The organism is Lebetimonas sp. JS032, from assembly GCF_000523315.1.
Lineage (GTDB): Bacteria > Campylobacterota > Campylobacteria > Campylobacterales > Nautiliaceae > Lebetimonas.
The window spans coordinates 1127466-1358151 of sequence record NZ_ATHS01000001.1; the positions used below are offsets into that span (position 1 = coordinate 1127466).

A 230686-nucleotide genomic window follows, 5' to 3' on the forward strand; every position below is an offset into this window, starting at 1 on the left:
TGAATTTTAATACATCATTATCTGTTTGGTGCCAGATAAAATAATTATACGGATAAGCTGATTTTATTTTTTCAAAAACACATCTGCAGTATTTATATTTATTAGGTAAAGAAGAGTTTTGCATACATGAATGAATAAATTTAAACTGATAATCAAACGGATAATTATAAGAAAAAAGAAAAAGAGGTAAAAAAACGAGCAGTTTTTTCATTAAAGAGTTTTTCTGACCTCTAATGTTGCGTCAACCATATTTTTTAGACTCGGTTTTACTTCTTCCCATTTTCTTGTTTTGAGTCCGCAGTCCGGATTAATCCATACTTTCTCAGCCGGCAATACTTCTAAAATCGCTTTAATTTGATTGACTATTTCAACTTTACTTGGAACTCTTGGAGAATGAATATCATAAACTCCCGGACCGATTTCGCCTTTATATCCTCTTTCTTTAAAGATTTTGAGTAATGAATTGTCACTTCTTGCATTTTCGATAGAAATAACATCCGCATCCATATCTTCAATGGCATCCATAATATCACTGAATTCTGAATAACACATATGGGTATGGATTTGAGTCTCTGGTTTTACGCTTGAGGTTGTTATTCTAAATGCAGTAATTGCCCAATCTTCATATTCTTTTCTTTTACTGTTTCTTAAAGGATAACCTTCCCTCAGAGCCGCTTCGTCAACCTGAATTACTTTAATCCCGGCTGCTTCCAGGTCTTCCACTTCGTCTCTTATTGCAATGGCCATTTGGTATGCTGTGTCTCTTTTTGGCTGATCGTCTCTTACAAAAGACCAGTTTAGCATCGTAACAGGGCCTGTTAGCATTCCTTTCATCGGTTTATTAGTTAAACTTTGGGCATATGTAATCCATTCAACCGTCATATCTTTAGGTCTAGAAACATCTCCGTAAATCAAAGGAGGTTTTACGCATCTGCTTCCGTAACTCTGAACCCAACCGTTGCTGGAAAATGCAACGCCTTTTAACTGCTCGCCGAAATATTCAACCATGTCGTTTCTTTCAAATTCACCGTGTACCAATACGTCAAGTCCTATTTCTTCTTGAAATTTAACCAAATCTTTAATCATATCTTTAATTTTTGTTTTATACTCTTCTTCATTGATTGCGCCGTTTTTATAATCACGTCTTAGTTTTCTAAGTTCAGGTGTTTGAGGAAAACTGCCTATTGTTGTGGTAGGTAAAACAGGATATTTTAAATTTTCATGTTGAAGTTTGATTCTTTCAACAAACGGTACATTTCTGTGTTTATCTTTTTCACCTAAGTTTGAAACTCTGTCCTGAACGATTGTATCGTGAATTTTAGAAGAGGTTTTTCTTGTTGCAATTGCGATTTTATTGCTTTCAAGCACTTCTTTTTCGTATTCGCTTAAAGTTTCGTTTCTAAAAAGTTTATCAATTACTCTTATTTCATCAAGTTTTTCAAGAGCGTAGCTTATCCAGGATTTGATATCTTCATCCATTTTTGTTTCATATTTTAATGTATATGGGACATGAAGTAAAGAGCAGCTGCTTCCTATGTGGATTTTGTCTTGTTCTACAGCTTCGGTAAGCCCTTTTACAAATGCGGCGGATTTTTCAATATCGTTAACCCATACATTTCTTCCGTTGACTATTCCAATCCCCACTTCTTTACCGGCATCAACTAATGTTTTTATAGAATTTTCGCTTCCTAAAACAAAATCTAAAAACATTCCTTTTACAGGTGTTGAGGCGAGAATTTCATTTGCTTCGTTTGAATGCTCGAAATATGTGGCAACGTAAATATTTGCAGTGTTTCCAAGTTCGTCATAAACTTTTTTTAATATTTTTAAATCTTCTTCATCCGGATTTGTTACGAAATACGGTTCGTCCATCTGGATAGTGTAATTTTTAAATTTATTTAAAATCTCTTTATATACAGGAAGTAGTTTTTCAATTATATTTTTTTCATTGCCTTCGATTTTGCTTAGTTTTACGTAAGTAACAGGCCCTATTAAATTTATTTTTGGAGTAATTCCGACTTCTTTTGCCAATGCAATTTCATTTTCTATTTTTGTTGTATCAGCTCTGAAATCCATGTTTTCATCAAGTTCTGGCACAATATAATGATAGTTTGTATTAAACCATTTGGTCATTTCCATGGCTTTATGGTTTTTATCACCTCTTGCCATTGCAAAGTATCTGTCCATACAGTTTTCAATATCTTTATATCTTTCAGGAATTGCATTAAGCATTACCGTGGTATCAAGCATATTGTCATAAAAACTGAAATCATTGACACTTATCATATCTATACCGGCATTTTTTTGATAAATTAAATGTCTTTTTATTAAATCAGCAGCTGTTTGTTTTAATTCACCCTGAGAAATTTTACCTCCCCAATAACTTTCCAACGCTCTTTTAAGCTCCCTTTGTTCCCCAATTCTCGGGAATCCAATAACATAAGTCGCCATATTTTTCCTTTTTTTAGCGAAATTATAACAAATTTATAAATTTACCTGCCTGCGATTTTTATATTTTTTGTTTTTTTATAACAGTTATTCCACTTCTTTAAAAGAATTGTTTAGTATTTTATATAATTTTGTTTTGTAATTTATCTGACGGTTGAATATATAAATATAAAAATCATTCATATAAAATAAATCTTCACTGTTTTGCATATTATAAATTTTATTTACTAAAATATCGGCGGCATAATTTAGCCAGTTGTATCTGATATCCGAATTTAAAAGAAGGGCGTAATCGTTTATCATTAAAGGCGGACGGATAATGGAATTTGCAATTATCAGTTTATCTATGTCATTTGGCTGGGTTAAAAATATAATGGATGGGGAATAACATAACTGGGGCGAAAAAACTAAAAACGGCTCAATTTCTTTTGAAGTTATGTTTGAAAGCACTTCCGCACTTTTTGACACATCGGTATTTAAAATTATAAAAGAATTGTTTAAATCGGCATAATTTATATCAGGAAAATTATAATTTTTTACAAAAAACGGATTTGTTTTTTCATATGCAAGCAATTGATTTGATATTTGGGTGTTTTGTGAAATTGTAAAAAGTCTGTCATTGATAAATGCGGTAAATTTTTGTATTTGATTTTTGAAATTTATTCCTCCGAAATATATATTTTTAAATGTTTCATTAAAATCGTTTTTATTAAAAGTTGGTACAAAAAAAGTTTTATTATAATCCCCCAGAGTCAAAATTTTTGAGCGGTTGGTTTCTATGTCTATTACATAATGCTGAGGTAAATTTGAAATATTTACATCATTGTTATAAAGCGTTATATTAAAATCCACCCCTTTTTGGATAAGATAAGCGTTTATGGCGTTTAAAACAGAAGGAAGAAACTTAAAAAATTTCTGTTTGTTTATAATAATTGCAAAATCGGCTTTTGAATTTTGAGGATAAAATTTTTCATTAAAATTTTCTTCAATTGTTTGAGTGGAATTAATTTCTAAAGAACTGGAATTGTTTTCAGTACTGTTTATATCCATAAAAGAATTTTGAAATATTGTTTCCTGAGAAAAAAGCAATACGGCAAAAAAGATAATTATTCTTTTCACAGCATACTCTTTATTAAAAGAAAATCAGCATAAGCCTCTTTTTTTGCAGATGGGTTTCTGAGTAAATAACTCGGATGGAATGTCGGTATCACTTTTTTCTCCTTATATTCGAATATCTGCCCCCTGACTCTGCTTATAGGCAAATCTATATCCATTAAATACATAAAAGCCGTTTTTCCGAGGCATACCAGTATTTTTGGATTTATTATATCAATTTGTTTGAGAAGATACGGTTTACAGGTCTGGGCTTCTTCTATACTCGGGACCCTGTTGCTTGGCGGTCGGCATTTTACAATATTTCCTATGTATACATCTTCCCTGGTTAATTCTAAAACATTTAAAATTATTTTTGTAAGCAGTTTTCCCGCTCTTCCCACAAAAGGCCTTCCTGTTTTATCCTCTTCCGCTCCGGGTCCTTCACCTATAAACATAAGCTTTGCTTTGAGGTTCCCTTCTCCAAACACTACATTTGTTCTTGTTTTTGATAAATCGCAAAGGGTGCAGTTTAAACATGTTTTTTTAAGCTCTTCCAATTCGTCCGGCATGGGGAGTTTGTTTTCTTTTGAACTGAAACCTTCGAAATACCTCTCTCCAGATTCTTTTAATTTATAGAGATATTTTAATTTAATAAGGTTTTTCAACTTTTTCCTTTTGAATGTTAATATTACCGTTAATTATTTTTATGTCTTTTCTTTTAAAAGGGCATCCAATATTTCACCAGAAATCTGGCTTCTGTAAATAAGAGGGGAAGTTGAAATAACTAAATACCAGGCGCTGATTCTAATTCCGTTTTCTTCTATTAATGTCAATACACGCGGTTCTAAATTGTATGATTTAAAATTATATTCAATTTTAAGCCTCTGCATTCTGGTTTTTGTGGCGGCGGATTGTCTTTTTGTCTGGTTAGTTAAAATGTTTTTAATAATATCCACGGCTTTTTTATAATTTGAATCAAACGTAAGCGTTATATCTATTCCGTCCCATACAGTTGCCAGTCTTTTATGTGTATAATTAAAAATGGGGTTGTTAAAAACAACATTGTTGGGAATAAACACTATTCTTCCGGCCCGTCTGTTTTTGTGGTATGTTGTATATGTTACATCTTCGTAAATTACTATTCTTGTAAGGGTTATATCGATAACGTCTCCGACTATTTGAACATTTCCGTTTTGAAGATACATTTTAATTCTGTCCCCGACTTTAATATTTCCGTTAATCATAATAACAAACCAGCCGAAAATATTCATAAACCAGTCTTTCATGGCAATTGCAATACCGGCTGAAATAAATCCCAAAATGGTTATAATATATGTTGCATAATTTATATAAAGAAGTATGTATATTTGCTTCTTTAATGTATTTTATTAAGTATAAATTTTAAAATAATAATTAAAAATACAATTATTTTTAATGGTTCAAGCTTTTTTTTTTAATTCTAAAACATTTAAAATTATTTTCTAATTGGTTATCTTTAATTTTTACTTCTTTTTTTAATTTATCTAATTCTCTTTAAATTGTTTAATGTTTCTTTAAACTGCTGATATGTCTGAATGTTCTGCAAAAGAACATTTTTTATCTGCTTTTCATAATTAATTGCGGAAAATATTTCAAACGGGTTTTCTATCTGTGGTGCTTTTGGAATATTTTTTAATTTAATCAATGTGTTGAAAATATTTTCGTTTTCTTTTAACAAATCAAGCTGTGTCTGTATAGTCAAAAGCTTTTTTTTATATCTGGGATTTTTTTTAGAGAGATATTTTAATTTATTGTATGTATTGAGTAATTTTTGGTAATCTATATAGTTTTTATATGTTAAGTAAAAAGAATTTTTTGACAGTTCGGTATTTAATTTTAATATTGTTTTTTTTAGTCATATTAAGTTCAGTTAAATTATTATCGTTTGCATATAAAAAAATAAAAGAAATTATTAAAAAAAATATTTTCACTTAAATTTCCTTAAAACATTTAAAACAGTTTCTTTATCTATATTTTCAATTATTTTATATTTACCGATAAGCTCTGGAATTATAAATTTAATTTTATTGTTCATTGTTTTTTTATCGGCAAAAAAATGCTCATAAAATTCTTCTTCGTCTTTTATTTTAAAACTTGTAGGTAAATCGTATTTTTTCAGTAATTTTTTAATTCTTTCATTTTCCTCAGCAGTTAAATATCCAAGTTCAATTGATAATTCATTTGCCATAACCATGCCTATTGCCACAGCTTCCCCGTGGAGGTATGTTTTGTAATTTGTCAGGTTTTCTATTACGTGTCCGAATGTGTGTCCGTAATTGAGTACGCTTCTTATTACTTTTTCTTTTTCATCTTTGTTTACGACATCTGCTTTTATTTCTACGCTTCTTTTTATAATTTCTTCAATACTTAATTTATCATTTTCTAAATTTTTAAAAAATTCCTTATCAAACATTACGGCCATTTTAATAACCTCAGCCATACCTGCCGCAAATTCCCTTTTTGGTAAAGTAGTTAAAAAATGGGTATCTATATAAACAGCTTCAGGCTGATAAAAACTTCCTATTAAGTTTTTTCCAAATTTATTATTTATTCCTGTTTTCCCTCCTACAGAACTGTCAACCATAGCAAGGAGTGTAGTTGGAATTTGAATAAATTTAATGCCTCTAAGAAATATTGAAGCCGCAAATCCGCTCATATCTCCTATTACTCCTCCCCCAAATGCTATAATTACAGAATTTCTGTCATATTTTGCATCAAACAGTCTCTCAAGTGCGTATTCAATGCTCCCAAAATTTTTATACTCTTCACCGTCCGGTAACGTAATTATTTTAAGCTCATCCGTTTTTAAATGATTTAACAGATAATTTAAATGATATCCGGCAACTGTAGGGTTTGTGATTACGGCCGTTTTTGCATTTAGCGTTAATCGTGGCAGTTTTTTAATCGTTATGTCGTATGTTTTGTTTGGTGTTTTTATATTTACTTTCATTTTTCTCCTTATTTTACCGGGATTAAAAACTGGGAAAATTTATCAAGCATTATATATGCATTGTATATTTTCGGATTGAAAATTTGGAAAATTTTTAAAACCGGCGCTGAAATAAACGGTTCAATTATACAGATGTTTTCTTTTGTTTTTAATTTTATTATCGGATTTTTTTGTGTTTTGGTAAATGAAATTTTTTTAAAATTATAAACCTTTGCAAATTTTTCCAGATATTCTTTTAATTCTTTCAGGTCTTTTTCTTCTATAAAGGGTTCTAAAAAATTTATCCCCAAATTTAATTGAAAAGACAAATCAAAAATACTCGGTGCAATCCGATCAAGCATTTTATCCTGTAAAAGAACCACAAATTCTTTACATTTTTTAATTGACTCGTCCCCCTGTTTAAAAACAGGGATTTTAATGTCGAAAAAAGTTTTTTTATATTTATAAAAATATCCGTTATTGGTAATTACCAGTCCTATATTATATATATTTGTATCATTTTTTAATGTTTTTTCATAATCCGATGAAAAATAATCTGTGTATATGTCTATGTTTTTGAATTTATAAAGTTTGTAAATTTTAAAATTTAATTTAGGATTGATAAGTTTAATAATTAATTTTTGATTTTTTAATTTTCTATGTAAAAACAGTGCTGATTTTAAAAGATTATAAAGAGTTTTTTTATCCGTTTGCATATCGATTAAAAGATAAATGTTTCTTCCGTAAGGAGCCGGGAAAGCCCCCAGGTTTTTTTTGCTTTCTATAAAGAAGGATTTTAATTTCTCAGGCTCTCCTATAAGTAAAAGTTTATCATTGGGAAGAATCAGTGTGTGTCTGCTGGGAATAATGAATTTGTTCTCTCTGTAAATTACGGCAATTTTTATATTTTTCCATCTTTGGATAAAATTGGGGTTTTTATAAGCGAAAACAGAATGGGGAGGAATTTCCACTTCAAGTATTTCACCGATTCCAAGGCCTATATCCCTTGCGAAAAGGGGCACATCCGGAAGATGGTCTAAAATTTTGTTTGTAATTAATTCAATATTGTCTATTATCTCAATATTGTTTTGTAAAGGAATTTCAATATTTTCCCAAAATTTCGCAAATACGATTGAAGAGTAATTTTTTATTTTATTTATTACAAATTCAGCTGTTTTTTTGTTTTTTATATAAACAATTATTTTATTTATATCTTTAAAAAAAAGCGAGCGGTATAATTCGAATGCAAAAAAGGGTATTTTATAATAAAAAAAATTTTCTTTTTCAATTTTTGTTATTTCATCTTCTTTTTCATATATTATATAATACTCAGCTTCTTGAACATAAGAAGAGGCTATTTTTTCTATTAATATTTTGGATTCCTTTGCGCCGGCAAACAAAACTATTTTATTCAAATAAAACCTTTGATAAAATTTCAGTAATTATATCATATGTAATTAGTGAGTAGTGAGTGGTAAAAAATAAAAAAGGAAAATTATGGAATTTAAAATTGATGCCATTGATTCAAATGCAAGAGCGGCTACATTAAAAACAGACCACAGTGAAATTAAAACACCTATATTTATGCCTGTGGGTACGGCGGCGGCCGTGAAAAGCCTTGATGCTGTTGATTTAATGAATATTTTGGATGCAAAAATAATTCTCGCTAATACATATCATTTGTATTTAAGGCCGGGTGATGAGACTGTTAAGAGTTTCGGCGGTCTTCACGGATTTAGCGGATATAACAGAAGTTTTCTGACAGACAGCGGTGGATTTCAGGCTTTTTCGCTGGGGGAGAATGTAAAATTTAGCGATGAGGGTATCTGGTTTAAAAGTCATATTGACGGAAGCAGCCATTTTTTTTCACCAGAAAAAGTTATTGATATAGAATATAATTTAAACAGCGACATTATGATGGTTTTGGATGATTTGATAGCTCTTCCGAATACAAAAGAGAGAATAAAAAAATCAATAGAAAGAACAACCCAGTGGGCCAAAAGAAGTCTGATTCATCATATTAGTAAAGGGGCAAAAAACAATCTTTTTGCCATTGTTCAGGGCGGAGTGGATTTTGAGTTTAGAAAAATTAGTGCCGAAAGTCTTGTGGAAACCGAAATTGAGGGAAGAAGTTTTGACGGATTTGCAATAGGGGGTTTAAGTGTCGGGGAAGAGAATCGGGTTATGTATGATACAATAGAATATACTGTGCCGTTTCTTCCCGAAAATAAACCAAGATATTTAATGGGGGTAGGAACTCCGGAAGATATAATAGAAGCAATTGAGAGAGGAGTTGATATGTTTGATTGCGTGATGCCAACTCGCAATGCAAGAAACGGTTATCTGTTTACCTCTTTTGGGATTTTAAGAATTAAAAATGCAAAATACAAACTAGATAGTAGGCCGATTGATGAAAAATGCAACTGTTATACCTGCAGAAATTTTTCAAGGGGGTATTTAAATCATTTATTTAGGGCAAAAGAGCTTACCTATTTCAGACTTGCCACAATTCATAATCTGCATTATTATTTGAATTTAGTAAGTAAAGCCAGAGAAGCTATCATAAATAAAAAATTTAAAGAATTTAAAAAAGAATTTTATTCTGCGAGAAATTAAATTTTTATGTCCTGAATTTTACAGGCAGTTCTTTAAATTCCAGATTTTTTCTGCTTTTTAAAATATTTCCGTTTTTATCGATTTCAAATGTATAATCTACTTCAGCTCCCATTTCATCAGTTGAAGTTGCATTTAAAATAATGTTGTTATTTTTGATATAAATTGAAGTTGGATAGTCATCCATTCCTAAATCTATTCTTCTTGCCCAGACAATTTTTTTGTTTGATATATATACGATTAAAATGTCGTCATTTGTATAAGTGATACTCCCTAAAACCAGCATTCCTTTATTAAAAGGAATTATAAATTTTGCATTTTCTTTTTTTACAGATGCTATTTTTGAATATAATGAGGCGTTTTTATAGATATAAATATCTGATTGTGTTTTATTGTTATAAACATTAACAGCTGTATAAATATCGTTTTTATTTATAAAAAAATCAGCGGGGGCGGCATATTTTTTCCCTAAATAAACAGTGCCTATTAATTTAAATGTTTTTAAGGAAAAAGTTAAAATTACAGGCATTTCTTTGATGTTATCATATCCCAAGATATAAAACAGTCCGTTTTTAACTGTATATTTAGTAGGTTCAACTGAATTTTTTATCAGTTTTTTTGCAACTAAATTATAATTTTTGTCTAATTTATTTATACTGATTCCGTTTGGCTGCATTTTAGAAAAATAATAATAATCTTTATAAAAAATTAAACTGTTTTCTGTTACCCCGTATTTTTTTAATAATTTTATATTAGAAGTTGGATTTGCTTTTTGCAAAGACGTTTGATTTTGAACACATCCTGCAAAAAACAACATTAAAATAATAAATTTTCAAAAAATTTTTTTATTCATAATATGTTACTGCGCTTTTACCGAATTTTTTTGTTTTTATTTTTTTATAATTTCCAAGAGTCTCCGGGAAATCGTAATTGCTTTGATGCTCTATTATAATTTTTTCAACATTGATTTTCGGAAGCTGTTTTATTAAAGTCTGGACTTTATCGTAAATATCTTCAAAACCTTCCCTTATAGCAAACGGCGGGTCGAAATAGAAAAACGCTTTTTGTTTGTTTCTTTTAAGCTCTTCTATAACATCCCATATAGTTTCAAAGCTGTCTCCCAAAATAATCGAGCATTTTGATGCGTCTTCAACTTTTAGGGAATCAATGTTTCTTTTTAAAACTTTGGCGGCTTCGGGGTCTTTTTCCAAAAAATAAGCTTTGTTTGCGCCTCTGCTTACAGCTTCAAGTCCAATGCTTCCAACACCGCTGAAAACTTCCACCCAGTTTGAATCGGGCACTTCCCACTGAAGGGTGTTAAAAACACTTTCTTTAAGTATGTTTTTAGTACTTCTTGTAGTTCCCTTGTTTCCCATAAAAAGTTTTTTTCCTCTGTATTTTCCGCCTATTATTTTTATATTACTCTTTTCCATAATGTTCCTTAATTGTTTTTATAAGTTCTTTTTTACAGTTTTCAAGAATTTTTTCTATTTTATCTTCTATTGTTTCTTCATTGTTTTTTATATTCAGAATTTTTTCCAACTGTAATAAAAGAGATGTTTTTGTAAAAGGCTTTTTTATTTCTTTTCCTATTGTTATCCCGTTTTTTTCGGGGTTGTCTGTTATTAAAATACCGCTGTTATCTATGTAATCTTTTAAAAAATATTCAAGCGTATATTGTAAAAGAGGAGAATCACATTCGACTTTTACTTTCAATTAAAACCTTTTTTATAATTTTAACATAAAATTTTTTAAAAATTTGACGATATAATTACAGTTAATTTAAAGGGGTAAAAAATGGATGTTTTCTCTTCAGTTAAAAACAATATTCAAAAAACACAAAATTATGACAATATAAATAAAAATATAAATCAGAATAAAATTGAAATGCAAAAACTAAATCAGACAAATGATTATGAAAATAAAAAAACATTAACCCAAAAAGCCACTCAAACCGATAATAAAATGGATAAAGAGCATTTAAAAAAAGAGCTGCAAAAATTGACAGAAGAGCTGAACAGGGCTATAAATCCTTTAAATACCTCTTTAAAATTTAAATTTAATGATAAAATTGATTTTTTAACGGTCGAAGTGGTTGATACCAAAAAAAACGATGTAATAAGAAAATTCCCGAGTGACGAAGCATTGAGACTTATGGAAAAAATGAAAGAAGTGGTGGGAATATTATTTGATAAAAAAGGATAAAAATGGGCAGTGATTTCGGAAGCTTAAGTTCCCTTGGAATAGGAAGCGGTGTTTTAACATCAAATGTAATCGATAAATTAAAAAATGCAGATAAGGAAATAATGGTTAAACCGATTGAAAGCAAACTTGAGCTGGCGAAAAAAAAGGAAAAGGCTTTAAGTGAATTTCAGGCAATCGGCGCTATTGTAAAAACTGATATGATAGACCTTGCAAGCGGCTCTGTTTTTGCAAAAGTAAATACGTCTGTGAGCGGAAGCAGTGTCAGCGTAAGCGCCAGTGACGGGGTTAAGCCCCAAACTTTTGATATAAATGTCAATAATTTGGCTCAAAACGACATATATGAATCAAACGGTTTTAGCGGAAGCGACGAAGTGATTAACACAAGCGGAAAAGACCAGGTTTTAAATATAGGCGTAGGAGGTGTTTCTTCCACCATAACCCTGAAAGCCGGCTCAACGCTTAATGATTTAAAAGACACCATCAATAATGCAAATATCGGAATTACCGCTTCTATTATAGATACGGGAATAGGCAATAATCCTTATAAACTTATTTTAAAAGCCAATGATACGGGGGCTGAGAATATTATTAAATTCAATTATTCAGGAATAGAAGATTTGGGCTTAAATGCCATAAATTATACATCCGCTTCGTTTAATTCAGATACAGACAGCATAAATAACAGCGGGACTGCCCAGACATTTAAAATTACCGTTAACGGGGATGAATATACAATGAATGTGGCTGACGGGGAGAGTGTTGGTGATTTTATAAATGCTTTGAATAACGGTAATCTTAAAGACAGTGACGGGAATTCTTTAGGAATAAATGCGACTTATGATAACGGGCAGATAAAATTTAAAATGGAGGCTGTCGGTGATATTTCCATAGACGATACGAATTTACTGAGCGATTTTAACAGTAATACTGCTTTTACAAATTCAAACAGGATACAAAAAGCCGGAGATGCCGATTTTATATATAATGGTGTGGAAATAAACAGAAGTTCCAATAAAATAGACGATTTAATCCCGGGGGTTACAATAAATCTTAGTTCTACCGGAAATTCAACGGTTAATATAACATCAAATATTGATGAAATTACAAAATCTATTCAAAAATTTGTAGCAGATTACAATAAAATGATTTCAAATCTTCAAAGTCTTACGGCATTTGATAAAGATACCGGTAACGTGGGGCTGTTTCAGGGCGAAAGCGAATTTACCTCTCTTGGGAGCAGTTTTTATTCCGATATTTTCGGTGTGGTTTTAAGCGATAAGGGTGAGGCAAGTGACAGAAACGGAAACAAATACACAACCGATATAACTTTTAGTGCCACTGATTTGGGATTTGATTACAACAGAACAGGCATGATAAGCTTTGATGCAGATAAATTTAAAGACGCCTATAATAAAAATCCTGATCTGGTTGAAAGATTTACCACTACCGCTTTTACAAACCTTAAAGTGGATTTTGATTCCAAAATCACCGGTGATAACAGCTCTTTGAATCTTTTAAGCCAGGAGCTTAAAACAGATGAAAAAAGTTACAAACAAAGAATGGATGCCATGAATCAGTTTCTTGAAACAAAATACGAAATAATGTCTAAACAGTTTGCCGCCTATGATGAGATGATAAATGAATTTAATGCAAAAAGCCAGAGTCTTACAATGATGATTCAACAGGCAATAAATGCAAAAAAATAAAGGATAGATAATGACATATAATAAAGCCCTTGAAAGCTATAATCAAATGAATGTTCAAATTGACAAGCCTGAAAAACTGGTTCTTATGCTTTATGAAGGAGCATTAAGATTTGTTAATTTTGCAAAAAAAGCCATAAAAGAGGGAGATATAGAGAAAAAAGTTAAATATATTATAAAAGTGTCAAATATATTTATAGAACTTATTAATTCTCTTGACTATGAAAACGGAGGAGATATCGCATATTATTTAAACGGGCTTTACGGATATCAGCTGGAGTTATTGGCAAAAGCAAATTTGGAAAATGACGAAAAATATCTTGAAGACGTAATAAGGGTGTTAAAAGGTTTAATTGAAGCCTGGAAAGAAGAAACTGGGATAAGTTAGGAAGGTGAGTTGTGAATTGTGAAAGTGGGAGTAGATGGAAAATTATTTGAATGAGCTGAAAATTGCTGTAATTAATGAAGATTTTGATAAATTAAAAAAATTAGTAAAAGAAGATATTACATTTTCTTCCATTGAAGAGGCTGAAGAGATTAATGCATATATTAAAAAAGCGGTAAAAATTCTGAAAAAAGAAAAAGAAAAACTTTCACATGAAATGCAAAAAATTAAAAAACTTCAAAAATTTAATATTCAAAAGAAAAACGATTTGTTTAATTTTAAAATTTGAAATTTCTTAGAGCTTTTATATCTTTTATAAAAAATGTTTTTTGACCTTTTTTTTCCATGATATTATTTTTTATAAGCATATTTAAAAACATCGATAATGTCTGTCTGGAAGTTCCCAAGAAAGTGGCGAATTCATCGATTGTACAGTTTAAATTTATTTTTAAACCTTTAGGTGTTTTTTCCCCAGCGGCTATTGCGGCGGATGTTAAAAATTCAATTGCCCTTTGGGAACAGGTTTTAAATGCCAAATCAAATATAAGCTCCCTTTCTATATTTATGTTTTTGGTTAAAGAATTTAATAATAAATTACAAAAATTAGGGTCTTTGAATAATTCATAATATTCATCTGCTTTTAAAAAATAAAATTCACTGTTTTCTTTTGCTTTTATTATATTGTTTTGATTACAGTAGGCCATATTGTTTTTGCATAGATAATATAGCGTTATTTCTTTTTCATTATTATAATATGTTACTTTGATTTTACCTTTTTTAATAATTAAAATACGTTCGCTATTTGGAAAACATATTTCATTTTTTTTAAGATATCTTTTGGGAATATTGTCAAAATAGTCTGATTTCAAAATTTTTTCTATATCTTTTGATTCTATCAATATTCTGCAATTTGGCATAAAATTCCTTTTTTGTCAGACTCCTGACATTTTTAAAATTCATTATGAATTATAATTCATTATGAAATAAAAATCAAATTAAGGAGAATAAAATGAAACTTGGAAGAATTTTAGGATTATCATTAATTGCAGCTTCTTTTATGTTTGCACACACTTTTAAACTTGCCGACACTATAAAAGGTGCAGGCCCTATGGTTAAAAAATTCAATGCTGAATGCCATTATTATGAAAAATATATAAATTACATTACGCCTGATGAGCTTAAAAAATGGATTGATGAAGACAAAGATTTTACAATTGTTGATGTAAGAAGCGTTGACGAAATGAAAGGCGGAGAAATAGACTGGCCGGATTATGACGAATATCCAAGAGGGGATGTTGCCATTTATGCAGCAATGGGCGGTTTGAAAAAAAATAATGTTTATGTTTTTGTATGTGCAACAGGCCACAGGGCGGTATTGGCCGGAGCGGAACTTGTTAAATGGTTTAATTTTCCTAAAAAGAACATTTATGTTTTAAGAGGCGGTATCAACGGATGGCTTAATTCAGGATATTCAGTTGTTAACAAAGTTACAGAGTTTGGAGGATTCAAAGGTTTGAAGAAAGCAGGAAAAGTAAAAGAACCTGTTATTTTAGACCAGTTTTAATTAATTCCCTTCTCCGGGAATTTTAAAAAAACTGCTGCCGCTTCCGCTGAAAAATCCAAAATCTTTATATTTGTTAAGTTCAGGGTAAATTGTAAGAGCCGGCATTAATAAATCATTAAGCTCAGCAGGGTGTTTTGATGATAATAATTTCTGTGTGGAAATTTTGTCAAAGTCGCTGTCTTTGGGATTGAAAAAATTTTCTTTATAGGTTTTATAGACTTTTGGGGTTGAACATTCAACGGGAGGTGTAAAAATTTCTATGTCAAAACTTTTTTCTTCAACCGGTTCAACTGTTTCGCCCCTTCCGTAAACATTTGCCGTGTCCACATCATATAAAAAGAAAGCGACATCGCTTCCTATTTTTTTACCAATTTCAACCAGTTCTTTGGTGGATAGGTTTAAATTAAAAGCTTTGTTTGCCAAAAGTAAAAATGCGGCCGCATCGCTGCTGCCTCCTCCTAGTCCCGCCATTTCGGGAATTTTTTTATGGATTCTGATTTCTTTTCCAATAAAAAATTTTTTAATCTCGGGATAGGTTTTTGTTAATTCAACATAGGCTTTGAATACACTGTTGTCTCTTAAAACACAGTTTATATCCCCCACAATATTAAATTTATCAGCTTCAACTATTTCTATTTCGTCATATAGATTTTTTACCCTCATAAATCTTGATTTTAACAGATGATAATATCCGTCAAATCCCACTATTTTTAAAAATATATTTACTTTTGCATATGCTTTAATTTTCATTAATAACCTTTGAAAGATTTTTAATATCTTCTAATTTATTACCTGCCGCTTTTAAATTCTGCTCTTTCACCTCTTCAATCAGTTCGCTTCTTAAAATAGTTTTATTTCTCGGAGCCTGGATTCCTATTTTAACCTGATTTTTATCTATTGAAACTATTACAATTTCAATATCGTCTCCTATTTTTATTCTTTCGTTTTCTTTTCTTGATATTACTAACATAATTCAATCCTGTTTAAGATATATTTTACTTCTTCGTTAATTTCAATAATAGCAAAATATTTATCATATGTCACAAAATAAATACCGTTTTTTTGAATTTTAAAATCATTTTTATTTAATTTTTTACCAAGTAACAAATTATTTATATCATTTAAATAAAAATTTTCTTCTACATTTAAATATTCAAGAGGATTTAATTTTTTTTCGCATTCATAAAAAAATTTACCCTCATTTACTCTTTCAAGATATGTTAAGCTTCCAACAGTTCCTAATTTTTCGGCAATATCATATCCTAACGTTCGGATATACGTCCCCTCACTTACACTTGCTTTAAACGTAATAAACGGATGTGAATAATTAATTAGCTCTATGTCAAAAATTTTTATTTGAATTTCTTTATCCAAAAATTCATCATTTTTCATTTTCCATTTTTCATTTTCCATTAGTTTATATGCCCTAATCCCGTTTATTTTTTTTGCTGAGTAACGGGGCGGAGACTGAAATTGCCTGCCTTTGAATGAATTTAAAACTTGTTTTATTTTCTCAATTTCTAATTTTTCAACATTTTCAATTTTTTCAATTTTTTCTATATCAAGGGTGGGGGAATAGGCTCCGAGCAATAACGAAGCAATATATGTTTTTGGAGTTTTTTTTAAAAATCTGAACAGTTTGGTATACTGACCCGTGGCAATAATAAGGCTGCCGCATGCAAACGGGTCAAGCGTTCCGGAAAATCCCATTTTTTTAATGCCGTATTTTCTTTTTAATTGATTTAAAAATTTGTTTGAACTTATGAAACTTGGTTTTTTAGCCACAAACAACAAATTATTGCACTCACTACTCACCATTTTCACTACTTACTATTTTTTACGCTTTTTCCACAAAGTCGCTTAATATTTCCCTGACACTTCCACCAAAATCTATTTTAAGTTTTGTTTTGTTTCCCGCTTTATTTATTCCTATGATTCTTCCGGTTCCGAATACTTTATGTTTGACAAGGGTGCCGTTTTTTATTCCGCTGCTTTCTTTTAAATTTACCCTTTCTCCTTTAATCAAGCCTGCTTCAGTTAAAAATCTGCTTTTTTGGACATGGCTTCTTGAACCTCTTACATATCTGCTTTGGGTGTAAGATAATGTCAGTTTTTTTCTGGCTCTTGTGAATGCTACATAAGCAAGTCTTCTTTCTTCTTCTATATCAGCATCGCTAAGCGGGAAAAATCCTTCTTCCAAACCTATAACAAAAATATGGTCAAACTCCAATCCTTTACTTGCATGGATAGTCATTACGTTTATCATTTCATTGGTAATTTTGTCCTGGTCGCTTTCAAGGGAAAGCTCGTTTAAAAATTCTCTTATATTCAAATCTTTTTTATCCCTCATTGTTCCGTAAAATTCTTCAACATTTCTTTTTTTGTCTTCATCTTTGTAAGAATTGCTAAAATCAATAATTTCTTCCAGAATCTCAGGAATTTCATCAATATTTTGTTTTGAAAGCATTTCAAGAAAAGATGCGAAATCTTTTAATGATTTGGCTGTTTTTTTACTCAAAAATTCCAGATTGTCCTCTTTTATAAATTCAATATAGCTTTTATCGCCCTTTCTTTGTTCAATTTTAAGTATTGTGGCTTTTCCTATACCCCTTTTGGGCTTGTTTACAACTCTTTTAAAAGAGTATTCGTCATGGGAATTTACTATAAGTCTTAGATAACTTATTAAATCTTTTATTTCTTCCCTTTCATAAAATTTCATACCTCCGACAAGTTTGTAAACTATGCCGTAACTTCTAAGAGCGTCTTCAATTGAGCGTGAAAGTGCGTTAATTCTGTAAAGAACGGCTATTTCCCTTGGGCTTACCCCGTTTTCAATCAGCCTTTTTATTCTTTTCGCTATTTCTTCTCCTTCGGCTATTTCATTGTAGCTGGCAATTATTTCAACACCGTCTCCGTTTCCGTTTGCCGAAATAAGTTTTTTACCGTATCTTTGTTTATTGTAGCTTATTAAATTATTGGCTGCTTCGAGTATTTGATTGGTTGAGCGGTAATTTATCTGAAGTTTGACGACTTTTGCCCTGAAGTCTTTTTCGAAATTTAAAATATTTTTGTGGTTTGCCCCCCTGAATCCGTAAATTGACTGGTCGTCGTCTCCAACCACACAGATATTATTGTGATTAATGCAGAGTTTTTTTAATAAAAGAAGCTGTATTTCATTTGTATCCTGATATTCATCCACCATTATATACTGATATTTGTCTGAAATTTCGGAGCATAAATCTTCATTGTTATGTAAAATGTCAAAAGGTAAAAGCAGTAAATCGTCAAAATCAACCAGATTGTTTTCAAGCAGATATTTTTGATATTTATCATAAATATAAGCGAGTTTTTTATAAGTGGTGTCGTTTGCAAGCGAAAAAACCTCATCCGGATTAAGAAAGGAATTTTTATATTTACTTATTTCTTTACTGATAAAATTTGCCGGCAGATCGTTGGAGATGGATTTTATTATTTTTTTCTGGTCGTCCGTGTCTATTATTACAAAATTATTATCCCTTTTTAATAAATATATATACAGTCTTAAAAACATCAGTCCGAATTTATGAAAAGTTACGAGCAGCGGAGGATGTGCTATGTTTTCTCCGACCATGTTTAAAGCCCTCTCTCTCATTTCCGCGGCGGCTTTGTTTGTAAAAGTGAGTGTGAGTGTGTTTGCGGGGTCTATTCCCAAAGAGAGCAGATAAGCAAGGCGCGTTGTAAGCGTTTTTGTTTTTCCGCTTCCGGCACCCGCAAGTATCAGTAATGCCCCGTCGATATGTGTTGCGGCTTTTTTCTGTTCTTCGTTTAATTCTTCTAAAAAATACAAAATTTGCCTTTTTTTATTAATTATAACAAATTTTTATAAAAAAATAAAAAATTAATTTATAATTTAATTTTTATTATGTTATAATTTTTTATTATATTTAAAGGAAAAGTATGAGCATTAAATATTTGGACAAAATATATACTTTTTTGGTTATTTACAAAGAGTCTTCGTTTTCAAAAGCAAGCAGGGTTTTGGGGATTTCCCAGCCGGCGGTTACACAGCAGATAAGAATTTTGGAAGATTTTTTGGGTGTGAGTCTTTTTGAAAGAAAAAAAACGGGTGTTCTGCTTACAAAAGAAGGTCAGGAATTTTTAAAATATGCCAGAGATTTTGAAAAATTTTTAAATAATTTTGAAAATAAAATTAAAGAATTCAAAAAAATGGATACACCTTTTTTGATAGGCGCATCCCCTACTGTCGGTAATTATAATCTGCCTGAGTGTATTAAATATTTTCAGTCTTTAATAAACAAAGATATTAATCTGATTATTAAAAGCAATAATGAATTATTGGAAGATGTGGAAAAAAAAGCTCTGGATTTGGCGTTTGTTACCAAAAAAAATAAAAACTCTCTTTTTTATGAAGAATGGATAGAAGACGAACTGGTTGTTTTTTCCAATAAACCGCTTCCTCCCAAAATAAGTATTGATGAACTTAAAAAATATAAAATGATATGCAGGGAGCCCAATTCCTCCACAAGGGAGTTTGTGAAAAAAATGTTTGAAGCTAAGGAATTTGAGTGCGATACGTTAAATATTATAAGCGTTGTTCATAATTCCACAGCTTTAAAATACACGGTTTTAAATTCATCCGAGCAGGTAGTTTCCATTATTTCGAAATCGGTTATCAAAGGGGAGCTTAAAAATAAAAAACTGTTTGCCTCAAAAATAAAAGATATGAATCTAAAAAGAAAAACATATGTTGCATACAGGGAAAAAGCAAAAGAAATAGAAGCTATTTTAAATTTTATTCATCAATAAATTTTTTATTTCTCGGATTCATTGCAAACGGATTTTTCGGCTTTTGCGGTTTTGGAAGCGTGGCGGCAATATTTATAAAAAGAGGGTTTTCCCCTTCGGTTATTTGAATAATATTTTCAACAGGAACGCTTACAACACTTCCGAAATTCTCTTCTCCAAATCCGGCTTCGAAAATTAATTTTTCATTTTCGATATATGAACTTTCGAGTGTATAATTTGCCAAAGTAAATATTATTACCTCTTTAAATGCACTTGAGATATATTCCGGAAGAGCAGGATTAAAGTTTATGCCGTTTAAAGAGCATAAGATATTAAAAGGTCTGTTTATTTCAAGCAAAAGAGATAAAATTTCTTTTGCATGTTTTGTTTTTAAATTTCTAAATTCCCGTGCTTCAATTATCATCTATAAGCCTTTCAAATTCGTTTAACATCTCTTTTACAAATTCAATTCCGCTTTGCCAGAAACTTTCATCTTCTATATTCAGATCAAACATTTCCAGCTGTTTTTTCGGAGGTATGCTTCCTCCCTGTGAGAGGAATTTAATATATTTTTCTTCAAAATTATTAAATCCGTCTTTATATAATTTAAACAGTGTAAGAACAAGCAGCTGGGCGTAAGAATAAGCATAGCAGTAAAACGGGGAATGAATAAAATGAGGGATATAACTCCACCAGATTTCATAATTTTTGGTAAGTGTTACGCTCTCTTTAAACATTTTTTTATTTTCTTCCATCCATAATTTATTATATTCTTCTTCGGATAATTCATCGGCTTCATGTACTTTTCTTTCGAAATTTGTAAATACAATCTGTCTAAAAAGTGTGGCAAAAATGTCTTCGAGTTTACCTGCATAAACCCCGATTAATTCTTCTTTAGTGAGGGAATTTTTAATTTTTTCAAATAAAAGCATTTCAGAAAAGATGCTTGCAGTCTCCGCCGTTGTAAGGGGTGTGTCCTGATTGATATATCCTGCTTCCCTTGCCAAATACTGATGAATTGCATGGCCTAATTCGTGAGCAAGCGTAAATACATCCCTTCTTTGGGAAGTGAAATTAAGAAGTACATACGGATGCGCTTTTGGTGTGGCCGAGTGGGAAAACGCACCTCCTCTTTTGCCTTCTTTTGGATATACGTCAATCCATTTTTCTTCGAACGCTTTTTTGGCAATTTCATAAAAAGTGTCCGAAAAATCTTTGAAACTCTCAAGCACCAAATTTTTGGCTTCATCAAAAGTAATTTCTTTTTCTTTTATATTCAAAGGGGCGTATCTGTCATAATCGTAAAGTTTATCTAAACCGAGGAGCTGTTTTTTAATACTATAATATTTTTCCACAATCCATGTGTTTTCATTAACCGTATTAACCAAAGCGTCAACACTTTTTTTAGAAACTCTGTTACTTAAATGTCTCGGAGCTTCGATGTTTTCATATCCCCTGATTTCCACATATTCTATTTTCCAGTCTTTTTTTATCTGATTGTAAATATAGGCTAAAATATGCTGATGGGGTTTGAGTCCGAGTGTAAGGGCGATTTGTGCCTTTTTTCTTTCATTTCTCTCAGGTGAATAGAGTTTGCTTAATATTTCTTCTTCGCTCAGATATTTGCCGTCAAAAAAGAATTTAAGTTTGCTTAAATGCTCATCAAATAGCCTGGAAAACGCCGAAGAGCTTGTCAAATCTTTTTTCATTAATATTTTTTCTTCTTTTTCACTTAGTTTATAATAACTTTCTTCTTGCAAATGAATTAAATAATATTTGTAAATTCCCGAATTATCAATAAATTTTTGCTGTTTATCAATAGGGAGATGAATAAATTCAAGCTCAAAAAAAACCAGATGTTCCTGTGCTTTTGTGGCAATTTCCTGAAATTTTGATAAAAAACTCCCTTTACTTGTATCGGTTGCAAATATAAGATATATATAAGTTAAACTTCTTCCTATATTTTCCAGAATATCTTCGTATTCCTTTAAGACCTCAATAAATTCATCGGCGGATAATGTATAAAGTCTGTTTTTATATTTTTTTTCAAAATCCGCCGCCCTGAAAGAAGCCTCTTTTAAAAATTCTTCGGCTTCGGGTATTGAATTAAATAGTGCACTTAAATCCCAGTTCATTTTTATCCTTTTTTATCTAATTATATCAAATTCATTTATTTCCTTAAATCCCAAAATTGCATTAATCATTGCCATCTTTTTAAAATAAGGCAAATCGTAAATATGAATATTTTCTTTTTTTATTAATCCTTTTTCAAGCAGCTCCTGCCTTTTTGTGCCTTTTAGTAAAGGATATTTCGGTGTTATCCATTCACTTCCCGTAAAAAATGCCAGGTTGGAAATGGTGGTATCGGTTATAAGGGAGTTTTTTACTAAAATAAACTCATCAAAATCAATGGAAGATGTAGAGTGGAGAATGGAAAATGCTTTTCTGTTTTTATATTTAAAAGGATAATTAAAACCAATTTCTACAATTTTAAATTTTCTAAAGTTTCTTTTTTTAAACGGAAAAACTTCAATATTTCTTATTCCATCATATGAATATGTTATTCTTACTCTTGCGTTGGTTAATTTATCAAAATTTAACTTTTCACTTTTCACTTTTAACGTTTCACTTTTAAAAAAATGTTTAATCGTTTTTTCCATTCTTTTTAAATGATAATCTAAATTTTGAATTTTTCCGTTTTTAACTAAAACTGTTTCAATAAATTCCATTTTTTCTCCATTGATTAAAATTTATACAAAAAATTTTTTCACTTTAAATTTTATTTAAAGTATAATACTAAAAACAAAAAAGGAGAGCAAATGGAAAACGCAAAAAAATTTTTAACTGAATGCAAAGAAAAAGAGATAGAATTTATCGATTTCAGATTTACAGACATAAAAGGGATTTTGCATCATGTGGCTTATGATATAGACAGCATTGATGCTGAAGTGTTGACACACGGTATTCCTTTTGACGGAAGTTCAATTCCGGCATGGCAGCCTATTAACAATTCAGATATGATTTTAAAACCGGATTTTGAAATAGGAACACATTTTGTGGACCCTTTCACAGCTGACCCTACAATGGTTGTTTTTTGTGATGTTTTAAATACAGACGGGACTCCATATGAAAAATGTCCTAGAAGCATTGCAAAAAACGCATTAAAATATATGGAAGAGCAGGGTATTGCGGATGCGGCCTATTTCGGTCCTGAAAATGAATTTTTTGTGTTTGATAACGTAATTATCAGAGATGAAATCAACTCCCAGTGCTACGAAGTTGATTCAAGCGAAGGTGTATGGAATGATTATGCAGATTTTGGAGATGAACTAAATATCGGTCACAGACCAAGAACAAAAGGCGGATACTTTCCGGTGCCACCGGTTGATTCTATGATGGATTTAAGAGCTGAAATGGTAAAAGTTTTAAAAGAAGTAGGACTTGAAACATTTGTTGTTCACCATGAAGTCGGACAGGCTCAGGGAGAAATAGGTGTTAAATTCGGAACATTGGTAGAAGCTGGGGACAATGTACAAAAACTTAAATATGTTGTAAAAATGGTTGCCCATTTAAACGGAAAAACAGCCACATTTATGCCAAAACCTTTATACGGGGATAACGGTAACGGAATGCATACGCACCAGTCTTTATGGAAAAACGGTAAAAATCTTTTCTATGACGCCAACGGATATGCACATTTAAGCGATGTGGCTAAAAAATATATAGCGGGTGTGTTTGAACATGCGAATGCGGTTGCTGCGTTTACAAATGCATCTATGAATTCATACAAAAGACTTCAGCCTGGATTTGAAGCGCCTAATATTTTGGCTTTCAGTGCAAAAAACAGAAGTGCAAGCTGTAGAATTCCGTGGGGTGCAGGTGAAAAATCTGTAAGAACAGAATTCAGATTCCCTGACAGTACCTCAAACCCTTATTTGGCATTTACTGTAATGATGTTGGCCGGACTTGACGGAATCAAAAATAATCTTGAAATTTATGATGCGGCAAAAGAGCCTTTAAATGAAGATTTGTTTGAACTTAGTCTTGATGAAATCAAAGAAAGGGGAATAAGAACACTTCCAGCGACTTTAAGAGAAGCTATTTATGCCGTTGAAGACGAGCTTAAAAATCCCGATAGCTTTTTAAAAGCAAAACTAAAAGACGGAACACAGGTATTCAGCGACGAATTTATAAAAACATATATTGATTACAAATACGAAACAGAAATTATTCCAATTGAGGGAAGACCGCATCCGTATGAATTTATAACTTCATACTCTTGCTAATTTTCTCCTTTTTTTCTTTTTTTAAAGCGGAATGTAAACTTTATTAATCATCTCTTCATATTCTTGTTTTATATTGCTGTCTATTGTTATTCCGCCGCCGCTTTTATATATATAGTGAGTAGTGAGTAGTGAATAGTGAGTGGTGAGTGGTGAGTGGTGAGTAGTGAGTGGTGAATTGGGTTTTTCAATATAACGAATTATTACGGCGCTCTCAAGAAATGTTTTTTCATCAGTAATCCCAAAAATTCCGGTATAAAAACCTCTTTCGTAACCTTCAATCCTTTTTATAATTTCAACGGTTTTTTTCTTTGGTGTGCCGCTTATACTGCCGGCAGGAAGTATTTTTAAAATCATTTCAAGCCAGTTTTTCTGCCAGTTATTTAATGTCGCTTCGATTTCGCTGCTAACCTGTAAAAGTTCTTTATCTCCTGCTTTTATTTTGTCAATAAATCTGAATTTATTTACTTTTATATTTTTTCCAATAATACCTAAATCATTTCTTAATAAATCTACAACCATGGTATGTTCGGCCATCTCTTTTTCATTATTTAATATAAGTTTTTTTGCCTGTGGAATATGGGCTTCAATTGTACCTTTCATAGGGTATGTATATATTTTGTTATTTTTTATTTTTATAAATCTTTCAGGAGAAAAACATACAAATTTATTTTTAAAATATAATTTAAAAGGGGCTTTTGCCCAGTAAAATATGCTTAATAAATCCCAGTTTGTCTGAATTTTTGTAGGAAATGTAAGGTTTAAAAGATATGTGTTTCCGTTTTTAATTTCTTCAATTACTTCATTGAAAGCTTTTTTGTATCTATCAAAACTTATCGGATATTTTTTAAAAATAAGTTCTTTTTTTACCGGTTTTTTAGGGAGAAGTTTAAATGGAGGAAAAGTAAAATAGATATTGTCTAAATTTTTAACTTCATCAATAAAAATATTTCCGTTAAAATCTATTAAAAAAAATTTCATTTACCTATCACTTATTTAACTTAATAAATATTTAAGTATTCCCATTCTCACCGCAACACCGTTTTTTACCTGCTCAAGCACCAAACATCTTTTATCTCTCAACACTTCATCATCAATATCTATGTTTCTGTGAACAGGCCCCGGGTGCATTATAAAGATATTTTTATCTTTAATTAATTTTTTGGTAATTTTAAAATTCTGGGCGTAATCTTCAAGTGAAGCAAATGTGGCGTTTTGGTGTCTTTCAGTCTGGGTTCTAAGACTGATTATCGCATCACTGATTTCAATTGCCTTTTTTAAATTATACGTGGTCTTTAAATGTGTTTTTGGTAAAAACTGAGGGGGACCCACTAAAATAACATTTGCCCCAAACCTTGTAAACAGTTCAATATCGGAATTTGCAACCCTTGAATTTCTGATATCCCCTACGATTGATATTGTTTTGCCTTCAAGTGAATTCCATCTTTGAAGCAGTGTAAACAAATCAAGAAGCCCCTGGGTGGGATGCTGGTGGGCTCCGTCACCCGCATTGATAATGGAGCATTTAACATAACGTGAGAGTATTTTTGGAACGCCTGAGCGGTTGTGTCTTACCACTATTGCATCAGGCCCCATTGCATCAAGGTTTGCAGCGGTATCGTATAAAGTTTCGCCTTTTGCGGTTGAACTCCTTGCCACGTCTAAATTAACCACATCCGCTCCCAGTCTTTTAGCTGCTATTTCAAAGCTGCTTCTTGTACGGGTGGAATTTTCAAAAAAAATATTTATAATTAATTTACCTTTTAAATCGTCTCTTTTTTTTTCATCTAGGAAATTTTTCGCATATGAGAAAATTTGTAATATTTCTTGCTTTTTTAATTCTTTTGTATGGGTTAAATGTTTTGACATTTAATTCCTTTTTTGTATAATTTTACTATATCTTTAAAAAAAGGAGAAGTTATGGATTTTGGAACAGTATTTATCATAAAGTGTGTTTTAGTTTATAAAAGTTCGCCAGAAAATTAATTTTTCAGTTTTAAATATACGCGCAAGGGGGGTGGATACCCTTCTACTGTTTTGGTCTGGTCAACATTCAAAAAGTTATTTAAACTTTCGCCTTCAATCCATTCAGTTTTTCGCTGCTCTTCGGTAGTTGTGTATCTTTTCCCTAAAAATTCTATATTTTTAAATTTTGCTTTTTCTATCCAGTTATAAAGTGCTTTTAAAGTAGGTATAAAATAGACATTTTTCATTTTTGCATATCTTACGGGACTTAGGGCGATTTCTTCTTCTCCTTCAATAATAAGGGTATCCAAAATAACCTCTCCGTTTTTTTTAAGTCCTTTTTTTAGCTCTTTTAGCATTGTAATAGGGTCTGGCCTGTGGTATAAAACACCCATACAAAAAATAACATCAAATTTTTTAGAATAAAATGGAATATGTTCAACTCCAAGAAGTCTGTATTTAATATCGCTTTTTACAAATTTATTTATAAATTCAAACTGAAGGTTAAATAAAGCGCTCGGGTCGAATATTTCTATGCTTTTTGGGTTCATTTCAAGCATTCTGAGGGCATAATATCCGTTATTCCCACCGACATCCAAAATTTCTTTATTTTCTAAATCTAAAAAAGGCTTAATAATATTCCATTTTATATAGCTTTTCCATTCGGTATCTATAAAAATGTCATTTATTTTAAAAGGTCCTTTTCTCCAGGGTTTTAGCATTTTTGCAATTTCTAAAATTTCTTTATCATCTTTTTCAGTTTCAATTTTAATTACATCATCTAATATATACTTGGAGCTTGGAACTTGAAACTTGGCTACTTTTTCATATATCGGTTTTATATTTTTCCAGTTAAACCAATTTCCCCTTTCTTTTAGTATATCTTCAATATTTAATTTATTATCCATTATACATTCTCCATTAATTGCAGTTTAGACATATTTTTTTCTTTTTCTTTTTGAAATAATAGATATTGTTATCACATGTTTTATGATAAACCCCGTATAAATCGTAATTTTCGTGACACTGTGGATAATAATTCAAAGAAACTCCCTCTTTATTTACACATCCAAGGAAAAAAAATGGTAATATAATCAATAGATATTTCATAAAAAAACCTTTTTTTAAATTATACCAAAGGATAAAAATGGAAGTGCTTAAAATATTTGAAAAAATAACAAAAATTCCCCATTGCAGCGGTAAAACAGAAAAATTAAGAGAATTTATTATTGAATATGCAAAAACACAGGGTTATTGTGTAAAAGTGGATAAAGCGGGAAATATTTTGGCTTTCAGTGAAAAACCTGTTATTTGTCTACAGTCCCATATAGATATGGTATGTGTTGGAAAAGCTCCGGATATTGAAATTGAAAGTGACGGAGAATGGATATGTGCTAAAAACTCATCACTCGGGGCTGATAACGGAATAGGTGTGGCAATTATGCTTTTTTTAGTGAAAAAATATAAAAATATCGAATATCTTTTTACTAATGACGAGGAAATAGGACTTATCGGGGCGTTTAATTTAGAACTTAAAATTAATTCCCCATATCTTCTTAATCTTGACAGTGAAGATGAAAATATTTATATAGGATGTGCCGGAGGGGTTGACGCTGTTATAAACTATCCTTTAAAGAGGGTAAAAAAGAAAGGCTTTTTAGCCGATATCAGTATAGATAATCTCCCAGGTGGTCACAGCGGGGTTGATATACACAAAAATATACCCAACGCCATTAAAGAGCTGGCTTTTGATGTAAATGAAGTTGCGGAAATTAGGGGAGGGGAAAGGAGAAACTCCATTGCCAAAAGCGCGAAGGCAAAAGAATTTTTTGAAAACAGTTACGGCAGAGAAACAGAAATTTTTGACGGGGATTATATAAAATTTTTAAAAAATCTGCCTCACGGGGTTTTGGAATATGACTTTGAATTTAATGTCGTAAATAAATCAATTAATTTAGCAACAGTTGAAAATGAAAAAATAACCCTCTCCCTGCGTGCCAATTCAAATGAAGCTTTAGATGAGGTAAAAGAATATTTAAAATCCAAAGCAGGAGGGGCTGAAATTAAATTTGAAGGAGAATATCCTGCATGGAAACCTGAAATCAGCAAGCTTGCCGAAATGCTAAAAGAACTTACAAATTTTGATTTTAAGGTTATACACGCCGGGCTTGAATGTGCCGTGCTTAAAAATAAATTTCCAGACGTTTCCATGGCATCAATAGGTCCTGTCATAGAAAATCCGCATTCAGTAAGAGAAAGGGTAAATATAAAATCAATTCAAAAAACTGTGGCTACGGTAGAAAAACTGTTACAAAAAGTTACAAAAAATTAAATAAAAATTAATAAAAAACGACCTTTTTTATCTGAAAGAGTATGATAATAATAGAAAATAAAAAAGGTTGCAAATGAATATGTATAAAATTATTTCCGGATTTTTCTTTATACTTGCCATGACCATCAATTTCGGGTTTTTTTACGGTGACCCCACTGTAATCGAGCAGCACAGCGCCTGGGAGCTCTTTTTTGCAATTATTGTAAATTTAGTCGCCACGACAATGAAACTGGGTGATAAAACACAGCTCGGTGCGGTTTTACTGGCCACAAGTCTTGTTGCCGATTTACAGCTTATACTCTCTTCCATTGTATGGGCTGTATCACTTGACAGCTGTAACCATTGTTTCTCTTTCCGGAGGGGCACTCTTAGCTAATATTGTTTCTGTTATTTTGTTTATGGCGGATACCATTAAGTCAAAAAGATAAAAATGAACAATCAGGCAATCTGGATTATTTTAAAAAAATTAAGGGCTCCTTTTCTGGTTTTACTGCTTACCTTTTCCATTTCTATAACAGGGCTTATGTTAATTCCTGCGGTGGATAATCAGGGGCATATTTATCATCTTAATTTTTTCGATGCGTTTTATTTTGTAAGTTATATGGCTACTACCATAGGATTCGGGGAAGGTCCGTATGCTTTTACATATCCTCAGAAACTGTGGGTGACTTTTTCAATATATTTAACGGTTATTGGATGGTTTTATGCAATAGGAACCATTGTGGCGCTGATTCAGGACGAATCACTTAAAAAGGCTATTAATATAGGAAAATTTATTAAACAGGTAAAATCTTTAAGGGAAGAGTTTTTTATTGTTTTGGGATATAACAGAATTACAAAAGAGATTATAAACAATTCAGATTTTAGATTTGTTGTTATAGACAAAAGTGAAGTTAAAACAGATGAACTGAATTTGGAAAATTTCAATCCGATTGTGCCTGCTATTGCCGGAGACGCTACAAATGAAATTATTTTAAAATATGCAGGAATAGAGTCAAAATACTGCAGGGGCGTTATATCTCTTTTTGAAAATGATGCAAAAAATATGCAAATAGCCACAATATGTAAACTATTAAATCCAAATGTTGATTTAATTGTAAAAGCCACTTCAAAAAGTCAGGAGAATTATTATAAATCACTTGGGATTAAATATATTAAAAATCCTTTTAAAATAATTTCAGAAAGGATTTTTCTGAATCTCACCAAACCGTATATATGGCTTTTGGAACTTTGGGCTTTCGGGCATAAATTAATGTTGGAAAAAAATGATTTTTTACCCAAAGGCAAATATCTGATTTGCGGATACGGAAGGATGGGACAGGCTTTGGAAAACGGATTAAAAAGAGCGAATATGCAGTTTGATATTTTAAAAATAGAAACAGAAGATTATGAAAAAGAAAAAGGAACGGTAATTTTCGGAGATGAAGAAGACAGAAAATTACTTGAAAAATTAGATATTAAAAATACACAGGCTATAATCGCCGCTACCAATAACGATTTATTGAATTTAACTATTATTAACAAAGCAAAAAAATTAAATCCGTCCATATATACTATTGCAAGGGAAAATTCCCTGGATGATATTACTATTTTTCAGGCTGCTAAAATTGACAGAATCTATGTTTTGGAAAAAATTACGGCCGAATATACAATTACAAATATTTCCAGGCCTTTGGTGGACTCTTTTATTAATGAAATAAGAAAAAAAGAAAACAGCTGGGCCGAGGTAATAGTTAATATGTTAAGAAACATAGCGGGGGACGACCCTCTTTATTACGAAATCACAATAAATAAAGAGAATGCATACGCCCTTATGTTAAAACTTCAAAAAAGAAAAATTACATTAGGCGATATTAGAAAATCAAGGGCAAACAGAAACGAACTTTTACATATTGTTTATCTGCTTTTGAAAAGGGGTGAGAATATTATTCTTATGCCGAGCCCCGATACGGAAATTCAGGAAAACGACAAACTGCTGATTGCTTCCGATAATGAAAATCTGGAAGATTTTGAATATATCATAAATAATATTTATGAGCTTGAATACGTTCTTGGAGAATAAAATTAAAAAAAGGAGAAAAAATGGCAACTAAACTTTTTCAGGGGGTAAAAGAATTTAAAAAAGAGGATTTTGAATCCCATAAAAAACTTTTTAATGAATTAAAAAAAGGCCAGAATCCCCATACTTTTTTTGTCGGGTGCAGCGACAGCAGGGTGGTGCCAAACGTTATAACAAAAGCACTTCCGGGGGAACTTTTTGTAGTAAGAAATATTGCAAATGTTATTCCGCCGTATCAGGCCAGCGAAGAAGCCGCTTATAAATGCACGGCAAGTGCTCTTGAATATGCGGTAGAGTATTTGGAAGTCAGAAATATTGTGATTTGCGGGCACAGCAACTGCGGTGGGTTAAAGGCTCTATTTTATGATGAAAAAAAATTAAACAAGCTTCCTATTGTTAAAAAATGGCTGAGTCTGCTTGATGATGTGAAAAAAAGTGTGGAACATATTGAAGATACTGCTTTTAGGGAATGGGAAATAGAGCATTTGAATATTTTAAAACAGATAGACAATTTAACAACCTATCCGTTTGTGGAAAAGAGATATAAACAGGGAAAACTTAATATATTGGGATGGTATTATATAATTGAGACAGGTGAAGTTTATAATTATAATTTTAAAAAAGAAGAATTTGAGCCCATAGTTTAAGGATTTTTTCTGAAATAATTATATATCCCTATTGCGATTCCTTTTGCAAGATACTGTTCATAAGTAGGATCAAAAAGTCTTTTGGCTTCCAAAGGGTTTGTTAAAAAACCTGTCTCTATGAGAATAGCAGGCATTTGGGTTCCGACCAACACCCAAAATGGGGCCGGCCTCACACCTCTGTCTATAACGTCTTTGTATTTTTTTCTTAATGAATATAAAACCCCCGCCTGAACGTCTATGGCAAACTTTTGAGACGCTATTATTCTGTCATGATTTAAAAACCCCAAAATTACATTTTGGTCAAGATAATTAAGACCTTTAACCCCTTTGTTTTCTATTTTTGCCACCGCAATGGAACGTTTGTCGCGGGTAGGGGAGAGAAAATACGTTGTCACCCCTTTTGTACTTAAAGAATGATCGGGCGTAATATTACAATGAATGGAAATAAACAAATCCGCGTGATGGGTATTTGCAAAATGTGTTCTTTCTCTTAAGGGTATAAAATAATCTCCGTGTCTGGTCAGATATACAATATAACCCATTTTTTTTAAATCGTTATATAAATATTTTGCTATTTTCAAAACCGCTATTTTTTCCATTCTGTGACCTATTCCTATTCCCCCGCTGTCTTTTCCCCCGTGTCCCGGGTCAATTACTATTATTTTTTGTCTGAATGCTTTTGGCATAACAAGTGTTTTCATTTTTTGTTTTTTATTGTTCGTTAAATAGATAATTAATTTTTTATTTCCTATTTTATATTTGATTTTTTTTGAATAAATAACCACTCTTACTGTAGTTTTATTAAACTGCGCCGTTTTTATTTTGATATTTTTTATTTTTTTTGAAAAAGGTTTTGAAATAACAGCATTTGGAATATCGAAAACATTAATATATTTTTTTAAAATAAAATGTTTTACCTTATTGGCCGGTAAAGTAATTATAAACGGATTTGACGATATAATTTTTATATAATTTTTTTTTGGTCTGTTATTCGGTGTAATATGTTCTTTTTTTGATTTTTTTATCACTTTTGGTTTTTGGTGGAGTCTTTTATATTTGTTTTCATATTCTTTTACGTCAAAATTCAGATATTTTCCGCATTCAATCAAGTTTTTAAGGGCTTTTATTTCCTGTTTTTTATTATTGTCAAGTATAGAGGAAATATAAAGCCGCTGATATTTGTAATAATCTTTGTATGCGTTGTTTACAGAAGAGGTATTACAGGCGAAAAGAAAAGAAAAAAGAAATATCAAAATAAATTTCATTCTTGAGTGAGCTTTTTTATCAAATCTTTTACATGAATTAATTTATCGGTTTTATATGCGTAAGCACCGCTGAAAAAAAGTCCTAAATTTTCATCACCGAGGTATCCGTCCGCAAGTCTGTCTGCAATACAGTACCCCACTTTTTTTGCCTCTTCACCTCTGTGGCACGGAAAAACACAGTTTGATATACATTTAATTTTTGGCCCTTTTTGTTTTTCAACCAGTTCAATAAGTTTTGTTCTGATTCCCCTTGCCGGGTATCCGACAGGTGATTTCATTAAAACAATATCTTCTTTTTTTGCATTCAAAAGTATTTTTTTCCAGTTTTCACTTGCGTCACATTCATACGTGAGTGCAAATCTAGTCCCCATCTGAACGCCGTTTGCACCTAAATTTAAAAATTTTTCAATATCTTTTTTATCCCATATGCCCCCGGCCGCAATAATAGGAATATTCTTATCCCATTTGTCGACCTCCTCCCTAACATCCGGAACCAGATTTTCAAGCTGGTATTCTTCTTTAAAGCAGTCTTCATATTTGAATCCCTGGTGTCCTCCGCTCAGAGGCCCTTCCACAATTACCGCATCAGGGATTCTTTTATATCTTTTTTCCCATCTTTTGGCTATCAGTCTGAATGCCCTTCCAGTGGAAACTATAGGCACAAGCGCAACATCAGGGAAATCTTTTGTAAATTCCGGCATATCTGTCGGAAGCCCCGCCCCTGTTATTATTATATTGGCCCCGGCAATGCATGAATCGGTTACAACTCTTCCGTAATCGTTAATGGCATATAACACATTTGCCCCAAGCGGATTACTCCCACATATTTTTCTTGCGTTTTCAAAAATTTTAATCAGACCTTCTTTGGAATAAAAATTTTTTTCATTTAAAGGCCTTCCTTCTACCAGTTCTTTTGCATATTTTTTGTTTTCATAATATCCTGTACCGACAGTGCTTATAACCCCAAGAGCGCCTTCTTTGCTTACATTTCCGGCAAGTTTGTCCCAGCTGATACCAAGTCCCATACCGCCTTGGATAATAGGATGTTTTATTTCCCATTTACCTATTTTAAAAGGCTTTAATTTCATTTGATTCTCACTTTTGCAAATTTTCTTTTTCCTATCTGAAGTATAAATTCCCCGTTTTGTAAATTTATATTGTCATTTATTTTTTCAGAATTTACTCTGACTCCGCCGCCTTTTATATGTCTTCTCGCCTCACTTTTTGAAGAGGCCAGTTTTGTTTGTGTAAGTGCACCGACCACATCAGTAGGATCTAATTCAAATGTCGGTATGTCTTCGGGAATTTCACCTTTTTTGTGAACTTTGTCAAAATGCTCTTTTGCCTTGGTTCCGGCTCCGTTTCCGTGAAATCTGTCAACTATTTCAATTGCAAGCATTTCTTTAATTTCTTTTGGGTTTCTTCCGTTTTTTACTTCGTTTTTTAAGTTTTCAATTTCTTCAATTGATTTGTTGCTTAACAGCTCATACCAATCCCACATCAACTCATCGCTTATTGAAAGAACTTTTGCAAAAATTGTATTTGCATCTTCGGTTATTCCTATATAATTTCCAAGAGATTTACTCATTTTATTAATTCCGTCAAGTCCTACCAAAAGAGGCATCATTATTACGCTTTGCTCTTTGCCTACATTGTATACTTTTTGAAGCCCTCTTCCCATAAGAAGGTTGAATTTCTGGTCTGTCCCGCCTATTTCAATATCGCTTTTAAGTGCAACGCTGTCATATCCCTGGAGCAGTGGATAAATAAATTCGCTTATGGCGATAGGGGCATTGTTTTTAAATCTTTTTTCAAAATCATCACGCTCAAGCATTCTTGCGACCGTGTATGTTGTGGTAAGTTCGACTAATCCTTTTGCACCGAGTCCGTTGAGCCAAACTGAGTTAAAAACAACTTTGGTTTTGTCTTTATCCAAGATTTTAAATACCTGTTCTTTGTATGTTTCGGCATTTTTTTTAACCTCTTCGGGTGTCAGCATTTTTCTTGTTTTGTTTTTTCCGCTCGGGTCTCCTATCTGGGCTGTAAAATCACCAATTAAAAATTGAACGATAGCGCCGTAATTTTGAAAAACCCTCAGTTTTTGCAGGAGTACCGTGTGTCCAAGATGCAAATCCGGGGCAGTCGGGTCAAATCCGGCTTTTATGGTGTAATTTTCACCTTTTTCAAAATAGTTTTTAAGATGTTCTTTTATTCTTTCAAGTCCTATTATTTCGTCACTTCCTCTTTGTATTTCTTTTATGGCGTTTTCCACTTTTTTATCAATATTCATTATTTAATCTCTCCTTTTTTCACTTTGCATTTGTCATCATGGCCGCTCACCACCCCGCCGCTTTGCAATCGGCCGGGCAGACTTTCACCATTTTAATTATTTATTATAGGCATCCTTTTTTGAAACAAATTCTATTATATTGTAATATTTGCTTAATTTTTCTTTTATTGTATCAAAATTTTTTTCGTCAAACACTATTTCGACTTTACAGTTATTTGATTCATTTCCAAGATGGATGGAATGAATAAATATCCCGAAACTTGTTAAAAAATTTATAAATTTTGCAAGTTCCCCTTTTTTATTTTGTAAATTTACAACCAAAATATATCTGTTTTGTTCTTTTTGTATCCATTCCGTAAAAACGGCTTTATCCAATTTTTTTTCGGCATTATTACAAAATCTGTGATGAATTTCAACTTCTTTTCTGTTAAGCAGGCCTAAAATTTTATCACCGTATTTCGGATGGCAGCAGTAATTAAAAGAAATTTCGTTTATATGTTTATTTGAAAGAATACGTATATTGCCTAAAATATATTCTTTTAATGTAATATTTTTGAAATAAAGCATATTTCTTTTTCTTATTGTTTTATATATTTTTTTACTTACGTCTTTTAAAAAACTTTCGTCATCTACAATTTTTCCTATATTTTCGCATAAGCCGTTTGTTTTTATCAAAGTCCTTATTTTAATAGTATCTAAATCAAATATGCCTTTTAGCATGGCAATGGCAAGCTTTCTGTCTATCTCTTTTTCTTTGGCATTGCAAAGTCTTTTTTGTTCGTATTTTGCCTTGCTTGTTTTAAGCGAATTTATCCAGCTGCATCTTGGAATCGGGTTATCGGCTGTTTTAATATTTACAATGTCGCCGGTTTTAAGCTCTGTTAACAGAGAAACCCTTTTTTTATTTATATAGGCTTCAAGAGCCCTGTTGCCTATATCCGTGTGTACGGCATACGCAAAATCAAGTGCCGTGGCCCCCCTTGGAAGGGTAAATGTGTCAAATTTCGGGGAATAAACAACAATGTCTTCACTGAATAAATCGTTTTTTGCGAGTTCGTAAAAATCTTCTATGTTTTCGTTGAATTTCAAATTTTCAAGCCATTTTACATTCGGCAAATCGGTGTTCAGTTTATACTTCCAGTGTGCCGCAATTCCAAATTCCGCTTTTTTGTCCATTTTTTGGGTTCTGATTTGAACTTCTATTATTGATGTGCCGTCATATACGGTGGTATGAAGGGTTTGGTATCCGTTTTCTTTTGGAATTGCTATATAATCTTTGAATCTTGAAATTAAAGGTCTGAAATTAAGATGGATAATTCCGAGTGTCTCATAGCATTCAATAGGCTCTTTTACAATAACCCTCACAGCCAGTAAATCAAGAACTTCTTCAATGGAAATGCCTTTTCTCTGCATTTTTAAAAATATTGAATAATAATGCTTTATTCTGCTTTTAATTTCGAAATCCGTTTTTAAAAACCCTTTTTTATACATTAATTCTCTAATTTTAAATGTAAAAGAGTTAAGTTTTTCGTGAAACTCTTCTTTGTGTTTTTTTATATATTCGTCTATTTTATTATATTCTTCGGGTAGTAAATATTTAAAAGACAAATCCTCTATGAGGTTTTTAATAGTGGCAATTCCGAGTCTGTGGGCAATCGGAGCGTAAACCACGAGTGTTTCTTCTGCTATTCTTTTTTGTTTATGGTGTGGCAGGGCCGAGAGGGTGAGCATATTATGAAGCCTGTCGCAGAGTTTGATAATCAGAACCCTGATATCGTTAACAGAAGTTAAAATCATTTTTCTAAATGTCAGGGCCGATTTTGCAAGTTTTTCGTTTGAAGTGGAAGGGGCAAGGGAGTTTCCCCTGATTTCAACTATTTTGGTTAATCCTTCCACAAGTTTAGCAATTTCGTTACCGAATTCATCTTTTATATAATAAATGGTATAATCTGTATCTTCTACAACGTCATGTAAAATCGCAGCGATAATAGGCACTTCTTCATTTATAAAGTAAGCAACCAAAGTAGCCACCAGTATAGGGTGTACAACATAATCCTCACCGCTTTTTCTTTTCTGCCCTGAATGTGCACTCAAAGCAAAATCCAAGGCTTTTCTTATTAGCGGTGTGTCATTTTTTGATAATAAAAGTTTTTTTGCTCTGTTTACATCTTTTATATTTTTTGCATTTTCAACAAGGTTTAAAAAATCTTCTTTCAAATTTCTTTAACCTTTAAAGCACCTTTGGCTATTTCAAGTATGGCTATTTCTGTGTATTGCATATTTTTTTTAGGCAAATCTACAAGCGGTTTTGCACCGTTTATCAGTTCTTTAACCCTTTTTGCAATTGCCTGCGATAATAAAAATCTGTCATAATTTACTTTCTCAAGCGCCTCGGCGTTTATTTTTTCTATTCTCATTTTTTTCTCCTTTTACTGTTTTACTATAGAATATTTTGCGTCATTATCATGTTTTAAAATCTTTAAGAGATTTCCTTTTTTAAACATATCGCATACGATAACAGGAAGGGAGTTTTCCCTTGCAAGGGCGATTGCCGTATCGTCCATTACCCTGATGTTTTCTTTTAGGGCATCTTCGTAATTTATCTCTTTTAAAAGTATAGCATCGGAAAATTTATTGGGGTCTTTATCGTAAATGCCGTCAACTTTTGTGGCTTTTATAATTGCACTTGCCCCTATTTCACTTGCCCTTAAAACTCCGGCCGTGTCTGTGGTGAAAAAAGGGTTTCCAGTACCTGCGGCAAAAATTACCACTCTTCCTTTTTCAAGGTGTCTGATAGCGCGTCTTACTATGAAATTTTCTGCAATTTCCTCCATTTTAATGGCACTTTGAACCCTGACTTCAAGTCCGTTGTTTTCAAGGGCTTCTTGCATTGCAACAGCATTAATTACAGTGGCAAGCATACCCATATAATCGCCGGATGTTCTTCTTATAATACCGTCTTTTGCCGCACTTACCCCTCGTATAAAATTACCTCCGCCTATAACAATGGCAACCTCAAAACCTTCGTTTATTACGCTTTTTATTTCATCTGCAAGATATTTTAGTATTTTTGTGTTTATACCAAAGCCGTCAACTCCAGCCAATGCTTCACCGGAAAATTTAATCAATATTCTTTTTATTATTCTTTTCATCGGGGGCCTTTTTAAAAGTGTATTTTATCATAATTTTACATTTTTTTATCTTAAATTTATAACTTGCAGCGGATTAATAGCCCTGTCTTTGTATGTGACTTCAAATTCAAGTGAATTTTTGACCCTTGCTATGACTTCGCCTTTTTTCACATAACTCCCTTTTTTTATAAGCGGGGATATTTTTGTTAAATTTGCGTAAATACTGAATAAATTTCCTTTGTGTTTAATAAAAATTATTTTTTTGTCGCCGTCTTTCCCTACATATATCACTTTACCCGGGAAAATAGTCCTTACAAGGGAATTTGGCTGTGTTTTTATGGTTATTGAATCGTTGTAAATTTTTATTTTGTAAATAGGGTCTATGTATGAACCGAATTTCTTAATTATTCTGCCTTTTACAGGGGGGATTGTTTTAGGGCCTCTATATCTTGTAAGTTTTGGTCTGAAATAGGCACTTCCAACTTTTTTAACGTTTAAAGGTTTTGAAATTTCAATATTGGTGTTTAGCGGTATTTTTTCAGGTATAATTCTCGTTTTTTTTATAATTTTGAGTTCGGCCAGTTTTTTTTGTAAAAATTTTTGTTTTTTAAACATATTCTGGAGTTTTGTCCAATACAATTTTTTTTGTTTTTTCAAAGAGAAAAGAATTTTTAACTGTGTTTTTTTTAAAACAAGCAGTTTTTGCTTTTTCTGCTCTAGCTCTTTTTTCTTTGCCGAAATGTCACTGATTTGTTGATTAATCATATTGATGTTTTTTTGGATGTCTCTGTTTTCTTTTATTAAGTTATTAATTTTTTTTGAATATTTTTTCAGAATTTTTAACGTAAGCGAAGTGTAAATCAAATCGTTTAGCGTATTTATTTTTTTTGAATCTATATAATAATTCTGGCTTATAAAAGAGGTTATTTCGTTATTTATATTTTTCTGTTTTTCCAACAGCCCTTTTTTCAGGTCATTAAGTTCATTTAAAGTTTTGGAGGAATTTTTAAGGGAATTTTGCAAAGTTCCTATCTGTATGTTTAAAGAAGATATTTTTTTATTTATATTATTTAGTTTTTTTTGTGTGTTTATAATAGCCTTTGCGAGTGAATCCAGTTTGAGATTCATTTTTTTTATTGTGTATTTTGTATGGTTAAGGGCTTTTTTGGTCTGGCTCAGATTTGTTGCCTGTAAAAATATAAAAAGAAAAATTAATAAAAATCTCATTTTTTCCTTCCGATAATTACTATGATGGATGATAAAACTGAAATTAATAAAGACACTGCAAACAGCTTTAATAAAATATCTGTAAAACCAATATTGTAATTTATGGACAAATCTTTTATTATTTCATTAAAAAGTGCCGAATTTGTGAAATAATAAATTATTCCGGCACTTATTAAAAATGAAATAAACGAATCTACAAAAGCTATTTTAAAAAGCGCCGCACCTTTAAACCAAAATGGAGCACCGAAAAGCTCCATTATATACATTCTCTCACTGTGCTCGAATTTCCATACTTCAAGCTGCTTGATAATAAGCAAAAATCCCAAAATACCGACTATTATCAAAAAAACATTTGAAACAATTTTTAACAAAAAAAGAAGATTGTATATTTTTGTCTGAGTGGAACGGTATGTCAGCACTCTTTTTATAAACGGCTGACGGGATAAATAATTTTCAATTTCCTCAAGCCTTTTAGGGCTTGGAAGCGTTTTTAGTTTCAGAGAATAAAAATACGGGAATTTAATGCTGTCAAAATCTATGTTTGTAAAATTTTTTTTAAGTTTTTGAATATAGGAGTTTATATTTATAGGCTCTATTTTCTCAATTTCTTTTATTTTTAAGGACTCGACGGGACTGTCGGTTACTATTGCAATGGAATAATTATTTACTATGCTTTTTTGGTATTTTTTTAAAATTTCGGAAAATGTCACATAAAAAAATATACTCAGCAGTATTGAAATTAAAGCTAAAATCAGGCTTATATGGCTTTTAAGAGAGTTCATAAACGTTTCCTTTTTCCAGATGGATATGTTTATATTCTATATTGAATGTCTGGGGAAGCGAATGGGATGCTATTATAACGGTAATTCCCAGTTTGTTTGCCATTATGAAAAGTTCCATTACTAAATTTGCCGAATATTCATCAAGTCCAGAGATAGGCTCATCCGCCAGAATCATAACAGGCTCGTGTATTATCGCCCTTGCAATTGCCGCACGCTGTTGTTCACCTCCGCTGAGTTCAAGCGGATATCTGTCGGCTTTGTGGGAGAGTTTTACTTTCGAGAGCAGATGCATGGCTTTCTCTTCTGCGTCTTCTTTTGAAAAACCGGCTATCAAAAGGGGCAGGGAGACATTTTTTAGGATGTTCCATTCCGGTATTAATCTGAAATCCTGAAAAACAACACCCAGATATCTTCTGAGCTGGGAGAGTTTTGATTTTCTTATTTTATGAAGCTCAAACCCCCCTATGTTTAAAAAACCGGATTCAGGCTTAATTTCCCCGTACATTGATTTAATTAAAGTACTTTTTCCGCTTCCGCTGACCCCCGTTAAAAATACAAACTCCCCACTTCTTATTGAAAATTCGGCGTTTTTTATAACAATTTCGTTTTTATATCCGAGAGTAAGATTTTTTGCAAGAACAAGTTTACCCATGAAACAGCCTTTTTAATTTTAAATGTGCGATATAATTGTCTTTTATGGGGGCGGGAAGTTTAAAATACTCAGGTTTTGCTTTATTCAGGATATATAAATGTTCGGGTTTATTGAAATTTCCTATGGTTGCCCTCAGCAGGGATGAATTTTTATCTATTTTAAATTCTTTTTCTATATGAATAACTGTATTATTGTATATTTTTGGGGTAAAATCGATATTTCTGAGTTTTTTTTCGAAACTGAAATCAAAATTTTCGTTGAGCTTCGGGGAATTTTCCAAAGAATACATATAAATATCATAAATATTTTTTCCCTGTTTAATCCACCTTTCTTCATATTTGCTTGATACGAAATAAGGTATGTTTTTTTTAACTTTCAGTTCGGTTTTTTCAAAATTTAAAAATTCGTTTAAAGAATAGTTAAAATAATTTTCGCTGTCTGTTCTCAGATGTAAAAATCCATGCGGTTTTAGGGTTCTTACAGATTCGTTTATAAAATTTTTGTTTATTACGCGTCTAAGGGGTTTTTTGTCCCATGGAACAGGAAAATGGACATATATTGATTCAAGGGTGTTTGAAGGGATTTTACTTAGGATTATTCTTGCGTCGTGGTTTAAAATTTTCACATTTTGTATATTTTCCAACGTCAGTCTTTTTAAAACCTGCTCGATTGAGGGTTTGTGAATTTCTATTCCGAGTATTGTTTTATCCGGGTTTTCTTTTGCTAAATAAAGCAGGTGTCTGCCGCTTCCGAACCCCACTTCCACAATATCAATACCGCTTAAATTATCTGTAATTTTTAAAAGATTAATATCTGGAAGTTTTTCTTTTATTCCTGTTATATTTTCAAAAATTATATTTGAATTATGTAATTTTACAAATGCTAAATACGCTTTTTTTATTTCTTTGATAAGAGGTCTTGTAATTTTATCGTATTTTATTAAAAAGCCGTTTTCTTTTTTTGAAATTTTTATCAAAAACTGGGCATTTTTTGTTTTTACCGCTATTAAATTTTCAGCCTGAAACAAAAATTCCGTATCACCGGTTTTTTGCGGGTATTTTATCTCTTTTAAATTATCAACTACGATATGAGGCATTAAAAAGAAACCTCCACTTTGGCAGGTTTTGAAATAAGCCCGTATTTGTCTATTGCATAAATCTGGTATGTTATTGTCTTGTTTTTATCTATTTGGGTGTCTGTAAATCTGTTGCCGTTTACAAGATATTTTTTTTCTTTTTTGTTAAGTAAATTTCCGAGTTCTTTAACTACCAGATATTTCTCCGCCCTGTTGTCGGGTGAGCTAAAAATAAATTCCACCCCGCTGTTTGTAATATTTGTCGAAACAAGCGGTTTTGCCGGTATATCCAGGGTTTGGCCCATAACTTCCGGGGTTTTGTCAAGCAGTGATTCGGTCTGATGAAGGGTTAGTGCCGTTACTTTATAATATTCCGTGTCACCGTCTTTATCTATTTTGTCTATAAAAAATGTGTTTTTTGTTTTTGCAATCGGCACAAAAATTAAAAATTTTTTCTTATATATTTTATAATATGCTGCACCTTTTACCGGTGACCATGAAAGCTGAATTTTTTTAGGTAAATCGACTGTTGCTTTTATATTCATGACTATCGGAGGTTTGGGATATGTTGAAATTATGAGCTCTTTTGAAGGAGAAGATTTTAAATCATCAAAAGTAACCGCAATAATTCTGTATTTGTAAATTTTACCGTCTTTAAGGCCTTTGTCTATATATTCCACATTATATCTCGGTTTGAGTGTCGCAATATTTTCCCATTTTCCGTTTGTATCGTTAAATCGCTGTATTATATAAGAATTCACTCTTTCATTAGGGTGTGGTCTGAATATTATTTTCACTTCCCCTTTTGTTAAAGGTCTGATTTCAAGAGGAATTACAGGAGCCACGCTCGGAAGGGTTTTTTGCTGGGTTTCCACAGCAAGGGAAGGAATTTTGTTTTTATTGAATGTGGCGATTCTGTATCTATAAAGAGTGTTTGGAGTAAGGTCGGTGTCTACATATAATGTCTGATACGGATTGTTGATAGTAATAATTTTACCCCATTTTTTAGTTTTAAAATTAAATTTCTGTAAAAAATACCCCTTTATTCCTTTTACCGCGTTCCATTTTAAAGCCATTGCGTTTCTGTCGGGATAAGCTTTGAAATTCGTAACTTTCGGTAAATTAGGATTTGATTTTGGAGCCGGTTTATTTACCGCACATCCGGTTATAATCATTAAAGATATCAGCAACAGAGCCCATTTTTTCATAATTAAATCCTTTTGGTAGGTTTTGTTTAAAATCATCAAATATTGGTGCAATTATACTAAGTTTTTTGCCGTTTGGATGAGTCAGGTATAATTCATATGCGTGAAGCATAACCCTTAAGTCCTGATTTTTTGCCCCGTATGTCATGTCTCCGAGTATATATCGTCCAATACGACTCAGGTGAACCCTTATCTGATGGGTTCTTCCTGTAAAAAGTTTTGCGGCGGTTAAATTCTCAAAAACAGGCACAAAAAGCGTTTTGGCGTTTTTACCGTTGTTTATTACAGCCATTTTTATTCTGTTTTTCGGATTTCTTCCAATCGGGGCGTCAATGCATTTTGCTTCTTTTAAAGGTGTGTTTAGAAGCATCAGATAATATCTTCCCATTGATTTGTCTTTTAACTGGGTACTTAAAAATTCGTGTGTTTTATTGTTTTTTGCTATCACCAAAGCTCCGCTTGTTTCTTTGTCGATTCTGTGGACTATTCCGAATCTCTCTTCCCCGGCTATGGTTGAAAGCGAATAATTATTTTGTTTAAGCCAGTCTACAAGAGTTGCCTCTTTTACGCTCGGTGCCGGATGGACCACAATTCCCGGAGGCTTGTTTATAACAATCAAATCATCATCTTCATAAAGAACCGGTATGTCAAAATCGGCTTTTTTTGTTTCTTTTTCCTTTAAAGGTGGGAGTGTAATTTCTATTTTGTCGTTTTGTTTTAATTTAATTCCGCCTTTTTTTGCTGTTTTTTTATTTATTTTAACCAATTCTTTTTTTATTAAACCCTCTACCTGGCTTCTTGAAACATCTAATTTTTCGCTTAAAAATTTATCAAGCCTTTCAACTTTGTCTGCTGTGAAATTTATTAATTTTTCCATTTTCAATTATATCAAAACTTGACAAAAAATATAATTTTAATTAAAATCCTGAAAAACTACATTACTACTACCATGCAAGGATATTAATGAGCAATCAGAACAATGTTACCAGTCATAACGGTAATAAACAAAGAACCCATATACCTGTTGAAGGTTATACGATTGAAGAGCTTAGAAGTATGCCGACAGAAGAACTTATAAAAATTGCAAACGGTTTGGGAGTGGAAAACCCTCAGGAATTCAAAAGACAGGATTTAATGTTCGAAATACTTAAAACACAGGTTGCAAAAGGCGGATATTTGCTTTTTACCGGAATTTTGGAAGTAATGCCCGACGGATACGGCTTTTTAAGAAGTATTGGAGGTAATTTTGAAAATTCCGTAAATGACGTGTATGTCTCCCAGACACAGATAAGAAGATTTGCTCTCAGAACCGGGGATATTGTAACAGGTCAGGTAAGACCTCCGAAAGACCAGGAAAAATATTACGCCCTTTTAAAAATAGAGGCGATTAATTATATGCCTCCGGAAGATGCAAAAAAAAGGCCTCTTTTTGACAATTTAACCCCTCTTTATCCAAACGAAAAACTAAAACTTGAATACGAGCCCACAAAACTTACAGGAAGAGTGCTTGATTTGTTTGCACCAATAGGAAAAGGGCAAAGAGGACTTATAGTGGCACCGCCCAGAAGCGGTAAAACAGTGTTTTTAAAAGAAATTGCCCACGGGATTACCAAAAATCACCCCGAAGTGATACTTATGGTGCTTTTGGTGGACGAAAGACCCGAAGAAGTTACCGATATGCAAAGAAGCGTAAAAGGGGAGGTTTTCAGCTCAACTTTTGACAAACCTGCCCAAAATCACGTAAGGGTTGCCGAGCTTGTTATAGAAAAAGCCAAAAGAATGGTGGAAATGGGAAAAGATGTTGTAATTTTACTTGATTCAATCACAAGGCTTGCAAGAGCGTATAATACGGTAACTCCTGCAAGCGGTAAGGTTTTAAGCGGGGGTGTTGATGCAAATGCCCTTCACAAACCGAAAAGATTTTTCGGGGCGGCAAGAAACATAGAAGAAGGCGGAAGTCTGACTATTATAGCAACTGCCCTTATTGATACAGGTTCAAAAATGGATGAGGTTATTTTTGAAGAATTTAAAGGAACCGGTAATATGGAAGCTGTGCTCAGCCGCAGAATTGCCGATAGAAGAATTTATCCTGCAATTGACCTGCTTAAATCAGGAACAAGAAAAGAAGAACTTTTATTGACTCCGGAAGAGCTTGCAAAAGTCTGGGCGATAAGAAACATAATAAGCGAAATGGATGAAATTGAAGCGCTTAAATTAATGTATTCAAAAATGCTTAAAACCAAAAATAATCAGGAATTTTTAAGTGTAATTAATGAATGAAATGCGGAATTTTTGACAGCGGAATAGGGGGGCTCAGCGTCGCCTCTTCCATTTTAAAGGCAAAACTTTTTGATGAGATAATATATTACGGAGATACTGCAAGGGTTCCCTACGGGAACAAAAACGAATCTACAATAATACGCTATTCCCTTGAAGCTATGGAATTTTTAAAAAATTTTAATATAGATTTTTTGATAGTGGCATGCAATACCGCAAGCGCAACAGCTGTGGAAGAGCTTAAAAAAGAGGCTTCTTTTCCGGTGGTCGGTGTGATAGAAGCCGGTGTGAAGGCTCTTGAGAATAAAAACAGAAATTCAAACATTCTGCTTATAGGCACAAAAAGAACCGTTAATTCCGGAAAATATGAAAAACTTCTTAAACAAAAAGGATTTAAAAATATAATTTCAATTGCCACGCCTCTGTTTGTGCCGTTTGTGGAAGAGGGTATAACGGAAGGTAAAATTATAAATGAAGTGTTTGAGCTTTATTTTAAAAATATCGAAAAAGAAAAAATTGATATCGTAATTTTAGGATGTACTCACTATCCTTTTTTATCAAATTCGCTTCAAAAATATTTTCCCAATGCAAAACTTATACACTCAGGTCAGGCAATAGTGGAACTATTGAAAAACGAATATAATCTTACCCCTAAAAAATCCTCTTCAATAAAACTGCTTGCAAGCGACGACCCGGACGGTCTAAGAAACAAAGCAAAAGAATGGCTTGATATAATTGAAAAATAAAAGATTTAATTAAATGATAAAGTCAAGTTTTTTACATATTCAACCAGTTCTTTTTCGTCTTTGTATCTCGCTTCATTGTTTTTTATTTCATACGGATACCATGTTACCTCGCTTAAATGAATCTTTTTAAGACGTTTTAAAAAATCTTTATTCATCCTGAAAGCGCCTGTTTCTATATTGTTTATTTTATTTAAGTTTATATTTTCGCTCAGATATTTTATAAAATTTTTGTAAATTTCTCTGAAGTTTTCTGTTTTTATAACAGGGTCTATTGCAATTTCCACATTATACCCTTTGTTAAGGGTCAAATTCAGGGCTTTTATCCTTTTTTCAAGATTCGGGGCTTTTTTTTCAAATTTTGTTATTTCATTTGGAGAAAGTGAAAATGTCAAAATAAAATTTTTTGGAGGATTATCAGGAAGTTTTGAAACATTTGCCGATTTTGTGCGGCTTTCTATCAGTAAATCGTCTCTTTTTCTTGCAAGCTCAACCCATTTTTTATGAAACGGGTATATTCCTTCAAACGCCGCCAAATCGCTTTCATAACTTATGGGGATAAATGCGTTTTTCAGTTTTTCGGCTTCTTTTATAAAATCTTCCTCGTTTACAAAAATTACAGGATAACCGCTCGGATACATCCCCCCTATATAGCAGTATTCGCAGTTATAAACGCATCCGAGAATCTGGGTGGAGTAATAAAAATTTTCATAACCTTTTGAATTGCAGAATTTGCTTCCTTTATAAAAGGAAACATTCTCTTTTACTGCCAGAATCAGTCTGTTTTGGGATTTTTGCCAGTTAAAATTTTGACGGCTTCTGTTGAAAATATCTTTATAATGTGTGATTGTTATAACTTTCGGATTGAATTTTTTGATTATATATTCTGTTATTTCATAATTTTGTGCTTTTTTTTCAAGATAAACAATCATCCGTTTCCTTAAATATATATTAATTATTTATGTTATAATAATAGCATATCATAAATTTATTTATCGATATTTTTTATTTTTATTTTGATGATGCAAAATTTATTTTTAAAGAACAAAATGAATTTGCAAAAAATGAAGAAATTAATTTTATTATATACTTTTACATTATTTAAAGAGATGGAGAACATTATGTATAAAAGAGCGGGTGAAGATTTTAATATAACAATAAAAGCGGTTGATGAAAATAATAATTCTATTAATTCTGGTACAGTTGATAATGTTAAAGGAGTTAAGGATTATAAGTTTCTTTAAATGATTTAAAAATAAATTCTAAATTTTATGTTCCTACTGATGAAGAAATACGCCAAATGAATGATATAAATAAAACAGATTTATTAATGTTTATTCCTTATAAATTTGTAACTGACGGGGAATATTTAACAATTCCAAGTAATCAGGATAATTGGGTTTATATATTGAATTTATCATAAAAAAAAAAAATAACTTAACAAAACAAATATTATAAAATTAATAAATATTACAATAAATTAAAAATATTCAATTCAGATACGGAAGAATAAAAGTAAATAGTATAGCAGGTGTGGGAAAAGAAATTAATACTACCTTTAAATATGAATATTGGGATAAAAACAAAGGTTTATTTTTATACAAGTTATTTAAATAAAACGGAGAGCAGAATATTACATTTTCAACCACTCATTCGATTCCTTACGGAGCTAAAATACATTTATCAATTGACAGCTGGTTATGGTATCATCCGTTGGCTAAACCGTATAAAGACCCAAGTTCTTCAAATCTTGACTGTTTAACACATCCTTGTATGAAAATTGATTTTTTAAATGATTCAAGTGCATGGGGAGGTGTGAGTTCCAATGTTGTGGGAAATGAATTCAATGAATCAAACAGAACCTCAAAAGTAGGTATATCTGAGAAAAATGTTTCTAAAAAAGAGGTTAAAAAATTAAACTGGTAATAAATTCCTGAACCTCTTTTTTGTTTTTTAATACCGGGAAATCTGGAAAATTTTTTTCTTTGATTTTATAAAAGGTTAAAATCTGTTTTAATTTTTCTTTTTGTGATTTTGTAAGTTTCATTTTCTTTTCCGCTTCGCTGAGCGCTGTATAAATATCTTTAAAAAAATCTTCTTTTTTAGGAAGCGTGTCCAAAATTTTTTCTATTGTAGTCAGATGGCTTTTTATTAAAGACGGTATTTCTTTTTCATCAGGTTTTTTTAACGGCGTGTCGCTTACGATTTTGTAAAGCATTATTTCCTCAACGTTTAAAAATTTGTAAGCCGCTTCGAAAAAACCGCTGCTTTCCATATCCACAAGATTATAATAATCCCCTGTTTTATCCACACATATTATTTCAGAGGAGGGTTCTGAAAAGAAATCCGGATAATATTCTTTTTGAGAACATAAATCTTTGATTTTATAAATAAAAAAACCGCGGTTTATTTCATAACAATTGCTTCCCGCAATACCGAAATTAATGCTGGGATAACGATTTTTTTGTAAAACAAGTGCTGTGGAAACAGCGGAATTTATTTTGCCGCTTCCTGTGACGGCAAGATTGATGTAACCGTTTCGAAACAAAGAGGAATCAGGCTTTAAATTGAAATGTTTTATAATCTCTTTTGCCTCTATGTAAAGAGCGGTTATGATGTTTAGCATTAAAAAACCTTTTTAAAGGAATTATATGGAAAAACTTGAAATTTTTAAAGAACTGATAATTAAAGAAAAATATTTCGAAGCACATGAAATATTAGAAGCTGAGTGGCATAAAATTAGAAAAATGGACAATGATTTAAAATGGGCTTTAAAAGGCTTAATAAACGCGGCCGTGGCGATGGAGCTTAAAAAAAGAAAAAGAGACGGATATAAGCTGGTTTGGAAAAATTTTGAAAAATATGAAAAATATTACGATTTAGATGAAAATATAAAAAAAACTGCTGAATTTGTCAGAAAATATAAGCCTTAATATTTTTCCCAGAAAAATTCTATCCATTCTTTTGTTTCATGAAAATAAAAGTCAGGTTTGAATTTTGATGCAGGTTTATAAAAAATAGCAATTGATTTAAAATTTTTTTGAGGGTATTTTTCTTTCAATTTTTTCATAACTTCCAAAAAAGTATCACCGCTGTCGCTTATATCATCCACCACTAAAATATTTTTGTAATTTTCCAAATTTGGGATATTCCAGACTTTTGGTTTTGAAAGTTTTGTTGTTTTATCGTAAGAACTTGCATTTATTGTAAAAACTTCTTTAAGATTGAAAATTTCAGCCAAATGATGAGCCAAAGTCATTCCGCCCCTGATTATTGCCACTATTGCATCCGGTTTTGGGATTTGAGAATTTTGCAAATCAATTTTCATCTCTTCATAAGAATAAAATTTCATAAACTTCCTTTTTTTAAAATTATACTATTTTTACCCTTGCATTTAAAAAAAAAAATCGATATAATTTCAATCCGTTTGGGCTCGTAGCTCAGTTGGTTAGAGCAACCGGCTCATAACCGGTTGGTCGCAGGTTCGAGTCCTGCCGAGCCCACCACCTGCCCAGGTAGCTCAGTCGGTAGAGCAAGGGACTGAAAATCCCTGTGTCGGCGGTTCGATTCCGTCCCTGGGCACCATCATTATAATGTAAAATGAAAAGTGAAAAATGTAAAATTATTATTTAATATAGTATCTGGCACTGTATATTGAATAATAAATGATTAATAATGGAAAATGAATAATATAAATAGAATTAGTGTCAATATAGTGTCCTGGTACTATAAAATCAATGAATAATTGATAATTTATTTTAGATTATTCATTATCCGTTTTCCATTCACTACTTTACCCCGTATGTGTGAATAAATTCTTTTCTTGAGACCAGATTTTCAAGTATTGCAAAAAGTATCATAAAATTAATAAAACTTGTTCCCCCGTGACTTATAAGCGGAAGAGGGACCCCTACCACGGGAGCCAGGTCCATAGTCATTGCCATATTGATAAAAGCATAGGTAAAAATCATTATTCCAACCCCTCCGTACATCACTTTTGCAAAATAATCGTCTTTTAATTTTTCCGCTTTGTCAATAAAATAAGCCACAAGTAAAAAATATAAGCCGATTACAAACAGTGCGCCCAAAAATCCGAATCTTTCAACAAGATAGGCAAAAATAAAATCGCTGCTTACAATGGGTAGGAATTTTAAATTTGCCTGCGAGGCGTTTTTTTTGCTTTTGCCTTTAAGCCCTCCGCTTCCGATGGCAATAATCGACTGTTTTACATGGTAACCGGGTTTATTTAGAAAATGTTCGATTCTTTCTTTTTGATAATCCTTCATAAAAAACTTATAATAAACAGGTGCAAATAAAATGCTGAAAATTCCAATGCCGAGCCACACTTTTTTATCTACCCCTATTATAAAAAGAACACCGAAACCTATTATTAAAGTAATAAGAGCGGTTCCCAAATCAGGCTCTTTTACAATTAAAATAAAAGGTATTATTATGTAAACGGACAGCCTTAAAAATTCTTTAAATGAATAAAGAGGCCTGGGCGGGTATTTGTAAATTAAGTATCCCAGCATAAGCAAAAGTGTTGTTTTCATAAATTCTGCGGGTTGAATTGTCGCATTTACCAGTGGTATTCTCAGCCATCTTTTGGCTCCGAGAATTTTTACGCCGAAAATATCAACGGCAATAAGCAACACTACATTCAGCCAGTATATTATCGGGATAAGCCATAAAAGTTTTCTTATCGGTATCAGATATACCGTTATGAATACAAAAACACCTATGCCTATATAAATAAGCTCTTTGTAAAAAAGTTTATGCGAAATTTCGTTTATTAAAACGAGGCTTATTATTATAAAAGGCAGTATTAAAAAAAGAAGAAAAAAATCGAATTTTTTTAAGTATTGCATGGTTTTTCGGAATATTTCTCAAACAGTATATCCATCGTTTTTTCGAGTGATTCGGAGACATGCTCTATTTCTTTGAAAATTTCTATAATTTTGTCTTTTTGGTTTATGCATGAGTGTTCAGGAATGCATTCCAAAGCTCTGTTTGTTAAAGCGTGGATTTTTTTATGCAGTGTGTCTTTAATCTGTTTATATTCAGGATAACAGCCTATTTTGTTTACAGTATCCTGCATTAGCAGCCATCTTCCAAATTCACATTCATTATCTTTTGTTAAAGGAATCTCTTTCTCTTCTATAATTGAATCATGGGTATTTAACTTATATATCAAATGTGATAATTTGGCTAAATCCATCAATAATCTCAAACTTGCCAAATCCACATATTTTTTGTTTTCAAGCGATTTGTCCCTGAATCCTTCAATCATTGCGGAAACTTCATCCACATCGTCTTTTGACTCTATTGCCATAGATGTTATTTTTTCAGAATTTGACTGAATCTCACTGGTTTCCTGCTGAAGGGTTTTGATTGTTATTGATATTTCGCTTGTCGCCTTTTGTGTTCTCTCAGCAAGTTTTCTTACTTCGTCGGCAACCACCGCAAAACCTCTTCCGTGTTCACCGGCCCTTGCAGCCTCTATTGCCGCATTGAGCGCCAGCAAGTTTGTCTGGTCGGCAATATCGGTGATTAATTCAACAATTTTTCCAATCTCTTCCGTTCTGTTATAAAGCATATTAATGGCTTCGTTTGTATGGGAAATAAAGTTAATAAGTTCATTTAATACATTTGAAAGGTTAATTGTTTTTTGAGAGGATTTATCCGCTCCTTCATAAATTTCGGTTGAAAGGGAATCTATTTTTTGCATAAATTCTTTCAGTTTTTCATCAAGAGAGAGTTTAATTTCGTTTAACTGTTTATTTATTCCTCCCCCTAAATTGTTAAGTTCTATTGCAAGTTCGTTTCTTTTGGTTTCTTTTATTGCCGTTGAGATGGATTTAATCGCTTTGTTTACCTTTTCAACGGTAAATTTGAATTTTCCCTTATATCCTTCAATCGGAATATCCCTGTAATCGATTCCGTTTTCCGCCGCTTCTATGGAATATGAAAGATCTTTTTCAAAAGCCTCAAGCTGATCAAGCAGATTATTCAGTGCCCATGCTGCATCGTGAAATTCTGAATTTTTATTAATATTGGTGATTCTCGGCTGAAAATTTCCGTTTTGTGCTTTTTTTAAAACCTCTTTAATTTTTTCTTTTAAATTATCTTTTTTTTCTTGATTTAAAGTCTGTCCATTATTAAAAAAATCAGTGCAATTAAATAATTTAAAGTTTTAGAGTTCATTGATAATTCCTTTTTGAATTTTTATCATTAATTCATTGAAATTCATATTTTTTGAGCTCAAAAGTTCATTTACGGCATCAACTCCGGCTTCCATCCCCTCGCTTGCTTCAATGGAAAGTAAATTTTGATACAGCGGCTCAATTATATTTTTAAATCCATCTCTTGGCTTTCTTCTTACGGAATAATATCCTATATGGCTTCCGTTAGCGTCAAATGTCGGGGAAATATTTGCCATTACCCAGTAATATCCTCCGTCTTTTCTTAAGTTTTTGACATATCCGAACCATTCTTTTCCGTTTTGAATATGCTCATACAAAATTTTAAATGCACATCTCGGCATATCCGGATGTCTCAGTATATTATGGGGTGAGCCCAATAATTCGTTTTCGCCATATTCGGACAGTTTTATAAATATTTCATTACCGTATAAAATTCTGCTTTTTAAATCTGTTTTACTTACAATAAAATCCTCTTCTTTTAAGATATACTCTTTTTCTATAGGGGTAATTCTTGGCTTTTTCATTTTTCATCCTTTACTTTGATTCCGTCTATTCGGTATTTTACCAAAACTTCTATTTTTTCAAGAGAATCTGCCAAAAAAATTATTTTTGTATCCAATAAATAATTTTCAGCGGTTTTCTGAAAAATTTCAGCTTTTTGCAAACTGTCTGTAAATGCGTATTTTGCGTTTAAATTGGCAATAAAAATCAGCTCTTTTACCGAATTGATTATAACACCGTAGGCAATATCGTTTTTTTTGCAAAAAACAAATGTGTCAATTAATTTATCGTTATATTCAAAAATTATTGTTGTGTTTGAAGGAGTGTTTTTTATTTCTTCAATTGAGCTTACTTTTATAAAATTTTCATTGCTAAAGGGTTTTTCAAGAATCAGCATCGCATTCCCTGCAGTAATATTTTCCGTTTTTAAATTTTGCGTCTTTTTTTAATACAAATGTTTTGCAATTTTCGCACTGAACGAATTCATTTTCATCATTATCTTTTTTAATTTTTTTATTTGGTCTAAACATATAATAAACAACTCCTATAATAATTAAAAATACAATTATTTTACCCATTGCTTTGCCTTTATAAAAACATAATTTCTGTTTTTTTTATTAATAATTTTAGCATTTATTCCCCCCAGTTCTTCCAAAGCATTGGAACCTTTATATAAAAGTATTGTACCATTTTTATCTAAAAAAGGATTTACCAAATTTAAAAAATCGTCTGTTTTCATAACCGCCCGGCTTGTGATTAAATCCGCTTTGCCGATATCCGATTTTTCCACTCTTTTTGGAATCACTTCCACATTGTTTAAACCTAAGAGTATTTTTATATAATTTAAAAAACTGTATCTTTTTTTTAAAGGTTCAATTAAATACCATTTTGTATTAGGTAAGGCAATTGCTAAGACAAGTCCCGGAAATCCGGCTCCCGTGCCCACATCAGCAGCGGTTTTTGCCTTTTTGATATATTCGAGTGGAAAAAGAGAATCTTCGATTTGGGCAAAAATTTCTTCTTTTGTGGTGTAATTGGTAAATTTATGTGTTTTATTCCATTTTAACAGCTCATTTGCAAATATTTCGTATTTTTTATTCATTTTTTATTTCACAATTTGTGTCCGAGTTTTTCTTTTTTTGTTTTTAAATAAAATTCGTTGTAAGGGTTTGGTTTTACAATTATAGGAATTCTTTCAACCACCTCTATTTCTTTAAAAGCGAATTCTTTTTTTGGATTGTTTGTTAAAAGCCTTATTTTATTAATACCGAAATCTTTTAAGATTTTTTCCACTATACCAAAATCTCTCATATCCGCCTCAAATCCCAACTGATGATTGGCTTCCACGGTATCAAGTCCCGCATCCTGCAAGGCATAGGCGTTTACTTTGTTAAATAACCCTATTCCTCTTCCCTCCTGTCTTAGGTATATTACCATTCCCCCTTTTTCATTTATTGTTTTGAGAGCCTCTTCAAGCTGTTCTCCGCAGTCGCATTTAAGGCTTCCCAGCGCATCGCCTGTTAAACATTCGCTGTGAATCCTTACAATAGGTGTTTCGGGTAAATTCTCTGTGAAAATAACCAGATGTTCTTTATCGTTTTCTATGAATGAGCGTATTTTAAATTTTCCGTATCTTGTCGGGAGATTGGCTGTTTGCGAAATTTTCAAAAAAACTCCTTTTTTTGATAAAATTATATCTTAATTCAGATAAAGGATAGAAATGAGACATTTTTTGTGGTTTATAGATTATAAAAAAGAGGAAATAGAAGAAATAATAAAACTGGCGTTTCAGATAAAAAAAGAGACAAAAGCCAAAATTTTTAAACCTTATTTAAAAAATACCCAGCTTGCTATGATTTTTGAAAAAAGTTCAACAAGAACGAGGGTTTCTTTTGAAGCGGGAATAAACCAGCTCGGTGGAAACGGCCTTTTTTTAAGCAGCCGCGATATTCAGCTTGGACGGGGAGAGCCTATAAAAGATACTGCAAGGGTTATTTCGAGAATGGTCGATTTGGTGATGATTAGAACATTCGGACAGGAAAGGCTTAGCGAATTTGCAAAATACTCACGTGTGCCGGTAATAAACGGGCTTACGGACTTATGTCACCCTGTGCAGCTGCTGGCTGATTTAATGACTGTGATTGAATTTAAAAAATTTGATTTTCGCAGTCCTGAAAAAACGTTGGTTTCTTATGTGGGGGACGGCAACAATATGGCACATTCCTGGGCAATTTTAGCGGGTATTTTAGGATTTAATTTGAATATAGCGACACCAAAAGGCTATGAAGTGGATAATTTTATTAAAAATAAAGCGCTTGAATTTGCCAAAGTCAGCGGTGCTTTGATTAATTTTTATAATGACCCTAAACTTGCCGTAAAAAATGCAGATGTTGTTACTACCGATACATGGGTCAGTATGGGGCAAGAAAACGAAAAAGAAAAAAGAATAAAAGATTTTAAAGGATATGAGGTAAATAATAAATTAATGACTATGGCTAAAAAAGACGCAATATTTTTACATTGTCTTCCGGCATACAGGGGATATGAAGTGAGCGAAGAAGTGTTTGAAAAATATGAAGAGGCAATATTTGCTGAAGCGGAAAACAGACTTCATGCACAAAAAGGTTTAATGGTATGGTTGAAAAAATAAAAAAAATTTCTCCCAATCCGGCAATAATAAAATGTATGGATTATGAATTAAAAGAAGGGGATAAAAAAAGTTCTCTTTGGATTATAGAAATAGACGATAAAATAAAAGTGGCCCTGAATTTTGAAGAATATATATCATTAATAGAGGGGATGAAAAAACTGTTAAAAGAAAATTTTGATTTAAAACTTGAAAAAGCCATTTTAAGCGAGTTTCCGATTGATTATGACGATGTAAAAGCTGTAGTATTGGAAGAGATGAAGGAATATCCTGATAAAAATATTAATGATGTTGTTAGAAAAATAAAAACAGAACACCCGAATCTGTTTTATGATATAAATGTAGATAATATCTTCTAAAAGAAAAATTTTTTCCTTTTTTTTATTTTTTCCTTGACAAATAAATATTTTTTAATTATAATTGCAATGTAACAAAAAGTAATAAAGGAGTGCCAAATGGCATGCGAAAAAGATACAAAACAATTGGCTAAAGAAGCCGAAAATAAAACACAAAAAGAGGAGGTAAATATGGAAAATGTTCAAACACAAAGTGGAGTATTGGTATTAAAAGAAATGCCTGAATTTAAAGCGGAAGCTTATAATGCGGAGTCTGGTCATTATACAGAAGTCAGCAGCGAAGATTATAAAGGAAAATGGACAGTAGCATGCTTTTATCCGGCAGATTTTACATTTGTATGCCCAACTGAAATTGCGGCAATGAATGCGGCACTTCCGTTTTTAAAAGAACTTGGGGTAGAAGTATTGGCTGTTTCAACAGATACTAAATTTTCACATAAAAGATTTGTGGAAACCGAACCACTATTAAAAGATCTTAAACTTACAATTGCTCAGGACCCAACTGGTGAAATTACAAGAAAATTCGGTGTAATGATTGAAGGTGCGGGACTTGCACTTAGAGGTAGATTCTTAATCAATCCAGATGGACAAATTGTAGCTGAAGAAGTTCAAGCTCCACCTGTAGGTAGAAGCGTAAAAGAATTTTTAAGACAAATTATTGCTCATCAGCATGCATATAAAACTGGAGAAGTTTGCCCTGCAAACTGGAAACCTGGTAAAAAAACACTTCCTGTTAACACTGATGTAGAACCAATGACAGGAAATGTCGGAGGTTATGTAACACTAGAAGATTTAATAGATGAAAATGATGTAAAAGAAATGGAAGAAATGGTAAAAACGTTTAAAAACGCTTAATTTCTTCTTTTTCTGTTTTTTAAAAAATATTTCTTTATATGTTTTTTAAAAAACAGAAAGAAAGGTTAATATGAAAAATATAAAAAATATTCTTGATAATTCCACTCTCAAGACAACACCTCAAAGACTCGCTATTTTAAAAGAACTTGAAAATCAGGGACATGCAAGTATTGAGGAAATTTATGAAAAAATAAAAGAGATGTTTCCAAGCATTTCTCTTGCAACTATTTATAAAAATATTACCTCTTTAAAAGAAGAGGGTATTATAAGCGAAGTTTGTCTGCATCAAAAGCCAAAATACGAATTAAGCAAAGAAGACCATGCTCATTTTATATGTAAAAACTGCGGCAGAGTTATAGATGTGCCTTTGAATAAAAGTATTATAAACGATATAGAGGAAAAATTCCCTGATACACAAAAAGAGCTTTATATTTACGGTATTTGTGAAGAATGCAAAAAAGAAATGAAAAATAAATAAAGCTTTTGCAATTGTTTATGCTTCCCATAATGAAAAATTAGCCGGAGAAATCAGAAAAACAATAGAAGAGTTTTTATATAAAAATTTTCCGGAAATAGAATTTTATTTTGATATTGAAATTATTTAAATTTCAATAATCCTTATCATATTTGTAGTTCCTTCTTTTCCTACAATACTTCCCATTGTGACAATAATTTTGTCTTTGGGTTTTAGAATGTTGTCTTGTAAGGCAATTTCACGGAATTTACCAATCAATCTTTCAGGATTTTTTATTTTAGGGACTTCAATTATATTTTCAACCCCCCAGACAACTTTTAATTTTCTGCTTGTAACTCTACTGTGCGTTACAGCGATAATAGGGGATTTCGGCCTGTATTTTGCAATACTTTTTACAGTTGTTCCTGAACTTGTGAAACATACAATAGCCTTGGGGTTTATACCTTTGTCTAAATCAGAAATACTTGCCGCAATGGCGTCGATGTCTTGGATTTCGTATCTTTTATTATACGGATAAATATATTGGGTTTCAATTATTACTTTTTTCAATGTTTCAACCGCATTAACAGGATATTTCCCGACTGTGGTTTCATCACTGAGCATTACCGCATCGCTTCCGTCCATTACCGCATTTGCCACATCACTAACCTCGGCTCTTGTCGGAAAAGGGGAATTTACCATCGATAAAAGCATTTGCGTTGCCGTTATTACAGGTTTTTTTAATTTATTTGCACGTCTTATTATTTTCTTTTGGATAACGGGGACTTTTTCAAGTCCCACTTCAATTCCCAAATCGCCTCTTGCCACCATAACTCCGTCTGCGACTTCGATTATTTCATCTATGTTTTCAACACCTTTTTTTGTTTCAATTTTTGCAAAAACCCAAGGAGAGGCATTGTTTTGTTTTAAAATCTGTTTTGCTTTTAATATATCATCTTTAGAGTTTACAAATGAAATGGCGACAATATCTACTTTATTTCTTGCACCAAAAATCAAATCTTTTTTATCTTTTTCGGTAATAGCTGAAATTTTAAGGTCGGAATGAGGAAAATTAACCCCTTTTCTGCTTGAAAGCACTCCTTCATTTTTTACTTCCAGAGTAATGGAATTTTTATCTTTATCTATTACTTTTGTACGGATGCTTCCGTCCGCAAAAAATACATATTCTCCTGTTTTTACGTCATCGATTATTTGAGGATAGCTGATTGTTAAATCATAAACTGTTTTTGGGTTTTTTTTGACAAGTCTTATTTTATCGCCTCTTTTAAGCTCAAGCAAACCGTTAATTTCGCCTATTCTTATTTTGGGGCCGCTTATGTCCTGAAGTATGGCTGTTTTAGAATTTAGTTTTTTTGCAGTTTCCCTTATTTTTAAAATGGAATTTTTATGGGTTTTATGGTCGGCATGGGAAAAATTAAGTCTGAAAACATCAACCCCCTCTTTTATTAAATCTCCGATTTTATCTATCGAAGCAGGGCCGAGTGTCGCTACTATCTTTGCTTTTTTCATTAAAGGCCTTTCATTTGCAGATATTCTTTAATTTCTTTAATAAGTATTTCTTTGGTTCAGGAGCTTTTTTCAGTGCTTCTTTTGCGGTGATTATTGAATCTGTTAAAATTTCCTTTTCCATCACAGACTCCTTTACATAACAGATATTATAACAAAAAATTTTAACAGATTGATATCAAAAATTTATGAAAAAAAAGAAGAAAAAAAGGTTATTTTACTTTTATGCAGTCTGTTTCTTTTTGTGCGTCAAATTCCCACCACTCTTTTTGGCTCCAAGGAATAAGGGTTTTTAGTTTTTTCATTAAAAATTCAAAATCCCTTGGTAATAAAGCCTGGTCTCCGTCGCTTAGGGCTTCTTTCGGACAGTTGTGCATCTCAACAATAAGTCCGTCGGCTCCGACAGCCATACCCGCATAAGCAAGTGCGCTTACGAATTCCCTTTTTCCGGCCGCATGACTCGGGTCTACTATTATAGGCAAATGTGTCATTTTTTGCATTATAGGGACCAGTGTTACATCAATGGTGTTTCTAACACTCGGTTCGTATGTTCTTGTGCCCCTTAGACAGAGGATTACTTTTTCATTACCCTCACTCATAATGTATTCGGCACTCATTAAATGCTCTTTTAGAGTCGATGCAATACCGTTTTTAAGAATAACAGGTTTATCAAGTTTCCCAATTGCTTTAAGAAGCGGGAAATTTTGCATATTTCTAGCCCCTATTTGGATAACATTGGCATATTTATATACAACATCGATATCTTCTATGCTCATAAGCTCAGTTACAATTGGAAGTCCTGTCTGCTGTTTTGCTTCCATAAGCATTTTAAGACCATCTTCGCCGTGTCCCTGGAACGAATAAGGCGAAGTTCTCGGTTTATACGCTCCTCCTCTTAGCATATGGGCTCCGTTTTCTTTTGCAACTTTTGCCAAATATACCACATTTTCTACCGTATCAACGCTGCAAGGCCCGGCTATAATTACTTTGTTTCCTCCGCCGACTTTTACGCCTTCAATGTCAAATACGCTGTCTTCAGGATGGAATTGTCTGCTTGCCCTTTTAAAAGGTGCCGATACTTCCAAAACTTTTGCAACACCCGGAAGTGTGTTAAGAGGTTTTCCGGAGAGATTTGTTTTATCCCCTATAATTCCTATAACCACCTGTTTTTCACCCGGGGCTACGCTTACCTCATGACCCCAGTTTTTAATCTGTTCAATTGTTTTATTAATCTCTTCTTCACTGGCTCCCACCCTCATTACCAATACCATAAATATTCCTTTAAAAATAATTTTTGCAATTATAATGAAGTTTTTCAGTATTGTCAATAAAAAAAACTATTAATTAATAATTTTTTTCCAAATTAGTGTTATTTTAATATTTTAATTGATATAATTTCATAAAAAAGATAAAAATGGATAAAATTAAATTGTTAAAAAACGGAGTGAGTAAAGAAAAATTTTTAAGAATTTTTCAAAAAGATTATCCGGGGTTTGATTTTGAGAGTATGTTTGATGTTTTAAAGTTTCAGGGTCTCCCCTTAATAATAAAAGATGAAAAAGTTTTTTTAAAAACAGCTTTAATTTCTTTTAAAGATACTGAATATGTGGTTGTTGACATTGAAGTAAACAATTCAAAGCCCCAAAGAGGGCAGGTTATTGAAATAGGAGCGGTTAAAATTAAAAATTTAAAAATAACCGACAGTTTTGATTTTTTAATTTATGCAGATGATGTTCCTGTTTTTGTGGAAAGAGTGACTGGAATCAGCCAAAAAATGCTGGAAAATGAGATGTCTCAAAAAGAAATACTTAAAAAATTCAGGCTTTTTTTGGGAGATTCTGTTTTTGTGGCTCATCCTGCGGATTTTGATTTTAATTTTTTGGTTTATCAGTTTGAAAAAGAGAATTTAGGCAAACTTCTCAACAGATGTGTATGTACGTTAACTCTGTCTCAAAAAACCATTAAAGCCAGCCGTTACGGTCTTAAATATTTGATGGAAGAGCTTGATTTGCCTGAAGAAACCCATCACAGGGCTCTTGGAGATGCCAGGACAACTGCGAGGGTGTTTTTAAAATGTCTGGAAAATCTGCCAGAAGAGATACTCAGTGCGGAAGATTTGATTGAATTTGCAAAACCAAGAAAAAATAAAAATAAGCTTAAGAACTGATATAATTTTGATATTCTTTTATTTCTTTGTTGAATAATACCACTTTGTTTCTTCCTGTGTTTTTAGCTTCATAAAGGGCTATATCTGCCAGTTTTATACACTCCCACCCTTTTTTGCATTGGTCAGGATAAATGCTGATACCTATGCTTACGGTTTTTATGATACTTTTTCCGTTGTCAAGTTCAATTTCTGTTTTTTCCATAGTGTTTTTTATTTTTTCGGCAACTTTTTTTGCATCATCGATAGATTTTATGTTTTGTAAAATAATTAAAAATTCTTCACCTCCGTAACGTACGGCTATATCACTTTTTCTGATTGATTTTTTTAAAATTTCTGATAACTTTTCCAATGTTATATCTCCTGATTTATGTCCGTAAGTATCGTTTACCTGTTTGAAATGGTCTATGTCTATCATTAAGAATCCAAGCTTTTTATTTTCCCTGTTTGCAGAAGCTATTAAAATAGGAAGCGTATTTTCTAAATATCTCCTGTTAAAAAGTCCTGTAAGGGGATCTTTGATGGTCTGCTGATGGAGGAGTTCAAGTGTATATTTAGATTCTAAAATAGATGAAATTTCATTTAAATACGCCTTTAAAAACGGCAGCATGTTTTTTATGCTATTTTTTTCATTTTCATTATTTATCATTATTTTTAATATTCCGTTAAAATTGCCGCTGTTTGAAAAAGGAATGCAGATATAATTATTTTCACAAAAATGTCTTTGGCAGATACCCGGATATTTTAAAGAATTTATTTCATTTTTAGTTCTGTAGGCTCTGCATAAAAGAAAATTCTCTTTTACATCGCAGCATTCTTCTTCTTCTGTTTTTTCATATATTATTTCTTTTTTATTGCTGTCTATTCCTATTAAGATAAAATTATTAATTCCTTGATTTTTAATTACATTAATTAATCTGTTTAATACACTTTCGATATTTAAATCTTCCTCTATAAGTCTTTTGAATTTAAAAATTTCACTCAACTGTTCAATTGTCTCTTTTGCATCGTTTAAAGGGTCGGAACTTTTTTCTTTTTCTATAAGGGTTGTATATTTGTTTTCTATAACGCCGAAACTTTCTTTGAGTTTATTTAAAAAATAATTATACGAATTTACAAAATCTTTTGCTTCTCCTTTTAATTTAGTCGATATCTGCTGGTCAAATTTACCTTTTAAAATTTCTTTTGTGCTTTTATTTATATTTTCAAAAATTTCCAGATAGGGATTTAAATAATAATTTACCGTCAATATAATAATTACTAAAGAAATTAGACCTATTGTAATTAATTTTATTAAGGCAATAAATAATTTTTCATAATATTCTTTTGCATCGTATGTAATTTTTATAATATTTTTTTTGTTTAATTTAATGTAAGAAATTATTGTTTTATCTTTTTTATCGTAAATTGTCTTTAAATTCTTATATGTTTTTAATATTGCTATGTTTTTTATATGCGATGAATTGTTTATTATATTTATAAGTTTATTATAATCCTGGGGTTTTGAATTTAGAAAAAGACTTTTTATAAAGTTATTTTCATTTTGAATTACGGTATTTGAAAAATTTAAAAACGAGTAGGTAATTGCAACGGTTCTTAAAGTGGTGGTAATAATCATAATTAAGGCAATAATAAGTAAAATTCTTTTTTTCATGTTAACGCCTTTAATATATTTTCTTTTTTTTCGCAAAAGCCGTTTTCTTTGGAAATGATAAACAAATCTCTTGCTATATTTTTTTGTGTGGATATTTTAACATCTTCGACTCTTATTTTAAAATCGTCCAAAACCTGTAAAATTGTAGAGACTATTCCTTTTTTATCTTCTGTTTTTATTTTCATCGAAGCGTAATTGGGGGAGTGAAAGCAGTCTATTTTTATTTCCCTTTTTTTAAATTTTACTTTTGTTTTAATTTGCTGATTTTCTTCAAAAGCTTTTTTTATGTAATTTTCAATTAAAGGGATATCAAAATCTTCCACATTATCGTTAAATTCTATTTTGAAATATTTAATTTCCCCTATCTTATATATGCTAAGGTGATTAAGCGGCAGTTTTATTTTTTCCAAAAACCATCCGATGGAAAAATTTAATTTGTCTTCTTTTGCCAAATGAATTGTCAAATGTGTTTTGTTTTCGATTTTATACTTAAAATTCTGTGTATCTTTGAGCCACAGGGCTGTTAATAAAATTTCATTAATGCCATTTTGTAAAAACAGCTGATTGGACGGGGAAGTCAAAAGCTGAATTTGAAAAGATTTTGGGAGTTTTTTAAATTCTTCTTTATTTTTAAGAATATTTTCTTTTCTTTTTCTTATGGCTATTTCATTAATTAATTCTTTATGCTTTAGTGCCGTTAATGTATTTTCATAAAGGCTTTTAAGCAGGCTTGCTTTAAAAGGGGTGTATACGTCTTTACCCACGGCCTTGATGTCGGCAATGGTTAAAATATATAAAAGTTTTAAAAAACGTTCGTTTTCCATTGTTTGGGCAAAAGAAAGGATTACTTTGTCGTTATATATGTCTTCTCTTTGGGCCACATTTGACATTAATGTATGATATTTTACAAGTTTAAAAACAGTGTCGGATTCAAACCCTAAATTTTGGGCAAAATTTTTTGCTATTTTGGCACCTATTATGCAGTGGTCTCCGCTTCTTCCTTTTCCGAGGTCGTGAAAAAATGCACTGAATCTAAGAATCGCTTTATCTTTATTTGATAGCCTTTTAAATTCGTCCAGACATTCTATTTCTTTTAACGTATATAATGAATGGATATCCACAGGATAGTGATGATATCCGTCAAACTGTGCTAAAAATTTTACTTTTTCAAAAGGCGGAAAAAGTTTTCTCAGTTTTTCCGCTTTATAAAGTGCAAAAAACAGAGGATATAAATTTTCTTTGTAAAAAAGTTTTTTAACATTTATTTTTTGAAATTTTGTTTCTTTTAAAAGTGAAATTAAAGAAATATCCCATTTTTTAAAATCCGTATCAATCAGTGTTTTTATTAAATCGTTAAATTTTATTTTTACATTAAACCTTGTATATAAGGTTTCCTCACATAAATAAAAATTTTTTTTAATTCTTGTTTCTTTGATTTTCGAAACAGGATATTTATATAAATAAGGCTTTATCAGTCTTTTTATTGTTATATTTGTAATAAGATTTATTTTCCATAAAGCTTTTAACAAATCTTTTATAAATTTTCTTTCCGCTTTTAACCTTGGGGAATCGGTGTATCCTAAATTCAGGGCTATTTCCCTTTGATATTCCAAAATAACATTATCAGTTTTTTTCCTGGCTGTTAAATGAAGGTATACTCTTGTTTTAAATAAAAATTCAAGTGAGCTTCTGTATTCTTTGAAATCGTTTTCATTAATATATTTCGGTATTAAATATGATGTGTTGGGATAATTAAAAAGTACTTTGGTTATCCATAGAAGGGTATTTGAATCCCTTATTCCACCGAATCCGTCTTTTATATTAGGCTCCATTGTAACAGGATATTTTTTATGGCGTTCCAGCATTTCCTCGTATTTGGCCAGAATATAATCTTTTTTGTTGTAATTTCTTATTTTGTTTAATTCATTTTGGGTTTCAACCCATAAAAATTTGCTACCTGTTATAAATCTGCTCTCAAGCATTGCGGTTTTAATGGTTATATCTTCGTTGCTTGCAGGAAATAAATCTTTTATTTCATGAACCCTGTGTCCTATTTTTAGCCCCAAATCCCAAAGCATTATAATGAAATTTTCTATTATTGAATTTATATTGTAGCCTTTGATATTCTTATAAACTATCATTATATCTATATCGGAATAAATGGAGAGCTGTTCCCTTCCGTAACTTCCGAGCGCTATAACGGTAATAGGAATTGAATTCACAGGGGGTGAATAATCATCGAAAGTTTTTTTCATTAAATATTTATAAATCAGCGAGATATAATAATCCATTTTTTTTGTGTGTTTTACAAAGAAATCTTTCCCGCCTTCAATTTTTATATTTTGAAGATAATTTTTTATCTCTTTTTTTAAAATTTTTGATATTTCAAAATCATCGTTACTTGAATAAATCAGCTCTTCCAGTTGCATTTTTGCCTTTTTTGTGATATTTTAACAAAAAAATAAAAAGGATTGGTGTTGATTTTGAAAAAATTGAAAAATCGTGAAAAATTGTCTTTAAAAGAAGCGGCTAAATTATATGATATGGACCTTTTTACCTTAGGGGAAACGGCTAATACAATAAGGGAAAAAAAATTTGGCAAAAAAACATATTTTAATATCAACAGGCATATAAATCCGAGCAATATTTGTAAAGATGTCTGTAAATTCTGTGCTTTTTCCGCCCATAGAAAAAATCCCAATCCCTATACGTTAAGTATTGAAGAATGTGTTGAAATTGCTAAAAACGCTTATGCCAAAGGGGCAAAAGAGGTTCATATAGTATCGGCGCATAATCCGTATGTGGGGTATGAGTATTATATGAATATAGTAAAAGCCATAAGAGGGGAACTTCCAGATATTCATATAAAAGCGTTTACGGCCGCTGAGGTTAATTTTTTTAGCGGACTAAGTGGAAAAAGTTATGAAAAAGTGCTTGATGATATGATTGAAGCCGGCGTTGATTCCATGCCCGGGGGCGGGGCTGAAATATTTGATGAAAAAATTAGGGCTAAAATCTGCAAAGACAAAGTGAGCAGTGAAAACTGGCTTAAAATTCATGAACTTTGGCATAAACGCGGGAAAAAATCAAATGCAACCATGCTGTTCGGACATATTGAAAACAGAGCCCACAGGATTGATCATATATTAAGAATAAGGGATTTACAGGAAAAAACAGGCGGTTTTAACGCATTTATACCTCTTGTTTATCAGCGAAAAAACAATTATTTAAATGTAAAAAAATTTTTAAGCGGGGTGGAAATTTTAAAAACTATGGCAATAAGCAGAATTTTACTTGAAAATGTTCCTAATATTAAAGCGTATTGGGTCACTACGACGCTTAATTTGTCTCTTGTGGCGCAAAATTACGGGGCAAACGATATTGACGGAACGATTGAAAAAGAATCAATTAATTCAGCGGCCGGCGCTAATTCGGCAAACGGTTTGAAACTTGACGAACTTGTGCATCTTATAAAAGACAGCGGATATATCCCCGTAGAGAGGGATAGTTTATATAACGAATTGAAAATTTATAAATAAGAGGCGATTTTATCTAAAAGAATAGACGGATTGATAGGCTTTATTATTACTTCCTTTGCACCTTTGTTTAATGCTTCAACTCTTTTTGAATCGTCTGTAGTTAAAACAATAACCGGTATGTTCATGCATTCCGGTTTTTTGGAAGGAAGAATTTCCAAAAAATCCAATCCTCCCATTAACGGCATTACCAAATCTAAAAGGATGATATCTATGTCCGGGGTTAATTTATTTAATGCATCTATCCCGTTTTCTGCTTCGATAATTTCATAATCTCCTTTTTTTAATATAGCTTCCAATAATTTTCTGTTTGTGGCGTCATCATCCACTATAAGAATTTTTTTTGCCATTATTTAACCTTTTTAATAGAATTTAGAATATTTTCAGGTAACAAATCTTTTATTATTACGTCTGCTTCTATATCTGTATCGCTTAAAGCAATGATTTTTGTATTGTTGTTTTTTAAGGTTGATATTAATTTTTTAATATCAGAATTATTGAACCCGTTTTCTATCAATACAATATTTTTAGCATTTGAATTAAGTAAATTTGACAATTCTTTAATACTTTTTGCAATTTTAGCTTCAGGAATTATGCTTTTTAAATACTGGGCAAGTAAATCTGTATCCGAAGCAATTATAATATTTTCTTCTTTTTGAATGTTTTGTGGATTTTCCTCAATATTTTTTTCATTTGTTTTTTCTGTTTCCAAACCTTTATAATTTTGTAAATTTTCTTCTTTTTCAAAAGTTTTTGAATATTTGTTTTTGGAGACATTTTCAATCACTCTTAAGAGTTCTTCTTTTTTTATCGGTTTTGAAATATAATCATCCATACCGGCGCCTAAAAATCTTTCCCTGTCTCCTTTTAATACATTGGCCGTAACGGCAATAACAGGAGTATGAGGTATTTCTTCTTCTTCTTCAAATTCAAGTATTTCCTGAGTCGCCTCAATACCGTCCATTACAGGCATTTGTGCATCCATAAATATAACGTCGTATTTATCAGAATTTGAAGAATATTTATTAAACGCTTCCAATCCGTTATGGGCTAAATCTGTTTTTACGCCAAGCCCTTTTAAAGTAGTTTCCAATAATTTCATATTAATCGGATTATCTTCTGCAATTAATGCATGAAGTTCATAAATAGGTTTTTCAATTTCAGCTTTTTTTACTTCTCTTTGTATTTTTTCTTTTGTAAACAATGCTGCATTATAGAATTTTGAAGGAACGTTCGGGTCATAAATATTAAACTGTTTAAAATCAAGATTGTCTATTTCTTTTTTATAAGCCAGGGAAGAAATTAAAATTACGGGATAATTTACATGTTCCAATTCTTTAATTTTATCTTTTTCACTTTCTTCATAAAAGATTGTTACAGCGTCAATAATTTCGTTTTTTGACAATTTGTTCAGTTCATTGACATCATTGAAGCCGATTTTATTAATTCCGAAGAAGTTTAAATATTCAAGGCTTAAATCTTTTCTTTTTGTGTCTTTAAAAGTGTTAAGAATAGCAAATGTTAAATTTGAGAATATATTTTTTCTGTATTTAGGTGTTGCATCGGCAATATTAAACCATAAATCAAAATAAAATTTACTTCCTCTGTTTATTTCACTCTCAACCTTTATTTCTCCTCCCATCATTTCAATATAGGATTTAACGATGGTAAGACCGAGTCCTGTTCCTCCGTATTTTCTTGTTACGCTTTCGTCAGCCTGGGCAAATGCTTCAAATATTTTGTTTTTCTGCTCTTCGCTCATTCCTATACCGGTGTCTTTTACTTCAAAATAAATATTTGCCCTGTTTTCCCTGATTTCCTGGAGTCTGACATTTACTTCTATAGTTCCGTTTTTATGTGTAAATTTAATGGCGTTGTTTATTAAGTTGGTTAAAATTTCTTTTATTTTTAATACGTCTCCTCTTACAACAGAAGGAATGTCAGGCGAAATATATGACACGTATTCGATTTCTTTTTGTGCGCAAGGGGTCGTAAATACTTCCAATGTATTTTCTATTTCATCTTCTATTTTAAAATCTATTTCTTCTAATGTTAATTTATTACTTTCGATTTTTGAAACATCCAGAATGTTATTTACTATTTGCAATAGGTTTTCGGCACTTTGAGCGATAGTGTTTATATAATCCTGTTGTTCGGGTGTGAGTTCTGTTGTTTTAAGAAGTTCCAAAAATCCCAAAATACCGTTAAGAGGTGTTCTGATCTCATGAGACATATTTGCAAGGAATAAAGATTTTGCTTTTGAAGCTTCTTCGGATTTTTTAACGGCTTCTTGTGTAATGGCGATGGCTTCTTCTGTAATTTTCAAAGCTTCATTCATACCTTTAGGGGTATTGATATCTATTTGAACATTTTCACCTGTAATAGGTGCCAATTTGTTTAATGTGTTTGATAATGCTTTAATATGTGACCTTATAGTTTTATCGATATAAAAACCTAAAATTAAAATCAATATGGCAATAATAAAAATCACTATTGCAATATTCCTTTTTTTTATAGAATTTGAAATCAGATTGTCAATTTGTTTATTAATATCACCGTTTATCATATTTACGCTGTTTTTAAAATAAGAAATTCTTTTTGTGAAAATATTGAAATAGTCAATTGCGTCAATAGGATAACCTTCAAAGTCATTATTTAAATAATAACCCATATTTGTTTGCTGAATGTAAAAAATAGTATCTTTAATGGCTTTTTCTATTCTTTTAAACTGTTTATCTTTAAAAAATTCTTTTGCCTTTGGATTTTTGCTCAAATTGGTAATTAATATATTTGAATCATGATAATATTTCATTAAAATGTTTTCATAATCCTTGTCACTCATAGGCTTGTCCGCTGTAATATAATATGAACCGAAACCTCTTGTAATACCTGAATATGCAATCATTTTGTCAAGTTCGAGTTTTAAAGCAAAATTCAGTTTTACCGTTTGAGGGAAATGTTGAAATATTTTAGCTTCAGTGTTCAATATCTGATTTTCAAGATTTGTATAATATGTAAAAAAATATGTGTGAATATAATCAGTTGAAAACGAATCTATTTTTTTTCTTATGTTTGGTAAATTGTTTAATAAATTCAAAATATTTTTGCTGTCACTGTAAAATTCGGGATTTTTATTTAAAAATTTCTTCAAATCATATATTGCCGTATCAAAAAGTTTTCTTTTTTGCATTAAAAGTTTTTTTGATTCGGGATAATTTCCCTTTGATACAGCATAAATTGAGCTGATACCTCTTTCCTGACCAAGATAAACAAGTAAATTTTCAAGTTTATTACCCAGTTGCAGATATTTAATGTTTAATGTGTTTGATTTATATGTTTGAAATTGATTATAGAGGTTATAGCCGCTCCAACCTATTAAAATTAAAGACGGCAGCCATATTGCAATTGCCAGTAGTTTTGATAATGATAGTTTCATTGTTTTAACTCCTTAAGATTGATTTTTGCGGGACATTTTAAACTGTTTTTTTTAATTAACATTTGTGCTCTGAAATTGCCTAAATTTTTTGCCGCACATAATAAAAGTCTTGCTTTTTTTATGTCTTTCTCAACACCCCAGCCGTTTAAATATAATTCACCGAGTAAATTCAGCGCCTGCGAAGAAGGTTTGTTAGAATTTATGGATGAATTAATTATCTGTTTTAAATAGCTGCCTGCTTCAATAAATAACGTATTTGCTTTTTGCGGGTCTGAATTTAGCAGATGTTTTGCTTTTTGAATATCTTTAAATGCAATAAAATATAAATTTTGAGAAAAGACAAAAGTAATTAAAATCAATAATATGATTTTTTTCATTTATTTTCCTTTAATATATACTGCAAATCATTTAATGAATCAATTTTTGTATTTAGCAGTTTTTCGATAAATTTTTTATCTTTTTGAAATTTTTGTTCGTCCTGTGTTTCCAGATAAACTCTTATGGTGTTTAAGACTATATTTTTAATTTTCGGGTCTATTTCAATATTTTTATTTTCTGATTTTTTATTTTCTTTTTCTGTATTTTTCTTGTTTGTCAAGGGTGAAATAAAATCATAAAATTTATCTGCCAGATTTTTAATAATGCTGATATCTGTTTCTTTTTTAGCTTCTTCATCGATAGTTTTAAAAATTAAGGCAAGATTTGAAAGTCGTAGATTTAAAGAGGCCCCTTTTAAAAAATGGGCTATTTCGTGTATTTCTTTATAATCATGTTTTTCAATGGCTTTATATAAGGCGTCTTTTTTTTCTTTAAACTGTTTTAGCAAATCGTTAAACAGTTCATCGGTCATGTTTTGGTCTATGCCCAAATCTTCCATAGCGGTATTTAATTCTTTTTCAATTATTTCTTTAATGTTTTCTTTTTTTGCAAATATTTTTTCGCATTCGCTTATGTTGTCTTCAAAATTAAGTTCAATCGGTTTTTCTTCCTCTTCTTCTTCGATAATGTTTACTTCCGGCGTTTGTAAAGCCTCCATTATTTCTTCTTTTGGAAGCACTTTCAATTCGTTTAATTCGTTATCCATTGTCGCATGGGAAAGTTCTTTTTCTTCATTATAGGAAAATTCTTCTATTTTTTTCAGATGAAATATATCCAAATTTTTTAATGTTATCAGATTTTCTTTTGTAATTTTGAAAATATTGTTTTTTATCTGTATTGAATTTTTATTTAAAACGGCCATTTCAAGTTCCAGCTGCGTTATAACCTGTGACATTTCTTCCAAAGCTATATTTAATGTGTTTAACAAATTTTTGCCAAGAGCAATTATTTTTCCGTTTTCATAGACAATTAGCATTATTTTTCCTTTTCTTTCATTTCTTTATAAATTTTTTCATATTTTTCTTTATCTTCTTTTGAAACAGGTCTTCTTGCGGCAATATAACCCGTTTTTATACCGTTTTCATCAAATACCGGTTCAATGAAAGCTTCCACCCAGTAATATTTGCCGTCTTTTCTCAAATTTTTAACAAATCCCCTGAATTTTTCATTTCTCTCCAGCGCATCCCACATCTGTTTAAAAACGGTTTTTGGCATATCAGGATGTCTTATAATGTTGTGGGGCTGACCTATCAATTCCTGTTTTGAATAACCTGAGAGTTTACAAAAAGCAGTATTTGCATATGTAATTATACCTTTTAAATCTGTTTTACTTATTATAGGTCTTCCAAATACTCCAACATCTTCGAATGTGACTTCTTCATCAATAGGGGTAGGTTTCATAATTAAACCTTTGTTAATTTTATTTTTGCTATTTTAACTAAAATTTAGTAAAATGCAAATAAAAAAAAAGGTTTTTTAATGAAAGTGTTATTAATCAAAGATGTAAGAGGACTTGGAAAAGCAGGAGAAATTAAAAATGCGAAAGACGGATATGCAAGAAATTTTTTAATTCCAAAAGGTTTTGCAAAACTTGCAACCCCGGAAGTTATAAAAGAGTGGGAAGAAGAGCAGAAAATAAAAGAAGAAGCTTTAAAAACGGAGCTTGAAAAATTAAGAGAATTAAAGAAAAAAATAGAAAACACACCTGTTGTTATTAAACATAAATTAGGGGCTAACGGGCAGCTTTACGGGGCTATAACAAATAAAGAAATTTCTGAAGTTTTAAAAGAAAAAGGAATAGATGTGGATAAAAAAGATATAGAAGCCAAACAGATTAAAAGCGTGGGGGAATTTAATGTTAAAATAAAATTGGGACACGGTATAAATGCCAATTTAAAACTTATTGTTGAAGGCGAATAATGGAAATAAACTTAAAAGCTACAACAATACTCGGGTACAAAAAAAACGGTGTGGCCGTAATAGGCGGAGACGGACAGGTTACATTTGGACATACGGTATTAAAAGGAAACGCAACAAAAATAAGAACGCTTTACAACGGTAAAATTCTGGCAGGTTTTGCCGGAAGTACGGCTGACGCTTTTATTTTATTCGATATGTTTGAAAACAACCTTCAAAACAGAAAAGGTGATTTGGTAAAATCGGTAATAGATTTTGGAAAAGCCTGGAGAAAAGATAAATACCTAAGGCGTCTTGAAGCCATGATGATAGTGCTTAACCCCGAACATATTTTTATTTTAAGCGGAAACGGAGACGTGGTTGAGCCTGAAGACGGGGAACTCGCAGCTATAGGAAGCGGGGGCAATTACGCCCTCTCTGCTGCAAGGGCTCTGACAAAACACTCAAAATTGTCCCCTGAAGAGCTTGTAAAAGAATCTCTGAGTATTGCGGCGGACATATGTATTTATACAAACCATAATATTAAAATATTAAAAATAGAAGGGCAAAAATGAATTTGACACCAAAAGAGACAGTAAAATACCTTGACGAATATATTGTAGGACAAAAAGACGCCAAAAAAACAATAGCAATCGCTCTTAGAAACAGATACAGACGAATACAGCTTACAAAAGAATGGCAAGACGATATTATGCCTAAAAACATAATGATGATAGGACCGACAGGCGTCGGTAAAACAGAAATAGCGAGAAGAATGGCAAAGATGATGAAACTCCCGTTTGTAAAAGTGGAAGCGAGCAAATATACAGAAGTCGGATTTGTAGGACGTGATGTCGAGAGTATGATCAGGGATTTGGTTAATAATTCTTTTAATTTGGTAAGAGAAGAAATGCAGGAGGCTTCCAAGGAACTGATAGAAGAAAATATAATTGAAGAAATTACAAAAAAACTTTTGCCCCCACTTCCCAAAAATGCGCCCGAATCCAAACAGATGGAATATCAAAACACATTTGAAAAAATGAAACAGAAAGTAAAAAACGGTGATGTCGATCATTTAAAAATAACTATCGAGGTTGAAGAAGGTATTGACGGGGATGACAATCTGCCTCCGGAGATGGTTAAGGCACAGGAAAGCATTGTAAAAATTATAGGAATTTTTAATAAGAATAAAGAAAAAAAGGAAGTAACGGTTAAAGAGGCAAAAGAGCTTTTAAAAAAAGAGGCTGCCGAAAAAGTAATAAGTAAAGAAGAACTTAAAAAAGAAGCTCTAAAAAGAGCGGAAAACGGAATTATCTTTATAGATGAAATTGATAAAATTGCAGCCACCGGAAACCAGAGGCAGGACCCCAGCAAAGAAGGTGTCCAGAGGGATTTGCTTCCGATAGTAGAAGGTTCAACCGTAAATACAAAATACGGATATGTTAAAACAGACCATATTTTATTTATTGCGGCCGGGGCTTTTCATGTAAGTAAACCGAGCGATTTGATTCCGGAACTTCAGGGAAGATTTCCTCTGAGGGTTGAACTTCAAAGTCTTGATGAAGAAGCTTTATATCAGATTCTGACGAAGCCTAAACATTCATTAATTAAACAGTATGAAAAGCTTCTTGAAGTTGAAGGTGTTACTCTTAAATTTACTGAAAGTGCTTTAAGAGAAATTGCAAAATATGCCTTTTTGGCAAATGAAAAAACGGAAGACATAGGTGCCAGAAGGCTACATACCGTAGTTGAAAAAGTCTTAGAAGAGATTAATTTCAGCGCCGATGAATACAATGGAAGGGAATTTATTGTAGATGAAGCTTATGTTAAAAGTAAATTGGACGATATAGTAGAAAATGAAGAAATAACAAAATATATTTTATAAGGAATTTTATGCCAAAAAGTGGCTTCGTAGGTATTATAGGAAAACCGAATGCCGGAAAATCAACATTGCTTAATTGGCTTTTAGGGGAAAAAATAGCTTTGGTTTCCCCTAAGGCGAATGCTTCGAGAAAAAGAGTAAATGCAATTGTCATGTATAAAGACAATCAGATAATTCTTCTTGATACACCCGGACTTCATGAAAAAGAAAAACTCCTTAATAAATTTATGTTAAATGAAGCGCTTAAAGCTTTAAGCGACAGTGATTTAATACTTTTTTTAGCCGACATCAGAGACGATATAAAAGGTTATGAATGGTTTTTGGACTTAAATAAAAAAAATATACCGCATATTTTGGTGCTTACAAAAACAGATTTAGTTTCAAAAGAAGATATTGCAAAAAAAATAAAAGATTATGAAAAAATTTCAAAAGCTCTTAAAATTATCCCTGTAAGTGCCGCTCTTGGAAATGGAAGAGAGGAATTATTAGACGATATTGTTGAATATTTACCGGAACATCCTTATTATTACGACCCGGAAATTATTTCAACAGAAAATATCAGGGATATATATAAAGAACTGATAAGAGAAGCACTTTTTGAAAAATTGGGTGATGAAATTCCTTATGAAACAGATATTTTAATAGAAAAATTAGACGAATATGAAAATTTTGATAAAATTTATGCTACAATTATTGTTGAAAGAGAATCCCAAAAAGGAATGGTTATTGGGAAAAGAGGGAAAAAGATAAAAGAAATCGGAATTTACGCCCGAAATCTTTTAGAAGAATTCAGCTCTAAAAAGATTTATTTAGAGCTTTTTGTAAAAGTTGTGAGAGGATGGAGTAAAAATAAAAAAATGCTTGAAGAACTTGGATATGAGGTAGAAACATGAAATTAAAAGAAAAAATAAAAAATTTTACATCTAATGTTAAGTTTTTAAAAAAATACAATTATGATGTTGATAAAATTATCGGTATAAAAGGCGAAGAAGCTTATATTTTATATGCAGATAAAAAATTATTAAGAATATATAGAGACAGCTTAAAATCCACCCCTTTATTAAATACATATATTCCGATTGAAAATGCCATATTTTATAATTTTGAAATTGATAAAAATATTTTGGAAAAAATAGAACTTGACAAATTTATTGAAACCAAAGTATATGAAGAAACAGGTATTGACGAAACAGAAAAATATGTAATTAAATATAAAATTGTAGATTTGTTAAAAGATGAAAAAAGAGTAATGGTTGAAACGGTAATTGTTTCCCAGACTTTTATAGAAAATCATTTTGAACAAATTTTAAATAAAGTAGGTTATATAGATTATATTTCTTTTCCTGCGTTTTCCTATAAATCTTTATATGAGGAAAAAATTCTTACATTGGCAAATGATATGTTTGTCGTAATTCTTGATGACAAAATATTTATTACATTCTATTCGGAAGGTAAAATTGTAAAAATTGTTACAATTTCCGGCGGACTGGATAAAATATATGAAAAAATATCAAAATTAAATATTGCAAATTTTGATATTGTTGTTTTTCAAAAACTTTTAAAACAAAAAGGGGTAGACCAGAGTAAATATAATTCAAAAGAATTTGTGGTTTACAATGAGCTTATTAAAGAATTTAATATATTTGCAGGCATAATTGAGGATCAGATAAAAAAACTGATAGATATATATAATATAGATAATATTGACAGACTTTTTATTACTACCAAATATGGTAATGTCGAAGGTTTAAACACATATTTTTCAAAATATATCAATATAGATACATTCGATTTTGAATTTTATGAAAATTACAATCTTGACAGACTGCCAATTGATCCCCTTTTATTTTTGGGAATGCTTGAAACACATTATGCTTATAAATATAATGATTTTACGTATAATTTTTCTTTATTTTTGAGAGAACCTACATTTTTTTACAGACCTAGCGGTCAATTTGTATTGAGTGTAAGCGTTGCTACCGTTATTTTTGCAGCCGCCCCGTTATATCTCTATATCGACGGTCTGGTTTATAATCATAAAAACAATATGTTAAATTTACAGATTAATAAATTAAACAAGGAAATTTCTGTCCTTATAGTACAAAAAAACGGATTGGATAATAAAAAGAAATCCATTGAAACCGTAATAAAAAAATTAAGCTATGATATAAAAGAAGATAAAAAATTAATAAACGAAGTTTATAAATTCAAATACTCCTATATCCCTAAATCTCAGGAATTAACAGATATAACACTGTTTATAAATAAAAATAAAGTATATATAAAAAATTTATCATATAAAGAAAATGAATTTATTTTTAATGTTTTTGCCGATAAAGATTCCAATATCGCCAATTTGATAAACGATTTGACAAACAACGGATTTAATGTTTATACAGGGGGTATTGTTTTGAAAAATAAAAAATATATTTCTGAAATTAGGATAAAAGAATGAAAAATAAAAATTTTTTAGACAAATTTTTTGAAAACAAAACAAAAAAAGATGTTTTGTATATTCATATAATTACTATATTTCTGCTTGGATTTATAATTTATTATTTTATTTATCCGTTGGCTTCTTCTTTTAAGAAAAAAGAGGAAAAAAACTATCAAAACAATGTCCAGACTTTAAATCATTTAAAAATACAAAAAAATGTTTATATTACCCAAATTGCAAATTTGCGTAAAACAATAAAAAAACTGGAATTAAGCAAAAATTCTTTACATAAACAAAAGACTTTTTTCGATGATTTAATTTCATTGCTGGATTTTGCAGAATTTAATAAATACAAATGGGCAGAATATGTCAGAAATATTGTATATGATGCAAAAAATGAAGGTCTTAAACTGATGAATTTTGCAAATAGTTTATATAAAGACACAAAACACAGTTATATTAATAAAAAGATGGATATTATAGTGAATGTAAAAGGCGAATATAAAAATTTGATTTACTATATTTACAAATATGAAAATACAAAAGAACTTTTAAGGGTTAATGAATTAAATGCAACCGATAAAGGTGAATATATGATAAAATATACATTGTATGGATACGGAAAATGAAAAAGGTATTATTATTGACAATAGCGGTTTTAGCGTTTGCCTCAAGGCAGGAATATTTGGAATATGCGAATAAATTGGTTACATATAATTTTGAACTAACCAAAATAGGTGACGTAAAATCACCGTTTTTTAAACCTAAAAAATTATTATTTATGAATAAAAAAATAAACAAAAATGTTAAAAAAATAGTGCATATTACTTTGCTTTCTTTACTGAATAACAGTGCATTTATAAAAATAGAAGAATTTATGGGTGATGAAAAGATAAAAGAATATAAAAAATGGGTGAAAAAAAACAGTAAAGTTGAAAACTGTAATGTAGAAAATATTTACAGTGATAAAATCATTTTAAACTGTAATAATAAAAAACTTGTAAAAAAATTAAATGAGAAAACATTAAAAATAAGGATTGAAAAATGAAAAAATTAATTGTTATAGTGTTTATTGCTTTAAGTATTTTTGCAAATGCAAATGAATGTAATAATAAATTTTTTTCATATTCAAATAGCATTAATCAAAATGAAAGAATGAGTATAAAAGATTTTTTAAATTTATTGGCCACCCAAAAATGTGGTATAAATATTGTGTATGATGATGAGGAAGCCAAAAAAATTGTTTCAGAGAAAATGCCTTTTGTTAAAATAAAACATTATACATTAAAGCAAATACTGGATTTGCTTCTTTCAAAAAGGGATTTGTTTTATACAGTGGACAATGACACATTGGAAGTAAGTTTTTATAAAACAAAAACTTACAAACTGGATTTTCTCACATCATCAAGAACAGGTGAATCTAATTTGGACGCAACAGACAGCAAGGTAAAAAATACATACAGTTTTGATTTCTGGGATAAAATAGAAGATAACATAAAAACAATTTTAAAAAATACATCTATAGATTTTAAACCTCCGGTAATAGATAAATCCGCCGGTCTTATAACTGTAACAGGTACAAAAAAACAAATTAAAGAGATTGACAAATATGTTGATAATCTTATGAGCAGACTTACAAAAGAGGTTTTAATAGATGTGAAAATTTATACTGTTGAACTTTCCCGTTCTCATAAAACTGGTATTGATTGGTCAAAACTAAATATATCATTAAATAATGCAGCAGTGCCTATGAATCATTTTGCTAGCCAACTTGTTGGAAAAGAATCTATTTTTAATTCTGCAACTTTTAATTTAGATGGATTATTAAATTTCCTTGCTCAAAACGGAAACGTAAATTCACTCTCAAATCCTAAAATAGTAACACTAAACAATCAAAAAGCAATTATCAGCGTAGGGGATACAATAAACTATAAATATGCTTCGAGTGTAGTAAACAATCCTAATGCCTCTCCATCTATTCAATATACAATAGATTCAAAATTTGTAGGTGTTGTACTTGATATTACACCTCAGATTAATGACAACGGAGATATTATTCTCAGTATTGCACCGAGAATCAGCTCTTTTAAAAATCCTAATCAGTTGACTAATCCTAATAGAGACATGCCTCCGGACACAAGAGACAACACAATGCTTAGCATTGTAAAATTAAAAGACAATGATACATTGGTTCTTGGAGGTTTAATTACAAAAGATGATATATTAAACGTAAACGGGGTACCTGTTTTAAAAGAAATACCATTAATTAAATATCTGTTTTCTTCAAGAGAAAAAATTACCAACAGAAAAGAGCTTGTATTTGTGATAACCCCTCATATAATTGACTTTAGTAAGAAAAAAACGCTCAGGGATTTAGGTTTTGGCCAAATTAAGTGAAGCAAAAGAGTTATTCAGAGATGTGGTTGATGTAAATAATTATATTCCTTTGGCAAGTATTGAAAAATTAAAAATTGATTTATTGAATGCCGTTAATCAGAAAGAGAAGATGATTTTTCTCTCAGGGCAGGCAGGCAGCGGTAAAAGTATGGTCTTAAAATCGATATATGAAGAATTGAAAAATGATAAAAATCTTTTTTATATATCGAATCCTTATTTGGAAATAAATGCTATTTTAAATATCCTTAAAACGTTGGATATAAATGAACATTATTTTTTGTTTATAGACGAAGCGCAGTTATTGGAAGATTCTGTATTGGAAAATTTAAGAATTTATGCTGATAAAGGCAATTTAACAGTTGTTTTTGCCACACACGATACAGATTTGAATAAACTACTGCAAAAAAAACATTTTAAAACGAGAATTAATTACCTGTTTAAAACTGTTCCTATTAATGTAGATGAAATAGAATATTTTATTAATACAAAATTGATAAGAACAAATTTAATACCACTCGCCGAGAAATTCAATACAAAACATTATAAAATGATTTATAAATATACAAAAGGCTCTTTAAGAGGCGTTAATCAGTTTATGTTTAAATTATTTGATGTAATGGAATTTTTTTATAATAAATATAATGATGAGATTTTTAAAAATATAAATAAATATATAGAAATAACGCATATGGATTTAAAAGGCATTTAATGCATAAATATGAAAGACTTGAAAAATTATATTATAAAAAAAAATATGTAAAAATTTTTTTTATTTTTTTCTTTATAATTAATTATTTTGTTAATTTTTATATTTTTTCTAAAAAGAAACAAAAAACCGGAAAAATCGCCAATATTTAATATAAATGTTTTAAAAAAAGAAGAAAACAATACTCATGGTCATAAAAATATAACAGAAAAAAATTTAACTAATAAAAAAACGCTTTTTTATGAAAAGAATCTAACTCTTAAGAAAGAAAAAAAAGACAAAAACACAACATTAAAAACAAATAATACCAATACTAAAAAAGAAGTCCTCTCTTTTATAGTCCCAAAAGTAAATCTTAATGAAAACAATATTACAACAAAACAAAAACAAACTGAATCAAAAGTGAAAAAAAATGATAAAAAGAAACTTAAAAATGAAATAAAAGCGAAAATAAAAGAAAAACCTTTAATAATCGAAGAAAAAGTAAATATCAACGATTTAATTAAATCTTATAATCAAAATCCGGATTATGATATTGCAATACAGATTTCGAATTTATATTTAAATAAAAATATGTTGGATTTGGCTAAATTATGGGCATTGAAAGCAAATAATTTGAGCCCTTCCAAATATGAAAGCTGGAAAATATTTGCTATTATTTTGTTAAAGAAGAATCAAAAGCAAAAAGCAAAAGAAGTGTTAAAAACATATTTAAATGATTACGGGGATAACGAGAAAATTGAAAAATTATTAAGGAGTATTGATGAATGAACATATTTTTAAAGAGATAAAATCACTTCCGCCTTTGCCAAAAAGTATAATGGAAATTCAGAGAATCACAAATGACGCAAATTCTTCAATTTCTGATTTGGTAAAAGTTGTAAAAGAAGACCCTATGCTTACGGCAAATTTGCTTAAAGCCGCAAATTCTCCGCTTTACGGATTTACAAAACAGATAAAAAGTGTTGATCAGGCTGTTTCGTTATTTGGTATGGCAACAGTTAAAGGCTTCGCCGTTTCTTTTGCAATAAAAAATACGCTTAAATTTGATTTGAGTGCATACGGAGTGGATGAAAATAGATTTCATGATGTTTCAACAAAAAGAAACGCCCTGGTTCTTTACTGGTATAAAAAAAACAGAAAATATCTGGATATATTGGCTACTAATTCATTTTTAATAGACCTGGGTGCCGTTGTTATATCTTTGGTATTAAAAAAACTTGGAAAAGATAATGAATTCAAATCAAAATTAACTATTGACAACAGAAATGAAATAGAAAAAGAATTTGTTGGAATGACAACAGCGGAAGTAAACGCAAAAATTTTTACTCATTGGGGATTTAGTGAAGATTTAACCCTTTCTATGAAAAATATTGATGCTCCAAACGGCACTTATGAAAAAGAAAGTGCATCACTCCTGAGCTTAAAAACATTAATAAATCTCTTAAACGGATTTAATGAAGAAAATGAAAAAAAAGCGATAGAAATCGCCAACAAATATAATTTAGATACAGATTCTTTAAATGTTGCTATTGCTTTAATTTTAAAAGGAAATGATTGAGGGAATTTATATACAAACTTATAAAAGGAATTGACAGAAAAGATATTCCAAGGGATAAAAGAGATATAGTTAATGATTTACTAACTTTAAAAATAGTGACAAACAAAAAAACAATAAAATTAAAGTCCAAATATATACCTGGCAAGGTTGATATCACACAAAAAGGTTACGGTTTTTTAATTCCCCTTTCAAAGGGTAAAGATTTATTAATAGAATCTTATCATTTAAATTCGGCCTCTAAAGGCGATTTGGTAATAGCGGAGAGGCTTTTTAAGAAAAAAGGCCGGCCTAAAGCAAAAGTAATTTACATTATTGAAAAAGCTTTTGCTTACAGTGTGGGATATTTAACTTTTGAAATTAAAAATGCTAAAAAAATTCTTCTTATAAAAAACATTAAAACCAATCTGCCGATTTGTGTAAATGTTACTAAGAAAGCCTTAAAAAAACTTCCTCCAAATGCGGTGTTTAAAATAAATAATTATACTTCTACGATTGAGGAGGTTTTGGGGGTATTGGATGATGCGTGGGTGGATGAAAAAATATCTTTGGCTCTTTATAATAAAAAAGAAGAGTTTTCAAAAAGCGCTATATTAGAGGCAAAAGCTTTTGGAAATTTTATAGATAAAAGTATGTATCCGCAAAGGATTGATTTAACGGAAAAATATTTTTGTACGATAGACCCGGTAAGTGCAAAAGACCACGATGACGCTGTTTATTTTGATATTGGGGAAAATGCTTTATATGTTGCAATTGCAGATGTGAGCGAATATGTTTATTTAAACTCAAATATTGACAAAGAGGCAAAGGAAAGAGGTTTTAGCATATATTTTCCCCATAAATCAGTTCCGATGCTCCCAAGAGAGCTGAGTGAAAATATATGTTCCCTTAAAGAGAATGAAGACAGGCTGGCATTTATTTTTAAAATAACCTTAGATAAAAACAATAATGTAATTAAAGAAGAATTATTCGAGGGAATTATTAACTCCAAAAGAAAATATTCTTATGAAAAAGTAGATGAATTTTTAGAGGGTAATATTGAAAACAGTGATGAAACAGATAAAAAAATTTTATCCTGGCTGATGCCTTTGTGGAATAAAATTCAGAAAATAAGAAGTGAGAGATTAAAAACCGGACTCGATTTTGAAAGTGATGAAATCAAAATGAATTTGGATGAAGAAGGAATGATTGAAGATGTTACAATAGAAAAAGAAACACCTTCGCATTCCTTGATAGAAGATTGTATGCTTCTTGCAAATAAAGCAGCCGCAAAAATGATTGATTACGGTATTTTTAGAATTCATGAAAAACCCTCACGTACTTCAATAGATGAGCTTTATAATAATTTATTATCCCTTGGAATTGAAATAAATGAAAATGAAGATTTTGTAAAAAATGTAAAAGATATACAAAAACAGGCAAAAGAAATGGGCATAAAAAAAGAGATTGATAAATTAATAATAAAATCGCAAAAACAGGCTCGTTACGATGCTGAGAATGTAGGGCATTATGCACTCGGTTTTGATAAATATACTCATTTTACATCACCTATAAGAAGATATTCCGATCTCACCCTTCACAGGCTGCTAAAAGCGGTTTTGAAAAAAGAGGAAAAAATAAAAGATTTTATTTTAAGAAATATTGAGGCGCTGGTCGTAAAAATCAGCGAATTGGAAAGAGAGGCAATGAAAGTCGAATGGGATTTTTATGACAGAAAATATGCCAGAGTTGCTAAAATTAATATCGGAAAAGTTTACAAAGGAATAATCGAAGACACCGAAATTCCTCCTATCGCAAAAATTTTGGAAGATAAACTGCTTGGGGCAAGGGTGTTTTTGAAAGATAAAAAGAAATTTAATTTACTGCAAAAAGTCAATATTGAAATAATTGATTCAAATATTGCAACAGCAAAAATAAAAGGAAAAGTATTGGATTAAAAATCGTAATCCAATCCAAAAGCCATAAGTAAAGCCCCTCCTTTTTTAAATGTTCCTTGAACTGTTTGAATATTGTTTTTTACAGTTCCACTTCTTTGTTTTTGTTTGGCGTAAAGCATAGAAAAGCCCAAACTCATTCTCTCATCCATTTTATATTTAAAGCCTCCTGAAAAAATATTTTTATCACTGTCAGGCAGAGAAAAATCCAATGTAGAGTCCGGTACCGGAGTTTTATCATAAGTATAACCGAGCATTGCCGTCAGTTTTTCACTGCATTTATGTGTAAGTCCTATTCTGTAAGTGTTTGTATTTTTCCAATTTTTAGGAATTGGCGTACCGAAAATGGCTTCTACATACGGATCGTCAAAATTAAAGTCTAAATTTTTATATTTAGACCAGAATGTTCTCTCAAGTACAAATTCCACTGTTGTATTGTTAAAAGTTTTTGCAAATGCAATATTTAAGGCTGCCGGCAGAGGTATTTTTACCCTTCCCTTGGTATTAAAGGTTATCAAAGTGGAAGCGTCGGACGGATTTTTGGTTAATAAATATTTACTGTAATACCCGCTTGCATCTCCGTTTAGGCTCATGTCTATTTTGGAACGGTAAGTAAGTGCAAGTTTAATATCTCTGCTGTCGTTTTGATAAGAAACGGCACTGTTCCATCCAAAATCCACAGAATCCCCGTTTAAATACTGGGAATATAATCCGGCTTTAAAAGCATTTGTCGTCCCTTCACTTCTGAGTGCCCTTACACCAAACGCAACTGCTAAGTTGTTATTTATTTTATAGGCAATATTTGGATTAATTTCAAGTGTTTTCAGTGTAAATTCTTTTGCTCCTAATTCTGGAACTGTATCATCCCATTTTTTTGAAAGTCCGGCCGGGGTTGTTATTGAAATACCCCATCTGAAACTGTTATAATCTTTTGAGCTGAAATGAAACAGAGGAATAAAATAATCTTCTTTTCTTGATTTATAAACGTCTCCGTTATTGTTGTCAAATTCTATCTGGTATAAATGAATATAACTCATTAAAAATTCATAATGATTTTTATTGTCATTAAATGCCATATTGGCAGGATTGTAATAATTGGCATCAGCCCCGTTTGCGTCAGCCACGTTTGCAGCACTTAAAGCCATACCGTCAATGGATTGTTCCGGTATTTTATAACCGTTTGCCAAAAGTAAAACAGATGAAATTAATGAGAATGCTATAATTTTTTTCATTTAATCTCCTTTTAAGTTATTGTATAATTTTAACAAAAAGGTTTATATGAATAAAAAAGAGTTTGATTTATTAAAAGAGATTCCAAATTTTGTTGTGTTTTACGGTAACGAATTTTATCTGGATATGTATCAAAAACAGTTGGAAGAAAAATTTAAAGATGAAAATATATTAAAACTCTATTTTGATGAATTTGATAAAAATACTGCAAAAACACATTTATTGGAAAATTCTTTATTCGGCGGTAAAAATATTTTATTTGTAAAAACAAATAAATGGAATAAAGAAATAGAAGAGCTTAAAAATTATTCAAAAAACAACTACTGTTTTATCTTTTATACGGTAAATAAAAAAATAAAACTCTCTAAAAACGACTTTGTAAGGTTTTTTTCACCTTCTTATAAAGAAATTATAGAATATATTAATTTGTTATCAAAAAAAGAAAATGTTCTTCTTTCAAATGAAGCAAAAAATTTTTTGGCCAAAAGTATTGAACCTCTGTTTTTAGCCCAGGAAATAAAAAAACTAGCCTCATTTAAAAATGAGATATCTTTAAATGACGTAACTGATTTGGTGTTTTTATACAAAGAGGAATCTTTTGAAGATTTGTTTGTAAAAATTTTGAGCGGAGCTGATTTTTTTGATGATTTGAAAATCATATTGGAAACCACAGATTTTAAAAGAATAATACCGGCTTTTGTAAACTATATCACCAATCTTTATCAGTACAATCTTTATATAAAAAAAACAGGCTCTTCAAACCTGAAAAACTTTTTGGGTTATCAGCTCCCTTTTGATATTGAAAAGAAGCGGGTCAATATAGCAATTAAACTAAAAGAAAACGATTATAAAAATTTATTTGATTATCTGTTAAATAAAGAATTGTTAATGAGAAACTCTGATAAAGAAAAAGAAGCTCTTTTTTGGGAAGCAATGATTTGGCTTAAGAATTACCACTCTTTTTAAATAAGTTTTTAAATTTTTTAGCAGCTTTTGTAAGCCCCAGTTTCATTCCTGCATATCTCATCATTTTTGCCATTTGTCTGTATTTTTCTTTTTCATAGCAGGGATTGGGGCATTTTCTGCATCTCGGCTTTGGATTATGAGGGCATTCAGTTAATCTTTCTATTGCATAAGAGAATAAATTATGACATTCTTCACATAAATTTATTTCAAAATTTAATTCTAAATTTTTATAATTTACATTATATTTTTTTATAAACTGGCCGGTATGTTTATCATTACAGTAAATAGGAAAAAATTTTTTTAATGTTTCGACCTCACTTTTAAATTTTTCTTCAGTCATAAGAACCCTTTTTATTTATTATATAAAAAGAGTCTGTTTTATTCATTGATACCAGTCAATTTTCCATTTTCCATTCTCAATTTTCCATTAATAAAATTTTGCCTTATGGCTTCATAAAGTACAATTCCACTGCTGACGGCCAAATTTAAGCTTCTGCCTTCTTTTGTCATTGGAATGGTAATACATCTGCTTTTATATTTATTTAATATATTTTCGTCAATTCCTTTTGTCTCGCTTCCGAAAATGATATAATCTCCCATATTAAATTTTGCCTTAAAATATGGTTTATCTGTTTTAGTAGTGGCAAAATGGCATTTGTCAATATTAATATTTTTTAAAAAATCATCTGTGTTTTCCCATACGGTTAAATCTAATTTGTACCAGTAATCAAGCCCGGCTCTTTTTACGGCTTTTTCCCCGATATCAAATCCAATAGGTTTTACTATATGAAGCTTTGCCCCGGCATTTACACAAAGTCTTCCTATATTTCCCGTATTGGGCGGAATTTGAGGATTAAAAAGTACAACATTAAACATTTTTTTGCCTTTTGATTAAATAACTTAAAATTTTTGCTACAGCTTTTGGTTTTTTTGAAAAAATGTTTTTTAACCTCTCTTTTATAATTTGTTTTTTAATTTCTTCTACATTTTTTTTCATTTCCTACTTCTTTTTTTATCTTTCTTGCTAACTTGGAACTTGGCTTCTTGGCTACTCACCACTCACCACCCCGCCGCTTTGCAAGCGGCCGGGCAAGCTCACTACTCACTATAATATTATTGTTTTGTTTGCATAAACAAAAATTCTATCTTCTATAGCTTTTTTTATTGCACGTGAGAGAACTATTTTTTCAATATCTCTTCCCTGGATTCTCATCTCTTCCCAGCTCATTTCATGGTCTACCCTTATGACGTCCTGTTCTATTATCGGACCGTCGTCAAGATTGTTATTTACGAAATGTGCCGTTGCCCCTATAATTTTCACACCTCTGTCGTAAGCCTGTTTGTAAGGGTTTGCACCTATAAATGCAGGTAAAAACGAATGGTGAATGTTTATTATTTTGTTTGGAAATTTTTCAACAAAATTTGGAGTCAGTATTCTCATAAATTTTGCCAAAATTATATAATCCGGATTTGTTGGCATAATAATTTCAAGCATTTTATTTTCATGCTCGGTTCTGTTTAAATTTTCCGCAGGTACATAATAAAAAGGAATATTGAATTTTTCAACCAAATCTTTTAAATTGTTTCTGTTTGCGATAACCCCGATAATTTCTATATCCAAATCCCCTGAATACTGTTTTATTAAAATATCCCCCAACGCATGTGCCTCTTTAGTAGCCAGTAGGAAAACTCTTTTTTTTCTTTTTTTATATATTCTGACATTGGCACAGGAAACTTCTTTTAAAATTTCTTCTTTTAAATTTTCTTTGTCTATTTTTCCGGTTATTACAGCCCTAAAGAAAAATTTGTTGTTTTCTTTATCCACAAATTCCTGTTGCGATTCGATATTGAAATCATTTTTATATAAAATTTTTGATATTTTATAAATAAGACCTTTTTCATCATTACAGTCAATTAATAATGTATATTGCATTTTTAACCTTTTTTTATAATTATTTTATCATAACTTCTTATTTCGTTTAATATTGAAAATCTCGGATTGTCCGGGTTTATGTTTTTTGGTTTGTATTTTTTATTCCATAAATTTTCTTTTTTCAACCATTTTTCACAGCAGTTAAAGTTTAATATGCTGAATGTATTTAGCGGATATTTCAAAGCCAGGGCGTATAAAAACCTGTTGGTAACGGTTTTTGGACACTTTTTGATTTTTATTTCCCTTTTTAATTTATTTGGCGGATTTAGCTGTTTTATTATAAATTTATTATTTAAATGTTTATAATAAAGAAGATGATACAAAAAATATCCTTCAAGGGGGTTTGATTTATAAATTTTTGCCAAATGGAAAAATTCTTTTTTTGAAAAATCTAAATTAAATAATTTTTTTGCAATTTTTAATATTATAAAATAATAAAATCCGTAGTATAAAAATTTTGAATTAAACATTTTTTCAAATTCTCTGTATATTCTTTCTTTGCTCAAATCGTTTAATTTTATTTCTTGACACAGTTTTACAGTTTCAAAAGCCACTTTAAATTTTAATCTTGAGGCAAACTGCATGGCTCTTAAAACCCTCAAGGAATCTTCTTTGAATTTTTCATTATTTATGTGTCTTATTGTTTTGTTTTTAATATCTTCAATTCCGCCCCAGAAATCCAAAATTTTTCCGCTGAAAATATTTTTCATCAATGCATTCATAGTGAAATCGCGTCTTGAACTTGCTTCTTTTTCATTTTGGATTAAATTTACTTCAAAACCCCTGTGGCCTGGTGATGTTTTCGTTTCCATGCGGGGCAGGGCAATATCGAAATTTTTCCATTTGTATACAAAAAAACTTTTACCTACTCCTTTTGCCCCGAGTTTTTGCATTAATTTATCAAATTCAAGAGGTTTTATATCATAAACTTCTAAATCAAATTCTTTTGGAGCTTTGCCCAGAATCTCATCCCTTACGGCGCCGCCTACAATGTAAACTCTTTTAGTGTAAGGTGCAAAAAATTTTTTTAAAAATTCTAAATCCTTATATAAATCTTCACTCCTCACTACTTACTGCTCACTATTTTCACTATTTCAGTTTTTCATCGATTTTTACCAATAAATATTCCAGAAAATTTAATGTTACATCAAGTTTGACATCAAGATTTTGGGTGTTTGGAGATTGAAGCCCTTCAAATAGAATAAGCAGTCTTTCTTTAATATGTGAAAGAAATTTTTTATCTTCGCAACTGTTTTTATTTGCATTATCTTCCACAACTATTGAATTTTCTTCAAGTTCCTGCAATGTTTCAAGTATTGTTTCTTTTATATCCATTTTTTTTACCTTGTTTAATCCAACATTCAAGATTTAACATTTAAAATTAAAATATAAGCCATTTTTCAAATTCGAATCTGTTTTTTTGATTTATTTCGTTAAATTCTTTTAATTTCAAAATATTTACACCTTTAAATTTTTTTCTTTTTTTCAGTCTTTTAATGGCTTCTATTATTTCCTGGTCTTTTTTTTCTAAGCTTTCATAAATCTCCAGGGCTTCTTTTTTAAAACCCTGTGATTCAAGTATTTTTGCATATGTTTTTGTTTTAATCTTTAACGTATTCGGCAATTAAATCCCCCATTTTTGATGTATTTACCACTTCTTTTGCGTCAAATTCGGCTAAATCCGGTGTTCTGTAACCTAAGGCCAATACTTTTTTTATTGCTTTTTTAATTCTTCCGGCGGCATTTAATTCGTTTAAATATTCCATCATCATAGCGGCACTTAAAATTGTAGCAATAGGATTTGCTATCCCTTTTCCCGCAATATCAGGGGCACTTCCGTGTATAGGTTCGAAAAGTCCGACTTTTCCTCCAATGCTTGCACTTGGAAGAAGTCCGATGCTTCCTATAATCATACTTGATTCATCGCTTAAAATATCTCCGAAAATATTTCCTGTTAAGATTATATCAAACTGTTTAGGGTTTCTTACAATCTGCATTGCCGCATTGTCCACATACATATGGTTTAAACTGACTTCAGGATATTCTTTTGCAATTTCTTCAACAATTTCTCTCCAAAATTCGCTTACTTCGAGGACGTTTGCTTTATCGATAGAGGTTACCCTTTTGTTTCTTTTCATTGCTTCTTTAAATGCAACGTGTGCTATTCTTTCAACCTCTCCTCTTGTATAAATCATTGTATTATAGGCTTTTTCATTATCTTTATATCTCGGCTGGCCAAAATAAATTCCGCCGGTAAGTTCCCTTACAACTACAAAATCGACACCTTTGACAATTTCACTTTTCAGGGTTGAAGCGTTTATCAGTTCGTCAAAAATCATGGCAGGGCGTATATTGGCAAAAAGTCCCAGTTCTTTTCTGAGTCTTAGCAGTCCGCTTTCCGGTCTTTTTTCTTTAGGAAGATTTTCCCATTTATATCCTCCGATAGAACCGAATAAAACGGCGTCGCTTTCAAGGCTTCCTTTTATTGTTTCTTCAGGGCAGGGGGTTCCGGTGGCGTCATACGCACTTCCACCGAGCAGATATTCTTTATAATTAAATTTTATATTTTCCGCTTCACCGAGCGCATTTAATACTTTTATGGCTTCATCCACTATTTCAGGGCCGATTCCGTCGCCTTTGATAACTGCAATATTATATGTTTTCATTATTTTCCTTTATTTCCCTTGCATAATTGATAAGTCCCCCCGCGGCAATTAAATTTTGCATAAAATCTGGAATTGGTGTAAATTTATAAACCTTACCTGTATCAATGTCGCTTATTATTCCCTTATCCATTTCTATTTTGATTAAATCGCCTTCGTTTATTTCATCACTTTCAAGCAGTTCAAAAATAGGAAGCCCCATATTAAAACTGTTTCTATAAAATATTCTTGCAAAACTTTTGGCTATCACTGCCGCAATTCCTGCCGCTTTTAATGCTATTGGGGCGTGTTCCCTGCTGCTTCCGCTTCCGAAATTCCATCCTGCCACAATTATATCGCCCGGTCTTACTTTAGCCGGAAATTCAGGATCGGCGTCTTCCATTACATGTTTGGCAAGTTCATGAGGGTCTGACGTATTGAGATATCTTGCCGGAATAATCAAATCTGTATCTATATTGTCTCCGAATTTCCATACTCTTCCAGTTATTACATTCATAAAAATCCCTTTTTTTCAAAATTTTACCAAATCTGAGTTTAAATTGCTATTAAATATCCTATCCCAAGTCCTGCAAAAGATAATAAAAAAAAGAAAAAAAGCTCCTTTGTTAATTTTCTTGCTATAAAAACGGCAATAAAAAATTTTACTATAGAATTTGTGATACTTGCGATAATAATACCGTTTAGAGCACTGATGGAAGAAATTTTATTATGGGCAAGAGAACTTAACGAAAGAGTTATTGCATCTACATCGGTAATTCCGGAAAAAAACGATAAAATATAAATTCCTATATTTCCGTATTTATTACTGACCAGTTCCGCGGCTGCGTAAATAACCGCAAAAATAATTGCAAATTTAATAGCTTCGTCAATTTCAAGAGGATTTTTTGATTTCAGCTGCATTGTCAGTTTTTCAGAAATTGATTTTTTATATAAATAATATGAATAAAAAAGTCCGAAAAGCGTGGCAAGAAGATAGGGAATTAAGATTTTTTTTGATATATCCTGATTTACAATTAATGTCTCAATATAAACCCTTGCAAACATTATAGCGTTTGCTATTGAAATACCTGCCGCATAAAGGTAATGGTTTTTTTTATTTTCTCTAAACATTCTGCTAAGTGCGAAAGTAACAGCGGTTGAGCTGAAAAGGCCTCCCGCCGTTGCAGTAATTAAAATTCCTTTGTTTCCTAAAATTTTAAGGGAAATGTAGCCTAAAAATGATAAAGCAGATATTAATACGGCCATAAGCCAGGTTTTATACGGATTGAATAAATTATAAGGGTCTATTGTTTTATTTGGCAATATGGGAAGTATTAAAAATGTCATAACCAAAAGTAAAACCGCCGCATTGATATCATTTACGGAAATTTTTGCTTCTAATTCTTCCAATTTTGGTTTTAAAGACAAAACAACAATTATTATAACACCTATAAAAATGGCGTATTCCGCTTTTCCAGCATAAACCAGAATTCCCAGAAAATAAGAAATAATGGCGGCAAAATGTGTGGTTGAACCCTGTTTTTTATAATGAATAACTTTTAATAAATAAGCACTTACAGTAAGGCTTCCTATAATAATTAAACTGATATATAAAAAATAAGGATATCTGTCATTTAACCATGCGCTTATAAATCCTGCAAGGGAAATAAGGGCAAAAGTTCTGCTTCCTGCAAATGAATTTATGTTTTTGGAATTAAATCTGATACTCCTTTCAAGCCCTATGCTGAAACCTATAATAATGGAAATTAATAAAAGTTTTAAAAATTTCAAATCCAAAATTAAGCCTTTTTTATTATTATATTAAAATTTTGCTAAAATTATAAAAAAAAAGGCATGTTTTGAGAAAAGCGGTTGCATTTACAGGTCCGAGCAATTCGGGAAAAACAACATTGATTGAAAAAATTGCCAAAAGGCTTATCAGTTCATACAAAATAGCGATTATTAAAAACGATCCGGCCGACAAGGCGCAGTTTGACAAAGAGGGTAAAGACAGTTACAGATTTTATTCAACAGGAGCGGAGGTTGTTGTAACATCCCCCACCAGAACCACTTATTTTTCTCACAGGCAAAAATCACTTGATGAAATTATAAATATGATAAACGATTTTGATATTTTGCTTGTTGAAGGGCTTAAATATCTGCCTCTTCCGAGAATTGGGATATTCAGGGGTGATGTTGATGAAAGTTATTTCAGATATATAAAAGCCGTGGCCGTTGATGAGAGTGTGGATAAAAGTAAAATACCCCAAAATATAGAAATACTGAATTTAAATGATACGGATCAGATAATCGAATGGGTATTGAATAATGCAAAAGAAGTGTAAAAATAGTAAGTAGTGAAAGGTGAATGGTGAGTAGTGAAAATATTAAAAAGGAGCGGGTATGACCGAAATAATGGATAGAATAAAAAATATAGCCATTGAAATAAGCAGTGCTATTAAAACACAGGATACCGGTAAAGCGGACACATGTAATATAAGCGGGGATGTTCAGGCAAAACTTGATGTAATAAGCGATGAAATTGTTGAAAAACATTTAGGCTGTGTTTCAAGTGTGGCACAGATAATAAGCGAAGAAAAAGAAGATGCCCTTACGTTAAATGAAAACGGTAAATATTTTGTTGCTTATGACCCGCTTGACGGGAGCAGTTTAATAGATGTCAATTTAAGTGTCGGAAGTATTTTCGGAATTTATAAAGGGGATTATGCAGGGGAAAATATTGTTGCTGCCGCATATGTTGTATACGGTCCGAGATTGGAGCTTGTTGTAGCCAGGGATACGGTGGAACTTTTCAGATTTAATGAAGAAAAAAAAGAATTTGAATATATAAAAGAATTAAGACTTTCTGAAAAGGGAAAAATATTGGGGCCCGGGGGCACTCAAAAATGCTGGTACCCGTATCATAAAAAAATGATTGATAATTTTTTTAAAGAAGGTTACAGACTCAGATATTCCGGAGGAATGGTGCCGGATTTACATCAGATTTTATTAAAAGGTGGAGGTCTTTTTGCTTATCCTGCCGCAACCGATAAACCGAAAGGCAAACTCAGAAAGCTTTTTGAAGTGTTTCCTTTTGCATATGTGTTTGAACGTGCGGGAGGCCTTGCAATAGACGGGGAAAATAATATTTTAACTCTGGGATATGAGCATTATCATGACACTACTTCCTGCTTTCTCGGAAGTAATTATGAAATAGAAAAAGTTTTAAATACTTATAAAGGAAAAAAATGAGCGACTGCAGTACATATTATTTAACAACGCCTATTTATTATGTAAACGATGTTCCGCATATAGGGCATGCGTATACGACTATAATCGCTGATTCCATTGCAAGATATGCAAGACTTAAGGGAATTGATACCTTTTTTTTAACGGGTACTGACGAGCATGGCCAAAAAATTGAGGAAGCCGCCAGAAAAAGAGGCAAGAGCCCAAAAGAATATGCAGATGAAATAAGTGCAAAATTTAAAAAGTTGTGGGATGAATTTGAAATAAGCTATGATAAATTTATTCGTACCACAGACCCCGGGCATATTAAAGGTGTTCAAAAAGCTTTTTTAACAATGTATGAAAACGGGGATATTTATAAAGATTATTATGAAGGGCATTATTGTGTGGGGTGTGAAAGTTTTGTGGCCCCTAGCCAGCTTGTTAATGATGAATTGTGCCCGGATTGCGGCAGGCCTACAAGAATTATAAAAGAAGAAAGTTATTTTTTCAGACTCTCTAAGTATCAGGATAAAATTCTAAACTGGCTGAAAACAAAAAAACCTATTTTGCCTGAAGCAAAAGCGAATGAAATTATAAGATTTGTCGAAGACGGTTTAAAAGACCTCTCCATTACAAGAACTTCCTTTGAATGGGGAATTAAACTTCCAAAAGAGATTAATGACCCAAAACATGTTGTTTATGTATGGCTTGATGCATTGTTTAATTACTTAACGGCACTTGGATACGGCAGCGGGGATGAAAGTTTGATGAAAAAATACTGGCCTGCAAAGCTTCATATAGTGGGAAAAGATATACTTAAATTTCATGCTGTTTACTGGCCGGCGTTTCTGATGAGTATAGGATACTCCCTTCCGAAAGTAATAGCTGCTCACGGATGGTGGACAAGAGACGGAGAAAAAATGAGCAAAAGTAAAGGAAATGTAATTAACCCCAAAGAAGTCGCCGATGCATACGGAATTGAAAATTTCAGATATTTTATGCTAAGAGAAGTGCCGTTCGGGGCAGACGGTGATTTTAGTGAAAAAGCGTTAATAGACAGAATCAATAACGACCTCGGAAATGATCTCGGAAATTTGCTAAATAGAATTATAGGAATGGCATATAAATATTTTGACGGGAAAATAACTTCCCAAAATGTCGAAAAATATTTTTCAGGGGAATTAAATGAAGCGAGAAATATACTCAAAGATTTGGAAAAAACATATTTGTGGAAAATGCAGATACATAAATTTTTAGAAGAGTTATGGAAAGTTTTAAGTATCGGAAATAAAGCAATAGATACATACAAACCTTGGGATTTGATGAAAACGGGAGAAAATGAAAAAGCAGGCGCACTTCTTGGGCTTATTGCCAATTTATTGGCGCTTGTGGCGGTAAATCTGCATGCATTTATGCCAAAAACCACTCAAAAAATTGCCTCAACACTCGGATTTGAAATAAATGAAAAAAGTTTTAAAGAAATAATGGACGGGAAATTGATTGGAGATTTTATTATAGAAAAAATTCCTCCACTTTTTCCTAAAATAGAAAAACCTTTAATGAAAAAATCTGAAATTAAGCAAAAACCCCAAAATTTGGTAACAATAGACGAATTTTTTAAAACCGAGCTAAGAATTGGAAAAGTTGTTCAGGCTGAAGAGGTTAAAAAATCCAAAAAACTGCTTAGGCTGGAAGTTGATTTGGGAGAAGGTAAACCCCGTCAGATTATTGCCGGAATTAAAGAATACTACACTCCAGAAGAGCTGATTGATACTTATGTGTGTGTTGTAAGTAATTTAAAACCTGTTAAACTTATGGGAATGATCAGTGAGGGAATGCTTCTCGGGGCTAAAGATGAAAACGGTTTTTCCCTTATCAGGCCTGAAAAACCTAAAAAAGTCGGAACGCAGATAAAATAGTGAAAATAGTGAAAACGGTGAATAGTGAAAGTAAAAATAAATGAAAATAGAAACATTAGTTAATTTAATAAAAGGGGAACTTCTAAACCGCCCCTTTATCAGTGAAGTTACTTCTTTTACTAAAAACCCCAAAGAGGTTTTAAGAGGAAGCTGCTTTTTTTCGAATAATTTTGATGATATACAAAAAGCTGTTAAAAACGGGGCTTATGCCATAGTAAGTGAAAAAGAATTTGAAATAATAGATAAAGAGATAGCCTGGATTTTAGTCTCTTCTATAAAAAAAGCCGTTTTTGACATATTCAAATATGAAAATATAAAAACTAAAATTTATTTTACTGATAAAATTACCGCCCATATTATAAAAAAAATGAATATAGATAAAAAAGTTGTGGTTTTGGAAAATGAAAAATCTTTTTTAACGGCACTTAATAAAAAAGAAAGTTTTTTAATAAGTTCTAATCCAGAATTTAAAAAAATTTTTACAAATATAGAAGAATTAAAATCTGTAAATATTAAGTTAGAGCAAATTTCTCTGTTTAAATCCAGATATAATCAGATAGAGATAAATCTGCCTTTTGTATATAAAAAAAATTTTGCAAAAGCGCTTAATTTTTTTGAAAATAAAGATTTAAAATATTCCCTTGATTTTGAACTGGAGAGGTTTAAACCCGTTTTTGTAAATAAATTTTTAGAAAAAGTAGAATATGGGCAAAGTGATAAAGTATTAATTTTAGGTATTGAAAATGATGAAAATTTTTTTAATGAACTAAATTATCTTATAGAAAACACTAAATATGCCAAAACTATAATTGTTGGCAAATATAATAAAAAAATTTTAAACGGATATTTTAATTTTGCAATGCTGGTGGATATGGAAATTGAATTGAAAACAAAAGAAAAAGAAAGGAAACTTTTTGATTAAAATAAAAAAAATAGAAAATCTCTGTTCCGGCAGGTTTTTATCTTTGAAAAAAGTTTTTTTTAAATATAAAAACAAAGACAGATTTTGGGAAGTCTGTGTGGGGAATAACAGCGTGGCAATACTTTTGTATCACAAAAGTTTTGATTCTTTTTTAATTGTTAAGCAGTTTAGAATGCCGGTTTTTTTAAAAAACGGTGATGGTTATACATATGAACTTTGTGCCGGATTAATAGATAAAGAAAAATCCCCCGTAGAAATTGCAAAAGAAGAGATTTTGGAAGAATGCGGATATGATGTGGATATAAAAAATATTAAAAAAATTACAGAATTTTACAGCAGTGTGGGAAGCAGCGGTTCCAAACAGATACTTTATTATGCCGTAATTGACGAAAATATGAAAATAAGTGAGGGCGGCGGAATAGATGATGAAGATATTGAGCCTGTTTTTATAAAAGTAGAAGATGCTGAAAAAATAATTTTTGATGATAAATTTACAACAACTCCTGGGCTTAAATTTGCCTTTCTTTGGTGGCTAATAAAAAATGAAAAATGAGCAAAAATGAGCAAAGCGAATTAAGCTCATCTGGCTATCAAAAGCGGCCATGATGAAAAATTATATATTGGTTTTTTAAAATTACTTGATTGACTTTAACTCAATTTTATTGTAAAATTATGTTAAAATAATGTTTTTTTCATTGTACATTGTACATTTTACTTTTATAAAGGAGGGGATATGGCAAAAAGTTTATACGAAATTTTAGGTGTCTCTGAAAGCGCCTCTCAGGATGAAATTAAAAAAGCGTATAGAAAACTGGCGCGAAAATATCATCCTGATATTTGTAAAAAGCCCGAATGTGAAGAAAAATTTAAAGAAATAAATACAGCTTATGAAATTTTGGGTGATGCCCAAAAAAGAAAGCAGTATGACGCAATGGGCGACAATATGTTTAACGGTCAAAACTTCCAGGATTTTTACAGACAGCATAAAGATGTCGATTTGGAAGAAATTCTTTCACAGATTTTCGGAGGAGGTTTTGGTGCAAGTCGAGGTTTTGGAGGCTTTGGCGGCTTTGGATTCGAAGGTTTCGGTGGAGGGTTTGAGCCGGATTTGGATGTTCATGCAAGAATTCAGATTCCTTTTGATTTAGCCATTAAAGGCGGTGTTTATACCATTAATTATAACGGAGAGGCTATAAAAGTAAAAATTCCCTCAGGACTTAAATCCGGGCAAAAACTAAGAATCAGGGGAAAGGGTAAATCTCATCAGGGTAAAAGAGGTGATTTGATTTTAGAAGTGGAAGTTACCCCAAATCCTAACTGGGAAAGAAAAGGTGACGATTTATATACAAAAGTTGAGGTTCCTTTAAAAACTATGATTTTTGGCGGAAAAGTGGGTGTAGATACATTTAAAGGGCATATTAATGTAAAAGTTCCCGAAAATTCCAAATGCTGTCAAAAATTAAGGGTTAAAGGTTATGGTGTGAATAACGGTAATTTATATATAGAACTTATTCCAAAACTGCCTAAAATTGAAGAACTGGACCCGGAACTTGCTAAAATGATGCAGGAAAAATTATAAAAGGAGGTGTAAAATGCACAGTTATGATGAACCGGTATATTTAATAAGTGTTGTCAGTAAAATGTTAAACATCCATCCGCAGACCCTTAGACAATATGAAAGGGAAGGTTTAATTAAACCTAACAGAACGGAAGGTAAAATGAGACTTTATTCTCAAAGAGACATAGACAGGTTGAAACTGATATTATCATTGGTCAGGGATTTGGGGGTTAATCTGGCCGGTGTTGAAATAGTGCTTCAGTTAAAAGAAGAGATAGAAGCCCTGCAAGAAGAAATGGAAGCATTAAAAAAAGCTCAGGGACAGATTCCGAGAAACAGAAGCGTTGTTATAAAAAAAGATACCTATCAGCTTATTTTGGTTCCCGATAAAGAGATTTAAAATATATTAAACGGCAGGGTTAACACTCTTTTAAACAGATTAAACGGATTAGGAAGAAGTGCTTTTCCTATATCTTTTGTGATTTTAGGATTGTATAAATCTCCTTTTATTATCATTTTAACTTCTATACTGCCGTCTTTGCCAAGTAGCAGATAACTTAACCCTTTTCCTATAACAGGTATTTTTTTAAGTTTTAATTTTAATTTTGCCTTAGTTTTTAAATTGATATAATTTTTATTGAAATCTATATATCCTTTTGAAAAAAAATCTATATTTTCCCCTTCAATATCTGATTTTTTGATATATAAAATTTTATTGAAAAGAAGATATTGGATATTTCCTTTTTTTATTTTATATCCTTTTGAAGAAAAACCGGGATTTGAAAGGGAAAGTATTGAAGGAATTGTGTTTAAAAAAGCCAATACATTGTTTAGTGCCTTTAATTTTGTAATTATTGCATTGTTTATATAAACATTTCCTATATAATAATCATCCGGGGATTTAACCAGCGTAAAATCAAGATTTATTTTTTTAAAAAAGTTAAATTTAGGTAAAAATGCCCCGAATTCCTCTTTTGAAAAATTTTTACCTTCCAATAAAAAATAACCGTTTTTTGTATAGCCTGTTAATTTTGAATTTTTATATGTTGAATTAAGCGAAACGGAATTGTTAATCTCTTTTAATGATGCTTTTTGGGAGAGAAACTTATGTGTTTTATATAAAATATTGGAATTTTTCAAATTAATTATTATATTTTTATTTTCAGTGTTTTTTTGATTAAAATTTTTATAATAAAATTTTTCCAAAGGGAAAAGATTTATATCTATATTTTTTAAGCTTAAAAACAAATCGTTATTATTCATAAAAAACTGTATGAAATTATTATAAAGTATAATTTTATTTTTGTTAAGTTCCAGATTTAACGTGATTTTATTAAAAGCGAATTTTGATAAATTGTTTTCCACGGGAAGGTTGCTGTGTCTGTAAAGAATAGCAAGTTTTGGTTTTATATAGGTTAAAGCTTTAATGTTTTTTGCAAAAGAGATAAATAATATACCGTTGTCAATCATATTTTTAAAAGGGGTGTAATGCAGTAACGGCTTTAAATTATTGATAATAATATTGTCTTTATCCAAATTTATATAAACATGAGAATTTTTTAAAAACAGCTCAAGTGAATTCAAATCCATTGTTGCTTCTTCTTTGAAATTCTTAACATCTAAAATAGGATAAACAACAAAATTGTTTATTACACCTTTTAATGTCAAAATAAGAGGTTCATAACTGATTTTGCCGACACCCGTAAAAAACAGATCAATTCCTCTCGCTATTTCCAAAAATGATTTTTTTATTTTAAAGGAGGTATAATCCGGCGTAACGGTTATATTGGCTTCTTGGGCCTGAAGGGGAAGAGAATCAAGCTTTAAAATAGGATTTTTAGAAATTACATCTATATTGAATGAAATGTTTTTATCAAACTTGACAATCCCTCTTATATTGTTTTCCCCTCCTGTCTGTTTTAGAGGAATAGATATATTTAATTCTTTTTTTAAAACATTGTTTATCTTGTTATTGAAATATTCTTTAGAGCTGAAAAGTGCATATTTTTTATTAAAATCTATTTTCAGATTATTAATTTTTACTCCGTTAAAAACGATTTTTTCGGAAGTGAAAGTTTTATTTGTAATATCGAATTTGTTATTTTCTATTTTAAAGTCAAAATTATCCGCTATACCTGAAATTATTTTGTTTAAAACTGTTTTTTTATCCCCTTTTATGCTTGAAGAAACCGCTTTTATTCTTTTTGAAACAAAATTTGTAGAATTTATATCATAAGAAATTTTATCACTGTTTTTTATAATGTATATTTTATTTAATAAAAAAGAAAAAACGCTGTTTTTAATATCTCCTTTTTGAATATTTATTAAAGCGGAGGTTTTATCAGGAATTTTTATTTGAATATTTTTTAAAGCTATTGATAAGTTTTTATAATCTGCTTTTAAAGCTTTGGATGTTATCTGTGTATAATAATTTAGAAAGTTTGTATTTATTTCGATATTATAGGCATAAATATTTTTTAATGTTTTAAACTTTTTAATATGCAGTTGTTTTATAGAAAACTGAAAATTTTCATTGTTTTGGGATATTGTTGAAGAATTGGTATCTATTGATATATTGTTATATTTTATTTTAGAATTTTTAATATAGGTTGTGGAAAAAATTTTATTTTTATTTAAATTTATACTTATTTTGGAATTTAAATCATTTAAAGAGATAATAAAATTTTTTTGTGTTATTAATAAATTATCGGAATTTAAAACAAGTTTTATTCTGTTTGATATCGGGTAAAGTTTACCTTTAAAATAGATTAATGAATTTTTATAATTAAAAAAACCTTTTATAAAAAAATATTTTAAATAATTTCTTAAACTCAGGTTTATATTTTTTATTTCAATATCGTTATATTTCAGTGAATAAACAACAATTTTTGATTTTGGAAATATGTTTTTTATATATGCTTTTAGGTTTAAATTATTGTATTTTATATTTAAAAAATGATTATTGTAAACAATGTTAAGATAAGGGGCGGAAATTTTCAGTTTTTTTATATATTTTAAAAATTTTACAAATCCGATAATTTTATATAATTTTATTTTTTCATTTTTAGGAATAGATGAAATGTCGATATTACTTTGAAGTCTGTTATGTTCTATTTTTAAAAAAATTTTTTTAATATGCATATTTTGAAAATTAATATTATATAATGTTATACCTTTGAATAAGGATATGAAGAATATGAATAAAAATAAAAAAATTGTAAGAATTGCAGCCTGGATTGAAGTTTTGATAATATTCATTATATTTACCCTTTTTTATCTGGCCCTGCCTTTACATTCCGATAGAGTTGTATATATTCCAAAAGGCAGTGTAAATCATACAATCGATTATTTAGAAAAAAATAATTTTAATACCGGAATAATAGATAAAATTATACTTTATCTTTTGGGTAAACCGCAAGCAGGCTGGATAGATTTAAAAAAAACAAAAATGAGTAAATTAGATTTTTTATATAAATTAACGACATCTAAAGCGGCTCTTGTAAAAATAACAATTATTCCCGGTGAAACAAATTATTTTATATTCAAACAGATAGAAAATAAACTGCATTTAAAAAATTTTTACTGTAATATTGACGAGGGCTTTTTAAAACCTGATACCTATTTTTTACCTATTGGGATGAGTCCTGAAAAGGTTTGTGATTATTTATATAATGTTTCTTTAACTTATCATAAACAGATTTCAGATAAAATTTTCGGAAAATTTGAATACAGCAAATATAAAAAATATTTGATTGTTGCGTCAATAATACAAAAAGAAGCCGCAAATGCAAATGAAATGAAATATATTTCCGCTGTAATATATAACAGGCTTTTTAAACATATGAAACTTCAAATGGACGGAGCATTAAATTACGGAAAATATTCTCATATGAAAGTTACCCCTGAAATGATTAAAAACGACAAATCTTCATTTAATACTTATAAATTTTACGGTCTTCCTAAAGTTGCTGTATGTATTCCTTCAACCGAGGCTGTGATTGCTGCAATTTTTCCTGCAAAAGTCAATTATCTTTATTTTGTAAAATGCGGAAAACACCATCTTTTTGCTACAAATTATAAAGCACATTTAAGGAATATCGGAAAATGCAAAAATAAATGAAAAATTAAAAAATGTAAAATGTAAAATTAACAAAAATTTTTCACTTTTCACTTTTCAGTTTAAACTTTGTTTGTTACTTAATGTTACAATGGTTTTTAAAACTGAATAAAAACTGTTACTTTTCGTATAAACTTGGTTAAAATTTAAAATAAAAAAAAGGAGAATATATGAAACCTACGATTGTATGGACAAAAGTTGACGAGGCCCCGTATCTTGCCACGTTTAGCCTGTTACCTATTGTTGAAGCATTTACCAAAGATGCAGATGTGAATATAAAGCTCAGAGACATATCACTGGCTGGCAGAATAATAGCGGAGTTTTCCGATATTTTACCTGATAACCTAAAGCAGTCTAACGATTTGGCTTATTTGGGAGAGCTTGTAAACAAACCGGAAGCGAATGTAATAAAACTGCCTAATATTTCAGCTTCGGTGGTTCAGCTTAAAAATGCCGTAAAAGAACTTCAATCACAAGGCTATCCTTTGCCTGATTATCCTGAAGAGCCTAAAGATGCCGAAGAAGAAAAAATTAAACTCAAATACGCTAAATGTATAGGGAGTAATGTAAATCCGGTATTAAGACAGGGGAATTCCGACAGAAGACTGGCCGAACCTGTAAAAGAATATGCAAGAAATCATCCTCACAGAATGAGGGATGTGAGTGAAAATTGCAAAAGTTATGTCGCCCATATGGATGATAATGATTTTTATCAAAACGAGCAAAGTTTTGTTTCACCTGAAAATCAAACGGTAAATATAATTTTTGAAGATAAAAAAGGGAATAAAAAATTATTAAAAGAACTTGAGTTAGAAAAAAATGAAATTTTAAGTTCAAGTTTTATAAACAGAAACTCTTTAAAAGATTTTTATGCCAAAACTATGAAAGAGGCAAAAGAAAAAGATATTTTGTTTTCACTTCATTTGAAAGCGACAATGATGAAAGTAAGCGATCCTGTTATGTTCGGGGATGCAATCAGGGTATATTATAAAGAACTTTTTGAAAAATTTGGGGAAGCTCTTGAAGAAATCGGATTTAACCCAAATAACGGATTAAGTGATTTGGAAGCAAAATTAAATAAACTTCCGGCTGATAAACAGGAAAGCATAAAAAAAGAAATAAACGAAATTTATGCAAAAAATCCGGAACTGTATATGGTTGATTCAGATAAGGGTATTACAAATTTACACAAACCAAACGATGTAATTATCGACGCTTCCATTCCGGCGGTTATAAAAAACGGACTTCAGGGATGGGGGCCTGAGGGTGAAACCAAAGATTTGGTTATCACAGTACCTGATAGAACATATGCAAGAATGTATAAAGAGATTGTAAAAGATTTGGTTGAAAAAGGACAGTTTGATCCTACAAAAGTAGGAACTGTGCAAAATGTTGGTCTTATGGCGAAAAAAGCGGAAGAATACGGAAGTCACGATAAAACATTTTATGCGCCTGATGACGGAAAAATTTATATAGAAGATGAAGGCGGCAACAAAGTAATGGAACATAAAGTCCAAAAAGGCGATATCTGGAGAGCATACAGCGCAAAAGACGATGCTGTTAAAGACTGGATAAAATTAGCTGTAAACAGGGCAAAAGAAAGCGGGTATCCTATTGTATTCTGGCTTGATTCCAACAGGGCTCACGAAGCCAATTTAATTAAAAAAGTTATTGAAGAACTACCAAAATATGATTTAAGCGATGTCGAATATTATTTAATGGCGCCTGAAAAAGCTATGAGATATACATTAAGAAGATTCAGGGCGGGGGAAAATACAATTTCAGTAACCGGAAATATTTTAAGAGATTATTTAACAGACCTTTTCCCTATTATAGAAGTCGGTACGAGTGCAAGAACACTTTCTATTGTTCCGCTTCTCGCAGGTGGAGGGCTTTATGAAACAGGTGCAGGGGGCAGTGCTCCTAAACATGTTGACCAGTTTATTAAAGAAGGCCATTTAAGATGGGACAGCCTTGGTGAATTTTTGGCTTTGGCAGAGAGTTTAAAACTTGCCAAAAAACAGGGCGGAAAAGAAGAAATTACAATAATTGCGAGTGCTTTAAACAGGGCTGTGGCAAGATATCTTGACGAAGACAGGACACCGAAAAGAAAAGTCGGAGAGCTTGATAACAAAGGAAGCCATTTTTATTTAGCTAAATTCTGGGCGGAAGAGCTTGCAAATTGCGGTAATAAAGTTTTAGAGGAAAAATTTGCACCTGTTGCGAAAGAATTGGCTAAAAATGAAGAGAAAATTCTTTCAGAAATTGCGGCAAATGAAGGTAATTCTTGTGAAATTGACGGATATTATCATCCAAATGAAGAAAAATTAGCTAATTGCATGAGACCTAGTAATACTTTTAATAAAATTATAGATGCACTCAGATAATCCCTTTTGGGATTTTTTTAAAGGAAAAAAATGACAAATAAAGTCTCAATTGTAGGTGCCGGGAATGTCGGAAGCATAGTCGGATATTCCCTTGCAATGCAAGGGCTTGCTCATGAAGTTATATTGGTTGACAGAGATACGGACAGGGCAAAAGGGAAGGCGCTTGACATGAGTCAGGCTGCAAGCGCTGTGAGAAGCCATTCCATTGTAAGGGCGGCTGAGAGTTATGAAGATGTAAAAGGAAGCAAAGTTGTTGTAATAACTGCCGGATTTCCGAGAAAGCCGGGAATGAGCCGGGAAGATTTACTTTTAAAAAATGCGGAAATTATGAAAGATGTTATCGATAATTTAAAAAGTGTTGCTCCGGATGCTATAATAATAGTTGTGTCCAATCCTCTTGACGCTATGACTTATACAGCCTTGAAAGTCGGTAATTTTAAAAGAAATCAGGTTTTGGGAATGGCCGGAATACTTGACAGTGCCAGAATGGCTTATTTTATTTATGAAAAATTAGGTTACGGTGCAGGACAGATAAGGGCAAGTGTAATAGGCGGACACGGGGATTTTATGGTTCCGCTTCCAAAATATTCCACTGTTGCAGGGGTCCCTCTCAGTGATTTGCTTTCTCAAAAAGAAATTGATGAGGTTGTCGAAAGAACAAAAAAAGCGGGAGCTGAAATAGTGGGATATTTAAAAACAGGAAGTGCTTATTTTGCACCAGGCAAATCAACGGCTATTATGGTTGAGGCAATACTTAAAGATTCCAAACAGATTTTTCCGTGTGCGGTTCTTCTGGAGGGTGAATACAACGTTAACGGTGTTGTTAACGGAGTGCCTGTAATGCTTGGAAGCAACGGAGCAGAAAAAGTAATTGAAGTTACACTAGATCCTTGTGAAAGAGAACTTTTCAGACGTTCAAGCGATACCGTAAAAGAAATGATAAATATATTAGATAAAGATTTTTTTAAGGAGAAAAAATGAGAGTAATAAAGTATGAGACAATAGTCAAATCAATAAGAGATACAATAATATATTCCACAACACATTTAGCACCTGATATGCTGGAAGCCCTAAAAAAAGCTTATGAAGAAGAAAAAAGTGAAGTAAGCAGGGCTGTTCTTGCCCAGATACTTGAAAATGCCGAAATTGCCAAAAATGAAACAAAACCTTTATGTCAGGATACCGGACTTGCCATTTATTTTGTAAAAGTGGGTGAAAATGTAAAGGTTGACGGCGGAACATTAAGAGAAGCTATTTATGAGGGAACTAAAAAAGGTTATGAAGAAGGGTATCTAAGAGCCAGTACATGTGATTGTTTTACAAGGGCAAATTTAAAAGATACAGTAGGTTATAACCTTCCTCCTATTATTTATTTTGACATTGTTCCAGGCGATAAAATCGACATTGAATTTGCCGCAAAAGGCGGAGGAAGCGAAAATGTAAGCCGTGCAACTGTTTTGGCACCTGCTGCCGGAAAAGAAGGAATAAAAGAATTTGTAAAAAAAGTTGTAAGCGATGCAGGTCCTAATCCATGTCCGCCTCTTGTTGTAGGCGTTGGAATAGGCGGAAGTTTTGATATGTCCGCTGTAATGAGTAAACATGCGTTATTTAGAAATATAGGAACTCCAAATCCAGACCCGGAATTAGATCAGCTTGAAAAAGAACTTAAAGTTGAACTTAATAAACTTGGAATCGGTGCTATGGGAATGGGAGGAACTGAAACTGTTCTTGCAGTTCATATAGAAACATATGAAAACAGAATGTGTCATATTGCATCACTTCCTGTGGCTGTAAATATTCAATGTCACTCATCAAGACATGCTCATATAATTATTTAAGGAGAAAAAAATGGCTGAATATAAATTAACTACTCCCCTTACGGATGAAGATGTAAGTAAATTAAAATCAGGCGATTTGGTTTATTTAAGCGGAACTATGTATACAGCAAGAGATGCGGCTCACAAAAAAATTGTTGATTTGATATTAAACGGGGAAGAACCCCCATTTGATGTAAAAGGTGCCGTTATTTATTACGTAGGGCCTACCCCTCCAAAACCGGGTGAACCTATTGGAAGTGCCGGTCCTACTACAAGTTATAGAATGGACCCTTACGCTCCTATTTTAATAGAACATGGTCTAAAGGGGATGATTGGTAAAGGAAAAAGAAATAAAGATGTAATAGATGCGTGTAAAAAATATAAAGCAGTATATTTCGGCGCTACAGGGGGTGCGGCGGCACTTATTGCAAAAGCCATTAAAAAAGCTGAAATTATCGCTTATCCTGAACTTGGACCTGAGGCCGTAAGAAGAATAGAAGTGGAAGATTTTCCTGTGGTTGTTATAAATGATATTTACGGAAATGATTTATATGAAGAAGGAAGAAAACTTTGGGAGCAAAAATAATTAATAAAGTAAATAACTGAAAGGAGAATAAATGAATATTCATGAATATCAGGCAAAAGAAATATTTAAAAAATACGGTGTTCCGACCCCAAGAGGGGGAGTTGCATTCAGCGGGCCTGAAGCCAAAAAAGTAGCTCAGGAACTCGGCGGAAATTTATGGGTTGTAAAAGCTCAGATTCACGCAGGCGGCAGGGGAAAAGCCGGTGGTGTGAAATTGGCAAAAAGTCTTGATGAAGTGGAAAAACTGGCTGAAGAGATGATTGGAATGACACTTGTAACCCATCAGACAGGGCCTGAAGGGAAAGTGGTAAAAAAAGTTTATATTGAAGAAGGTGCTGATATCAAGGCTGAATATTACCTTGGAATGGTACTTGATAGGGCTCTTGAAATGCCGGTTATGATGGCTTCAACAGAGGGCGGTATGGAAATAGAAGAAGTTGCAGCCAAAACACCTGAAAAGATTGTAAAAGTATCAATTGACCCGACAATCGGTTTTCAGGGATTTCATGCAAGAAAATTGGCTTTTGGACTAGGCCTTAATAAAGAAGAGCAAAAAGAATTTATAAAATTTGCAAAAGCTCTTTATAATGTTTATGTGGATAATGATGCCGAAATGATTGAAATTAACCCTCTTATTAAAACAGGGGATAATAAATTTTTAGCACTTGACGCAAAAATGGGATTTGACGATAACGCACTATACAGACATCCTGATATTGCTGAAATGAGAGATTTAGACGAAGAAGAACCGACTGAAATTGAAGCTAAGAAATACGGTCTAAGTTATATTAAACTTGACGGAAATGTCGGATGTATGGTAAACGGTGCAGGACTTGCAATGGCTACAATGGATATTATCAAACACGAAGGCGGGGAGCCTGCGAACTTCCTTGATGTTGGTGGTGGAGCAAATCCTGATACAGTTGCAAAAGGATTTGAAATTATTTTAAGCGATCCTAATGTAAAAAGTATTTTTGTAAATATTTTCGGTGGAATTGTAAGATGTGACAGAATTGCTAACGGAATACTTCAGGCAACTGAAAAGGTAGAAGTAAATGTACCGTTGGTTGTAAGGCTTGATGGAACAAATGCCGCTGAAGCAGCGGAAATTCTTAAAAATGCAAATATCAAAAATATTATTCCGGCAAGTGATTTGAAAGATGGAGCACAAAAAGCGGTTAAAGCAGCGAAAGGAGAGCTATAATGAGTATTTTAGTAAATAAAGATACAAAAGTAATAGTACAAGGTTTTACAGGAAAAGAAGGAACTTTCCATTCAGAACAATGTATGGCATATGGGACTAAAATAGTTGGCGGGGTTACTCCAAATAAAGGCGGTATGACTCATTTAGGAAAACCCGTATTTAATACTGTTGAAGATGCCCTAAAAGCTACAGGCGCTACTGTTAGTATGATTTTTGTTCCGCCTGCATTTGTTGCTGATGCCGTTATGGAAGCGGCTGACGGGGGAATTGAACTTGCTGTTATTATTACTGAAGGTGCTCCTGTAAAGGATATGATGATGGCTAAACATTATGCCCTAAAAAAAGGCATGAAAACAATAGGGCCAAACTGCCCGGGAATTGTGACGGCGGAAGAATGTAAAATAGGAATTATGCCAGCAAGCATTTTCAAAAAGGGAAATGTAGGGCTTATTTCCAAATCAGGTACCCTAACTTATGAAGCAAGTAATCAGGTTGTAAAAGCCGGATTTGGAATTACCACCGCCATCGGTATCGGGGGAGACCCTATTATCGGGCTAAGTTATAAAGAACTTTTACCGATGTTTGAAGAAGACCCTGAAACTGAGGCTATTGTAATGATTGGTGAAATCGGAGGCGATTTGGAAATTCAGGCAGCAAAACTTATTAAAGAAAAAATTACAAAACCTGTAATTGCATTTATTGCCGGACAAACGGCACCAAAAGGTAAAAGAATGGGGCACGCCGGTGCAATTATTAGCGGAAGTAAAGGAACCGCTGCTGAAAAAATGGCGGCACTTAAAGAAGCCGGAGCTTATGTAGTTGAATCTCCTGCAGATATCGGAGCTACCGTAGCCAAGGCTTTAAAAAACAGATAATAACTTTTTCCTTTTCTTTCTTTTTTATTTTATAATTTAGTGTTTGACACTTTTTATCTTATTTGTTGAAAATAAGAAAAAGAAAATTAATTTTTAGATTCTGTTTCTATTTTTTTTAAAAATTCAATCAATCCTTTAATAATATCTTTCGGAGTTGGGGGACATCCTGGGATATGATAATCTACCGGTAAATCAATTCCTTTTATAGCGTATGTTTTTTCAAAAACCCCCAAATCTTTGGCACAATCTCCCAGGGTTATTACCCATTTTGGATTTGGAACCTGATGATAAGCATCCCATACATGATGATACATATTCATGGTCATTACGCCGCTTACAAGTAAAACATCCGCATGTCTCGGGCTTGCAACAAAATGGATTCCAAGTCTTTCAAGGTCGTAATAAGGATTGCTTAAGGCGTTGCATTCGGCTTCGCATGCATTGCAGCTTCCACTATCTACCATTCTTATTGCAAGACTTCCTGCAAAAAGTTTTTTTATTTTATCTTTTAAATTTTTCCTAAGTTCTTCTAATTCTTTGTCAATCTCGATATTTTCTGTGACTATACCTGTTTTGAATCTTTCTTTCCAAAATCTTAACATTCAAATTCTCCTTAATTTTCCATTTTCCATTTTACATTATTCATTTAATTAAAGGTCATTTCCCGCATAACTTAAATCAAAACTTTTATTAATAAGTGGAAAATCTGCAATAATATCTTTATAAATACAAGTATGAAAAGCCTGCCAGTTTATATGAGAAGGGTCTCTTACATAAAATCTGTCTATTAAACCGTCTTTTATATACATATACATAAAAAGCTCGCCTATGCTGCTTTCTGTAAATGAGTAATATTCACCGTCTTTAAAAGATTTAAATTCTATTTTTTTATTTTCATTGTTTATTTTACAGTTTCTTATTATTTCAATTGAATTTTTAATTTCTTTAATTCTAAGTAAAAATCTGTCACTGACTTCACCTTTTTTGCCAAGCTGAATTTCAAATCCATGTGTTTTATACCATTCATTATCTCTTCTGTCTAGTTTAATTCCGCTGCTTCTTGCCCCAACACCTACAACATCGTATTTTACGGCTTTTTCTTTAGTTAAGGTCCCTGTGGTGTCAAATCTGTCCCAAAGGGAAGGAATGTCAATTATCCAGTTTTCAAAGAAGTTCATTTTTTCTTCTAAATAATCTAAAAATTCAAATACAGGTTTAAAATCATAATCCATTTCTTCATTTATTGCACCAAATCCGAATCTGTGATTTGTAACTTTTGCCAAAACTCTTCTTGCATCTTCTGTTAATTGGCTCATAAACGCCAAAGCCGGAGAAAAACCCGCATCGTTTGGAATGAAACCCAAATCGTTTAAATGATTGATTATTCTTTCCATTTCTAATAAAATAGCCGTTTTTCTTTTATAAATTTCGCTTTGTTCAATTTCAGACGCCTGGTGTAAAATATCAAAAAAACAGATTTGATAAGCTATTGATTCATTACCGCTTATTCTTTCAACTATTTTTTTTATTTCAAGAGGTGTTTTGTTTTCACACATTTTTTCAATTGCCCTGTATTTATAAAAATGTCTTACTTCAATGTGCAGCATATCCTCACCTGCCTGTGAAAACTGAAAATGTCCCGGTTCTATAATTCCTGCGTGAATAGGACCGACAGGTACATAAAATACGCCTTCACCTTTTACCTCTTCATATTGATACGGTTTAAATTCACTGAATTCTATATTTTTTTGTGTAAAATCTTTTCTCATAGGATATATATTTTTTGGAAATCTTTCATGCTTAACTAAATATCTTTCATCAAAACTGTCTTCAAAATTTATTCCAAATTCATCTCTTATTTTTCTTTCCATCCATATTGCTGCTGGATATATGTCTGTAATGGTTTTTATAGACGGGTTCTTTTTATCAATCTGTGTTTTTTTTATTTCCCCCTCAAAAATATCAATAATTTCAAATTTTTCTGTATTTTCCCTGGCAAATCTTGCTATCAGTCTCATTTTACAATTCCTTCAAGGTAATTAAATGTGTTTGGTAAAATTAAAACAGATAAAGCGATTATAAACCATATAAGCATTAAATATTCGCTTTTTTTAACATCCCCTTTTTTACCATAGCTGTATACTCCTTCTTGAAATATATTAACAAATTTGTAAAAAATAACACTTAAAAATACTAAAATTAGGAAAATGGTAAATATCATCAATCCGAAATACTCGGAATTTTTTGCTAAATCAATCATTGATTTAAATCCGAAAATTTCGCTGAAAAACATTGGACTGGGAGGCAGGGAAATAATTCCAAGCAGTAATGCGGAAATTAATATTTTACCCATAACAGGAATATTCAAGCTGCCTTTAAATCTGAATTTTCCATTTTGTTCTATTACAGCGCCGCTTAAAAACAGAGCCGGTTTAAAAAATGCATGGGCTGCAAAATGAAGTAAAGCCGCAAAATATCCACCGCTGACCCAAAATATTGATATTAGAGTCATATGTTCTATACCGGAAAGGGAAAACAGTCTTATATAATCTTTGCTTCTGTAAATTAAAAAACTTACTATAAAAAGAGTAAAAAGGGCATAAATGTATGTAAAAGCGATTAAATGAGAATAATTAACCTCCATTGCAATTTTAGAAAATCTGAAAAATCCTAAAATAATGGCACTTTCAAGTATTCCGCTAAAAAGCGCCCCTACCGGGTAAATAGAGTGTCTTTCAATATCCGCAAGCCATAAATTCATAGGAAAAAATCCCATTTTAATAAACATTCCGGTTGCCACAATTGCAAAACCTAATTCAAAAAGAAACGGTTTAAGGCTTTTGGTGTGTGCCTCAAGAATATAAAAGTTCATAGCGTTTTCGCCTAAATTTGCTTTTCCGGATGCATATATCAAAATAATTCCGAATAATATTAAAGCAATAGCGATTGCACCTACAATTAAATATTTCCAGGCCTCATTATGTGCCTCTTTTGAAGGTATGATTTTTATCATATAAACAGTTGAAAGAGTGGCAAACTCAAGTCCTATCCAAAAAAGTCCCATATTGTTTGCTAAAATTGAAATAATTACCCCGAGCCAGAATATTCCGTAAAATCTGTAAAATTTTTTATATTCATCTTCACTGAGGTTTATTCTATCTTTCAGTGAGATAGCTCCGATGCTTATTCCTATGGAAACAATTGATGAAACTAAAATTACAAAAGCGTTTAAATTATCCACAAAAAACAGGGTGTTTGTAAAATGATTATTGAAAATGTAAATAGCCGGGAAAATAATACTTAAAGCTATCAGACTCATAGCAATTCTGTTTATTTTGAAAAAACTTAAAATAAAAATTGCTATCGGCGGTAAAAATATAAATTCCATTTATTCTCCTTGATATTTCAAAAGTAAATTTATAATAATAATAAACATTAATAAATCAACAAAAATACCAAGTTCAACAAGCATTGGCATTCCTTCGGTGGCTGAAACCCCTAAAAGAAACAGGGCGTTTTCAACATTTAAAAATCCTATTATTTTTGCTGCGATATTTTTATGTTCTATAATTAAAAGTGTTGCAATAAAAAGAGATGCTATTGATATTGCTATACAATTTTTATGTATTTCAAAATTATTTATAACAGGTGTAATTAAATAATATGTGAAAACCAAAAGAAGCGGAATAATAATTATTTGATAATAAATAGGGATTTTTGGATAAATTTTTCTGGGAATGGAAAATTTTTGGGTAAGATATTTCATTATTATAGGAATGAAAAGCGATTTAATTAAAATAGTAAGAGTTCCTGTAATCAAAAGGGCTTTATCGTTTATTTCCAAACCTATATTTAATGCAATAAGTCCCAGGAATAAAGAATTTAAACCATACCATAAAAACAGTGTATAAAGCCTTGTAGTAATAGCCTCTATAATTAAAACAGCTATAAAAAAGCCTATTAAAACGTTTGTCATTTTATGCTCCTAAAATATAATAAGTTGTTAAAGACAAAAATCCGAAAATTATCGCAACTGCAAGTAAATTAGGTACTTTAAAAAGCCTGAGTTTTGTTGTGTTGACTTCAACCAAAGCTACCATTACGGCAATTAACAAAAGTTTTATAATAAAAATACCGAGAGCCAAACACCAGCATAAATTGCTTCCAAAAGGCATAAAAAGTGTTGCAAAAAGCGAGGCAAAAATTCCAAATTTCAAACTTCCCGCGAGTTCTATTAAAGCCAAATTAGCCCCGCTTGCATCAAGTATCATGGCTTCGTGAACCATTGTAAGCTCAAGATGGGTTTCGGGATTGTCAACCGGAATTCTGCCGTTTTCAGCTATCAACAAAATAAAAAAACTTATTGCGGAAAGTATAAAGCTGGCACTGTAAATAATAGGAAAATGATTTGAAAGAGATACAGCCGCTTTTGAAATTGAAATATTTCCCCCCATTAAAGAAACAGCAAAAATGGTAAGAATCATTGCAGGTTCGACCATGGCGGAAATAAAAGCTTCCCTGCTTGAGCCTATTCCTCCAAAACTGCTTGCACTGTCAAGTCCTAAAAGCATAAGAAAGAATGTAGATAAACTCATAAGCCCTGTGATTGTAAATGCGTCCATAAATGAAATATAAAAACTTTTGTTATAAATAGGGGGCAGTAAAAACAAAACAATAATCAAAGGGGAAATTATTAAAAAAGGCGCCATTTTTGAAATAAGACTTGTTTCTTTTGAATATATTACCTCTTTTTTAAAAAGTTTGGTTATATCAATATAAGATTGAAAAGGTGAAAGGGGCTTTTTAAACAAAAGAAACATTTTTATTGATTTAATCATACCAGTTAAAAAAGGGGAAACTAAAGCTATAAAAATTATACTCAAAAAATAATCAATCATTTTCTGTCTCCTAAAAGTAATATTTTGATAAAAATAGCTATAACAGTTATTTCAAGCAATATTTCGCCCCAGGAAACCTGATGATAAAAAACCCTGTAAGAAAAAAGAACTAAAATCAAAAGATTAAAAATTAAAGCGACATATTTTGTTTTTTCGAAATGCGAAATTTTATATACATAGTAACTGATAATATTGGCTAATTTTACATTTCCGTCATATAAACTTTTTTCAAAAAGAGGTTTTACATGCACTTCATAAAAAGAATATGTAAATTTAGTTTTATGTCCTAAAATAGTTTCTTTTACCCTATGCTCTTTTGGTCTATACAGCCATGTGAAAAATTTTCTGATTGGTCCGGCAAATCCTACTGATGAATACTGGTTGGTTTTATTAACTTCGTATCCGCATCCCCAGGTGTGATATGTTCTTGTTTTTATATTTAACGATTTATATATTAAATAAATAACTGCAGTTACGATTATTAAGGCAAAAAACAGTATCAGAGGAGATACGCTTCCACCATTGGAATTTACACTGTGCATTATCCAGATATCCGGAAAGATTTTATTATAAATATTTAAAACAGGTGTTGAAATATTTATAAATTTAATAACAAAAGGGGCGAAAAGCATTAAAGAAATTACAACTATACCCATTAAAATCTGTCCTATTTGCATTAAAATATTTACCTCTTTTGCGTTTTTTGCGTTTTCGCTTCTGTAGAGTCCTAAAAATGCAATACCGAATGCTTTTACAAAACATGCAATTGCAAGACCTCCGGTAAGGGCAAGGGCAAAAATAGAAAATGGAAAGGCAAGTTTTAAAGCAATGTTGCTTATTCCGCTTGAACTTAACATGCTTTGAAATGTCATCCATTCACTCAAAAATCCGTTTGTAGGGGGAAGAGCTGATATGGAAACGGCGGCGAGTAAAAAACTAAAAGCGGTTATCGGCATATTTTTAATAAGTCCGCCGTATTGTTCAAGATTTTTGGTGTGAGTTTCATATAATACGCTTCCCGCACTCATAAAAAGAAGTGATTTAAAACTCATATGGTTAAATGTATGATAAATCGCAGCAATAAAAGCAAAAGCACTTAAAATGGGCATATTTAAAGTATTAAATATCATACCTACGCCTATACCTATTAATATTATTCCAATATTTTCTACCGAATGGTTTGCAAGAAGAGCTTTTATATCATGTTCGCTAAGAGCATACAATACCCCTATGAGCGCGCTCAATGTCCCTATTATCAATATAATAATTCCCCATTCTATAGGCCATGAAGGAATCATAAATAAAAATTTTAAAAATGCAAAAATTGCAACTTTTAGCATAACTCCGCTCATTAAGGCTGAAACGGGAGAAGGGGCTGCCGGATGGGCATACGGAAGCCATACATGAAGAGGCACTGCTCCGGCTTTGCTTAAAAAGCCCAGAGACATTAAAATAAATAGAAGAGTCGGATATTTGAAATTGGCCATATTTAATTTTAAAAAGCTAAAAGGCATAAATAAATTTTGCGGCGAAACAAGCAGGAAAAACAGTAATATAAACACAAAACCGAAATGTGTCATAAAAAAGTAAAATCTGGCGGCTTTTAAGTTTTTTCCCTCCGGTTCGGTTAAAATCAGCTGCCATGAACTCAGACTCATAAGTTCCCAGAAAAATAAAAATACAACTATATTATTACTTAATACTACGCCAATCATTGAAATAATAAATGTAAAATAATGCAATAAAAAATGGAATTTTCTTTCAATATGGCTTAAATATCCAGCCATGTAAAACAGATTGGGCAACGCACCTAAAAAAATTAAAAATAAAAACAATACAGAAAAAGAATTAAATTCGAACATCTATTTCGCCTTTAAGATAATTTGGGAAAGTTTCAGTGAAATTATACTACCAATATTTTCTATTTGTTATTAAATTTATATTAATTTTTAATTTTTTTATAGTTTCGAAAAGTAACAATATAATATTATTTTTTTAACTTTGAAAAACAGATTAAGTTAAATCATTTTTTATATGCTATTATATTTACACAAAGAATAAAAGGAGAATAAATGGCGTTAAATGTAAATTTTAAATTAAAAGCTCCAGAAAACACACCTGTGTGGGTAGATGAAAATAAATGCAAAAGCTGTGAACTTTGCGTAGATTTTTGTCCTACCGGGGTTCTTGAAATGGTCGTTGACCCTCATAATATTTTAGGTCAGATGGTTAAAGTTGCCCATCCAGAATATTGTATAGGATGCAGGGAATGTGAGCTTGAATGTCCTGATTTTTGTATTTTTGTAGCGGAAAGAGACGAATATAAATTTAAAAAATTAAATGAAGTTAAGAAGTTAAAAGGAGAAGCGTAATGAGAGAAGTAGTATCAACAGGAAATAAGCTTGCGGCACTTGCAGCCATTGATGCGGGATGCAGGTTTTTCGGAGGATATCCGATTACACCTTCAAGTGAAATTGCCCATGAAATGAGCAGACTGTTACCAAAAGTTGGCGGCGTATTTATCCAAATGGAAGATGAAATCGCAGGTATTTCAGTTGCGCTTGGGGCCAGTATGAGCGGAACCAAGGCTATGACAAATACTTCAGGCCCCGGAATAAGTCTAAAAGCGGAGCAAATAGGACTTGCGTTTATGGGAGAAGTTCCTTTGGTTATCACAAATGTAATGAGAGGAGGACCTTCAACCGGGCTTCCTACAAGACCTGCACAACAGGATATTTTACAGGCTCAGGCACCAACTCATGGAGATTATCAGTCAATTGCACTGTGTCCGGGAAGTTTGGATGAGTGTTACACTGAAACAGTCAGGGCATTTAATTTAGCTGAAAGATTTATGACGCCTGTATTTGTGTTACTTGATGAAACACTTGGGCATATGGTAGGAAAAGCAGTACTTCCTCCAAAAGATGAAGTTGAAAAAAATATTGTCAATAGACGTGTATATGAAGGTGATCCTGCGACATATGAACCGTATAATGTTCCGGCAGATGAACCTGCAATTTTAAATCCATTTTTTAAAGGATACAGATATCATATTACCGGGCTTCATCACGGACCAACAGGATTCCCTACAGAAGATGCAAAACTTTCACAGGAATTAATTGACAGATTATTTAATAAAATTTTAGCCCATAAAGACGAAATAGAAAGTTATGAAGAATATATGCTTGATGATGCCGATATTTTAGTTATTGCATATGGAAGTGTGAGCTTGGCGGCAAAAGAAGCAATCAGACAACTTAGGGCTGAGGGTATTAAAGCGGGATTATTCAGACCAATTACACTTTGGCCGTCTCCGGAAGAAAAAATTGATGAAGTATGTAAAAAATTTGATAAAGTATTGGTGGCTGAAATGAATAAAGGTCAATATTTTAAAGAAATTCAAAGAGCAAGCGGAAGAAAAGCCGAAACATTTGATACTTTATTTAAAGCAAACGGAAGACCAATTAGCCCTGCTGAATTTAAAGCAAAAATAAAAGAAATGGTATAAGGAGAAACAATGGCGTTTAATTATGATTATTATTTAAGAACGGAAAAAATGCCGACACTTTGGTGTTGGGGATGCGGTGACGGTATTATTATGAAAGCTGTTATAAGAGCTATGGCAAAACTCGGATGGGATAAAAACGATGTCTGTGTTGTAAGCGGAATCGGATGCAGCGGAAGATTCTCAAGCTATATTGACGCAAACACGGTTCATACTACCCATGGAAGAACACTTGCTTATGCAACAGGAGTAAAACTTGCCAATCCTGATAAACATGTTGTCGTTGTAGCGGGTGACGGAGACGGACTTGCCATTGGAGGTAACCACACTATTCACGCATGCAGAAGAAATATAGATTTAAATTTTATTTTAGTCGATAATTTTATTTACGGGCTTACAAACTCTCAGGTTTCTCCTACAACTCCAAAAGGAGCATGGTCAGTAACTACCCAGTATGGAAATATCGACCCGACTTTTGATGCCTGTGAATTAGCTAAAGGGGCAGGGGCGACTTTTGTAGCAAGAGAAAGTGTGGCCGAAGCTCAAAAACTTGAAAGAATATTTATAAAAGCTTTTGGCCATAAAGGGTTCAGTTTTATAGATGTCCATTCAAACTGTCATGTTAATTTCGGTAGAAAGAATAAAATGGCTCAAGCAAAACAGAATATGGACTGGATTGAAAGCAATTTAGTTCCTAAAGCAAAATGGGATAAGTTAAGCGAAGAAGAAAAATATGAATTAAAACAGCAGGGTAAAAAACCAAGAGGAATTTTATATCAACAGGAGGAACCTGAATACACTGAAGAGTATTATAAATTAATCGATAGAGTAAGGGGTAAATAATGAGAAAACAATTAAGATTTACAGGGGTTGGAGGACAAGGTGTCCTTCTTGCCGGTGAAATTTTAGCAAGAGCTTATGTCAGGGCCGGTAAATACGGAATTCAGGTAGGTACCTATACTTCCCAGGTAAGGGGAGGCCCTACAAAAGTTGATATTATCTTAGATGATGAGCCTATTCTTTATCCTTATGCGGTTGACGGTGAAATTGATTTTATGCTCAGTGTTGCAGATAAATCTTATCAGTTGTTTAAAGAAGGTGTTAAAGAAGGCGGTATAATTGTATATGAACCGAATCTGGTTTATCCGAGTGATGATGACAAAGCGAAATGGAAAATGTTTGCTATAGATATTATTGATATCGCAAAAGAAAAAGTCGGAAATGTTATTACCCAGTCAGTTGTGGCTCTTGCAATTGCTACAAAAATGAATGATATAGACAAAGATATGGTATATGAAACTATGATTCAAACAGTTCCGCCTAAAGCGGTTGAGATTAACAAAAAAGCATTTGAACTAGGTTTCCAAGCCGCAGTTGCTGCTTTAGAAAAAGAAAATTCATAAAATTCAAAAGCTTTTGCTTTTGAATTTATTTCAATGAATTCAAAGCTCTTTTAAGAAGCTCTGCATGATATAACTCCTGACGCGAAATAAACAGTAAAAACTCGCTTAATTCTTCATTTCCTATTTTTTCGGCTAAAATCAGGCATTGTTTTTCAGCATCCATTTCTTCTTCAATATTTTCTTTTAAAAATTCCACAATTCCAATATTTTCATATTTTCCGTGAGGTATCGGTCTTGGAAGGGTAAGCACACCCATTTCACTTGCAAGCTGTGCAAATCTTCTTAAATGATAGATTGAATCATATGCCAAATCCGTAAAAGCGGAATTTGCAACCTCATTATCTGAAAATGCTTTTAAATATGAATAAATTGTAATTAATTCATATTCTTTGAATGTCTCTTCCATTAAGAAAAACACAAGTGCCGCTTTTGCGTTTTCATCAAGTTTAACACCGGATAATTCTTTATTTTCATTAAATGCTGTAATAATACATTCCAAATCCAGTTTTTTAATTTGAGATAAAAAGTAACTGTCGTCATTTTTAAGTCTTTCAATTGTAGGCGTGTTATAATCCTTATAAAATTTCAGATTTTCCTCTAAATCGTTAACAAGCTCCTCTAATAAATCGGATGCATATTTTTTTTGTATTTTTCTTATTTCCTCAGTATTAAAATCCATATTAAATTTTACGTCATCATTTTTTGCATCAGCCATTGCCCATACCATATGTCTGTATTTAAACATTGCTATATCTTCAAATAATTTTTTGGCATTCGTTTCTTTTACCATTACATTTGCATAAATAAATTTAATAAAACTTTCATGAGAAAATCTTATTAATTTTTGATAATCAATCATTACCTCTCCTTTTTTGATTAATTGTATCAAAAGAAAAATTTTTTTTATTGATATAAATCAATTTTTATGTTTAATAATGTATTTAATGGCATTTTCATAACTTTTTGTATCTGCTATTCCTTTATAGGCGATGTCAAATGCTGTTCCGTGGTCAACTGAAGTTCTTAATATCGGTAGATTAAGACTTACATTTATGCTTTCATCAAAATACAAAGCTTTAAGAGGCGCAAGTCCCTGGTCGTGATACATTGCAATAAAATTTCCTTTTTTTTCTTTAAAGGCAATATCCGGCACAAGCGGTCCGTAAAAAATTTCTTTTTCCAAAATTTCGTTTGTTTCTATAATAGCCGGAAATATTTCTTTTATTTCCTCATCACCCAAAACACCTCCGTCTCCCGCATGAGGATTAAGTGCCAAAACGCCTATTTTTTCAAAATGGGTGCTTCTGTAAAAATCAATAAAGAACTGTATTAATTTTTCTTTTTTTATTTTTGAAGGCACTTCTTTTAGGGGAATATGTTCTGTAAATAAAGCGACATACAGCTTTTCGCATCCGAGCATCATAATTGCCTCTTTTTTAAAAATATCCCTTAAAACTTCCGTATGTCCTTTGTATTTGATTCCGGCTTTTGCCCAGGCTTCTTTGTTTATTGGAAGGGTTGTGATTGCGTTTACTTTTTTTTCTTTTGCAAGTTCAATAGCATTTAAAAAACTCTTAAATGAATATTCGGCGCTGTTTTTGTCTATTTCCCCCGGATTAATCTCAAAATCCCCTTTAACTTCCAATGTTTCAAAATCATCGGGAATTTCATAATTTAATAGTTTTGCACCTTTACTTAGCATTGTTTTATTTATACAATATACAGGTTTTACCCAATTTTTTATTTTATTATGGCTTTTTAGAGCAATTTCAAGCCCGATTCCGTTTAAATCCCCTATACTTACTGCTACTTTCATGCCATTTCCCTCGCTTTTTCCAAATCCTCTTTTGTATCAATCCCGAAACTTTTAGATTCAACTTCAATCATTGCTATTTTTTCCCCGTTTTCTAAAACTCTTAACTGTTCTAGTTTTTCAATATGTTCTAATTTTCCTTGCATTTTTGTAAATATGTCAAGGCTTTTTTTATCGAAACCGTAAATCCCGAGATGTCCTTTATATTTGTGTGCCCGGTTGTCTCTGTTGTATGGAATTTTTGAGCGTGAAAAATAAAGGGCATCTGAATTTTTATCAACTACAACTTTTACTAAATTGGGGTCTTGGGCGCTTAATTCGTCTATTATTTTATAACAGCTTACCATTTTAAAGTTTCTGTTTAAATCAATCAGTTTTTGTTTAACTTTTTGAAGTATAACCGGTTCTAAAAACGGTTCGTCTCCCTGCATATTTATAACAATTTCATTTTCTGGGAGTTTTAATATATCGCTTGCTTCTTTTATTCTGTCGCTTCCGCTTTTGTGGTTTTTATCTGTAAGCACCGCTTCAAATCCGTATTTTTTACAAACATCAATCACTTCTTTTGAATCGGTGGCAATGACCACATCATCAACTTCTTTTGCGCTCTGGGCGCACCATATTATAACGGGTTTGTTTTTTATACTTAGAAGAACTTTGTTTGGCAGTCTTGAAGAAGAGAGTCTTGCGGGAATTATAATCATTGATTTCCTTTTTAGGTATAATTTTACAAAAAAAAGGCTTAAAATGATTAATAAAATTAAAGAAAAAGTAAAAAACGCAAAACATATAGACGAAAAGAAAAAAAGCGTAATTCTGGAAAAAATTGATGAATGGAAACACGATAAAGACGCTATGAATCTGATACCGAATTTGTTAATGAAATATTATGAAGAAGATATTAAACCTATTTTAGATGAACTGGGGCTTACCGATTGATACTGTATCAGCCAAAGAATGGTTATTGTTATAATTCTGATACAATGTTTTTGTATGATTTTATTACCAAATTTAATATAAAAGGCGATGTTTTAGAAGTAGGCGGGGGATGCGGAGTATTAGGGCTTTTAATTAAAAGGGATTTTCCTGAAATTAATTTAACCGTTATTGAAAAACAAAAAATAATGAGTAAATTAATTGTAAAAAATCTAAAAGTTAACAATTTAAAAGCTGACATTGTCAATGATGATTTTTTAAAATTTGAATTTGATAAAAAATTTGATTATATTATTTCAAACCCTCCTTTTTATAAAGGAACACTGAAAAGTGAAAATGAAATAATTAAAATTGCAAGATATGAGGAATTTTTACCTATGAAAGATTTTTTCAAAAAAGTAAACGCTCTATTAAAAGAAAGAGGGGAATTTATTTTCTGTTATGATGCAAAAAGAATAGATGATATAATTTCAAAAATCCCCAAACCCCTTAAAATTACGGATTTGAGGTTTATGTATCCGAGGATTGGCAAAAACGCATCGTTGGTTTTGATTAGAGCCAAAAGGCACGCTAAATCAATGATAAATGTTCATCCTCCTTTAATCGGGTTTGAAGGTAAAAATTATTCAAATGAAGCATATGAAATATATAAAAAAGCTAATACTAAAAGCGTAAAAATATAGCGAAAAGAGTGAGTGGTGAGAAGTGAAAAATTGATAAGTAAAGACGGATTTGATTTTAAGTTTAATCCCGATGCCTGCAAAAAATGCAAAGGAAACTGCTGCATAGGCGAGAGCGGATACATTTGGGTAAATCCAAAAGAAATAGAAGCTATTGCCGATTTTTTAGGGATTGACAAAAATATTTTTATCGACAGATTCTTAATAAAAGTTGGATATAAATATTCAATAAAAGAAAAACCGTACAAAAAGGGATATGCATGTATATTTTTTGAAAACGGATGTAAAATTTATCCTGTAAGGCCAAATCAATGCAAAACATTTCCTTTTTGGGAGAGGTATAAAGATGAAAGATATTATGAAGAATTAAAAAACGAATGCCCGGGAGTTATTTTTAATGAAAAATGAAAAATGGATAATTAAAATGAAATATTTAAGATTTATGTTGGTAATTTTATTGATTTTTACTGGGTGTAGTGTTAAAAAACCCCAAATCGGTAAAAAAGCATTTGACCAAGAAGACAATTATATAATTAAAGCTCTGGTTTTGGAAAATGACAATAAGCCCCTCCAAGCCGCCGATATATATGACTTTTTATATAAAAAAACAGGTAAAAATGTTTATTTTAAAAAAGAAATAGAAGATTTGTTTTTTGCCAAAAAATATAAAAAAGTTTTAAATTTAACCGAAAATATTAAAAATTTGGATAAAGAAATATTTAAATACAGAATTTTTTCTCTGCTTGAACTTAAAAAAGGCAGTGAGGCAAAAAAAGAGCTGTTGACGTATTTTAACAAGAAAGAGCCTCTCTTTTATGAACTTATGTCATATATTTTAATAAAAGAAAAAAAATATAATAAAGCTGCCGATTATATAAAATCATTATATGCTATTAATCATAACAAACATACTCTTTTGGCGTTAGCAGATTTATTAATAAAAATAAAAAAATATAATGAAGCGCTTGCATATCTCAGGACACATCTTAAAATATACGGCTGTGAAACAGATGTCTGTGAACGTTTGGCCGAAATATACCGCCAGACGCAGGATTTTGAAAATTTGGCTTATATATATTCATTAATGGGTAAATATGATAAAAAATATGTTATTTTTGCCTTAAAAATTTATATAGATAACGGAGATTTCAACAAAGCTTTAAAACTCATTGATAAATATAATCTTGGAGATGAATATAAACTGATTCTTTTTGAAAGCTTTAATAAATATAAAGGTGCTGCGAATATTGCTTACAAGTTATTTAATAAAACAAATAACCCGGCTTTTTTATTAAAATACTGTATTTTTGAATACGAAGCATATAATAATAAAGAGGCTGCTTTGGAAGTTATTCCGAAACTTAAATTTTTAGCAAAACTTTATCCTGACAATGATTATATAAATAATTTTTTGGGTTATCTTTTAATTGAATACGATATTAATCCAAAAGAAGGTATAGAATATGTAAAAAAGGCTATTAAAATAAAGCCTGACGATACAGCTTATATAGATTCGCTTGCCTGGGGATATTATAAATTAAAAAAATGCAAAACCGCATGGGATATTATTAAAAATATAGATACGGACGATAAAGAAATCAGTAAACACAAAAAGCTTATAAAAAGGTGCTTTTATGATACTTCAAAAAATCATACAAAAAACTCAAAAAAATCTGAAAAAAGAAAAAAGCATTGATGAACTGTTAAACATAAAAAGAAATTTTAAAAATGTAAAAAAAGCCCTTAAATCAACTTCGGGCAACCCATACAGAATTATTGCAGAGGTTAAAAAAGCAAGTCCCAGTAAAGGAATAATAAGAGAAGATTTTAATCCGGTTGAAATTGCCAAAATATATAACGAAGTTGCGGACACCATGAGTATTTTAACCGAGCCTTTCTTTTTTCAGGGAAGTTTAGAATATCTTAGAGAAATAAGTAAATTTTCTAAAATACCGCTTCTTAGAAAAGATTTTATTATCGATATTTACCAAATAGCAGAGGCTTACAATGCCGGTGCCGATTTTATTTTACTCATTGCAAAAGCGCTTGATACTGAAAAACTTAAAGAATTATATAATTTTGCCAAAAGTGTTAATTTAGAGGTTTTATTTGAAATTCACGATGAAGAAGATTTAAAAAAAGCTCTTGATGTGGGAGCGGATATTATCGGGTTTAACCACAGGGATTTGAAAACGTTTGAAATGCATATGGATTTAAGTGAAAAGTTGATGCCGCTTTTGCCAAAAGATGTAATTGTCGTGGCTGAAAGCGGAATAAACAGTTTTGAAACTGTAAAAAAGCTGCATAAAAACGGTGTAGACGCATTTTTGGTGGGTGAACATTTTATGAGGGGAAATGATATAAAAAAAGATGTTTTGAAATTAAAGGGAATAGATTTTGCTGGTTAATTAAAAAAGGCAATAATTTTATGAATGTAAAATATTTTTTAAATTTAACTTTTTTAATTTTTTTTATTGGTTGTGCCGAGCATCCAATGGATCCTACTATTAACATGAAACCTCCTAAATATGTGGAAGAAATGCCGAGTAAAAATGTTAATTATCCTAAAAATCCAGGCTCGCTTTTTACAAACGGGGATAATCTGTTTTCTGATACAAAAGCCATGAAAGTAAATGATATTGTAACTGTATTAATTACAGAAACCGTTAAACAGTCATCTCAGGCAAGTAAAAAACTTTCAGAAGCAAATTCAGATAACGGCGGAACTTTTGATGCGGGAATCAGCGGGGGTGTCAGTGTTGCCGGGCATACCGCCCATATTGGGAAAACCGGTATTTCACTGGGGCTGCCCAGTATGAATTCTACAAGAACTTTTAACGGAAGCGGAACTCAGCAGCATAATGAACTTTTTCAAACAACAATCAGTGCCAGAATTATTAAAGTATTAAAAAACGGAAATTATTTTATTTACGGCACCAGGGAAGTTTATTTAGACGGACAAAAACAGGTAATCGCCTTAAGTGGTGTAATAAGACCTCAGGATATTGCAGCGGATAATACTATTGATTCAAAATATATAGCCGATGCCAAAATTAAATATTTTACCCAGGGTGATATAAAAAGAAACATAGAAAAAAACTGGTTTGCTAAAATCTGGGATGCTATTGCCCCATGGTAGTATTTAATGTTAAATTATGAATGTTGAGTGATAAATTAAGAAATGATAAAAGAAGTTAAGGCATCAGCCAGTAAAAAATCATTTGAATAAATTTTATTTTTTTCTTTATAAAGTTTGTTTTCATTTATTAAAATTTTCACTCTTTCTTTTTCTTCTTTATTTAAAATATTTTCTTCAAAACCAATAATTGAGCGGAGTCCCAGGAATATTTTTTCTTTTTTTATATCTTCATCACTTAATTTTTCGTAAGAGTATTTTGTCGGGTTTTTCAAATATTCTTTTACATTTGTTTGAGTGTAATATCTAAACATTTTACATTTTCCATTATCCATTATCCATTTTTTAAATCCCACCGCCCCGGCTCCGATTCCTATATATTCTTTTCCCATCCAATAACCTAAATTATGAAGGCATATGTTTCCAAAATTTGAAATTTCATACTGAAAAAATTTTTCTTTTATTTTATTTATAAACCATATTTCAAGATCTTCATCTTCTTTTCTTTTTGAATAGTCCCCTTCCCATTCAGTCCCTTTTTCTATCGTCAGGGAATATGCGCTGATATGTGTGACAGGCAGTTTAAAAGCTGTGTTTAAATCATTTTCAAGCAGTTTTTTATTGTCTTGGGCAGTCGCATAAATTAAATCCAGGTTTATATTTTCAAAACCCGCTTTTTTTGCGTTTTCTATAGATTTTACAGCCTGAAGGGGTGAATGGTTTCTGTTTAAAAATTTCAATTTTTTTTCGTTAAAACTCTGCACCCCGAAACTTATCCTGTTTATTCCAAAATTTTTGATTTCTTTTAACCATTCATAGGTTACATTAGGGTTTGCTTCTATTGTGATTTCTTTTATATTTTTTATATTCACTTCAATGAGTTTAAACAGCTTTTCATAAAATAACTCTTTCATCGTTGAAGGTGTTCCGCCTCCGATAAAGAGAGTTTTAAATTGTGTATCTGTTTTTACATCGTTTAAATATTGTTTTCTTATGGCATTGAAATATTCTTTTTTTAGATGATTTATATTAGTATAAGAGTTAAATGCGCAGTAATTACACTTACTGTCACAAAAAGGTATGTGAATATATAGTAACATTTGGGCCTTTTTTTAGTATAATTTTACAAAAAAAGGCTGTAAATTGAAAAAATACCGACCAAATGTCGCCGCAGTAATTTTATCTCCGAATTATCCCGAAAAAGTGGAAGTTTTAATAGCCAAAAGAAACGATGTTGACGCCTGGCAGTTTCCACAGGGTGGTATTGATGAAGGCGAAAGTGAAGAAGAAGCCCTTTTAAGAGAGCTAAAAGAGGAAATAGGAACCGATGAAGTAGAGATTCTTGCAAAAATGCCTGAATGGCAGACATATGAATTTCCCAAAATTATTGCTAAAAAAATGTATCCGTATGACGGACAAAGACAAAGATATTTTTTGGTAAAACTTAAAAGAGGTGCAAAAATTAATTTAAATACAGCTCATCCGGAGTTTGAAGATTATAAATTTGTACCTGTAAATAAAATTTTTAATTATGTTAAATCCTTTAAAAGGCCTGTTTATAAAATAGTTTTGAATTTTTTTAAAAAATTGGGATATATATAAAATAGTGAGTAGTGAGTGGTGAATAGTGAGTAGTGAGTAGAGAATGTTAATAGTTGCCAAGAAGCCAAGTACCAAGTGCTATGTGTAATTAAAAAAAAGGAGTTTAATGTTAATTGTTCAGAAATTTGGCGGAACGAGCGTAGGTGATTTGGACAGGATTAAAAATGTTGCAAATATTGTAAAAAAAACAAAAAATGAGGGAAATGATGTTGTGGTTGTGGTTTCTGCAATGGCAGGGGAAACTAATAAATTAATTGATTATGCCTCTTATTTTTCCAAAACGCCTCCTCAAAGAGAAATGGATTTACTGGTCAGCTCAGGAGAAAGGGTTACGAGTGCACTTCTTTCAATTGCATTGCAGTCAATTGGAATGGATGCTATTGCCCTGACAGGAAGGCAGGCCGGAATTAAAACAACAAAAGACCACACAAAAGCCAGAATTATGGATATTAATCCGGGGAAAATGCAAAAACATTTAAAAGAAGGTAAAATAGTAATTGTAGCCGGTTTTCAGGGTATAAGCGAGGAAGGTGATGTTACAACCCTGGGAAGAGGGGGAAGCGATTTAACGGCTGTGGCAATTGCAGGGGCGTTAAAAGCGGATAAATGTGAAATTTACACCGATGTGGACGGTATTTATACTACTGATCCGAGAATAGAGCCAAAAGCTAAAAAAATAAATATGATAACTTATGACGAAATGCTTGAGCTTGCAAGTTTGGGGGCTAAAGTAATGCAGTCACGTTCAGTGGAACTTGCAAAAAAATTAGGAGTCGATATAGAAGTTAAATCAAGTTTCAATCCGGAAATTAAAGGAACATTAATTACAAAGGAGACACCTGAAATGGAAAAAGTTTTGGTAAGTGGGATAGCGCTTGATAAAAATCAGGCGAGAGTCAGTATTTTTGGAGTGGAGGACAGACCAGGCATCAGTGCCGAAATATTTTCAAAATTAGCTGATAAAAATATAAATGTGGATATGATTATTCAAAATGTCGGAAAAGACAATAAAGCAAATTTAACTTTTACAGTACCTGAAACCGAACTTGAGCTTACCAAAAAAGTATTGGGAGAATATGAGCAAAAAGCTGAAGCAATGGAATATGACAGGGATATTGCAAAAGTAAGTATTGTCGGGGTAGGTATGAAATCCCACAGCGGCGTGGCGGCAACAGCATTTAAAACCTTGGCGGATGAAAATATAAATATATTAATGATTTCTACGAGTGAAATTAAAATTTCTATGATAATAGATGAAAAATACGGAGAATTGGCTGTCAGAAGTTTACACAAAGCTTATAATTTGGATAAATAATGGATTTAAACGAGTTTACTTTAAAATATATAAGAGAAAAAAACTTAAAATGGATGGAAGAAAAAAGGCTGGAATGGATTCCTTTAATCAGTGAATTTCTTTCTCAGGTGATTGAAGGAAAATGTGTTTTAATTATAACCGATTACAAAAGAAAATGGCTTAGAGATTATATTCTCCAGAAAATAAATAATTTTCAGGATTTTAAGCCGTCTTTTATTCCTTTTTTTGACCTGATTTCCTTTATACCCCAAATAGAATATGCAAAAACGAACGAGCATTTTGATTTAATAGAGGATATGCTGAATATTACTTTTAATGAAAATTATATTTTCTGGTATATCGGAGTTGAAACTCCGATGCTTAAATTTGCAAGGCGCAAAGAAAATTCTTTTTTCTGGATAATGGATATGGATTTGCATAAAAACTTCTTTTTAAAATCTATCGATGAAAATCTTGATTTAAAACTTTTACATTTAACGGATTTATTGAATGAAACCTTAAAAGCGGTTATTTTCGGTGAGGTTGAACTTTGAATAAAATAATCGTTACAAACGATTTGGAAAAATGTATAAATGAAATTAAATATGATGAAAAGATTATAACAGATGAATTTAAAGTTGAAAATGTAAAAGAGCTTAAAGAAATTTCCTATCTTACAAGCAAAAATGAAAAAACCATTTTAATTGCCGCAAAAAAATATAATTTAATTTCTCAAAACGCTCTTTTGAAAATACTTGAAGAACCTCCTCCAAATACTGCGTTTATACTGGCCGTGACATCAAAATATTCATTGCTTGAGACTATAAAATCAAGGCTTCCCATCGAATATAAAATTTTTAAAAATGTAACAGATGTAAATGTTGATTTAAGTAAAATAAATAATGATTTGATTTTCGATTTATTGCAAAAAGATTTAAATAAAGATGAAATTAAAGCAATTTGTTATGATTTGATTAATAAAAAAAATTTAAAAAAAGAGCTGAATGTTTTAAGCAATGCTATAAAAATGCTTGAATTGAATATTGAAAAAAAAGCGGTTTTGGCTTATATAATGCTTTATTTCAAAGGAAAATAATGAAAATTTATAAATTAAACAGCGATATTGATTTGGCTGAAGTTATGCAAAAAATGGGAGTGGACAAAATCGGAATTGAAATAATGAAAAAAAAGCGTTCTGTTTATGTTTTTTATATTAAAAACATAAATTGTGCCGCCGCAAATATTCTAAAACAGGACGCTTTAAGCATTGGTGCCGAACTTGCCGTTCCCATAGGGGCTCCAAGCTGCAAAAACAAATATTTTGATGCGCTTTTGTTATGTAATGAAAAACATTTAATTACACTTTCCAAAAAAGAGCTCACTCAGCCGTTTGGATTGAAAGATTTGGCAAAACAGCTTAAAAATTTTGTAAACCTTCCTAAATTTCCTTTAAAAATTATGGGGGTTATTAATGCAAATGAAGATTCTTTTTTTGAAGGCAGCAGATTCAAAGGAAGCGAAGCGCTTAAGCAGATTAAAAAAATGATTGACGAAGGTGCGGATATAATTGATTTAGGCGGAGTTTCATCCAGACCTGGAAGTGTTTATCCCGGGGTGGAAGAAGAATTAAAGAGGGTCTCCCCAATTATTGATGAAATTTATAAACATAAATTATATGAAAAAGCTGTTTTCAGTATAGATACATTTGAATCCAAAGTTTTGGAATATGCACTTGAGCGCGGTTTTAAAATAGCAAATGATATTACCGGCCTTGAAAGCGACGAATATGCCGAGGTTGCGGCAAAATATAATGCCGATGTTATTATTATGCATAAAAAAGGAATTCCAAAAGATATGCAGAAAAATCCATTTTATGAAAATGTAATTTTGGAAATCGACGAATTTTTTGAACAAAGAATTGCAAAAGCAAAAAATTTTGGAATAAAAAATGTAATTTTGGATGTTGGAATAGGCTTTGGCAAAAGACTTGAAGATAATCTTGCGTTAATTAAGCATTTGGAGCATTTTTTGCATTTTGGATATGAGCTTTTGATAGGGGCAAGCAGAAAATCTATGATAGATATGATTATGAAAAAATATGGTATTTCAACTACTCCTTCTGAAAGACTGCCCGGTACTTTGGCAATTCATCAAGAAGCGTTTAGAAACGGGGCAAGTATTATCAGGTGTCATGATGTAAAAGAGCATTTTCAGGCTTTAAAAGTTTATGATGCCATTAAGGGATTTGATGTTTAGAAGGCAGATAGAACTTCTTGGGAGTAAACAAAAACTGCTTGAAAATAAAAAAATTTTAATAGTCGGGGCCGGAGGGCTTGGAAATGCTTTGGCCACTATTATCAGCTGTATAGGGCTTGAAAGTATTATCATTGTTGATTTTGACAAAATAGAAATTCATAATATCCACAGACAGATTCAGTTTACAAAAAATGATTTAGGAAAAAACAAAGCCAGAGTTTTGGGCGAAAAAATAAAAAGATGCGATACCAAAATAAAAATTGTAGAAAATAAATTTTCAAGCGATATGAATTTTGATGTGGATTTGGTTTTTGATGCAACAGATAATTTTGAAGCAAGAGAAGAAATTGATAAATTTTCCAAAAAAAACTCCATTCCATGGGTATATACGAGCGTGGATGAATATTATGCCCAGGTGGGTTTTTTTAAAAAAACAGATTTTAACACTTTTGCAACAAAAAGACTTTCCCCCAAAGGACAAATTCCTCCGATGGTAAGCCTGGCCGCCAGTATAGAAGCGATGATTGGTGTAAAATATTTAATAGGCGAGCTTAAAGAAGAAATTTTATATTATATAGATTTCAGTAAAGATTTGGAAATAAAAAAATTTAAATTTTAATATTTAAAATTAGCCTAAAACCCTTGATTTTTAGAAAGTTTTTATATATAATTTCATCACCCAAAAATAATGGGCTGTCGCCAAGCGGTAAGGCACAGGACTTTGACTCCTGCATTCGGAGGTTCGAATCCTCCCAGCCCAGCCAACGGCGCGGGGTAGAGCAGTCTGGTAGCTCGTCGGGCTCATAACCCGAAGGTCGGAGGTTCAAATCCTCCCCCCGCAACCAAAAATTAAACTTATAAAGTGTCTGTCACTAATATTGCAATTGATTAATTTTATTATTTTTTTACTTTTCATTTTACATTTTTAATTTTTAATTTCTAATTTATATCAATACCATATTCTTTCTAAATATAAGCCGGTTGGACTCGCCAAGTGTTTGGAAATTAATTTTTCTTTGTTTAACTGTTTTTTTAAATCTTTTATAGTTAGTTTTTCTTCGTTAATTTTTAAGATAAAATCCATAATTATTCTGATTTGTCCTCTTAAAAATCCGTTTCCTCTGATTTTGAATACATATAAATTTTTATATTCAAATGCTTTTGCTTCATAAATTTCCCTTATATAATGATTAACATCGCTTCCGGTTTTTGCAAAATACTCAAAATCGTGCCTGCCTGTTAAAAGTTTTAAAGTTTTGTTTATTTTATTTAAATTTACGGGTTTATTATAAAACAGTGTATATTTTGCATTAAAAGGTGTAAATTTTTTTGTAATTAAATATCTGTAACTTCTCTGTTTTGCACTGAATCTCGGATGAAAATCCAAAGGTGCAGTTTCAATTTTTTTAAAATAAATATAAGGATACAAAATATTGTTCAAAGATTTTTTTAGTTTGTTTAAGTTCCAGAAATCAGGGGTTTCAAAGGAAATTACCTGATTCAATGCATGGACACCCTTATCGGTTCTGCCGGAATGAAAAATTTTAGTGTCTATATTTAATTTTTTCAATGCTTTTAATATTTCGCCCTGAACGGTTTTTTTATTATTTTGAATCTGCATACCGTAAAATTCGCTGCCGTCATAGGCAATAACCGCCTTAATCAAAATTTTTTATCCTTTAAATAAAAAAATAATCCGCAAAAAAAGAATAACGATATTATTAATAAATTTATTGCAAACGAATTTGTGATTTTTGTAAAAATTAAATATATTACTAATAATAAAATAGAATAAATAAGTGAATGGTTTTTATGCAATCTTGGATGAAAAAATCCAAAAAGCGGTATATAAAAAAAGAGTGTTATTGGAATTAATGCAAAAGGTATGTAAAATAAAAACAGTTTTTTATTCTTTTTTAAATATTTTTTATATTCTAAAATATTGAAATTTATATAAGGAATTATTTGATTAATATTCATTGTTTTAAATTTTATTGTTAGATTTTTATCAATATCATAAATATAGCCGTTTTTTAACTGAAAAATCAAATAATTTTTATCTTTAATTATAGAGGCGCTGTTTGAAGTTATAAATTTTTTTTCACTCGGGTTGAAAAGATATATTTTTTTATAAAAATTTTTTTCTTTTTTTTCTATAAATGCGTTCCATTTTCCAAACTGTTGTGAAATTTGAGATGTCTGAATATTAAATTTGGCTTCCTGTTTTTTTTCATTTTTGAAATTTTTATAAACCAAATCAGAATAGGGGATAGAAATAAAAAGAATAAAAAAATTAACAACCGCAATTAAAACAGATGTTATCATAATGGGGAAAAGGATTTTTTTAGGGGATATACCGGTTGAAAAAACCGCAACAAGTTCCTGAGTATCACTTAAATTGGAGTATGTCATTACAGAAGCCATGAAAAAAGAGATGGATAAAGTTACAGTCAATATTTTTGTTAAAGATAAAAAATACATTTTGGAAAGTTCTAAAAATGTTATATGTATCGAGGCTGTAACATTTGAAATGGAAATTATTACAATAATAGAAGTAATCAGAAATAAAATCAAAAATATATTTATAAATATATTAAAAAAATTTTTTAATATATATTTTTGAAGTTTATCCATACAATCTACTCCATAAATTTATAAAATAATCATTAAAACACCATACGATAAAAGTGCCAAGTGCCAAAAAAGGTATAAAAGGAAGCTCTAAATCTTTTTTGAAAATTCTGTTGTAAAGAGATGGAAAAATAGCAATTAATGCTGCTATAAATATTGCAAAAAGCGAAAGTTTAATTCCAAGAAGCCCTCCCATGCTTCCAGCCAGAATTATATCCCCTTCGCCCATGGCCTCTCTTTTTATAAAAAATGAGACATAATATCTTATTAAACTCATTCCGCCCATTAATATTAAAGCATTTTTAAAATTTTCAATAATATCGGGGGTTGAAAAAAATGAAAGTGTTAACGCCAAAAGATTTAAACTGTCCGGTACAGCTTTATAATCAAAATCAATCATGCTCAAAGCTAAAAAAAGAGTGAAAATTATAAATATAATAAATGAATAAATATCCAAGCCTATTTTTTTATATATTATAATAGCCAAAATACCCGTCATTAATTCTATTATGGGATAACGCAGAGAAATTTTTTCGCTGCAGTAAGCACATTTTCCTTTTAATAAAAAATAACTGATAATAGGTATATTATGCCAGGGCTTAAGCTTTTCCCCGCATTTTGGGCAATGGCTTGGGGGATATGCGATGTTTTTCCCTTTAGGGACTCTGTAAATAACAACATTTAAAAAACTACCGATACAAATACCTATTACAAAAATTGTTATATAAATTATCAAATTATCCATTTTTCATTCTCCGTTTTATATTTTTCATTCCCCACTTTTAACTTTTCACTACTCACTACCCACTACCCACTGTTTTATATTCCCCCAAATCTTCTTTGCCTTTTTTTAAAATTGTTTAAAATTTGTTCTAATTCCCTGCTTGTAAAATCAGGCCACAAAGTAGGGGTAAAAAACATTTCTGCGTAGGCAATCTGCCAAAGTAAAAAATTACTGACCCTGATTTCTCCGCTGGTTCTTATTAATAAATCCACATCTTCATTTATATCAAGGTTTTTTTGGATATTTTCCTGGGTGATTTCTTCGTTTTTTTTAATTATTTTTTTAACAGCCCTTGTAATTTCGTCCCTGCCTCCGTAATTTAAGGCCAAAACCTGTGTCAGTCTTTTATTGTTTTTGGTAGTTTCTTTTGTGTATTCGATTCTTTTTCTGAGTTTAGGGAAAAATTTTGATATATCACCGATAACTTCAAATTTTACATCGTTTTTTATATATGTCTCAAGTTCTTTTTTTAACCAGTTTTCAAGAAGTTTCATTAGAAAATCTGTTTCCATTTTCGGTCTTTTCCAGTTTTCCGTAGAAAAAGCATATAATGTTAAAATTTTAATTTCGGGACTGTTTGCGCAGTAAGCTGTTATTTCCTTTACAACTTCTGCCCCTTTTTTATGACCCTCAACTCTTTTAAGGCCTCTTTTTTTTGCCCATCTTCCGTTTCCGTCCATTATTATTGCAAGATGCATATATTAAGCCTTTAAATTTATTAAATTTTCACTAAAATCATATATCGGTTTTATCTCTTTTTTAACAACTTCTACCGAAAAAGGCAGCTCTTTTTTATATAAATTTATTAAATTTATTGTTGAATCAAATTCACAAAAAAGTTTTAAGCTGTTTTCAAATAAAAACCCTTCTATTTCCCCCAGATGTTCAAATACAGCATAAAATTTTAACGTGTTTTTTTTATATTTAAGCTGCATAAGAGCTTTTTTTTTATCATTTATAATTATATGATATATTTTTTGATTAAAAGCCATTAATATATTCATCCAGAATATAAATTCGTTTTTATTATTCGCATTTGCCAAATGGCTCATTATTTCTTTTTTATCAGGGGCTAAAAAATTTTTTGTAAAATTTATTTTTTTTAAAATATTTAAAATTCTGGGATATTCTTTAAGATTGGAAATTTTTATCGAATATCTGCCTTCTTTTATTTCTGCAAGATATTTATTACCCACTTTTAACGGTATATAACTTTTGGTTTGAATTTCACGGTTACCGAGTTTTATTAAATATTTTATGGGATTTAATTGTTTTTTTATATCGATTTGTACCGGCAAAGTAGCATTAAATTCTTTAATGCCTTCGAGTCTGTTTATGGTTTTTAAAATTTTACCTATTTTAGAGAGATTTAACGGCATCAGCAAGCTTTAAGGCAATTTTTTCTTTACTCTCCTGAGGAAATAAAATTTCTTTATCTTTTGTGATAAAAATTATTTCGTTTTCATCGCTTCCGAAACTGTTTTTTGAAAGTAAATTCAGACATATTGCATCTAAATTTTTTTTATTTAACGCGTTTTTTGCGTATTTAAGGGCATTTTTTTCATCAAATTCGGCTTTAAAGCCTATTTTTTTAAATTTTTTTTCTTTTAAATGTTCAAGGATATCAATGTTTTTATGTAATTTTAAAACAAATTCATTACCTATTTTCTCTTTTTTTAATTTTCCTTTTTTATAAACCGACATATAATCCACTATTGCGGCTGCCATTATTAAATAATCAGGATTTTCCTTTAAGATTGCTTCTAAATAATCTTTTGCGCTCTCAACTTTTATCTGTTGAATTTCTTTGGTAAGATTATGGTCTTTACTAGAAATCAGTGTTACATCGGCGCCTTTTATATAAAATGCTTTTGCCAGGGCTTCCCCCATTTTCCCGCTTGAAAAATTACTTATAAATCTTACATCGTCTATTTTTTCCCTACTTCCTCCGGCGGTTACAACAACTTTTTTGTTTTTCCAAATTTCTTGCTTGTTTATTTCCCTCAGTGCCCGTAAAAATATCTCTTCCGGTTCGGCCATCTTACCTATTCCCTCGTCTCCACAGGCTAGAAGACCGGAATTGGCTTCGATTATGTTTAATTTTTTAAAATTTTTTTGTGTAGTGGGATGTAAATACATGTTTGTATTTGCGCTTGGTGCAAAAAGAGTGGGGGCTTTTGTGGCAAGGTACGTCTGTAAAAGCAGATTGTCGGCGATGCCGTTTGCCGCTTTATTTATTGTATTTGCACTGGCGGGGGCTATAATGTATATGTCAGCCCATTTTGCATAATTAATATGGTTAATATCATTTGCCCAGTCTTCATTTTTGCTTGTTAAAACCCTGTTTCTTGTAAGTGTTTCAAATGTAAGAGGAGTTACAAATTTACCTGCGGCGTCTGTCATTACAATTCTTACATTATCTTTATTTTTTATAAAAAGCCTTATAAGCTCGCATGTTTTATATATTGCAATGCTTCCTGTAACCCCTATCAATACGTTCATCTGTTTTCCCCGAAAAATTTATAATAAAAATTCTTTACTATTTTTAAAGGGGTTCTGCTGATTGCAAGGCTTCCTTTTGGAATATCCTTGTTTACTGTGCTTCCTGCTGCTATTATTACATCTTCTTCTATTGTAAGAGGTGCAATTAACTGTGTATCGCTTCCTACAAAAACATTTTTCCCTATTTTTGTTTTATATTTATTTTTTCCATCATAATTACAGGTAATTGTTCCGGCCCCTATATTTGTACCTTCTTCTATTTCACTGTCTCCTAAATAACTAAGGTGTCCCGCTTTTATTTTATTTAATTTACTTGCTTTTACTTCCACGAAATTCCCTATGTGGGTATCAATAAGCTCGCTTTTAGGCCTTATTCTCGCCATCGGACCGATACCGGAATTTTTTATAACAGCATCTTCAATTACACTGCCTGGACGGATTTCACTTTCAATAATTACGCTTTTTTTAATTACACAGTTTGGCCATATTTCACATTCCCCTTCAAAAGAAGAATATGCATCTATAAAAATTGTCTCTGGCAAGTGCATAATAACACCGTTTTTCATCCAAAAATTTTTTATTCTGTTACAAATTATTTTTTCGGCTTCCGCCAAATCTTTTTTTGTATTAATGCCTTTAAAATCTTCTTCATTAACTTCAATTGCTTTTACATTTAATCCATCTTTTACAGCCATTTCTATAATATCAGTTAAATAATATTCATTTTGAGCATTTTTATTGTTTAATTTAGGAAGATATTTTTCTAAAATTTCTTTTTTTATCAGATAAATTCCGGCATTTACGTAAGGGATTTTAAGTTCGTTTTCATTTGTGTCTTTTTCTTCTATTATTTTTTTTACATTTGAATTTTCTATCAACACCCTTCCGTATCCAAAAGGATTATTTAATTTCATAACGCTCATTACGATATCGGCATCAATACTCTCAAATTTTTTAAGTTCATTTGCTTCAATTAAAGGCATATCACCGTTTAAAATAAAAATTTTGTCATTTTCAATTTTTAATTTTCCATTATCCATTAAGGAAAACAGCGCTCCTCCGGTTCCTGGATAATTTTTTAAATCCTGTTTTATTATATTAATCGGATAATTTTCTATTGTTTTTTTAACATTTTCAAACTGATGATAAAGTATTATATTTACATTTCCCGATATTTTAAGAGATTCTTCAATTACAAATTCAATCATTGCTTTGTTGCATAATGTATGAAGTACTTTTGGAATCGCACTTTTCATACGGGTTCCCCTGCCCGCTGCCAAAATAATGACACTTGACATATGTTTACCTTTTTTTTGTTATAATTATAGCAAAAAAGGCTATTTTGATGGATTTGGCTACTGTTATTGGAATGGTTGGCGCTCTTGGTCTTCTTATTGCCGCTATGGCACTCGGTGTGGGTGTAGGGGCTTATATTGACCCTCAATCAGTGTTAATTGTTATTCTCGGTTCAATAATGGCTCTTATGGTCAGTTATAAAATGGATATGATGACAAAATTTTTAAAAGTTTTCATGATAGCCATAAAACCTAATTATCAGCCCAATTATGAAGAATTAATAAAAAAACTTGTAGATTATGCAACTCAGGCAAGAAGAGACGGAATTCTTTCACTTGAGAGCGCAGCCAATAACGAAGAAGACGAATTCTTAAAAAAAGGCCTTTCAATGGCGGTAGACGGTAACGAGCCCGATACAATCAGAGAACTTTTGGAAATAGAAATGGAGCAGATGGAAGAAAGACATAAAAAAATGGCTTCCATTTTTTCTACATGGGCAGGTCTCGCCGGAGGCTTCGGTATGCTTGGAACATTGGTGGGACTTGTCGCCATGCTGCTTAACATGTCCGACCCTTCATCAATCGGTCCGGCTATGGCGGTTGCATTACTTACCACACTTTACGGTGCTATGATAGGTAATATTTTCGGAAATCCTATTGCCAGCAAACTTTCTTTGAGAAATGATGACGAAATGCTTGCAAAGACCATGATACTTGAAGGTATTATGTCTATTCAGGCGGGTGACAATCCAAGAACACTTGAAGCAAAACTTTTAAGCTTTTTGCCGCCTTCTAAAAGAAAATCCCAATTCGAATAGGAAAAATGAATGGCTAAAAAAAAGTGTAAATGCGAATGTCCCGAGGGTCTACCTGAATGGTTGGCGACATTCGGGGATTTAATGAGTTTACTTTTATGTTTTTTTGTTTTGCTTCTTTCAATGTCCACTATGAACGCCAAAAAGGTTCAAGAAGCCATAGGCTCTCTTGCGGGTGCACTTAGTGTGCTTGAAGGCGGAGCTAAAACCGAGGTTAGTAAAAACAGAAACCAAATAGCCACCCCTATTGAAGAAAAACAGGAAACTTCCCAAACTGTTAACAAACTTTCAAAAGCTATTCAGGAATTCAGACAGTTTACATCGGGTTCAAAAGGCCCTTCAATTACATTGGAAGAAGGCGAGGAGGGCTTTTTTATAAGGCTTCCCGCCGATATTACATTTAAACCGGGAAGTGCTGAAATTACAGATGAAGATGCATTGCTTTTTTTAAAAAGAATATCACTGATTATAAAAGAATATCTTCCTAAAAATATTGACATTCAGATAAAAGGATATACAGATAACACCCCTCCACCTCAAACGTCTCCTTATACGGATAACTGGGAGTTAAGTGCGGCAAGAGCACTCAGCGTTCTTAAAATTTTAATAAAAGACGGAGTCAATCCAAAACAGCTGAGTGCCGCGGCATACGGCGAATATCATCCGATTGCAAGTAACGACACACCTGAAGGAAGAACAAAAAACAGAAGAGTTGAAATATGGTTTTTTGCGAAGAAAAAAGAACTTCAAAACAAAGTTCAAAAATCAGTATTAGATAAAGCTAAATGAAAAAAATATTATTAATTTTTTTCCCTGTTTTGATTTTTGCGGCGGCAGTGCATATTCCAACAGTTAATTTGTCATTAAGCGCCCCCGCTAATCCTAAACAGCTTGTAAGTACGTTAAATATAGTCATCTTAATGACCTTGTTGGTACTGGCTCCTAGCATTGTACTTGTAACCACATCTTTTATAAGAATAATTGTGGTGCTCGGTTTTTTGCGCCAGGCTCTCGGGACACCTCAATCGCCTCCAACGACACTTTTGGTTTCATTTGCGCTTATTTTAACGTTTTTTATAATGGAGCCGTATGCAAAGCAGTCTTATAATAACGGAATAAAACCGTATATGCAGGAAAAAATAGGATATGAACAGGCTTATGAAAGAAGTGTCAAACCTTTTAAAATGTTTATGATAAAAAATACACGTGAAAAAGATTTGGCTCTGTTTTACAGAATAAGACATCTTCCAAATCCAAAAACAGTTAACGATGTGCCTTTAACAATTTTAGTCCCTGCTTTTATGTTAAGTGAGCTTAAAACAGCTTTTGAAATAGGATTTTTAATTTTTTTACCTTTTTTGGTAATTGATATGGTGGTCAGCAGTATTTTAATGAGCCTGGGAATGATGATGCTGCCTCCTGTGATGATTAGTTTACCGTTTAAAATTTTAATATTTATTTTAGTTGACGGATGGGATTTGGTTGTAATGGGACTGGTGCAGAGCTTTAAGTAAGGATATAGGATATAGAATATAGGATTTAGGATTTAGGATTTAGGATATAGGATATAGGATATAGGATTTAGGATTTAGGATAGAGTAAAAATGAAAGGAAATAAATGACTTGCAGCAGTTTTGGTAAATGCGGAAGCTGTGTATTATGGAAAATTCCATATGTTAAACAGCTTGAAATGAAAAAAGAAAAAATAAAAGAGATGTTTAAAGATTTTGATATACCTGAAATTGAAATTATAAATGATAAAGACGAGTATTTCAGGGCTAGGGCTGAATTTAGAATCTGGCATGAAGGGAGTGAGCTTTTTTATGCGATGAGGAAAAGAAAAGAGGAGGGAAGGGGTGTAATCCCGATTGATGAGTGTAAAATAGTGGATAAAGCGATTTATGATGTTATGCTTAATTTGCTAAAAGAGATAGAAAAAAGTGAAAATTTAAAAAACAGGCTTTATGAAATAGATTTTTTAAGTAATTCTTCAGGCGCACTTATTGTTACTTTAATTTATCATAGAAAAGTGGATCAAGCAATTGCAGAAGATATTAAAAAATTAAAAGAAAAATTTAAAAATATTGATTTTATTGTCAGAAAAAAAGGCAGAAAATATATATTTGATAAAAATTATTTGATTGATAAGCTTGATATTAACGGCAATATATATAAATATAAAATAATTGAAAATACATTTTCACAGCCAAACAGAAATATAAACAAAAAAATGATTGAGTGGGTTTTAAAAAACACATCCGGTTTAAAAGGGGATTTGGTTGAACTTTATTGTGGAAACGGAAATTTTACAATTCCTCTTAGTGAAAAATTTAATAAGGTTATCGCCACTGAAATTAATAAGGAAAGTATTGAAGCAGCGACTTTTAATGCCGAAATTAATAACAGAAAAAATATTACTTTTCTTGCTATGAGTGCTGCTGAATTTAGTTCACTAAAAGAGGAAAAATCTCCTCTTCTTGCAAAATACGATTTGAAAAATGTTTTTATAGACCCTCCAAGGGCCGGACTAGACGACAAATCAAGAAAATTTGTAAACAGTTTTGAAAATATAATTTATATATCATGTAATCCGGAAACTTTAAAAAGGGATTTAGAAACTCTGACTAAAAAAAGAAAAATAAAAGCTTTTGCATTTTTTGACCAGTTCCCATATACCAATCATATGGAATGCGGAGTGATATTAGAAAGTGAACAGTGAGAAGTGAGTGGTGAGTAGGGGAAAATGATTAGTTTTAACGATTTAGCAGGAGAGATTTTTTTAATTTTATTGTTTTTAGGAATAACTATTGGTGTTATTATTGCTGAAAAGATAAGGAGAAAAAAATGAAAGTTTTAATAATAGGGCCTGGAGGAGTTGGGGGGTATTTGGCTTATAAACTGAAAAAATGCGGTAATTATGTAAGTGCTATAGGAAGCAGTGGAGAAGTTAAAGAATTGACTATTAAAGATGTTGATAAAGAAGAGAGCGTAAAATTTGATGATTTGACTAAAATTTATGATGTGGTTTTTGTTACAACAAAAAGCTATCATTTAGATGAAATTATAGAAAAATACAAAAAATTTTTAAAAAATTCAATTGTTGTACCCATTTTAAACGGAATAGGGCATTTTGAAAAATTTAAAGATTTTAATTTAAAAAAGGCCTGTATTTATATACTTTCAAATAAAGTTAACGGGATTATTCATAAAAAAACACCTCTTTTTTATTTATGTCTTGAAGATGATGAAAAATTAAGGGAAGTTTTTAAAAACTGCGATGATTTAAAAATTAAATTTAGTAATAATATTGACAAGGATATTTGGAAAAAGTATCTGTTTATCTCTACTTTTGCTAGCTTGCAGAGTTTTTATCAAAAACCGACCGGCTGGATAATGGAAAACAAAAAAGATGAAGTAGAGAAGTTTTTAGATGAGGTTATAAGAATAGCAAAAGAAGAGGGAATTGATTTAAGTGATGAAAAAGAAAGAGTGATAAAACAGGCGCTAAATATTCCGTATAATTCGAAAATGAGCATGCAGATTGATTTTGAAAATGGTAGTCTTACAGAAGTGGATAATTTAACAGGTTTTTTGGCTAAAAAGAGTGATTTTATCAATAAATACTATAAAAAGTTAAAACAATAATTTTTCATTTTTCACTTTTCGTTTTTAATTTATTTAAATAACTCTCAAGTATTTTTTTAGCGGCTAAGCTGTCAATTCTTCCATCCCTTTTATATTTTATTTTTCCTTTTATTTCCTCTTCAACTAAATTGCTTGTAAAACTCTCATCTACAAACTCTATTTTTCCGTTAAAATTAATTAATGATACAAAATGTTTTATTCTTCTTTGCATCTCTTCATTCGTTTTGGGAATTCCCACCACTAAAATATCGGCTTTATACTCTTTTAAAATATTATCAATTTCCCTTGCGGCCTGATTTCTGTTTTTTCTTATAACGGCATTTAATGGGATGACAACCGATTTATCAGGGGTATAAGCTATACCTATTCTTTTAAGTCCTACATCTATTGCAACACTTTTTTCCATATTTTTACCTTTTGTTCTAAATTCATTCTTGCATTTAAAGGACTTGGACTTGGCAGATACAATGGAGAATGTAAAATGGAAAACGAAGAATTTTTGAAATGTTTTTTTATAACTTTTTCAGCAGTTCTTGAAGTAACTGCTAATTTTTTTATATTTGGATATTTTTTAAGTAAATTTTCAATATCACACGGTTTTATGATTTCCAAATTGTCATCTCTGCTGTTTCCGTCTTTTCTTTTGCATTCACATACACTGTCCCATAAGGCAGTTTTATGTTTTTCTAAAAAAGAAATTTTTTCCTGGATGGTGTCAGGTTTTTTATCATTATAAATAATTGCCAATATATTCCAGAACTGGTTTTTGGGATGCGAATAATAAAAACTGTTTTCAAAAGATTTGATTGACGGAAAAGTTCCAAGAATTAAAATTTTACTTGTTTTAAAAATTATTGGTTCAAATGGATGAATTAGTCTTCCATTTTCCATTATTTATTATCCATTAAAAAATACTTTTCCATTTTTTATTTCAACTTCAGAGTTTAGCTCCATTTCATAAATTCTTGAGCCGTAAAGTTTTAGGGCTTCATTTAAGGATAAAATTTTTTCATTAGAACTGATTCTCAAATTTTTACAAAATTCATCTATATCCCAAATAACTTCCGCCTGATTTGTTTTTGCAATATAATTGGTGCCAGCGCTTTCACCTATCCTCTGCGGAATAACATAAACTTTTTTGTTATATTCTTTTGCCCATTCAAAGCTTCTCATGCTGCCGCTTTTTAATGAAGCCTGCGTAATTATTACAAATTTTGAAAGTTTTACAATAATTCTGTTTCTTTCAAGAAATGTATGTTTGTAAGGTTTGTAATTTTTTTCGTATTCACTGATTGCGAGAGCTTTTTTGTAAACGGATTTTATCAAATTTTCATTTTGTTTGGGATAAATAATATCAAGTGATGAGGGTGAAACAAAAACAGTGTTTGGGAAAGAGCCTCTGTGGGCCTGGGTATCCACCCCCAAAGCGCCGCCTGAAATTATTACAAATTTTTTTGAAAGTTTTTTTGCCAAAAGATATGTGATTTCTTTTGTGTATTTGCTCGCTTTTCTGCTGCCTACAATGGCAATTTTATCTCTGTTTAATAAATCAGTATTACCTTTATAAAAGAGTTCAAATTCATCAAATTTTAATTTTTCATTATGGCTGCTTTTCAAACTGCCAGATGAGCTTAATTCGATTTGTTCATTTTCGCTCATTTTCCATTATCCATTCTCCATTTTTTACCGCTTACTTTTCATTTTTTGTTTTTAATTCATAAAGTTGATTTATTGTTATTACATCAACATTTTTTAAAATATTCTGTGATTCATTTAAAGCTTCAATGGTTGTTTTATGAGGATGCCCTATGGCAATGGCATATCCTCTTTTTCGGGCTATTTTAACCGCTTTTTTAAGCTGGTTCTGGATATAGTTTATATCCGGTTTGTTATCTAAAAATATATTTCTTTCAAAAAAGGGAATATGATAAATTTTTTCTGCATCTCTTGCCTTTGAATAAGGTGTTGTTCTTGAATCTACAAATCCCAGATTGTCTTCTTTTAAAACTTTAAAAAGTTTTTCCATTTCAGTGGTATCGGCAGTAAATTTGCTTCCTGTATGGTTGTTTATAAACTCCGCTTTCGGAAACCATTTTTTTATTTCATCAATTCTTTGTTTTATTTGGGAATAAGACCAGTCTGTATTTATAGTGTCCGGTTCAGGATGTGCAAACGCAAGTGCCTGCATAGGTACATGAACCATGTAATCTTTGAATTCTTTTGCATAAACAGGGGTGTTGGGATGGATTTTTGTGGGTGGAAAAAACGAAGGTGTCGCTTCAAAAGGCAGATGTTTAATAGCTTTTACCTGATATCCGAATGAAACATCGTCCAGAATAATTACAAGTTTCGGTTTTTTGGTCTTTAATTTAACCGTAACCGGTACAGGGGGTTTTGTTTTTTTATAATGTTTATGAGCTGTTTCATAATCTTCTATTTCAGAAGGAAGATTATATAAATTTTTATTATTTTGATTCAGCTGATTTGAAAGATTTTTAATTTTTTTTTCAAGCATGGATATTACATTTTGTGTTTTTTGCAGGGATTTTTTATTTGTGTTTTCTCCTATATAAACACCCGCAATAAAAAAGCTTAAAGAAAAAATTGCCAGTAAAAGTATATAAACAATATATTTTAAACTGTTTTTTTTTGAATTTTTTCGTTTTTTTTTCATTTTTTAAGAATTATCTCAATTTCTAATGTTTCAATGTTTTGGTTTGAATTTGTTTTAATGCCGATGTCTTTAATATCCACATATTTTTTTACAACGTTGATTAAATCCTGTTTCATTTCATCTAAATTATTGATTTTTGTATTTGCTCTTTCATATGCAAGCATCATCATAAGTCTGTTTTTTGCAACATCTTTTGATTTTTTCTTTTTAAACAGGTCAAAAAAACTCATTTGAATAATCCTTTAAGTTTAGAGAAAATACCTTTTTTTTTGGTTAAATCCAAAAATTCAATTTCTTCATTTTCTATTCTTTTTGCAATTCTTCTGTAAGCTTCCCCGACCAATGAATTTTCATTAAGTGCAATCGGTTCACCAATGTTGGTTGAACGTACAATTTCCTCATCATCCGGAACTATTCCGATTAAGTCAAGTGCCAATATATGCAAAACATCTTCGGTTGAAAGCATTTCTCCTTTTTCAACAAGTTCGGGTTTGATTCTGTTTATTATAATTCTTTTTTCAACTTCTTCTCCAAGTTGGGCTTTTTTGCTTTTTGCATCTATTATGCCTATAACCCTGTCGGCGTCCCTGACAGAAGAAATTTCCGGGGTTGTAACCACTAAGGCCATATCGGCAAGATAAATTGAATGTTCGAATCCGCTTTCTATTCCTGCAGGTGAATCGATTAATATATAATCAAAATCTTTTTTTAATTCGTTGATTAAATTTTCAACTTTATCTTTATCGAGTACCGTTTTGTCTTTTGTCTGACTTGCGGGCAGAAAATGCAAATTATTTGTACGTTTGTCTTTTATTATGGCCTGGGCCAGATTACATCTTTTTTCCATTACATCAACGACATCATAAACAATTCTGTTTTCAAGGCCCAATATCATATCAAGGTTTCTAAGCCCTATATCAAAATCTATTGCAATAATTTTTTTGCCGTTTTTGGCCAAAGCCGTGGCAATATTGGCGGTTGTGGTTGATTTACCTACTCCGCCTTTGCCGCTGGTAATAGTAATAACTTTTCCCATTTTTTCTCCTATCCCGAGAAGGGATTAATTTTTATTTGGATCTACAATTTTGTTTTGTGTAATCCAAGGCATCATAGCTCTTAATTTTTGTCCTGTTTTCTCAAGTAAAGAAACTTTCATATTATTTCTCTCAGCAGTCATTCTTGGATACCCGGCCATTCCTTCAAGTATAAAATCTTTGGCGAATTTACCGTTTTGAATTTCTTTTAAAATCTGTTTCATAGCTTTTCTGCTTTCTTCGTTAACTACTTTTGGCCCGCTTACATAATCTCCGTATTCCGCAGTGTTTGAAATAGAATATCTCATATTTTCAAGACCGCCTTCAAACATCAAATCAACTATGAGCTTTAATTCATGAAAACATTCAAAATATGCCATTTCCGGTGCGTAACCCGCTTCGACCAATGTGTCAAACCCGGCCTGAACAAGTGATGTTACACCGCCGCATAAAACTGCCTGTTCACCAAACAGGTCAGTTTCTGTTTCATCTTTGAATGTTGTTTCAATTATTGCGGTTCTTCCTCCGCCAATTGCGCTTGCATAACTGAGGGCTAACTGTTTTGCCTCCTCACCGCCTTGATATACAGCAATTAAATCCGGAATTCCCCCGCCTTTTACAAATTCGCTTCTTACAGTATGCCCCGGGGCTTTAGGGGCTATCATAATTACTTTTAAATCAGCTCTTGGAATTATTCTTCCGAAATGAATATTAAATCCATGTCCGAATGCTATTGCGGCGCCTTCTTTTAAATTAGGTTCTATTTCTTTATAATAAACAGTTCTTTGAATTTCATCAGGTAATAATATCATTACTATATCTGCACCTTTTACGGCTTCGCCCACTTCTTTTACTTCAAATCCGTAATTTTTAGCTTTTTCCCATGATTTGCTGCCTTTTCTAAGACCCACTGTTACATCAACCCCGGAATCTCTAAGATTAAGTGCATGGGCATGACCCTGGCTTCCAAAACCTATCATTGCAACTTTTTTGTTTTGAATAATGCTTAAATCACAGTCTTTATCATAATAAATATTTAATGCCATTTTATCTCCTTTTTTTGGAATTATATCAAATATTTTGTTATAATTTAGCAATTTAACTTAAGGGGCCTTTTTGAAAAAAATAATATTAACTGTTTTTTTTTCTTTTCTGTTTTCTGCCGAAATGCCTTTGAATGTAGCTTTTAAAAAAGGTTTTTATTATAAAATATGTGATAAAAGATGGGATTATATCAATAAATATGTAAATAAAAGGGAAGATTTACTCTCACTTGTAGCTTATGCATGTCTTAAAAAAAGATATTTAACGCCTGCTCTTGATTTGGCAAAAGTATTAAAAAAAACACCTCTCGGAAGAAAAAATGCCACTTACATAACAACTCTTTTTTTAATGAAAAAATTAATACTCGAATACATTTTTAATGATATAAATTTAAATAATATAAAACTTCCTGTTATAAATGACAATTTATTGGGGATTGTGTTTAATTATATACAGATAAAAAAAATAAAAAAAGAAAAAAATAAAATAGTAATTTTTGATAAAAATAAAAAATATATTGTTTTTCCTAATAAAAATTACAATATTGTAATTAAAGAATATTTAAACAATAAACTTATAAAAAAGGAAATTTTTTGGTAATTACAGATAAGATTTTTTTGGATAATTTGCTAAAAGAAAATGAATTAACCAAAGAACAGTATCATAAGATTCAGGAATTGTTAGAAAAAAATCCAAAAGAAGATGTGCTAACACTTTTATTTAAAAACGGGTATATTACAAAAGAAGTATATTTAAAATATCTCTCTTCCAAATATTCAATAGGTTATATTTCCGATTTAAGTTCCATAAGATTAAAAGACATTCATATTCCTGTCAACATTTTAAAGCAGACACTGGCCGTTCCTGTGGAAGAGAAATACAATAAAGTAAAAATAGCCGTTGCCGATCCGCTTGACTGGAACGCACAGGCAATTTTAAAAAGATTTTATCCTCAAAAAGAAGTTGAATTTATATTGGGGTTAAAAGAAGATATTTTAAAAGTTCTTAAATTACTTGAAAGTAAAGAAAAAGTAAAAGAGATTATAAAAGATATAAAAAAAGAATTAAAAGGAGCCGAGGTAACCGGGGAAGAATCTGCGGTTATGAGACTTATTAAATATCTTGTTGTCTCCTCCATTGAAAAAAAAGCAAGTGATATTCATATTGAGGCGGAAGAAGACGGAGGGGTTGTGAGAATCAGGGTGCTTGGGGATTTATATGAAGTGCTGGATTTTGATATGGATATTTTTAACGCCCTTGATTCAAGAATTAAAATTCTTGCCAATATGGATGTCAGCGAAAAAAGGAAGCCGCAGGACGGTTCTTTTTCCATGGAATTAGGCAAAAATAAATTTGATTTTAGGGTTTCTACCCTTCCCACAATTTGGGGAGAAAGTATCGTTATAAGAATTCTTGATAAAAGGAGTATTCTTAAAAAAATAGATGAAATAGGAATTACATCAAAAAATCTTGAAATTTTTAAAAAAGCCCTTTCTCAGCCTAACGGTATTTTTCTCGTAACCGGGCCTACTGGAAGTGGGAAAACAACAACTTTGTATGCTGCTTTGCATGAAATAGCAAAAGTAAACAGAAAAGTTATTACTGTTGAAGACCCGGTAGAATATAAATTACACGGGATACAACAGGTTCAGGTGAATCCAAAAGTTGATATGACTTTTACAAACGCCCTAAGAAGTATATTAAGACAAGACCCGGATATTATAATGATTGGGGAAATCAGGGATTTAGAAACACTTGAAATCGCAATCAAAGCCGCTTTGACGGGCCATTTGGTTCTTTCGACCCTTCATACAAATGATGCCGTCAGCTCAATCCAAAGAATGATAGATATGGGTGCGGATGCTTTTATGGTTGCAGCTTCTTTAATCGGAGCTGAGGCCCAAAGGCTTGTAAAAACGATATGTCCATACTGTAAAACAAAACATAAACCTGAAGATATTTATTTGGATCCTATTAAAACAATAATACCTAAAGATGCGGTCTTTTATAAAGGTATCGGCTGTGAACATTGTAATTTTACCGGATACGGGGGCAGAACAATGATAAGTGAAATATTTTTAAATGATGAAAAGATGGAAAGTATGATAAGCAGGGAAAAAGAAAAAATAGATATACTGAATTATTTAAGAAGCAAAGGTTATCAGAGTATGTTTTATGACGGACTGATTAAAGCGTTAAAAGGAATTACTACATTAGAAGATATTTATAAGGTAGCAAAATTATGAAATATTTTAAAGCAACATTCATTTATAAGGGTGAAAAAGAAAATTTGGTATTTAAAGCGTTAAATAGGGCAGAAGCGATAATTGAAGCAAAAAAACTGCATAAGGGCCTTTTAATAGATATAAATGAAATTCCTATGCCTTTTAATGAAAAAATTAAAATCTTTAAAGATATTGTTTTAAATAAAATTTTAAGAAGAAAATTAAATTATCCGGCCTATATAGGCTCTATAAAACAACTTTCTGTATTGATAAAAGCGGGGATTTCCCTTAAAGATGCCCTTGAAGATATATCTTCTCATACAAAAGATTCGTTGATTTCTGAAATTTTTGCAAAGGCGGCAGAAGCTATAGACAGCGGTAAAAGTTTATCCGAAGTATTTGAAAAATATGAAAATTATGTAGGGGGAATTTCCGTCGCCATGATAAGACTTGGTGAACAGACGGGGGATTTGGTGGCAGCTCTTGAATCTTTAGCGGGAATTTATGAAAATATGTATGAAAACAGAAGAAAAATGATAAGGGCCCTTCGTTATCCTGTAATTGTTCTTTTTGCCATTGCTGCAGCATTTACTTTTTTGGTTTTGGTTGTAGTTCCGAAATTTAAGGCTGTTTTTTCCATGCTCCACGCAAAACTCCCTTTGCCTACCAGAATATTGCTTTGGGCGGAGCATGTTTTATCAAATTACGGTCTTTATGTGTTGTTTGTATTTATCTTAATTCTGGTTTTGATTTCATTTTTTTATAAAACATCTTATAAATTTAAATATTATGTCGATAAATTTTTATTAAAAATGTATCTGATAAAAGATGTTATTGAATATGCAACTTTAACAAGGGTTCTTAATACTTTGTCGTCTTTAATCAAAAGTGGTATTCCTTTGGTGGATGCGTTGAAAATCACAGAAGGTATTGTTGAAAACGAAATTATAAAAGAAAAACTAAGAGAGATTATTAAAGGCGTTAATCAGGGAAGAAGCTTTGCCGAAATGGTAAGTGAAACCAATTTTGTAAATTATGTAGCCCTTAGGATGATAAGTGCCGGGGAACAATCCGGAGAATTAGACAATATGCTTGAAAGCGCCGCAAAATACTATGCGGATAAATTCCAGGATATTATCGACAATATGCAGGCTGCAATAGAACCTATTATGTTGTCTGTAATAGGGGCTTTGGTGCTACTCTTGGCCCTTGGTATATTTTTGCCTATGTGGGATTTGGCAAGTGCGGCAAAAAATGCAATGTAATTATTTTTTAAAATTTTCCAAATAATCATCCTCGTCTTCATCTTCTTTTTTATTTATTTTGTAATTTTTATATCTCGGGTCGTTTTTTATTTTATCCCATTCTTTTTTTAATTTGTCATATTCTTTTTTTATATTTAAAATTGCAGCTGCAATTCCCCAAAAAACACCAAGCCACAATAGCCATATTTGATGGAAAGTGTTTTTAAGCCATAATCCCATCCCAACCCCCATTAATACCGCAACAACTATAGAAATGCCCAAAGAAAGCTTTTCGGCACCTCTTACGGTTTTTCCCAGATTTCCTTTTTTTTGCATTAAATTTCTTTTGCAATTTGTTTGTAAGTTTTTATTGTGTTTTGTATATCTTCATCATTCATAGGGGTACAGATAAAGCCTGTTTCATATGCGCTTGGTGCAAAATAAAAACCGTTTTTTAACATTTTATTATGAAATAATGCGTATCTTTTTGTATCACTCTCATTTACCTCATCAAAATTTTTTGGATTTTTAGAATTAAAGAAGAATCCAAACATACTGCCCATTACATTATAATTAAATTCAATTCTGTTTTCTTCTGAAATTTTGGCAAATCCCTGCATTAGATTTTTTGCTTTTTTTTCAAGAATCTTATAGATTTCCGGATTTTCTTTTAGTTTTTTAATTTGTGCAAGGCCGGCACTCATGGCCACAGGATTACCGGAGAGTGTTCCCGCCTGATAAACAGGACCGATTGGAGATAATTTTTCCATAATTTCTTTTTTTCCCGCAAATGCGCCAACAGGCATTCCGCCTCCTATTACTTTACCGAATGTTACAATGTCCGCTTCAATACCGTATATATCAAAACTTCCTCTAAGAGACGCCCTGAATCCGCTCATTACCTCATCAAAAATCAGAATTGCCCCATAATGGTTGCAAATTTCCCTGAGTTCACCTAAAAAATCGGCTTTGGCAGGTACCAAACTCATATTTCCGGCAATCGGTTCTATTATTACACATCCCACATCACCGTTTTGAAAACATTTTTTAACACTTTCAATATCATTATATTTTGCAAGAAGTGTATGTTTTGTAAAATCTCCCGGAACACCGGGAGAACTTGGTGTCCCGAATGTAGCGGCGCCGCTGCCGGCACTGACCAACAGTGAATCGCTGTGTCCGTGGTAACACCCTTCAAATTTTATAATATCGTCTTTTCCGCTTACACCCCTTGCCAGTCTTATGGCGCTCATTGTGGCTTCTGTGCCTGAGCTTACGAATCTTATTAAATCCAAATGCGGAAATAGTTCCAACACTTCTTTTGCCAAATCTATTTCAACTTTTGTAGGGGCTCCGAAACTTGTTCCTTTTTTTACGGCTTTTATAATTGCATTTTCTATTTCCTTGTCACAGTGTCCGAAAATAAGTGGACCCCAGCTTTGTATAAAATCCAGATATTTTCTGCCTTTTGTATCATATATATATGCCCCTTTCCCTTTTTCAATAAAAGGAGGTTCCCCTCCGACACTTTTAAATGCCCTAACAGGTGAATTTACTCCTCCAACGATATATTTTTGTGCTTCTTGAAATAGATTCATTTTTTTTACCTTTTTTTTGTTACAATTATACTAAAAAGGGAATACAATGAAAATCGATGCAAAACTTGTTGAAAAATTGGAAAATCTTTCTATGCTTGAGATAGCCGATAAAGAAAAAATGGCTGAGAATTTGGCGGAAATAGTGGAATTTGTTGAAATGCTACATGAAATAGATACAAATGAAATAGAAGCTACTTTTTCAACATTAAACAATCCTACACCTTTAAGAGAAGACGAGGTTAAACAAAGTGATGTTATCAAAGATGTTCTTTCACATGCACCAAAATCAAAAGATGATTATTTTATAGTTCCTAAAATAATCGAATAGGAAAAATAATGGCACTTAATTTTACATTAGAACAGCTTTTAAAAAGTATTAAAGATTACAATGCAAGTGATTTGCATTTAAATGTCAATGCAGAACCGACGCTGAGAATTGACGGAAAATTAACCCCTTTGAATCTTCCAAAACTTACAAAAGAAGATGTTGCGGATCTTTGTTATTCCGTTTTATCAGAAAAACAAAAAGCAAAACTTGAAGATGAACTTGAACTTGATTTTTCTTTTGAGGTACCGAAAGTTTCAAGATTCAGGGCCAATTATTATTTCGAAAGAGAAAATTTGGCAGGCGCATTCAGGATTATTCCTGAGAGGCCTTTTAGTCTGGATGAATTACGCGCCCCGGGAGTATTTAAAAAATTAGTAAGGCATGAAAAAGGTCTTGTGTTGGTAACAGGGCCTACCGGAAGCGGTAAATCAACCACTCTTGCCGCTATGATAAAAGAAATAAATGATAATTTCAGAAAACATATTATTACCATTGAAGATCCGATAGAATTTGTGCATCAGCATAACAAATGTCTAATATCCCAAAGAGAAATAAACAGGGATACAAAATCGTTTCTCAGGGCTTTAAGGGCATCTCTTAGGGAAGATCCGGATGTTATATTAATTGGTGAGATGAGAGACAGAGAGACAATAGGCGCCGCAATTACAGCGGCAGAAACAGGGCATTTGGTTTTTGCAACGCTTCATACAAATTCGGCAAGTCAGACTATAAACAGAATTGTGAATGTATTCCCTGCAGAAGAACAGGACCAGATAAGAACCCAGCTTTCAATGGCTATTTTAGCGGTTATTTCTCAGTCTCTTTTACCAAAAATAGGTGGGGGAAGAATTGCGGCTCATGAAATAATGATTAATAATCCAGCAATCGCAAACTTAATCAGGGAAAATAAAATTGCCCAGATATATTCACAAATGCAGCTTAACCAGGGTGTAACAGGAATGCAGACAATGAATCAGGTGTTGGCAGAACTTGTAATGAGACATATAATCGATAAAGATACAGCCATGGCTTATTCGACCAAACCGGAAGAGCTCAGAAAATTAATAGGTGTTTAATGGAAAATTTTTTAGTCTCTTCTTATGATTATAAATTGCCTGAGGATTTAATTGCGAAATATCCTGCAAATCCCAGGGATTTAGCCAAACTTTTAGTCTACGATAGAAAAAAAGATAAAATAATTCATACGGTTTTTAGAAATATTTTAGATTTTACGGGTGAGAGTACTTTTATTTTTAATAATACAAAAGTAATAAAAGCAAGAATCTTTGGAAAAAAAGAGAGCGGAGGAAAAATAGAATTACTTTTAAACAGGCCTTATAAAAACGGTTATCTGGTTTATATCAGAGGAAAAGTAAAAACAGGCAGCAAACTTTATTTTGATAATGGGCTTATGGCTGAGGTAAAAGAGCTTTTAGAAGACGGAAGCAGAATAGTTAGTTTTAAGTTAAAAGTTGAAAGTGAAAAGTGTAAAGCTTTGGATTTCTTAGAGCTTGTAAATATTTTAGAAAAAATAGGGCATGTTCCATTGCCTCCGTATATTAAAAGGGAAGATGAACAAATTGATGAATTGGAATACCAGAGTATTTTTGCCAAAAAAGAAGGGGCTGTTGCAGCGCCTACCGCTTCACTTCATTTTACGGATGAATTATTAAAAAAAATAAAAGAAAAATATTTTTTAACGCTTCACGTAGGGGCCGGAACATTTAAACCTGTTGAAGTTAGAGATATAAGAGAGCACAAAATGCACAGCGAATTCTATGAAATTCCTGAAAGCACAGCTAAAATTTTAGATTCAAATAAAGAAATAGTGGCAGTCGGAACAACCGTGACAAGAACGGTGGAATATTATGCAAGAGAAAAAAAATTAAGCGGAGAATGCGATTTGTTTTTGCATCCCCAAAATCCTCCCATAAGGGTCAATCATCTGCTTACAAATTTTCATCTTCCAAAATCAACGCTTATAATGCTTGTGGCAAGTTTTATAGGCAGAATTAAAACTCTTGAAATTTACAAAGAGGCAATAGAAAAAAAATACAGGTTTTACAGCTACGGTGATGCAATGCTTATTATATAAGTGAAATTAATTAAACTCAATTACAATTTAACTATTTTTGCTCCGTATCCTCCCATATGAGGCGGTGCGTCTGTAAAACTTTTTACCAGAGGATGATTTTTAAGAAGTTCGGTTATTCCCTTTGCCAATATTCCTTTTCCCATACCGTGATAAATCCATACTTCTTCAAGCTCGGCAAGCGCGGCATTGTTTAAAAATTCTTCTGTTTTTTCAATTGCTTCTTCCATTCTCAAGCCATGTAAATCAAGTTTTATATCGGCCTTAGCAGCTTTTGGCTTTGAAATTTTAATTTTTTCTTTTTTTATAGGTGCTTTATAATATTCCAGCTGATTTTTGGGAATCAGAAGTTTTTTGCTTTCAATATTTACAAGTGCGTTTTTGCCTTTTATTTCCAATATTTCACCCACTGAACTTTTGAATTTTACACTCTCCCCCGCTTTAAATTCTTTATTAATTTCTTCTTTTTTGATTTTTATTTTTTTATATATTTGATTTGCCTCGTTTAATTTTCTGTGGGCATCGCCTGTAGATTTTGCCTTTATGGCTTCTTTCGCCGCTTTTATTGCGTTGTTGAATTCTTTTAGAAGTCTGTTTTTTTCTTTTGTTAACGATTCGTTAAATTCTTTTTTTTGCAAAATAAGGGATTCTTTTAATTCTTTTGTGTTTTCAATTTCTTTATTTAATTCGTTCAGTTTTTTATTGTATTCATATTGGGCATTTGCGGCCTTTTCTATCAATATGTCAAGTTTTTCCAAATCTTCGGAATATTCCTGTTTGGCTTTATTTATTATATTTAAAGGAATTCCGTATCTCTTTGCCGTTTCAAACGCAAAGCTTCTCCCGATAGTTCCTTTTATAAATTCATATGTGGGCTTTTGCTGTTTTTCATCATAAACGGCGGCTAATAATTCCACATCTTCGTGTTTTGCAAGTAAAGAGGCGAGTCTTTTATGATGTGTTGTAATTACAATCCTGTTTTTTTTCATAATTTCTTCAATAATTACTTTAAACAGTGTTGCTGCTTCGTTGGCATCCGTCCCTAGTTCAATTTCATCCACTCCTATTAAATAATCTTCTTTTCCAAAAACTTCTTTAAATTCTTTTATTCTCCCCGCAAATGTAGAAATATCGTTTTTTACATTTTGGGGGTCTTGTATAATTGATTTTATGTCTTTAAATGCGGGAATAATTGAGGTTTCCCTTGTTTTCATCGGAAGAAGGTGTTTTGCCATAAAAGCGGAGCTGAGGATTGATTTTAGAAGCATTGTTTTACCGCCGGCGTTAACCCCAGTGATAATCAATACCTGCTTATCCCATTGCACGTTTACCGGTTTGCAATCACTTAAGGCCGGATGGCAAAAATCCCTTAAACAAAATTTTTTGCTTTTTTTAGGCAGTATAAATTCCAGATTTTCATTTTTTGCCAAAAATATTCTTGCCTGCAAATGGTCGAATTTGTCAAACTCAGAATTAATAAAACTTAGAAATTTGACCCATTTTCTAAAAATACTGCTAAATTCCCTTGATTTTTTTTCCAAAAATTCTTCTTTTAAAGACAGTAAATCATCTATTCTTTTTTTTAGTTTAGAAATACTTCTTGGAAAAATGTAAAAAAATCCGCTTTGGCTTCTGCCAAGAATTTCCGCATCGATTATTTTGTTAAACCCGCCTCTTAGAAGAAGTGTTTCTTCATCTCCTTGCAGATGTATCTGTTTATCTACCAAAAAAGGCTCAAGTTTTTTTGAATTTATATATTTGTAAAGTTCCTGACGTATCAGGGCTTTTATTTCTTTTATTTTTTCATTTATTTCGTCAAGTTCTATAAATCCGATTACTTCGCCTTTTTTATTATAATGAAGAATTAATTTTTTTATTTCAGAGGGAATTTCAATTTTATCGAACCACTCACTTAAGTCTTCCCAGCTTCTTGATTTTAAATAGTCAAAATAATTGATAATTTTTACAAATTCGAAAATTTGAGAATGACTTAAATCCCCGTATTTTTTTAAATGAATAAGCTCTTTATCCAGATTTTTAACCTCAGGCGGGCTTTTGAAATCTTTGTTTTCGAGTTTTTTAAGATATTTATAAAATACATTAATATCGCCGTTTAGTTTAAAATCTTTTTCTCTTGCAAAAAGTGAATAGAGTCTGTTTATATAATCACTTAAATCGAGCTTTTTTACCATTTAGTTTTTATCCTTTCTTTTATTTCCATTTAGTTATTGCTAATATTCTTAATTGTATAATTATTTTAAAAAATTTATATATTCATTTTTATAATTTACATAATTTTTTGCATTTTGATAAATTTTTTCAACTTCCCTGTCTGTCAAGCTTCTTACAACTTTGGCGGGACTTCCGAGGATTAGACTTCTTGGCGGGAATTTTTTGCCTCCTGTAACCAGCGCCCCGGCTCCAACTATTGATTCGTCTCCAATCTCAGCCCCGTCAAGTATTGTGGCACTCATTCCGATAAGACAAGCATTCCCAATTTTACAGCCGTGCAGCATTACTTTATGCGCTATTGTTACATCATCCCCGATTATTGTAGGAAAACCGTCACCAATTTTTTTTTCTTTTTCAAAATGTGTAACATGTATCATTGACAAATCCTGGATAGAAACCCTTTTCCCTATTTTTATATAATGAACGTCTCCTCTAATTACACATCCGAACCATACGCTTGAATCATCTCCTATTTTCACATCTCCGATAATATCGGCACTCGGGGCTATCCATGCAGACGTGGCAATTTTTGGAAAAGAATCTTTATATCTTAAAATCATTGTCTCTCCCTTAAATCTTTTGGATTTTTTTTTATCAGATTTATTTTAAAATCCTTTTTTTAATCTCTTCTATTTTATCCCTGATCATGGCGGCTTTTTCGAATTCCAACTGTTTTGCCGCCTCAATCATCTCTTTTTTCAGTTTGGCTATGATAGATTTTTTCTCACGGGGAGGAATTTTATTTTTGTTTTTAAGCTCTTTTGCTATTGCCTCGTAGCCTTCCTCTTTTAAGCTTACATCAAGTTTTCTTACTGTGCTTTTCGGTGTAATTTTATGTATTTTATTATATTCTTTTTGTCTGATTCTTCTTTTTAGCGTTATTTTTATTGCATTGTACATAGATTTTGTAATTTTGTCTTTTAGTTTTTCAAGTTCTTCCAGACTGTCATCTATAATAGGTTCGGTAATTTTATTTGCAAACATCAAAACTTTTCCCTCCACGTTTCTCGCCGCTCTTCCCATTGTCTGAATCAGGCTTGTTTCACTTCTTAAAAAACCCTCTTTATCGGCGTCAAGTATTGCAACCGTGCCAACTTCCGGTAAATCAAGCCCTTCTCTTAGCAGGTTTATTCCTATTAAAACATCAAATTCCCCGCTTCTGAGACCTCTTATTATTTCATTTCTCTCAACTACATCAATGTCGCTGTGCATATATTTTACTTTAATGCCGAGTTCCAGATAATATTTTTGCAGCTCTTCCGCCATTTTTTTAGTAAGAGTTGTAACCAAAACCCTCTCACCTTTTGGAATTACTTCTTTTATTTTATCATACAGAGTTGCCACCTGATTGTTGCTTGGATACAGCTCAATTACCGGGTCGAGCAGTCCTGTAGGTCTTATTATCTGTTCGGCAACGCAGGTTGAAAGATTTAATTCGTATTCATTGGGGGTTGCCGAAACAAAAAGATAATGGGGGGCTTTATTTATAAATTCATCGAATTTATAAGGCCTGTTGTCAAGTGCGCTTGGAAGCCTGAAGCCGTGTTCTACCAATACCTCTTTTCTTGCCCTGTCCCCGTTGTACATTCCCCTGAATTGAGGCAGGCTTACATGGCTTTCATCCACAATTACCAAATAAGGTTTACCTTTTATTTCAAAATAATCCAAAAGCGAATAAGGCGTTTCTCCCGGTTTTTTGCCGGTGAGATGCCTTGAATAATTTTCTATTCCCTTGCAAGTGCCCGTAGTTTCAAGCATTTCGAGATCAAATTCGCATCTTTGTTTAAGTCTTTGATATTCTATTATTCTTTCGTTTTCTTCATAAAATTTAAGTCTCTCCTGCAGTTCTTTTTCAATTGAGTTTACAGCTTCGGCGAGTCTGTTAGCCCCGACGATAAACTGATTGGCCGCATAAACGGTTATTTCTCTTAAATCTTCGAGTTTCTCATTGGTAAGATAATCTATTGTATAAATCCTCTCAATTTCATCTCCGAAAAATTCAATTCTTATTACGTCGTCTTCAAAATATGTAGGGAAAATATCGATAACTTCCCCGTTTACACGGAAATTTCCCCTTTCAAAATATTTGTCGTTTCTTGTATATCCCATGGAAAGGAGTCTAAGCATAAAGTCTCTTTGGTTAATTTCATCCCCCACGGCGATTTTTGCTACCATTTTTTTATATTCTATCGGGTTACCGAGGCCGTAAAGTGCGGATACGCTTGCCACCACTATAACATCGTCATATTCAAGCAGGCTGGCCGTGGCTGAAACCCTGAGCCTTTCAAGCTCTGCATTGATGGAGCTGTCTTTTTCTATATATAAATCCTGTCTTGGCAGATATGCCTCCGGCTGGTAATAATCATAATAGCTTATAAAATATTCCACATGATTCTCTGGGAAAAAATCTTTAAATTCACTGTACAGCTGGGCTGCGAGTGTTTTATTATGCGTAAGTATTAAAGTGGGAATTTGCAGATTTTTAATTATATTTGCCATTGTGAATGTTTTGCCGCTTCCCGTAACACCTATTAATGTATTATATCGGCTTCCTTTATTAATGCAGTTTGTAATTTTTTCAATGGCTTGAGGCTGGTCGCCGGTTGGTTTGAATTTGGAATTTAATTTGAACAAATCTCTCCTTTTTATTATAATTATACCAAACCAACATTAAAGGGATATTATGGACTTATTGGCAAGATTAAACGAAAAAATAGACGGGCTTTTGCAAAAATATGAAGAGCTTACAAAAGAAAATGAAAATTTAAAATTAGAGCTTGATAATATAAAAGAAAAATTAACAAAAACTGAAAGTGAACTTCTTGAATGCAGGGAAAATATCGCTCTTAAAGAACTTGAACTTGAAGAAGTTGTCGGAAAAATTGAAGCAATACTCGGTAAATGAAAAAAATTTCTTTAAATATTCTGGGTGAAAAGTTTGAAATAAACCTGGAGAATGAATTTTTTGAATATGTAAAAGAAGATTTAATCAAACTTCAAAACTCCACTCCAAAAGAGCTTCTTTTTTTGATTTTGGAAAAAGATAAAAAAGAGTATGAAATTTTAAAAAAAATTGAAAATTTTGGGAGAGAGGGTGAATAAAACAGCCTTCACTATGCTTGAAATGATTTTTGTTTTGGTAATACTTGGAATATTGGCAGCAGTTGCAATACCAAGATATTTTGCAATCGGACAACAGGCTCATGAAGCAAATTTGATTTCGTTTGTAAGGACATTAAACAGAACTACTGGTGAAGATTTGTGGGCAAAAAGTATAAGTGAAGGTCATCACGGGGATATAAGCTATATTTATTCAATAAAAGATAGGATAACTTTGCCTCCTGAAATTAACGGCAGCGATATTGATCTGAAAGATTGTAATTCAACAACCGAATATCACGTAATTGCTAAATCAAATGAAAGTGTAACTCAAAAATTATACAAAATTGAATGTAAAGACGGAACCGCAAAAAGCGCCCCGTATTTTATATTAATCAGAGTTGAAGATAATAAAATTTTAGTCAGTAGAGATTAAATAAACAATTATTTGTATACTATTGTAAAAATTTATGTTATAATTTTTAAAATAAAATTAAGGAGTCAAAATGAAAAAAGCGTTTACTATGATAGAGCTGGTTTTCGTTATTGTTATTTTAGGTATTTTAGCGGCGGTTGCACTTCCAAAATTTCTTGGTGTTGCACAACAGGCTCATGAAGCTAATTTAAAAAGTTTTGTAGGAACATTAAATAGAACGGTTGGCCCGACATTGTGGAGTACTTCAATTTCCGAAAGTCATAATGGGGATATAAGTTATTCGGATTTGGAATATAATAAAAGTAATTCTGCGGAACAAATTAACTACTATACTGATGTTCCTAAAGAATTTGTAAAAATGGTAATGCGAACCAGTCACCAAATTTTGTTTTATTAAATGAAAAAATCATTCACTTTGCTTGAACTTATTTTTGTAATCATTGTTATAGGCATTTTGGCGGGGGTTGCCCTGCCCCGCCTGTTTACAGGCGTGGATGATGCCGTAAAGGCAAAAGTAAAAACAGAGGTTTCTACAATAAGAGCCGCAATTTCTTCTAAATATACAAAACTGATTTTGGAAGGTAACAATACCTGCCCGGATCTGGAAAAATCTACAACAGACAATACTCTTTTTGAAAATATTTTGACTTATCCTGTTTCCAAAACAGACAATATGCTGAAATGGGACGGGAACGGAACTGATTATAATGTCACATATCAGGGTAAAACGATTTATTTTTATTATGATAAAAATACGGATAACGGATGTAAATTTGAATGTAATTCAACTGCCTCTACATCAAACGATTTTAACTGCTCAATTTTTCGGTAATGTATTATGAAATAGCAATTCTTAACACCCCGAATATTTTTACTTACAAATCCGATAAAATTTATAAAAAAGGCGATATTGTCGAAATCCTCCTCAAAAACAGAATAACTTACGGGTATGTTTTAAAAACAGTAGAAAAACCGGATTATGAATGTAAAGAAATAATTGACAAAAAATTTTCATTTAATGAAAATTATCAAAAAATTATTGAATTTATATCTAAATACTATTTTTGCTCATTCGGGGAAGCGGCGGGACTGTTTCAATGGAAAATGGAAAAAAATGAAAAATGTAAAGTGAAAAGTGAAAATAGATATTAAACTCAGTGAAAAACAAAAAGAAGCACTGGAATTTTTAAAAAATAAAGACATATCCATTCTTTTCGGGGATACCGGAAGCGGAAAAACAGAAATTTATATAAAATTAATAGAAGAAACCATAAATCAGGGTAAAAAGGCCCTTTTTTTACTTCCGGAAATTGCTATTACCTCCCAGATGGAAAAAAGACTTAAAAAATATTTTAAAAATCTTGCTATTTGGCACAGTAAAATTACTAAAAAGAAAAAAGAGGAAATTTTAAATAATTTAGATAGCATCAATGTAATCGTAGGCGCAAGAAGCGCTTTGTTTCTGCCTTTTGAAAACCTGGGGCTTATAATTGTGGACGAAGCGCATGACGATTCGTATAAATCGGAGCAAACTCCAAAATACAACGCCAAAGATTTGGCGGTTGCTTTCGGTAAAACATTTAATGCAAAAGTGGTTTTGGGAAGTGCAACACCGCTTGTAAGCGACTTATACAAATTTCCTTATTTTAGACTTAAAGGCACTTTTTACGGTTCAAAGAAAATACGTTATTTCAGGGAAAGTTTTGATGAATTTACCATAAAAAAAATATCTGAAAAATTAAATCAAAACAGACAGGTGATTGTTTTTGTCCCGACGAGGGCTAATTTTAAATTTATGATTTGTAAAAACTGCGGCGAGGCCGTAAAATGCAAAAACTGTGATATTGCCATGAGTATTCACAAAGACAAAAGGGCTTTAGTCTGTCATTACTGTGGATTTACCTAGCCAATTCCTAAAACCTGCCCAAAGTGGGGGTGAGATGATTTATGAATGAAAGGAAAGGTACAAGTGAAATAGCAGAAGAATTGAAAACCCTTTTCCCAAAAGCAAAAATAGAAAAATTTGACAGAGACATAATAACTTCCAAAAGCAGAATAGACAAACTATTAAAAAGATTTGAAAACCGTGAAATTGATATACTGGTGGGTACGCAGATGCTAAGTAAAGGGACACGATTATCCGGATGTGGCTTTGAGTATAGTAACGGATATTGATTTTATTTTGAATACACCTGATTTCAGGGCGAGGGAGAGGGCTTTTTCCTTAGCCAGACAGGTTGAAGGAAGAGCGGGCAGAAAAGAAGACGGAGAGGTTATTGTCATTACTCAAAATAAAGAATTTTTTAATAAAAGTTATGAAGAATTTTTTGCTGAGGAAATAGAATACAGAAAAGATTTGGCATATCCCCCTTTTTCAAGACTCGCAAAAATTGAATTTGTAGATAAGAAAAAAGAAACTGCAAGAAAAAATCTGGATAAATTTATAAACTGTATAGGAAAAAAAGAGGAATTGGTGGGGTTTGGAGAAGCCCCGATTTTCAAGCTTAAAAACAAATACCGCTATTTTGCCCTTTTTAAAGGTAAAAATCTTCATAAAATTATTTATCCTTGTATTGATTTGACAAAAGCAAAAGTTGATATGGACCCCGTAAGTTTTATTTAAATTTTTTTGTTAATTATATGCAAATAATAAAAAAACTACAAAGTAAAAATATTACAGCTCAGTGCTCCATTTTGCTATCGCATCACTCAAATTTTGCTAAAAATTGCAAACAGCTACGCAGCCCTTGCGGGTTAAGTGCAATTTTTTAAACGCAAAATTTTCGCTAAATTTCACAACGCTGTAATATTTTTACTTTTTCGTTATTTATTCAGTACCAATTTTTTGCGTTATAATTTTGCAAAATTAATTGTCTAACAAGGTATCAGATGGATTTACAAAATTATTATACAAACAAAGATGAAGAATTTTTAAAAGAAAGCGATTTGGTGATTTTTTGGGCAGAATTACCCGTTAAACTTGCAAAAAAATATGCGGTTATAGGCGGAAGCGACGAATTTTCAAGAGTGGATATTCCCAAGCGCAGTGAAAAACTGCCTCTACTGCTCGCCAGACTCGCCTATGTATTTGAAATATATGATGAAAAACTAAAAAATGATGGCGATTTTGAAGATTTTGTTGAAATAGTTTTAAAATCCGTAAGGGTAAAACAGAATATTCAAAAACACACAACAACCCTTGAAGAGATAGCGGGGCTTTTGTATTTAATAGACAATGCCAAAAAAATTTCTTTTATTATAGGCGAAATAGACGAAGTTGAGATGGAAAATCTGATGAGTTTTGTTAAAATGCTTGATAAAGAAATAGGAATTTTTGCTAAAACACCTTTAATTGATGTTGAATTTTACGGAATATGATTATTTTATTTATAAAAAGATTAAAATTATTAGCACTGACTAAATGCACTCAACAAGAGTGCAAATTTTTTAACGTTTCGTAAAAGCTAAAAAGTGCAAACATCTACGCTGCCCTACGGGTTAAGTGCACTTTTTTTAACGCTTTTACTATGCTAAAATTTGCAATTATTTCGCTTTATTTAGTCAGTGCTTAAATAATATTAATAAAAAGGAAAAAAAATGAACTGTCTTTTAAATACATACAACAGATTTGATGTAGAATTTGTAAAAGGGAAAAATGCTACGCTTTGGGATAAAAACAGTAATGAATATATAGATTTCACGGCTGGTATAGGCGTGGTAAGCGTGGGACACGGCAATGAAAGATTTGTAAATGCAATCTGTGAGCAGGCCAGAAACATTATTCATATTTCAAATATTTACAGAATACCTCCTCAGGAAATTCTTGCAAAAATGCTTGTTGAAAAAACAGGTTTAAATGCGGGTGTTTTTTTTTGCAACAGCGGAGCGGAGGCAAATGAAACAGCTCTTAAAATTGCAAGAAAATACGGGGAAATAAACGGAGAAATTAAAAAATATAAAATAATAACACTTGAAAATTCATTTCACGGAAGGACTATTTCCACCCTCAAAGCAACGGGACAGCCTAAATTTCACCAGTATTTCGGTCCTTTTCCTGACGGATTTACATATGCCAAAAATATAGCCGATATTGAAAATAAAATAGACGATAAAACGGTTGGGGTGATGATTGAACTGATTCAGGGCGAAGGCGGGGTCAATCCTTTTGATAAAAACGAAATTAAAGCTTTGGCTAAAATGCTAAAAGATAAAGGTGTTTTGTTAATTGTGGATGAGGTTCAGACCGGAATTTATCGAACGGGAGAATTTTTTGCAAGCGAACTTTACGGAATAAAACCGGATATTATAACCCTTGCGAAAGGTCTTGGAGGAGGCGTTCCGATAGGGGCTGTTATCACTACGCTTAGGGATGTGTTAAAACCGGGGGATCACGGAAGCACATTCGGGGGAAATTATCTTTCCACAAGAGCCGGAATTGAGGTGATTGAAATTTTGGACGAATATAAAAAAAGCGGAAGACTTGATGAAATGTGTAATTATTTTGAAGACAAACTGGTTGAAATAGCAAAAGAATATCCCGAAAAATTTGATAATGTGGCGGGATACGGACTTATGCGGGCACTTAAATGCCACAACACCGAAATAAGGGATGAGGTGGTAAAAAAAGCTTTTGAGAAAAAACTTCTGGTTTTAAAAGCGGGCAGTGTTTCTGTTAGGTTTTTGCCTCCTTTAACCATTACAAAGGAAGAAACAGACGAAGGTTTTGACAGATTAAAGGCCGCTTTATGCTGAAAAAACTTCTTTTTTTAGCCCCTATTGCTCTTTTTTCTTATGATAATTTACTAAATAATTTAAAAAACCGGGAGTTTGATTACGAAAAGAATTATTCTATCGAAAATTCAAAAGATTTGAGCAAATCCTGGATGAGTCCGGTTAATTTCAGCTATTCGATAAATAAAACAAATTTAAACCCCAAGCGTGTTAGTAAAAATTTTTCAATAAGCGTTAATCAGCCTATTTTTAAAAGCGGAGCAATTTATTATTCCATAAAATATGCAAAAAATTTAAAAAATTTTAATTTAATTAATATTGAACTTAAAAAAAGAGAACTTGTAAAACAGGCGCTTGAGCTTGCAATTGATTATAAAATAAATTTAATAAACAAAAACATTATAAAACTTAACATAAAAAACACAAAAATAGACATAGAGAAAAAAAAGGAGGCTTTTTTAAACGGGGTGGGGGATTCCACACTTCTTAACGATGCTGTTTTAAAGCTTAATTCTTTAAAATTAAATTTGACCGATATTGATTTGGCGCTTTTTAAACTTAAAAAAAATTTTGAAAAAATATCAAATCTTGATATTACAAAAGTAAATCTGCCAAAGTTGAAACTTATTTGTAAAAATGATTATGTAAACAAAAATCTTGAAATAAGTTCTGAGAGATATAATATAAAAATACAAAAAGATTTGTATAAAATGAATGTCGGAAACAGCCTTTTGAGCTTGAATGTAAACGGAAATTACAATATAGTAAAAAACTCTTATAAAGAAAACCTGCCCACTCTGGATGAAAGCACTTATAATTATTATAATATCGGAATAAGTCTGAATTGGCCGTTTAATTTTAACGCATTAAACAAAATTCAAAAATCAAAAATAAATTATTTAAAATCAAGAATCGAGCTTAACGACAAAAAAAATGAATTAAGCAAAGATTATGCGGCTTTGTTGAAAGAGATAAAAATTATAGACCAAAAAATTAAAATATATAAAGAAAACATAAAAATATACAATTCCCTTATAGCCTCAACAAAAGACGCCATAAAAGGAGGCGATGCAACCGGGCTTGATTTGGACATTATGGAAAATTCCCAAAAGACATCAGAGTTGAATATAAAAATTTTAAAACTTCAAAAACAGAAAATATTGTTAGAACTTTTTTATAATTTATCCAATTTTTAATTTTTCTGTTTCTTTTAGTAACTTTCAATATTATAGGAGTATTAATCTCTTTTTATTAATATAACTTTTAGTTATAATTTAATAATAAATTTGAAAGGAGCGTTATGAAAGTAGATGTTTTAATTATCGGTGCCGGAGGGGCAGGGCTTTATGCCGCTTTGAGCGCCGCAAAAGAGGCAAAAGGGCTTAATGTGGCGGTAATGAGCAAAGTTTATCCCACCCGCTCTCACACAGGTGCGGCCCAGGGGGGTATAAATGCGGCTCTTGCAAATGTAGACCCGAGTGACAATGAAAAACTTCATACATTCGATACAATAAAAGGTAGCGATTATCTTGCAGATCAGAGGGCGGTAAAATATATGTGTTTTGAAGCTCCGAGAATTATTCGGGAAATGGAGCATATGGGGGTTCCTTTTTCCAGGCTTAACAACGGAAAAATAGCCCAAAGACCTTTTGGAGGGGCAAGTAAAGACAGAACATGTTACAGTGCGGATAAAATGGGTCATGTAATGCTTCATACATTATTTGAGCAGTGTATAAAAAATGATGTTCAATTTTTAAATGAATGGTTTTTATTAAATGTAGCCCATAACGGGGAGAGAGTACAGGGAATCAGCGCCATAAATATAGCAACCGGAGAAATTAAATTTATTAAAACAAAAGCCATTATTCTTGCAACAGGCGGTCACAGCAGGATTTACTGGGGATATACCTCAAACGCACTCGGCTGCACAGGGGACGGTACGGCCGCCGCTTTAAGAGCGGGGCTTCCTCTTAAAGATATGGAATTTTTGCAGTTTCACCCCACAGGACTTAGAAAATCCGCAATTTTGGTTACAGAAGCGGCAAGAGGAGAAGGCGGGCATCTTAAAAACAGTTTAGGTGAAAGGTTTATGAGTAAATATGCCCCGAAAAAAATGGAACTGGGACCCAGGGATCTGGTCAGTAGAAGCATAGTTCAGGAAATTAGACAGGGCAGAGGATTTAAAGATGAAGAGGGAAGAGAATATGTCCATCTTGATTTGACCCATTTGGGGGCAAAAAAAATAAAAGAGAGACTGCCTCAAATAAGAGAACTTGCAATCGATTTTGAAGGGATAGACCCTATAAAAGAGCCTATTCCGATAAAACCAACAGCCCATTACGCAATGGGAGGTATTCATACAAATGTAAAATGCGAAACACCGATTGAAGGGATTTTTGCAGCTGGCGAGGCTCAGTGTGTCAGTGTTCACGGCTCAAACAGATTAGGGGGAAATTCCCTGCTTGATATAGTGGTTTTCGGCCATGTTGCAGGACTTGAGGCGGTAAGATATGCCGAAGGGGTGGATTTTGAAGAAGGCGGTGAGAGTTTAGTAGAAGATGAAAAAAGAAAAATAAACGAACTTATGAATAAAGAAAGCAAAGAAACTTTGGGAGATTTAAGAGGCGAACTTGGTGAAATTATGTTTAAACATTTCGGTGTGTTTAAAAATGAATCTGAAATGCTTGAAGGTTATGATAAATTAAAAAAATTAATTGAAAGAGCGCATAATAATCTCGGGGTCGAAGATAAATCAAAAGTTTTTAATCTTGACTTGCAATCAACACTTGAATTTTTCAATTTACTCGATATTGCCGATGTTTTGGCCTACGCTTCACTTCAGAGAAAAGAATCACGCGGTAGTTTTTACAGGGATGATTATCCAACAAGAGACGATGAAAACTTTTTATACCATTCAATGGTTAGTAAAAATACTGACGGAAGTTTTGATTATAAAAAAGGTGAAGTTGATATAAGTTTATATGAACCGGCTGAGCGTAAATATTAGTTGTAAGTTCTAAATTCCAAAGTTACAAGTAATTACTTAGAACCTGGCAATTTGGAACTTGTTAACTTAAATTGGTCTCCCGGGGGGGATTCGAACCCACGACCTTCGGATTAGGAATCCGACGCTCTATCCTACTGAGCTACCGGGAGAAGGAATGTAATTATACCAAAAAGGATTTAAAATGAAAAAAATAAAATATATTGCAAAAATAAAAAGATATAATCCTGAAAAAAATGAGAGTTACTGGCAAGATTTTGAAGTCGAAGTTGAAGATACATTGACTGTGCTTGAATTATTAATGCATATAAAAGATAAAATTGATTCAAGCCTTACATTCAGGGCTTTTTGCAGAAGCGCAATCTGCGGCAGCTGTGCAATGATTGTTAACGGCAGAAGCACCCTTGCGTGTAAAGTTCAGGCAAAAGATAAAATAAGAAACGGTGTAATTAAAATTGAACCGCTTCATCATTTGCCGGTAATAAAAGATTTGGTGGTAGACCAGGAACCCGCTTTTGATAAACTAAAAGAAATAAAACCATATCTTGAACCTGATCCAAAAAAAGTGCCCGATAATCTAAAAAGTGAATCTTTGGTCAGCCCTGAAGAATTTGCAATGTATGACAAACAGACGGACTGTATTTTATGTATGGCATGTTACGGTCAATGTAATGCACTTGAAGGCGATGAAAAATATTTAGGTCCCTTTCAACTTACAAAAGCGTTTAGGTTTATAATGGACAGCCGTGACGGAATGGATGTTGAAGAAAGAATAAAACTGGTTGAAAACAGCGGAATATATGAGTGTGTGCAGTGCCAGATGTGTCTTGCTGCATGTCCTAAGGGAATTAAACCGGCAGAAGACATACTTCAGCTAAGACGTATTGCAAAAGATGTAGGAGTTGATACGCCTGCTACAAGAAGGGCAAGATTCTGGTTCCAGACAGTTTACGAAACAGGACAGATTGACAAATTTAACCTGCCGGTTGTAGTTCTTGAGGATGAAGGGGAAGAAATAAAACAAAATTTGGAAAAAGAATTTAGAGAAAGAGGGCTTAAAGAAGACGAATTTGGACCAAAACCGTTTAATGGTATTAAAGATTTTCAAAACTTTATTAAAAAACTGCAAAAGGAACTTAAATGAAAAAAATAGGAATTTATCCGGGATGCTGTTTTCAGGGAGCCGATGTCCATAATTATGATATTACAATGAGTTTTCTTGAAAATATGGGAGTTGAAGGTGTGCTGCTTGAAAGGGCTGCCTGTTGCGGAGGAGGAGTTATTGATGAAACGAATAAAATAATTGTGTATGGCCTAAATGCAAGAAATATCGCTTTGGCTGAAGAAAAAGGTGTGGATTTATACACTCCCTGCAATACCTGCTATATGGTCATTGCAAAAACAAAACTCGCACTAGACAGTGACCCTGAACTTAAAGAAAAAGTAAATAAAATACTCTCTGATGAAGGGCTGGAGTATAAAGGTGAGGCAAAAATTTATCATACATTAAATTTAATAAGGGATTTTATAGGGCTTGACGAATATAAAAAAAGACTAAAAAGACAAATCAGTGGAGTAAAAGTAGCTCCTTATTACGGGTGTCATGTGCTTGCTCCAAACGAAGTGGCGCTTGATGATGTGGATAATCCTACCATTTTAAAAGAAATTCTTGAGCCGCTTGGTGTTGAAATAATTGAAGGTTATAAAAATGAAAATACATGCTGCGGATATCATGCAAGTTATACAGATAAAAATCAAAAAGAAAGACTTGCAATAAAACCTCTTGAGGGGGCAAAAGAAGCCGGGGCAGATATTGTGGCTACCCCGTGTCCGTTATGCCATAAAGCCATGGACGGTAAGGAAGAACCTATATTGCAGGTGACCCAGCTTATAAATGTAGCCTGTGGAATGAGCCCGGAAGATACAGCCATTAATCTTAATAAAACAGAAGTTAAACTCTCAATTTAACTTTTGTTTATGAATTATGAAATAATTGAAAAAATAGGTGAGGGAAACAGGGGGGAAGTTTTTAAAGTTAAGTTGGAAAACGGTGAAACTGCGGCACTTAAATGGCTTAAAAGCGATTTAGCCAAAAAAGAGTATGGATTTTTAAGACTTTTAGACGGTTTTTATGCACCAAAACCCCTTTTTCTCGGAAAACATTATTTTATAATGGAACTGGTTGTTGGAAAGCCTCTTAAAGAGTTAATTAATACAAAACAATATTATGAAACTTTAAAAGAAACTTTAATTGGAGCATACGAGCTTGATAAAAAACATATATACCATACCCAGCTTGGAAGATATTATCATATAATTAAAAGAAAAAAAGATATTAAATTTTTGGATTTTGAGAGGGCAAAATTAACTAAAAATTCCCGTAATTTTTTGCAGATAATCGGATATTATTTAAACAGGGATGAAAAATTTGATAAAAGTAAGTTAAATAAAATAATTGATTTATACAAAAAAGATAAATTAAAAGCTTTGAATTTGTCTCTTAAAATGATTGATGAAATTTTTTAAAATATTTAATGTGATATAAATTTGACAATAAATTTTTTTTGTAAGATAATATTAATAAAATTTTAAGGAGTATAAAATGGCTGCAAAACCTTATACCACACCATCTTGGAAAGAAATCACTTTTAAAGACGAGGGGCTTGATGCGAGGGCTCTTATAACAAGGACCGATTTAAAAGGTATTATTACTTTTGCTTCCCATGCTTACAGGCAGATGACAAAATTTACAAAAAGCGATTTAGTGGGCTCTCCCCATTCAATTGTAAGACATCCTTTTATGCCTGAAGCCGCCTTTAAGGATATGTGGGATACAATTCAAAGAGGTGAGCACTGGAGCGGAATGGTTATGAATTTAAGAAAAGATTCAAATCATTACTGGGTGGAAGTAAACTGCGATCCGATAGATAAAGAAGGCGGCATTGTTCATGATCCAAATAAAATAGCCGGATATTTAGCTATCAGAAGAGAGCCCAGCAGAGATGAAATACAGCAGGCTTATGAATTATATAAAGCTTTGAGGAAATCTGAACTTTTAGAAAAAAAAGCCCTTAAAGAATGGGAAAGAGAACTTTTGTTAAAACTCGACAAATTACCTAAAAATGCGGAAGATTTATTGGCTAATAAATGAAAGAAGAGTTTTTTATAAAACAGTTTAAAAATAAATATATCGGGGATGACGGGGCAATTATAAATGAAAAATGGAAAATGAAAAATGGAAAATGGATAGTTGCGAGTGATTCTTTTTTTGAGAATATTCATTTTAAAAGAAAATGGTTTCGTTTGGATGAAATAAGTTATAAAGCAAGTCTGGTAAATATCAGTGATATTATTGTTATGAATGCCAAGCCAAAATATGCTTTAATAAATATAGGGTTTCCTAAAAGTTTGAGTTTGAAAGAAATTGAACTGCTTGCTAACGGATTTAAAAAAGCAGCGGATGAGTATAATTACGAAATAATTGGCGGAGACACCATAAGAAACGATAAAATAGCCATATCGATGACATTTATGGGAGTAAGTAACAGGCCCGTTTTTAGAAAAGCAGGACTTAATGAATATGTTGCTTTTACCGGGGATTTGGGAAGTGTAAAAAAAGATTTGAAGATACTACTTAGAGGCGGAAAAATATCTAAAAATTCCAAATTTATAAAACCCCGTTTAAGAGATAAATTTTTTTATAAAGCTTCAAAATATATAACAGCGGCATGCGATATAAGCGACGGGCTTTTTAAAGAGCTTGAGCGAATCAGTAAAATTTCAAATGTTGATTTTGAATTTTTTAAAAAATTTGATAAAAGAACAGGCTGCAGCGGGGAAGAGTATGAAATACTTTTTACTTTTCCAAAAAAAAATCTCTCTGTCATAAAAAACATTTCAAAACTGACAAGAACCCCGATAAGCGTTTTTGCCGTGACTAAAAGAGGCAGATTTAAAAGTATCTGTCCTGAAAACCATTTTTAAGGAAATTATATGAATTTGCTAAGAGATTTGTTTGATTGGAAAATTTTAAAATACACGGTTTTACCGTTTATTATTTCTATAATTTTTTGGGGAACAGTGTTTTTTTTATTTAAAAATTTGATTTACACTTTTATAAATTCATATATTTTATATCTTCCGTTTGGGGAAAAATTACAGGATATTTTTAAGTAATTTAATATATTTTGTTCCCATTGTTTCTCTTTTTGGATATACTTTTCAATTAATAATTATGGCACATTTTGTACTGAAGCAATGTAAAGGAAACAGATGATATATTCACACAGCCCTGTAAATTTTCATTTTAATAAAAACAGCGAAAATTTTTTTGTTGAGGAAATTCCGCTTTATAGCTTTGAACATACCGGTAACTGGCTGATGCTTAAAATAAGAAAAAAAGATTTAACAACTCCCCAGATGATAGATATAATTTCAAAAAAAACCGGAATAAAAAGAAATGAAATAGGTTATGCCGGGCTTAAAGACAAAGACGCACTGACAATCCAGTGGATAAGTGTCCCACGTAAATACAGAGATGAAATAAACAGGTTAGAAGATAAAAAAATAAAAATTTTACAGCAGGATTTACACAGAAACAAGCTTAAAATAGGTCATTTGAAAGCAAACAAATTTTTTGTAAGGCTTAAAAAAGTACTTCCTGTAGATGCAAAAAAAATAGAAAGAATTTTAATCGATATAAAGAAAAACGGAATTCCGAATTTTTTCGGATATCAGAGATTTGGAAGGGAAGATAACGTTGCACAGGCAAAAGAAATAATCGAAGGTAAAAGATTTATAAAAAACAGAAGGCTTGAGAAATTTTTGATAAGTGCTTATCAGTCAAAACTTTTTAACGAATGGCTGATGGATAGGATAAAACTCAGTAATATTTTTGAATTGAGTGAAAATGAACTTATAAATTTGGGATATGAAAAAAATCTGATTGATTTTGTTAAATCTCAAGAGCATCCTTTTAAACTTTTGCCCGGGGATGTAATGAGCCATTATCCGCTCGGAAGGCTTTTTTATTTGGAAGATAAAAAAGATACAAAAAGGTTTTATAATAAAGACATTTCCCCGACTGGGCTTATGCCGGGTAAAAAAGCTACGAGGGCAAAAGATTTCGCCGGGCGTATAGAAGAAAAATACGATGAACTGATTCCGGCAAACGGAGACAGGAGAATTGCCTGGATTTTTCCTGAAATAATCGATAAAAATTATATTAAAGAAAAAGCCTGGTATGAATTCAGCTTTATTTTGCCAAAAGGCAGTTATGCAACTGTTTTAATTGATATTTTAAAAGGAAATATCAATGAACTTGCCTAAACAGGCAACTTTTATTGCCACAATCACCGCTTTTACGCTGGCAATTGCAAAATTAACCGTAGGTTTTATGAGCGGAAGCGTTGCGGTTATCGCAAGTGCTCTGGACAGTGTTTTGGATATGGCGGTGAGTATATTTAATAATATTGCAATAAGGGTCAGTGAAGAAAGGCCTAGCGAAAAATTCAATTACGGAAAAGGAAAAGTCGAGGCGTTGGCGGCTCTGTTTGAAGGAACAATCATTATATTAAGCGGCATTTTTATTATGTACGAAGCCGTTAACAAAGCAGTTCACAAAGAGGTTATAACCCATCTTGATATTTCTATTTATGTAATGCTTTTTTCCATTGTTTTGACAGGAGGGCTTGTCAGTTTTTTATATTACGTGATAAAAAAAACAAATCATCTGGTTATAAAATCAGATTTACTACATTATAAGACAGATTTAATTACAAACCTCTCTGTTTTAATATCTTTAATGATTGTGAAATTTACGGGATTTGTTTATATCGATTATATTTTATCTGTTTTAATAGGCGTTTATATTATCCGTGAAGCCAGTGAAATTGTAAAAGAGGGTTTTGAAATACTTTTAGATGTTTCGCTTGATTTTAAAACTGTTGAAGCTATAAAGCAGATTATTAAAAAAGAGCCTCTTGTACTTGATTATCACTGCTTAAGAACCAGAAAAGCAGGAAACAGAAATTTTGTGGATGTTCATTTAGTATTGACACCTGATATGAAACTGAAACTCGCCCATACAATAATAGAAAATGTTGAAGAAAAAATCAGAAAATTAGAGCCTGAAAAAGTCTGGGTGATTAATATTCATGCCGACCCTTATGACGATTCTTTTATAAACAAACTTCAAGAAGAGTGCGATTAATAAGAAATTTTAATATATTATATAATTTTTTCTTATAATTATTGTAATTAAAATTTTTTTTATATACAATTCGTTTTGAACATTTGCTCAAAACGAGGAGGCATAAATGAGAAGTTTACAATATTTTCCAGTTCAGCTTTTTGCGGTTGTAATGGGTCTTTCAGGCTTAACCATTGCATATGCAAAAGCGTATCATTTTTTGGATTTTCCTTATTGGCCCTATTTTATATTGCTTATTTTAGATACAGCGGCTTTTTTTGGTGTTTTTATTACTTATATGATTAAATGGGTAAAATATCCGGATGCAATAAAGGCTGAGGTTAATCATCCTGTAAAAAGTTCTTTTATTCCGGCCATTTCAATCAGCTTTTTGCTTATTTCCATTGCATATATGGATTATGCCCCCACAATCAGTGTAACATTTTGGTGGATAGGTGCTTGGCTTCATCTGTTTTTTACATTCAGCGTAATTAAATTTTGGATAAGACACAGTTTTGATGTAAAAATGATAAGTCCCGCATGGTTTATCCCTATTGTAGGTAATGTATTGGTGCCTGTTGCCGGAGTTGATATAGTGAATGAATATATAAATTTATTCTTTTTCAGCATAGGTATTTTTTACTGGATTGTTTTATTTACAATAGTAACATACAGAATGATTTTCCATCATCCGTTGCCTAAAAAACTGATACCTACATTTTTTATTTTAATAGCGCCGCCTGCGGTGGGATTTATCAGCTATTTTAGAATAACATTCGGAAGTATTGATATTTTCAGTATGTTTTTATATTTGATTGCACTGTTTACATTTTTTCTTTTAATTGCAAAAAAAAGCTTATATACGCAAATACCGTTTTTTATTTCATGGTGGGCATATACATTCCCGCTTGCGGCAATTACAATTGCCACCACTTTAATTTACAGCAGTTTTAGAAACTGCTCAATGTATTGGTTTTCATTATTACTGTTAGCAATAGTTACCGTTGTTGTATTTTATGTCGCATATAAAACATATTTGGCTATAAAAGCAGAAAAAATTTGTATACCAGAGGAGGAATAAATGAATAAAAGAAGTTTGATAGGCGGATTTATAATAGGTTTTGTTGTAGCGGTATTTTTAATACCTTTGTTTTTTAAATTATCGGCTGAAAATATGCTTTTTAAACAAATAAAAAGCCCTTACAGTTTTGAAAAAACTGTTAATTTGTTAGCAAACAGTATTGCTAATCAGCCTGGATGGCATATTGTAACAATTATAAACCAGGAAGAAGAAATTAAAAAATACGGCGGTCCTGATGTGGGAAAAGTTGCTATTATTAAATTTTGTAATGCTAAGCTTGCAGGAAAAATGCTAAGCGATGACGATACTAAATTTATGGCTGTAAAAATGCCTTTGTCAATTGCCGTATATGAAGATTCAAAAGGTCAGGTTTTTATTTCTTTAATGAACGGATATCTGTTAACAAGAATGCTTAGCGGTACAAAAGAGGGTAAAATTATGGAATTGGTTGTCAGAGATATAGAAAGTATATTATCATTTGTTCATTTCAGATATACAATCTTCTAATTATTTTCATTGTGGCTGTTAAAATCAGCCACAATGAGTTTTTTTATTTTAATTCATTTTACATTTTACATTATCCATTTTTAATTATAAAAATTATCCTCCGCCTACAAAATTAAGCGCTTCTATTTTATCACCATCTTGTAATTTATAATTTTTCCAGTCATCTTTTTTAACTATTTTCATATTTACAGCCACCGCCATTGTTTTGTCAAGGATATTAAGAGAGCTTAAAAGCTCTGAAATTGTAGTATTTTCGGGAATTTCTTTTTCAATTCCGTTTATTTTAATTTTTATTTTCATTATCATCCTTTTTAACTTTTCACCATAGCCGTTTTTCAAACGGCCAGGTGAGTTTAATTCGCTTTGCTCATTTTCACTCATTTTTCATTTTCCATTTTCCATTCCCCATTAAATAGTGATTTCCTTGATATCCGCAATATCCAAAAATTCTTTGTAAATTGAAGCAATCATACTTTTTCTGTTGTGTCTTGTTTTTTCATCTTCCACATTTACCATTACATTATCAAAAAAATTATCTATTAAAGGTTTCAGTGAAATTAGAAAATCAAGTTTTTTTTCTAAATCAGTATAATTTTTGACTTTTTTGAATTCATCCCATAATTTTTTTTCTTCTTCTTTTTCAAAAAGTTTTTCATTTACTTTAATTGTATTCAAATCAAAATCTTTTACTATATTCCCGACTCTTTTGAATGTAACGGATAAATCTTTAAAATCACTGCTTTTAACAATTTCATTCATTAATTTTATTTTTTTGTCTATTTCGAGTATATTACTTTCATCTGTGGCAAGAACAGCCCTGATAACGGACGGATTGACATTATAAAATTTATAAAATCTTTCATAGATGAATTCAAGCAGTTTATCTGTATCCAGATTTTTATAAAACGGTTTTATTTTTTCTAAAATTTCTTTAAAATCAAGCGGTATACTGTTTTCCAGAGATATTTTTATAATATAATTTGCGGCTCTCCTTAATCCAAACGGGTCTTTATTTCCTTTTGGAATTTTACCTATGCTGAAAAGTCCGGCAAGCGTATCCAAATTCCTTGCAATATTTAGAAGTGCCGAAATTTTATTGCTGGCGCTGTCGCTGTATTGCTCTTTTATAGCAACTGCAATTTCTTCATCAATTCCCTGCGCTTTTGCGTAATAATATCCCATGATTCCCTGAAGCTCTGTAAATTCATATACCATTTCGGTCAGTAAATCTGCTTTTGCTAAATTTATAGCCTTATTTACTTTTTCTTTAGCCACATTAAATTTTTCAGCCAGAATTTCCCCAATTTTTTCTTCTCTTTTAACTTTGTCATAAAGACTTCCCAGATTGTCCATATAAACTATATCTTTAAGCCCTTCAATTGACAATCCGTTTTTCAAATCGTTTTCATAGAAAAACAGGGCATCTTTTAGCCTTGCTCTAAGTACCCTTTCATTTCCGTTGATAATTTTAGAAAAATCTTTTGTATACGCATTGCTTACCACAACAAATGCATTAGTTAATTTATTATTTTTAAACACGGGAAAATATCTTTGATTCTCTTTCATAGAGGTAATAATAACTTCCGGAGGTAGAACTAAAAATTCTTCATCAAATTTTCCAAGAAGCGGGGTCGGATATTCTGTAATAGCTACTATTTCTTCAAGTAAATCTTTATCAATTTCAACTTTGACACTATTATCTTTTTCTATTTTTTCGATATCACTTATTATTTTTTTTCTTCTCTCATCTTGATATAAAATAACTCCTTTTTTATCAAGTTCGCAAAAGTATTTTCCAACAAAATCTATAAAGATTTTATCTTTAAAAAATCGATGGCCGTATGTGAAATTACTTGAAGTTACGCAATATTTATTAAAAATAATGGCTTCATCTTCAATCATTGCAGGTCTAATAAATTCCTCCCTGCAGCTTCCCCATTTCATAATTTTACCAAAATTAAGGATTTTTAACCATTTTTCTATCATTTCAGGCAGAAGTTCTTTTGCTTCTTTTCCTTTTACTTCTTTTTTAAAATATAAAAATTCTTGATCTCCTTTTGTTTTATATTCCACTTCATTTGGCAGTATTCCACATTTTTTGGCAAACCCTTCTACAGCTTTTGGGTTTTTTTCGGCTATTGCTTTAGGCGCACCCCAAATTTCTTCTGTTTTATCTTCCTGTTTTGTAGGAAATTCTCTGTGCCAGAGAGTCAGTCTTCTTGGCGTATAATAAAAATTGAAATCTGTTTTTAAATTATATTCTTCTAAAATATTTAACCAGCTTTTTTCAATATTTGAAAGTTCTTTTAATAAAGGAATCGCAGGCAGTTCTTCAACGCCTATTTCTATAAGAAGAGGTTTTAACATTAGTTTCCTTTTTTTGTGTAATTTTATCAAAATGTGCTATAATAAATAAAAAAGAGTTGACATGAAACCAAATGTCTTTAAAAAAAAGATTACAGTTTCAAAAAAAGATATAGATTTTAACTCTCATGTAAATAATTTGAAATATCTTGAATGGATGATAGAGTGTGCTCTCGAACACTCCGAAAAATTGGGCTTTAATCCCCAAACCTATGAAAAAATAGGTGCAACATGGTTTGCAAAATCACATCATATAGAATATAAACTTCCGGCATTTGAAGGTGATGAATTAATTATAAAAACATGGGTTGACGATGTTAAAAAGATAACATCAAAAAGAAAATATGAAATCTATAAAAATGACAAACTGATTTGTTTTGGAGAGACAGAGTGGGTATATGTGGATTATAAAACACACAGACCAAAAAAAATTTCTGATGAGGTAATAAAAAAATATTTTGAGGTTTGAATATGAGAAAATTTTTATTATTAATAGGAGGTGTAATAATGTATGCATTAACTTTAACTTCGCCGGATTTTGGTGAAAAAATTTCAATTGAACAGGTTTATCCCGACTGCGGCGGGGCAAATATTTCACCCGAACTTATATGGGAAAATGCTCCAAAAAACACAAAATCGTTTGCCATTACGATGTTTGATCCGGATGCTCCGACTGATCACGGGTGGTGGCACTGGATAGTGGTGAATATTCCCGCAGACATCAATAAATTTCCAAGAAATGCGGGGAATCCGCAGAGTGAGTATTTTGATTTAGGATTACAAACCATAAATGATTACAAAGAGGTGGGATATGGGGGACCGTGTCCACCTCCCGGAAAGCCGCACAGATATATTATTACCGTTTATGCCCTGGATGCTGAAGGGTTTGATGTTGATATAAACATAAATCCTCAAATATTAGCAAAAGCTATAGAAGAGCATACAATTGACAAAGCTTCAATAAAAGGACTTTATGCAAGAGGCTGGAAATAGCCTCTTTTTTCTGCTGTTATCCCATTAATTAATATTATTTTAATAAATATCAATTTTATGTTATTATATTATAAAAAAATATAAAAACAGAGGTAAAATGAAAAGTTTAAAAAAAGAAATCTTTAAAAGAACGATTATTTTAATATTGTTAATGATATCAATTTTTGGAATATTGACATCACTGTTTTTTTATCAATACAGAATAAAAAATATATATAATTTACTAAAAACAAAAAATAGTGATGTAAGTAATTTTATAAGGGCGTATTTTAAAAAATTTTATATTGAAGTTGAATATCTTAGCAGATTAAGAGAAGTTAGACTTGCGCCTTTTTTAAATGAAAAAGAGCGTAAAAGGGCATTGTATGCGTTTAAATTGTTTCAGGAAATTGATAAAGATATAAATTACGTATATTCCGGGTATAAAAATAAAATGCTGCTTATAAACAACTACACACCTCCTCCCGGTTTTGACCCGACAATTAGACCCTGGTATCGTGCGGCAATTAAATCTTTTCCCAATATTTCTCAGGGAATTCCTTACAGGGAAATTAAAACAAAAGAGTGGCTGGTGTCTATTTCCAAAGCTTTGGTTGATGACAGGGGGAAAATAACCGGGGTGATTTCTATAGATACTTCAATAAATAAGATTATTAAAAAATTAAATGAAAAAAGTTTTTTGAATTTATCAAATTTTATTATAAGAGACGACGGATTAATCATTGTCTGTCATAATAAATTAAATTTAAACAAAAATTTTATTGATGAATATAATGTTGAGAGAAAAATTTTTAATAAATCAAACGGTTTTTTTGAATATTATAAAAATCACGTAAAAATTCTGGCTTATTTCACCAAATTGAAAAATTTAGGATGGATAGTTATTACTGTAATTGATAAAAATACAGTTTTATTGCCGATTATAAAAAAAATTATTTTTATATTTTTAATAGTGTCAATTATTTCTGTAATATTGGGTATATTTTACACCCGTATCATTTATAAAGAAATATTAAGTTCACTTGACATATTACACTCCAATGTCAGAGAAATTGTAAACGGAAACGTTGAGAATATCAAAAAAGCGGAATATCCATTCAAAGAATTTGCCGAAATTAAAGAAAATATAGAAAATTTAACAAAAAACGCACTTTATAAAAAAAATAAAGAACTGCAGGAATTAAACGCATTGTTAAAAAAAATGGCATTAACGGATAAATTAACAGGGCTTTACAACAGATATAAATTTAATGAAGAGCTTAAAAAAGAAATGGAAAGATTTAAAAGATATAATAATCCTTTTTGTTTGATAATGTTCGATATTGATAATTTTAAACAGGTTAATGATACATACGGGCATGATATGGGAGATAAAGTCTTAAAAGAGATTGCAAAAATTACTACACAAACAATACGTAAAACAGATATCGCATCCAGGTGGGGAGGAGAGGAATTTATGATAATATGTCCCAACACATTTTTGAAAGAAGGTATACAAACAGCACAGAGGCTAAGAAAAAAAATAGAAAGTCATAATTTCGGAATTGACAGAAAAGTTACTATAAGTGTCGGAATATCAGAGTATAATGATGAAAATATAAAAATTGATGAATTATTAAAAGATGTTGACGATAAATTATATCAGGCTAAAAAAATGGGTAAAAACACGGTTGTTTATCAGATTAATTTAATAGCCAAGTATTTATAATATCTTCCTATTTTTTAAAATTTTTAATAAAATATTAAAAAAAACATAATGAAAGATTTAAAATGAAAAAAAATTTAAAAGCGTTTACTTTAATAGAATTATTAATTGTGATTATTATTATCGGAATTATAATATCTTCTGTAAGCTTTAATTTAAAACCGAACACCCTTGCACTTGAAAAAGACAGAATAAAACAATATTTTATGTATGCAGACAATATTGGCTTAAAATGGGGCGGATATAATCCTTCAAAATCAAAAGTGGCGGCGGTATGTTTTGAAGTAAACAGTTCTAATAATTCTGTATCAGCCTATATTCAGAAATGGGATAATTCAAAGGAATTTTTAAAAGACCCGACCAATCAGAATAAAGAAATAAATAATACAAAATTTCAATCCAACATTTCCGCAACATTTACGAAAATATGTTTTTCCCCAAACGGTGATTTGTTTGAAAATAATTTATCAATGCAAAATTTAATTAAAACACCTCAAAAAATTACATTAAGCGACTCTAAGAGAGAAGAAAATCTGAGTATTGAACCTTCGGGCGCTATATATTGATTAATTTCAAGTAATTTTTATAAATAGGCTCGTCATATTCAGATATTTTATTTTTAATAAACCTCTAAAAAACTCTTACTTAAAAATCCTACCTAGGTTCTGTCAAAGGATTTGACAAAGTATTTTTATGGTATAATTATTATATAAAGTTTTTGTAAAAGGAAAAATATGAAAAAATCTAAATTAAAAAAAATTGTTTATCACTCTATGAGACTAGAGGGGTATAAAGTTAATTTAGAGGAAAAAAAATTAAAAGAGATAAAATCTAAATATAATGTCAAAGTACACGTTTAAAATTAGTGATATTTATTATTCTAACACTTCTATTCCTAAAAATAAACTTGACATTAAAGATGAAAATGAATTAATAAAAATAGAGCATCTTCTTTTGTTAGAATCTTACGAAAAGTTTGCAAAAAAACTTGATGTTGAATTAGATGAATACTTTTTTAAAAATCTTCATAAAAAAACTTTTCAAGATTTATATGAATGGGCAGGTGTTTATAGAGATGTTGATGTAGCAAAAGGTGATACTCTTTTTTGTAGAGGAATTTATGTAACTCAAGAAATGAAAAAAATTTTTGCTAAGTTGAAAAAAGATAAATATTTAAAAAATTTAGACAAAGAAACTTTTGCTCATAAATTAGCCTATTATAAATGTGAGTTAATAGCTATTCATCCTTTTTTAGAATTAAACGGAAGAATTATTAGATTTTTTATTGATATTTTATCTATAAATGCTGGATATGATGTAATTGATTATGCTAATATAACTGAAGAAGAGTATATAAAATGTGCAATAGAGTGTGTTCAAAATGCTAATTATGATTGTTTTGAAGAAATAATAAAAAGTAGTATAAATAAATTTTAGATTCTTCTACCTTCCTCTAATTTATTGATTAACTGTGTAAATAAAAACCAAAGACTAAAACTTTAAAGATATTTTACTAAAATATCTTGGAAATATATCACAAGTTGAGGATAAATTTCCGACCAGTTTCTAATCCTACTGTTTTTCCATTTTTGCATAACCTCCTGTGTTGAAGTAAAAAGGACTTTAAAAGCTGCTTCTTTTGAAGGGAATGAGCCTTTAGATTTTGTTTTTCTTTTTATGATAGAATTTAAAGATTCAATTGGATTTGTTGTATAAATAAGCTTTCTAAGTTCTTTTGGATACTTAAAAAAAGTAGCAAGCTCATCCCAGTTTCTTTTCCATAAATCATAAATATGAGGGTATCTTTTGCCCCATTTTTCATTGAAATATTCAAGATTTTGAATGGCTAAATCCTCAGTATCAGCTTGATATACTGATTTTAAATCCTTTGCAATTTCTTTTCTGTCTTTGTAAGAGACAAATTTTAAAGAGTTTCTTATCTGATGAACTACACATCTTTGAATTTCAGCTTTTGGATATACGGCTTTAATAGCTTCATTAAATCCGTTTAGTCCGTCTATTGAAAATATTAAAACATCTTCTACACCTCTGTTTTTTATTTCATTAAGTATTGAGAGCCAATATTTAGAAGTTTCATTCTCTTCACTTATCCATATACCTAAAATATCTTTTTTACCTTCTATAGTGATTCCCAGCATTATATAACAGGCTGTATTTTTTATATTTCTCTCAACCTTTATTTTTAATACGGTTGCATCCATAAAAATTATAGGATAAATACTTTCCAAAGGTCTATTCTGTCATTCAATAGCTTTTTCTAAGATTTTTTCAGTAATATTTGATATGGTTTCAGTTGAAAGCTCATATCCGTATAAATCATCAAGATGGTGCTGAATATCTTTTACACTCATTCCTTTTGCATATAAAGATAAAATTAAATCTTCCGTCCCATCTAAAAGTCTTTGTCTTTTTTTTACAATTTTAGGCTCAAATGTAGAATTTCTGTCCCTTGGAATATTTACTTCAATTTCTCCATATTTAGATTTTAAATTCTTTGTAGAGTATCCATTTCTGTAATTGCTATTATCAGATTTTTCATTTTTCTCATAACCTAAATGGTTTGTCATTTCACTTTGGGTTGCTGTTTCTATCATCTCTTTGATTAAATTTTTTAATTCTTTTTCAATCTCTTCAATTGTCACTGGATTTCCTGATTTTAATCTTCTTTTATATTCTTCAATGTTTAAAATACTCATGTGTAAATCCTTTACTTTTATTTTTTTATTTTATCATCTCTCAACATCTATATTAGGATTTACACAGTTTTTGGCTATAGGAGCTTTTTATGCAAATACCTTGAGAAATCATCTGCCCCAAGAATGGAATCCTGGAATTAATTTTTCAACAAAAACCCTGCTTAGGGCCGCTATCATATTTTACGGATTCAGAATCACATTTCAAAACATAGCGGCTGTAGGAATTCCTGGAATTTTCGCATCTACTATGATTGTAACTTTTACATTTATTATCGGTTATATTGTAGGGACTAAAATCTTAAAACTTGACAGAGACACTACCATACTGACAAGTGCCGGGAGTTCAATCTGCGGGGCCGCCGCAGTTTTAGCTACCGAACCGGTTGTAAAGGCAGAAGCTTATAAAAGTGCAATTGCCGTAGCTACGGTTATTTTATTTGGAACAACAGCTATGTTTTTATATCCTATTGCTTATAAAAGCGGAATTTTACATTTTACGCCAAACGAAATGGGAATATACATAGGTTCAACCATTCATGAGGTGGCACATGTGGTAGGTGCCGGAAGCGCCATTTCACCTGAAGTCGCAAAAGAAGGCGTAATTGTAAAAATGATAAGGGTTATGCTGATTTCACCGTTTTTAATAATTTTAGGCATTTTTCTTGCAAAAACGGCAAAAAACAAAATAAAAAATGAAAAAACAAAAATAACAATTCCATGGTTTGCCGTCTGGTTTATTGTTGTTGCAGGTTTTAATTCATTAAATTTACTGCCTTTAAAAATTGTAGATACTGTCAATACGCTTGATACTTTTGCACTTACAATGGCAATGACAGCACTTGGAATGGAGACAAACATCAATAAATTTAAAGGTGTGGGACTTAAAGCGATTTATTTAGCTGGAATTTTATTTATCTGGCTGATTGTTGGAGGATATTTCATAACAAAAATCAGTATAAATCTTTAAAGCAACAAATTTAATTTTGTTGCTTTAAGTCTTAATGTAAAAAGTGCCTTTTCCCGGTAAAATACATTGCAATGCCGTGTTCGTTTGCAGCTTCTATAACTTCATTGTCCCTGATGCTTCCACCAGGTTGGATTATAGATTTTATACCTACCTCAGCGGCATAATCCACACTGTCTCTGAATGGAAAGAATGCTTCGCTGGCAAGTGATGCACCTTCAATATTTAGTCCTAAAGATTTTGCTTTTTCAACAGCACATCTTGTAGCATCCACCCTACTTGTCATTCCCATACCAATTGCCACCATTTGAGAATCTTTTACAAACACTACGCAGTTTGATTTGGTAAGTGCCGCAATTTTCCAGGCTATTTCCAAATCTCTTTTATCATCTGTACATTTTTCGGTTACACACTCGGCATTTGCCACTTCATCATCACTGACCCTGTCTGCATCCTGGAATACAAATCCGCCTTCAATATGTTTAAAATCCCATTTATCCCCGGCAATTTCCAAATGAGGTTTACCAAGGTCAAAAAGTTTTATTCTTTTTTTCTTCTCAAATACTTTAACAGCTTCGTCTGTAATTTTTCCGGCAATTAAAACCTCAACAAAAATTTTATTAATTTCCTCCGCCAAATTTTTATCTACAATTCCGTTTACGGCAACAACTCCTCCATAAGCACTGATAGGGTCACATTCAAGAGCTTTTTGCCAAGTGGTGATTAAATCGCCTTTCCTTGCAGCCCCGCAAGGATTTGCATGTTTAATAATGCTTATTGCACCCTTTCCAAGACTTACAGCAATTTTTACAGCCCCGTTAATATCCGTTAAATTGTTAAAGCTTGGTTCACCTTTTAATATATTTAAACTGTTGTAAAAATCTTCAAATTCATATAAAGCACCTCTTTGATGAGGATTTTCTCCGTATCTTGTGTTAAATACTTTATTTCCCACTATAAATCTTTTTTCTCCAAATCCGCTGTTAAATCTTTCATTCATATAATTTGCAATCATACTGTCATATGCCGCAGTATGCTCGAATGCTTTTATCATCAAATCTCTTCTAAATTCAAGCGTATTTTGATTGTTTTTTAGAATTTCTATTATTTTATCGTAATCATTTGGGTTAGTTACAATCATTACATCTTTAAAATTTTTAGCGGCACTCCTTACCATTGTAGGACCGCCGATATCTATATTTTCAATTATTTCATCAAAATCGTCAGTCCTTTGAGTAGTTTCTTTAAACGGATAAAGATTAACACAAACTAAATCAATTCTCTCAATCCCAAGCTTTTTTGCTTCTTCATCATCTATTCCGCTTCTGTATAAAATACCCCCATGCACATAAGGATTTAGTGTTTTTACCCTTCCTCCGAAACATTCAGGAAATTTTGTAATTTCGCTTATATCAATAACTTTAATTCCATTTTCTTCTAAAACTTTTCTTGTCCCGCCTGTTGAAATTATCTCAAATCCAAGTTTTTTAAGTTCTTTTGCAAAATCTACAATTCCAGTTTTATCAGATACACTTAGCAATGCTCTCATTAACTTCCTTTTTTATTGAAATTATAACATTATAAAAATTTATTAATTATCTCTTTCATTGTTTTTTCTATTTTTTCCAACGCTTCTTTTGATTTTGCCTCAAATCTTGTAACAAGAACAGGTGTTGTATTACTTGCTCTAATAAGCCCCCATCCATCTTCAAAAACAACCCTAACTCCGTCAATATCGATTATCTTTTTAATATTTAATTTATCTTTGTTTTCATTTAAGTATTTTTTAATTTCTTCAATTATTTTAAATTTTTTATCTTCTGTTGTATGAACTTTAATTTCATCTGTATTGTAAACTTTTGGGAGTTTCTCAAATTCTCCTGCAAAATCAAAACCTTTATCAATAAGCTCCATTATCCTGAATGTTACATAAATAGCATCGTCCACCCCGAAATATCTGTCGTTAAAGAAAATATGCCCGCTGACTTCCGCCGCCATATCGCAGTTTTTTTCATAAAGCAGAGTTTTTAAATTACTGTGCCCAGTTTTATACATTATAGCTTTTCCAAATTTATCAATTTCATCATATACAATTTGAGAGGCTTTTACTTCACTAATAACGCATGGATTTTTCATATTTTTTGCAAAAAAGTAAAGTAAAATATCTCCTTTATAATTATATTTTTTATCTAAAAATGCAATCCTATCCGCATCTCCGTCATATGCAAAGGCATAGTCCCTGCCATTTTTAATTTTACCCATTTTAGATTTTTTTCTTCTGTCGGATCAGGATGGTGATTTGGAAAAGTGCCATCTGGTTTTTCAAATAAAATTTCATAATTTTTTATATTAAGTCTTTCTAAAATATCTCTTAAAACAACTCCCGCAACTCCGTTTCCACAGTCAAAAACAGCATTTAACTCTAAATTTTTTAAATGGGAAAATTGATTTGCTATATAATTTATATAATCACTTTTTAAATCATACTCAATTGCTTCAAAATTATCTTCTATCTCTAAATCAAAATTTTTAATAATTTCATCACCAAGTTCATAAATACTTTTACCAAAAAAAGGCTTTTTATCAATTGTTATTTTAAATCCATTATACTCAGGTGGGTTATGTGAACCGGTAATTTGTATACTTCCTCCTATATTAATTTTTCCAACCCCATCTAAACATAAAGGCACAAAATTTCCAAAATAATTAACTCCTGTTGGAAGCATTCCTGCATTTATTATCTTTTTACCAGCTTTATTAAGCCCACTTACTAACCAATTTTTGAGTGTAGGAGAATGTGTCCTTGCATCATAACTTACTAAAACATATTCACCTTTTACTCTTTCACCTAAGAAAAATCCTATTAACTTTACAACTTTTTCATTTAAATCTTTTTCAAAAATTCCTCTTATATCATATTCTCTAAAAATATGTTTAATATCCATTTTTTCTCCTTTTTAATAAAATTATATTATCTTTTTAAGATAAACCACACTAAATGGTTCCAAATCCAGTTCAATTGAATATTCTCTGCCACAACATTCTTTACTAAAAGTTTTATAAATTCTTTCTTTATCTTCTATCCATCCTCCAAATTTTTTGCTATTTGAATTTAAAATTTCTTTATATTCACCATTAGGAGCGCCTATTAAATAATTTTGATATTTAGCACCTGAGAAATTACATACTATAATCATCTTTTCATTTTTATTTTTTCTGATAAATGAAATTACATTTCTTTGATAATCAAGTTCGTTTATCCATTCAAAACCCTCCTGATTACAATCAAGCCAAAGGGCTTTTTCATTTTTATAAATTTTATTTAGCTCTTTTACCAGATTTTGAACGCCTTTATGTTTTTCATATTTAAGTAAAAACCACTCAATACTCTCTTTATATGCCCACTCTTTAAACTGCGCAATTTCTCCGCCCATAAATAAAAGTTTTTTTCCAGGATGTGCATACATATATGCAAAAAGCGCCCTTAAATTTGCAAATTTCTCTTCATAATTTCCAGGCATTTTTCCAATTAAAGATTTTTTACCATGAACCACCTCATCATGTGAAAGAGGCAAAATATAATTTTCGCTAAACATATATACAAAAGAAAAAGTTAACTCATGATGGTGATACTGTCTGTAAATTGGCTCATATTCAAAATATTGAAGTGTATCGTTCATCCACCCCATATTCCATTTATATCCAAAACCAAGTCCTTCAGGTTTTGTAACAGCAGGAAAAGCAGTAGATTCTTCTGCAATCATTGTAATTCCGGGCACTTCTTCATAACATGATTTATTAAGTGTTTTTAAAAAATGTATTGCTTCAAGGTTTTCATTTCCTCCGTATTTATTTGGAATCCAATCATCTCTTGCATAATCAAGATATATCATAGAAGCAACAGCATCAACCCTTATTGCATCAATATGGTATTCTTTTAGCCAAAATATTGCAGAGCTTATTAGAAATGATCTGACTTCTCCTTTTTCATAATCAAAAATATGGCTTTTCCATTCCGGATGATAGCCTTTTAGGGGAGAAGGATGCTCAAAAAGAGCAGTACCATCATAGGTAATCAGCCCATGCCCATCAACCGCAAAATGGCTTGGCACCCAGTCAAGTATAATTCCTATATCATTTTGATGCATAATATCAACAAATTTTTTAAATTCATGAGGCTCCCCGTATCTTGCGGTAGGTGCGAAATACCCAACAGCCTGATATCCCCACGATCCGTCAAAAGGATATTCGGTAAGCGGCATCAGTTCAATATGGGTATAACCCATCTCTTTTACATATTTGCTAAGAGCCCCAGCCAACTCAACATAATTATCATACTCTTTATTCCAACTACCAAGATGGACTTCATAAATGCTAAAAGGTTTATCAAAATTCTGATTTCTTTTTTCAAGCCACTTTTCATCATTAAATTTGTAATTATCTTCCCATATTACACTTGCAGATTTTGGAGGTTTTTCAAAATATTTTGCAAACGGGTCTATTTTTTCCAAACGCTGATCATATGCCCCTATTATAAAATATTTATATTTATCCCTTTTTTTTGCACCTTCAACAAATCCTTCCCAAAACTCCCCGTTTTTAGTTAAAGGATTTGAAAGTCTGTCCCAATTATTAAAATCCCCCATTACACTTACATTTTTTGCATGCGGTGCCCATACTCTGAAAAAAACTCCGTTTTTTTGTATAAAACTCCCCAAATGTTTATAAAGGTATCTGTGTGTACCTTCTTTAAACAGATATAAATCCATTTCTTTCATATTAACTCTTTATAAATTTTTTCATATTCTTTTGCGCTTTTCTCCCAGGAAAATCTTTTTTGCATTCCTTTTTTTTGAATAATTTTATAACCCGAATCATAATAATAAGTTTCAACCGCCCATTTAAGCGTATTATATAAAGCGAATTTAAAACCATCACCTTCTTTTGTAAAAGGATTATAATTTTCAACACTGTCGTTTAGCCCTCCCACAGCCCTTACAACAGGAGGTGTTCCGTATCTTAATGAATACATCTGATTAAGCCCGCAAGGTTCAAACAGACTAGGCATTAAAAACAGATCGCTACCGGCTTCTATTAAATGTGCAAGTACGTTGTTGTATCCAACCCAAACTCTGAAATTCGGATATTTTGCTGCAATATCACTGAAAAACCCTTCAGCCCATTTCTCACCACTTCCAAGGAAAACAAAATCTGCACTCAATCCTAAAAGCCCCTCCATAGCTTGTGCAATAAGCTCTATTCCCTTTTGTTTTGCAAAACGGCTTACAAGTCCTATAAGAGCTTTTTTTTCATTTTTCTTTAGTCCCATTCTCTCTTGCAAAACAAGTTTATTTAGTTTTTTAACTTCAATATTTTCAATATCATAATTAAAAGGAATTAATTTATCTGTTTTCGGATTCCATTCATCATAATCAACCCCGTTTAGAATTCCCACAAGCTTATGAGAATGAGCTTTAATATGTCTCTTCAAGGCCAAATCCAAATTTAGGAGTTTGAATCTCTTTTGCATAAGTAGGTGAAACCGTTGTAATTTTATCAGCCGAGGCAATTCCGCCTTTTAATAAATTTGTAAGACCTAAGGCTTCAAATTCGTATAAATTAAAATGCTTCCAGTCAATCATTAAATAATTAAAAGCTTCTTTGCAAAAAATTCCCTGATGTTCAAGGTTATGGATTGTTAAAACGCTTTTAGATTTAGGAAAAAGCCAGTTATATCTGTATTTAAGCAGAGCCGTCCCAGAAGCGCTTTGCCAGTCGTTAAAATGAAAAATATCAACATCAAATTTCAGTGCAAGTGTCAGCTCCAAAACTGCAGTTGTAAAAAATATAAATCTTTTATCGTTATCGGGATATGAATATCCGTTATAATCGCTATAAATTCCGCTTCTTCCAAAAAACTTCTCATAATCTATAAAATAAACTTCCACATTAGTATTTGGCAAATAACTTTTATAAACCCCAGCCCAAAGTGTCCCAAGACCTCCAACCGGCACCCCTATACTAAATGGAAGTTTTTCCAAATTTGCTGGGTTTATACTGTAATATCTTGGCATTACAATTTTTACATTATGCCCTAGCTTACTCAAAGCCTTAGGCAAAGCGGCACTTACATCCGCCAAGCCTCCTGTTTTGGCAAAAGGTGTAACTTCAGAGCTTGCAAACATTATATTCATAATTCTTCCTTTGCTAAAATTTCAGCCCCTATTAATGAAGCATCTTTTATTTTTGTGGTTTTTATTTCAACCTTATCAAAATTCGGGATATATTTTTTATCTATTTCAAATTTATGATGAAGATAATATCCTCCACCTAAAATTATCATTTCGGGATTAAATAAACTTGCCATAGTTCCAACAGCTTTATTTATAGCCTCTTTATATTCTTCAAAACTTCCGCCTATTTTTTCTATTTTAGAACTTGCATAAAATTCAAGACAGTCATTTTTTCCGCATCCGCAGATGAATTTAGTTTTTTTATATGGGATATGTCCAACTTCTCCTGCTAAATTCATATATCCTCTGACTAATTTGCCATTTTCAATTATTCCAGCCCCAAGCCCAGTGCCTGAATAAAGTACAACTAAAAATTTATTTTTCCAATATTTACTCTCGGCAACTGCCGCACAATTTAAATCATTTTCTAAAATAAAAGGAATTTTTATCTGTTTTTTTAAATCAATATTTTTTATATTAATATTTGGAGCTGAGAGGATTTTGCCATTATTCACCTGACCTGCAAAAGAAATTCCAAGTTTTAAAGGTTTGTATTTTTCAATTAAATTTAAAATCTCTTTTAAAACATCAATCTCTTTTGTATTTTTAACCTCAAAAATTTCTCCAAACTTATACCTAAAAAATGTCCCTCCAATATCAATTGCTAAAATCATCAAAAGCCTTTTTTGCAATTTCAGGAGCCACTACATTTGTATAAATTCCACTAAGCTCACCTCCTGCTATATTAAAAAGTCTTGGAATAATTTCTATATTAAAATTAAACCACTCTTCACTCTCTCTAAAAGGAGCAAAATTAAAAACAATATTAAAATCAAATTCACCTATAATTTTTGGCATAACTTTAAGATATTCAAAAACTTCTGAGAGTTTCTCTTCATTAAAATCATTTCCTCTTTTTTTACTGACAATCCTAACTTCAAAAGCAAACTTGGAGGCTTTTGGCAAAAGAGCAAAATTCATCATTTTCAAAAGTTCTTAGAGGCTCAATTTCTAAATATTTTTCAAAAATAGTCTTTCCATGCTCTTCAAAAAATGTTTTATATCTTTCAAGCTCTTTTAATTTATTTACAGGAATAAGAGGAAGTGCCAAAATCTGAGTGTGAGGATGTGACTGAGTGGCACCGGCTTTTATCCCTTCATTTTTAAAACAGGTAAAATATTTTAGTTTTTTATCGTTTTTTAAATCAAAATATCTAAGTTTTATTGCTTTAAATAAATTTATAAATTCTTCTTTTTCAAATTCAAAAAATTTTATGTGCCTATTTGTATCTATAATTATTTCGTGAGCTCCATAGCTTCCGGCTTCATATTCTTTAAAATAATACGGATTTTCAATTCCAAGACTTCTGAATTTATTAGGCACAACCCTTAAAACCCATTTGCCGTTTTTTTCAAATCTTAAAATATCCTTTTCACTCATATCTTCATTTCCCGGACAAAACGGACAGACTTTTGGATATTTTGTTTTTATTTCATAAACCATATCAGGACGATGGAGTCTGTTTGGAGCAATTATTACATATTCATCCCTCAGTAAATCATACCTTAAACTATTCAATACCAATTTCCCCTTTACCTGGATTTTCTATTACTAAACTTACACCCTGCACTGTTTCTTTAAGTCCGTTTTCTGTTAAATTATAAGTTTTAATTAAATAGACAAAATATCTTGAGCTGTTAAATTTAATTGTGACTTTTCTTTTTGTATATTCATCAAAGTAGCTAAACTCTTCTCCTTCAAATTCGCCTTCTTTAATATTATAGTTTGCAAAATGCAAGTTAAATTCTAAAACACACTCACCTTCAATTTCATATTCTATTTTTTTATCAAACAGTTTAAATTTTTTACTCATTCCTTCTTTAGTATCAAAAATCAATTCATCTTCTTCAAACTTAACATAATAATCTAACTCTAAATATGGGATTTCGTTTTTTATAAGTTGCTCTAAATTTACATTGTCTTTTTTTCTAAGTATAAACGAATACCTGAAATAATCATCAAAATAAATTTCTTTAGGTTTTTTTATATTCATTTCATGAATTGTTTTTACTTTTTTATTATCATCCTTTTTTTCTTCATTTAGTAAATGATAAAACTCTTTATATCTTTTTATGGTATTTAAAAAATTAAATTTACTTTTCCTGTCATCAAATTCTATAAGTTCGCCTCTGCAATTAAAAACAAAAATTGAATTTTCAAATACTTTTTTTATTTCCCTGTTTCCATCAAAATCTATATCTATATACCCATCTTTTAAATTATCACTCTCTATTAAGTACCTGTAAGCATTGTCCCTTAAATTTGGAAGATAAATCCCCCCAAAAATCCCGTGCCAGTAAACATCATTTGTCTGAAGCTTATAATAACTCTCATTTTTATTTGCGCAAAGCATCCTTTTATGCAGATAATTGCTCTCTTTATATTTATAAAAAAATCTTTTCCAGATACTCCCTTTTGCAAAGCGGCAGTGTTTTTTTTCTTTTTGAAGTTCAATTATATCCTCGGCATCCATTACCCATTCTGTCATTTCTTCATAAGAGAGGTTTTCAATAAAAACATAGGCAATAGGATTATTTTTTTTATAAAACTCGCTAAAATGCAAAGACTCATCAATTGTTTTTTCAATAAATTCTTTTAGCCATCCTTTTTTATAAACAAGTTCATTTGTTCCCGGCCAAAGACCAAATTTCTCAATATCATCAAACATCACAAGATTATTTTTAAGTAAATTAACTGCTTCATTCACCTCTTTAAAAGGTATAGCATACCTAAGCTCTTTTGAAATGGGAAAAAGCGCAAGTTTTTCAAACATACCCGTTAAATAATATCCGTTTATTTCTTTATATCCGCTTGCAAAAAAATGATAATCGTCAATAATCGCATATTTAATATTACATTTTTTAAGTTCACTTATAATTTCATCATCCCAAACCCTTTCAGTTAACCAAAGTCCTGAAGGAGTGGCATTAAAATTTTCTTTTAAAAATTTATTCAATTTATGAATCTGATAAATTCTATCTTCACTATGAATTGAAACCAAAATCGGTTCATAAAACCCGCCTGTAAAAAATTCAATATTGCATTTTTTTATGTTTTCAAATACATCTTTGTATTCATTTTTTATTTTTTCCAAAATCCAGCCGCTTGAATGAAAAGAAAATTTAAATTCAGGATATCTGCTAAGAAGCTCAAAAAAAGGGCCGTAACATTCATTAACCGCTTTTTCAATAACACTGTCAAAATTATCAACAGGCTGATGTAAATGTACCCCAAAAAGCATCATACAAACCAGTTTTTATAAATTTCATTTATATCAAGTTTTATTATTTCACTCGGCAGTATAATTTCAAAATTCTCCCCTTTTAATGTAAATTTTAAAAATTCTTTTTTTTCTCCTACTGCTTCTACAATTTTGCCTTTTATATTTTTAAATTCTTTAAAAATAAATTTTGCATCATCAATTCTTAAATAAAAATTATTCTCATCTATGGAATATAAATTTTTTGGAAGAGTACAAGCCAAAGCACCAAAATTTTCCTCAATCTCCCCGCTTCCAACCCATTCAAAAAAGTTTGTTTTGCCATCAATTTTAGGAGTTAAAATAAACTTTTGAGGTTTAAAATACTGTTTTTTATTGAAATTTTTAATAAGCAGGTATGCGGGAATCTCCCTGTTGTGTTTTTTAAAAATATCAATTAAATAATTTCTAAATATTTCATCATATATTTCATCCTGAGCGCTTTCATGCCCTTTTCCATACCACCAGAACCAGTCGCTTCCCTCGGCATATAAATAATTTTCATCATCAGGAATTTCTTTTTTTGATAAAAAAAGCATCTCCCAAGCCCTGTTTTTCTCTTCATCCCCAACCCAAGTATTAAAATCTCCATTTATCCAGCTTCCGGGAATGATTTTATTAAGTTTCTTAACTCCATCTACCTCATCAAAAAATTTTGTATTAATACTTTCAAGCATTTCATAAAACTTATGCAAAAATTCATACGGTTTTTTGTAATATTCCCATGCATTTTCACCGTCTAAAATAATAGTTTTATTCCCACTTCTGCTTTCTATTTCTCTTTTGAAATGAGTAATGGCATCATCAATTTCAAAATATTTATAATTAAATCCTATCAAATCGCTTAAATATCTGTCTCTAAAAAAGAGTTTTACACCTTCAAATTCATAAGGGGTATAAATATCATCAGCTACTTTTTTTAAAACGTCATCACCGCTGAAAGTTATTTCAACCCCCTCTTCCTTAAAAGCTTTTATAACCTCTTCACTTATAGACCCCTCAGCCGGCCAAAATGCTTTTGGAAAAAATCCAAAAAAATTTTTATAAACCTCTTTTGCTTTTTTAATATGCAAAATAGCGTCATCTTTGAGAGAAAAATATATTTTTGGCAAAACTATATCTGAATTTGCTTTTTTTGCGTTTTGCATATCAAATAAAAGAGGCAGAATCGGATGTGAAAAAGGTGTTGTAGTAATTTGAATTTTCCCTTTCTCTTGCAAAGATTTATATAAAGGAATAATTTTTTTTACAAATTCTAAAAGATAAAAAATAAGTTCTTCTTTTTCTTCAAAAGTAAATTTCTCTTTATTTAGATAATTTTGAATAAATTTTCTACTTTTAAGCTCTTCCCCACACCATGATAAAAGATAAAACACCTGCAAATCATTAAATTCGCTATCACTCAAATCTTTTTTATTAAAAAGCTCATAAAACCTCTTATACGGTTTTACCATTGTATCAACATAAACGCTTTTTATAATATTTAAAACAAAGTTTTTTTCATAATTTTGCAAATTTCTTTTAAGCAAAAGAGAAATAAAATAATCTTTACTTTCATTAATCTCATCTAACTGAACTAAAAGTGAAGGTGTAAGATTAAAAGTTACATTTACATTGTATTTGCCGGCAATATTAGCCATATCGTAATAATCTTTTATAGCATGCAAAAAAACCCAGGGAAGGTAAATTTTATTTTTATAATAATAAAAGGGCTGGTGCATATGCCAAAGAATGCTTATGCTATCCATTTATTTATCAGACCTTTATAATGTTCAAACATTTTTTCCCCTATTTCAGAATTTTCTGCCTGAATATAAATTTTTATATGTTCGCTTGTTTCATCAGGAATCAAAAGGACCCAGTTATTATCTTCTTCATAAACTTTAATTCCTCCGTTTTTTTTATATTTTTTATTTTTGGCAATTTTTAAAAACTCTTTCATCACTTTGCCTTTTTTAAACTGAGGGCATTCTATTTTTTCTTTTTTATAATAGAAATTTGTTTCAATACCGGTAATCTCACTGAGTTTTAAGTCATGTCTTGTTAAAAGTTCCATTATTTTAAGTAGACTAAACATAGCATCCCTGTGAGGGGCAAATTCTGTAAATGCAAAATTTCCGTCAATTGTTGCTATCAAATTATATTCTTTTATTTTTTTATAATCAAAGCTTGAATATTTTCCTCTATAAATTTCTAAATATTTAAAATTTTCATCCATATAATCAGGCGCCCACATAGGCAAAAACACTTTATATTTTTTATCCCCGGCTTTTGCATCAATATTGAGTAAATTAAGAACTGCAATTAATGCTTTTATTTTATCAAGCACTTCTCCTTTTTCAGTAATTAAGTTAAGTCTTTGGCCATGAGGGAAAATTATTGCACCCATATCAAATTTAAGTGAAGTAACAATTTTACTTATTTCTTTTTTTGCCCTGTCTTTATAATTATAAATATTTAAAAGTCTGTTTTCATCGGAATATGCATTTAAAATAATATTTTCTATTTTCATTTCATTCAATAATTTTGGAAACACTTCTTTTGTTATTCCAAACATTAAATCTATTACGATTTTAAACTCATTATCTTTGATTATCTGGTGATCTATTATTTCTTTTATTTTATTTTCATAATTATTGCAATATTCAAAAATATTTACATCAAAATCATGAATCATTCCCACTTCACTGAATTCAACACGTCTAAATTTTTCATTAAAATAATTTTTCTCCAACGCTTTTGATATACTGGAATTAATTCTAAGACCAAATTCATTATAAAGAATAATTTCTATATCTCCGGGAGAACTTAAAGCAAGTCTGAAATACGCACCTCCCGCTATTTTATTGTTAGCATTGACATTAAATCTGAGAACAGTCGGCGGAAGGGCTTTTAAATCAATTACATCGATTCCGGTTGAAAGAAGCCCACCTACAAATGCTCTTTTCAGCATTCTCGCATTTCTTGTTTCATCTCTTCCCACCATTATTTTAGCGCCTTTTGGAAAAAGTGAGCCGAACGCTTCTCCGAGTCTGCAGGCCATATCACAGCTTATTTCCGTATTTACTTTTCCGCTTGCAATTCCGTTTTCAAAAATTGCATTTTTAAGTTTGGTCCCAAAAACCACATTGCTTGTTACAATAGAAGCCGGCTCAATTTCTTTATCTGGCCATATCGTCACATCTTTTTCAATTCTTGTTAATTTTCCAACCTTTACATTCTCAGCAATTACACATCCGTTTTTAGCAATAACATTGTTTTCAATAATTGTATTTTTACAAATTACACTGTAATCAAATACACAGTTTTCCCCAATTTCCACATTTTCCCAAACAATTGAATCCCTGATTTTGGAATTCATCCCTATTTTGGTATTTTTACCGATTGAGCAGTTTTGAAGTTTTACCCCTTTTTCCAAAACAACCCCGTTATCAAGCACCACTTCTCCTACAATTTCTACGCTTTTATCGATTTTTGCCTCACCCATTAAATGCAAAATTCCATCAAGATATCTTATTCTGCGTCCAGGATAATTATATTTTACTTTTCCATTGAATATATCTATATGAACATCTCTGTATGAATCCGGATTCCCCACATCCCTCCAATAACCTTGCGCGGTATATCCATAGAGTTTTATTCCTTCATTCATAAGTTTTGGAAACAAATCTTTTGAAAAATCAAAAGGGGTGTTTTTAGGGATAAATCCCAGTATTTCAGGTTCTATTATATAAATACCCGTATTGATTGTATCGCTAAAAACCTCTCCCCAGCTCGGTTTTTCCAAAAACTGTTCAATCTCCCCATCTTCATTTACTATTACAATTCCAAACTGCAAAGGATTATTTACCGTAGTTAATGTAATGGTTAATTTTGATTTTTTTTCCTCATGAAAAGCAAATATTTTTTTCAAATCAAAATCCGTAACCAAATCCCCGCTTATAATTAAAAATGGTTTATTTAAAAATTCTTCTGCCTTCTTCACAGCCCCCGCCGTTCCATAATCACTGTCCGGCAAAACGTAATTGATTTTTACACCCCATCTGCTCCCATCACCAAAATAATTTTTTATAACTTCTGGTTTATAATAAAGCAAAATTACAACTTCTTTCATTCCAAAATCAACAAGTTTTTCTAAAATATGCTCCATCATGGGAATATTTGTTACCGGCAGCATAGGTTTTGGGGTTGAGTGAGTTAGTGGTTGAATTCTTGTACCAAACCCCCCCGCCATAATAACCGCTGTATATTCTCTCATTCTTTCTCCTTATAATTCATAATTTCAATACAGAATTTTCAGAACCGAACGGTGAATTTATTTTCTCACAATTTTCGTCATTCAGCCATTTTCCGTCTGCCAAATATCCAAATTCATAAGTCTGATTAACAAGAAGTGATTTTCTTATATAAAAGCTTCCGTCTTTTTTTCTTTTCATTTTTTCTTTTTCCCACTTATTCCAGCTTCCCATTATATAAACCTCATTTGCTTTATTATTAAAATAAAAACTGACCCATGCTTTATTTTTTCTTTTTTTTATCTGTATCATTTTCTCTCCTTAAATTTGTTGAGATTGGCAAATAAAATTTGTTTAAATAATCTTTCATCATACGTCTTGCGGAAAATTTGGGTGTAATTGATTTTATTGCCTCTTTTTGAATTTTTATCCATTTTTTTGAATATACGCTGTCGTCTCTGTCATAATATAGTTCAGCGATTTTTTCCAGATTTTCATAAATACTTTCGGCATCTTTTACATCATCGCTTGACTCACCCCCTATAACAAACCCGTTTTTGCCATTGTATCCCTCAGGCCACCAGCCATCAAGGGTTGAAAGATGAATAGTGCCGTTAATTGAAGCTTTCATACCGCTTGTACCGCTTGCCTCAAGCGGCAAAAGGGGATTATTAAGCCACACATCACTGCCTCTGATTAAATATTTCGCCACTTCTTCTCCATAATCTTCCACAAATGCAATTCTTCCTTTACTTTTTGGATCTTCGCATATTTTAAATATTCTTTGAATTATCTGTTTTCCCGGAGTATCGGCAGGATGGGCTTTTCCTGAAAATATAATTTGAATCGGCTTTTTAGGATTATGGATTATTGAATAAAGCCTGTCTAAATCTCTTAAAATCAAATCCGGTCTTTTATAGCCTGTCATTCTTCTTGCAAAAGTAATTGTCAAAATATTACTGTCAAGTAAAGCACCTTCGGCTATTACCACCAACGGGTCGGTTCCGTTTTCCCACTTATTTCTATCTTTTTCATTAATAAATTCAATCATATCTATTTTATATCCATATCAAAACAGTTTATATCATCCTGTATTTCAAGCCAGCTTCCTATAAGTTCATCATATTTTTTATACAAATCATAATTTACCCATGTCGGAATATGAACCCCGTTTGTTACATAATCTATTTTTTTATTTGTTTTAATCAAGAAATTTTTCCAGATATTTTCTGTTACATTTTTATGTTTTTTTGATACCGCATTAATATTATTGCTTAAACTCATGGCTAGTATCGTCATATTAAATCCATGAGGATTATCCGGATTTATTCCAAAAGAAAAAAATTCATTTAAATCCATATTGAGTGTTTTTACATAATCTTTAAAATAACTGCCCACATTTTCAAAAGAATATATATCCGTTGCAGCGGCAAGAGGCGTATGAGTCGTAAAAACAGAAGTCTGTTTTACTTTTTGCAAGGCTTCTTCTTTACTCACTCCCTGATTTATAAAATATCTGATTCTCTCAAACAATGCAAATGCGGGATGGCCCTCATTCAGATGCAGAATTGAATATTTAATACCCAGTGTTTCAAGAACTGCATAGCCACCTATTCCAAGAACTATCTGCTGACGTAGTCTTTGATTCATATCGGGTGTGTAAAGATGAGAACTTATCCCCCTGTCCCACGGAGAATTTTGCTCTATATCGGTATCCAAAAGATAAAGTTCAACTTTTCCTACATTTACTTTCCATACAGCCGTATAAATCGGAGGGTCTATAAAAGGGACCTGGATTATTAGCTGTTTCCCGTCTTTATCCATAACCCTTTCAATTGGCGCTTCATCTTTGTTGATATTTTGATTTTCACTGTTTTGCCATCCGTCGCTTCCTATTACCTGTTTCAAATAACCGTTTGAATACATAAATCCTACACCTACAAAAGGCAGATTCATATCGCTTGCCTCTTTTAAAATATCGCCGGCCAAAAAACCGAGGCCTCCGCTGTAAATAGGAATAGAATGATGCAGACCAAACTCTGCACAAAAATATGCCACCGGAAGGGTGTTTTCATCAGTATAAATTTTGGAAGTATTCAAATAGTCTTTAAAAAGCGCCGAAACAAGATTATATTCTTTCATAAATTCATGATTGTTTAAAAGTGCTTTAAAATCGTTATCATCAAGCCTCTTGAGAAGGGAAATGGGGTTATGACTAAGCTCTTCCCACAAATAAGGGTCAATTTGTCTGAATAATTCCCTTGCCCTCGGATTCCAGCTCCACCAAAGATTAAGGGCTATTTTTTTAAGATTTATAAGTTCCTCAGGAAAATTTTCAAGTAATATGTTTTTTGTTTTCATTTTTTTCCTTTTGGAAATTATAACTCAGTTTTGCTTAATTTTTGCTTAAAATTTACTCAAAGTTTATAATAAGTGATATAATTTTTCTAAAATATATGATTAAAGGGGTGTTCAATGAATTACAGTTTATTTTTTGATTACGACAATAAAAAATTGGAGCAAAAAGCGTATGATAATATTTTAAAAGAATTTGAAAACAGAGAAACAGGATATTACCGACTGCCTGAAACTTCTAAAAAATTTCTTAATATTAATTTTGGCGCAGAATATAATGAAGTTGTTGTAATAGGTATTGGAGGAAGCTCTCTTGGAGCAAAAGCTATATATAGTATATTTAAAGACAAACTAAAAAAAATGATTTTTCTTGAAAATCCGGACCCTGTGGATATTGAAGATAAAATAAAAGAGATTAAAAAACCGCTGTTTTTTGTAATATCAAAATCTGGCAAAACAATTGAAACCATTTCAATATTTAAAGAAACAATAAAAAAATTTGATTTAGGTAAAAATGCAAAAAATTTAAAAATAATAACCGACGAAAATTCTCCTCTTGACAAATTCGCCAAGAAATGGAATCTGGAAACATTTCATATTCCTCATAATGTTGGCGGGAGGTTTTCCGTATTAAGCGCAGTGGGGACTGTTCCGCTTAAAGCCGCCGGGCTTAATGTAAAAAATCTGCTTGAAGGTGCAAAAGAATTCAGGGAAAAATTTTTTCAAAAAAAAGAATGGCATTTAAACAAAAAAGCCGCCTTTTATGCCCAAAATTATCAAAAATATCCCATAAATGTAATGTTTGCCTATTCCAATATGCTCTCTTCATTTAAAGATTGGTTTGTTCAGCTGTTTGGCGAATCTTTGGGAAAAGACGGCAAAGAGATAATGCCGGTAGGTCACATAGGAAGTATAGACCAACACTCATTCTTACAGCTTTTGATGGAAGGTATGGGCAAAAAAACACTTACATTTGTAAAAATAGAAAATTTTCAAAGCAAATTAACAATTCCTGATATTAATCTGCCTTATTTAGAAGCAACAGATTTTGTAAACGCCCATACATTTAACGAACTGATAAACAAAGAATGCGACTCCACGCTTGAAGCACTGCTTAGTAAAAATTATCCGATAGATTTAATAACAATTTCACAAATAAATGAAAAAAACACGGGAAATTTAATAATGTATTATGAAATTTTAACAAGCGCCATAGGAAGCCTGCTTGGAATAAATACATACAATCAGCCGGGAGTGGAACTTGGAAAACAAATTCTCAGAAATAAATTTTAAAGATTTAGGATTACTAAAATATAATAAGTTTTTATTATTACAGGAGAAGTTAACTTCTTTAAAAGAAAATTTTTTGCTTTTTGCAACACATTATCCTGTATATACTGTTGGAGAAAAAGAAGCAAAACTTTTTCCTTTTGCCACCCCCGTTAAAAGAGGCGGCAGCGTTACATATTTTGACGAAGGGACATTGATGCTTTATTTTATATTTAATGTAAACAACCCCCCTTTGTTTTTTAAAAAAATAAGAACAGTTTTAAACAAATTTTTCAATAAATTTGACAAACCCGTTTTTTATGACAAAAAAAAGCCAGGATATTACATTCAAAATAGAAAAATAGCGTCCCTCGGGTTTCATTATGAAAAATGCCGCTCAAATCATGGAGTTTCTATTCATATAAACCCAGATTTAGGAAATTTTAATAAAATAAATCCCTGTAATTTAAAAGGAATAAAAGCCACATCCTTTAAAAATGAAGGAATTGACATTTCAATTGAAGAAGTAAAAAAAGATTTAAAAAAAATAATAAAAGAAGTTTTCGATGAAGCCTAAAGTTACAGCCCCAAGCAAAGAGGTAATTTCAACTACAAAAAACATTATCGATAAATACGGCGTTAATACCGTCTGCTACTCTTCAAAATGCCCGAATATAAGCGAATGCTTCGCAAGAGGCACTGCCACTTTTATGATTTTGGGAAATATATGCACCAGAAACTGCAGATTTTGCGGTGTTAATAAGGGAAAGCCTCAAAAAATCAATGAAGCTGAGCCTGAAAAAGTAGCAAATGCCATAAAAGAAATGAAACTTAAATATGTCATAATAACATCGGTTGACAGGGATGATTTAGAAGATTTTGGAAGCATTCACTGGCACAGGACAATTGAAAAAATAAAAGAAATTAATCTTGAAACTAAAATAGAAGCTCTAACACCTGATTTCAGAGGTGATATAGAGGCTTTATCTTTATTAGCTACTTCAAGTGCAGATAAATTAGCTCATAATATAGAAACAGTAAAAAGACTCCATAAAAAACTAAAACCTAAATCATCTTATGAATTATCTCTAAAAATTCTTGAATTCTATTCAAAATACAAAATAACAAAATCTTCTTTAATAGTAGGATTTGGTGAGGATTTTGAAGAAATTGAAAAAACATTAATAGATTTACAAAATGCAGGAGTTTCTCAAATTACAATAGGACAGTATCTTCGTCCCTCACCTCATCATTATCCTGTGAAAAAATATTATTCTCATGAAGAATTTAAAATTCTTGAAAAATTGGCTTACTCAATAGGATTTGAAGCGGTTGCAAGTGGGGAACTAGTTAGAAGCAGTTACTATGCAGATAAGTTATAAGAGAAAAAAATGAATATAGCAATTTTATGCAGCGGAGGAGATTCCAGCGGTATGAACAATGCCATTAAAAAATTTGTTGAATATTCTTATGAATTAGGCTTTACACCATATTTTGTTTACAGAGGTTTAGAAGGCTTAATTGATGGAGATATAAAAAAAGCTTCTTTTAAAGATGTAAGCGGAATTATATATAGAGGCGGAACAGTTATAAAATCCGCCCGCTCAATTAGATGGTATGATAAAAATTACAGAAAAAAAGCCTTTGAAAATATTAAAAAGCATAATATAGACGCACTTGTAATTTTGGGGGGTGATGGAAGTTTCAGGGCTTTGAATGTTTTTTATAACGAATTTAAAGTTCCGTTTATGGGAATACCTGCCACAATTGACAACGACATACCTTTAAATGAATACTCCATCGGGGTGGATACTGCTTTAAATATAATAAGAAACGCCGTCGATGATATAAGGGATACGGCAAGTTCATTCAGCAGGGCTTTTGTAATAGAAACAATGGGAAGGGAGTGCGGATATTTAGCACTGACCAGCGCTGTTGCAAACGGAGCTGAAATGTGCTTGATTCCAGAAGAGGAATATAATCTCGAAAATCTTAAAAAAAGATATTTAAAAGAAATAAAAAACGGAAGAGATTATTTTATAGCGATTATTGCAGAAGGACTTAAAATAAGTGAAAAAATAAAAGAGTGGTTTGAAAAAGAAATAGGTTTTGAAAGTCGTCTAACTGTTTTAGGACATATTCAAAGAGGCGGAAGCCCTACTGTAATTGAAAGACTAAGAGCCTCTGAATTTGTAGTAACTGCACTTGATAATATAAAAAACAACCCAAATAAAATTGTTACTTATTTTGATGATAAATTTATTTTAAGAGATTTAGAAGAAATTGAAAGCTCAACATATTCACTTGATAAAAAACTTCTAAAAATAGCATATCCATTAATGGGAGTTGAAAAATGAAAACAAATATACCTAAACTTATTTCAAACTATTTTTATCTAAAACCAAATCCAAAAGATAAAAATGAAAGAGTCTCATTTGGTACAAGCGGTCACAGGGGAAGTGCAAATAATAAAACATTCAATGAAGAGCATATTTTTGCAATTGCTCAGGCAATTGCCGATTATAAAAAAGAAAAATCTATTACAGGAGCGGTATTTATAGGGAAAGACACCCACGCACTTTCTACTCCGGCTGAAATGAGCGCTATAAGGGTACTTTGCGCAAATGACATAGAAGTTGTAATAAATAACGATTACACCCCTACTCCTGTAATTTCACACACAATAATTGAGCACAACAAAAAAAATAAAAACTCGGACGGAATAGTTATAACGCCTTCGCATAACCCCCCGGAAGACGGAGGATTTAAATATAATGCCATAAACGGAGGCGCAAGCGAAACAAATATAACAAAAACAATAGAAAAAAAAGCAAATTTTTATTTGGAAAACAAAAATTATAAAACAATAGATTATGAAATTGCACTCAAAAAAATAAAAACAGACGATTTTATAACGCCTTATGTTAAAAATTTAAACAAAATAGTTGATATGGACTTAATTAAAAATTCAAAATTAAAAATAGCTGCAGACCCTCTTGGAGGAAGCGCAATTCCCGTATATAAAAAAATTAATGAAATCTGGGGGGTCGATTTTGATATAAAAGATGGTGAAGTTGATTTTACATTTTCATTTATGCCTTCTGATAAAGACGGCAAAATAAGAATGGACTGCTCAAGCCCTTATGCTATGAAAAATCTTTTAAAACTAAAAGACAATTATGATTTAGCCTTTGGAAACGATACCGATTCAGACAGACATGGAATTGTAACTCCTAAAGGAGGACTTATTAATCCAAACCATTATTTAACAGTTGCAATGTGGTATCTTTTTAAACATAGAAACTGGCCAAAACATTTGAAAGTAGGAAAAACAGTTGTAACTTCTTCTATGATTGATAGAGTTGCAGATTCTCTTGGCGTGGAAGTTTATGAAACACCTGTGGGATTTAAATATTTTGCAGAAGGTTTATACGAAGGACAGCTCGGATTTGCCGGAGAAGAGAGTGCTGGGGCCAGCTTTTTAAGATACGATGCAAGCCCCTGGAGCAGTGATAAAGACGGTATAATAATGAATCTCCTTGCAATAGAAATTATGGCAAAAACCAAAAAAGACATTGCAGATATTTATGCTGCATTTGAAGACAAATTCGGGAAAAGTTATTATAAAAGAGTGGACGCCCCGGCTACAAAGAAACAAAAAGAAATTTTAAAATCAATTACACATTTAAATATAAAAACACTCGCCGGAGAAAAAATAGAAAAAATCTATACAAAAGCACCTGGTAATAACGAACCTATCGGAGGTATGAAAATTGTAACGAAAAATTCATGGATGGCGTTTAGACCGAGCGGCACGGAGGATATTTATAAGATTTATGCCGAAAGTTTTATATCAGAGGAACATCTTGAAGCAATTATAAAAGAAATTCAAGAAGAGTTGCAAAAAATATTTGAGGAATTAAAATGAATCTAATACAAAAATATAACATCCCCACTCCAAAAGAAAAAAGAGTAAAAATAAATGAAATTTTAAGCTTTGATACATTTCCTTGTGTTTTAAAAATAGATTTACCTGTTCATAAAAGTGATATTGGAGGGGTAATTACAGATATTCAAAATAATGATGAATTAAAAAAAGCAAAAGAAATAATTTTAAATAATCTTAAAAAACACGATATCTCTTTTGATGAAAATAGTGAGTTTTTAATTCAAGAAGAAGTTAAAGGAATTGAACTTATTATCGGCGGGAAATTTGACGGAATTTTTGGAGAGGTTTTAATTTTTGGAAGCGGAGGGACATTAGTAGAAATCGAAAAAGACATAACTTATATTGACACAAATGCGGATGAAAATGAAATAACAAAGGCAATTAAAAAAACAAAAATTTCAAAAATATTTCCTGAGTTCAGGGGCAAAAAATATAATTTAGGCGCTGTAATAGATGTAATTAAAAAACTTCAGATTATGTTTAACAATGAAAATATAACAGAATTTGACATAAATCCTTTAATCGTAAATGAAAAAGGTGCAATTGCAGTTGATGTAAGAATAAAAGAAGGTAAAAAAAATAAAAAAACTTTTTATTCTAAAAAACACTCAATCTTTAAAAATGAAAATATAGCAATATTTGGGGCAACCGACAAAGAGGAGAAAGTCGGATACGCAATAGCCAAAAATGCACTAAATTCAAAAGCAAACATCTATTTTGTAAACCCTCATTTAAACACCCTTTTTGACAAAAGAGTTTATAAATCAATTGACGAACTACCTCCTATTGATACTTCTGTAATTGCAATTCCTACCAAGTTTGTATTAGACACAGTTGAAAAAATGGCATGTAAAGGCTGTAAAAATTTTATAATTATTTCTGCCGGCTTTAAAGAAATTGGAAATATTGAAGCTGAAAAAAAATTAAAAGAACTGGCAATAAAATATGATTTAAACATTGTAGGACCTAACTGTCTCGGAATTTACAACGCTGATAAAGAACTTAATTTAACCTTTGCAAAAAGCTCAATTTATAAAGGGGATATAGGGCTTATTTCCCAGTCAGGTGCGGTTTTAACTGCAATTATGGATAAAGCTGCCCAAAATAAAATAGGATTTTCCCATATTATTTCAATGGGAAATATGGCTGATTTTAATTTTGCAAATGCAATCAATGAACTAAACAATCAAGAAAATTGCAAAACAATTTCAATTTATGCCGAAGGTATACAATACGGAAAAGAATTTTTAAAAGCTATTCGTAATTCTAAAAAAGAGATTTTAATTTTTAAAGCAGGAAAAAGCAAAGCCGCCAAAAAAGCTGCATTTTCCCATACAGGAAATTTAGCAGGAGATTTTGAAATGTTTAAAATTTTAAGTGAAAATGCAGGAGCTGTATTTAAAAACTCTATTGAGAGTTTAATTTATTCGCCGGAATATAAGGCAAAAGAAGTAATTATCGTTACAAACGCAGGAGGTCCTGGAACAATTCTTACCGATTTGGTAAGTCAATACGCTAAAATTAAAGAACTCGATAAAAAAACAATTGAGAAATTAAATAAAGTGCTTCCTCCTACCTGGTCTCACAACAACCCTATCGATGTAATAGGAGATGCGACAGATGAAAGGTACAAAGCAGCCCTTGAAACAGTAAAAAATTTGGGCGATATTATTTTTGTAATTATAACCCCTCAATATATGACGGATGCTTTATCTATTGTAAAAATTTTAAACAATGACAAATATATTCCTATACTGCTTGGAAAAGAAAGTTTTCTTGATGCAATAAATTATCTTGAAAATCAAAACAGACTCTATTTTACTTCGCTTGAAGAGGCGGCAAAAATATTATAATTAAGTTCATTTTAAGTTTGAAGAGTTAAAATATAGATATAAAACTTTTAAGGAGGGAAAATGAAGGAAAAATTACAGGAAATCGGAAAATTATTAGAAGAGCTTAAAAAAAACAAACCCGAAGAGATTCAGTCTTTTTTAAATTTTATGCAGAGGGCTGAAAAAGATTCTGCAATTAGCGCTAAAAACAAAGAACTTATAAATATATCTTTGGCTGTTGCGGCTCAGTGTCAATGGTGCATAGCATTTCATACAAAAAACGCTCTAAATCTTGGAGCAACAAAAGATGAAATTTTAGATGCGGGATTTCAGGCCGTTTTAATGCACGGAGGTCCAGCTCTAATGTATATGATACCTCTACTTGAGGCAATTGAGGAGTTTGGAAATGAAAGTTAGTGAAATAAAAACATTTTATTATCTGATGAAACTGGGACGCCGTTTTGAAGAAGCTGCAAAACAGGAGTATATGAAAGGGAATATTGCTGGGTTTTTACATCTTGATATAGGTCAGGAGGCTGTGAGTGTCGGAACTATGCAGGCATTTGACAAAGGTGATGTTTTTACCCATTATCGTGAGCATGTGCTTGCAGTTGCAAGGGGGATGGAGCCTAAACTCATAATGGCCGAACTTTTCGGTAAAAAAACAGGAATTTCAAAAGGAAAAGGCGGAAGTATGCACCTTTTCGAGCCAAAACTCAGTTTTTACGGAGGAGATGCAATTGTAGGAGGCCAGTTTCCTATGGCTGTAGGCTGCGCATATGCCAGGAAAATTCAGGGTGAAAATGCAGGGGTTTTTGCAATAGGCGGAGACGGAGCCACAAACGGAGGCGCTTTTTTTGAAAGTATCAATTTAGCCGCCGCATGGAAACTTCCGATTATATTTTTTATAGAAAATAATTTCTACGCAATAGGCACAAGAATCGGATGGGTCAGCCCTTTTGAAGAGCTTTACAAAAAGGCAAAAAATTATATGCCGGCCGTTAGAATTGACGGAATGGATGTATGTGAGGTTTATAATGAGGTTTTAAAGGCAAAAGAATATATAGAAAACGGCCTCGGACCTTATTTTATAGAAGCCCAAACATACAGATACGAAGGGCATTCTATGAGCGATGCCGGAAAATACAGAAGTGAAGAAGAAATAGATATTTTTAAAAGAAGAGACCCTATTGAAAATCTAAAAAACAGAGCCATAAAAGAAGGAATTGTTGAAAAAGAATATTTTAATCAAACGGATAAAAAAGTAGAAAAAGAAATTGAAGAGGCCGTCGAATTTGCAGCTAATTCCCCGGAACCTGAAATAGATGAATTATATAAAGATGTATATTGCAAGGAGTGTGAAAATGTTGTATCGTGAGGCATTAAACAGAGCCATTGACGAATCAATGGCGGAAGATGAAAGTATAGTTATTCTCGGTGAAGATGTAGGAAGATACGGGGGAAGTTACAGGGTAAGCGAAGGACTTTTCAGCAAATACGGAAAAAAAAGGGTAATCGATACTCCTATAGCGGAACTCAGTATTGTGGGAAATGCGGTCGGTATGGCCATAGGAGGACTTAGGCCGATAGCCGAAATAATGACAGAAAATTTTTCGCTTCTTGCATTTGACCAAATTATAAATCATGCAAGTAAACTCAGATATATGAGCGGGGGAAAAATCACCCTGCCGCTTACTATTAGAATGGCTGGGGGTGTATCTCGTCAGCTTGCCGCCCAGCACAGTGAAAATTATGAAACAATGCTCAGCTCAGTTCCCGGACTTTATGTTTTGTGTGCAAGCAATGCAACATATGCATACCATGCGTTAAAATGGGCTATTTTCAGCAACGACCCCGTAATTTTTCTTGAACATGAACTGCTTTATCCGGTTGATATGGAGTTTAAAGAAATTGAAAACTTCAATCCTTTTAAAGCAGAAGTTGTAAAAAAGGGAAAAGATTTAACAATACTTACTTATTTTAAAATGAGATATGATGTAATCGAAGCTGTAAAAGAGCTTGAAAAAGCAGGAATTGACGCTGAAATTATTGATTTAAATTCTCTTAGACCCCTAGATATTGAAACAATAGCCGAGTCTATTAAAAAAACAAAAAAATGTGTAATTGTAGAAGAAGACCATAAAACAGGCGGAATGGGAGCTGAAATAGCCGCCGAGATTATAGAAGAGTGTTTTTACAATTTAGACGCACCACTTCTTAGAATTGCTGGAGAAGAAGTTCCTATTCCTTATAACAGAAAACTTGAACTCGCTTCAATTCCTACACCCGATAAAATAACTCAAAAAATCCTTAAATGGAAGGCCCAAAATGGAATATAAAGTTACAATGCCTATTTTATCCGACACAATGGATAAAGGTAAAATTGTTAAATGGTATGTTAGTGTTGGGGATATTGTAAAAAAAGGCGACAAATTAGTTGAAGTGGAATCCGACAAAGCCACCATGGATATAGAAAACTACGAAAACGGTGTTGTTAAAAAAATTTTAGCTAATGTTGGGGATGAAGTTCCGGTAAAAAGCGTTATTGCAATAATTGAGAAGAGTGGGCAAGAACCAAGTAGCCAAGTTTCAAGTTCCAAGAAGCCAAGTAGCCAAGTTTTAAGTTCCAAGAAGCCAAGTAGTGAAGAAATAGATATTGATAAATTAATTAACGAACTGACTTCTTCTTCAGAACAATCAATTTCCGGCAATGCATCACCTGTGGCAAAGAAAAAAGCAAAAGAGTATAACATTGATATAGAAAAACTTCAAAATGAAAATGCCCTTCCAAAACCCGCCCACGAAAAAGATATTAACGAATTTTTGCTAAACAGATATTTTACAAAAAAAGCAGCTAAATTAATAAATGAATACAATTTAGACATAAATGAATTCAAATTAAACCATAAAATAAGAGAAACTGAAGTATTAAATTATATAAAAACAAATAATATCGCAAAAACAATAAAACTTAACGCAAATCAGTTGGCTGTTATCAAAAATGTTGAAAATTCACTTACAAAACCTATATTCTTTATATTTGAAGAAATAGAAATTGAAAAAAAAGAAGGCATTAAATTGACGGCCATTTTAATTAAAGCTTTAGCAAATGCTATGCAAAAAAATCCGCTTACAAGAAGTGTTTTAAAAGACAATAGCTTACTTACCTACCCTGCTTCAAACATATCTGTTGCAGTTAGTAGAAATGATGGACTTTATATGGCTGTAATTAAAAAAGCAGAAGAAAAAACTTTAAATGAAATAAATGAATGGTTAAAAGAAATTAAGACAAAAAGACTTACTATTGAAGATTTAACAAACTCTACTTTTGGACTTAGCAATCTTGGAATGTTTAATATAAAAAGATTTAGCGCTTTAATAAATGATAAAGATAGCGGTATAATGGCTGTTGGAAGTTTAATTGACGGAAAAATAAAAGTTACTTTTACATTTGATCATAGAATTATAAACGGCGTGGAAGCGGCTAAATTTGTAAATGATTTTAAAAATGAAATTAAAGGGATAAAATGAGAGATGTAATATGTTTGGGGGGCGGACTTAATTATGCAGCCGCCGTTGTTTTGGCAAAAGCAGGGCTTAAAGTCACGTTAATAGAAAAAGATTTAAATTTTTTAGGAGGAAATTGTCTGCATGCAGGATGTATTCCTTCAAAAAATATGCTTCATAGGGCTAAAACAGTTTTAGAATCAAGTGAAGATGTTTTTATTGAAAAGGCAAAAGTTAATGTAGAAAAATTACTTAACAAAACATTTGATAGGATTAAAAAAAATACTGAGGCTATTAAAATGCAGTTAAAAGCCGCAGGCGTAGAAGTTTTAGAAGCAAAAGGATATGTAACCGATGAAGGTATAGAAGTAAATGGAGAAATTTTAAAAGCAAAATATATAATAATTGGGACTGGTTCTCACCCAAGAGTACCTGATGGAATAGAAGTTGATAACAAAAAAATAATCACTTCAAAAGAAGTGTTTTCTTTAACTCAATTGCCAAAACATATCGCAATATACGGAAGTGGCCCAATTGGGCTTGAATTTGCAGGATATTTTGCAGCACTTGGTGTAAAAGTTGATTTAATTTATAGACATGAAAATATTTCTAAAAAAATAGCTCCTGAAATTGTTGAAAAACTACAAGAGCAGTTGAAGTTAATAGGCATAAATTTAGTTCCTAACACATCTATAACCAAAGCTGTTGCAAATAAAAAAGTAGAAATTCAAACGAATAACGGCAAAAAAGAAGCTGATTTGCTTTTAGTTGCAACCGGCAGAATTCCAAATACATGGATGATAAAAACTCCTAATTTAAAAATTTCAAAAGGAATTGATACAAATGAATATTTTCAAACTACTCTGCCAAATGTTTTCGCAATTGGAGATGTGAATGCAAAACTTATGCTAGCCCACGCAGCAAGGGCCGAGGCGCTGAATGTAGCAAACCGGATTTTGGGCAAAAAAGAAAAACTAAGCCTTGATAATATTCCAAAATTTATCTATACAATTCCTTTAAATTACGCAGCTGCCGGGAAAATGGAAGGTAAAAAAACTGTTTTTCCACTAAATCGTCTTGGAATAAGCGGAGCTGTATTAAACAGTGAAAACGGACTGGTAATTTTATATACCGATGAAGAAAATTTTATAAACGGGGCTGAAATATTAGCGCCTAATGCAGAAGAGATTATAGGAATAATAAGTGCTGCCCTTGCAGGAGAGATGGATAAAGACACACTGCTTAAAGCAGTATTTCCTCATCCAACTTTCTCAGAATCAATTGACAGAGTTTTAAGGAGGGTTAAATAATGGCCATACCAGTTAATGAAGTTAAAAATTTAAGTGTTGATGAAGTAGCAAAAAAATTTGAAACGGATTTGCAAAAAGGACTTAGCGAAGAAGAAGCTAAAAAAAGACTAAAGCAATATGGATATAATGAAATCCCCGAATATAAAGAGCCACTGTGGCACAGAATTTTCAGGAGATTCTGGGGACCAATTCCTTGGATGATTGAAATTGCGGCTATTCTTAGTGCGCTTGTTCACAGATGGGAAGATTTTACTATTATTATGATAATGCTTTTTGTAAATGCGGGGCTTGATTTTTATCAGGAGCACAAAGCCTTAAACGCAATAGAAGTATTAAAGAAAAAATTAGCAAGAAAAGCACTGGTTCTCAGAGATGGCAATTGGCAGGAAATTTTAGCCAAAGAACTGGTCCCCGGAGATATTATAAAAATAAAAATAGGTGACATTATCCCGGCCGATGTAAAATTAACAGGCGGAGGTGATTATATTTCGGTTGACCAATCTGCCCTAACAGGTGAGAGTCTGCCCGTAAATAAAAAACCGGCAGATGTGGCTTATTCCAATTCTATTATAAAACAGGGTGAAATGATAGCAATTGTAGTTGGAACCGCTCTTAACACATATTTTGGGAAAACAGTAAAACTGGTGGAAAAAGCCCAGGAAAAACAAAGAAGCCATTTTCAAAAGATGGTAATAAAAGTTGGAAACTTTTTGATAATTATTACTGTATTTTTAGTAGGTATTATTATCTTTGCCGGCATTAAAAGGGGTGACCCTATTTTTGATTTGCTTGAATTTTCACTGGTTTTGACAGTTGCGGCAATTCCGGTAGCCCTTCCTACAGTTTTAACGGTTGTAATGGCAGTGGGGGCTTTGAACCTTGCCAGAAAACAGGCAATTGTTTCAAGACTTGCGGCTATTGAAGAAATGGCGGGAATGGATGTATTGTGTTCTGATAAGACGGGAACACTTACACAAAACAAAATGAGCGTAGGAAATATTTACACAGAAGACGGGCATACGCAAGAAGAAGTGATTACTTACGCAGTATTGGCAAGTAAAAAAGAAAACAACGACCCGATTGAAAAACCTATTTTTGAATGGGCAGACAAAAACAATTTAAAAATTCCAGAATTTACATTAGAAAAATTTATTCCATTTGACCCTGTAAGAAAAAGAACAGAAAGCTATTTAAAATTAGATAATAAAGAAATGATAGTTACAAAAGGTGCCCCTCAGGTTATTATTGAAATGTGCAATTTAACCGACGATGAGAAGAAAAAAGCTTACGCTAAAGTTGAAGGATTCGCTGAAGATGGATTTAGAACGCTTGGTGTGGCCTATAAAACAAAAGAGGAAAACAGCTTTAATTTTGTAGGTCTAATTCCTCTGTTTGACCCGCCTAGAGTTGACAGTAAAGAGGCAATTGAAGAAGCAAAAGCAAAAGGCGTTGAAGTTAAAATGGTAACGGGTGATAATGTTGCCGTAGCAAAATATATAGCAAGAATTTTGGGAATTGGAGAAAATATATATTCTATAAGAGACCTTAAAAACGAAAAAAACGACGAATATATAATACTTTCCGAAGTAATTTCAAAAGCACTCTTGAAAGCTATGAATCTAAGTGATGAGGAAGTTAATGAAAAAGTAAAAGAAATAGTAAAACTTGTAAAAGAAGAGATAGAAAAATCAAGAAAGCTTGTTAAAGGCTCTGTTAAAAGACATGAAAGTGAAATTATAAAAATTATTGAAGAAGCAAACGGTTTTGCAGAAGTATTTCCTGAAGATAAATATTTTATAGTGGATGAGCTTCAAAAAGCAGACCATATCGTAGGTATGACGGGAGACGGTGTAAATGACGCACCGGCTCTTCGCAAAGCAGATACTGGAATTGCGGTAAGCGGTGCAACAGATGCGGCAAGAGCGGCTGCTGATATTATTCTTATGGCTCCTGGACTTAAAGTTATTGTAGACGCAATTAAGGAAGCCAGAATTACATTTGAAAGAATGAAAAGTTATACTGTTTTTAGAATTGCCGAAACACTAAGGGTAATATTCTTTATGACACTGGCTATTGTTCTATTTAATATTTATCCTGTTACAGCTTTAATGCTTATTATTTTAGCCCTTTTGAATGATATTCCAATTTTGGCAATTGCATATGATAATACAAAAGTTCGTGAAAAACCGGTACGTTGGGATATGCATGAGATACTGATTCTTTCCAGCTGGCTTGGAATTGCAGGAGTGCTTAGCAGCTTTTTATTTTTTTATCTTTTAATGGCTTATTTACAATATCATCCAGACACTCCATTTTTTATGCCTATGGTGCCTGAGTGGGTAAATATACACGATCCTAAAAGTTATCTCGGATTTGTTCAGGCTGCATTTTTTGCAAAACTTGTAATTGCTGGACACGGAACAATTTACAATACGCGTATTGACGACTGGTTTTATAAAAAACCGTATCCTAGCGCAATACTTTTTGGTGCAACAATTTCAACAAGAATAATTGGAACAATTATTTCAATTTATGGATTTGGACTTATGACACCTATCGGATGGGCATGGGGGCTTTTTGTATGGATTTATGCAATAGTTTGGTTTATTTTTAACGATGCAGTTAAAATGGCTGTAATTAAATATTACAGAAAAATGAAAGGTGAAGAAATTTTATGATTCCAATAGATTTATTATATTTTTTAATAATTCTGTCTTTTTCTTTTCTTACAGGACTTGAGCTTAAAACATATAAATTATCAAAACAGGTTCAAAAGCCCCATTTCGGCTCTGCCAGAACTTCCACTTTTATAGGAATTTTAGGCTTTGCTTTTTATAAAATTAATATAAATCTTTATATTTTAGGATATTTTTCTTTAACTCTCCTTTATGCGATTCATTATTATTTTAAAAACCAAAATTTAAGAACTTCAATTCTTTCTTTTTTGGTAATTTCACTTGTTTACTCTTTTTCAGGACTTTTATTTACTACCAAAAATATATGGTCTATAGCTATAATTTTTGTTTCAATTGTATTTATTTTAAATTATAAATCACACACCAAAAATATTTTTTCGCAAATAAATCAAAATGAAATAGAAACTTTTGGAAAATTCATTCTTTTAAGTGCGGTTATTTTACCTGTTTTACCAAAAAATCCTTTACCGTTTATTGGTATTTCAGCTTTTAAAATATGGCTTGTAGTTGTAATAATTTCTGCAATTTCATATTTCAGTTATATCGCACAGAAATTTCTTTTTAAAAACAAATCCTTTTTAATTACAGGTATTTTCGGAGGTCTTTATTCTTCCACCGCCACAACGGTGGTTCTTTCTAAAAAAGCTTTTAGTATTAATGCAAAAGACAATGTGCTGAGTATTATAAATTCATCCATTATTTTAGCAACTTCTATGATGTATTTAAGACTTTTAGTAATTGCTTTTATCTTTAATCAAAATATTTTTTATAAACTTTTAATACCTTTTTTAATTTTTTCTTTAACTGGAATTATTATTTCTTTTTTTCTTTATAAATCAAATCTAAATATTGAAGCTCCTATTGATGATAGAAACCCTTTAGAACTTGGTACAGCTTTTGTGTTTGCAATTCTTTTTGTTTTTATGATTTTAATTACAAAGTTTGTAACAATCCATTATGGTAATTTGGGGCTAAAAATTCTTTCATTTATTGTGGGATTTACGGATATAGACCCGTTTATTTTATCGTTAATCACAGGCAAAATCTCCATTAATATAAATGAAATTGCAAGCGCAGTTATAATAGCGGCAGGAAGCAATAATATTTTAAAAGCTTTGTATTCATATATTTTTAGCAAAAAAATCACTTTTTTAGCAAGCATTTTTTTAATTATTTTAGGAATTATTACTATAATTTACGGTATTATAATTTAATTTAAGCAATACTTAAGAAAAAAAGCGTTACAATAAATAAAACTTTTAAGGAGCGGGAGATGAAAAAATATATCCCGGCAGATGTGCCGATAGGTAAAAAAGAGGAATTTCTAAAAAATTTTTTAGAAATTACAAACAATACCGGAAGACTTATGCTTTTTGCAGGAGACCAGAAAATTGAACATTTGAATAATGATTTTTACGGCGAAGGAATATCGCAGGACGACAATAATCCAGAACATTTATTTAAAATAGCAGCAAACGCAAAAATAGGAGTTTTTGCCACTCAGTTCGGACTGATTACAAGATATGCAAATCTTTATCCTGATGTGCCTTATTTAGTAAAACTAAATTCAAAAACAAATATAATCCCCTATTCTGCAAAAGACCCGTATTCAAAACAGATGATTGATATGAAAAATGTGATTGAACTTAAAAACGATATGGGAGTTAATATAAAAGGTGTTGGATATACCGTTTATCTGGGAAGCGAATATGAAAGGGAAATGTTAAGCGAAGCGGCTAAAATAGTACATGATGCCCACAAAAACGCAATGATTGCTGTTTTATGGATGTATCCAAAAGGAAAATTTGTAAAAGACGAGCACGACCCTCATATAATAGCAGGGGCTGCAGGTGTAGCCGCATGTCTCGGGGCTGATTTTGCAAAAGTCAAAGTGCCTTACAAAAATGGAAAATTCAAACCTGAACTTTTAAAAGAAGCAACTTCTGCTGCAGGAAATACCGGAGTATTATGCGAAGGCGGTAAAAAAATAGACGAAACAGAATTTTTAAAAGAATTATATGCCCAAATTCATATAGGCGGTTCCAGGGGAAACGGGACAGGAAGAAATATACATCAAAGACCAATAGATGAAGCTATAAAAATGGCAAATGCAATTTATGCAATAACATGCGAAAACAAATCAGTAGAAGATGCAATAAAAATTTTAAGGAGAAGAAAATGAGTGAATTTATAAAATGGTTCAGTGAAATTGGAATTAAAGATGTGGATGAAGTGGGAGGTAAAAACGCAAGTTTAGGTGAAATGTATAACCATCTGACACCTCTTGGTGTAAATGTCCCAAACGGATTTGCTGTAACTGCAAGCGCTTATAGACATTATTTAGAAAAAAATAATTTAAACGAGCCTTTAGCCCAGCTATTTAAAAATTTCAATCCTGACAATATTGATGAACTTAAAAAAGTGGGTAAAACTGCAAGAAATCTGATAATGAAAGCCAAAATTCCTGAAGATTTGAAAAAAGAGATTTTAGAAAATTACCACAAACTTCAAGAGCAATACGGAGAAGATGTAAGCTTAGCCGTAAGAAGCTCCGCCACTGCGGAAGATTCACCAACTGCTTCATTTGCCGGGCAAAATGAAACATATCTTAATATAAAAGGCGAAGATAATCTGCTTTGGGCATATAAAATGTGTATCGCTTCTAATTTTACAGACAGAAGTATAAGTTATAAATATACCCACGATTTCGACCCACTTAAAGTATATCTTTCAGTCGTTATTATGAAAATGGTAAGAAGTGACTTGGGAAGCAGCGGAGTAATGTTCAGTATTGATACAGAAACAGGATTTAGAGATGTTGTATTTATTAATGCTGCCTGGGGGCTTGGGGAAAATGTGGTCCAGGGAACTATAAATCCGGACAGCTTTTTTGTGCATAAACCGACTTTTAAAAAAGGGAAAAAGGCGGTTTTAAAAAGAAAATTAGGTGAAAAAGAAAAAATGATGGTGTTTAGCAAAACACTTGAAACTGCAAATCTGGCAGAACAGTTTACAAAAAACCTTAAAACACCTATAGAAAAAAGAAGAAGATTTGCTATTTCTGATGAAGAAGTACTTAAACTTGCAGACTGGGCTATAAAAATAGAAGAACATTATTCCGAAGTAAACAATCATTACACACCTATGGATATGGAATGGGCAAAAGACGGGATAGATGAAAAACTTTATATGGTTCAGGCAAGACCTGAAACAGTTCATTCCCAGGAAAAGGCGACAGAATTTGAAATATACAAACTGCTTGAAAAAGGTAAAGTGCTTCTGACAGGAAATGCCGTGGGAGAAAAAATAGGAGCTGGGAAAGTATGTATTATGCATTCAATGGCAGAGGCCGATAAATTTGAAAAAGGGGATGTTTTAGTAGCACCTACAACAAGCCCAGACTGGGAACCTGTTATGAAAATAGCAAGTGCAATTATCACAGAAACAGGAGGGAGAACTTGCCACGCTGCAATTGTGAGTCGTGAGCTTGGAAAACCTGCAATCGTAGGGGCAAAAAATGCGACTAAAATATTAAAAGACAACCAACCGGTAACAGTCAGCTGCTCTGAAGGGGAAGTTGGAAAAGTATATGATGGAATACTTAAATTTCAAGTGGAAAAAGTTGATATTTCAAAGCTTCCTCGTCCAAAAACAAAAATTATGATGAATTTAGGAAATCCGGAACTGGCATTTTCACTTGCCAAACTTCCTGTTGACGGAATAGGACTAGCCAGAATGGAATTTATTATTACAAATTACATAAAAGCACACCCTATGGCGATCAAACATACGGAATTACTCAGTGAAACCGAAAGAGCTTTAATTGATGAACTTGCCTTTCCTTTTGACGGAGATGCCCAGGACTTCTTTATAAAAACATTAAGTGAGGGTGTGGCGACTCTTGCAGCAAGCGTTTATCCTAAAAAATGTATTGTCAGAATGAGCGATTTTAAATCAAATGAATATGCTAATCTGTTAGGGGGAAGGCATTTTGAACCTGTAGAAGACAATCCAATGCTCGGATTCCGCGGGGCCGCCAGATATACGCATCCGAATTATAAAGAAGGGTTTGAGCTTGAATGTCTTGCTATGAAAAGGGCAATCTGTGAGATGGGATTTGAAAACATTGTTTTAATGATACCGTTTTGCAGAAGAATCGATGAGGCAAAAAGGGTAAAAGAGGCAATGATTCAAAACGGTTTGGGTAATGTGCCTATTTATATGATGTGTGAAATACCAAACAATGTAATCCAGATAGATAAATTCCTTGAAATTTACGACGGAATAAGTATTGGAACAAACGATTTAACACAGTTAACTTTAGGGGTTGACAGAGATTCTCAAATAGTTGCTTTCGATTATGATGAAAGGGACGAGGGTGCAAAAAAGATGGTCAAAATGGCGGTTGACGGAGCAAAAAGACACAACAAATATAACGGCCTTTGCGGTCAGGCACCAAGCGATTACCCTGATTTTGCAGAATTTTTAGTCAATATCGGAATTGAAAGTATGAGTTTAAACCCGGATAGCGTATTGAAAATTATAAAAGATATCGCTGAAATGGAGCAAAAATGATACTAAAAAAACAAGCTTACGAAGAATCTCATGGTGCAGCAAAAATAGTAACAGGTTCTATGCATATCTTAGATACTGTAAAAAGCAGGGTTTTGATAGATGCAGGTATGTTTCAGGGACATGATGAATATAAAAATTTCGAACCTTTAGGATTTAATCCTAAAGAAATTGACGCTTTATTTTTAACACATGCCCACTTAGACCATGTAGGAAGAATTCCCCTTCTTTACAAATACGGATTTAAAGGAGAGGTTTTTGCACACCCGGCTACATTTGACATAGCAAAAATTGTTTTACTTGATGCTGCAAAACTTCAGGAAGAGGATTACGAAACAAAATTTAAAAAAGCCCAGAGAAAAGGTAAAGAAAAATTAATCAGAAAACCTCTTTACACCGTTGATGAAGTAAAATCTATTTTTAAAAAAATGAAAAAAAGAAAAATAGAATATAATAAAAGTTTTAAATATAAAAATTTAAAAGTAAAATATAAAGATGCCGGACATATACTGGGAAGTAGTTTTATTGAATTTACTTTTGAAGAATTCGGACTTAAAAAAAGAGTAGTTTTCAGCGGGGATTTGGGAAACAAAAACAACAATATTTTACCTCCTCTTGAAAAACCGACATATGCAGACGCCCTGTTTATTGAATCAACTTACGGAGACAGACTTCATAAGAGTTTTGAAGAGAGCAAAACGGAATTCAAAAAAGCGGTTATTCAAACACTTATGAACGGCGGAAATGTATTAATTCCGACATTTGCAATAGAAAGGGCCCAGCAGATTTTATGCCTGCTTAAAGAAATGAGCGATGAAAAATCTCTTCCAAAAGATGCAAAAGTGTTTCTTGATTCTCCAATGGCGGATAAAGTAACCTCTGTTTATAAAAAATGGCATAAATTACTTAAAAAAAGCTGCCAAAAATATAAAAACCATCCATTTGAATTTAAACAGCTGCGTTTTGTAAAAGATGTGGAAGAGTCAAAAAAAATTAATGATATTGAAAGAGGCTGTGTAATTTTGGCCGGAAGCGGTATGTGCAACGGAGGAAGAATACTTCATCATTTCAAACACAGAATCTGGAATCCGAGAAACGCTGTTATTTTTGTAGGTTACCAGGCGGTAGGAACACTCGGGAGAGATATGATAGACGGGGCAAAAAATATCAGAATTTATCATGAAGATATTATTGTCAGAAGCAAACTTTATACGATTAACGGTTTTTCGGCCCATGCAGACCAGGGAGAATTAATTGAATGGATGAGGGAATTTAAAACACTTGAAAAAATATTTTTGATTCACGGGGAATATGACAAACAGGTAATTTTCCGCTCTGTCATTTTAAATGAAATGAATAAAAAAGCCCATATTGTAGAAGAAGGGGAAAAAATATATTTATGAAAAATAAAGCTTTTGGGCTGTGGAGCACTATATTTTTAGGTATTGGCTCTATGGGGATTATTGCTTTTCTTAGCGGTTATTCCCTTGCAAAATTAGCTCTTAGATATCCATCTCGAGGAGGAATAGTTGAATATTTAGTCCAAGAATTTAATGTAAATATCTTCTCAGGTGGAATGAGTGTAATGTGCTTTTTGGACATTCTTCAACTTTTACCATCAATTCTTTTGGTCTTGGAATTCTTGCATTTTTTACAATAGTAAATCTAATAGGTGCAAATCTTGTTGCTAGCTTACTTTCTTTGCTTATCAAGGTTTTAGCGTTATTACAAATACTATTGAAGATATGAAAAATTCTAAAAAAAATATGCTAAGAGCAATGCTTTTATCAATTTTAATTGTTTTATATGTGACAATTAGTATTACCGTTTTAGGAAATTTACCTTTAAAAGAAGTTATAAAAGCAAAAGATTATGCGTTAGCTCTTGCAGCAAAACCTGTATAGGAGAACTTGGATTTAAAATTATGGCAATAACTGCTCTTATTTCAACTGCAAGTGCAATAAATGCAACACTTTATGCAACTACACAAATAAGTTATACCTTAGCAAAAAACGGGGAACTTCCAAAAGAATATGAATATAATATTTTTCATTCCACTGAGGGTCTTTTAATAAGTGTAGCTTTGATTATTCCTATAATTTTATTTTTAAATTTAACAGAAATTACAACTGTAGCAGCATTAAGTGTTTTAATAATTCAAGGCATTGTCCATTTAGGGCACTTAAGAGTGTATCATAGAACAGATGCGAACAAATATCTTGTTTTTCTCGCATTTTTTTTTATGTTTTTAGTGGTAATTTTAACTCTTTATTATAATGCACTGGTATTTAACAGGAAGTTTCATATGAATGATTTTGGCAGTTTCAATTTTTTTGATTACCCTAATTTTTATTATATGGCAGCCAAAAGGCCTGCAAATTGGAACTACTGCAATAATCGGAGCATTTATAGCTCTTATTTTAGGAGTTGTAAATTTTAACGATGTTATTGAAGTTATAAAAATTGTATGGGATGCGACACTTGCATTTATCGGGATTATAATTCTTTCTATGGTTTTAGATAAATTAGGATTTTTTGAATATATGGCGATAAAAATAGCAAAACTTTCACGCGGAAACGGTAATTTAATGTTTATAAATTCTATGCTACTTGGGAGCGTAGTTTCTGCATTTTTTGCAAATGACGGAGCTGCACTTATTTTAACCCCTATTTTACTATCAAAACTAAAAATGTTAAAACTAAATTTAAAAACAATAACTGCATTTTTACTCGCAGGCGGATTTATAAGTGATAGTGCATCACTTCCTTTTGTATTTTCAAACCTTACAAACATAGTAACAGCAGATTTTTTTCATATAGGATTTTTTGAATATTTTAAAAATATGTTTTTTCCTTTCATTGTAAGTACAATTGCATCAACTTTTATTTTATGGCTGTTTTTAAGAAAAAATATTCCAAATAAAATTGATATAGATTTACTGCCACCTGCAAAAAGTGTAATTAAAGATGAAAAACTATTTATTTTTTCTTTTTTCTTTTTAGCATTACTTTTAATAGGATATTTTATTGGAGATTTTTATCATATTCCTGTATCTGTTTTTGCTCTTGGAGGTGCTTTAATTTTTCTTAATTATATCTCATAAAAAAGTTGTAGATGCAAAAGAAATCATTCTAACAGCTCCCTGGCAGATAGTATGGTTTAGTATTGGGCTTTATATTGTGGTATATGGACTAAAAAATGCAGGACTGACAGATTATTTAAGTATAATTTTAAAACATCTGCTTGAAATAAATAAAAATTTAGCAATTATTGCAACAGGATTTATATCTGCTTTTTTAAGCGCAGTTATGAATAATTTGCCGACCATTATGATTATGGATATTTCATTAAAGCATATAGGAAATGAAGCTATGATTTATGCAAATATTATCGGTTCAAACCTTGGACCTAAAATGACACCTTTTGGTTCTTTAGCAACACTTCTTTGGCTGCATGTATTAGAAAAAAAAGGTGTAAAAATTACATTTAAAGAATATACAAAATTTGGACTTATTATTACACCGCCTGTTCTTTTAATTGTGCTTTTAATATTAATATAAGGAGAAACAAAATGAAAAAAGTTTTAATAATGTGTACAGGAAACAGTTGCAGAAGTATTATAGGGGAAGCACTTGTAAATGCAAAACTTGAAGGAGTTGAGGCAAAAAGTGCAGGAGTAAAACCGGCAGGAAAAGTCAATCCAAATGCAAAAAGAGTTTTAGAAGAAAACGGAATATGGGATAATAATTATCATTCAAAACATTTAGATGAAGTAATAAACGATGATTTTAATTTAGTGGCAACAGTGTGTGACCATGCAAAAGAAACCTGCCCTATTTTCCCAAAACCGGTTCCTAAAATACATATAGGTTTTGAAGACCCTGATGGGAAAGATTATGAAGAATTTCAAAAAACATATAAAGAGATAGAAGAAAAACTTCTTCCTGAAATAAAAAATTTTTTCATCGTTTTCACCCCATAGGATATGGAATTACTTCTTGTATTTTTTTAATATCTTTTAAAATTTCTCTGTTTAGTTTAATTTCAGCAGCTTTAAGTGATGGTTCAAGCTGTTCAAGAGTTCTTGCTCCAATAATTGTAGAAGCCACAAAATCAAAATGTTTTGAATAAGCTACTGCCAGAGTGACAGGATGAATATTGTATTTTTTAGCAATTTCTAAAAACTTCTCAGTCGCTTTTAGGGTTTTTTCATTATAAAATCTTTTTGCATGGTTTCTGACACGGCTGTTTGGATAATTCAGATACATCATAAACCTTGAATCTTCTGGAATATAAGGGCTGTTATATTTTCCGCTTAAAATTCCCCCGGCTATCGGAGAATACGGAAGAAGTGAAACCTGCTCTTTTCTGCAAACATATTCAAGCTCGTCAAAAAATCTGGGATTTAGCACGCTGAAATTATTTTGAACACTCTCAAACCTTGCAAGTCCTTCATATTTTGCAACAGTGTTTGCTTTTGTAAGTCCATATGCAGTGTCATTGGAAGTTCCAATATATCTTACTTTTCCCTCTTTCACTAATTCATCAAAAGCCCTCATTGTCTCTTCAATTGGAACCACAGTATCAGGCCAGTGCTGTTGATAAAGGTCTATATAATCGCTCCCAAGCCTTTTTAAACTTCCTTCAACCGCCCTTTTTATATGAAACCTGTCCATTGCGGTAAACCCCTGTCTGATTGGGGGAATATACCACCCGCTTGCCGCCCCTGCAACTTTACTGGCTATCATAATGCTATCTCTTTGTTTTGTTTTTAGCCACTCCCCTATTATTTTTTCAGTCTCTCCCGCATATTTTTCTTCAGGAGGTACAGGGTAAAGCTCGGCAGTGTCTATAAAGTTTATACCGCTGTCATATGCTTTATCTAAGATTCTAAAAGCCTCTTTTTTATCGCTCATACTTCCAAATGTCATTGTTCCTAAACTTAGAACACTGACTCTGAGTCCACTTTTTCCTATGTATCTGTATTCCAAAACAAACCTTTAAACCAAATTATCTGCTATATCAAATTCGTTTCTCATAATTTTAGGGAAAGTATTAAAATAAATATCTTTCGCTTTTTGTAAAGGTATTTTAATTTCATTTATTTTTATTTCATTTCCGCCAACAATTCCGGCTTTTTCATATTTTAACCCAAGGGTATTGCATAAATTTTCAAAACTTTCACAGTTTTCAGGTGCGATTTCTACAAAAGCCCTGCTTAAGCTCTCAGAGAATATATCAATAGGCTGTTTTATATTTACATTAATTTCAAGCCCTTTATTGCTTACACATGCCCATTTATATGCGGCAATTGCAAGTCCGCCAGTTGAGATATCTTTTGCACTTTCAATCAAATCGCTTTGAAGTACGCGCCAGAGTTTAAGCTCTTTTACAAAATCTACTTCGGGATGAACTCCAGCCACAATACTTCCAAAAACTTTCAGATACAGGCTTCCTCCGAATTCACTTTTGGTTTCCCCTAATAAATAGATTATATTACCTTCGTTTTTAATTTCACTGGTTCTAAAGCTGTCCCCTACTCCTACCATTGCAATTTCAGGTGTAGGGAATATTCCTTCACCCTCATTTTCATTATACAAAGACACATTCCCGCTGACTACCGGTGTATTTAAAGCCTTACACGCTTCTTTTATACCCTCACACCCCTCTTTAAACTGCCACATAATTTCAGGATTTTCCGGATTTCCGTAATTCAGACAGTCAGTTATTGCAAGAGGAGTTATTTTTTTAACCGCTATGTTTCTTCCAGATTCCATAACGGCGGCGGAAGCTCCGAGACGAGGATTTATATAACAAAATCTGGCATTACAGTCCGCACTCATTCCTATAAATTTACCGTTTTCTTTTACTCTGATTATACTTCCGTCCGCTCTTTTAGTATCCACTGTATTTGTCTGTACCATTGAATCATACTGCTCATAAATCCATGCTTTATCCACAATTTCACTTTCAACGATTAATTTTTCAAAAGCAATTTGTGGATTAATTTCAGGTATTTCAACATCTTTTATTGTTTTTATATATTCAGGCTCTTTTACAGGGCGGCACAGCTCCGGTGCTTCTTCGGTAATCGGGGCAACAGGAATGTCGGCTACTTTTTCTCCGTGCCAGAACAGTTCCACTTTTCCGGTATTTGTCACTTCCCCTATAACTTCGGCATCCAAATCATATTTTTTAAATATCTCGATTATTTTGTCTTCATACCCTTTTTTAGCACAAATAAGCATTCTTTCCTGGGACTCGCTTAGCATAAGCTCATACGGATTCATCCCTTCTTCCCTCATAGGAACTTTATCCAAATGCATTTTAAGGCCGCTTCCGCTTTTTCCGGCCATTTCAAAGCTGCTGCTTGTAAGCCCTGCGGCTCCCATATCCTGAATTCCGACAATATAATCTGTTTTAAAAAGCTCAAGACATGCTTCCATTAAAAGTTTCTCTGTAAAAGGGTCGCCCACCTGAACCGTCGGTCTTTGGTCTTCATCTCCCTCTTTAAAACTATCGCTGCTCATAACGGCACCTCCAAGTCCGTCCCTTCCGGTTTTACTTCCCACATAAATTACAGGATTTCCGATACCTTCGGCCTTTGCATAAAATATTTCATCCTGAGGACAAATCCCGAGGGCAAATGCATTTACCAAAACATTTCCCGCATAACACTCTTCAAATGATGTTTCTCCCCCTATTGTAGGAACGCCTATACAGTTACCGTATCCGGCTATGCCGGCAACCACTCCGCTGAGTAAGTGTCTATGAAGCTTGGCTGTTTCATCGTTACCTTTAATATGGGCAAATCTGATTGCATTAAGATTGGCTACCGGTCTTGCCCCCATGGTAAAAATATCTCTCAGTATTCCTCCAACCCCTGTAGCGGCACCCTGATAAGGCTCGATAAAACTCGGATGGTTATGACTTTCCATTTTAAATACAGCTGCCATGTTTCCCCCGATATCAATAACACCCGCATTTTCACCCGGACCCTGAATCACCCACGGAGCTTCTGTGGGAAATCCTTTTAAATAGCATTTGCTAGATTTATATGAACAGTGCTCACTCCACATCGCACTGAAAACACCAAGTTCCACCAAATTCGGAGTTCTGCCTAAAATTTCTATAATATGTTCATAATCAACTTTTGTTAATTTATGCCTTTTTAAAAGCTCGTCGAGTTCATTTTTATTAATCTCATACATTACTTGCCTTTTTTAAATGAATTTTAACATAAATAAAGATATAATTTCATTAAAAAAAGAGGAGGAGCGTATTGGATTATTATGAAATATTGGGTGTGAGCAGAACCGCAACAGCAATAGAGATAAAAAAAGCATACAGAAAACTCGCAATGAAATATCATCCCGACAAAAATCCGGGAGATAAAGAGGCTGAAGAAAAATTTAAACAAATCAATGAGGCTTATCAGATTTTAAGTGATGATGAAAAAAGAGCTGTTTATGACAGATACGGAAAAGAAGGCTTAGAGGGCAGAGGGTATAAAACCGATTTTAATTTTAATGATATTTTCGATATGTTTAACGATATTTTTGGAGGAGGCTTTGGAAGCCAGCAGCATGAAGAGCCTCTTCCGTATGATATAGACAAAGCTGTTGAAGTGACACTTGATTTTGAAGAAGCGGTGTACGGTGTTAGTAAAGAAATAAAAACAACATATTTTTCCATATGCCCTAAATGTAAAGGAAGCGGGGCAGAAGAAAAAGAAACATGCCCGGTGTGTCATGGAAGGGGACAGGTGGTAATGGGCAACGGATTTATGAGAATAGCCCAGACATGCCCGCAGTGCCAGGGAAAAGGTTTTATTGTTAAGAAGAAATGTTCTGAATGTAAAGGCAGAGGTTACATTGTAAAAGAAGAAAAAGTTAAAATAGATATTCCTGCCGGGGTTGATACCGGTATGAGAATGAGAATAGCCGGCAGGGGAAACGAAACAAGAGGCGGATACAGAGGCGATTTATATTTGATATTTAAAGTAAAAGAATCAAAAATATTCAAAAGAAAAGGTAATAATCTAATAGTTGAAATACCTGTATTTTTTACAAGCGCAATATTAGGAGACAATGTTAAAATCCCTACTCTTGAAGGTGAAAAAGAGATAGAAATAAAACCCGGTACAAAAGACAGAACCAAAATTATTTTTAAAGGCGAAGGTATTGCCGATCCAAACAGCGGATACAAAGGAGATTTGATAGCAGTTATAAATATTGTCTATCCAAAAAAACTGACTGACGAGCAAAAAGAACTCCTTGAAAAACTTCATAAAAGTTTCGGAAATGAAGTAAAAGAACATAAAAACATTTTAGAAGAAGCGATTGAAAAAGTGAAAAGCTGGTTCAAAAAATAAATGGATAAATGTATAATGAAATTTTACACTTTTAATTTTTAATTTTTAATTTAATGTAATAGCCAGCTTATAATAACTTCTGCAGGATAAAACACATAATTTGCAATAGGAGTAAATAAAATAATTAGTAATATAATCATCCCGTAAGGCTCTATTTTATTATAAAATCTGGCAATAGAATAAATTTTAAACTGCAGCGAAAGATATTTAAGGGCGTTGGCTCCGTCAAGCGGAGGCACCGGAATTAAATTAAATACCGCCAAAATTACATTTACAATAATTAAATAATAAAAAAATAAAAACATAAAAGCACTAATTAATCCGTTGGGTTCAAAAAAACCTATTAAGCTTGAGGCTATAAAAGCCAAAATAAAATTATATGTAATTCCTGCAATGGAAACATTAAAAGCCCCGATATAGCCGCCTTTTTCAACTACTTTAAAAATATTTACAGGTACCGGTTTTGCCCACCCGAAAATTATAGGGTCACTGACTCCTGCCAGTTTTTGAGATAAAAAAAGTATAACAGGGAAAACAATGGTCCCGAAAGGGTCTATATGCTTTATTGGATTTATAGAAAGCCTACCCTCCCTGCTTGCAGTCTCATCCCCGTAATATTTCGCCGTAAGTCCATGCATAATTTCATGGCCTACAACAGCAATTACAAAAGCCCCTATTAAGGCTGTATATTTTATTACATATTCCATCTATCCTCCATCATTTTTCACCATAGCCATTTTTGATAGCCAGGTGAGCGTAATTCGTTTTGCTCATTTTCGCTCATTTTTCACTTTTCACTAAGTACTTAGCCTCTTAGCTACTTGCCTTCTTGGCAACTTGGCCTCTTGGAACTTGGCAACTCACAAATCACTACTCACTATTCACAACCCCGCCGCTTTTTAAGCGGCCGGGCAGGCTCACAACTCACAACTCACTATTTATTTACATCCATATGTTAAATACGGTTTCTTACCCTCTCTAAGTTCTTTTTCAATATCGTTTATAGTCATTCCGATTCTGTGCCATCTGATAGTATAATTTTTATCCCAGCTCATATAAATAAACCAGGGTTTCCCGACAATCAGTTTATAAGGCACGGGCCCCCAAAACCTGCTGTCATCACTGTGGTCTCTGTTATCACCCATCATAAAAAACTGACCCTTAGGCACTATTACAGGACCATAATTTATCACTTCTTCCGGAAAATCAACTTTAGGGTCGTGATGAATCCCGGGATAGAGTTTCATATAAGGATTTTTAACCCAAATTTCCCCGTTTATATTAACCGTTTCGGTTTTCATTTTTTTCGCAAATTTTTTGGTCATTTCATCACTGTTTTGAATTCTTAAATATAAATCTTTATTTCTAACCATTAATTTATCGCCGCCTACAGCGACACATCTTTTTACAAAATGCAGTTTTGGATTTACAGGGTAACGGAATATTACAATATCCCCTCTTTTTGGTTTCGGGCCGTCTATTAAATGCCCGTCTCCCCTGAAATCCGGTAAAATTGGAATTTCAAGCCATGGAATATGAGGAATTGGCACTCCATAGGCAAATTTTTTTGCAAAAAGTGCGTCTCCTGGAAGAAGGGTTCTTTTCATACTTCCGCTAGGAATTACAAAAGCCTGGGCTAAAAAGAAAATAATAATTAATACTATTACAATGGTTCCGGTCCAACTATTAGACCAATTATAAAATTTTTTAAGTTTTTCTTTCATTTATTTTCTTTCTGAAGCTTTGTAGCTTTTATTGTGTTTTTTAAAAGCATGGCTATTGTCATCGGCCCCGTACCGCCGGGTACAGGAGTAATATATGCGGCTTTTTTACTTACATTTTCAAAATCCACATCTCCGACAATTTTACCATCTACTTTATTAATTCCTATATCAACTACAATGGCACCCTCTTTTACCATATCAGCCGTAATCAAATTAGGCTTCCCGACACCTACTATTACAATATCCGCCCTTTTTGTATGTGTTGCCAAATCTTTTGTTTCTATATGGCATATATCCACGGTTGCCCATGCGTTAAGCAAAAGGGAAAGCATCGGTTTTCCAACAATATTGCTAGCCCCCACAATGCATATATCTTTTCCTTTTAGATTAATATTATATTCTTTAAACAGCTCCATTACCCCTAAAGGCGTACAGGGGGCAAAACTCTCAAGCCCTTCAAAAAGTTTCCCCATATTATACGGATGAAATCCGTCAACATCTTTCTCAGGTGCCACCGCTTCAAGAACTTTAGTGGTATCTATATGTTTTGGAAGAGGCAGCTGAACCAAAAGACCGTGTAAATTTGGATTTTTATTAATCATTTCAATAGTAGTTAAAAGTTCCTTTTCACTTATACTTTCAGGAAATTCATGAACTACAGAATACATTCCCACCTTTTCACATGCCCCTTTTTTCATTTTTACGTATGTCTGACTCGCAGGGTCATTCCCTACCAAAATAACGGCAAGCCCCGGAGTTATACCCTCTTTTTTCAATTTATCCACTTCTTCTTTAACTTTATTTTTAATTTTTTCGGATAATTTTTTACCATCTAAAATTCTCATTTTATTCCTTTTTTTGCTAAAATGAATGTTAGAATTTTATCATAAAGGTTGCTAAATGTTAAATAGACTTCTTCTTTTGCTTAGTTTTTCAATTTTATCTGCAAAAACCGACTGGTTTATTACAAATTTTGAATACGGAAAAATGCTTTACAATAATCCAAGGGGAATAAGCTGTGCCAAATGCCACGGAGAAAAAGGAGAAGGCAAAATAGTTACATATTTTTATAAAAACGGATTAAAAACTTATATCAAAGCACCTAACATTCAAAATATTAATTTAATTACATTAAAAAAAGCTCTGTTTCACAAAAAGCTTACTGTTATGCCGAGATACAATTATCTGACAGAAGAAGAGATAGAGGGTATTTTACTTTATTTAAGGAGCAAAAAATGATTTTTAAAAATATAAAAGAGTTAGAAGAAATAGTAAATAGCAATAATATACAAAAAGCTTTGTCTTTAATAGGAAATAAAAAGCTAAAAACAAAAAAAACTAAAAGAAAAAGCGCACTGATGGTAAGCGGACATCAGGTTAAACACTTAAATAAAATAGACGAAATACCGGCGGATATTATTATATTGAATCTTGAAGACGGGGTGGCAAAAGAAAAAAAAGAGATAGCTAAAATAATGATAGCCGTATTTTTAAGTAACATCTCAACATTGGATAAAGAAATAATAATAAGAGTCAACGCCCTAAACGAAGGCGGAAGCGAAGATATTAAATTTTTAGACAGGTTCTCTTTTGACGGTTTTAGAATTCCTAAAATAAAAGGAATTGAAGATATTAACGACGCTTCTATTCTTACAAACAAAGAATTACACGCTTCAATCGAAACAAAAGAAGCGTTTCATAATTTAACAGATTTAATACATCCGAGATTAACCACATTTTATATAGGGATTTATGATTTATTGAATTCCTTAAATATAAATCATTCTATAATTGATTTAAACAATCCTTTAATTCATCATATTTTAAGTGAATTTTCTTTAAAATCAAGATTTATTGAAAAAACCCCAATAGGGTTTGTTTATCAAAAATACAAGGATTTGGAAGGATTTTCCAAATGGTGTCTGCTTCAAAAAAATTTAGGTTTTCAGGGAGTAGGATGCATTACACCATCTCAGGTGGAAATAGCAAACAATATTTTCAAAGAAGATTTGGAATTTGCTAAAATGATAGTTGAAAGATTTGAAAAAATCGGGCCTTTTACAATTAACGGGCTGTACGTGGACGAGCCTATTTATAAAAATTATTTGCAAATATTAAAAAAATAAATTATACCAATTGAAAATGGAAAATGAATAATGAAAATGATTAAAGCGTTAAAATAATGGTAGTTTTAGATACTTTTAAAGTAACTAATTAATTGAGAATTGGTATAAGTTATCATGAA

Annotated in this window: 246 protein-coding genes, 5 tRNA genes and 5 pseudogenes (1 of these 256 running past the window's edge); 137 read left to right on the forward strand and 119 right to left on the reverse strand. The window is 31.7% G+C overall.

What is annotated here, in order from left to right; all coding sequences use genetic code 11:
- The 8 genes from DZ65_RS0106360 to aroB all read right to left on the reverse strand — a co-directional run.
- Window positions 1–211, reverse strand: the 5' portion of a protein-coding gene (locus DZ65_RS0106360) for a hypothetical protein (RefSeq protein WP_024791374.1). It extends 35 nt beyond the left edge of the window; the window shows 211 of its 246 coding nt (coding positions 1–211); its start codon is at window positions 209–211; its stop codon lies off the left edge, out of view.
- Window positions 211–2451: a 5-methyltetrahydropteroyltriglutamate--homocysteine S-methyltransferase gene (metE, locus tag DZ65_RS0106365; RefSeq protein WP_024791375.1), complete on the reverse strand. Its 2241-nt coding sequence runs from the start codon at window positions 2449–2451 to the stop codon at window positions 211–213. Before metE ends, DZ65_RS0106360 begins: the two co-directional genes overlap by 1 nt.
- Window positions 2452–2535: 84 nt before the next feature.
- Complete coding sequence (locus DZ65_RS0106370; RefSeq protein WP_024791376.1) at window positions 2536–3567, reverse strand: hypothetical protein; 1032 nt, start codon at window positions 3565–3567, stop codon at window positions 2536–2538.
- Complete coding sequence (locus tag DZ65_RS0106375; protein ID WP_024791377.1) at window positions 3564–4208, reverse strand: uracil-DNA glycosylase family protein; 645 nt, start codon at window positions 4206–4208, stop codon at window positions 3564–3566. Before DZ65_RS0106375 ends, DZ65_RS0106370 begins: the two co-directional genes overlap by 4 nt.
- A gap of 39 nt (window positions 4209–4247) precedes the next feature.
- Entirely contained in the window at window positions 4248–4862 is a 615-nt protein-coding gene (locus DZ65_RS0106380) for a mechanosensitive ion channel domain-containing protein (protein ID WP_024791378.1), read from the reverse strand.
- A 200-nt stretch (window positions 4863–5062) separates the two neighbouring features.
- Window positions 5063–5284: a hypothetical protein gene (locus tag DZ65_RS0106385; protein WP_156920225.1), complete on the reverse strand. Its 222-nt coding sequence runs from the start codon at window positions 5282–5284 to the stop codon at window positions 5063–5065.
- Window positions 5285–5372: 88 nt separating this feature from the next.
- Window positions 5373–5513: a hypothetical protein gene (locus DZ65_RS10735; RefSeq protein ID WP_156920226.1), complete on the reverse strand. Its 141-nt coding sequence runs from the start codon at window positions 5511–5513 to the stop codon at window positions 5373–5375.
- Complete coding sequence (gene aroB / locus DZ65_RS0106395; protein WP_024791380.1) at window positions 5510–6532, reverse strand: 3-dehydroquinate synthase; 1023 nt, start codon at window positions 6530–6532, stop codon at window positions 5510–5512. The genes DZ65_RS10735 and aroB overlap by 4 nt, the downstream gene beginning before the upstream one ends.
- Window positions 6533–6553: 21 nt before the next feature.
- Here aroB and DZ65_RS11520 point away from each other — a divergent pair, with 21 nt between their 5' ends.
- Window positions 6554–6739 carry a DUF5963 family protein gene (locus tag DZ65_RS11520; RefSeq protein WP_369792332.1) on the forward strand — a complete coding sequence of 62 codons (186 nt, stop codon included), beginning with the start codon at window positions 6554–6556 and terminating at the stop codon, window positions 6737–6739.
- Between the two features lie 1269 nt (window positions 6740–8008).
- Complete coding sequence (gene tgt, locus DZ65_RS0106405; protein ID WP_024791382.1) at window positions 8009–9127, forward strand: tRNA guanosine(34) transglycosylase Tgt; 1119 nt, start codon at window positions 8009–8011, stop codon at window positions 9125–9127.
- Between the two features lie 4 nt (window positions 9128–9131).
- On the opposite strand, the gene DZ65_RS0106410 is transcribed toward tgt, so the two are convergent.
- Genes DZ65_RS0106410 through DZ65_RS0106420 form a run of 3 tightly spaced genes read right to left on the reverse strand, consistent with a single transcriptional unit; the run spans window position 9132 to window position 10840 of the window.
- On the reverse strand, window positions 9132–9941 hold the full coding sequence (locus DZ65_RS0106410; protein WP_156920227.1) for a hypothetical protein: 810 nt from the start codon (window positions 9939–9941) through the stop codon (window positions 9132–9134).
- 28 nt (window positions 9942–9969) lie between these two features.
- Window positions 9970–10557 (reverse strand): 16S rRNA (guanine(966)-N(2))-methyltransferase RsmD, encoded by a 588-nt coding sequence (gene rsmD / locus DZ65_RS0106415; RefSeq protein WP_024791384.1) that lies wholly within the window; start codon window positions 10555–10557, stop codon window positions 9970–9972.
- Entirely contained in the window at window positions 10544–10840 is a 297-nt protein-coding gene (locus DZ65_RS0106420) for a hypothetical protein (protein ID WP_024787824.1), read from the reverse strand. The genes rsmD and DZ65_RS0106420 overlap by 14 nt, the downstream gene beginning before the upstream one ends.
- Before the next feature lie 81 nt (window positions 10841–10921).
- Here DZ65_RS0106420 and DZ65_RS0106425 point away from each other — a divergent pair, with 81 nt between their 5' ends.
- The 4 genes from DZ65_RS0106425 to DZ65_RS0106440 are packed head-to-tail and all read left to right on the forward strand — an operon-like array spanning window position 10922 to window position 13706.
- Window positions 10922–11329, forward strand: coding sequence for a flagellar protein FlaG (locus tag DZ65_RS0106425; protein ID WP_024790911.1), 408 nt, complete (start codon window positions 10922–10924; stop codon window positions 11327–11329).
- A gap of 2 nt (window positions 11330–11331) precedes the next feature.
- Window positions 11332–13035 carry a flagellar filament capping protein FliD gene (gene fliD / locus DZ65_RS0106430; protein ID WP_024791385.1) on the forward strand — a complete coding sequence of 568 codons (1704 nt, stop codon included), beginning with the start codon at window positions 11332–11334 and terminating at the stop codon, window positions 13033–13035.
- A 10-nt stretch (window positions 13036–13045) separates the two neighbouring features.
- Entirely contained in the window at window positions 13046–13420 is a 375-nt protein-coding gene (gene fliS, locus DZ65_RS0106435) for a flagellar export chaperone FliS (protein WP_024787827.1), read from the forward strand.
- Between the two features lie 34 nt (window positions 13421–13454).
- Entirely contained in the window at window positions 13455–13706 is a 252-nt protein-coding gene (locus tag DZ65_RS0106440) for a hypothetical protein (RefSeq protein WP_024787828.1), read from the forward strand.
- Here the strand turns inward: DZ65_RS0106440 and DZ65_RS10405 are convergent.
- Window positions 13696–14334, reverse strand: coding sequence for a Crp/Fnr family transcriptional regulator (locus DZ65_RS10405; protein WP_024791386.1), 639 nt, complete (start codon window positions 14332–14334; stop codon window positions 13696–13698). The genes DZ65_RS0106440 and DZ65_RS10405 overlap by 11 nt on opposite strands.
- A gap of 92 nt (window positions 14335–14426) precedes the next feature.
- Between DZ65_RS10405 and DZ65_RS0106450 the strand changes: the two genes are divergently transcribed.
- A complete protein-coding gene (locus DZ65_RS0106450; RefSeq protein WP_024791387.1) occupies window positions 14427–14981 on the forward strand; it encodes a rhodanese-like domain-containing protein in 555 nt (184 codons plus the stop codon).
- Here the strand turns inward: DZ65_RS0106450 and DZ65_RS0106455 are convergent, their stop codons facing one another.
- The 4 genes from DZ65_RS0106455 to DZ65_RS0106470 are packed head-to-tail and all read right to left on the reverse strand — an operon-like array spanning window position 14982 to window position 18810.
- On the reverse strand, window positions 14982–15731 hold the full coding sequence (locus tag DZ65_RS0106455) for a 4-(cytidine 5'-diphospho)-2-C-methyl-D-erythritol kinase (RefSeq protein WP_024791388.1): 750 nt from the start codon (window positions 15729–15731) through the stop codon (window positions 14982–14984).
- Window positions 15721–15951 carry a carbon storage regulator CsrA gene (gene csrA / locus DZ65_RS0106460; RefSeq protein ID WP_024787833.1) on the reverse strand — a complete coding sequence of 77 codons (231 nt, stop codon included), beginning with the start codon at window positions 15949–15951 and terminating at the stop codon, window positions 15721–15723. The genes DZ65_RS0106455 and csrA overlap by 11 nt, the downstream gene beginning before the upstream one ends.
- The gene (truB, locus tag DZ65_RS0106465) at window positions 15945–16799 is read right to left on the reverse strand and encodes a tRNA pseudouridine(55) synthase TruB (protein ID WP_024791389.1); all 855 of its coding nucleotides are present in this window, start codon (window positions 16797–16799) and stop codon (window positions 15945–15947) included. The genes csrA and truB overlap by 7 nt, the downstream gene beginning before the upstream one ends.
- 19 nt (window positions 16800–16818) lie before the next feature.
- A complete protein-coding gene (locus DZ65_RS0106470; RefSeq protein ID WP_035908197.1) occupies window positions 16819–18810 on the reverse strand; it encodes a UvrD-helicase domain-containing protein in 1992 nt (663 codons plus the stop codon).
- 107 nt (window positions 18811–18917) lie between these two features.
- Between DZ65_RS0106470 and DZ65_RS0106475 the strand changes: the two genes are divergently transcribed.
- Window positions 18918–19787 (forward strand): LysR family transcriptional regulator, encoded by an 870-nt coding sequence (locus tag DZ65_RS0106475; protein ID WP_024791391.1) that lies wholly within the window; start codon window positions 18918–18920, stop codon window positions 19785–19787.
- On the opposite strand, the gene DZ65_RS0106480 is transcribed toward DZ65_RS0106475, so the two are convergent.
- Genes DZ65_RS0106480 through DZ65_RS0106490 form a run of 3 tightly spaced genes read right to left on the reverse strand, consistent with a single transcriptional unit; the run spans window position 19774 to window position 22495 of the window.
- On the reverse strand, window positions 19774–20190 hold the full coding sequence (locus DZ65_RS0106480; protein WP_024791392.1) for a hypothetical protein: 417 nt from the start codon (window positions 20188–20190) through the stop codon (window positions 19774–19776). The genes DZ65_RS0106475 and DZ65_RS0106480 overlap by 14 nt on opposite strands.
- On the reverse strand, window positions 20180–21901 hold the full coding sequence (locus tag DZ65_RS0106485; RefSeq protein ID WP_024791393.1) for a M3 family oligoendopeptidase: 1722 nt from the start codon (window positions 21899–21901) through the stop codon (window positions 20180–20182). The genes DZ65_RS0106480 and DZ65_RS0106485 overlap by 11 nt, the downstream gene beginning before the upstream one ends.
- A 12-nt stretch (window positions 21902–21913) precedes the next feature.
- The gene (locus tag DZ65_RS0106490; RefSeq protein ID WP_024791394.1) at window positions 21914–22495 is read right to left on the reverse strand and encodes an aminotransferase class IV; all 582 of its coding nucleotides are present in this window, start codon (window positions 22493–22495) and stop codon (window positions 21914–21916) included.
- 90 nt (window positions 22496–22585) lie between these two features.
- Here DZ65_RS0106490 and glnA point away from each other — a divergent pair, with 90 nt between their 5' ends.
- Window positions 22586–24052 carry a type I glutamate--ammonia ligase gene (gene glnA, locus DZ65_RS0106495; RefSeq protein WP_024791395.1) on the forward strand — a complete coding sequence of 489 codons (1467 nt, stop codon included), beginning with the start codon at window positions 22586–22588 and terminating at the stop codon, window positions 24050–24052.
- 21 nt (window positions 24053–24073) lie between these two features.
- Here glnA and DZ65_RS0106500 read toward each other — a convergent pair whose 3' ends face one another.
- The 4 genes from DZ65_RS0106500 to DZ65_RS10580 form a co-directional block, all read right to left on the reverse strand.
- The gene (locus DZ65_RS0106500) at window positions 24074–25030 is read right to left on the reverse strand and encodes an aminodeoxychorismate synthase component I (RefSeq protein ID WP_024791396.1); all 957 of its coding nucleotides are present in this window, start codon (window positions 25028–25030) and stop codon (window positions 24074–24076) included.
- 15 nt (window positions 25031–25045) lie between these two features.
- Window positions 25046–25918 carry an aspartate carbamoyltransferase catalytic subunit gene (locus DZ65_RS0106505; RefSeq protein ID WP_024791397.1) on the reverse strand — a complete coding sequence of 291 codons (873 nt, stop codon included), beginning with the start codon at window positions 25916–25918 and terminating at the stop codon, window positions 25046–25048.
- A gap of 113 nt (window positions 25919–26031) precedes the next feature.
- Window positions 26032–26922 (reverse strand): tRNA 5-methoxyuridine(34)/uridine 5-oxyacetic acid(34) synthase CmoB, encoded by an 891-nt coding sequence (gene cmoB / locus DZ65_RS0106510; RefSeq protein ID WP_024791398.1) that lies wholly within the window; start codon window positions 26920–26922, stop codon window positions 26032–26034.
- Window positions 26923–26935: 13 nt separating this feature from the next.
- Window positions 26936–27124, reverse strand: a complete 189-nt coding sequence (locus tag DZ65_RS10580; protein ID WP_084021922.1) for a hypothetical protein — start codon at window positions 27122–27124, stop codon at window positions 26936–26938.
- 37 nt (window positions 27125–27161) lie between these two features.
- Here DZ65_RS10580 and DZ65_RS0106515 point away from each other — a divergent pair, with 37 nt between their 5' ends.
- From DZ65_RS0106515 to DZ65_RS0106530, 4 genes and pseudogenes are all read left to right on the forward strand, one after another.
- A complete protein-coding gene (locus DZ65_RS0106515; RefSeq protein ID WP_035908202.1) occupies window positions 27162–28346 on the forward strand; it encodes a M20/M25/M40 family metallo-hydrolase in 1185 nt (394 codons plus the stop codon).
- Between the two features lie 73 nt (window positions 28347–28419).
- Window positions 28420–28774, forward strand: a pseudogene (locus DZ65_RS10020) (DUF6394 family protein).
- Window positions 28775–28776: 2 nt separating this feature from the next.
- On the forward strand, window positions 28777–30408 hold the full coding sequence (locus DZ65_RS0106525) for a TrkA family potassium uptake protein (protein ID WP_024791400.1): 1632 nt from the start codon (window positions 28777–28779) through the stop codon (window positions 30406–30408).
- 20 nt (window positions 30409–30428) lie between these two features.
- Complete coding sequence (locus DZ65_RS0106530) at window positions 30429–31052, forward strand: carbonic anhydrase (protein ID WP_024791401.1); 624 nt, start codon at window positions 30429–30431, stop codon at window positions 31050–31052.
- Here DZ65_RS0106530 and DZ65_RS0106535 read toward each other — a convergent pair.
- From DZ65_RS0106535 to DZ65_RS0106590, 12 genes are all read right to left on the reverse strand, one after another.
- Window positions 31049–32317, reverse strand: a complete 1269-nt coding sequence (locus DZ65_RS0106535; RefSeq protein WP_024791402.1) for an N-acetylmuramoyl-L-alanine amidase — start codon at window positions 32315–32317, stop codon at window positions 31049–31051. The two genes, DZ65_RS0106530 and DZ65_RS0106535, sit on opposite strands and share 4 nt — an antisense overlap.
- Complete coding sequence (locus tag DZ65_RS0106540; RefSeq protein ID WP_024791403.1) at window positions 32314–33405, reverse strand: nitronate monooxygenase; 1092 nt, start codon at window positions 33403–33405, stop codon at window positions 32314–32316. The genes DZ65_RS0106535 and DZ65_RS0106540 overlap by 4 nt, the downstream gene beginning before the upstream one ends.
- Window positions 33402–34607, reverse strand: a complete 1206-nt coding sequence (gene tyrS, locus DZ65_RS0106545; protein ID WP_035907202.1) for a tyrosine--tRNA ligase — start codon at window positions 34605–34607, stop codon at window positions 33402–33404. The genes DZ65_RS0106540 and tyrS overlap by 4 nt, the downstream gene beginning before the upstream one ends.
- Before the next feature lie 96 nt (window positions 34608–34703).
- The gene (locus tag DZ65_RS0106550; RefSeq protein WP_024791404.1) at window positions 34704–36824 is read right to left on the reverse strand and encodes a bifunctional (p)ppGpp synthetase/guanosine-3',5'-bis(diphosphate) 3'-pyrophosphohydrolase; all 2121 of its coding nucleotides are present in this window, start codon (window positions 36822–36824) and stop codon (window positions 34704–34706) included.
- Complete coding sequence (locus tag DZ65_RS0106555) at window positions 36821–37024, reverse strand: DNA-directed RNA polymerase subunit omega (protein ID WP_024791405.1); 204 nt, start codon at window positions 37022–37024, stop codon at window positions 36821–36823. Before DZ65_RS0106555 ends, DZ65_RS0106550 begins: the two co-directional genes overlap by 4 nt.
- A gap of 12 nt (window positions 37025–37036) precedes the next feature.
- Window positions 37037–37759 carry a UMP kinase gene (gene pyrH, locus DZ65_RS0106560; RefSeq protein WP_024791406.1) on the reverse strand — a complete coding sequence of 241 codons (723 nt, stop codon included), beginning with the start codon at window positions 37757–37759 and terminating at the stop codon, window positions 37037–37039.
- Window positions 37760–37804: 45 nt separating this feature from the next.
- Window positions 37805–38965 carry a murein hydrolase activator EnvC gene (locus DZ65_RS0106565; RefSeq protein ID WP_024791407.1) on the reverse strand — a complete coding sequence of 387 codons (1161 nt, stop codon included), beginning with the start codon at window positions 38963–38965 and terminating at the stop codon, window positions 37805–37807.
- A complete protein-coding gene (locus tag DZ65_RS0106570; RefSeq protein ID WP_024791408.1) occupies window positions 38962–39747 on the reverse strand; it encodes an FtsX-like permease family protein in 786 nt (261 codons plus the stop codon). The genes DZ65_RS0106565 and DZ65_RS0106570 overlap by 4 nt, the downstream gene beginning before the upstream one ends.
- On the reverse strand, window positions 39734–40399 hold the full coding sequence (locus DZ65_RS0106575; protein ID WP_024791409.1) for a cell division ATP-binding protein FtsE: 666 nt from the start codon (window positions 40397–40399) through the stop codon (window positions 39734–39736). The genes DZ65_RS0106570 and DZ65_RS0106575 overlap by 14 nt, the downstream gene beginning before the upstream one ends.
- Window positions 40392–41495: a tRNA (guanosine(46)-N7)-methyltransferase TrmB gene (gene trmB / locus DZ65_RS0106580; protein ID WP_024791410.1), complete on the reverse strand. Its 1104-nt coding sequence runs from the start codon at window positions 41493–41495 to the stop codon at window positions 40392–40394. The genes DZ65_RS0106575 and trmB overlap by 8 nt, the downstream gene beginning before the upstream one ends.
- Window positions 41495–42682 carry a fibronectin type III domain-containing protein gene (locus DZ65_RS0106585; RefSeq protein WP_024791411.1) on the reverse strand — a complete coding sequence of 396 codons (1188 nt, stop codon included), beginning with the start codon at window positions 42680–42682 and terminating at the stop codon, window positions 41495–41497. Before DZ65_RS0106585 ends, trmB begins: the two co-directional genes overlap by 1 nt.
- Window positions 42621–43556, reverse strand: coding sequence for an RluA family pseudouridine synthase (locus tag DZ65_RS0106590; protein ID WP_024791412.1), 936 nt, complete (start codon window positions 43554–43556; stop codon window positions 42621–42623). Before DZ65_RS0106590 ends, DZ65_RS0106585 begins: the two co-directional genes overlap by 62 nt.
- Before the next feature lie 86 nt (window positions 43557–43642).
- On the opposite strand from DZ65_RS0106590, the gene rho reads away from it, so the two are divergent.
- Both rho and murI read left to right on the forward strand, forming a co-directional pair.
- Window positions 43643–44959, forward strand: a complete 1317-nt coding sequence (gene rho, locus DZ65_RS0106595) for a transcription termination factor Rho (protein WP_024791413.1) — start codon at window positions 43643–43645, stop codon at window positions 44957–44959.
- On the forward strand, window positions 44956–45702 hold the full coding sequence (gene murI, locus DZ65_RS0106600; protein ID WP_024791414.1) for a glutamate racemase: 747 nt from the start codon (window positions 44956–44958) through the stop codon (window positions 45700–45702). The genes rho and murI overlap by 4 nt, the downstream gene beginning before the upstream one ends.
- A 5-nt stretch (window positions 45703–45707) precedes the next feature.
- Here murI and DZ65_RS0106605 read toward each other — a convergent pair whose 3' ends face one another.
- Window positions 45708–46631 (reverse strand): radical SAM protein, encoded by a 924-nt coding sequence (locus DZ65_RS0106605; protein WP_024791415.1) that lies wholly within the window; start codon window positions 46629–46631, stop codon window positions 45708–45710.
- Window positions 46632–46748: 117 nt separating this feature from the next.
- On the opposite strand from DZ65_RS0106605, the gene DZ65_RS0106610 reads away from it, so the two are divergent.
- The 3 genes from DZ65_RS0106610 to DZ65_RS0106615 all read left to right on the forward strand — a co-directional run bounded on the left by DZ65_RS0106610 (window position 46749) and on the right by DZ65_RS0106615 (window position 47625).
- Window positions 46749–46943, forward strand: a complete 195-nt coding sequence (locus DZ65_RS0106610; protein ID WP_024791416.1) for a hypothetical protein — start codon at window positions 46749–46751, stop codon at window positions 46941–46943.
- A 56-nt stretch (window positions 46944–46999) separates the two neighbouring features.
- Window positions 47000–47122: a hypothetical protein gene (locus DZ65_RS11315; protein ID WP_255327428.1), complete on the forward strand. Its 123-nt coding sequence runs from the start codon at window positions 47000–47002 to the stop codon at window positions 47120–47122.
- 290 nt (window positions 47123–47412) lie between these two features.
- Entirely contained in the window at window positions 47413–47625 is a 213-nt protein-coding gene (locus DZ65_RS0106615; protein WP_024791417.1) for a hypothetical protein, read from the forward strand.
- On the opposite strand, the gene DZ65_RS0106620 is transcribed toward DZ65_RS0106615, so the two are convergent.
- Complete coding sequence (locus DZ65_RS0106620) at window positions 47606–48325, reverse strand: hypothetical protein (protein ID WP_024791418.1); 720 nt, start codon at window positions 48323–48325, stop codon at window positions 47606–47608. The genes DZ65_RS0106615 and DZ65_RS0106620 overlap by 20 nt on opposite strands.
- Window positions 48326–48350: 25 nt before the next feature.
- On the opposite strand from DZ65_RS0106620, the gene DZ65_RS0106625 reads away from it, so the two are divergent.
- Entirely contained in the window at window positions 48351–48632 is a 282-nt protein-coding gene (locus tag DZ65_RS0106625; RefSeq protein WP_024787863.1) for a DUF309 domain-containing protein, read from the forward strand.
- On the opposite strand, the gene DZ65_RS0106630 is transcribed toward DZ65_RS0106625, so the two are convergent.
- The gene (locus DZ65_RS0106630; protein WP_024791419.1) at window positions 48629–49051 is read right to left on the reverse strand and encodes a phosphoribosyltransferase; all 423 of its coding nucleotides are present in this window, start codon (window positions 49049–49051) and stop codon (window positions 48629–48631) included. The two genes, DZ65_RS0106625 and DZ65_RS0106630, sit on opposite strands and share 4 nt — an antisense overlap.
- A gap of 77 nt (window positions 49052–49128) precedes the next feature.
- Between DZ65_RS0106630 and DZ65_RS0106635 the strand changes: the two genes are divergently transcribed.
- Window positions 49129–49205, forward strand: a tRNA-Ile gene (locus DZ65_RS0106635).
- A 3-nt stretch (window positions 49206–49208) separates the two neighbouring features.
- Window positions 49209–49284: transfer RNA gene (locus DZ65_RS0106640), tRNA-Phe, on the forward strand.
- A 203-nt stretch (window positions 49285–49487) separates the two neighbouring features.
- Here the strand turns inward: DZ65_RS0106640 and DZ65_RS0106645 are convergent.
- From DZ65_RS0106645 to ribA, 8 genes and pseudogenes are all read right to left on the reverse strand, one after another.
- Window positions 49488–50567 (reverse strand): FtsW/RodA/SpoVE family cell cycle protein, encoded by a 1080-nt coding sequence (locus DZ65_RS0106645; protein ID WP_035908208.1) that lies wholly within the window; start codon window positions 50565–50567, stop codon window positions 49488–49490.
- The gene (locus DZ65_RS11525) at window positions 50555–51031 is read right to left on the reverse strand and encodes a CZB domain-containing protein (protein ID WP_369792333.1); all 477 of its coding nucleotides are present in this window, start codon (window positions 51029–51031) and stop codon (window positions 50555–50557) included. Before DZ65_RS11525 ends, DZ65_RS0106645 begins: the two co-directional genes overlap by 13 nt.
- Window positions 51032–51055: 24 nt before the next feature.
- Window positions 51056–51427, reverse strand: a pseudogene (locus DZ65_RS11530) (methyl-accepting chemotaxis protein); the annotation flags it as partial.
- Between the two features lie 465 nt (window positions 51428–51892).
- On the reverse strand, window positions 51893–52426 hold the full coding sequence (locus DZ65_RS0106655; RefSeq protein WP_024791422.1) for a PAS domain-containing protein: 534 nt from the start codon (window positions 52424–52426) through the stop codon (window positions 51893–51895).
- Window positions 52423–52800: a hypothetical protein gene (locus DZ65_RS0106660; protein WP_024791423.1), complete on the reverse strand. Its 378-nt coding sequence runs from the start codon at window positions 52798–52800 to the stop codon at window positions 52423–52425. Before DZ65_RS0106660 ends, DZ65_RS0106655 begins: the two co-directional genes overlap by 4 nt.
- Window positions 52787–52981, reverse strand: a complete 195-nt coding sequence (locus DZ65_RS0106665; RefSeq protein WP_024791424.1) for a PP0621 family protein — start codon at window positions 52979–52981, stop codon at window positions 52787–52789. Before DZ65_RS0106665 ends, DZ65_RS0106660 begins: the two co-directional genes overlap by 14 nt.
- Window positions 52969–53505 carry a 16S rRNA (guanine(527)-N(7))-methyltransferase RsmG gene (rsmG, locus tag DZ65_RS0106670; RefSeq protein ID WP_024791425.1) on the reverse strand — a complete coding sequence of 179 codons (537 nt, stop codon included), beginning with the start codon at window positions 53503–53505 and terminating at the stop codon, window positions 52969–52971. The genes DZ65_RS0106665 and rsmG overlap by 13 nt, the downstream gene beginning before the upstream one ends.
- Before the next feature lie 8 nt (window positions 53506–53513).
- Window positions 53514–54071 carry a GTP cyclohydrolase II gene (gene ribA / locus DZ65_RS0106675; RefSeq protein WP_024790000.1) on the reverse strand — a complete coding sequence of 186 codons (558 nt, stop codon included), beginning with the start codon at window positions 54069–54071 and terminating at the stop codon, window positions 53514–53516.
- A gap of 52 nt (window positions 54072–54123) precedes the next feature.
- Here ribA and argF point away from each other — a divergent pair, with 52 nt between their 5' ends.
- The 4 genes from argF (at window position 54124) to DZ65_RS0106695 (ending at window position 56739) form a co-directional block, all read left to right on the forward strand.
- Window positions 54124–55053, forward strand: coding sequence for an ornithine carbamoyltransferase (gene argF, locus DZ65_RS0106680; protein WP_024791426.1), 930 nt, complete (start codon window positions 54124–54126; stop codon window positions 55051–55053).
- Window positions 55038–55409, forward strand: coding sequence for a DUF2603 domain-containing protein (locus DZ65_RS0106685; protein WP_024787873.1), 372 nt, complete (start codon window positions 55038–55040; stop codon window positions 55407–55409). The genes argF and DZ65_RS0106685 overlap by 16 nt, the downstream gene beginning before the upstream one ends.
- 96 nt (window positions 55410–55505) lie before the next feature.
- A complete protein-coding gene (locus DZ65_RS0106690; protein WP_024790002.1) occupies window positions 55506–56261 on the forward strand; it encodes a peroxiredoxin in 756 nt (251 codons plus the stop codon).
- A gap of 70 nt (window positions 56262–56331) precedes the next feature.
- The gene (locus DZ65_RS0106695; protein ID WP_024787875.1) at window positions 56332–56739 is read left to right on the forward strand and encodes a Fur family transcriptional regulator; all 408 of its coding nucleotides are present in this window, start codon (window positions 56332–56334) and stop codon (window positions 56737–56739) included.
- Between the two features lie 123 nt (window positions 56740–56862).
- Here DZ65_RS0106695 and pyk read toward each other — a convergent pair whose 3' ends face one another.
- Both pyk and aroF read right to left on the reverse strand, forming a co-directional pair.
- Complete coding sequence (gene pyk / locus DZ65_RS0106700) at window positions 56863–58245, reverse strand: pyruvate kinase (protein ID WP_024787876.1); 1383 nt, start codon at window positions 58243–58245, stop codon at window positions 56863–56865.
- Between the two features lie 209 nt (window positions 58246–58454).
- Entirely contained in the window at window positions 58455–59513 is a 1059-nt protein-coding gene (gene aroF / locus DZ65_RS0106710; protein ID WP_024787877.1) for a 3-deoxy-7-phosphoheptulonate synthase, read from the reverse strand.
- 143 nt (window positions 59514–59656) lie between these two features.
- On the opposite strand from aroF, the gene DZ65_RS0106715 reads away from it, so the two are divergent.
- Window positions 59657–60409 carry a 3'-5' exonuclease gene (locus DZ65_RS0106715; RefSeq protein WP_035908210.1) on the forward strand — a complete coding sequence of 251 codons (753 nt, stop codon included), beginning with the start codon at window positions 59657–59659 and terminating at the stop codon, window positions 60407–60409.
- On the opposite strand, the gene DZ65_RS0106720 is transcribed toward DZ65_RS0106715, so the two are convergent.
- A complete protein-coding gene (locus DZ65_RS0106720; protein ID WP_024790924.1) occupies window positions 60399–62060 on the reverse strand; it encodes a GGDEF domain-containing protein in 1662 nt (553 codons plus the stop codon). The two genes, DZ65_RS0106715 and DZ65_RS0106720, sit on opposite strands and share 11 nt — an antisense overlap.
- Complete coding sequence (locus DZ65_RS0106725) at window positions 62057–64489, reverse strand: HD domain-containing protein (RefSeq protein WP_024790925.1); 2433 nt, start codon at window positions 64487–64489, stop codon at window positions 62057–62059. Before DZ65_RS0106725 ends, DZ65_RS0106720 begins: the two co-directional genes overlap by 4 nt.
- Window positions 64490–64534: 45 nt before the next feature.
- On the opposite strand from DZ65_RS0106725, the gene mqnE reads away from it, so the two are divergent.
- Window positions 64535–65599, forward strand: a complete 1065-nt coding sequence (gene mqnE, locus DZ65_RS0106730; RefSeq protein WP_024787879.1) for an aminofutalosine synthase MqnE — start codon at window positions 64535–64537, stop codon at window positions 65597–65599.
- Here the strand turns inward: mqnE and DZ65_RS0106735 are convergent.
- From DZ65_RS0106735 to DZ65_RS0106755, 5 genes are read right to left on the reverse strand one after another with little or no spacing between them, the layout of a single operon-like run.
- Entirely contained in the window at window positions 65590–65946 is a 357-nt protein-coding gene (locus tag DZ65_RS0106735; RefSeq protein ID WP_024791427.1) for a response regulator, read from the reverse strand. The two genes, mqnE and DZ65_RS0106735, sit on opposite strands and share 10 nt — an antisense overlap.
- Window positions 65946–69032: an ATP-binding protein gene (locus DZ65_RS0106740; RefSeq protein ID WP_024787881.1), complete on the reverse strand. Its 3087-nt coding sequence runs from the start codon at window positions 69030–69032 to the stop codon at window positions 65946–65948. Before DZ65_RS0106740 ends, DZ65_RS0106735 begins: the two co-directional genes overlap by 1 nt.
- Window positions 69029–69409: an SEL1-like repeat protein gene (locus DZ65_RS0106745; RefSeq protein WP_024787882.1), complete on the reverse strand. Its 381-nt coding sequence runs from the start codon at window positions 69407–69409 to the stop codon at window positions 69029–69031. The genes DZ65_RS0106740 and DZ65_RS0106745 overlap by 4 nt, the downstream gene beginning before the upstream one ends.
- Entirely contained in the window at window positions 69406–70386 is a 981-nt protein-coding gene (locus DZ65_RS0106750) for an Hpt domain-containing protein (RefSeq protein WP_024787883.1), read from the reverse strand. The genes DZ65_RS0106745 and DZ65_RS0106750 overlap by 4 nt, the downstream gene beginning before the upstream one ends.
- Entirely contained in the window at window positions 70386–70811 is a 426-nt protein-coding gene (locus tag DZ65_RS0106755; protein ID WP_024787884.1) for a PAS domain-containing protein, read from the reverse strand. Before DZ65_RS0106755 ends, DZ65_RS0106750 begins: the two co-directional genes overlap by 1 nt.
- Window positions 70812–70889: 78 nt before the next feature.
- Between DZ65_RS0106755 and rplI the strand changes: the two genes are divergently transcribed.
- From rplI to DZ65_RS0106820, 12 genes are all read left to right on the forward strand, one after another.
- The gene (gene rplI / locus DZ65_RS0106760) at window positions 70890–71330 is read left to right on the forward strand and encodes a 50S ribosomal protein L9 (RefSeq protein ID WP_024787885.1); all 441 of its coding nucleotides are present in this window, start codon (window positions 70890–70892) and stop codon (window positions 71328–71330) included.
- On the forward strand, window positions 71330–71881 hold the full coding sequence (hslV, locus tag DZ65_RS0106765) for an ATP-dependent protease subunit HslV (protein WP_024787886.1): 552 nt from the start codon (window positions 71330–71332) through the stop codon (window positions 71879–71881). The genes rplI and hslV overlap by 1 nt, the downstream gene beginning before the upstream one ends.
- Window positions 71878–73191 (forward strand): HslU--HslV peptidase ATPase subunit, encoded by a 1314-nt coding sequence (hslU, locus tag DZ65_RS0106770; protein ID WP_024790926.1) that lies wholly within the window; start codon window positions 71878–71880, stop codon window positions 73189–73191. Before hslV ends, hslU begins: the two co-directional genes overlap by 4 nt.
- 8 nt (window positions 73192–73199) lie before the next feature.
- Window positions 73200–74081 (forward strand): GTPase Era, encoded by an 882-nt coding sequence (era, locus tag DZ65_RS0106775; protein ID WP_024787888.1) that lies wholly within the window; start codon window positions 73200–73202, stop codon window positions 74079–74081.
- Window positions 74078–75643, forward strand: a complete 1566-nt coding sequence (locus DZ65_RS0106780) for a hypothetical protein (protein ID WP_024787889.1) — start codon at window positions 74078–74080, stop codon at window positions 75641–75643. The genes era and DZ65_RS0106780 overlap by 4 nt, the downstream gene beginning before the upstream one ends.
- Window positions 75640–76254 carry a hypothetical protein gene (locus DZ65_RS0106785; RefSeq protein ID WP_024787890.1) on the forward strand — a complete coding sequence of 205 codons (615 nt, stop codon included), beginning with the start codon at window positions 75640–75642 and terminating at the stop codon, window positions 76252–76254. Before DZ65_RS0106780 ends, DZ65_RS0106785 begins: the two co-directional genes overlap by 4 nt.
- Window positions 76251–76673 carry a hypothetical protein gene (locus DZ65_RS0106790; RefSeq protein WP_156919581.1) on the forward strand — a complete coding sequence of 141 codons (423 nt, stop codon included), beginning with the start codon at window positions 76251–76253 and terminating at the stop codon, window positions 76671–76673. The genes DZ65_RS0106785 and DZ65_RS0106790 overlap by 4 nt, the downstream gene beginning before the upstream one ends.
- On the forward strand, window positions 76670–78022 hold the full coding sequence (locus DZ65_RS0106795; protein WP_024791428.1) for a type II secretion system protein GspD: 1353 nt from the start codon (window positions 76670–76672) through the stop codon (window positions 78020–78022). Before DZ65_RS0106790 ends, DZ65_RS0106795 begins: the two co-directional genes overlap by 4 nt.
- Entirely contained in the window at window positions 78006–78731 is a 726-nt protein-coding gene (locus tag DZ65_RS0106800) for an AAA family ATPase (protein WP_024787893.1), read from the forward strand. The genes DZ65_RS0106795 and DZ65_RS0106800 overlap by 17 nt, the downstream gene beginning before the upstream one ends.
- Window positions 78732–78818: 87 nt before the next feature.
- Window positions 78819–79499, forward strand: a complete 681-nt coding sequence (locus DZ65_RS0106810; RefSeq protein WP_024791429.1) for a M48 family metallopeptidase — start codon at window positions 78819–78821, stop codon at window positions 79497–79499.
- Window positions 79492–80289 (forward strand): HDOD domain-containing protein, encoded by a 798-nt coding sequence (locus DZ65_RS0106815; RefSeq protein WP_024787895.1) that lies wholly within the window; start codon window positions 79492–79494, stop codon window positions 80287–80289. The genes DZ65_RS0106810 and DZ65_RS0106815 overlap by 8 nt, the downstream gene beginning before the upstream one ends.
- The gene (locus DZ65_RS0106820) at window positions 80286–82223 is read left to right on the forward strand and encodes a ribonuclease R family protein (RefSeq protein ID WP_024790929.1); all 1938 of its coding nucleotides are present in this window, start codon (window positions 80286–80288) and stop codon (window positions 82221–82223) included. The genes DZ65_RS0106815 and DZ65_RS0106820 overlap by 4 nt, the downstream gene beginning before the upstream one ends.
- On the opposite strand, the gene DZ65_RS0106825 is transcribed toward DZ65_RS0106820, so the two are convergent.
- Window positions 82220–83452 (reverse strand): OmpP1/FadL family transporter, encoded by a 1233-nt coding sequence (locus DZ65_RS0106825; protein WP_024787896.1) that lies wholly within the window; start codon window positions 83450–83452, stop codon window positions 82220–82222. The two genes, DZ65_RS0106820 and DZ65_RS0106825, sit on opposite strands and share 4 nt — an antisense overlap.
- Window positions 83453–83498: 46 nt before the next feature.
- Between DZ65_RS0106825 and DZ65_RS0106830 the strand changes: the two genes are divergently transcribed.
- The gene (locus tag DZ65_RS0106830; protein WP_024787897.1) at window positions 83499–84416 is read left to right on the forward strand and encodes a DNA polymerase III subunit delta; all 918 of its coding nucleotides are present in this window, start codon (window positions 83499–83501) and stop codon (window positions 84414–84416) included.
- Here the strand turns inward: DZ65_RS0106830 and DZ65_RS0106835 are convergent.
- The 10 genes from DZ65_RS0106835 to DZ65_RS0106880 all read right to left on the reverse strand — a co-directional run bounded on the left by DZ65_RS0106835 (window position 84394) and on the right by DZ65_RS0106880 (window position 90788).
- Entirely contained in the window at window positions 84394–84756 is a 363-nt protein-coding gene (locus tag DZ65_RS0106835) for a nitrous oxide-stimulated promoter family protein (protein ID WP_024787898.1), read from the reverse strand. The genes DZ65_RS0106830 and DZ65_RS0106835 overlap by 23 nt on opposite strands.
- A 38-nt stretch (window positions 84757–84794) precedes the next feature.
- On the reverse strand, window positions 84795–85292 hold the full coding sequence (locus DZ65_RS0106840; RefSeq protein WP_024787899.1) for a tRNA (cytidine(34)-2'-O)-methyltransferase: 498 nt from the start codon (window positions 85290–85292) through the stop codon (window positions 84795–84797).
- Window positions 85285–85413 carry a hypothetical protein gene (locus DZ65_RS0106845; RefSeq protein ID WP_024787900.1) on the reverse strand — a complete coding sequence of 43 codons (129 nt, stop codon included), beginning with the start codon at window positions 85411–85413 and terminating at the stop codon, window positions 85285–85287. Before DZ65_RS0106845 ends, DZ65_RS0106840 begins: the two co-directional genes overlap by 8 nt.
- A 108-nt stretch (window positions 85414–85521) precedes the next feature.
- Entirely contained in the window at window positions 85522–86349 is an 828-nt protein-coding gene (purU, locus tag DZ65_RS0106850) for a formyltetrahydrofolate deformylase (protein WP_024790930.1), read from the reverse strand.
- A gap of 2 nt (window positions 86350–86351) precedes the next feature.
- Window positions 86352–87416: a CCA tRNA nucleotidyltransferase gene (locus DZ65_RS0106855; RefSeq protein ID WP_024790036.1), complete on the reverse strand. Its 1065-nt coding sequence runs from the start codon at window positions 87414–87416 to the stop codon at window positions 86352–86354.
- Window positions 87417–87438: 22 nt separating this feature from the next.
- Entirely contained in the window at window positions 87439–87684 is a 246-nt protein-coding gene (locus DZ65_RS0106860) for a hypothetical protein (RefSeq protein WP_024787902.1), read from the reverse strand.
- 46 nt (window positions 87685–87730) lie between these two features.
- On the reverse strand, window positions 87731–87973 hold the full coding sequence (locus DZ65_RS0106865) for a hypothetical protein (protein WP_024787903.1): 243 nt from the start codon (window positions 87971–87973) through the stop codon (window positions 87731–87733).
- On the reverse strand, window positions 87951–89015 hold the full coding sequence (gene leuB / locus DZ65_RS0106870; protein WP_024787904.1) for a 3-isopropylmalate dehydrogenase: 1065 nt from the start codon (window positions 89013–89015) through the stop codon (window positions 87951–87953). Before leuB ends, DZ65_RS0106865 begins: the two co-directional genes overlap by 23 nt.
- Complete coding sequence (locus tag DZ65_RS0106875; RefSeq protein WP_024787905.1) at window positions 89002–89508, reverse strand: 3-isopropylmalate dehydratase small subunit; 507 nt, start codon at window positions 89506–89508, stop codon at window positions 89002–89004. Before DZ65_RS0106875 ends, leuB begins: the two co-directional genes overlap by 14 nt.
- A 38-nt stretch (window positions 89509–89546) precedes the next feature.
- Window positions 89547–90788 carry an MgtC/SapB family protein gene (locus DZ65_RS0106880; RefSeq protein WP_024787906.1) on the reverse strand — a complete coding sequence of 414 codons (1242 nt, stop codon included), beginning with the start codon at window positions 90786–90788 and terminating at the stop codon, window positions 89547–89549.
- Between the two features lie 62 nt (window positions 90789–90850).
- Between DZ65_RS0106880 and mobB the strand changes: the two genes are divergently transcribed.
- From mobB to DZ65_RS0106915, 7 genes are all read left to right on the forward strand, one after another.
- Complete coding sequence (gene mobB, locus DZ65_RS0106885; RefSeq protein WP_024787907.1) at window positions 90851–91336, forward strand: molybdopterin-guanine dinucleotide biosynthesis protein B; 486 nt, start codon at window positions 90851–90853, stop codon at window positions 91334–91336.
- 58 nt (window positions 91337–91394) lie between these two features.
- The gene (locus DZ65_RS0106890; protein ID WP_024787908.1) at window positions 91395–92243 is read left to right on the forward strand and encodes a class 1 fructose-bisphosphatase; all 849 of its coding nucleotides are present in this window, start codon (window positions 91395–91397) and stop codon (window positions 92241–92243) included.
- Window positions 92240–94141, forward strand: a complete 1902-nt coding sequence (metG, locus tag DZ65_RS0106895) for a methionine--tRNA ligase (RefSeq protein ID WP_024791430.1) — start codon at window positions 92240–92242, stop codon at window positions 94139–94141. Before DZ65_RS0106890 ends, metG begins: the two co-directional genes overlap by 4 nt.
- A 40-nt stretch (window positions 94142–94181) precedes the next feature.
- Window positions 94182–95063, forward strand: coding sequence for a hypothetical protein (locus tag DZ65_RS0106900; protein ID WP_024791431.1), 882 nt, complete (start codon window positions 94182–94184; stop codon window positions 95061–95063).
- The gene (locus tag DZ65_RS0106905) at window positions 95056–95616 is read left to right on the forward strand and encodes an NUDIX hydrolase (RefSeq protein WP_024791432.1); all 561 of its coding nucleotides are present in this window, start codon (window positions 95056–95058) and stop codon (window positions 95614–95616) included. The genes DZ65_RS0106900 and DZ65_RS0106905 overlap by 8 nt, the downstream gene beginning before the upstream one ends.
- Window positions 95617–95796: 180 nt before the next feature.
- A complete protein-coding gene (locus tag DZ65_RS11425) occupies window positions 95797–96642 on the forward strand; it encodes a DnaJ family protein (RefSeq protein WP_024791433.1) in 846 nt (281 codons plus the stop codon).
- A 13-nt stretch (window positions 96643–96655) separates the two neighbouring features.
- Window positions 96656–97021, forward strand: a complete 366-nt coding sequence (locus DZ65_RS0106915; protein ID WP_024787913.1) for a heat shock protein transcriptional repressor HspR — start codon at window positions 96656–96658, stop codon at window positions 97019–97021.
- Here DZ65_RS0106915 and DZ65_RS0106920 read toward each other — a convergent pair.
- The gene (locus tag DZ65_RS0106920) at window positions 97018–99879 is read right to left on the reverse strand and encodes an AsmA-like C-terminal domain-containing protein (protein WP_024790932.1); all 2862 of its coding nucleotides are present in this window, start codon (window positions 99877–99879) and stop codon (window positions 97018–97020) included. The genes DZ65_RS0106915 and DZ65_RS0106920 overlap by 4 nt on opposite strands.
- Here DZ65_RS0106920 and mltG point away from each other — a divergent pair.
- The 7 genes from mltG (at window position 99818) to sucD (ending at window position 107607) form a co-directional block, all read left to right on the forward strand.
- A complete protein-coding gene (gene mltG, locus DZ65_RS0106925) occupies window positions 99818–100741 on the forward strand; it encodes an endolytic transglycosylase MltG (RefSeq protein ID WP_051428199.1) in 924 nt (307 codons plus the stop codon). The two genes, DZ65_RS0106920 and mltG, sit on opposite strands and share 62 nt — an antisense overlap.
- A 167-nt stretch (window positions 100742–100908) precedes the next feature.
- Window positions 100909–103125, forward strand: a complete 2217-nt coding sequence (locus DZ65_RS0106930) for an NADP-dependent isocitrate dehydrogenase (protein WP_024787917.1) — start codon at window positions 100909–100911, stop codon at window positions 103123–103125.
- Window positions 103126–103155: 30 nt separating this feature from the next.
- On the forward strand, window positions 103156–104106 hold the full coding sequence (locus DZ65_RS0106935; RefSeq protein WP_024787918.1) for a malate dehydrogenase: 951 nt from the start codon (window positions 103156–103158) through the stop codon (window positions 104104–104106).
- Window positions 104103–104963 carry a fumarate hydratase gene (locus DZ65_RS0106940; protein ID WP_024787919.1) on the forward strand — a complete coding sequence of 287 codons (861 nt, stop codon included), beginning with the start codon at window positions 104103–104105 and terminating at the stop codon, window positions 104961–104963. Before DZ65_RS0106935 ends, DZ65_RS0106940 begins: the two co-directional genes overlap by 4 nt.
- 10 nt (window positions 104964–104973) lie before the next feature.
- Window positions 104974–105528 (forward strand): Fe-S-containing hydro-lyase, encoded by a 555-nt coding sequence (locus tag DZ65_RS0106945; RefSeq protein ID WP_024787920.1) that lies wholly within the window; start codon window positions 104974–104976, stop codon window positions 105526–105528.
- A 31-nt stretch (window positions 105529–105559) separates the two neighbouring features.
- Window positions 105560–106732 (forward strand): ADP-forming succinate--CoA ligase subunit beta, encoded by a 1173-nt coding sequence (sucC, locus tag DZ65_RS0106950; protein ID WP_024787921.1) that lies wholly within the window; start codon window positions 105560–105562, stop codon window positions 106730–106732.
- On the forward strand, window positions 106732–107607 hold the full coding sequence (gene sucD / locus DZ65_RS0106955; protein WP_024790933.1) for a succinate--CoA ligase subunit alpha: 876 nt from the start codon (window positions 106732–106734) through the stop codon (window positions 107605–107607). Before sucC ends, sucD begins: the two co-directional genes overlap by 1 nt.
- Before the next feature lie 86 nt (window positions 107608–107693).
- Here sucD and DZ65_RS0106960 read toward each other — a convergent pair whose 3' ends face one another.
- From DZ65_RS0106960 to DZ65_RS0106985, 6 genes are read right to left on the reverse strand one after another with little or no spacing between them, the layout of a single operon-like run.
- Window positions 107694–108209: an NADH-quinone oxidoreductase subunit B family protein gene (locus tag DZ65_RS0106960; protein WP_024790934.1), complete on the reverse strand. Its 516-nt coding sequence runs from the start codon at window positions 108207–108209 to the stop codon at window positions 107694–107696.
- 48 nt (window positions 108210–108257) lie between these two features.
- The gene (locus DZ65_RS0106965) at window positions 108258–109625 is read right to left on the reverse strand and encodes an NADH-quinone oxidoreductase subunit C (RefSeq protein WP_024787924.1); all 1368 of its coding nucleotides are present in this window, start codon (window positions 109623–109625) and stop codon (window positions 108258–108260) included.
- Window positions 109622–110995 carry a proton-conducting transporter membrane subunit gene (locus DZ65_RS0106970; RefSeq protein ID WP_024787925.1) on the reverse strand — a complete coding sequence of 458 codons (1374 nt, stop codon included), beginning with the start codon at window positions 110993–110995 and terminating at the stop codon, window positions 109622–109624. Before DZ65_RS0106970 ends, DZ65_RS0106965 begins: the two co-directional genes overlap by 4 nt.
- Window positions 110996–111583 (reverse strand): hydrogenase, encoded by a 588-nt coding sequence (locus DZ65_RS0106975; protein ID WP_024787926.1) that lies wholly within the window; start codon window positions 111581–111583, stop codon window positions 110996–110998.
- A gap of 1 nt (window position 111584) precedes the next feature.
- Complete coding sequence (locus DZ65_RS0106980) at window positions 111585–112505, reverse strand: respiratory chain complex I subunit 1 family protein (protein ID WP_024790935.1); 921 nt, start codon at window positions 112503–112505, stop codon at window positions 111585–111587.
- Entirely contained in the window at window positions 112502–114367 is a 1866-nt protein-coding gene (locus DZ65_RS0106985; protein ID WP_024790936.1) for a proton-conducting transporter membrane subunit, read from the reverse strand. Before DZ65_RS0106985 ends, DZ65_RS0106980 begins: the two co-directional genes overlap by 4 nt.
- A gap of 210 nt (window positions 114368–114577) precedes the next feature.
- Between DZ65_RS0106985 and DZ65_RS0106990 the strand changes: the two genes are divergently transcribed.
- The 4 genes from DZ65_RS0106990 to DZ65_RS0107005 are packed head-to-tail and all read left to right on the forward strand — an operon-like array spanning window position 114578 to window position 117413.
- Entirely contained in the window at window positions 114578–114877 is a 300-nt protein-coding gene (locus DZ65_RS0106990) for a 4Fe-4S binding protein (protein WP_024787929.1), read from the forward strand.
- Entirely contained in the window at window positions 114877–116013 is a 1137-nt protein-coding gene (locus DZ65_RS0106995; RefSeq protein WP_024787930.1) for a 2-oxoglutarate synthase subunit alpha, read from the forward strand. The genes DZ65_RS0106990 and DZ65_RS0106995 overlap by 1 nt, the downstream gene beginning before the upstream one ends.
- Window positions 116014–116022: 9 nt before the next feature.
- Window positions 116023–116853, forward strand: coding sequence for a 2-oxoglutarate ferredoxin oxidoreductase subunit beta (locus DZ65_RS0107000; RefSeq protein WP_024787931.1), 831 nt, complete (start codon window positions 116023–116025; stop codon window positions 116851–116853).
- Window positions 116853–117413, forward strand: a complete 561-nt coding sequence (locus DZ65_RS0107005) for a 2-oxoacid:acceptor oxidoreductase family protein (RefSeq protein ID WP_024787932.1) — start codon at window positions 116853–116855, stop codon at window positions 117411–117413. Before DZ65_RS0107000 ends, DZ65_RS0107005 begins: the two co-directional genes overlap by 1 nt.
- A gap of 25 nt (window positions 117414–117438) precedes the next feature.
- Here the strand turns inward: DZ65_RS0107005 and DZ65_RS0107010 are convergent, their stop codons facing one another.
- Genes DZ65_RS0107010 through kdsB form a run of 3 tightly spaced genes read right to left on the reverse strand, consistent with a single transcriptional unit; the run spans window position 117439 to window position 119930 of the window.
- Entirely contained in the window at window positions 117439–118272 is an 834-nt protein-coding gene (locus DZ65_RS0107010; protein WP_024787933.1) for a ferritin-like domain-containing protein, read from the reverse strand.
- 57 nt (window positions 118273–118329) lie between these two features.
- Window positions 118330–119229, reverse strand: coding sequence for a 4-hydroxythreonine-4-phosphate dehydrogenase (pdxA, locus tag DZ65_RS0107015; protein WP_024787934.1), 900 nt, complete (start codon window positions 119227–119229; stop codon window positions 118330–118332).
- Window positions 119226–119930, reverse strand: coding sequence for a 3-deoxy-manno-octulosonate cytidylyltransferase (gene kdsB / locus DZ65_RS0107020; RefSeq protein WP_024787935.1), 705 nt, complete (start codon window positions 119928–119930; stop codon window positions 119226–119228). Before kdsB ends, pdxA begins: the two co-directional genes overlap by 4 nt.
- Before the next feature lie 43 nt (window positions 119931–119973).
- On the opposite strand from kdsB, the gene DZ65_RS0107025 reads away from it, so the two are divergent.
- Genes DZ65_RS0107025 through DZ65_RS0107050 form a run of 6 tightly spaced genes read left to right on the forward strand, consistent with a single transcriptional unit; the run spans window position 119974 to window position 123981 of the window.
- The gene (locus tag DZ65_RS0107025; RefSeq protein ID WP_024787936.1) at window positions 119974–120165 is read left to right on the forward strand and encodes a hypothetical protein; all 192 of its coding nucleotides are present in this window, start codon (window positions 119974–119976) and stop codon (window positions 120163–120165) included.
- Window positions 120162–120845, forward strand: coding sequence for a tRNA1(Val) (adenine(37)-N6)-methyltransferase (locus DZ65_RS0107030; RefSeq protein ID WP_024787937.1), 684 nt, complete (start codon window positions 120162–120164; stop codon window positions 120843–120845). The genes DZ65_RS0107025 and DZ65_RS0107030 overlap by 4 nt, the downstream gene beginning before the upstream one ends.
- Window positions 120846–120860: 15 nt before the next feature.
- On the forward strand, window positions 120861–121250 hold the full coding sequence (locus DZ65_RS0107035) for a YkgJ family cysteine cluster protein (RefSeq protein WP_024787938.1): 390 nt from the start codon (window positions 120861–120863) through the stop codon (window positions 121248–121250).
- 16 nt (window positions 121251–121266) lie between these two features.
- Window positions 121267–122538: a lipopolysaccharide assembly protein LapB gene (locus tag DZ65_RS0107040; RefSeq protein ID WP_201767425.1), complete on the forward strand. Its 1272-nt coding sequence runs from the start codon at window positions 121267–121269 to the stop codon at window positions 122536–122538.
- Window positions 122477–123250 carry an indole-3-glycerol phosphate synthase TrpC gene (gene trpC / locus DZ65_RS0107045; protein ID WP_024791434.1) on the forward strand — a complete coding sequence of 258 codons (774 nt, stop codon included), beginning with the start codon at window positions 122477–122479 and terminating at the stop codon, window positions 123248–123250. Before DZ65_RS0107040 ends, trpC begins: the two co-directional genes overlap by 62 nt.
- A gap of 20 nt (window positions 123251–123270) precedes the next feature.
- Window positions 123271–123981, forward strand: a complete 711-nt coding sequence (locus DZ65_RS0107050) for a flagellar basal body L-ring protein FlgH (RefSeq protein ID WP_024787941.1) — start codon at window positions 123271–123273, stop codon at window positions 123979–123981.
- A 35-nt stretch (window positions 123982–124016) separates the two neighbouring features.
- Here DZ65_RS0107050 and hemW read toward each other — a convergent pair whose 3' ends face one another.
- A complete protein-coding gene (gene hemW / locus DZ65_RS0107055) occupies window positions 124017–125078 on the reverse strand; it encodes a radical SAM family heme chaperone HemW (protein ID WP_024790939.1) in 1062 nt (353 codons plus the stop codon).
- Window positions 125079–125121: 43 nt separating this feature from the next.
- Between hemW and DZ65_RS0107060 the strand changes: the two genes are divergently transcribed.
- The 8 genes from DZ65_RS0107060 to DZ65_RS0107095 all read left to right on the forward strand — a co-directional run bounded on the left by DZ65_RS0107060 (window position 125122) and on the right by DZ65_RS0107095 (window position 129975).
- A complete protein-coding gene (locus DZ65_RS0107060) occupies window positions 125122–125580 on the forward strand; it encodes an RNA pyrophosphohydrolase (RefSeq protein ID WP_024787943.1) in 459 nt (152 codons plus the stop codon).
- Window positions 125581–125686: 106 nt separating this feature from the next.
- A complete protein-coding gene (locus tag DZ65_RS0107065) occupies window positions 125687–126895 on the forward strand; it encodes an aspartate kinase (RefSeq protein ID WP_024790940.1) in 1209 nt (402 codons plus the stop codon).
- Window positions 126895–127428 (forward strand): HobA family DNA replication regulator, encoded by a 534-nt coding sequence (locus DZ65_RS0107070; RefSeq protein ID WP_051428201.1) that lies wholly within the window; start codon window positions 126895–126897, stop codon window positions 127426–127428. Before DZ65_RS0107065 ends, DZ65_RS0107070 begins: the two co-directional genes overlap by 1 nt.
- Complete coding sequence (locus DZ65_RS0107075; protein WP_024787946.1) at window positions 127425–127970, forward strand: DNA polymerase III subunit delta'; 546 nt, start codon at window positions 127425–127427, stop codon at window positions 127968–127970. The genes DZ65_RS0107070 and DZ65_RS0107075 overlap by 4 nt, the downstream gene beginning before the upstream one ends.
- Window positions 127970–129130 carry a dihydropteroate synthase gene (gene folP, locus DZ65_RS0107080; RefSeq protein WP_024791435.1) on the forward strand — a complete coding sequence of 387 codons (1161 nt, stop codon included), beginning with the start codon at window positions 127970–127972 and terminating at the stop codon, window positions 129128–129130. The genes DZ65_RS0107075 and folP overlap by 1 nt, the downstream gene beginning before the upstream one ends.
- Window positions 129123–129749, forward strand: coding sequence for a ThiF family adenylyltransferase (locus tag DZ65_RS0107085; RefSeq protein WP_051428203.1), 627 nt, complete (start codon window positions 129123–129125; stop codon window positions 129747–129749). The genes folP and DZ65_RS0107085 overlap by 8 nt, the downstream gene beginning before the upstream one ends.
- Window positions 129750–129819: 70 nt before the next feature.
- A tRNA-Gln gene (locus DZ65_RS0107090) sits at window positions 129820–129894 on the forward strand.
- A gap of 4 nt (window positions 129895–129898) precedes the next feature.
- Window positions 129899–129975 (forward strand) — tRNA-Met (locus tag DZ65_RS0107095).
- 104 nt (window positions 129976–130079) lie between these two features.
- Here DZ65_RS0107095 and truA read toward each other — a convergent pair.
- The 7 genes from truA to glmU form a co-directional block, all read right to left on the reverse strand.
- Window positions 130080–130796, reverse strand: coding sequence for a tRNA pseudouridine(38-40) synthase TruA (truA, locus tag DZ65_RS0107100; protein ID WP_236617369.1), 717 nt, complete (start codon window positions 130794–130796; stop codon window positions 130080–130082).
- Window positions 130793–131764, reverse strand: a complete 972-nt coding sequence (locus tag DZ65_RS0107105) for an LptF/LptG family permease (protein ID WP_024791437.1) — start codon at window positions 131762–131764, stop codon at window positions 130793–130795. Before DZ65_RS0107105 ends, truA begins: the two co-directional genes overlap by 4 nt.
- Window positions 131757–132506: an A24 family peptidase gene (locus DZ65_RS0107110; protein ID WP_024787950.1), complete on the reverse strand. Its 750-nt coding sequence runs from the start codon at window positions 132504–132506 to the stop codon at window positions 131757–131759. Before DZ65_RS0107110 ends, DZ65_RS0107105 begins: the two co-directional genes overlap by 8 nt.
- Window positions 132507–132580: 74 nt before the next feature.
- Complete coding sequence (locus tag DZ65_RS0107115; protein ID WP_024791438.1) at window positions 132581–133243, reverse strand: di-trans,poly-cis-decaprenylcistransferase; 663 nt, start codon at window positions 133241–133243, stop codon at window positions 132581–132583.
- 3 nt (window positions 133244–133246) lie between these two features.
- A complete protein-coding gene (locus DZ65_RS0107120; RefSeq protein WP_024787951.1) occupies window positions 133247–133924 on the reverse strand; it encodes a hypothetical protein in 678 nt (225 codons plus the stop codon).
- Entirely contained in the window at window positions 133905–135047 is a 1143-nt protein-coding gene (gene coaBC / locus DZ65_RS0107125; protein WP_024787952.1) for a bifunctional phosphopantothenoylcysteine decarboxylase/phosphopantothenate--cysteine ligase CoaBC, read from the reverse strand. Before coaBC ends, DZ65_RS0107120 begins: the two co-directional genes overlap by 20 nt.
- Window positions 135044–136345: a bifunctional UDP-N-acetylglucosamine diphosphorylase/glucosamine-1-phosphate N-acetyltransferase GlmU gene (gene glmU, locus DZ65_RS0107130; RefSeq protein ID WP_024791439.1), complete on the reverse strand. Its 1302-nt coding sequence runs from the start codon at window positions 136343–136345 to the stop codon at window positions 135044–135046. Before glmU ends, coaBC begins: the two co-directional genes overlap by 4 nt.
- 47 nt (window positions 136346–136392) lie before the next feature.
- Here glmU and DZ65_RS0107135 point away from each other — a divergent pair, with 47 nt between their 5' ends.
- The 5 genes from DZ65_RS0107135 to DZ65_RS0107160 all read left to right on the forward strand — a co-directional run bounded on the left by DZ65_RS0107135 (window position 136393) and on the right by DZ65_RS0107160 (window position 140802).
- A complete protein-coding gene (locus tag DZ65_RS0107135) occupies window positions 136393–137160 on the forward strand; it encodes a motility protein A (RefSeq protein WP_024787954.1) in 768 nt (255 codons plus the stop codon).
- 9 nt (window positions 137161–137169) lie between these two features.
- Window positions 137170–137946: an OmpA family protein gene (locus tag DZ65_RS0107140; RefSeq protein WP_024787955.1), complete on the forward strand. Its 777-nt coding sequence runs from the start codon at window positions 137170–137172 to the stop codon at window positions 137944–137946.
- Window positions 137943–138671 (forward strand): flagellar type III secretion system pore protein FliP, encoded by a 729-nt coding sequence (gene fliP, locus DZ65_RS0107145; protein WP_024787956.1) that lies wholly within the window; start codon window positions 137943–137945, stop codon window positions 138669–138671. Before DZ65_RS0107140 ends, fliP begins: the two co-directional genes overlap by 4 nt.
- A 104-nt stretch (window positions 138672–138775) precedes the next feature.
- The gene (gene trmA / locus DZ65_RS0107150) at window positions 138776–139876 is read left to right on the forward strand and encodes a tRNA (uridine(54)-C5)-methyltransferase TrmA (RefSeq protein WP_024791440.1); all 1101 of its coding nucleotides are present in this window, start codon (window positions 138776–138778) and stop codon (window positions 139874–139876) included.
- 125 nt (window positions 139877–140001) lie between these two features.
- A complete protein-coding gene (locus tag DZ65_RS0107160) occupies window positions 140002–140802 on the forward strand; it encodes a ketopantoate reductase family protein (RefSeq protein ID WP_024791441.1) in 801 nt (266 codons plus the stop codon).
- 4 nt (window positions 140803–140806) lie between these two features.
- Here the strand turns inward: DZ65_RS0107160 and ruvX are convergent, their stop codons facing one another.
- From ruvX to ilvC, 7 genes are read right to left on the reverse strand one after another with little or no spacing between them, the layout of a single operon-like run.
- Window positions 140807–141208 carry a Holliday junction resolvase RuvX gene (ruvX, locus tag DZ65_RS0107165; RefSeq protein ID WP_024791442.1) on the reverse strand — a complete coding sequence of 134 codons (402 nt, stop codon included), beginning with the start codon at window positions 141206–141208 and terminating at the stop codon, window positions 140807–140809.
- Window positions 141187–141693 carry a DNA-deoxyinosine glycosylase gene (locus DZ65_RS0107170; RefSeq protein WP_024791443.1) on the reverse strand — a complete coding sequence of 169 codons (507 nt, stop codon included), beginning with the start codon at window positions 141691–141693 and terminating at the stop codon, window positions 141187–141189. Before DZ65_RS0107170 ends, ruvX begins: the two co-directional genes overlap by 22 nt.
- A 6-nt stretch (window positions 141694–141699) precedes the next feature.
- Window positions 141700–142461: a DNA-processing protein DprA gene (locus DZ65_RS0107175; protein ID WP_024791444.1), complete on the reverse strand. Its 762-nt coding sequence runs from the start codon at window positions 142459–142461 to the stop codon at window positions 141700–141702.
- Window positions 142462–142492: 31 nt separating this feature from the next.
- Window positions 142493–143476 carry a divergent polysaccharide deacetylase family protein gene (locus DZ65_RS0107180; RefSeq protein WP_024791445.1) on the reverse strand — a complete coding sequence of 328 codons (984 nt, stop codon included), beginning with the start codon at window positions 143474–143476 and terminating at the stop codon, window positions 142493–142495.
- Window positions 143473–143706 carry a cell division topological specificity factor MinE gene (gene minE / locus DZ65_RS0107185; protein WP_024791446.1) on the reverse strand — a complete coding sequence of 78 codons (234 nt, stop codon included), beginning with the start codon at window positions 143704–143706 and terminating at the stop codon, window positions 143473–143475. The genes DZ65_RS0107180 and minE overlap by 4 nt, the downstream gene beginning before the upstream one ends.
- Window positions 143703–144512 carry a septum site-determining protein MinD gene (gene minD / locus DZ65_RS0107190; RefSeq protein WP_024791447.1) on the reverse strand — a complete coding sequence of 270 codons (810 nt, stop codon included), beginning with the start codon at window positions 144510–144512 and terminating at the stop codon, window positions 143703–143705. Before minD ends, minE begins: the two co-directional genes overlap by 4 nt.
- A gap of 24 nt (window positions 144513–144536) precedes the next feature.
- Window positions 144537–145556 carry a ketol-acid reductoisomerase gene (gene ilvC / locus DZ65_RS0107195; protein WP_024791448.1) on the reverse strand — a complete coding sequence of 340 codons (1020 nt, stop codon included), beginning with the start codon at window positions 145554–145556 and terminating at the stop codon, window positions 144537–144539.
- Window positions 145557–145626: 70 nt separating this feature from the next.
- Between ilvC and DZ65_RS0107200 the strand changes: the two genes are divergently transcribed.
- Genes DZ65_RS0107200 through DZ65_RS0107210 form a run of 3 tightly spaced genes read left to right on the forward strand, consistent with a single transcriptional unit; the run spans window position 145627 to window position 149044 of the window.
- Window positions 145627–146154: a hypothetical protein gene (locus tag DZ65_RS0107200; protein ID WP_024791449.1), complete on the forward strand. Its 528-nt coding sequence runs from the start codon at window positions 145627–145629 to the stop codon at window positions 146152–146154.
- Window positions 146148–147800, forward strand: coding sequence for a GspE/PulE family protein (locus DZ65_RS0107205; protein WP_024791450.1), 1653 nt, complete (start codon window positions 146148–146150; stop codon window positions 147798–147800). Before DZ65_RS0107200 ends, DZ65_RS0107205 begins: the two co-directional genes overlap by 7 nt.
- Window positions 147797–149044, forward strand: coding sequence for a type II secretion system F family protein (locus DZ65_RS0107210; protein WP_024791451.1), 1248 nt, complete (start codon window positions 147797–147799; stop codon window positions 149042–149044). The genes DZ65_RS0107205 and DZ65_RS0107210 overlap by 4 nt, the downstream gene beginning before the upstream one ends.
- Here DZ65_RS0107210 and DZ65_RS0107215 read toward each other — a convergent pair whose 3' ends face one another.
- Together DZ65_RS0107215 and hemL are read right to left on the reverse strand one after the other, a co-directional pair.
- Complete coding sequence (locus DZ65_RS0107215) at window positions 149045–149359, reverse strand: AtpZ/AtpI family protein (protein WP_024791452.1); 315 nt, start codon at window positions 149357–149359, stop codon at window positions 149045–149047.
- Window positions 149359–150621, reverse strand: coding sequence for a glutamate-1-semialdehyde 2,1-aminomutase (gene hemL, locus DZ65_RS0107220; RefSeq protein ID WP_024791453.1), 1263 nt, complete (start codon window positions 150619–150621; stop codon window positions 149359–149361). The genes DZ65_RS0107215 and hemL overlap by 1 nt, the downstream gene beginning before the upstream one ends.
- A gap of 46 nt (window positions 150622–150667) precedes the next feature.
- On the opposite strand from hemL, the gene gatC reads away from it, so the two are divergent.
- The 3 genes from gatC to queA are packed head-to-tail and all read left to right on the forward strand — an operon-like array spanning window position 150668 to window position 153044.
- Complete coding sequence (gene gatC / locus DZ65_RS0107225; RefSeq protein ID WP_024791454.1) at window positions 150668–150949, forward strand: Asp-tRNA(Asn)/Glu-tRNA(Gln) amidotransferase subunit GatC; 282 nt, start codon at window positions 150668–150670, stop codon at window positions 150947–150949.
- A gap of 8 nt (window positions 150950–150957) precedes the next feature.
- A complete protein-coding gene (locus tag DZ65_RS0107230; RefSeq protein WP_024791455.1) occupies window positions 150958–152025 on the forward strand; it encodes a type IV pilus twitching motility protein PilT in 1068 nt (355 codons plus the stop codon).
- Window positions 152025–153044, forward strand: coding sequence for a tRNA preQ1(34) S-adenosylmethionine ribosyltransferase-isomerase QueA (gene queA / locus DZ65_RS0107235; RefSeq protein WP_024791456.1), 1020 nt, complete (start codon window positions 152025–152027; stop codon window positions 153042–153044). The genes DZ65_RS0107230 and queA overlap by 1 nt, the downstream gene beginning before the upstream one ends.
- Window positions 153045–153064: 20 nt before the next feature.
- On the opposite strand, the gene DZ65_RS0107240 is transcribed toward queA, so the two are convergent.
- Genes DZ65_RS0107240 through uvrB form a run of 3 tightly spaced genes read right to left on the reverse strand, consistent with a single transcriptional unit; the run spans window position 153065 to window position 157907 of the window.
- Window positions 153065–155233: an endonuclease MutS2 gene (locus DZ65_RS0107240; protein ID WP_024791457.1), complete on the reverse strand. Its 2169-nt coding sequence runs from the start codon at window positions 155231–155233 to the stop codon at window positions 153065–153067.
- A 60-nt stretch (window positions 155234–155293) separates the two neighbouring features.
- Complete coding sequence (locus DZ65_RS0107245; RefSeq protein ID WP_024791458.1) at window positions 155294–155833, reverse strand: gamma carbonic anhydrase family protein; 540 nt, start codon at window positions 155831–155833, stop codon at window positions 155294–155296.
- A gap of 40 nt (window positions 155834–155873) precedes the next feature.
- Window positions 155874–157907, reverse strand: a complete 2034-nt coding sequence (gene uvrB, locus DZ65_RS0107250) for an excinuclease ABC subunit UvrB (protein ID WP_024791459.1) — start codon at window positions 157905–157907, stop codon at window positions 155874–155876.
- A gap of 49 nt (window positions 157908–157956) precedes the next feature.
- Here uvrB and DZ65_RS0107255 point away from each other — a divergent pair, with 49 nt between their 5' ends.
- The 13 genes from DZ65_RS0107255 to DZ65_RS0107300 all read left to right on the forward strand — a co-directional run bounded on the left by DZ65_RS0107255 (window position 157957) and on the right by DZ65_RS0107300 (window position 166546).
- A complete protein-coding gene (locus tag DZ65_RS0107255; RefSeq protein ID WP_024791460.1) occupies window positions 157957–158178 on the forward strand; it encodes a hypothetical protein in 222 nt (73 codons plus the stop codon).
- Window positions 158175–158375 (forward strand): hypothetical protein, encoded by a 201-nt coding sequence (locus DZ65_RS0107260; protein WP_024791461.1) that lies wholly within the window; start codon window positions 158175–158177, stop codon window positions 158373–158375. The genes DZ65_RS0107255 and DZ65_RS0107260 overlap by 4 nt, the downstream gene beginning before the upstream one ends.
- The gene (locus tag DZ65_RS10885) at window positions 158368–158808 is read left to right on the forward strand and encodes a type II secretion system protein (RefSeq protein ID WP_201767793.1); all 441 of its coding nucleotides are present in this window, start codon (window positions 158368–158370) and stop codon (window positions 158806–158808) included. The genes DZ65_RS0107260 and DZ65_RS10885 overlap by 8 nt, the downstream gene beginning before the upstream one ends.
- Before the next feature lie 70 nt (window positions 158809–158878).
- A complete protein-coding gene (locus tag DZ65_RS11430; RefSeq protein WP_024791463.1) occupies window positions 158879–159205 on the forward strand; it encodes a type II secretion system protein in 327 nt (108 codons plus the stop codon).
- Window positions 159206–159640, forward strand: coding sequence for a type II secretion system protein (locus tag DZ65_RS0107275; protein ID WP_024791464.1), 435 nt, complete (start codon window positions 159206–159208; stop codon window positions 159638–159640).
- The gene (locus DZ65_RS10035; RefSeq protein WP_035908224.1) at window positions 159640–159960 is read left to right on the forward strand and encodes a hypothetical protein; all 321 of its coding nucleotides are present in this window, start codon (window positions 159640–159642) and stop codon (window positions 159958–159960) included. The genes DZ65_RS0107275 and DZ65_RS10035 overlap by 1 nt, the downstream gene beginning before the upstream one ends.
- Window positions 159944–160714 (forward strand): DEAD/DEAH box helicase, encoded by a 771-nt coding sequence (locus DZ65_RS10415; RefSeq protein ID WP_051433544.1) that lies wholly within the window; start codon window positions 159944–159946, stop codon window positions 160712–160714. The genes DZ65_RS10035 and DZ65_RS10415 overlap by 17 nt, the downstream gene beginning before the upstream one ends.
- A gap of 41 nt (window positions 160715–160755) precedes the next feature.
- Window positions 160756–160983: a hypothetical protein gene (locus DZ65_RS10420; protein ID WP_051433545.1), complete on the forward strand. Its 228-nt coding sequence runs from the start codon at window positions 160756–160758 to the stop codon at window positions 160981–160983.
- Window positions 160961–161431: a hypothetical protein gene (locus DZ65_RS10425; RefSeq protein ID WP_051433546.1), complete on the forward strand. Its 471-nt coding sequence runs from the start codon at window positions 160961–160963 to the stop codon at window positions 161429–161431. The genes DZ65_RS10420 and DZ65_RS10425 overlap by 23 nt, the downstream gene beginning before the upstream one ends.
- 266 nt (window positions 161432–161697) lie before the next feature.
- Window positions 161698–162186 carry a hypothetical protein gene (locus tag DZ65_RS0107285; RefSeq protein ID WP_024787983.1) on the forward strand — a complete coding sequence of 163 codons (489 nt, stop codon included), beginning with the start codon at window positions 161698–161700 and terminating at the stop codon, window positions 162184–162186.
- A 219-nt stretch (window positions 162187–162405) separates the two neighbouring features.
- Window positions 162406–163560 carry an aspartate aminotransferase family protein gene (locus tag DZ65_RS10045; RefSeq protein ID WP_035907229.1) on the forward strand — a complete coding sequence of 385 codons (1155 nt, stop codon included), beginning with the start codon at window positions 162406–162408 and terminating at the stop codon, window positions 163558–163560.
- Window positions 163554–164735: a TolC family protein gene (locus DZ65_RS0107295; RefSeq protein WP_024787984.1), complete on the forward strand. Its 1182-nt coding sequence runs from the start codon at window positions 163554–163556 to the stop codon at window positions 164733–164735. Before DZ65_RS10045 ends, DZ65_RS0107295 begins: the two co-directional genes overlap by 7 nt.
- A gap of 104 nt (window positions 164736–164839) precedes the next feature.
- A complete protein-coding gene (locus DZ65_RS0107300) occupies window positions 164840–166546 on the forward strand; it encodes an FAD-dependent oxidoreductase (RefSeq protein ID WP_024787985.1) in 1707 nt (568 codons plus the stop codon).
- Between the two features lie 72 nt (window positions 166547–166618).
- Here the strand turns inward: DZ65_RS0107300 and DZ65_RS0107305 are convergent.
- Window positions 166619–166695 (reverse strand) — tRNA-Arg (locus DZ65_RS0107305).
- A gap of 32 nt (window positions 166696–166727) precedes the next feature.
- On the opposite strand from DZ65_RS0107305, the gene DZ65_RS10050 reads away from it, so the two are divergent.
- The 10 genes from DZ65_RS10050 to DZ65_RS0107355 all read left to right on the forward strand — a co-directional run bounded on the left by DZ65_RS10050 (window position 166728) and on the right by DZ65_RS0107355 (window position 174321).
- Entirely contained in the window at window positions 166728–167687 is a 960-nt protein-coding gene (locus DZ65_RS10050) for a succinate dehydrogenase/fumarate reductase iron-sulfur subunit (RefSeq protein WP_051428211.1), read from the forward strand.
- Window positions 167684–168511: a CoB--CoM heterodisulfide reductase iron-sulfur subunit B family protein gene (locus tag DZ65_RS0107315; protein ID WP_024787987.1), complete on the forward strand. Its 828-nt coding sequence runs from the start codon at window positions 167684–167686 to the stop codon at window positions 168509–168511. Before DZ65_RS10050 ends, DZ65_RS0107315 begins: the two co-directional genes overlap by 4 nt.
- Before the next feature lie 9 nt (window positions 168512–168520).
- Entirely contained in the window at window positions 168521–169069 is a 549-nt protein-coding gene (locus tag DZ65_RS0107320; RefSeq protein WP_024787988.1) for an RIO1 family regulatory kinase/ATPase, read from the forward strand.
- Between the two features lie 76 nt (window positions 169070–169145).
- Complete coding sequence (locus tag DZ65_RS0107325) at window positions 169146–169694, forward strand: PAS domain-containing protein (RefSeq protein ID WP_024791465.1); 549 nt, start codon at window positions 169146–169148, stop codon at window positions 169692–169694.
- Window positions 169691–170527, forward strand: coding sequence for a thiamine-phosphate kinase (locus DZ65_RS0107330; RefSeq protein WP_024791466.1), 837 nt, complete (start codon window positions 169691–169693; stop codon window positions 170525–170527). The genes DZ65_RS0107325 and DZ65_RS0107330 overlap by 4 nt, the downstream gene beginning before the upstream one ends.
- A 9-nt stretch (window positions 170528–170536) precedes the next feature.
- Window positions 170537–170719 carry a hypothetical protein gene (locus DZ65_RS0107335; RefSeq protein ID WP_024791467.1) on the forward strand — a complete coding sequence of 61 codons (183 nt, stop codon included), beginning with the start codon at window positions 170537–170539 and terminating at the stop codon, window positions 170717–170719.
- Between the two features lie 96 nt (window positions 170720–170815).
- Window positions 170816–171871, forward strand: coding sequence for a tRNA pseudouridine(13) synthase TruD (gene truD, locus DZ65_RS0107340; protein WP_024791468.1), 1056 nt, complete (start codon window positions 170816–170818; stop codon window positions 171869–171871).
- Window positions 171858–172754, forward strand: a complete 897-nt coding sequence (locus DZ65_RS0107345) for a cation diffusion facilitator family transporter (RefSeq protein WP_024791469.1) — start codon at window positions 171858–171860, stop codon at window positions 172752–172754. Before truD ends, DZ65_RS0107345 begins: the two co-directional genes overlap by 14 nt.
- Window positions 172755–172860: 106 nt before the next feature.
- Entirely contained in the window at window positions 172861–173814 is a 954-nt protein-coding gene (locus DZ65_RS0107350; RefSeq protein WP_024791470.1) for an SLAC1 anion channel family protein, read from the forward strand.
- On the forward strand, window positions 173815–174321 hold the full coding sequence (locus DZ65_RS0107355) for a DUF302 domain-containing protein (RefSeq protein WP_024787995.1): 507 nt from the start codon (window positions 173815–173817) through the stop codon (window positions 174319–174321). It begins immediately after the preceding gene.
- A gap of 93 nt (window positions 174322–174414) precedes the next feature.
- Here DZ65_RS0107355 and thiS read toward each other — a convergent pair whose 3' ends face one another.
- Window positions 174415–174621 (reverse strand): sulfur carrier protein ThiS, encoded by a 207-nt coding sequence (gene thiS, locus DZ65_RS0107360; RefSeq protein WP_156919583.1) that lies wholly within the window; start codon window positions 174619–174621, stop codon window positions 174415–174417.
- Between the two features lie 108 nt (window positions 174622–174729).
- Complete coding sequence (gene glyS / locus DZ65_RS0107365) at window positions 174730–176688, reverse strand: glycine--tRNA ligase subunit beta (protein WP_024791471.1); 1959 nt, start codon at window positions 176686–176688, stop codon at window positions 174730–174732.
- Window positions 176689–176749: 61 nt separating this feature from the next.
- Here glyS and DZ65_RS0107370 point away from each other — a divergent pair, with 61 nt between their 5' ends.
- The 6 genes from DZ65_RS0107370 (at window position 176750) to DZ65_RS0107400 (ending at window position 180820) form a co-directional block, all read left to right on the forward strand.
- Window positions 176750–177154 (forward strand): thioesterase family protein, encoded by a 405-nt coding sequence (locus tag DZ65_RS0107370; protein ID WP_024790120.1) that lies wholly within the window; start codon window positions 176750–176752, stop codon window positions 177152–177154.
- A gap of 2 nt (window positions 177155–177156) precedes the next feature.
- Complete coding sequence (locus DZ65_RS0107375) at window positions 177157–177678, forward strand: YbhB/YbcL family Raf kinase inhibitor-like protein (protein WP_051430015.1); 522 nt, start codon at window positions 177157–177159, stop codon at window positions 177676–177678.
- Window positions 177679–177775: 97 nt separating this feature from the next.
- Window positions 177776–179386, forward strand: a complete 1611-nt coding sequence (locus DZ65_RS10585; RefSeq protein ID WP_084021924.1) for a sensor domain-containing diguanylate cyclase — start codon at window positions 177776–177778, stop codon at window positions 179384–179386.
- Between the two features lie 62 nt (window positions 179387–179448).
- Window positions 179449–179949, forward strand: coding sequence for a prepilin-type N-terminal cleavage/methylation domain-containing protein (locus DZ65_RS0107390; RefSeq protein WP_024791472.1), 501 nt, complete (start codon window positions 179449–179451; stop codon window positions 179947–179949).
- 168 nt (window positions 179950–180117) lie between these two features.
- Complete coding sequence (locus DZ65_RS11325) at window positions 180118–180243, forward strand: hypothetical protein (RefSeq protein ID WP_255327381.1); 126 nt, start codon at window positions 180118–180120, stop codon at window positions 180241–180243.
- On the forward strand, window positions 180224–180820 hold the full coding sequence (locus tag DZ65_RS0107400) for a Fic family protein (protein WP_156920230.1): 597 nt from the start codon (window positions 180224–180226) through the stop codon (window positions 180818–180820). The genes DZ65_RS11325 and DZ65_RS0107400 overlap by 20 nt, the downstream gene beginning before the upstream one ends.
- A gap of 62 nt (window positions 180821–180882) precedes the next feature.
- Here DZ65_RS0107400 and DZ65_RS10890 read toward each other — a convergent pair.
- Window positions 180883–182100: pseudogene (locus tag DZ65_RS10890) on the reverse strand (IS256 family transposase).
- Between DZ65_RS10890 and DZ65_RS0107410 the strand changes: the two are divergent.
- The gene (locus DZ65_RS0107410; protein WP_051433553.1) at window positions 182084–183067 is read left to right on the forward strand and encodes a YeiH family protein; all 984 of its coding nucleotides are present in this window, start codon (window positions 182084–182086) and stop codon (window positions 183065–183067) included. The pseudogene DZ65_RS10890 and the gene DZ65_RS0107410 overlap by 17 nt on opposite strands.
- 31 nt (window positions 183068–183098) lie before the next feature.
- Here DZ65_RS0107410 and purH read toward each other — a convergent pair whose 3' ends face one another.
- From purH to glgP (DZ65_RS11335), 14 genes and pseudogenes are all read right to left on the reverse strand, one after another.
- On the reverse strand, window positions 183099–184613 hold the full coding sequence (purH, locus tag DZ65_RS0107415; protein ID WP_024791475.1) for a bifunctional phosphoribosylaminoimidazolecarboxamide formyltransferase/IMP cyclohydrolase: 1515 nt from the start codon (window positions 184611–184613) through the stop codon (window positions 183099–183101).
- A gap of 29 nt (window positions 184614–184642) precedes the next feature.
- A pseudogene (locus DZ65_RS11535) lies at window positions 184643–186009 on the reverse strand (phosphomannomutase/phosphoglucomutase).
- 21 nt (window positions 186010–186030) lie between these two features.
- Window positions 186031–187842, reverse strand: a complete 1812-nt coding sequence (glgB, locus tag DZ65_RS0107425) for a 1,4-alpha-glucan branching protein GlgB (RefSeq protein WP_024791476.1) — start codon at window positions 187840–187842, stop codon at window positions 186031–186033.
- Window positions 187839–188555, reverse strand: a complete 717-nt coding sequence (locus DZ65_RS10900; RefSeq protein WP_201767796.1) for a glycogen synthase — start codon at window positions 188553–188555, stop codon at window positions 187839–187841. The genes glgB and DZ65_RS10900 overlap by 4 nt, the downstream gene beginning before the upstream one ends.
- The gene (locus tag DZ65_RS10905) at window positions 188539–189258 is read right to left on the reverse strand and encodes a glycogen synthase (protein ID WP_201767797.1); all 720 of its coding nucleotides are present in this window, start codon (window positions 189256–189258) and stop codon (window positions 188539–188541) included. Before DZ65_RS10905 ends, DZ65_RS10900 begins: the two co-directional genes overlap by 17 nt.
- The gene (locus tag DZ65_RS0107435; RefSeq protein ID WP_024791477.1) at window positions 189255–189971 is read right to left on the reverse strand and encodes an ROK family protein; all 717 of its coding nucleotides are present in this window, start codon (window positions 189969–189971) and stop codon (window positions 189255–189257) included. The genes DZ65_RS10905 and DZ65_RS0107435 overlap by 4 nt, the downstream gene beginning before the upstream one ends.
- The gene (locus tag DZ65_RS0107440; RefSeq protein ID WP_035908228.1) at window positions 189955–190281 is read right to left on the reverse strand and encodes a hypothetical protein; all 327 of its coding nucleotides are present in this window, start codon (window positions 190279–190281) and stop codon (window positions 189955–189957) included. The genes DZ65_RS0107435 and DZ65_RS0107440 overlap by 17 nt, the downstream gene beginning before the upstream one ends.
- Entirely contained in the window at window positions 190235–190876 is a 642-nt protein-coding gene (locus tag DZ65_RS0107445) for a hypothetical protein (protein ID WP_162147624.1), read from the reverse strand. Before DZ65_RS0107445 ends, DZ65_RS0107440 begins: the two co-directional genes overlap by 47 nt.
- Window positions 190869–192602, reverse strand: coding sequence for an alpha-amylase/4-alpha-glucanotransferase domain-containing protein (locus DZ65_RS0107450; RefSeq protein WP_024791480.1), 1734 nt, complete (start codon window positions 192600–192602; stop codon window positions 190869–190871). The genes DZ65_RS0107445 and DZ65_RS0107450 overlap by 8 nt, the downstream gene beginning before the upstream one ends.
- Window positions 192599–194365, reverse strand: a complete 1767-nt coding sequence (locus DZ65_RS0107455) for a glycoside hydrolase family 57 protein (RefSeq protein WP_024791481.1) — start codon at window positions 194363–194365, stop codon at window positions 192599–192601. Before DZ65_RS0107455 ends, DZ65_RS0107450 begins: the two co-directional genes overlap by 4 nt.
- Window positions 194353–196875, reverse strand: coding sequence for a sugar phosphate nucleotidyltransferase (locus DZ65_RS0107460; protein WP_024791482.1), 2523 nt, complete (start codon window positions 196873–196875; stop codon window positions 194353–194355). The genes DZ65_RS0107455 and DZ65_RS0107460 overlap by 13 nt, the downstream gene beginning before the upstream one ends.
- A 16-nt stretch (window positions 196876–196891) precedes the next feature.
- The gene (locus DZ65_RS0107465) at window positions 196892–197164 is read right to left on the reverse strand and encodes a hypothetical protein (protein ID WP_024791483.1); all 273 of its coding nucleotides are present in this window, start codon (window positions 197162–197164) and stop codon (window positions 196892–196894) included.
- On the reverse strand, window positions 197136–197903 hold the full coding sequence (gene glgP, locus DZ65_RS11330; RefSeq protein WP_201767798.1) for an alpha-glucan family phosphorylase: 768 nt from the start codon (window positions 197901–197903) through the stop codon (window positions 197136–197138). Before glgP (DZ65_RS11330) ends, DZ65_RS0107465 begins: the two co-directional genes overlap by 29 nt.
- A gap of 2 nt (window positions 197904–197905) precedes the next feature.
- The gene (gene glgP, locus DZ65_RS11335) at window positions 197906–199213 is read right to left on the reverse strand and encodes an alpha-glucan family phosphorylase (RefSeq protein ID WP_201767799.1); all 1308 of its coding nucleotides are present in this window, start codon (window positions 199211–199213) and stop codon (window positions 197906–197908) included.
- A gap of 114 nt (window positions 199214–199327) precedes the next feature.
- Between glgP (DZ65_RS11335) and DZ65_RS0107475 the strand changes: the two genes are divergently transcribed.
- The 21 genes and pseudogenes from DZ65_RS0107475 (at window position 199328) to DZ65_RS0107570 (ending at window position 222325) form a co-directional block, all read left to right on the forward strand.
- Complete coding sequence (locus DZ65_RS0107475; RefSeq protein ID WP_024791484.1) at window positions 199328–200500, forward strand: glucose-6-phosphate isomerase; 1173 nt, start codon at window positions 199328–199330, stop codon at window positions 200498–200500.
- A 73-nt stretch (window positions 200501–200573) separates the two neighbouring features.
- Window positions 200574–201053, forward strand: a complete 480-nt coding sequence (locus DZ65_RS0107480) for a lipoyl(octanoyl) transferase (RefSeq protein ID WP_156920231.1) — start codon at window positions 200574–200576, stop codon at window positions 201051–201053.
- On the forward strand, window positions 201043–201858 hold the full coding sequence (gene lipA / locus DZ65_RS0107485; protein ID WP_024791486.1) for a lipoyl synthase: 816 nt from the start codon (window positions 201043–201045) through the stop codon (window positions 201856–201858). Before DZ65_RS0107480 ends, lipA begins: the two co-directional genes overlap by 11 nt.
- A 9-nt stretch (window positions 201859–201867) precedes the next feature.
- Entirely contained in the window at window positions 201868–202833 is a 966-nt protein-coding gene (locus DZ65_RS0107490; RefSeq protein ID WP_024788018.1) for a 6-phosphofructokinase, read from the forward strand.
- The gene (locus DZ65_RS0107495; protein WP_024791487.1) at window positions 202830–204404 is read left to right on the forward strand and encodes an alpha-D-glucose phosphate-specific phosphoglucomutase; all 1575 of its coding nucleotides are present in this window, start codon (window positions 202830–202832) and stop codon (window positions 204402–204404) included. Before DZ65_RS0107490 ends, DZ65_RS0107495 begins: the two co-directional genes overlap by 4 nt.
- The gene (locus DZ65_RS0107500; RefSeq protein ID WP_024791488.1) at window positions 204401–206278 is read left to right on the forward strand and encodes an acetate--CoA ligase family protein; all 1878 of its coding nucleotides are present in this window, start codon (window positions 204401–204403) and stop codon (window positions 206276–206278) included. Before DZ65_RS0107495 ends, DZ65_RS0107500 begins: the two co-directional genes overlap by 4 nt.
- A 60-nt stretch (window positions 206279–206338) precedes the next feature.
- Window positions 206339–206674 (forward strand): carboxymuconolactone decarboxylase family protein, encoded by a 336-nt coding sequence (locus DZ65_RS0107505; protein ID WP_024788020.1) that lies wholly within the window; start codon window positions 206339–206341, stop codon window positions 206672–206674.
- Window positions 206664–207635, forward strand: coding sequence for a pyruvate dehydrogenase (acetyl-transferring) E1 component subunit alpha (pdhA, locus tag DZ65_RS0107510; protein WP_024788021.1), 972 nt, complete (start codon window positions 206664–206666; stop codon window positions 207633–207635). The genes DZ65_RS0107505 and pdhA overlap by 11 nt, the downstream gene beginning before the upstream one ends.
- A complete protein-coding gene (locus DZ65_RS0107515; RefSeq protein ID WP_024788022.1) occupies window positions 207622–208596 on the forward strand; it encodes an alpha-ketoacid dehydrogenase subunit beta in 975 nt (324 codons plus the stop codon). The genes pdhA and DZ65_RS0107515 overlap by 14 nt, the downstream gene beginning before the upstream one ends.
- Window positions 208586–209788, forward strand: a complete 1203-nt coding sequence (locus DZ65_RS0107520; RefSeq protein WP_024790141.1) for a 2-oxo acid dehydrogenase subunit E2 — start codon at window positions 208586–208588, stop codon at window positions 209786–209788. Before DZ65_RS0107515 ends, DZ65_RS0107520 begins: the two co-directional genes overlap by 11 nt.
- Window positions 209785–211074, forward strand: a complete 1290-nt coding sequence (locus DZ65_RS0107525) for an NAD(P)/FAD-dependent oxidoreductase (protein ID WP_024790142.1) — start codon at window positions 209785–209787, stop codon at window positions 211072–211074. Before DZ65_RS0107520 ends, DZ65_RS0107525 begins: the two co-directional genes overlap by 4 nt.
- The gene (locus DZ65_RS0107530) at window positions 211074–213752 is read left to right on the forward strand and encodes a plasma-membrane proton-efflux P-type ATPase (RefSeq protein ID WP_024790954.1); all 2679 of its coding nucleotides are present in this window, start codon (window positions 211074–211076) and stop codon (window positions 213750–213752) included. The genes DZ65_RS0107525 and DZ65_RS0107530 overlap by 1 nt, the downstream gene beginning before the upstream one ends.
- Window positions 213749–214984, forward strand: a complete 1236-nt coding sequence (locus DZ65_RS0107535) for a DUF4010 domain-containing protein (protein WP_173391319.1) — start codon at window positions 213749–213751, stop codon at window positions 214982–214984. The genes DZ65_RS0107530 and DZ65_RS0107535 overlap by 4 nt, the downstream gene beginning before the upstream one ends.
- Window positions 214985–215043: 59 nt before the next feature.
- On the forward strand, window positions 215044–215952 hold the full coding sequence (locus tag DZ65_RS0107540; protein ID WP_024790144.1) for an aldolase: 909 nt from the start codon (window positions 215044–215046) through the stop codon (window positions 215950–215952).
- A complete protein-coding gene (gene ppsA, locus DZ65_RS0107545) occupies window positions 215949–218345 on the forward strand; it encodes a phosphoenolpyruvate synthase (RefSeq protein WP_024790145.1) in 2397 nt (798 codons plus the stop codon). Before DZ65_RS0107540 ends, ppsA begins: the two co-directional genes overlap by 4 nt.
- The gene (locus DZ65_RS0107550) at window positions 218342–219745 is read left to right on the forward strand and encodes an MBL fold metallo-hydrolase RNA specificity domain-containing protein (protein ID WP_024791489.1); all 1404 of its coding nucleotides are present in this window, start codon (window positions 218342–218344) and stop codon (window positions 219743–219745) included. Before ppsA ends, DZ65_RS0107550 begins: the two co-directional genes overlap by 4 nt.
- Window positions 219742–220002 (forward strand): hypothetical protein, encoded by a 261-nt coding sequence (locus tag DZ65_RS11150; RefSeq protein ID WP_024791490.1) that lies wholly within the window; start codon window positions 219742–219744, stop codon window positions 220000–220002. The genes DZ65_RS0107550 and DZ65_RS11150 overlap by 4 nt, the downstream gene beginning before the upstream one ends.
- An 85-nt stretch (window positions 220003–220087) precedes the next feature.
- On the forward strand, window positions 220088–220246 hold the full coding sequence (locus tag DZ65_RS11155) for a hypothetical protein (protein WP_236617372.1): 159 nt from the start codon (window positions 220088–220090) through the stop codon (window positions 220244–220246).
- Between the two features lie 20 nt (window positions 220247–220266).
- Window positions 220267–220782 carry a hypothetical protein gene (locus DZ65_RS11160; RefSeq protein ID WP_236617373.1) on the forward strand — a complete coding sequence of 172 codons (516 nt, stop codon included), beginning with the start codon at window positions 220267–220269 and terminating at the stop codon, window positions 220780–220782.
- Window positions 220676–221903 (forward strand): annotated as a pseudogene (locus DZ65_RS11540) (arsenic transporter). Before DZ65_RS11160 ends, DZ65_RS11540 begins: the two are co-directional and overlap by 107 nt.
- Window positions 221904–221914: 11 nt before the next feature.
- A complete protein-coding gene (locus DZ65_RS0107570) occupies window positions 221915–222325 on the forward strand; it encodes an arsenate reductase ArsC (RefSeq protein ID WP_024791491.1) in 411 nt (136 codons plus the stop codon).
- Here the strand turns inward: DZ65_RS0107570 and DZ65_RS0107575 are convergent.
- Window positions 222315–223334: an aldo/keto reductase gene (locus DZ65_RS0107575; protein ID WP_024791492.1), complete on the reverse strand. Its 1020-nt coding sequence runs from the start codon at window positions 223332–223334 to the stop codon at window positions 222315–222317. The two genes, DZ65_RS0107570 and DZ65_RS0107575, sit on opposite strands and share 11 nt — an antisense overlap.
- A 9-nt stretch (window positions 223335–223343) precedes the next feature.
- Complete coding sequence (purL, locus tag DZ65_RS0107580; RefSeq protein ID WP_035908231.1) at window positions 223344–225554, reverse strand: phosphoribosylformylglycinamidine synthase subunit PurL; 2211 nt, start codon at window positions 225552–225554, stop codon at window positions 223344–223346.
- Between the two features lie 71 nt (window positions 225555–225625).
- Here purL and dnaJ point away from each other — a divergent pair, with 71 nt between their 5' ends.
- The gene (gene dnaJ, locus DZ65_RS0107585; protein WP_024791494.1) at window positions 225626–226717 is read left to right on the forward strand and encodes a molecular chaperone DnaJ; all 1092 of its coding nucleotides are present in this window, start codon (window positions 225626–225628) and stop codon (window positions 226715–226717) included.
- Window positions 226718–226767: 50 nt separating this feature from the next.
- Here dnaJ and DZ65_RS0107590 read toward each other — a convergent pair whose 3' ends face one another.
- The 3 genes from DZ65_RS0107590 to folD form a co-directional block, all read right to left on the reverse strand.
- Window positions 226768–227424 (reverse strand): site-2 protease family protein, encoded by a 657-nt coding sequence (locus tag DZ65_RS0107590; protein WP_024791495.1) that lies wholly within the window; start codon window positions 227422–227424, stop codon window positions 226768–226770.
- Between the two features lie 231 nt (window positions 227425–227655).
- A complete protein-coding gene (gene lepB / locus DZ65_RS0107595; protein WP_024791496.1) occupies window positions 227656–228441 on the reverse strand; it encodes a signal peptidase I in 786 nt (261 codons plus the stop codon).
- Window positions 228438–229286 carry a bifunctional methylenetetrahydrofolate dehydrogenase/methenyltetrahydrofolate cyclohydrolase FolD gene (gene folD / locus DZ65_RS0107600; protein ID WP_024791497.1) on the reverse strand — a complete coding sequence of 283 codons (849 nt, stop codon included), beginning with the start codon at window positions 229284–229286 and terminating at the stop codon, window positions 228438–228440. The genes lepB and folD overlap by 4 nt, the downstream gene beginning before the upstream one ends.
- 55 nt (window positions 229287–229341) lie before the next feature.
- On the opposite strand from folD, the gene DZ65_RS0107605 reads away from it, so the two are divergent.
- Both DZ65_RS0107605 and DZ65_RS0107610 read left to right on the forward strand, forming a co-directional pair.
- Window positions 229342–229680 (forward strand): cytochrome c, encoded by a 339-nt coding sequence (locus DZ65_RS0107605; protein ID WP_024790156.1) that lies wholly within the window; start codon window positions 229342–229344, stop codon window positions 229678–229680.
- Window positions 229677–230567 (forward strand): CoA ester lyase, encoded by an 891-nt coding sequence (locus DZ65_RS0107610; protein WP_024790958.1) that lies wholly within the window; start codon window positions 229677–229679, stop codon window positions 230565–230567. Before DZ65_RS0107605 ends, DZ65_RS0107610 begins: the two co-directional genes overlap by 4 nt.
- Window positions 230568–230686: the final 119 nt, after the last annotated feature.

Excerpts from the sequence above, each read along its gene's own strand:
- metE (WP_024791375.1), bottom strand. The coding sequence starts at position 2,451 with ATGGCGACTTATGTTATTGGATTCCCGAGAATTGGGGAACAAAGGGAG.
- aroB (WP_024791380.1), bottom strand. The coding sequence starts at position 6,532 with ATGAAAGTAAATATAAAAACACCAAACAAAACATACGACATAACGATT.
- tgt (WP_024791382.1), top strand. The coding sequence starts at position 8,009 with ATGGAATTTAAAATTGATGCCATTGATTCAAATGCAAGAGCGGCTACA.
- DZ65_RS0106410 (WP_156920227.1), bottom strand. The coding sequence starts at position 9,941 with ATGTTGTTTTTTGCAGGATGTGTTCAAAATCAAACGTCTTTGCAAAAA.
- rsmD (WP_024791384.1), bottom strand. The coding sequence starts at position 10,557 with ATGGAAAAGAGTAATATAAAAATAATAGGCGGAAAATACAGAGGAAAA.
- DZ65_RS0106425 (WP_024790911.1), top strand. The coding sequence starts at position 10,922 with ATGGATGTTTTCTCTTCAGTTAAAAACAATATTCAAAAAACACAAAAT.
- fliD (WP_024791385.1), top strand. The coding sequence starts at position 11,332 with ATGGGCAGTGATTTCGGAAGCTTAAGTTCCCTTGGAATAGGAAGCGGT.
- fliS (WP_024787827.1), top strand. The coding sequence starts at position 13,046 with ATGACATATAATAAAGCCCTTGAAAGCTATAATCAAATGAATGTTCAA.
- DZ65_RS0106440 (WP_024787828.1), top strand. The coding sequence starts at position 13,455 with ATGGAAAATTATTTGAATGAGCTGAAAATTGCTGTAATTAATGAAGAT.
- DZ65_RS10405 (WP_024791386.1), bottom strand. The coding sequence starts at position 14,334 with ATGCCAAATTGCAGAATATTGATAGAATCAAAAGATATAGAAAAAATT.
- DZ65_RS0106450 (WP_024791387.1), top strand. The coding sequence starts at position 14,427 with ATGAAACTTGGAAGAATTTTAGGATTATCATTAATTGCAGCTTCTTTT.
- DZ65_RS0106455 (WP_024791388.1), bottom strand. The coding sequence starts at position 15,731 with ATGAAAATTAAAGCATATGCAAAAGTAAATATATTTTTAAAAATAGTG.
- csrA (WP_024787833.1), bottom strand. The coding sequence starts at position 15,951 with ATGTTAGTAATATCAAGAAAAGAAAACGAAAGAATAAAAATAGGAGAC.
- truB (WP_024791389.1), bottom strand. The coding sequence starts at position 16,799 with ATGGTGAGTAGTGAGTGCAATAATTTGTTGTTTGTGGCTAAAAAACCA.
- DZ65_RS0106475 (WP_024791391.1), top strand. The coding sequence starts at position 18,918 with ATGAGCATTAAATATTTGGACAAAATATATACTTTTTTGGTTATTTAC.
- DZ65_RS0106480 (WP_024791392.1), bottom strand. The coding sequence starts at position 20,190 with ATGATAATTGAAGCACGGGAATTTAGAAATTTAAAAACAAAACATGCA.
- DZ65_RS0106485 (WP_024791393.1), bottom strand. The coding sequence starts at position 21,901 with ATGAACTGGGATTTAAGTGCACTATTTAATTCAATACCCGAAGCCGAA.
- DZ65_RS0106490 (WP_024791394.1), bottom strand. The coding sequence starts at position 22,495 with ATGGAATTTATTGAAACAGTTTTAGTTAAAAACGGAAAAATTCAAAAT.
- glnA (WP_024791395.1), top strand. The coding sequence starts at position 22,586 with ATGGAAAACGCAAAAAAATTTTTAACTGAATGCAAAGAAAAAGAGATA.
- DZ65_RS0106500 (WP_024791396.1), bottom strand. The coding sequence starts at position 25,030 with ATGAAATTTTTTTTAATAGATTTTAACGGAAATATTTTTATTGATGAA.
- DZ65_RS0106505 (WP_024791397.1), bottom strand. The coding sequence starts at position 25,918 with ATGTCAAAACATTTAACCCATACAAAAGAATTAAAAAAGCAAGAAATA.
- cmoB (WP_024791398.1), bottom strand. The coding sequence starts at position 26,922 with ATGGATAATAAATTAAATATTGAAGATATACTAAAAGAAAGGGGAAAT.
- DZ65_RS10580 (WP_084021922.1), bottom strand. The coding sequence starts at position 27,124 with ATGAAATATCTATTGATTATATTACCATTTTTTTTCCTTGGATGTGTA.
- DZ65_RS0106515 (WP_035908202.1), top strand. The coding sequence starts at position 27,162 with ATGGAAGTGCTTAAAATATTTGAAAAAATAACAAAAATTCCCCATTGC.
- DZ65_RS0106525 (WP_024791400.1), top strand. The coding sequence starts at position 28,777 with ATGAACAATCAGGCAATCTGGATTATTTTAAAAAAATTAAGGGCTCCT.
- DZ65_RS0106530 (WP_024791401.1), top strand. The coding sequence starts at position 30,429 with ATGGCAACTAAACTTTTTCAGGGGGTAAAAGAATTTAAAAAAGAGGAT.
- DZ65_RS0106535 (WP_024791402.1), bottom strand. The coding sequence starts at position 32,317 with ATGAAATTTATTTTGATATTTCTTTTTTCTTTTCTTTTCGCCTGTAAT.
- DZ65_RS0106540 (WP_024791403.1), bottom strand. The coding sequence starts at position 33,405 with ATGAAATTAAAGCCTTTTAAAATAGGTAAATGGGAAATAAAACATCCT.
- tyrS (WP_035907202.1), bottom strand. The coding sequence starts at position 34,607 with ATGAATATTGATAAAAAAGTGGAAAACGCCATAAAAGAAATACAAAGA.
- DZ65_RS0106555 (WP_024791405.1), bottom strand. The coding sequence starts at position 37,024 with ATGAGAATAGAAAAAATAAACGCCGAGGCGCTTGAGAAAGTAAATTAT.
- pyrH (WP_024791406.1), bottom strand. The coding sequence starts at position 37,759 with ATGAAAAGAATAATAAAAAGAATATTGATTAAATTTTCCGGTGAAGCA.
- DZ65_RS0106565 (WP_024791407.1), bottom strand. The coding sequence starts at position 38,965 with ATGAGATTTTTATTAATTTTTCTTTTTATATTTTTACAGGCAACAAAT.
- DZ65_RS0106570 (WP_024791408.1), bottom strand. The coding sequence starts at position 39,747 with ATGAACTCTCTTAAAAGCCATATAAGCCTGATTTTAGCTTTAATTTCA.
- DZ65_RS0106575 (WP_024791409.1), bottom strand. The coding sequence starts at position 40,399 with ATGGGTAAACTTGTTCTTGCAAAAAATCTTACTCTCGGATATAAAAAC.
- trmB (WP_024791410.1), bottom strand. The coding sequence starts at position 41,495 with ATGCCTCATATCGTAGTTGATAATTTAAAAGAGATAAAATACCCGCAA.
- DZ65_RS0106585 (WP_024791411.1), bottom strand. The coding sequence starts at position 42,682 with ATGAAAAAATGGGCTCTGTTGCTGATATCTTTAATGATTATAACCGGA.
- DZ65_RS0106590 (WP_024791412.1), bottom strand. The coding sequence starts at position 43,556 with ATGGAAAAATTAATAAATTTCACAGCAGACAAAGTTGAAAGGCTTGAT.
- rho (WP_024791413.1), top strand. The coding sequence starts at position 43,643 with ATGAGCAATCAGAACAATGTTACCAGTCATAACGGTAATAAACAAAGA.
- murI (WP_024791414.1), top strand. The coding sequence starts at position 44,956 with ATGAAATGCGGAATTTTTGACAGCGGAATAGGGGGGCTCAGCGTCGCC.
- DZ65_RS0106605 (WP_024791415.1), bottom strand. The coding sequence starts at position 46,631 with ATGATTGTTTATCTTGAAAAAAAAGCACAAAATTATGAAATAACAGAA.
- DZ65_RS0106610 (WP_024791416.1), top strand. The coding sequence starts at position 46,749 with ATGAATTTGCAAAAAATGAAGAAATTAATTTTATTATATACTTTTACA.
- DZ65_RS11315 (WP_255327428.1), top strand. The coding sequence starts at position 47,000 with ATGAATGATATAAATAAAACAGATTTATTAATGTTTATTCCTTATAAA.
- DZ65_RS0106620 (WP_024791418.1), bottom strand. The coding sequence starts at position 48,325 with ATGCTAAACATCATAACCGCTCTTTACATAGAGGCAAAAGAGATTATA.
- DZ65_RS0106625 (WP_024787863.1), top strand. The coding sequence starts at position 48,351 with ATGGAAAAACTTGAAATTTTTAAAGAACTGATAATTAAAGAAAAATAT.
- DZ65_RS0106630 (WP_024791419.1), bottom strand. The coding sequence starts at position 49,051 with ATGAAATTTTATTCTTATGAAGAGATGAAAATTGATTTGCAAAATTCT.
- DZ65_RS0106645 (WP_035908208.1), bottom strand. The coding sequence starts at position 50,567 with ATGCAATACTTAAAAAAATTCGATTTTTTTCTTCTTTTTTTAATACTG.
- DZ65_RS11525 (WP_369792333.1), bottom strand. The coding sequence starts at position 51,031 with ATGGCAATAGAGTCAAAAGACGATGTGGATGAAGTTTCCGCAATGATT.
- DZ65_RS0106655 (WP_024791422.1), bottom strand. The coding sequence starts at position 52,426 with ATGAAAAAGCCAAGAATTACCCCTATAGAAAAAGAGTATATCTTAAAA.
- DZ65_RS0106660 (WP_024791423.1), bottom strand. The coding sequence starts at position 52,800 with ATGCTGATTCTTGAAAAACCCTTTAGCAATGAAAATTTTATAAAAGTA.
- DZ65_RS0106665 (WP_024791424.1), bottom strand. The coding sequence starts at position 52,981 with ATGGGTAAAATAATTGTATTTTTAATTATTATAGGAGTTGTTTATTAT.
- rsmG (WP_024791425.1), bottom strand. The coding sequence starts at position 53,505 with ATGAATAAAAAATACGAAATATTTGCAAATGAGCTGTTAAAATGGAAT.
- argF (WP_024791426.1), top strand. The coding sequence starts at position 54,124 with ATGAGACATTTTTTGTGGTTTATAGATTATAAAAAAGAGGAAATAGAA.
- DZ65_RS0106685 (WP_024787873.1), top strand. The coding sequence starts at position 55,038 with ATGGTTGAAAAAATAAAAAAAATTTCTCCCAATCCGGCAATAATAAAA.
- DZ65_RS0106690 (WP_024790002.1), top strand. The coding sequence starts at position 55,506 with ATGGCATGCGAAAAAGATACAAAACAATTGGCTAAAGAAGCCGAAAAT.
- DZ65_RS0106695 (WP_024787875.1), top strand. The coding sequence starts at position 56,332 with ATGAAAAATATAAAAAATATTCTTGATAATTCCACTCTCAAGACAACA.
- pyk (WP_024787876.1), bottom strand. The coding sequence starts at position 58,245 with ATGAAAAAAGCAAAGATAGTAGCGACACTCGGCCCTGCTTCGATAGAT.
- aroF (WP_024787877.1), bottom strand. The coding sequence starts at position 59,513 with ATGGTATTGGTAATGAGGGTGGGAGCCAGTGAAGAAGAGATTAATAAA.
- DZ65_RS0106715 (WP_035908210.1), top strand. The coding sequence starts at position 59,657 with ATGGATAAAATTAAATTGTTAAAAAACGGAGTGAGTAAAGAAAAATTT.
- DZ65_RS0106720 (WP_024790924.1), bottom strand. The coding sequence starts at position 62,060 with ATGAAAAAAAGAATTTTACTTATTATTGCCTTAATTATGATTATTACC.
- DZ65_RS0106725 (WP_024790925.1), bottom strand. The coding sequence starts at position 64,489 with ATGCAACTGGAAGAGCTGATTTATTCAAGTAACGATGATTTTGAAATA.
- DZ65_RS0106735 (WP_024791427.1), bottom strand. The coding sequence starts at position 65,946 with ATGGCAAAAAAAATTCTTATAGTGGATGATGACGCCACAAACAGAAAA.
- DZ65_RS0106740 (WP_024787881.1), bottom strand. The coding sequence starts at position 69,032 with ATGAAACTATCATTATCAAAACTACTGGCAATTGCAATATGGCTGCCG.
- DZ65_RS0106745 (WP_024787882.1), bottom strand. The coding sequence starts at position 69,409 with ATGAAAAAAATCATATTATTGATTTTAATTACTTTTGTCTTTTCTCAA.
- DZ65_RS0106750 (WP_024787883.1), bottom strand. The coding sequence starts at position 70,386 with ATGCTAATTGTCTATGAAAACGGAAAAATAATTGCTCTTGGCAAAAAT.
- DZ65_RS0106755 (WP_024787884.1), bottom strand. The coding sequence starts at position 70,811 with ATGAAACCTACCCCTATTGATGAAGAAGTCACATTCGAAGATGTTGGA.
- rplI (WP_024787885.1), top strand. The coding sequence starts at position 70,890 with ATGAAAGTGTTATTAATCAAAGATGTAAGAGGACTTGGAAAAGCAGGA.
- hslV (WP_024787886.1), top strand. The coding sequence starts at position 71,330 with ATGGAAATAAACTTAAAAGCTACAACAATACTCGGGTACAAAAAAAAC.
- hslU (WP_024790926.1), top strand. The coding sequence starts at position 71,878 with ATGAATTTGACACCAAAAGAGACAGTAAAATACCTTGACGAATATATT.
- era (WP_024787888.1), top strand. The coding sequence starts at position 73,200 with ATGCCAAAAAGTGGCTTCGTAGGTATTATAGGAAAACCGAATGCCGGA.
- DZ65_RS0106780 (WP_024787889.1), top strand. The coding sequence starts at position 74,078 with ATGAAATTAAAAGAAAAAATAAAAAATTTTACATCTAATGTTAAGTTT.
- DZ65_RS0106785 (WP_024787890.1), top strand. The coding sequence starts at position 75,640 with ATGAAAAATAAAAATTTTTTAGACAAATTTTTTGAAAACAAAACAAAA.
- DZ65_RS0106790 (WP_156919581.1), top strand. The coding sequence starts at position 76,251 with ATGAAAAAGGTATTATTATTGACAATAGCGGTTTTAGCGTTTGCCTCA.
- DZ65_RS0106795 (WP_024791428.1), top strand. The coding sequence starts at position 76,670 with ATGAAAAAATTAATTGTTATAGTGTTTATTGCTTTAAGTATTTTTGCA.
- DZ65_RS0106815 (WP_024787895.1), top strand. The coding sequence starts at position 79,492 with ATGAATGAACATATTTTTAAAGAGATAAAATCACTTCCGCCTTTGCCA.
- DZ65_RS0106825 (WP_024787896.1), bottom strand. The coding sequence starts at position 83,452 with ATGAAAAAAATTATAGCATTCTCATTAATTTCATCTGTTTTACTTTTG.
- DZ65_RS0106830 (WP_024787897.1), top strand. The coding sequence starts at position 83,499 with ATGAATAAAAAAGAGTTTGATTTATTAAAAGAGATTCCAAATTTTGTT.
- DZ65_RS0106835 (WP_024787898.1), bottom strand. The coding sequence starts at position 84,756 with ATGACTGAAGAAAAATTTAAAAGTGAGGTCGAAACATTAAAAAAATTT.
- DZ65_RS0106840 (WP_024787899.1), bottom strand. The coding sequence starts at position 85,292 with ATGTTTAATGTTGTACTTTTTAATCCTCAAATTCCGCCCAATACGGGA.
- DZ65_RS0106845 (WP_024787900.1), bottom strand. The coding sequence starts at position 85,413 with ATGAAAAAAAATGTAGAAGAAATTAAAAAACAAATTATAAAAGAGAGG.
- purU (WP_024790930.1), bottom strand. The coding sequence starts at position 86,349 with ATGCAATATACATTATTAATTGACTGTAATGATGAAAAAGGTCTTATT.
- DZ65_RS0106860 (WP_024787902.1), bottom strand. The coding sequence starts at position 87,684 with ATGGATATAAAAGAAACAATACTTGAAACATTGCAGGAACTTGAAGAA.
- leuB (WP_024787904.1), bottom strand. The coding sequence starts at position 89,015 with ATGAAAACATATAATATTGCAGTTATCAAAGGCGACGGAATCGGCCCT.
- DZ65_RS0106875 (WP_024787905.1), bottom strand. The coding sequence starts at position 89,508 with ATGAATGTAATAACTGGAAGAGTATGGAAATTCGGAGACAATATAGAT.
- DZ65_RS0106890 (WP_024787908.1), top strand. The coding sequence starts at position 91,395 with ATGACCGAAATAATGGATAGAATAAAAAATATAGCCATTGAAATAAGC.
- metG (WP_024791430.1), top strand. The coding sequence starts at position 92,240 with ATGAGCGACTGCAGTACATATTATTTAACAACGCCTATTTATTATGTA.
- DZ65_RS0106900 (WP_024791431.1), top strand. The coding sequence starts at position 94,182 with ATGAAAATAGAAACATTAGTTAATTTAATAAAAGGGGAACTTCTAAAC.
- DZ65_RS11425 (WP_024791433.1), top strand. The coding sequence starts at position 95,797 with ATGGCAAAAAGTTTATACGAAATTTTAGGTGTCTCTGAAAGCGCCTCT.
- DZ65_RS0106915 (WP_024787913.1), top strand. The coding sequence starts at position 96,656 with ATGCACAGTTATGATGAACCGGTATATTTAATAAGTGTTGTCAGTAAA.
- mltG (WP_051428199.1), top strand. The coding sequence starts at position 99,818 with ATGAATAAAAATAAAAAAATTGTAAGAATTGCAGCCTGGATTGAAGTT.
- DZ65_RS0106920 (WP_024790932.1), bottom strand. The coding sequence starts at position 99,879 with ATGAATATTATCAAAACTTCAATCCAGGCTGCAATTCTTACAATTTTT.
- DZ65_RS0106930 (WP_024787917.1), top strand. The coding sequence starts at position 100,909 with ATGAAACCTACGATTGTATGGACAAAAGTTGACGAGGCCCCGTATCTT.
- DZ65_RS0106935 (WP_024787918.1), top strand. The coding sequence starts at position 103,156 with ATGACAAATAAAGTCTCAATTGTAGGTGCCGGGAATGTCGGAAGCATA.
- DZ65_RS0106940 (WP_024787919.1), top strand. The coding sequence starts at position 104,103 with ATGAGAGTAATAAAGTATGAGACAATAGTCAAATCAATAAGAGATACA.
- DZ65_RS0106945 (WP_024787920.1), top strand. The coding sequence starts at position 104,974 with ATGGCTGAATATAAATTAACTACTCCCCTTACGGATGAAGATGTAAGT.
- sucC (WP_024787921.1), top strand. The coding sequence starts at position 105,560 with ATGAATATTCATGAATATCAGGCAAAAGAAATATTTAAAAAATACGGT.
- sucD (WP_024790933.1), top strand. The coding sequence starts at position 106,732 with ATGAGTATTTTAGTAAATAAAGATACAAAAGTAATAGTACAAGGTTTT.
- DZ65_RS0106960 (WP_024790934.1), bottom strand. The coding sequence starts at position 108,209 with ATGTTAAGATTTTGGAAAGAAAGATTCAAAACAGGTATAGTCACAGAA.
- DZ65_RS0106965 (WP_024787924.1), bottom strand. The coding sequence starts at position 109,625 with ATGAGACTGATAGCAAGATTTGCCAGGGAAAATACAGAAAAATTTGAA.
- DZ65_RS0106970 (WP_024787925.1), bottom strand. The coding sequence starts at position 110,995 with ATGGAATTTATATTTTTACCGCCGATAGCAATTTTTATTTTAAGTTTT.
- DZ65_RS0106975 (WP_024787926.1), bottom strand. The coding sequence starts at position 111,583 with ATGACAAACGTTTTAATAGGCTTTTTTATAGCTGTTTTAATTATAGAG.
- DZ65_RS0106980 (WP_024790935.1), bottom strand. The coding sequence starts at position 112,505 with ATGATTGATTATTTTTTGAGTATAATTTTTATAGCTTTAGTTTCCCCT.
- DZ65_RS0106985 (WP_024790936.1), bottom strand. The coding sequence starts at position 114,367 with ATGTTCGAATTTAATTCTTTTTCTGTATTGTTTTTATTTTTAATTTTT.
- DZ65_RS0106990 (WP_024787929.1), top strand. The coding sequence starts at position 114,578 with ATGGCGTTAAATGTAAATTTTAAATTAAAAGCTCCAGAAAACACACCT.
- DZ65_RS0106995 (WP_024787930.1), top strand. The coding sequence starts at position 114,877 with ATGAGAGAAGTAGTATCAACAGGAAATAAGCTTGCGGCACTTGCAGCC.
- DZ65_RS0107000 (WP_024787931.1), top strand. The coding sequence starts at position 116,023 with ATGGCGTTTAATTATGATTATTATTTAAGAACGGAAAAAATGCCGACA.
- DZ65_RS0107005 (WP_024787932.1), top strand. The coding sequence starts at position 116,853 with ATGAGAAAACAATTAAGATTTACAGGGGTTGGAGGACAAGGTGTCCTT.
- DZ65_RS0107010 (WP_024787933.1), bottom strand. The coding sequence starts at position 118,272 with ATGATTGATTATCAAAAATTAATAAGATTTTCTCATGAAAGTTTTATT.
- pdxA (WP_024787934.1), bottom strand. The coding sequence starts at position 119,229 with ATGAAAGTAGCAGTAAGTATAGGGGATTTAAACGGAATCGGGCTTGAA.
- kdsB (WP_024787935.1), bottom strand. The coding sequence starts at position 119,930 with ATGATTATAATTCCCGCAAGACTCTCTTCTTCAAGACTGCCAAACAAA.
- DZ65_RS0107025 (WP_024787936.1), top strand. The coding sequence starts at position 119,974 with ATGATTAATAAAATTAAAGAAAAAGTAAAAAACGCAAAACATATAGAC.
- DZ65_RS0107040 (WP_201767425.1), top strand. The coding sequence starts at position 121,267 with ATGAAATATTTAAGATTTATGTTGGTAATTTTATTGATTTTTACTGGG.
- trpC (WP_024791434.1), top strand. The coding sequence starts at position 122,477 with ATGATACTTCAAAAAATCATACAAAAAACTCAAAAAAATCTGAAAAAA.
- DZ65_RS0107050 (WP_024787941.1), top strand. The coding sequence starts at position 123,271 with ATGAATGTAAAATATTTTTTAAATTTAACTTTTTTAATTTTTTTTATT.
- hemW (WP_024790939.1), bottom strand. The coding sequence starts at position 125,078 with ATGTTACTATATATTCACATACCTTTTTGTGACAGTAAGTGTAATTAC.
- DZ65_RS0107065 (WP_024790940.1), top strand. The coding sequence starts at position 125,687 with ATGTTAATTGTTCAGAAATTTGGCGGAACGAGCGTAGGTGATTTGGAC.
- DZ65_RS0107070 (WP_051428201.1), top strand. The coding sequence starts at position 126,895 with ATGGATTTAAACGAGTTTACTTTAAAATATATAAGAGAAAAAAACTTA.
- folP (WP_024791435.1), top strand. The coding sequence starts at position 127,970 with ATGAAAATTTATAAATTAAACAGCGATATTGATTTGGCTGAAGTTATG.
- DZ65_RS0107085 (WP_051428203.1), top strand. The coding sequence starts at position 129,123 with ATGTTTAGAAGGCAGATAGAACTTCTTGGGAGTAAACAAAAACTGCTT.
- DZ65_RS0107105 (WP_024791437.1), bottom strand. The coding sequence starts at position 131,764 with ATGGATAAACTTCAAAAATATATATTAAAAAATTTTTTTAATATATTT.
- DZ65_RS0107110 (WP_024787950.1), bottom strand. The coding sequence starts at position 132,506 with ATGGATAATTTGATAATTTATATAACAATTTTTGTAATAGGTATTTGT.
- DZ65_RS0107115 (WP_024791438.1), bottom strand. The coding sequence starts at position 133,243 with ATGCATCTTGCAATAATAATGGACGGAAACGGAAGATGGGCAAAAAAA.
- DZ65_RS0107120 (WP_024787951.1), bottom strand. The coding sequence starts at position 133,924 with ATGCCGTTAAATCTCTCTAAAATAGGTAAAATTTTAAAAACCATAAAC.
- coaBC (WP_024787952.1), bottom strand. The coding sequence starts at position 135,047 with ATGAACGTATTGATAGGGGTTACAGGAAGCATTGCAATATATAAAACA.
- glmU (WP_024791439.1), bottom strand. The coding sequence starts at position 136,345 with ATGTCAAGTGTCATTATTTTGGCAGCGGGCAGGGGAACCCGTATGAAA.
- DZ65_RS0107135 (WP_024787954.1), top strand. The coding sequence starts at position 136,393 with ATGGATTTGGCTACTGTTATTGGAATGGTTGGCGCTCTTGGTCTTCTT.
- DZ65_RS0107140 (WP_024787955.1), top strand. The coding sequence starts at position 137,170 with ATGGCTAAAAAAAAGTGTAAATGCGAATGTCCCGAGGGTCTACCTGAA.
- fliP (WP_024787956.1), top strand. The coding sequence starts at position 137,943 with ATGAAAAAAATATTATTAATTTTTTTCCCTGTTTTGATTTTTGCGGCG.
- trmA (WP_024791440.1), top strand. The coding sequence starts at position 138,776 with ATGACTTGCAGCAGTTTTGGTAAATGCGGAAGCTGTGTATTATGGAAA.
- DZ65_RS0107160 (WP_024791441.1), top strand. The coding sequence starts at position 140,002 with ATGAAAGTTTTAATAATAGGGCCTGGAGGAGTTGGGGGGTATTTGGCT.
- ruvX (WP_024791442.1), bottom strand. The coding sequence starts at position 141,208 with ATGGAAAAAAGTGTTGCAATAGATGTAGGACTTAAAAGAATAGGTATA.
- DZ65_RS0107170 (WP_024791443.1), bottom strand. The coding sequence starts at position 141,693 with ATGGAAAATGGAAGACTAATTCATCCATTTGAACCAATAATTTTTAAA.
- DZ65_RS0107175 (WP_024791444.1), bottom strand. The coding sequence starts at position 142,461 with ATGAGCGAAAATGAACAAATCGAATTAAGCTCATCTGGCAGTTTGAAA.
- DZ65_RS0107180 (WP_024791445.1), bottom strand. The coding sequence starts at position 143,476 with ATGAAAAAAAAACGAAAAAATTCAAAAAAAAACAGTTTAAAATATATT.
- minE (WP_024791446.1), bottom strand. The coding sequence starts at position 143,706 with ATGAGTTTTTTTGACCTGTTTAAAAAGAAAAAATCAAAAGATGTTGCA.
- minD (WP_024791447.1), bottom strand. The coding sequence starts at position 144,512 with ATGGGAAAAGTTATTACTATTACCAGCGGCAAAGGCGGAGTAGGTAAA.
- ilvC (WP_024791448.1), bottom strand. The coding sequence starts at position 145,556 with ATGGCATTAAATATTTATTATGATAAAGACTGTGATTTAAGCATTATT.
- DZ65_RS0107210 (WP_024791451.1), top strand. The coding sequence starts at position 147,797 with ATGAAATATTTTAAAGCAACATTCATTTATAAGGGTGAAAAAGAAAAT.
- DZ65_RS0107215 (WP_024791452.1), bottom strand. The coding sequence starts at position 149,359 with ATGCAAAAAAAAGGAAATCTGGGAAAAACCGTAAGAGGTGCCGAAAAG.
- hemL (WP_024791453.1), bottom strand. The coding sequence starts at position 150,621 with ATGAATCTATTTCAAGAAGCACAAAAATATATCGTTGGAGGAGTAAAT.
- gatC (WP_024791454.1), top strand. The coding sequence starts at position 150,668 with ATGAAAATCGATGCAAAACTTGTTGAAAAATTGGAAAATCTTTCTATG.
- DZ65_RS0107230 (WP_024791455.1), top strand. The coding sequence starts at position 150,958 with ATGGCACTTAATTTTACATTAGAACAGCTTTTAAAAAGTATTAAAGAT.
- queA (WP_024791456.1), top strand. The coding sequence starts at position 152,025 with ATGGAAAATTTTTTAGTCTCTTCTTATGATTATAAATTGCCTGAGGAT.
- DZ65_RS0107240 (WP_024791457.1), bottom strand. The coding sequence starts at position 155,233 with ATGGTAAAAAAGCTCGATTTAAGTGATTATATAAACAGACTCTATTCA.
- DZ65_RS0107245 (WP_024791458.1), bottom strand. The coding sequence starts at position 155,833 with ATGATTTTAAGATATAAAGATTCTTTTCCAAAAATTGCCACGTCTGCA.
- DZ65_RS0107255 (WP_024791460.1), top strand. The coding sequence starts at position 157,957 with ATGGACTTATTGGCAAGATTAAACGAAAAAATAGACGGGCTTTTGCAA.
- DZ65_RS0107260 (WP_024791461.1), top strand. The coding sequence starts at position 158,175 with ATGAAAAAAATTTCTTTAAATATTCTGGGTGAAAAGTTTGAAATAAAC.
- DZ65_RS11430 (WP_024791463.1), top strand. The coding sequence starts at position 158,879 with ATGAAAAAAGCGTTTACTATGATAGAGCTGGTTTTCGTTATTGTTATT.
- DZ65_RS0107275 (WP_024791464.1), top strand. The coding sequence starts at position 159,206 with ATGAAAAAATCATTCACTTTGCTTGAACTTATTTTTGTAATCATTGTT.
- DZ65_RS10035 (WP_035908224.1), top strand. The coding sequence starts at position 159,640 with ATGTATTATGAAATAGCAATTCTTAACACCCCGAATATTTTTACTTAC.
- DZ65_RS10420 (WP_051433545.1), top strand. The coding sequence starts at position 160,756 with ATGAATGAAAGGAAAGGTACAAGTGAAATAGCAGAAGAATTGAAAACC.
- DZ65_RS0107285 (WP_024787983.1), top strand. The coding sequence starts at position 161,698 with ATGGATTTACAAAATTATTATACAAACAAAGATGAAGAATTTTTAAAA.
- DZ65_RS10045 (WP_035907229.1), top strand. The coding sequence starts at position 162,406 with ATGAACTGTCTTTTAAATACATACAACAGATTTGATGTAGAATTTGTA.
- DZ65_RS0107295 (WP_024787984.1), top strand. The coding sequence starts at position 163,554 with ATGCTGAAAAAACTTCTTTTTTTAGCCCCTATTGCTCTTTTTTCTTAT.
- DZ65_RS0107300 (WP_024787985.1), top strand. The coding sequence starts at position 164,840 with ATGAAAGTAGATGTTTTAATTATCGGTGCCGGAGGGGCAGGGCTTTAT.
- DZ65_RS10050 (WP_051428211.1), top strand. The coding sequence starts at position 166,728 with ATGAAAAAAATAAAATATATTGCAAAAATAAAAAGATATAATCCTGAA.
- DZ65_RS0107315 (WP_024787987.1), top strand. The coding sequence starts at position 167,684 with ATGAAAAAAATAGGAATTTATCCGGGATGCTGTTTTCAGGGAGCCGAT.
- DZ65_RS0107320 (WP_024787988.1), top strand. The coding sequence starts at position 168,521 with ATGAATTATGAAATAATTGAAAAAATAGGTGAGGGAAACAGGGGGGAA.
- DZ65_RS0107325 (WP_024791465.1), top strand. The coding sequence starts at position 169,146 with ATGGCTGCAAAACCTTATACCACACCATCTTGGAAAGAAATCACTTTT.
- DZ65_RS0107330 (WP_024791466.1), top strand. The coding sequence starts at position 169,691 with ATGAAAGAAGAGTTTTTTATAAAACAGTTTAAAAATAAATATATCGGG.
- DZ65_RS0107335 (WP_024791467.1), top strand. The coding sequence starts at position 170,537 with ATGAATTTGCTAAGAGATTTGTTTGATTGGAAAATTTTAAAATACACG.
- truD (WP_024791468.1), top strand. The coding sequence starts at position 170,816 with ATGATATATTCACACAGCCCTGTAAATTTTCATTTTAATAAAAACAGC.
- DZ65_RS0107345 (WP_024791469.1), top strand. The coding sequence starts at position 171,858 with ATGAACTTGCCTAAACAGGCAACTTTTATTGCCACAATCACCGCTTTT.
- DZ65_RS0107350 (WP_024791470.1), top strand. The coding sequence starts at position 172,861 with ATGAGAAGTTTACAATATTTTCCAGTTCAGCTTTTTGCGGTTGTAATG.
- DZ65_RS0107355 (WP_024787995.1), top strand. The coding sequence starts at position 173,815 with ATGAATAAAAGAAGTTTGATAGGCGGATTTATAATAGGTTTTGTTGTA.
- thiS (WP_156919583.1), bottom strand. The coding sequence starts at position 174,621 with ATGAAAATAAAAATTAAAATAAACGGAATTGAAAAAGAAATTCCCGAA.
- glyS (WP_024791471.1), bottom strand. The coding sequence starts at position 176,688 with ATGTTAAAACCTCTTCTTATAGAAATAGGCGTTGAAGAACTGCCTGCG.
- DZ65_RS0107370 (WP_024790120.1), top strand. The coding sequence starts at position 176,750 with ATGAAACCAAATGTCTTTAAAAAAAAGATTACAGTTTCAAAAAAAGAT.
- DZ65_RS0107375 (WP_051430015.1), top strand. The coding sequence starts at position 177,157 with ATGAGAAAATTTTTATTATTAATAGGAGGTGTAATAATGTATGCATTA.
- DZ65_RS10585 (WP_084021924.1), top strand. The coding sequence starts at position 177,776 with ATGAAAAGTTTAAAAAAAGAAATCTTTAAAAGAACGATTATTTTAATA.
- DZ65_RS0107390 (WP_024791472.1), top strand. The coding sequence starts at position 179,449 with ATGAAAAAAAATTTAAAAGCGTTTACTTTAATAGAATTATTAATTGTG.
- DZ65_RS11325 (WP_255327381.1), top strand. The coding sequence starts at position 180,118 with ATGAAAAAATCTAAATTAAAAAAAATTGTTTATCACTCTATGAGACTA.
- DZ65_RS0107400 (WP_156920230.1), top strand. The coding sequence starts at position 180,224 with ATGTCAAAGTACACGTTTAAAATTAGTGATATTTATTATTCTAACACT.
- DZ65_RS0107410 (WP_051433553.1), top strand. The coding sequence starts at position 182,084 with ATGTTTAAAATACTCATGTGTAAATCCTTTACTTTTATTTTTTTATTT.
- purH (WP_024791475.1), bottom strand. The coding sequence starts at position 184,613 with ATGAGAGCATTGCTAAGTGTATCTGATAAAACTGGAATTGTAGATTTT.
- glgB (WP_024791476.1), bottom strand. The coding sequence starts at position 187,842 with ATGAAAGAAATGGATTTATATCTGTTTAAAGAAGGTACACACAGATAC.
- DZ65_RS10905 (WP_201767797.1), bottom strand. The coding sequence starts at position 189,258 with ATGAATATAATGTTTGCAAGCTCTGAAGTTACACCTTTTGCCAAAACA.
- DZ65_RS0107435 (WP_024791477.1), bottom strand. The coding sequence starts at position 189,971 with ATGATTTTAGCAATTGATATTGGAGGGACATTTTTTAGGTATAAGTTT.
- DZ65_RS0107440 (WP_035908228.1), bottom strand. The coding sequence starts at position 190,281 with ATGATGAATTTTGCTCTTTTGCCAAAAGCCTCCAAGTTTGCTTTTGAA.
- DZ65_RS0107450 (WP_024791480.1), bottom strand. The coding sequence starts at position 192,602 with ATGATGCTTTTTGGGGTACATTTACATCAGCCTGTTGATAATTTTGAC.
- DZ65_RS0107455 (WP_024791481.1), bottom strand. The coding sequence starts at position 194,365 with ATGGATAGCATAAGCATTCTTTGGCATATGCACCAGCCCTTTTATTAT.
- DZ65_RS0107460 (WP_024791482.1), bottom strand. The coding sequence starts at position 196,875 with ATGAGAGAATATACAGCGGTTATTATGGCGGGGGGGTTTGGTACAAGA.
- DZ65_RS0107465 (WP_024791483.1), bottom strand. The coding sequence starts at position 197,164 with ATGATACAGATAAAAAAAAGAAAAAATAAAGCATGGGTCAGTTTTTAT.
- glgP (WP_201767798.1), bottom strand. The coding sequence starts at position 197,903 with ATGATTGAATTTATTAATGAAAAAGATAGAAATAAGTGGGAAAACGGA.
- glgP (WP_201767799.1), bottom strand. The coding sequence starts at position 199,213 with ATGAAAACAAAAAACATATTACTTGAAAATTTTCCTGAGGAACTTATA.
- DZ65_RS0107475 (WP_024791484.1), top strand. The coding sequence starts at position 199,328 with ATGAATTACAGTTTATTTTTTGATTACGACAATAAAAAATTGGAGCAA.
- lipA (WP_024791486.1), top strand. The coding sequence starts at position 201,043 with ATGAAGCCTAAAGTTACAGCCCCAAGCAAAGAGGTAATTTCAACTACA.
- DZ65_RS0107490 (WP_024788018.1), top strand. The coding sequence starts at position 201,868 with ATGAATATAGCAATTTTATGCAGCGGAGGAGATTCCAGCGGTATGAAC.
- DZ65_RS0107495 (WP_024791487.1), top strand. The coding sequence starts at position 202,830 with ATGAAAACAAATATACCTAAACTTATTTCAAACTATTTTTATCTAAAA.
- DZ65_RS0107500 (WP_024791488.1), top strand. The coding sequence starts at position 204,401 with ATGAATCTAATACAAAAATATAACATCCCCACTCCAAAAGAAAAAAGA.
- DZ65_RS0107505 (WP_024788020.1), top strand. The coding sequence starts at position 206,339 with ATGAAGGAAAAATTACAGGAAATCGGAAAATTATTAGAAGAGCTTAAA.
- pdhA (WP_024788021.1), top strand. The coding sequence starts at position 206,664 with ATGAAAGTTAGTGAAATAAAAACATTTTATTATCTGATGAAACTGGGA.
- DZ65_RS0107515 (WP_024788022.1), top strand. The coding sequence starts at position 207,622 with ATGTTGTATCGTGAGGCATTAAACAGAGCCATTGACGAATCAATGGCG.
- DZ65_RS0107520 (WP_024790141.1), top strand. The coding sequence starts at position 208,586 with ATGGAATATAAAGTTACAATGCCTATTTTATCCGACACAATGGATAAA.
- DZ65_RS0107525 (WP_024790142.1), top strand. The coding sequence starts at position 209,785 with ATGAGAGATGTAATATGTTTGGGGGGCGGACTTAATTATGCAGCCGCC.
- DZ65_RS0107530 (WP_024790954.1), top strand. The coding sequence starts at position 211,074 with ATGGCCATACCAGTTAATGAAGTTAAAAATTTAAGTGTTGATGAAGTA.
- DZ65_RS0107535 (WP_173391319.1), top strand. The coding sequence starts at position 213,749 with ATGATTCCAATAGATTTATTATATTTTTTAATAATTCTGTCTTTTTCT.
- DZ65_RS0107540 (WP_024790144.1), top strand. The coding sequence starts at position 215,044 with ATGAAAAAATATATCCCGGCAGATGTGCCGATAGGTAAAAAAGAGGAA.
- ppsA (WP_024790145.1), top strand. The coding sequence starts at position 215,949 with ATGAGTGAATTTATAAAATGGTTCAGTGAAATTGGAATTAAAGATGTG.
- DZ65_RS0107550 (WP_024791489.1), top strand. The coding sequence starts at position 218,342 with ATGATACTAAAAAAACAAGCTTACGAAGAATCTCATGGTGCAGCAAAA.
- DZ65_RS11150 (WP_024791490.1), top strand. The coding sequence starts at position 219,742 with ATGAAAAATAAAGCTTTTGGGCTGTGGAGCACTATATTTTTAGGTATT.
- DZ65_RS11155 (WP_236617372.1), top strand. The coding sequence starts at position 220,088 with ATGAAAAATTCTAAAAAAAATATGCTAAGAGCAATGCTTTTATCAATT.
- DZ65_RS11160 (WP_236617373.1), top strand. The coding sequence starts at position 220,267 with ATGGCAATAACTGCTCTTATTTCAACTGCAAGTGCAATAAATGCAACA.
- DZ65_RS0107570 (WP_024791491.1), top strand. The coding sequence starts at position 221,915 with ATGAAAAAAGTTTTAATAATGTGTACAGGAAACAGTTGCAGAAGTATT.
- purL (WP_035908231.1), bottom strand. The coding sequence starts at position 225,554 with ATGTATGAGATTAATAAAAATGAACTCGACGAGCTTTTAAAAAGGCAT.
- DZ65_RS0107590 (WP_024791495.1), bottom strand. The coding sequence starts at position 227,424 with ATGGAATATGTAATAAAATATACAGCCTTAATAGGGGCTTTTGTAATT.
- lepB (WP_024791496.1), bottom strand. The coding sequence starts at position 228,441 with ATGAAAGAAAAACTTAAAAAATTTTATAATTGGTCTAATAGTTGGACC.
- folD (WP_024791497.1), bottom strand. The coding sequence starts at position 229,286 with ATGAGAATTTTAGATGGTAAAAAATTATCCGAAAAAATTAAAAATAAA.
- DZ65_RS0107605 (WP_024790156.1), top strand. The coding sequence starts at position 229,342 with ATGTTAAATAGACTTCTTCTTTTGCTTAGTTTTTCAATTTTATCTGCA.
- DZ65_RS0107610 (WP_024790958.1), top strand. The coding sequence starts at position 229,677 with ATGATTTTTAAAAATATAAAAGAGTTAGAAGAAATAGTAAATAGCAAT.